Source organism: Nocardioides marmotae, from assembly GCF_013177455.1.
Lineage (GTDB): Bacteria > Actinomycetota > Actinomycetes > Propionibacteriales > Nocardioidaceae > Nocardioides > Nocardioides marmotae.
Genome location: NZ_CP053660.1, coordinates 3,570,751 through 3,796,323, shown reverse-complemented (window position 1 = coordinate 3,796,323; position 225,573 = coordinate 3,570,751). Strand labels below are relative to the sequence as shown.

Sequence of the window (225,573 nt, the reverse complement as noted above, 5' to 3'; positions counted from 1 at the left end):
GATCGAGGTGCTGCGCGGCGTCGACCTGGCCGTCCCCAAGGGGGCGGTGATGGCGCTGCTCGGCCCCAACGGCGCCGGCAAGTCCACGCTGGTCAAGGTGATCTCGGGGCAGAAGAAGGCCACCTCGGGCGACATCCACCTCGGCGGCGTGAACGTCCGCGGCGCGGGCTCGGAGGAGCTGGCCCGGATCGGGTTGTGCACGGTGCCCGAGGGCCGCTCGGTCTTCCCGAACCTCACCGTCGAGGAGAACCTCCGCCTGATGTCGTACGCCGGGGTCTCGGCCGACGCGGTGCTCGAGACGGCCTACTCCTACTTCCCGCGGCTCTCCGAGCGGCGCCGCCAGCTCGCGGGCACCATGTCCGGCGGGGAGCAGCAGATGCTGGCCATGTCGCGGGCGCTCGCCTCCGACCCGGCGCTGCTGCTGCTCGACGAGCTCTCGATGGGGCTCGCGCCCCTCATCGTCGACGAGCTCTACGACACCGTCGCGCAGATCGCGGCGTCCGGTGTCTCCATCTTGTGCATCGAGCAGTTCGCCCGCACCGCGCTGCGGGTCTCCGACTACGCGGCCGTCATGTCCGGCGGCCGCATCGTGGCCTCGGGCGAACCCGCCGAGGTCCTCGAGACCATGTCCGACGTCATCCTCGGAGGTGCCGCGTGAAGCGGACCGTTCTGCCCCTGCTCGCCGGCGGCCTCGTCGCCGCGGTGCTCCCGTTCAGCGCGACGGCCGCCCCGGCGGCCGCCCAGCCCGCCGCGAAGGACAGCCTCGACTACGGCTACAGCGCCGAGGGGACGGCGACGCCGATCAAGCTGGAGATCTTCGAGCCGGTCATCCCGATCCCGGCGACCCCGCAGTTCGAGCTCAACCTCGGCTACAGCCGGGTCAGCGCCGACAGCAGCGGCGGCAAGGGCCGCGCGGCGTACCTCTGGCCCGGCGACTCCATCGGCGAGGGCCTCAAGACCGTCATCGAGAACCTCGGCCTCCCGCCGGAGATCGCCAACCCGATCGCCGAGCAGGGCTACCCGGTCCAGGTGAACTCCGCCTACCCCGGCGGCCCCGAGTCCGAGGCGCAGGAGCCGTTCCCCGGCGCGGTGTCGCGGACCAGCGCGGCCGAGGGCGACGTCCGGGCCGCCGCCGGCTTCTCCACCGACTGCGACGTCGAGGAGCCCGACGGTGCCAGCGGCGGGGGTGGTCTTCCCGGGCTGCCGGGCCTTCCGGGCCTTCCGGGCCTGCCTGCGGGCGGCCTGGGCGGGCTGCTCGACGGCCTGACCAGCGGCCTCGGCGGGCTGACCGGGGGTACGGCGAACCCGCTCAGCGACTTCGGCGCCGCGATCACCGGCCAGACCGCTGCCAAGGAGGCCGAGGCCGCGGCTGCGGAGGAGGCTGCCTGCCAGATCCCCTCCGCGCTCAACGCGCTCATCGACGTCGGCGGCATGGTCTCCACCAGCCACACGTTGGTCGAGAAGGGCGCCGTCACCACGACGACCCGCTCGGCGCTCGGCGAGGTCCGCCTGCTCGGCGGCCTGGTGACCCTCTCGGGCGTGACCGCCAAGGCGGTCACCAGCAGCGACGGGTCGAAGGAGAAGGCCTCCGGCAAGGCCCGGTACGGCACCGTGTCGATCGTCGGCCAGGAGTTCTCCGTGGGCCCCGACGGCTACGAGGCGGTCGGCCAGGGCGGCCCGATCCCCGGGCTCCCCGACGACCCGGCCAAGGCCCTCGAGCAGCTCGGCGTCTCGATCGCCCTGCCCCAGCCGCAGCTCAAGAGCGGCGGCAAGGCCGCGAGCGCACAGGTCGAGGCGCTGCGCATCCAGGTCGACCTCGCGATCCTCAAGCCGCTCCTGTCCCAGATCCCGCTCGGGGAGATCCTCGCGCCGCTCCCGTTCCCCGAGGAGGCGGCGATCGTCAAGAGCCTGCTCGGCGCGCTCACCCAGCTCTCCCCGCGGATCGTGCTGCACCTCGGCGTCGCCGGCAGCGAGACCAAGCGCGCGCCCAAGCTCGACGTCCCCGAGCCCGAGGTCCCCGACACCGACACCGAGGGTGAGGGTGGCGACACCAGCGGCGGCGGCTCGGGCGGCACCGCCGGCGGCTCGACCGGCGGCGGCACCAGCGGCGCGCCGGCCGCGCCCGGTGACCTCGGCGGCGGCGACGCCGGCGGCGGCGAGCCCGCTCCCGCCGACGGCGACCTGGTCGACGCGGCGCCCGCGGGCGCCGGCCTCCCGCCGCTGAACTCCGTCCCCGGAGCCCTGCTCTTCGGCGGCATCGCGCTGGCCGCGGTCGCGGGCAGCTACCTCCGCAAGATCGGCGCGCTCGCCCTCGGGGCCGGCGCCGCCTGCCCCCACGGCCTCGACAGCGGCCTCCCCGACCTCCGCAAGGCCTGACCCGCCCGGCACCACCGAAAGGCACCCGATGACCACGATGCCCACGCCCGCCTCCGGCGCCCGGATGGGCTCCGGCACCGCCCTCCCGCGCGCCGGCCGCAGCGGCAGCGCCACCGGCGCTGCGCCGATGAAGAACAACAACTACCAGCTGCTCCAGGTCGTGCTCTTCTGGGCCGGGGCGATCCTGCTCCCGCTCGGCCTGGTCGTGATCGTGCTGGGGTGGTACGGCGCCGCGAACACGCCCTACCAGTACGACCAGCTCTCCTACCTGGTCTCCGGCGGCCTGCTCGGCCTCGGCCTGACCTTCGTCGGCGGGTTCCTCTACTTCGGGGCCTGGCTCGCGCGGATCGCCGACGACGGCCGGGAGTCCTCCAAGCGGCTGGCCGACACGCTGCTGGTGCTCGCCGACGTGACCTCGCGCTCCGCGGCGGTCAACGACCAGGGCGTCGACACCTCCGCGCTGCCGGTCACCGCCGGCGAGGGCACCACCATCCACCGCCGCGACTGCGCGCTCGTCGCCCACCGCAGCGACCTGCACCCGCTCGGCGAGGCCGAGGCGCAGGGGCGGACCGCCGAGCTCACCACCTGCCGCGTCTGCAAGCCCTGACCCGCCCCGCTGGTGCTCCCGCTGGTTGAGCAGCGAGCGCCAGCGAGCGTGTCGAAACCCGGTGAGCCGAACTGCGGCCTGGGGGACGCGGTTCCGCCTGCGGCGGGCGGGGTGGTGGCTCCCGCGCCGCTCTGCGGCTCTGCTCCTGGCCGGCGTACGCCGGGTGGGGGTCGGGGCCTGCGGCTCCCGCCGGACGAGCAGGCCCGGTCTACCAGGCCTGCGCTCGTGCCTCGCTCCGGCCCGCCAGACCCAACCACGACCGGGCCTGCCCGCCCGTCGTCCGCCTCCGGCCCCGACCTGCGCGGCGTACTCGTCCTGCGGGCGGACCTCCGGCGCGGCGGCGGCCGGGGGAGAGGTGTCCATCGATCCACGGGCCGGCCGGTCTCGATCCGGCGGACGTCATGCGGAGCGTGCACCCGCTTGCTCCATCCGCATGACGTCAGTAGCCGAGCCACTCGCTCCTGGCCCTACCAGCCCCAAAAGCACCGCCAGCCCCATCCGTCCCGGCGTTGACGCGAGTCCTGCACTTCTCAGGGGAGATCTGCCCCGATAAGTGCAGGAGTCACCGGTTAACCGGTGACTCCGACACCCGCGCCGTCGCCGGACCCGAGCGACCGCGGGACGCTCAGTCCGGCTCGGGGGTGAGTGCTTCCTCGGGCTTGCTGGCGAGGACCGTCTCGATGTAGTCGCGGGCGGTCTCGAACAGGTCGACCTCGTGGCCGGCGCGCTCGGAGAGGTACCACCGGTGCACCAGCACCTCGTGGAAGATCTCGGCGGGCTCGAGCTTGCCGCGGGCCTCGGGCGGCACCATCGCCATCAGCGGCTCGAAGACCTCGGTCAGCCAGCGGCTCGCGACGAGCACGCGGTCCTCGCGGCCCAGGCCGCGGTGGGCGGTGAACCGCGCGATGTCGTTGAGCAGTCGCTGGGCCTGGGCGTCCTCGACGTCGAGGCCGGTCAGCGAGCGCAGCTCGCGGCGGTGGTGGCCCAGCTCGACGGCACGGGGCTGGATCCGCACGGTGTCGCCGTCGAAGTCGGTGACGATGTCGAGCTCCTCGACGTCGAAGCCGAGCTTGTTGAGCCGTTCGATGCGCTGCTCGATGCGCCACATCTCGCGAGCGGAGAACTCCTCGGCGCCGGTCAGCTCGTCCCAGAGCTCGTGGTAGCGCCGCTGGAGCAGCGCGACGATCTGATCGGCCGGCACCTCGTCGCGCACGAGCCGGCTGGCCTGGAGGTCGAGCAGCTCGGCGAAGACGTTCTCGGTGGCGATGGTGACGTCGTGCTCGCGCATCTGGCGCGACAGCGAGGGGCGCAGCTCGCCGGTCTCGGCGTCGACGAGGTACGCCGCGAACCCGCCGGCGTCGCGGCGGAAGAGCACGTTGCTGAGCGAGACGTCGCCCCAGAAGAAGTCGGCCAGGTGCAGCCGCACGAGCAGCACGACCATCGCGTCGACCAGCGAGGGCAGCCCCTCGGCGGTCGTGCCGTGGCTGAACAGGCTGCGGTACGGAAGCGAGAACCGCAGGTGCTGGGTCAGCAGCGCGGCGGGCAGCTCCTCCCCGGCGGGGTCGACCCGCCCGGTGACCACGCCCTGCGGCATCACCGCGGGCAGGCCGAGGCGCTGGAGGTCCCGCAGCAGGCGGTACTCGCGGAACGCGATCGCCTCGACGGTCTCCTTGACGGCGTACGTCGCGGCGCCCAGGCGCACGATGCGCACGACGTGCCGGGACAGGCCGCGGGGGAGCGGCACGACGTACCGCTCGTCCCACTCCTCCAGTGGCACCGACCACGGCAGCTGCATGATCGCCGGGTCGGGCCGGTGGGCGACGACGTGGAGGGCCACGCCCCGAGACTAGACCCGCCAGAGCCAGACGCCGGGGCCTTCGGCGGCCGGGAGGGTGACCGTGCCGCCGGCCTCGGTCAGCGGCGCCAGGTCGCCCTCGGTGGCCAGCACCGGCGTGCCGTCGGCGAAGCCGAGCAGGCCCGCCTCCAGGTCGATCGCCGGGCCGCCCGCGCGACGGGCGCAGACGAGCACCGAGCCCGACGGGTGCTCGCGGACGAAGACGAGCGCGTCGTCGTCGACGTGCGCCCACCGGAGCCCGCCGCGGCGCAGCGCGTCGTGGTCGCGGCGCGCGGCGGCCAGGGCGGCGTACGTCGCCAGCGTGGCGTGGTCCCAGTCCTCGCGGCGGTCCCAGGGCATCGGCCGGCGGGAGTCCTCGCCGAGCACGCCCTCGAGGCCGATCTCGTCGCCGGCGAACAGCATCGGCACGCCGGGCAGCGTGAACTGGAGCCCGGCCGCGACCCGGTGCACCTCCGGGGAGCCGGCGACGGTGCGGATGCGGGCGCTGTCGTGGGAGCCGAGGATGTTCCACGACTGGCTCGCCGCGCGCCAGCCGAAGCGGGCCAGCCACTCGCGGAAGGACCGCAGCACCAGCGGTCCGGGACGGCGCGGCACCGGCAGCGGGCGGCCGAAGGGCCGCGCGGGGGAGGCGGGGTCGCGCACCCAGGACCAGACGGGCCAGGAGAAGCCGGAGTAGTTCATCGTGCCGTGCCAGCCGTCGCCGTCGATGTCGCCGGAGGCGTCGTGGTTGTGCTCGCCGATGACCAGCGCGTCGGGCCGCTCGGCCTCGGCGGTGCGGCGCACGGCCCGGGCGACGTCGTGGTTGACGTCGATCGCGCCGAGCCGGCCGGTCATGTTGGCGACATCGATGCGCCACCCGTCGACCGCGAACGGCGGCCGCAGCCAGCGGGCGACCACCGAGTCGGGGCCCTCGACCATCGCCGAGCGCAGCGCGCGGTCGGCCAGGTTGAGCTTGGGCAGCGTGCCGTGGCCCATCCAGCACTCGTAGGAGCCGTCGTGGTTGAAGTAGTACCAGTCGCGGGTCGGCGAGGCCGGGTCGGCGGCGGCCGCGCGGAACCACTCGTGGGTGTCGCCGGTGTGGTTGGTGGTCAGGTCGCCGAGCAGCCGCCAGCCACGCTCGTGGACGGCGGTGGAGAGCCGGGCGTAGGCCTCGTCGCCGCCGAGCAGCGGGTCGACGCCGTCGAAGGTGGAGGCGTTGTAGCGGTGGTTGCTCTCCCCCGGGAAGACCGGCGTCGTGTAGACCACCGAGACGCCGACCTCCGCGAGGTGGTCGAGGTGCTCGACGACGCCGTCGAGGTCGCCGCCGAAGAGCTGGGTGGGCGTCCGCGGGTCGGAGCCCTCGAAGACGACCTCGTCGTCCCAGTCCGCGGGCACCGCCCAGCCCGGGGTCGGGCGCTCGGCGGCCGCGGCGCTGCGCGCGAAGCGGTCGGGGAAGACCTGGTAGACGACGCCGTCGCGGCCCCAGTCCGGCGCCGGGGCGTAGGTGGAGACCCGGAAGTCGAAGGTGTCGGGCACGTCGTGGCGGTGCACGCCGGCCGCGGTCAGCCAGCGCTGGTCGGCCTCGGGGGTGCCGCTGGCGGTGCCGAGGAGGAAGCGGTAGTGCGCCACGGGGTTGTGCACGGGCAGCTCGCCCTCCCACCAGACCGTGTGCTCGTCGCGCTCGACCGGCCCGCAGGCGTGGAAGACCGGCTCGGCGTCGTACGTCGTGCGGAGCCAGACCTGGTCGACCGGGTCGCTGGCGGCGGTCCGGACGCGCACCTTGACCGTCCAGCCCAGCGTGGGCGCCTCGTGCTCGAGGTAGAGCGGGGACCCGTCGTGGTGCGGTTCGTGCAGCAGGCTCACGGGCCCCAGGTTCCTCCGCGGGCGCCGGGGGAGCCAACTCGCCCCGCCCCTGGCACGGACGAGCGGCCGGACCAGTGGTCGAAATAGAACGTGTTCCAGTACGGTCCGCGCATGACCTCCGCTCCCGCCCCCTCCTCCTCCGCCGGCGCCGACCAGCCGCGCGTCGTCGTCGTCACCGGGGCCGCCTCCGGCATCGGCCGCGCCACCGCCGAGCTCTTCCGCGACCAGGGGGCCACCGTCTTCGGCCTCGACGTCCAGCCCGGCGCGCCCGAGGGGGTCACGTACGTCGAGTGCAACGTCGCCTCCCGCGAGTCCGTCGAGGCCGCGATCGCCGGGTGCGCGCAGCACGGGCGGATCGACGTGCTCGCCAACGTGGCCGGCGTCGTGCAGTTCGGCCACTTCGACCAGATCACCGACGCCGAGTGGGACCGCGTCCACGCGATCGACCTCAAGGGCCCGTTCATGATGATCCAGGCCGCGCTGCCGCACCTGCGCGCCTGCGGCGGCAACGTCGTCAACGTCAGCTCGGTCGCCGGCCGCATCCCCCAGCCGTACGCCGTCGCGTACGCCGCCGCGAAGGGCGGGCTGACCCAGCTGACCCGGTCGCTGGCGCTCGAGCTCTCCCCGGAGGGCATCCGCGTCAACGCGGTCTGCCCCGGCACCGTGGACACCCCGATCGTCACCCACGTCGCCGGGATCATGCCCGCCGACATGGACCCCCGCGTCGCGGACCGGCTGATCATGATGCTCCCCGGCCCGGCCATCTCCCCGGCGGAGATCGCCGAGTCGATCGGCTACCTCGCCTCGCCCGCCGCCCGGATGATCACCGGCGCGGTCCTCGCCTTCGACGGCGGCATGGGCTGATCCCCGCCCCCGGCCCGCCGACTAGCATGTGCGCGGCCGGGCCGACCTCGCGTCGCCCCGGCCGCGCCGGTGTAGCTCAGTTGGTAGAGCGCCTCTCTTGTAAAGAGGATGTCGCGGGTTCGACTCCTGTCACCGGCTCCGCTGCCCCCGTCGCGTCCCTCGTCGGCGTGTGACATCCGCCCGGATCGGCTGGGACCGGCATGTCTCGCGGGGGCCTCGGGTATCGGCTCGGCAACCGATCAGGGGAGTGGTTCCACGATGGCAGCGCAGACGTCTGCACCGAGCACCACCGCGGCCCCGGAGGGCCGCGACACGATGATCGCCCTGGGGATGCTCTGGCTCATCCCGGCACTGGCCTTCCTGGCCGCGCTGATGATGGTCGGCGGCTGAGCCAAGCGCCGGGGCCGGCTCCTGGGTCCGACGCCTGAGGGGTCGGTCCCGCCGGGTCAGCGGACCTGACGGACCTCGAAGGATGCCGGCGGCGAGGCGATCGCGTCCTGCGCGGCGACCAGCTGGATCTCGCGGGTGCCCGCGGCGATGGTCGCCTCGAGCACCGCGAAGACCGACGAGGTCGTGCGCGAGAGCGCCTCGGCCGGGGAGCCGGTCGAGCGCAGGTGCGCGAGGTAGAGCGCGGCGGTGACGTCGCCGCAGCCGTTCGGGGCGATGGGCAGCAGCGGGGTGGTCACCACCCAGGCGCCGGCGTCGGAGACGGCGACGACGTCGAGGGAGCCCGCGGGCACGTCGTCGTGCAGCACGCTGGTGACCAGGACGTCGCGCGGCCCGCGGTCGCGCACGACGTCGACGGCCGCGAGGACCTCCTCGAGCGTGGTGGTCGCCCGGCCCGCGAGGAAGTCGAGCTCGAAGTGGTTGGGCGTGACGATGTCGGCGCGCGGGACGACGGTGTCGCGCATGTACTCGGGGATGCCCGGCTTCACGAACATGCCGCGCCCCACGTCGCCCATGACCGGGTCGCAGCAGTAGACCGCGTCGGGGTTGGCCGCCTTGACCTTCGCGACGGCGTCGAGCACGACCGCGCCGACGGCCGGGTCGCCCTGGTAGCCCGAGAGCACCGCGTCGGCCTCGCCGAGCACGCCGCGGTCCTCGATGCCGGCGATCACGTCCGCGACGTCGGCGGGCGCGAGCAGCGGCCCGCGCCACGCGCCGTACCCGGTGTGGTTGGAGAAGTGGACCGTCAGCACCGGCCACACCTCGTGGCCCAGTCGCTGCAGCGGGAAGACCGCCGCGGAGTTGCCCACGTGCCCGTAGGCGACCGAGGACTGGATCGAGAGGATCTTCACGGCGTTGATCCTCGCGTCCGATCCGTGGTCCGGCAAACTAGAACAAGTTCCAGTCATGCCCTACTGTGGGCGGCGACACATTCCGAGAGTATGTGAACTCATCGGGCCGCACCGCCGCCAGCGCGACGAATCACCCCAGGGGACGACATGGCCAAGACAGCCCTGAAGAACGAAGCCGACTACGTCGTGGTCGGCTCCGGCAGCTCCGGAGCGGCGATCGCCGGCCGGCTCGCCGAGTCCGGTGCCAGCGTGATCGTGCTGGAGGCGGGCAAGAGCGACAACCAGTTCCTCACCAAGAAGCCCGGGATGATCGGCCCGATGCACGCGGAGCCGAAGATCAAGCGGCTCAACGACTGGGGCTACTACTCGGTCCCGCAGAAGCACATCCTCGACCGCAAGATGCCGGTCCCGCGCGGCAAGGTCCTCGGCGGCTCCAGCTCGGTCAACGGCATGGTCTACGTGCGCGGCAACCGCGCGAACTACGACTCCTGGGCGGCCGAGGGCTGCGTGGGCTGGGACGCCGACTCGGTCAACGCGGCGTACAAGCGCATGGAGGACTACGAGGGCGGGGAGAACGCCTTCCGCGGCGTCGGCGGCCCGATCAAGGTCACCCGCAACAAGACCCCGCAGGAGGGGTCGCTGCAGTTCCTCCAGGCCACCGCCGACACCGTCGGCTGCCAGGTCCTCGACGACTACAACGGCGAGTCGCAGGAGGGCGTCGCGCGGATGCAGCAGAACGCCGCGGACGGCCTGCGCTACAGCGCCTCCCGCGGCTACATCCACCACCTCGCGCCGCCGACCCTCGACGTGCAGACCCAGGTGCTGGTCACCAAGGTCGTCATCGAGAACGGCCGCGCCACCGGCGTCCAGGTGCGCGACAAGGACGGCAGCCAGCGCACCATCCGGGCGGGCAAGGAGGTCATCCTCTCGGCCGGCTTCGTCGGCTCGGCGCAGATCCTCATGCTCTCCGGGGTCGGTCACGCCCAGCACCTCAAGGACCACGGCATCCAGGTCGTCGCGGACCTCCCGGTCGGCGACAACCTGCACGACCACATGTTCCACGCGATGACCTTCCACGCCACCACCTCGAAGATGCGCGGCAACGCGTTCTTCTTCGCCAAGGGCGTCGCCAAGGAGGTCGCGCGGCCCGGCTCGACGTTCCTGGCCAACTCCGTCTTCGAGATCCTCGCGTTCCTGAAGTCCTCCCAGGCCACGAACGTGCCCGACCTGCAGCTGCACCTGCTGCCCTGGTCCTACGTCACGCCGAACCAGGACGAGCCGATCCGCCACGAGGTCTCCCCGCTGCCGGCCCTGACGGTGCTGACCACGCTCATCTACCCGCGCAGCCGCGGCACCCTGCGGCTGGCCTCGGCCGACCCGACCGCGGCGCCGCTCATCGACCCGCAGTACCTCGCGGAGTCCGCCGACCTCGACCTGCTGACCGAGGGCTCGGAGACGGTCCGGGAGATCATGGGCGCGTCGGCGTTCGGCGGGGCGATCAAGGACGAGATCCACCCCGGCCGCAACCTGCGCGGCTCCGAGCTGCGCCAGGCGATCCTCAACCGGGCGACCTCGGTCTACCACGGCGTCGGCACCTGCCGGATGGGCGTGGACGAGCTGGCCGTCGTGACGCCGGACCTCAAGGTCCGCGGCGTCGAGGGGCTCCGCGTCGCGGACGCCTCGATCATGCCGTCGATCACCGGCGGCAACACCAACGCGCCCGCGATCATGATCGGCGAGCGCGGCGCCGACCTCGTCCTCGGGAGGGGCTGAGATGACCGCCACCGCGGACCGCTCGGCCACCGCGGGTACGCCGGCGGCCCCGGCGCGCCCGCGCCGGCCGGCGACCCTGAGCGACTCCTTCCTGCGCGAGCTCGTCGCGCGGGTGCCCGGCTCGGGCGGGCAGACGTGGGCCCTCACGGAGGTCTACACCGGTGAGACGCTGGTCCAGCTGCCCCAGTCGACCCCGGCCGACATCGAGCGCGCCTTCGCCGCCGCCCGCTCCGCGCAGCAGGAGTGGGCCTCCTGGCCGCTGCGCAAGCGGCTCAAGGTGTTCAAGAAGGCGCACTCGCTGCTCATCGACAACGCGCAGACCACCGCGGACCTCATCCAGGCCGAGAGCGGCAAGAACCGCCGGATGGCCGTCGAGGAGACCTGCGACCCGCCGATGGTGATCAGCCACTACCTCAAGCGGGCGCCCAAGCTGCTCAAGCCCGTCACCCGCGGTGGCCCCGTCCCGGTCGTCTCGACCTCCACCGAGATCCGCCAGCCCAAGGGTGTCGTCGGGATCATCGCGCCCTGGAACTTCCCCTTCGCCACCGGCCTCTCCGACGCGATCCCCGCGCTCATGGCCGGCAACGCGATCGTGCTCAAGCCTGACAACAAGACCGCGCTCTCCCCGCTCTACGGCATCTCGCTGCTCGAGCAGGCCGGGCTGCCGAAGGGCCTGTTCCAGGTCGTCTGCGGCGAGGGCCCCGACGTCGGGCCGACGCTCATCGACAACGCCAACTACGTGATGTTCACCGGCTCGACCGCCACCGGCCGGGTCATCGGCGAGCGCGCCGGCCGCAACCTCATCGGCTGCTGCCTCGAGCTCGGCGGCAAGAACCCGATGATCGTGCTCGACGACGTCGACGCCGAGGAGTGGGTCACCGGTGCGCTGTTCGGCGTCTTCGGCAACACCGGCCAGATCTGCATGCACATCGAGCGGATCTACCTGCCCGAGAGCCGGTACGACGAGCTGAAGGCCCGCTTCGTCGCCGCCGCCGAGAGCCTGCGCCTCGGCGCGGCGTACGACTTCGAGCCGGAGCTGGGCTCGCTGATCTCGGTCGACCACATGCGGCGGGTGCACAGCCACGTGCAGGACGCCGTCGCCAAGGGCGCCACGATCGTCACCGGCGGCAACCCGCGGCCCGACATCGGGCCGGCGTTCTTCGAGCCGACCGTGCTCGAGGGCGTCACCGGCGACATGCTCACCGGCTGCCTGGAGACCTTCGGGCCGGTCGTCGCGCTGCACCCCTACCGCAGCGTCGACCAGGCGGTCGCGCTCGCCAACGACACCGACTACGGGCTCAATGCCTCGGTGTGGGGCGCCGACGTCGACCGCGCCGTCGGTGTCGCCCGCCGCATCCACGCCGGCAACGTCAACGTCAACGACTCCCTCGCCACCGCCTATGCCTCCAAGGGCACCCCCTCCGGCGGCGTCAAGCAGTCCGGCGTCGGCGCCCGCCACGGCGACCAGGGCCTGCTGAAGTACACCGACGTCCAGAACCTCGCCGTGCTGAAGAAGCAGGTCATGGGCGCCCGCCCCGGCCAGGACTACGACGAGTACGTCAAGGGGATGCTCACCGGGCTGAAGATGATGCGGCGGACGCGGATCCGCTGACCGCGCGTCGATCGCGTGTCTCCATGGGGTGTCACGCGGTCACTTCCGGGTCATCGCGACCGCTTCTGGGTCAATATTTCGGCCCAGAAGCGGTCGCGTACCACCTATAGGTGGTACGCACGCCCCACCCTCACGCCACCTGCAACGACCGCTTCGACAACCCCATCCAGAACCCGTCGATGACCTGGGTGCCGGGGGTGGCGGGGTCGGTGGCGGCGCCGAGGGTGACGAAGAGCGGGGTGTAGTGCTCGACGGTGGGGTGGGCGTACGGCATGCCGGGCGCCTTCGAGCGGTACGCCGCGAGGGTGTCCACGTCGCCGCGGGCGAGGGCCTCGCCGGCCCAGGCGTCGAACTCCGAGGACCAGCCGGGGGCGGCGGCGTCGATGCGCCACGAGGTGAGGAACGGCAGCCCGTGGGTGAGGAAGCCCGAGCCGATGATCAGCACGCCCTCCTCGCGCAGCGGCCGCAGCCGCTCGCCCAGGGCGAGCAGGCGCTCGGGGTCGTGGGTGGGCAGCGACATCTGCAGGACCGGGATGTCGGCGTCGGGGTACATGATCCGCAGCGGCACCCACGCCCCGTGGTCGAGCCCGCGGGAGGCGTGCTGGTGGACGGGCTCGCCGTCCGGCATCATCGCCGCGACCCGGCGGGCGAGCGCGGTCGCGTCGGGCGTCTCGTAGGTCATCCGGTAGTACTTCGCGTCGAAGCCGCCGAAGTCGTAGACGAGCGGGGCGCCGCTGGCCGAGAGCGAGACCGGCGCGGACTCCCAGTGGGCGCTGACGATCAGGATCGCGGTCGGCCGGGGGAGGTCGGCCGCCCAGGCGGCGAGCTGGCCCGACCAGGTCGGGTCGTCGAGGAGCGGGGGAGCGCCGTGCCCGAGGTAGAGGGCGGGCATCGGCTGGGGAGAGGCCATGTCGACTCCAATGGTTGAGAGTTCAACCTTATTCCAGCGGGAGCCGCCAGTCCACTCCGTCCGCACCCTGGCGGGCGAGCAGGTCGTTGACGCCGCTGAACGGCCGCGACCCGAAGAAGCCGCGTCTCGCCGAGAGCGGGGAGGGGTGCGCCGACTCGACGTACGGCGTCGCGCCCAGCATCGGCTTGAGCGACTGCGCGTCGCGGCCCCACAGGATCGCGGCCAGCGGGCCGCCCCGGGCGACCAGCGCCTCGATCGCGCAGGCCGTGACCTCCTCCCAGCCGCGGCCGCGGTGGGCCGCGGAGGCGCCGGGCTGCACGGTCAGCACCCGGTTGAGCAGCATCACCCCGGCGTCCGCCCAGGCGGTGAGGTCGCCGTGCGCCGGCGTCTCGATGCCCAGGTCGCTGCGCAGCTCGGTGTAGATGTTGGTCAGCGACCGGGGGATCGGACGCACGTGGGCGTCGACGGCGAAGCTCAGCCCGATCGGGTGGCCGGGCGTGGGGTAGGGGTCCTGCCCCACGATCAGCACCCGGACGTCGGACAGCGGTCGGCGGAACGCGCGGAAGACGTGCTCGCCGGCGGGCAGGTAGCCCCGCCCCGCCTCGACCTCGGCGCGCAGGAAGCGCCCCATCTCCGCGATCCGTCCGTCCACCGGCGCGAGGGCTGCCGCCCAGTCCGGTGCGATGAGTCCCTGGTCCACGAGTCCGGCGAGCGCGCTCACGCGGGCGACGGTAGCCGCCCCCGGGCGCGGCTCGTGCCGCTGGAGCCCGGCGCCGCCGTGGGGCGGGTCGAGGGAGTCAGCGGCCGAGCCGGGCCCGCTGCGGCACGAACACCCGCTTGCCCCGCTCGCCGACCTCGACGCGGAGGATCGCCTGGTGCGCGCTCGTGCCGGTGATGACCGACTGGTTCGCCACCAGGACCGAGGTCCCGAGGAACGTCGCGCTGCAGGGAGTGTCGAACGGGATCGCCGAGCCGTTCTCCCCGAGCAGCGGCACGTCGGGGAAGCGGTCCACCTCGGCGCCGCGGGCGGTCAGCTCAACGAGCTGGTTGGTGCCCAGCAGGGCGACGTACAGGTGGCCGGACCGGCCGATGCCGAACCCGTCGGGCAGCTCCATCGGCCCCGAGCGCCACAGCGTGCGCAGCTCCCCGGGCCGGCCGCCCGGGCGGACGCCGAGCGAGAGGACCGCGCCGGTCGTCGGCAGCTGCGACCCGTCGAGGACCCACTGCTGGGAGAGCACCAGGTCGCCGCGGCCGGGCCGGTAGACCAGCCCGGTCGTGCCGAACTGGGTCCCCTCCAGCGCCGGGGCGGTGAACCACGCGCGCGGCGTCCCGCCCCGCGGGGGCACCCGCCACACGATCGGCTGGGCGTAGTCGCTGACGTACAGCTCGCCGCGCGGCCCCCAGGCCGCGTAGTTCGGCACGGCACCCTCGGGGAACGTCGCCACCCGTCGCCACCGACCGGTGCGCACGTCGAGGGTGAGCACGCGCCGGGTCGAGGTCTCGAGCACCACCAGCCGGCCGTCGCGGGTCTGCTGGGCGACCTGCACGCCGTGGCTGCCGTCGGTGACCTGCCCCGGGACCGGCCAGGACCGCAGCAGCTGCCCGCCGGCCGACCACTCGAAGACCCGGGACGGCACGCCGGTCGCCGAGCCGTTGACGTAGGTGCCGGCGTAGACCCGGCCGTTGGTGTGGGCGTGGACGTAGGCCGGGTAGCCCGGCGCGGGCACCAGCGAGAAGACCTTGGTGCGCCACTTCGGGACCTCGGCCGCGGCCGGCGCGGCGCCGGCTGCACCAGTGGCACCGGTGGCGCCGGCGGGTGCGGTGGCGAGGAGCGGCAGGCCGAGGACGAGGGCGGCGAGGAGCGCGACGATCCGGTTCACAGCTTCTCCAGCACCTCGATCGCGGCGCGCTTGCCGGCGCGGACCGCGCCGTCCATGTAGCCGCTCCAGTACGTCGAGGTCTCGGTGCCCGCCCAGTGCACCCGCCCGAAGGGCCGGCGGATCGCCGGGCCGTGGTCGACCAGCGTGCCGGGCGCGTGGAACGCGGTGGGGCCGCCGCGGGTCCACTGCTCCTTGGTCCAGTCCTGCTCGGTGTACTCGATCGGGCGCAGCGCCTGCTCGCCGAACATCGCGGCGAAACCCTCGAGCACGGCCCGGCGGCGGCGGGCGCGCGGCAGCACGCCGTACTCGCGCCAGGTGGAGCCGCCGACGAAGGCCAGCAGCACGCCCGGGCTGCCGTCGCGGGGGCTGTTGTCGAAGACCGCCCGCGCCGCCCCGGTGTCGTTGATGCCGAAGCCGTTGAGGCCGGCCTCGCGCCAGAACGGCTTCTCATAGACCGCGTCGCACTTCATCAGCCGGCCCATGTCCATGCTGCGCAGCAGCTGGGTGCGGCGCACCGGCAGCCGCGGGAACCAGTCGATGTCGAGCACCAGCGGCGGGGGCGCGGCGACGACGACCCGGCGGGCGCGCACGGTGCCGCGGCCGGTGTGGACGAGGACCCGGTCGTCGCGCTGCTCGATGCGCCGCACCGGTGCGCGCAGCGCCACGACGTCGCCCAGGCGCTTGGCCAGCCGCAGCGGCACGAGCTGGGAGCCGCCGACGAACCGCCGCTCCTGCGCGCCCTGGGCGGTGTCGGAGTTGCGGGAGAAGGTGCCGACGTTCTGCTCGTTGCCCGAGCAGGCGACGTACCAGAGCGTGAAGAGCAGGGACAGCTCGTCGGGGTCGGCCCCGAAGCCGGGCTGGGTCCAGGACTTGATCAGGTTGGTGACGCCGGGGGCGTTGAGCGAGCTGCGGCGGATGAACTCACCGAGGCTCATCCCGTCCCACTCGCGCGCCCGCGGGTGGTCCCAGGGCGCCTCGACGTCGATCTCCGCGGCGTACCGGTCGATCAGCGAGAGCAGGACCGCGGCGTCGGCGAGGATCGTCGGGTCCGGCGGGACGGTCCCGGTGAACGTCGTCCGGCCGGTCAGCGAGGAGATGTAGACGCTGCTGCCGGTGTTGTACTCCCGGAAGGTCGGGACGCCGAGCTCCTTGGCCAGCCGCAGGATGTGGTCCTGGGTCGGGCCGACGAACGCGCCGCCGGCCTCGATCACCCCGCCCGCCTCGAGCCGGTGGTTGAGCACCCGGCCGCCGACCCGGTCGCGGGCCTCGACGAGCAGCACCGACGCGCCGCCCGCGGCCACCTTGCGCGCGGCCACCAGGCCGGAGATGCCGGCACCGACCACGACCACGTCCACCCGGCGGGGGAGCGCGCCCTGGAGCCCGGTCACCCGGCCGGCGGGGTCGGCGAGGTCCGCGAGCGCGCCCGTGGGCAGGGCGGTGGCGAGACCGGTGCCGGCCGCCGCGGAGGCCGAGGCCCCCAGCAGGACGCGGCGGGAGAGCGACGGGAGGGCGTCGTACGGCGGCATGGGCGCTCCGATACCTGAAGGTGTGTCAGATTCAGGTCCGTAACCTACACTCTCCTCCCGTGCCTGCCGAGCCCCTTGTGACGACCACCTCGCGGCGCGTGCCGACGCAGGCGCGGAGCCGGCGGCGGGTCGAGAAGATGCTGGACGCCGCCGCGCGCCTGGTCGTGGAGCGCGGCGTCGAGGCGCTGACCACCCGCGACATCGCCGAGGCGGCGGGCGTGCCGGTGGCCTCGCTCTACCAGTACTTCGCCGACAAGGACGACGTCCTGGTCGCCCTCGCCGCCCGCGACATGGAGGAGATGGACGAGCAGGTCTCCCGCGACGTCACCACGCTGCTGGAGTCCGGCGCCGAGGTCACGCTGGCCTCGCTGGTGCGCACCGTGATGGAGGCCTTCGTCGCGGTCTACCACCGGCGGGCCGCCTTCGTCGTGCTCTACCTGCGGGGCCGCACCAACGTCGCGGTGCACCGCTTCGGGCGCGAGCACAACGCCAAGATCGCCGAGGCCCTCTACGAGCAGGCCCGCGCGTCGGGCCTCGCCGCGGGGCTGACCCCGCGGATGGCGCAGCTGGCCGTCGAGGTCGGGGACCGGGTCTTCCAGCTCGCCTTCGAGCACGACCTGCACGGGGACCCCGAGACGGTCGAGGAGGGGATCTGGATGGTGGCGGCGTACCTGGAGAGCCGGGCGGCGTCGTGAGCGACGCGATGCGCCGCGCGGTCGCGGACGCCGCGCGCCACCTCGCCGCGGCGGGCCTGCTCGTCGGGACCGCCGGCAACGTCTCGCTGCGCGCGGGCGAGCGGGTGGCGGTCACCGCGAGCGGGGTCGTGCTCGGTGACTGCACCCCCGACGACGTCACGGTCCTCGACCTCGGCGGCGCCGTGGTCGAGGGGCGGCTGCGGCCGACCTCCGAGCTCGACCTCCACCTCGGGGCGTACGCCGCCGGCGACCACGCCGCGGTCGTCCACACCCACGCGCCCTGGTCGACAGCGGTCGCCTGCGTCCTCGACGAGCTGCCGGTGGTGCACTACCAGCAGCTGCTGCTCGGCGGGGCGGTCCGCGTCGCGCCGTACGCCACCTTCGGCACCCCCGAGCTCGCCGCCGCCGTGACCGCCGCCCTCGAGGGACGCCAGGCCGCGCTGCTGGCCAACCACGGCTCGGTCGCGGTCGGGCCCACCCTCGCGAAGGCCGTCGAGCACGCCGAGCTGCTGGAGTGGCTGGCCGCGCTGCACCACCGGGCCGCGGCCCTCGGCACGCCGCGCGTCCTGACCGAGCAGCAGCAGGCCGCCGTCGTCGAGGCCGCCGTCCGCCGCCGCTACGGGACGCCCCAGGAGCTCGACCCGCAGGAGGAGTCATGAAGGTCGCGACCGTCGGGGTGCACGTCCTCGACACCCACGTGATCGGCGTCGAGTCGATCCCCGAGCGCTCCGACGGGCAGCTGGTCGAGCGGATCTCGCTGTCCCCGGCCGGCACCGCCGGCGGCACCGGCGTCGTGCTCAGCCGGCTCGGGGCGCAGGTCTCCGCCTTCGGCGCCGTGGGGGAGGACCCCGTCGCGCGGACCCTGCTCGCGCTGCTCGGGCACGAGGGCGTCGACGTCTCCGGGCTGGTCCGCAAGGCCGAGGCCCAGACCTCCGCCTCGGTCATCCCGGTCCGGCCGGGCGGCGAGCGCCCCGCGTGGCACTGCATCGGCGCGAACGGCGCCTTCACCCTCGACGACCTCGACCTCGGCGCGCTCGAGGGGATCACCCACCTCCACCTCGGCGGCCCGGAGTTCCTGGGCGGCGAGGCCGCGGGCCGGCTGCTCGCCCACGCCCGCTCGCTCGGCGCGACCACCTCCCTCGACCTGCTGGCGCCGGGGGATCCCGACATGCTGGCCTGGGTCGCCGACGCGCTGCCGCACACCGATCACCTGCTCCCCAACGACGAGCAGGTGCTCGGCTTGACCGGGGCCGCCTCGCTGGCCGACGGCGCCCGGGCCCTGCTCGACCACGGCGTCGGGACGGTCGCGGTCACCCAGGGCGCCCGGGGCGCGCTCGTCGCCACCGCGGCGGAGACCTTCGAGGTGCCGGCGTACGCCGTCGAGGTCGTCGACACGACCGGCTGCGGCGACGCGTTCTCCGCCGGCTACCTGCGCGGGCTCGCGCTCGGGCGGGACCTGCGTGGCGCCGCCGAGCTCGGCTGCGCCGTCGCCGCCCAGGTCGCGCAGGGGCTCGGCACCGACGCCGCGTCCTACACGCTCGCCTCTGTCGACGAGTTCGCCCGCACCGCTCCTCGCCGCTGAGCCGTCCTGCCGCCCGGCGGCTGTTCATCAAGGTATGCAGGTGAGTCGTCACTTCCCCGGGGCAGCTCCGCCAGGGGAGTGCCGGTCGGGCTGCATACCTTGATGAAGCGACGCCCGCCCTCCAGGCCCGGCCTCAGGCGGAGGTCGGCCGGCTGAGCCGGTCGAGGAACGTGACGAGCAGCGCCTCGCGCATCGCGGGGGAGGCCAGGTCGAGCATGGCGTTGACCTCGGCCATCCGCTCGGGCAGGGCGAGCCCGCCGTCGGCGGCCTCGCCGACCAGGCCCGAGGCCGCGAGCAGCCCGTCGAAGTCGTCGTCGGTGAGCGCGGCCGGGTCCAGGGAGCGGATGTAGTCCGCGACGCCCGCGTCGACCGCCACGGGGCCGGCGGCGACGGCGGCCGCGACGGACTCGCGCAGCGCCACGAGGAAGTCCCCGACCCCGGCCAGCGTCGCCGCGCTCACCGAGAGGTGGATCGTCGGCGGCTGGCCGGCGTGGGACATCTGCGGCTGGACGTACCACCCGCGGGCGGTCATCTCGTCGCAGACCGTGAAGGCGTCGCAGGTGGCGTCGGTGGCGAGCGCGACGAGGGTGGAGTCGGGGGCCGCCACCACGCGCAGCGCGTCGATGTCGGCGACCCCTGCCACGATCTGGTCGGTGGCCTCGAGGACGTCGGCGGTGAGGCGCTCGTAGCCGGCGTCGCCGAGGGTCCGCACGACCGCCCAGGCGCCCGCGGTGGGGCCGCCCGAGCGGGTGGACTGCATGGTCGGGTTGAGCATCGTGTAACCCGGCCAGGCGGCGGAGGCGAACAGCTGGGGACGACGCAGCGCCGGGGTCCGGTGCAGCAGGAGGGAGGTGCCCTTGGGGGCGTAGGCGTACTTGTGCAGGTCCACGCTGATCGACGTCACCCCGTCGACGGCGAAGGTCCACGGCGGCACGGCGCGGCCCAGCCGCGCGGCGTACGGCAGGACCCACCCGCCGATGCAGGCGTCGACGTGGCACCGGATGCCCCGGCTGCTCGCGAGCGCGGCGAGCTCGGTGACGGGATCCACGACCCCGTGGGCGTACGACGGCGCGCTGGCGACCACCAGCACGGTGCTGTCGTCGATCGCGGCCGCGGTGGCGGCGACGTCGGCGCGGAAGTCCGGGCCGACGGGGACCAGGCGCGCCTCGACGCCGAAGTAGTGGGCGGCCTTGTGGAAGGCCGCGTGCGCCGTGGCGGGCAGGACCATCGAGGGCCGGGCGACGTCGGGGCGGGCGTCGCGGGCGGTCTGCACCGCGAGCAGCACCGACTCGGTGCCGCCCGAGGTGACCGACCCGACCACGGTGTCCGGGGCGTCGAGCAGGCGGGCGGCGAAGGCGACCAGGTCGTTCTCCATCCGCAGCAGGCTGGGGAACGCGGTCGGGTCGAGCCCGTTGGAGCCGGCATAGGCCGCGACCGCCTCGCGGCCGACCCGGTCGACCTCGGCGAGCCCGGAGTCGTAGACGTAGGCCAGCGTGCGGCCGCCGTGCACCGGCAGGTCGGCCTGCTGGAGCGTGCGGAGCCGGTCGAGCACCTCCCCGGCGGTGGCGCCGGCGTCGGGGGAGGCGGGGCGGTCGGTCGTGGTCATGCGTCGACCTCATCGGCGTCGAGGCTGTAGCGGGCGAGCCACCACAGGCTCACCAGCACGAGCAGGGCGGGCAGGAGGGAGAAGCCGAGGACGATCGCGGTGACCGCCGAGTCCGGCTGGGCGGCGGCGCCGTCGGTGGAGGAGCGGTAGTCGCCGAGCGCGAGGACCAGCGCGAAGACCGCCGGGCCGAGCGCGAGGCCGAGCGTCTCGCCGGCGGTCCACACGCCGGTGTAGACGCCGGCGCGGCCGCTGCCGGTCCGGCGGGCGTCGACCGCGGCCGCGTCGGGGAGCATCGCCATCGGGAAGACCTGGCACCCGGCGTACCCCACGCCGGCGAGGGCGACCGCGGCGAAGACCACCGCGGTCGGCGCGACGTCGGAGAAGGCGGCGAGCGCGGCGCCGGCGGCGAGGAGCACCGAGGAGGCGACGTACCCGCGCTTCTTGCCGATCCGCTGCCCCAGCGCCGCCCAGGCGGGGGTGAGCAGCAGGGCGGGGCCGACGAAGCAGAGGAACAGCACCGTCGCGGCGCCGGTGCTGGCCAGGACGTCCTCGGCGAGGTAGTCGACGCCCGCGAGCATCGCGCCGGTCGCCAGCGCCTGGACCACGAAGGTGGTGAGCAGCAGCCGGAAGTCCCGCGCGGTCGCGACGATCCGCAGCTGGTCGCGCAGCGAGCCGGCGCCGGGCTCGACGGTGCCGACGGGTGCGTGGCGCGTGCCGAGGTAGGAGGAGACCACCCCGACGAGGATGATCAGCGCCATCACCACGCCCATGACGCGGTAGCCGTCGCGCCCGCCGACCGCGTCGCGGATCAGCGGCGCCGTGCCGCCCGCGACCAGGATCGTGAGGGCGAGGATCGCGACCCGCCAGGTCATCAGCCGGGTGCGCTCGTCGTAGGACGAGGTCATCTCGGTGGGCATGGCGACGTAGGGGACCTGGAAGAACGCGTACGCCGAGGCGCAGCCGAGGAAGCACACCAGCACCCACGCCGCCTCCAGGCCGGTGGCCATCGACGGCGCGGCGAAGATCAGCGCGAAGCTCGCCGCCAGCACGAGACCGGCGCGCAGCAGGAACGGGCGCCGGGGCCCGCGCGGGTCGGTGCTCCGGTCGCTGATCCGGCCGGCGATCGGGTTGAGCACCACGTCCCATGCCTTGGGCAGGAACACGATGACGCCGGCCAGGACGGCGGCGATGCCGAGGGAGTCGGTGAGGAAGGGCAGCAGCATGAGCCCTGGGACGGTGCCGAAGGCGCCGGTCGCGACCGATCCCGAGCCGTAGCCGATGCGTACGCCGCGGGGCAGCGCCGCCGGGGGCCCGGACGCCGCCGCCCGGGAGGTCTCCTGCGTGGCCACCTCAGCGCGCCAACGACCGGGAGCCGCCGGAGCCGTAGCGCCGGGTCGGGTTCGTGCCGATCGCGTCCGAGCCGGCGGCCTTCGTGGTCCGGGTCGCCGTGGCCTTCCTCGCGGTCGTCTTCTTGGCGGCGGACTTCTTGGTGGCGGTCCTGGTGCTCGCGCTCTTCTTCGCGGTGGCCTTCTTCGCCGCCGTCTTCGTGGTGGCGGCCTTCTTGGCCGGCGTCTTCTTCGTTGCCGTCTTCTTCGCGGGCGTCTTCTTGGCGGCCGTCTTCTTCGCCGCCGCCTTCTTCACCGCCGCCTTCTTGGCCGGGGTCTTCTTGACGGTGCCCTTCCTGGCGGCGCCCTTCGCGGCGGCCGGCCCGTCCACCGGCGGGGCATCGGGCCGCGCGGCGGAACGCCCCGACCACTGCTCGAACCACTCGTCGAGCACCTCCCAGGTGGTGCCGCGGGCACCGCGCCCGGTCAGCATGCCGAGGTGGCCGCCGGGGACGATCTCGAAGCGGACCTCCTCCGACGAGCTCAGGTGCGGCAGCAGCGCGCGGACCGCGCCGACGGGCGCGATGCCGTCGTTGGCGCCGGCGAAGACCAGCACCGGCGCGGCGACCTCCTCCAGCCGGATCGTGCGGTCCCCGAGCACGACCTCGCCGGTCTTGAGCACGTTGCCCTTCACGAACCGGTGGTAGAGCTGCCCGAAGGAGCGGCCGGGGTAGGCCGTCATGTTCGCGGTGAACCGGTCGACCGCCTCGAGCTGGGCCAGGAAGTCGGTGTCGTCGAGATGGGTGGCCACGGCCAGCGGCTTGGTCACCAGCTTCTGGAAGGAGCTGAGCTGGAAGGCCCACCGCACCAGCGGCGTCGGCGCGCCGCCCATCGCCTGGTAGGCGCGGGTGATCGCGCCCCGCCCGTCGGTGGGGTTCAGGTTCAGCAGCGGGCGCAGGGGCGCGACCAGGGGGACCTGGGAGACGTCGAACGGCGTGCCGAGCGCGGTCAGCGACGCGACCGGGAGCCCGGCGTCGACGGCCGCGGCGAGCAGCGTGAAGATGCCGCCGAGGGACCACCCGACGACGTGGACGGGTCGACCGCCGGCGTGCCGGGAGACCTCGCGGATCGCCGCCGGCACGACGTCCTCGACCCAGTGCTCCATGCCGAGCGAGCGGTCGCGGAAGGAGACCTGCCCGTACTCCACGAGGTACGTCGGCCGCCCGGTGTCGAGCAGGTGCTCGACCAGCGAGCAGCCGCGCCGCAGGTCGAAGCAGATCGCGGGCGCGGCCAGCGGGGTCACCAGCAGCACCGGGTCGCCCGGGTCGCCCTGCTCACCGGCGCTCGCGAGCGGCCGGTAGTGGTACAGCTCGCGCATCGTGCCCTCGTCGATCAGGGTGCGCGGCATGGGGCGCAGGTCCGCCAGCCCGCCGTAGAGCAGCTTGTGGGCCAGGTTGCCCGCCGCGGAGACGACCTGGTCGGGCTTCGGGACGAGGTCCATGGGGCGCAACGTACCGGGCGATGCGGGTACCGCACAGGACATGAGCTGGACGAAGATCGCCGCCGTCGGCGCGGCCGCCCTCGGGGCGGTCGCCGCCCACGACCTCACGCAGCGCAAGCACGCGATCCTGCGCAACTTCCCCGTGGTCGGACACCTGCGCTACACCCTGGAGCGGTTCGGCCCCGAGCTGCGGCAGTACATCGTCACCTCCAACGACGAGGAGCGCCCCTTCTCCCGCGACCAGCGCCGCTGGGTCTATGCCTCCTCCAAGGGCGAGAACACCTACGTCGGGTTCGGCACCGACAACGACATCGAGAACAGCTCGGGCTACCCCGTGGTCAAGCACCGGACCTTCGCCGGCCCCGGCGCCGCCACCGCCCCGCACGCCGAGGAGAACGTCCCGCTGCCGATGGGCAAGGTGCTCGGCGGGCCGCGTGGCCGCACCAAGGCCTTCCGGCCGGGCTCGATCGTCAACATCTCCGGCATGAGCTTCGGCTCGCTCTCGGGCAACGCCGTCGAGGCGCTCAACCGCGGCGCCGCCCTGGCCGGCTGCCTGCAGAACACCGGCGAGGGCGGGCTCTCGCCGTACCACCGCAACGGCGGCGAGCTGATCTTCCAGATCGGCACGTCCTACTTCGGCTGCCGCGACGCCGAGGGCCGCTTCGACCTCGCGCGGCTCAGGGACCTCGTCGCCTCCGCGCCGGTCCGGGCGCTGGAGATCAAGTTGTCGCAGGGCGCCAAGCCCGGGCTCGGCGGCATGCTTCCCGGCGCGAAGGTGAGCCCGCAGATCGCCGAGATCCGCGGCATCCCCGTCGGGCAGGACTGCGCCTCGCCGAGCCGGCACACGGCCTTCTCCGACACCGACTCGATGCTGGACTTCGTCGAGCTGCTGGCCGCAGAGACCGGGCTGCCGGTCGGCATCAAGTCCGCGGTCGGTGACATGACCTTCTGGGACCAGCTGGTGACCTTGATGAGCAGCCGCGACCGCGGCGTCGACTTCGTCACCATCGACGGCGGCGAGGGTGGGACCGGCGCGGCGCCGATGGTCTTCTCCGACTCGGTCGCCTATCCCTTCCGGCTCGGGTTCGCCGAGGTCTACCGGCGCTTCGCCCGCGCGGGGCTCCAGGACGAGGTCACCTTCCTCGGCGGCGGCAAGCTGGGGCTGACGGAGAACGCCGTCGTCGCGCTGGCGCTGGGCGTCGACGGGATCAGCGTCGGCCGGGAGGCGATGCTCGCGATCGGCTGCATCCAGGCGCAGAAGTGCCACGCCGACACCTGCCCGACCGGCGTCGCCACCCAGGACCCGCGGCTGGCCCGCGGGCTCGACCCGGCGCTGAAGTCGGTGCGCGCGGCGACGTACGTCGCCTCGTTGCGGCGCGACCTGCTCAAGATCGCCGAGGCGGTGGGCGTGGTCCACCCCGCCCTCATCGGGCCCGACGACGTCGACCTCGTCGACGGGACGCGCGCGGCCACGAGCCTGCGGGAGGCCTACGGCTACGAGCCCGGCTGGGGCCTGCCGAGCCCGGAGCTCGCCGCCACGATCGAGGACCTCGTGCTCGGCCGGCTGCCCGACGACCCCCACCCCGCCGTGGCACGCTGACCCGGGTGAGCACCGGGATCGTCTTCCGCCCCCAGCAGCCGCCCGAGGACCTGCGCGCGGTGGTCCGCGCCGCCGACGAGGCGGGCGTGCCGGAGCTGTGGCTGTGGGAGGACTGCTTCCTCGACGGCGGGCTGACCGCCGCGACCGCGGCGCTGGCCTGGTCCGAGCGGGTGCGGGTCGGCGTCGGCCTGCTGCCCGTGCCGCTGCGCAACCCGGCCCTCGCCGCGATGGAGATCGCCACCCTCGCCCGGCTCTGGCCGGGCCGGCTCGTGCCGGTGCTCGGCCACGGCGTCCAGGACTGGACGGCTCAGGTCGGCGGCGCGGTCGGCTCGCCGCTGACGCTGCTGCGCGAGCACACCGAGGCCGTCCGCGACCTCCTCGACGGCCGCCGCGTCGACGCCTCCGGACGGTACGTCGCCCTCGACCGCGTCGCGCTCGACCGGCCACCGGCCCAGCGGCCGCCGCTGCTCGTCGGCGCGCGCGGCCCGCGGACCGTCCGGCTGGCCGGCGAGGTGGCCGACGGCGTGCTGCTCGACGACTCCGGCAGCGACCCCGCCTCGGTCCGCCGCGCCCGCGGCCTGGTCGACGAGGGCCGCTCGGCCTCGGGCCGACCCGGCCGGGCGGTCGTCACCGTCTACGCCGAGGTCGACCCGACCGAGGCCGACCTGCCCGCCCGGGTCGCCGCGCGGGTCGGTGAGCTGCGCGAGGCCGGGGCCGACACCGTCGTGCTGCAGGGCACCGCCGAGCAGCCCGACCCCCGCCCGCTCCTCGACGCGCTCGCCGCCGCCGGGCTGCTGCCTGCCTGAGCGGCGTACTTCTCAGGCGAGTCCTGCACTTATCAGGGGAGATCTGCCCCGATAAGTGCAGGAGTCACCGGTTAACCGGTGACCCCGACAGGCCCCGACAGGCCCCGGCAGGACCCCGGCAGGCCCCGAGCGCCCTACGACCGCTTCGCCGGCCGGACGGCCTTGCCGTGCGAGCCGGGGACCTCGGCGAGCTCGCTCATGAACGCGTCGGCCCACGCGGCGACGTCGTTCTGGGCGACGGTCCGGCGCATCGCCTTCATCCGCCGACGGGTCTCGCGGTCGTCGGCGCTGTAGGCGTCGAGCAGGGCCGACTTCATGCCGTTGATGTCGTAGGGGTTGACCAGCCAGGCCTGGCGCAGCTCGTTCGCGGCGCCGGCGAACTCCGAGAGCACCAGCGCGCCGGTGTCCTCGAGCCGGCACGCGACGTACTCCTTGGCGACGAGGTTCATGCCGTCGCGGTAGGGCGTGACGACCATGACGTCGGCGGCCCGGTAGAGCGCGGCCATCTCCTCGCGGGGGTAGGAGGAGTGCAGGTAGCTGATCGCCGGGCGGCCGATCCGGCCGAGGTCGCCGTTGACCCGGCCGACGAGGCGGTCGATGTCGTCGCGGAGGATGCGGTACTGCTCGACCTGCTCGCGCGAGGGCACCGCGACCTGCACGAAGACGGCGTCCTCGACGTCGAGGTGGCCGTCGGCGATGAGCTCGCTGAAGGCGCGCAGCCGGGCGTAGATGCCCTTGGTGTAGTCGAGCCGGTCGATGCCGAGGAACACCTTGCGCGGGTTGCCGAGCGCCTCGCGGATCTCCGCGGCGCGGGCGGCGACGGGTTCGGAGCGGGCCATCGCCTCGAAGCCGGCGGCGTCGATGGAGATCGGGAACGCCGCGGCGCGGACGGTGCGGCCGTCGGGCAGGTAGACCAGGTCGCGGTGGGTCTTGTGGCCGACGCGCTGGCGGACCAGGCGCACGAAGTTCTGCGCGCCGCCGGGCAGCTGGAAGCCGATCATGTCCGCGCCGAGGAGCCCCTCGAGGAGCTGGCGGCGCCAGGGGAGCTGCTGGAAGAGCTCGGCCGGCGGGAACGGGATGTGGAGGTAGAAGCCGATCCGCAGGTCCGGGCGCAGCTCGCGCAGCATCAGCGGGACCAGCTGCATCTGGTAGTCGTGCACCCACACCGTCGCGCCCTCGGAGGCCAGCTCGGCGGCCTTCTCGGCGAAGCGGCGGTTGACCGAGACGTAGGAGTCCCACCACTCCCGGTGGAACTCCGGCTTGGCCACGAGGTCGTGGTAGAGCGGCCACAGGGTGGCGTTGGAGAAGCCCTCGTAGTGGCCCTCGATCTCGGCCTGGGTCATCGACATCGGCACGAGCTTCATGCCGTCGGCCTCGAACGGCTCGAGGTCCTCGTCGGTCCCGCCGGGCCACCCGATCCAGGTGCCGTCGTTGGCGCGCATCACCGGCTCGATGGCGGTGACCAGGCCGCCGGGCGACGTCCGCCAGCCCATCGTCCCGTCCGGCTGCTCCACCCGGTCGACCGGTAGTCGGTTGGCCACGATCACGAGGTCGGCAGACACGGTGCTCACCCTAGGGGAGTGCCCAACCCGCCTCGGCCCCACACGGCTCGGAGCGGGGGCGGGGCGGGCCGGTCGCGGGCAGGGTCCGGGTGGGGTCCGGGTGGGGCCCGGGTGTCGGGCTGGCCCCACCCCGGTCGTCGTGCTGGCAGGATCGTGCCCGACCGCTCGGCCGACCAGGCTCGGAGCCATGACCACGACCACCATGAGACCCCCCACCGCCCTCCCGCACGGCTTGGTGCGGCGCACCCTCCTCGACAGCGCCTACGCGCTCAGCTCCTTCGTCCTCGCGCTGCCGGCGTTCGTGCTCGCGGTGACCCTGCTCAGCCTCGGCGCGGGGCTGGTCGTGATCGTGTACGGCGTCCTGGTGCTCTCCCTGGCCGCGATGGTCGCCCGCGGGTTCGCCCGCCTCGAGCGGCACCGCCAGCGCACGCTCCTCGGCCGCGAGGCGCCCACGCCGGCCTACCTCTGCGCCCGCGAGGGCGACGGCCTGCTGCGCCGCGCCGTCACCCCGCTGCGCGACCCGCAGTCGTGGCTCGACCTGACCTGGTCGATCGTCGGCCTGGTCACCGGCTCGCTCGCCTTCCTCGTCACGGTCGTCTGGTGGGCGGCGATCGGGTCGGGGGCGACGTACTGGTTCTGGCAGATCTGGCTCCCCGACGGCGAGGACGACGGTGGCCTGGCCGAGCTGCTCGGCCTGGGCTCCGGCGCGGTGGCCGAGTCGCTGCTCAACGCCGCTCTCGGCGTGGTCGCCCTGCTCACGCTGCCCTGGGCCGTCCGGGCGGTCGCCGCGCTCCACGCCGGCCTGGCCTGGAGCCTGCTCAGCGGGCGCGCCGAGCTCCAGCAGGAGGTACGTCGCGTGGAGACCGGCCGCAGCGCCGCGCGCAGCGCGGAGGCGGAGTCCCTGCGGCGGCTCGAGCGCGACATCCACGACGGCCCGCAGCAGCGGATGGTCCGCCTCGGGATGGACCTCGGGCGCGCCCGGCGCCAGCTCGAGTCCGACCCGGACCGGGCCGCGGCGACGATCGAGGAGGCGCTGGCGCAGGTGGGGGAGACCGTCGAGGAGCTGCGCTCGCTCTCGCGCGGCATCGCGCCGCCGCTGCTGGTCGACCGCGGCCTCCAGGTCGCGCTGGAGGACCTCGCCGCCCGCAGCGCGGTCCCGGTCGAGGCCGACATCGACGTGCCCGCCGGCCTCCCGCCGCACGTGGAGACCACGACGTACTTCGTGGTGAGCGAGGCGCTCACCAACGTCGCCAAGCACAGCGGCGCGAGCTCCGCGCGGGTGCACGTGCGCGACGCGGGCGACGCGCTGCTGGTCCGGGTCGAGGACGACGGCGCCGGGGGCGCGCACGAGGCCAAGGGGCACGGCCTGGCCGGGCTGCGCCAGCGGCTGCTCGCGGTCGACGGCTCGCTGGGCCTGGAGTCGCCGGCCGGCGGGCCGACGGTGGTCTCGGCGCTGGTGCCGACGGGGGCGCGGTGAGGCGGCGGTGAGGTGGGGATGAGGATCGTCGTCGCGGACGACTCCTTCCTGCTGCGCGAGGGGCTCCAGCTGCTCCTCGCCGAGGCCGGCCACGAGGTCGTGGCCTCGGTCGCGGACGGCCCGGCCTTCGTCGCGGCCGTGCTCGAGCACCGCCCCGACGTCGGCATCGTCGACGTGCGGATGCCGCCCAGCCACACCGACGAGGGGCTGCGCGCCGCCGTCGAGGTGCGCCGGGCCTGGCCCGAGGCCCGGCTGCTCGTGCTCTCCCAGTACGTCGAGGTCGCCTACGCCGCCGACCTGCTGGCCGCCGGCCAGGGCGGGGTGGGCTACCTGCTCAAGGACCGCGTCGCCGACCTCGACGACTTCACCGCCGCGCTCGACACCGTCGCCCGCGGCGGCACCGCGCTCGACCCGCAGGTGGTGCGCCGGCTGATGGGCGCGCGCCGCGACCCGCTCGCCGCGCTCACCCCGCGCGAGCACGAGGTCCTCGCACTGATGGCCGAGGGGCGCTCCAACAGCGCGATCGCCGAGGCGATGGTGGTCAGCCTCGGCGCGGTCGAGAAGCACACCCAGCGGATCTTCGCCAAGCTCGGCCTCGCCCCCGACGACGGCGCCGCCCACCGCCGGGTCGCCGCGGTGATCAGCTACCTGCGCTCGGCCGGCTGACCGCCCGGCCGCTCAGCTCAGCCGCTCAGCCGCTCAGCCGAAGGAGACGCCGACCTGCGCGCGGACCGCGTCCATCTGCCGCATCAGGGTCAGGGTCTGCGTGTGCGGCACCCACGGGCTCTCCCGCAGGCCGGCGCGCAGGCAGCGGCCCACCTCGGCGATCTCGTTGCCGTAGCCGCGGCCGATGACCGCGTCCTCGGCGAGGATCTCGACCGGCTCGCGCGCCGCGTCGCCGTCGCCGCCGTCGTACGGCGTGAACGTCGCGCGGGTGGGGTGGTGGAAGTCGGGGACGTCGATCCGGCCGAGGTCGGTCGCGATCGCGGCGGCCCGCGAGGACCACGAGGTGATCGAGGCGGTCATGGTGGCGAGCGCGCCGCCGGGGTAGCGGCCGCTGATCGCGACGTCGAGGTCGATGCCGCGGTCGGAGAGGTCGGCGGTGCCGGTCAGCTGCTCGGCCTCGCCGAGCACGAGGTGGGCGAAGGTCAGCGGGTAGATCCCCATGTCGAGCAGCGCGCTGGCGCCCAGGGCCGGGTCGAGCATCCGGTCGTCCGGTCCGGCGTCGACGCGGAAGCCGAGCTCGGCGTGCAGGTGGCGGGGCGTGCCGTACCGGCCAGCGCGCACCTGCTCCGCGACCGTGCGGACGAGCGGGTGGCACGCGGTCCACATCGCCTCCATGAGGAAGCGGTCGTGCTTCCCGGCGAGGCGGACCATCTCCTCGGCGTCGGCGGTCGAGAGGGTCAGCGGCTTCTCGCACAGCACGTGCTTGCCGGCCTCGAAGGCCAGGCGGGCGTGCTCGAGGTGCAGGGCGTGCGGACTGGCGACGTACACGACCTCGACGTCGGGGTCGGCGACCAGCTCCTCGTAGGAGCCGTGCGGCCGTCCGCCGTGCTCGGCGGCGAACGCCGCTGCGGCCTCCGCCCGCCGGGACCCGACCGCGACCAGCTCGGCGTCGGGCACGAGCGCCAGGTCGCGGGCGAAGGTGCGGGCGATCTTGCCGGTGGCGAGGATGCCCCAGCGGGTCGGTGCGGCGGCTGGCTCGGTCACGCCGCCGAGACTCCCACAACACCGGTGGACGGGCCGGGCGATGCGAATGACACCGCTGTGGTTCGTCGCCTACAGTGACGTCCGGACACCCATCGAACGACCAGCTCCCGGGAGACTGCGCATGGACGCCGCGAACGCCCTCGACGGCCACGAGGCCGGGGCCACGCCGAGCCTGAGCGACCGCGACCGAGAGATCCTCGAGTTCGAGCGCCAGTGGTGGAAGTACGCCGGCGCGAAGGAGACCGCGGTCCGCGAGAAGTTCGACATGAGCTCGACGCGCTACTACCAGGTCCTCAACGCCCTCATCGACCGTCCCGAGGCGCTCGAGGCCGACCCGCTGCTCGTCCGCCGCCTGCGCCGGCTCCGGTCCCAGCGGCAGCGCCAGCGCTCGGCCCGCCGCCTCGGCTTCGAGGTCTGAGCGCGATGGCCACCCGGCTCTCCGCCCGCCACCGCGACCAGCGCGGCTTCGTCTTCCCCTCGCCGGTGGTGATGCTCAGCATCATCGCGGTGGCGATGGCCGGCATCGCCTTCGTCGCCACCCGCGGCGGCGAGCCGACCGAGCGCGAGATCACCACGATCTCGGCCAAGGAGACGCCCAGCGCCGCGCCCAGCACGCCGGCGGCCGGGCCGACCAAGAAGCCCAAGCCCGCCAAGCCCCCGGTCAAGCGCTCGGAGGTCTACGTCGAGGTCTACAACAACTCCGGCATCACCGGGCTCGCCGGCACCGTCTCGGACCGCGCCGGCCAGGCCGGCTGGCAGGTCGTCGGCTCCGACAACTGGGTCGGCACCATCCCCGCCTCGACCGTCTACTACCCCCGGCGCCTCGAGCGTGCCGCGAAGCTGCTCGCGCTCGACCTCGGCATCGACCGCACGATGCCGGCCGTCGACCCGATGCGGCTCGACCGGCTCACCGTCATCCTCACGGGCCCGCTGGACTGACCTGCGCCTGACCTGCGCCTGACCTGCGCGCGGCCGTGACCGGCCCCACGTGCGGGCGCCGGCTCGGTCTGGGAACCTGGGGGGCATGGAGTTCACCTCCGCCGAGGGAGAGCAGAAGTACGCCGCGCTGGTGCGCGCCGCCGACCGCGCCGTGATCGGCCTCGACTTCGACGGCACCCTCTCGCCGATCGTCGACGACCCCACGCGGGCGCACATCCACCCCGACGCCCCCGAGGTCCTCGTCGACCTCGCCCAGGTCGTCGCCGCGGTCGCGGTCGTCACCGGCCGGCCCGCCCGCCAGGCCCTCGACCTCGGCGGGCTCGAGGAGGTCGGCAACGCGATCGGCGAGGCCGGCAAGGAGCTCTACCTGTTCGGCCAGTACGGCAACGAGCGGTGGTCCTCCACCCGCCGCCGCATCGTCTCCCCGCGCCCGCCGCACGGGCTCGCGACGTTCCTCCGCGACCTGCCTCGCGCGCTGCGTCGCGCCGACGCCGCCGACGCCTGGGTCGAGGACAAGGGCCTCGCGCACGCCGTGCACACCCGCCGCCTCCCCGACCCCGAGGGCGCCTTCGAGCGGCTGCTGCCGGTGCTGCGCGACCTCGCCGCCCGCAACGGGCTGGTCCTCGAGCCGGGCCGCAACGTGATCGAGGTCCGCGCCCCCGGCATGGACAAGGGCAAGGCCGTCGACACCCTCGCCGCCGAGGTCGGGGCCGGTGGGTTCCTCTTCGCCGGCGACGACCTCGGCGACCTCGAGGCCTTCGACGCCGTCACCGCCCTCGGCAAGGACGGCATGCCCACCCTGCTCGTCTGCTCGGCCTCCGACGAGGTCAGCGCGCTCGTCGACCGCGCCGACGTCGTCGTCCACGGCCCCGAGGGCGTCCTCGGGCTCCTCCGCCGCCTCACCGCCGACGCCCGCGCCGCCGACGCCCGCTCGCGGTAGTCCTGCCCCGGAAGCGGTCGTATCCCACCTATAGGTGGGATACGACCGCTTCTGGGGCGAAATATTGCCCCAGAAGCGGGTGCGTACCACCTAAAGGTGGGACGCGCGCCCCACCGCCCACGCCCCCACGTGTCCACATCGCGGGACCCGGTTTCACGGGTTGGGACGGGGGACGTACTGTTCTGCCCAGCTCATCCAGAGGGACAGAGGGAACGGCCCTGTGAAGTCCCGGCAACCGCCAACGCGCCTCCGCCCCCGGTGAAACCGGGACGGTCGTCGGTAACGGTGCCAATTCCGCCCGGCACGACCGTCGTGACCCGGGGAAGATGAGAAGGAGGTCGGTCATGAGCGCTGCCGTTGTCGAGAAGTCCCGGATCCGCGAGGGGGCCTTCGGGAACGCCCGAGCCCTGGTGTGTCGCGAGTGCGGCACCGAGGTCGAGCTGGGCCCCCACTACGCGTGCACCGAGTGCTTCGGTCCGCTGGAGGTCGCCTACGACTTCCCGCAGGTCACCCGCGAGGAGATCGAGGCCGGGCCGCGCAACATCTGGCGCTACAAGGCGCTGCTGCCGGTCCCGACCGACATCGAGACCAGCCCCAACACCGAGCCGGGCTACACCCGCCTGCTCGAGGCGAGGAACCTCGCCGCCGAGCTCGGCCTGGCCAAGCTGTGGGTCAAGGACGACTCGACCAACCCCACCAACTCCTTCAAGGACCGCGTGGTCGCCTGCGCGCTGAGCGCGGCGCGCGAGCTGGACGCCAAGGTCTTCGCCTGTCCGAGCACCGGCAACCTCGCCAACGCGGTCGCCGCGGCCGGCGCCCGCGCCGGCATCAAGACCGTGGTGTTCATCCCGAGCAACCTCGAGCACCCCAAGCAGGTCAACTCCGCGGTCTTCACCGACTCCCTGGTCGCCGTCGACGGCAACTACGACGACGTCAACAAGCTCGCCTCGGAGATCGCCGGCGAGGAGGAGGGCTGGGCGTTCGTCAACGTCAACGTCCGCCCCTTCTACGCCGAGGGCTCCAAGACGCTCGGCTACGAGATCGCCGAGCAGCTCGGCTGGCGGCTGCCGGACCAGATCGTCATCCCCGTCGCGAGCGGCTCGCAGCTGACCAAGGTGCACAAGGCCTTCCAGGAGCTGATCACCCTCGGCCTGGTCGAGGACAAGCCCTACAAGGTGTACGGCGCGCAGGCGGCCGGCTGCTCGCCGGTCTCGGTCGCCTACAAGGCCGGCGTCGACGCGATCCGCCCGGTCAAGCCCGACACCATCGCCAAGAGCCTGGCCATCGGCAACCCCGCCGACGGCATCTACGTCCTCGACGTCTGCCGGCAGACCGGCGGCGCGGTCGAGGACATCACCGACGACGAGGTCCGCGAGGCCATCGTGCTGCTGGCCCGCACCGAGGGGATCTTCACCGAGACCGCCGGCGGCACCACGGTCGGCGTGCTGAAGAAGCTCGTCGAGTCCGGCCAGCTCGACCCCGAGCTCGAGACCGTCGTCATCAACACCGGCCACGGCCTGAAGACCCTCGACGCGGTCTCCGGCTCGGTCGGGCCAGTCGCCACCATCGCCCCGACGTACGCCGCCTTCGCCGCCACCGGCCTGGCCTGAGCGCCCCCGAGCCCCAGGAGCACCCGCATGCCCGTCTCCGTCCGCATCCCGACCATCCTGCGCACCTACACCGACGGCGCCTCCGAGGTGACGGCCACCGGCAGCACGCTCGCGGAGGTGCTCGAGGACCTCGACGCCAGCTACGCCGGCATCAAGGGGCGCATCCTCGACGACAACGGCGCGCTGCGCCGGTTCGTCAACGTCTACGTCGGCAACGAGGACGTCCGCTTCCTCGACGACCTCGCCACCCCGACGCCCGACGGCGCCCAGGTCTCGGTCATCCCGGCGGTCGCGGGCGGCTGAGCCGCTCGCGGCGGGCGAGCAGGTGGGTGCGCTCGGCGTCGTTGCGGCACAGCGCGAGGGCGGCGTCGTACGCCGTGCGCGCCTCGTCCGTGCGGCCCGCACGCGCGAGCAGCTCGGCCCGCGCCGCGGGCAGCCGGTGACCGGGCAGCGCGACGCCCTCGAGCTCGCGCAGCCCCGCCGCGGGGCCGTCGGCCTCGGCGACCGCCACCGCCCGGTTGAGCCGGACGACGGGGGAGTCGGCCAGGGCGAGCAGCTCGTCGTAGCGCGCGACCACCCGGTGCCAGGCCGTCTGCTCGGCGCTCGGCGCGATCGCGTGCTCGGCGGCGACGAGCGCCTGCAGCAGGTACGGCGCCGGCGGAGCGCTCACCAGGGGCCGCAGCAGGTCGAGCGCCTCGAGCACCTCGTCGTGGTGCCAGCGTCCGCGGTCCTGGTCGGGGAGCAGGACGAGCCGGCCGTCGCGGACCCGGGCGTCGCGGCGGGAGTGCTGCAGCAGCAGGAGCGCCAGCAGGGCGTCGAGCTCCGCGGTCGGTGTGCCGGCCGGGAGGACGTCGCGGAGCACGCGCACCAGGCGCACCGCCTCGCCCGCGACGTCCGCGCGGAGGACGTCGGCCCCCGAGCCGGGGGCGTAGCCGGTGGTGAACGCCAGGTAGGCGACGTCGGCCACGACGGCCACGCGGTCGGCCAGCTCGGCCGCCGGTGGGACCTCGAACCGCTCGCCGGCCAGCCGCTTGCGCGCCCGCGTCAGCCGCGCGGCCATCGTCGCCTTCGGCACGAGGAAGAGTCGGGCGACGTCCCCGGTCGGGACGCCCAGGACCAGGCGCAGCGTCAGCGCCGCGGCGGCCTCGCGGGACAGCGAGGGGTGGGCGCACAGGAGCACCAGCCGCAGCCGCTCGTCCACCAGCACCTCCCCGGCGTCGGCCACCACCCGCTGCGCGGTGGCGGTGAGCTCGGCCTCGACCACCAGCAGCGGCTCCTTGCGCACCGCGACCTCCTCGGCGCGCAGCCGGTCGAGCACCCGGCGCCGGGCGGCGGTCAGCAGCCAGGCCGCCGGGTTGCCCGGCACGCCGTCGACCGGCCAGGTGCGGGCCGCGGCCTCGAAGGCGTCGGCCAGGCCGTCCTCGGCGAGGTCCAGACGGCGGAACCGCGCGACGAGCAGCGCCAGCAGCCGGCCCCAGTCGTCGCGCAGCGCCTGCTCGAGCGGGGTCAGAGATCGACCTCGACGACCGGCCGGACCTCCACGGTGTACTCCCGGGGCAGCAGCGCGGCCAGCTCGACGGCGGCGTCGTGGGAGTCCACGTCGACGAGGTAGAAGCCGCCGAGCTGCTCGACGGTCTCCGCGAACGGTCCCTCGGTGACGGGGCGGTCCGCGCCCGGGCGGACCGTCCGCGCCGCCTCGGGGCGGTCCAGGGCCTCGCCGGCCAGGATCGTCCCGCGCGCCCGCACCGCCTCGTCGAAGGCCTGGAAGTCGGCGACCACCCGGTCCCGGTGCGCCGGCGGGGCCGACTCCCAGCTGTCGAAGTGGTCCGCCTCGGCCATCAGCAGCAGGAACCTCATGCCGCACCGCCCGTCGCGTCCGGGCCGGCGGCGATCGTGGCCCGCACCTCGACGGCCTCCCCGGGCGCCACGAGGAGCCCGCAGACGTCGAGCAGGTCCTCGAGGTCGTCGCTCTCGACGAGGTAGAACCCGCTGAGCTGCTCGACGGTCTCGGCGTACGGCCCGTCGGTGACCACGGTCCCGCCCGCCCCGTCGGAGCGCACCGTCCGCGCGCCCCGGGAGTGCGCGAGCTCGGCGCCGCCGGTGATCCGGTGCCCGCGCCCCTCCAGCAGCCGGGAGAACTCCGCGTGCCGGGCGTAGGTCGCGGCGCGTTCCTCCTCGCTCGCGGCCTCCCAGACGGATTCGTCCCCGGGCAGCAGCACGACGTACTCGGTCATGGTTCCTCCTTCGATCGGTGAGTGTTCCACCTCCATGACGCGCAGACCGGCCCTCGATCGACACGACGGCACCGGTGCCGTCCCCTAGGGTCGGCGCCGTGACCACCCCCGTGACCACTCCCGCGACCGACCTCTACCTCGACCTGATGGCCAAGATGCTCACCCGCTACGGGTTCGAGGGGCGCAACGTGACGGTCAAGCTGCCGTCGCGGTCCTACGAGTCCTACCTGTGGGACCTCGTGGTGCGCTCGCTGAAGGGTCGCGACGTCCGCATGGTCGAGGCCGGCCACTTCGACGCCGGGCGGCGCGAGGAGGGCCGGGACTGGCCCGCCGACGCCGAGACGATGATCGGGATGAAGCGGCTGGCCAACGTGCGGGCCTGCGTGGAGAGCGTCATCGCCGACGGCGTACCGGGGGACCTCATCGAGACCGGCGCGTGGCGCGGCGGGTCGTGCATCTACATGCGCGCGGTCCTCAAGGCGTACGGCGAGACCGGCCGGACCGTGTGGGTCGCGGACTCCTTCGCGGGGCTGCCCGCCCCCGACGGGCGGTTCGAGGCCGACGCCGGCGACCAGCACCACACGCGCGACGAGCTCGCCATCTCGGTGGACCAGGTGAAGGAGAACTTCCGCCGCTACGACCTGCTCGACGGGCAGGTCCGCTTCCTCCAGGGCTGGTTCAGCGACACCCTGCCGACCGCGCCGATCGAGAACCTGGCGGTGCTGCGGCTCGACGGCGACATGTACTCCTCGACGATGGACGCCCTCGACGCCCTCTACGACAAGGTCTCGCCCGGCGGGTACGTCATCGTCGACGACTACGGCGCGGTGCCGGCCTGCGCGGAGGCGATCCACGACTTCCGCGACGCCCGCGGCATCAGCGACCCCATCGAGACCATCGACTGGGCCGGCGTGTTCTGGAGGAAGTCGTGAGCGGCCAGCAGCAGCAGCAGCGTCAGCAGCCCGCCGTCGACGCCGGCCTGCGCCGGCTGGAGACCGAGCTCAAGGCGGCCCGCCGGTTCGGTGCGAAGGCGACCAAGCAGATGCACACCGCCGTCGCCGCCGACCTCGACCGCGCCCTGCGCCGCGCCCGCCGGGCCGAGCAGCGCGCGGCCGACGCCGAGGCCCGGGCGACCCGGGCCGAGCGCCGCGTCCGCCGGCTCGAGCGCGAGCTGGCCGAGGTCCGCTCGAGCGCGACGTGGCGCGCCGGCCGCGCCGTCGTCGCCGTGCCCGGGCGGCTCAAGCGCCTGACCGGACGATGAGCGAGGTCCTCCTCGCGACCTTCTGCCTGCTGCCCGACGGTGAGCCCGGGGGCGGGCTGCTCGTCGACGCGCTGGCCGAGCGCGGGGTCGCGGCGCGGTGGGTCGTCTGGGACGACGCGGGTGTCGACTGGGCCGCCGCCGATCTGGTCGTGGTTCGCTCGACGTGGGACTACCAGCGCCGGTACGCCGAGTTCCTGGCGTGGGCGCGCGGCGTCGAGAAGGAGACCACGCTGCTGCACGGCTCCGACGTCCTGGCCTGGAACGCCGACAAGTCCTACCTCCTCGAGCTCGCCGCGGACGTCCCCGTCGTGCCGACCGCGCTGCTCGAGGACCGCGGCCTGGTCGAGGGGCTGGCCGCCGCGCTGGAGCGGTGGGGCACCGTCGTGGTCAAACCGCGCACCGGCGCCGGCGGGGTCGGCGTGGTCGTGGTCGAGCGCACCGACGACCTGCGGCTCGAGGGCCTGGTCGCCGGCCCCTGGGTGGTGCAGCCCCTGGTGGAGTCGGTGCGCACGACCGGGGAGTCCTCGATGTGGGTGCTCGACGGCGAGGTGGTCGGCCAGGTCGACAAGCGGCCGGCCGGCGGCGAGGTGCGGGTCCACGAGCTGTACGGCGGCACCTCGGCCGCCGTGCCGGTCGACCCGGCCCGCGCGGAGCTGGCCCGGGCGGCCGTGGCCGCGGCTGCCCGCCGGCTCGGCTCCCCGCCGGCGTACGCCCGGGTCGACCTGGTGCTGCTCGAGGGCGGCTGGGCGGTCGGCGAGCTGGAGCTGATCGAGCCGGGTCTCTACCTCGACCTCGCGCCGGAGCTGGCCGGACCGTTCGCGGACACGGTCGTCTCCGCCCTCGGCAGGGGCTGAGCGTTCTTGCACTCGCCAGGGTCGAGTGCTAAACATGGGACTTGGCACTCTCGCCATGAGAGTGACAACCGGATCGGTGCCAGCTGAGGTCCGACGCGCCGGCGAGAAAGGGTTCGCCGGGTCGCGGGACCGTCCGTCGCGGGCAGCCCACCGAGCCGGATCCGCAACTTCCAGCGTGAGGAACCGCAGGAACATGCCCAAGCTGATTGCATTCAACGAGGAGGCCCGGCGCGGCCTGGAGCGTGGCATGAACACGCTCGCCGACGCCGTCAAGGTCACGCTCGGTCCCAAGGGCCGCAACGTCGTCCTCGAGAAGAAGTGGGGCGCCCCCACGATCACCAACGACGGTGTCAGCATCGCCAAGGAGATCGAGCTCGAGGACCCCTACGAGAAGATCGGCGCCGAGCTGGTCAAGGAGGTCGCGAAGAAGACCGACGACGTCGCCGGTGACGGCACGACGACGGCGACCGTCCTCGCTCAGGCGATGGTCCGCGAGGGCCTGCGCAACGTCGCGGCCGGCGCGAACCCGATGGGCCTCAAGCGCGGCATCGAGGCGGCCGTGACGGTCGTGTCCGAGCAGCTGCTGGCGATGGCCAAGGACGTCGAGACCAAGGAGCAGATCGCTTCGACGGCCTCGATCTCCGCCGCTGACCCCACGGTCGGCGAGATCATCGCCGAGGCGATGGACAAGGTCGGCAAGGAAGGCGTCATCACCGTCGAGGAGTCGAACACCTTCGGGCTCGACCTCGAGCTCACCGAGGGCATGCGCTTCGACAAGGGCTACATCTCGGCGTACTTCGTGACCGACCCCGAGCGCATGGAGACGGTCCTCGAGGACCCCTACATCCTCATCGCGAACCAGAAGGTCTCGAACGTCAAGGACCTGCTGCCGATCCTCGAGAAGGTCATGCAGTCGGGCAAGCCGCTCGTCATCCTGGCCGAGGACGTCGACGGCGAGGCGCTCTCGACCCTGGTCGTGAACAAGATCCGCGGCACCTTCAAGTCCGTCGCCGTCAAGGCTCCGGGCTTCGGCGACCGCCGCAAGGCCATGCTGCAGGACATCGCGATCCTCACCGGCGGCCAGGTCATCTCCGAGGAGGTCGGCCTCAAGCTCGAGACCACCGGCATCGAGCTCCTCGGCCAGGCCCGCAAGGTCGTCATCACCAAGGACGAGACCACCATCGTCGAGGGTGCTGGTGACGCCGACCAGATCGCCGGTCGCGTCAACCAGATCCGCGCGGAGATCGAGAAGTCCGACTCCGACTACGACCGCGAGAAGCTCCAGGAGCGCCTCGCCAAGCTGGCCGGCGGCGTGGCCGTCATCAAGGTCGGCGCGGCCACCGAGGTCGAGCTCAAGGAGCGCAAGCACCGCATCGAGGACGCCGTTCGCAACGCGAAGGCGGCCGTCGAGGAGGGCATCGTCGCCGGCGGTGGCGTCGCGCTCGTCCAGGCTGCGGCCATCGCGTTCGACAAGCTGGACCTGTCGGGCGACGAGGCCGTCGGCGCCAACATCGTCCGCGTCGCCACCTCGGCCCCGCTCAAGCAGATCGCGATCAACGCCGGTCTCGAGGGTGGCGTCGTGGCGGAGAAGGTCGCGAACCTGGAGGCCGGTCACGGCCTCAACGCGGCCACCGGCGAGTACGTCGACATGATCGCCGAGGGCATCATCGACCCGGCCAAGGTGACCCGCTCGGCGCTGCAGAACGCGGCGTCCATCGCGGCCCTGTTCCTCACCACCGAGGTCGTCGTCGCCGACAAGCCGGAGAAGGCCGCCCCCATGGGTGGCGACCCGACCGGCGGCATGGGCGGCATGGACTTCTGATCTGAGGATCAGGAGCCACCGCTCCACCAGCACCACCAGCAGGGCCCCCGCTCCGGCGGGGGCCCTGCTGTCGTTCGTGGGGTCGTTCGTGGGGTCGTTCGTGGGGTCGTGCCGGACTGTTCATCAAGGTATGCAGACGAACCCGCACTTCCCGGGTGAGCTCGCACGGGGGAGTGAGGACTGGCCTGCATCCCTTGATGAAGCGCCGTGCGAGGGTGGGGCCGTGGCGGGCGAGGAGCAGGACCGGAGGGCGCGGTTCGAGGCGATGGCGCCGGCGCTGGTCGAGCCGCTGCGGCGGTTCCTCGCGCGACGTACCGATCCCGCCACGGCCGACGACGTGCTCTCCGAGACGTTGCTGGTGTGCTGGCGGCGGCTGGAGGAGGTGCCGGCCGAGCCGCTGCCCTGGGCGTACGGCGTCGCGCGGAACGCCCTGGCCAACGCCGAGCGCAGCGCGCGCCGCCAGCGCCGGGTGGCGGCGAAGGTGGCCGTCCTCGACCCACCCGCACAGGCGACGACCGGGCCGGGGGAGGGCGAGGGCGACGTGCCGCTCGACGAGGCGCTGGCCGCGCTGCGCCCCGACGAGGCCGAGCTGCTGCGGCTGTGGGCCTGGGAGCAGCTGGGTCCTAGCGAGATCGCGACCGTGCTCGGGCTGACGCCCAACGCGGTGAGCATCCGCCTGCACCGGGCCCGGCAGAAGCTGCGCGAGGAGCTGCGAAAGATCGACGCCGCTGCCGGACATGAGGGGTCGAGAGGGAGGAGCAGGCCATGAGCGGACCCGACGAGCCGTCGTACGACGACGACCCGCAGCTGCGCGAGCGGCTGCGCGCGGCCGACCCGGCCGCCTCCCTCCCCCCGGCCGAGCCCGACCGGGTGGCCCGACTCCTGGAGGCAGCGATGAGCACCACCGACCACGACACCACCGGCTCCGGCAGCCACGCCGGCCCCGAGGCGCCCCGCACCCGACGCTCCCCGCTGACCTGGATCGCGGCCGCGGCGGCCGTGCTGGTCGTCGGTGGCGTCGCCCTGACCGCCACGATGGGCGGCGACGACGAGGAGACCCCCACCGCCGGCGGTGGCGGCGCCGAGGAGACCCCGGCCGTGCTGACCCTGGCCGCCCCGGCGGCGCAGCAGAGCCGCTGCATGGTGCCCAACGCCGAGGTGCTCGCGGCCCAGGAGGTCGCCTTCCTCGGCACCGTCGAGGAGCTCGCCGACGACACCGTCGTGCTGGAGGTCGACGAGCAGTACGCCGGCACCGAGGCCGACGAGGTCCGGGTGGAGTCCCCGCCGGAGCAGATGCAGCTGCTCGCCGGCGCGGTCGACTTCCGCGAGGGCGAGCAGTACCTCGTCTCGGCCACCGACGGCCGGGTCACCGTCTGCGGCTTCAGCGGACCGGCGACCGGCGAGCTGCAGACGCTGTACTCCCAGGCGTTCGGCGAGTAGGGGACCGACGCTGATGCTGCACGGGATCGTCCTCGCGGCCGGCGCGGGCCGCCGGATGGGCACCCCCAAGGCGCTCGTCGAGGACTGGCTGGCCCGCGCGGTCCGGCTGCTCGACGCCGGCGGCTGCGACCGGGTCACCGTCGTCCTGGGCGCCCGCGCCGAGGACGCGGTGGCGCTCCTGCCGCCGGGCACGGCCCACGTCGTCGCCGCGGACTGGGCCAGCGGCATGTCCGCCTCGCTCCGGGCCGGCCTCGCCGCGGCCGACCCCGCCGCGGACGCCGCCCTCGTGACGCTGGTCGACCTGCCCGACCTGGTGCCCGAGGTCGTCCGGCGGGTCGCCGCGCACGCCGCCCCCGACGCGCTGGCCCGCGCGGCGTACGACGGCGTCCCCGGCCACCCCGTGCTGCTCGGCCGCGACCACTGGCCCGGCGTGCTGGCCGAGACCGGCGGGGACCGCGGCGCGAAGGGCTACCTCGCGAGCCACGACGTCACGCCGGTCGAGTGCGGCGACCTCGCCACCGGCGTGGACGTCGACTCCCGGTGACGGCCCCGTGACTGCCCAGCGCGTCCGGCTCCAGCCGCTCACCCGGGCCCGGGTCGCCTCGCTGGGTGACGCCGGCGCGGCGTGGGTCGCCGGCCTGCCGCGCGTGCTCGACGACCTGGCGGAGCGGTGGGGGCTGACCTGGGGCCGCCCCCTGCCCGGCGGCAGCGCGTCGTACGTCGCCGGCGCGACGACCGCCGCGGGCGAGCCGCGCGTGGTCAAGGTGCCCGTGCCCGACGCGGACCTGGCCGACGAGCCGCGGACCCTCCGCGCGGCGGCGGGCCGCGGGTACGTCCGGCTCCACGACCACGACCCCGCCAGCCGGGCGCTGCTGCTCGAGGCGCTCGGCCCGTCGCTGGAGCAGACGGCCTGGGAGCCCGAGCGCACGCTCGCCGTCCTCGCCGACACGCTCCGCGAGGCCTGGCACGTCCCGCTCGCGACCGCCCCGGAGGTCGTTGCCGGCGAGGACAAGGCCAGCACGCTGGCCCGGCTCCTGGTCGACCTCGACGACCGGCTCGGCCGGCCGCTGGCGCCGCGGGTGCGGACCCACGCGCTGGCGTGCGCCGAGCGGCGGGCGGCCGCCCACGACCCGGAGCGCTGCGTGGTGGTCCACGGCGACCCGCACCCGGCCAACGTGCTGCGCGTGCGCGAGGAGCGGGCAGGCGCCCCGGGCGGCTTCGTGCTCGTCGACCCCGACGGCTTCCGTGCCGACCCGGCCTACGACCTCGGGGTCACCCTGCGGGAGTGGACCGGGCGGCTGCGCGGCCCCGACGCGCCGCAGGTGCTCGGCCGCTACGCCGACCTGCTGGCCGAGCGCACGGGGCTGGACCGGACGGCGATCTGGGAGTGGGGCTTCCTCGAGCGGGTCACCACCGGCCTCTACGTCACCTCGTTCGGCGCGGCGAAGGTCGGCCGCACCTTCATCGAGAGCGCGGAGCGGCTCGTCTGATCCGGACCGGCCCGCGCGCGGTGGGCAGGTCGACGACCTCCCCGCGCTGGGTCACCTCGACCTCGCCGGCCTCGACGAGCCGCTGGGCGGCCTGCCGGGCGGGCTCCATCAGGTCGCGCCAGCCCTCGGTTTCCGGGCCGGACCACACGGCGCGCGCCGCGTCGGAGGGGCAGATCGTCCTCCCCTCCTCGCGCTGGGCCAGCAGGTCGAGGATCGTGCGCTCGAGCCGGGCGCCCACGTCCTCCGCGTCCACGAGGGCCAGTCAACCAACCGGCCCCCAACAGCCTCGTCGTAGCCTCGGGGCATGACCGCCGTCACCCCGCAGCTGCTCGACCTCGGCGACGTGACGGAGCGGCTGGGGGAGACCGGTTACCTGGTCGACCCCGAGCTCGCCACCGTCACCTTCCTCGCCCTGCGGATGGGCCGGCCGCTGCTGCTCGAGGGCGAGCCCGGCACCGGCAAGACCGCGCTGGCCGAGGCGATCGCCGAGGCGTTGGACCTGCCGCTGGTGCGGCTGCAGTGCTACGAGGGGATCGACGCCACCCAGGCGCTCTACGACTGGGACTTCCCCCGCCAGGTCCTCCACCTGCGCGCGCTCGAGGCCGCGGGCGGCGCGGCCGCGGCCGGCGGGCTGGAGGAGGCCGAGAAGAGCCTGTACGACGAGCGGTTCCTGCTCGCGCGCCCGGTGCTGGCCGCGCTCCAGCAGAGCCCGGCCGTGCTGCTCGTCGACGAGGTCGACCGCGCCGACGACGAGTTCGAGGCGTTCCTGCTCGAGGTGCTCTCCACCTACCAGGTGACGATCCCGGAGCTCGGCACCGTGCGGGCCGCGACGCCGCCGATCGTCGTGCTGACCTCCAACCGCACCCGCGAGCTGCACGACGCGCTCAAGCGGCGCTGCCTCTACCACTGGATCGACCACCCGGCGCTGGAGCGCGAGGTCGCGATCGTCCGCTCGCGCGCCCCCGAGGTCGCCGAGTCGCTGACCCGCCAGGTCGTCGAGGTCGTGCAGGGACTGCGCGCCGACACCGGCCTGGTCAAGCCGCCGGGCGTCGCGGAGACCCTCGACTGGGCCCGCGCGCTGCACCACCTCGGCACCACCGACCTCGACCTCGCGACGGCTGCGGCGAGCCTCGGGGCGCTGGTGAAGTACCGCGAGGACGCCGACCGCGTCCGTGTCGCCCTCGACCGGATGCTCGCGCCGTGACCGTCCTCCAGGACCTCCAGGAGGAGACCCTGCACGGGGCCGACGAGGTGCTCCTCGGCTTCACCCGCGCGCTCCGGGCCGCCGGCGTCGCGGTCACCCCCGACCGCGCTCAGCAGTACCTCGCGGCGGTCGCGCTCCTCGGCCCCACCGAGGACGGCACCCGCGCCGCCGGCCGCGCCACCCTGTGCGCCGGCCCGGCGGACCTCGCCCGGCACGAGCAGGTGTTCGCGGCGTACTTCGACCACCGCACCGGCCTGCCCCGGCCCCGGCCGGCGGCGCCGGCCACGACGTCGTACGCCTCGATGCCGGAGGCCGAGGCCGCCGGTGGCGACGGCGGGCCGGAGGAGGCCGACGTGGTGCGGGCGATGGCCAGCGACGCCGAGGTGCTGCGCCACCGCGACGTCGCCGGCCTCTCCCCGGCCGAGCGGGCCCGCCTCACCGCGCTCTTCGCGACCTTGCGCCCGCGCGCCCCGCACCGCCGCAGCGCGCGGCACCGGGCCTGGCGCCGCGGCGAGGTCGACGCCGCCCGCACGCTGCGGGCCAGCCTGCGGCGGATGGGCGAGCCCGCCGAGGTCGTCCACCGGCGCCGCGCCACGCGGCCGCGCCGGGTGGTGCTGCTGGTCGACGTGTCCGGCTCGATGAGCGGGTACGCCGACGCGCTGCTGCGCCTCGCGCACCGGTTCACCCAGGCCGCGCCCGGCTCGGTCGAGACGTTCACGCTCGGCACCCGGCTCACCCACCTGACCCGCGCGCTGCGGCTGCGCGACCCCGAGCAGGCGATCGTCGCCGCCGGCGCCACCGTCCCGGACTGGTCGGGCGGCACGCGGCTGGGGGAGAACCTGCACACCTTCCTCACCCGCTGGGGCCGCCGCGGGATGGCCCGCGGCGCGGTGGTCGTGGTCTTCAGCGACGGGTGGGAGCGCGGCGACTGCACCCTGCTCGCCGAGCAGGCCGAAGGACTCGCCCGGGTCGCGCACCGGCTGGTGTGGGTCAACCCGCACCGCGGGAAGGCCGGCTACGAGCCGGTCCAGCAGGGGGTCGTCGCGGTGCTGCCGCACGTCGACGACTTCGTCGCCGGGCACTCGCTCGCGACGTACGCCGAGGTCGTGGAGGTGGTCGCCGGTGCGTGAGGTCCTGCCCGAGCTGATGGCGTGGTGGGAGGCCGGCGAGGAGGTCGGCGTCGGCACCGTCGTCGCCACCTTCCGCTCCGCACCCCGCCCACCGGGCGCATCGATGCTGGTCGGCCCGGACGGCACGGCCGTCGGGTCGGTCTCCGGCGGCTGCGTGGAGGGCGCGGTCTACGACCTCGCCCAGACCGTCGTGGAGTCCGGCGCACCGGTGCTGGAGCGCTACGGCGTCTCCGACGACGACGCGTTCGCCGTCGGGCTGACCTGCGGCGGGATCCTCGACGTGTACGTCGAGAAGGTCTCGCGCACGACCTTCCCCGAGCTGGCCGAGGTCGCCGCGGACCTCGAGGCGGGCCGGCCGGTCGCCGTCGCCACCGTCATCGAGCACCCCGACCCCGACCGGGTCGGCCGGCGGGTGCTGCTGCGGCCCGACGCGCCGGCGGGCTCGTCGTCGGGCTCGTCGTCGGGCTCGTCGTCGGGCTCGTCGTTGGGCTCGCCCCGCGCCGACGACGCGGTCCGCGACGACGCGCTGGGCCTGCTCGCCGCCGGCACGAGCGGGGTGCTGACCTACGGGCCCGACGGCGAGCGGCGCGGGGAGGGGATGCGCGTCTTCGTGTGGGCCTTCGCCCCGAAGCCGCGGATGCTCGTCTTCGGCGCCATCGACTTCGCCGCCGCGGTCGCCCGGGTGGGGGCGTTCCTCGGCTACCACGTGACCGTGTGCGACGCCCGGCCCGTCTTCGCCACCGCGACCCGCTTCCCCCACGCCGACGAGGTGGTCGTGGACTGGCCGCACCGCTACCTCCGCGCCGAGCAGCAGGCCGGCCGGATCGACGGCCGGACGGTCGTCACGGTGCTGACCCACGACCCGAAGTTCGACGTCCCGTTGCTGGAGGTGGCGCTGCGGCTGCCCGAGGTCGCCTACATCGGGGCGATGGGCTCGCGGCGCACCCACGACGACCGGATGGAGCGGCTGCGCGAGGCCGGCGTGACCGAGACCGAGCTGGCCCGCCTGCGCAGCCCGATCGGGCTCGACCTCGGCGCCCGGACGCCGGAGGAGACCGCGGTCAGCATCGCCGCCGAGATCATCGCCGGGCGCTGGGGCGGGTCCGGGGAGCCGCTCGCGCGGACCGAGGGGCGCATCCACCGGTGAGGCGGCTCGTCGCGCTCGCGCTGGCCACCGCGCTGTCGGTGCCGCTCGCGGCGTGCAGCGACGAGCCGGTGCACGACCCCGCCGGCGGACCCACCGAGACCACCCCGCCGGCCAGCCCGGTGCCGTCCTCGGCCGACCCGTCGGCCACCCCGTCGGGGGACCCGTCCGCCTCGGGGAGCGCGGACCCGCAGGCGCTGCCGCCGGTGCGCCACCGGGTCTCCCTGCCCGCGCTGATGCGCGAGGACGTGCGGGCCGGGCGGCTGCGGCGCACCGAGCCGCTGGCGAGCACCGCCCGCTGGCGCAGCTGGACGGCGACGTACACCGTCGACGGCGCGACCGTCTCCGGCGAGCTGCTCGTGCCGCGCGGGCGCGGGCCGTTCCCGGCGGTGGTGCTCAACCACGGCTACATCGACCCGGCGATCTACACCCTCGGGCGCGGGCTGTCGCGGGAGCAGGAGTGGCTGGCCGCGGCCGGCTTCGTCGTGCTGCACACCGACTACCGCGGCCACGCCGGCTCCGACCCGGTCGGCGACGTCGACCGCGAGAGCCGGCTCGCCTACACCCGCGACGCGATCGGGGCGGTCAAGGCGCTCGAGCAGGAGCCGTACGTCGACGACGACCGGCTCGCGATGCTCGGCCGCTCGATGGGCGGCGGGGTCACCCTCAACGCGCTGGTCGCCGAGCCGGGGCTGGTCGACGCCGCGGTCGTCTTCGCCTCGGTCAGCTCGCGCTTCGTCGACAACATCCGGCAGTTCACCGAGCCGAACCGGCCCGAGGAGCTGGCCCGCTACTACGACCGCTTCGGCACCCCGGAGGAGAGCCCGCGCTTCTACCGCGACCTGTCCTCGCGCACCTTCTTCGACCGGGTCACCGAGCCGGTGCTCATGCTGCACGGCTCCGCCGACGACACCTGCCCGGTCGCGTGGTCGCGACAGACCCACGGGCTGCTGCGCGAGGCGGGCGCCGACGCGGAGCTGGAGGTCTACGCGGGGGAGGGGCACGCCTTCGGGCCGCGGTTCGCCGACTCGATGCGCCGGACCTTGGAGTTCCTGAGAGTTCACCTGCGACTGTGACCGCGATCACCGCGTCGGTGCTACGGTCCGCCGCATGGGCGTCGGTGAGCTGGAGGACCGCCGACGCGAGGCCGTGCGCGCGTGGACGTCGTTCGTCGAGCACGGCGACGCACCCGGCGCCGTACGGCCCGAGATCCTGCGCAGCTGGGGCCGCTCGACCGCCGTCGGCACCGACGTGACCGAGGCGCCGCTGGCCGACGAGGGGGAGACCGCCGGGCGGTGGCGCGACTCGCCCCTCCAGGTCGCGGTCGAGCGGGTCGAGGCCGAGCTGCGGCGCACCGCCGAGGACGGCGACCTCGTCGTCGCCGTCACCGACCCCGACACCCGCATCCTGTGGACCTACGGCGGCCGGATGATGCGCCGCAAGGCGGAGTCGGTGAACTTCGTGGCCGGCGGGCGCTGGGACGACCGCTCGGTCGGCACCAACGCCCTCGACCTCGCCAACCGGCTCGGGGCGCCGGCGATGGTCTTCAGCGCCGAGCACTACGCCCCGATCGTGCACAACTGGGTCTGCTGGGCCGCGCCCGTGCACGACCCGGTCACCGGCGCGCAGCTCGGCGTCATCGACCTGTCGACGACGTGGGACCGCACCCACCCGATCGGGCTGGCGACCGCGCGGGTGATGGCCCGGCTCATCGAGACCGCGATGCCGCGCTCGCGCACCCACGGCGGGCTGCTGGAGGAGACCCGCGACCCGGGCCTGGTGATGACCCTGCTCGGCACCGCCGAGACCCGGCTCGACGGGCAGCGGCTGCTGCTCAACCGGCGGCAGACCGAGATCCTCGCCCTGCTCGCGATGCACCCCGAGGGGCTCTCGCTCGAGCAGCTGCACGCGCTGGTCTACGGCGACCAGGCGGTCACCTTCTCCACCCTCAAGGCCGAGGTCTCCCACCTGCGCGCCGCCCTCGGCGGCCAGCTCTCCTCGCGGCCCTACCGGCTGCTGATGCCGGTCGCCACCGACGTCGAGCACGTGCTCTCGCTGCTGCGCCGCGGCGAGGTGGCCGCGGCGGTCGACGCCTACCGCGGCGACCTGCTGCCGGGCACCAACAGCCCCGCGCTCCACGAGCTCGCCGAGTACGTCGCCGTCGCGCTGCGCGAGGCGCTGCTCGCCGACCCGCAGCCCGATGCGGTCGTGCGGTACGGCGAGCTGGCGCCGTACGACGTCGAGGTGCTCGAGACCTGCCTGGCCCGGCTCGAAGGAACCGCCCACCCGGCCGTGCCGCTCCTCAAGGGCCGGCTGGCCGTCGCCCGCTCCTGATCTCCCCAGCCACCACCCACCACCCACATCCGCCGAGTCGGCAGTTCTGGCGTGCCGAGTCGGCAGTTCTGGTCCATCGAGTCGGCACTTCTGGACGGTCGACCGCTAGCGTCGGAGGGTGACCTCGCGCCTGCTGCCGCTCGCCCCCATCACCTTCGGCGCCGCCGCCGTCGGTGCCGTCCTGGGCCGCGCCCGGGCGGTCCGCGACGTGCCGCGCGCCATGCGGACCCCCATGCTCTGGGCGCCGATCGCGATCGCGAACCCGGCCCTCCTGTCGGTGGCTCGCCGCGTCTACGGCCGGGCGACCCCGCCGGTCGACGGGGTCGAGGTCACCGTCCACGACCTGCCGGACGGCGCCTCGGTGCGGGTCCACGTGCCGACGAGCGGCCGTCCCACCCCGAGCGGCGCGCTCGTCTGGATCCACGGCGGCGGCACGATCATGGGCACCGCGGCGCAGGACGACCGGCTGTGCAGCGAGCTCGCGCGCGACGTCGGTCTCGTCGTCGCGAACGTCGACTACCGGATCGCCCCCGAGCATCCCTTCCCCGCGGCGCTGGACGACTGCGCCGCCGCGCTGGCCTGGCTGCGCGAGCACGCCGCCGACCTCGGCGTCGACGTCTCGCGGGTCGCCGTCGGGGGCGCCAGCGCCGGTGGCCTCCTGGCTGCTTCCCTGGCGCAGCAGGCGACCGACGAGGGCGTGCCGGTCGCCCTCCAGCTGCTCGTCTACCCGATGCTCGACGACCGCACCGTGCTCCGCTCCGAGCACGGCGGCCGCGGCCGGTTCATGTGGACGCCGCCGTCGAACCGGTTCGCCTGGACCTCCTACCTCGGCCACGAGCCCACCACCGACGGCGAGGACCGGCCGTACGCCGTCCCCGCTCGCCGCACCGACCTCGCCGGCCTGCCGCCCGCCTGGATCGGCGTCGGCGACCTCGACCTGTTCCACGACGAGGACCTCGAGTACGCCGCCCGCCTCCGCGCCGCCGGCGTCGACTGCGACGTCCACGTCGAGCCGGGGATGTACCACGCCGCCGACGTCGACCACGCCGACACGACCCCCGGCACCGCCCGCTTCCGCGCCGCCGCCCGGGCCGCGCTGCGTCGGGCGGTCGGCTCGGACTGAGCCTGCGGGTCGATCGGCGACCATCGGCTGCTGGCGGTGGTGCGGGCGCGTCCGGAGGCGGCGGGTGGTGCGGTGTAGGAGGACTTTGAGAATGACGTGGTTGCGCGCCGTCGTGGTCGAGGCACCTGGGCGCGGCTGCTTCTCGGCTCGCGGTTGGCGGGGGTCGACCGCTGTGGTTGCGGTGGTCGAGGGGTGTGCCCTGCGTCCCGTTGGTCGAGCAGCGAGCCCTGGTGGCCACCCGTTGGTCGAGCAGCGAGCCCTGGCGAGCGTGTCGAGGCCCGGTGAGGTGCGCAGGGCCTCGGGGTGGTCGTCCGGCTGCCGGGTGGTGCGTTGTTGAAGGACTTTGAGAAGGACGTGGTTGCGCGCCGCTGGGGTGCGGGTGTTTGGGCGCGGTTGCTTCTCGGCTCGCGGCAGGTGGGGGTCGACCGTTGTGGTTGCGGTGGTCGAGGGATCGGACTGCGGGGTGGGCCTGGTCCGTCGGCTGGTCGGTCTATGTCCGCCGGTGGAAGGCGACCCGCCCGTCGGGGAGGTGGGTGGTCTCGAAGGCGGGGTCGTGGATGCGGGCGTGGTGCCTCGGGCAGAGGTTGCGCGCGTTGGCGAGATCCGTCTTGCCGCCGTGGGACCAGGGTTGGTCGTGGTGGGCGTGGCAGAGGTGGGCGGGCCAGTCGCAGCCCTGGGCGGTGCAGGTGGGCTGTTTCAGGTTGATCCCGCGTCGCTGAGCCCCGGAGAACAGTCGGGTCTTGCGGCCGAGGTCCAGCAGCTCGGACTTCGAGCCGAGGACGGCCGGGATCAGTCCCGCTTCGCAGGCCAGCCGTCGGGCGGTGGCAGCGGAGATCACGCTCCCGTCGTCGAGCACTCCCGGCGCGAGCCCGCCGACCAGTGAGTCGAGGTCGATGGTGACGACGACGGTGGCGTTGAGGCCGCCGAGCTTGGGGACCTGGTCGGCGGGGAGGTGTTCGAGGAGCTCGCAGAACGCGTCCCCCATCCGTTCCGGGGAGGGTCGCCGCTCGATCTGCTCGTTCTCGGCGTCAGCCTCTTTGGTGGCGGCTTGGTGCTTGGGTGCGGCGTACGCGAGGAGGGTCTTGTGGAGCATCGCGGCGTGGAGCTCGGGGATGGAGAACTTCCCGCGGACCGAGCCCTTCCCGTCGGGGCACATGGTCAGCCACGCACCCGCACGGGCTTCACGCTCCTCGCGCTCCAGGGCACGGGCGTCGCGGGCCTCGCCGATCTCGGGGGCGACGACGGTGAGGACGTGCTTGGCGAGCACCGCCAGTGTCTTGGGGTCGAGGTGCTGAGCCTCCGCGAGGAGGTGCTGCTCGGCGCGGGCCGAGACGGTGGGGTCCTCCAGGTCGTCGGGGAGCCGGTCCACACAGGAGGTGATCACCCGGGCGTGGTCGACGCTGATCGCGCCCTCGACCAGCGCGGCCGAGGTCGGCTCGTGCCGGTCGAGGGACTCCGCGAGCCGGGCCCGGCCCTTCGCGACCCGACGCTCCTGCCGGGTGCGGTGGGCCCACCACGAGGCCGTGTCGGTCGCCCCGGCTCGCTCGCCGGCATGCCGCCGCTCAGCCTCGGCGACCAGCCGGAGTGCGAGCGCATCGGCCTGCGCGCGGAGCTTCTCGGCCTCGGAGAGGGTGGTTTCGACGTCCTCGTCCGACATCGACCACAGCTCTGCGGTCGCCGCTGCGCGGGTCTTCTTCCGGGACTTCGCGACAGCACGACACACGGTGTGTGCGTGGTGTCTCGAGTCCTTGGCCATGGGTCTACTCAAGCACCGACCACCGACAGTCAAAGCGCTGTTTCCCCAGGTCAGACCGCATGTTGAGACGAAACTCCGCCGAGTTTCGGAGCCGTCCCGCTGCCCCACTGCGGCGCACCCACCGCGAGCCGGGAGGCGACCGCGACCGCGTCTACCTCTCCCATAGCTGCCTCCACCGCAACCACCCACCACCCGCAGGCCGCAGTCGGGCCCCCGGGCCTCTCGACGCCCAGCGGGAGGGCCGCGAGGCCGGACCAACGATCACCCAACCAACCCCTCCTACCGTGAGCCGGGTCACACCCGGCGCACCCCCGAGGAGAGTCATGGTCCGGATCAACCTCACCGTCGACGGCGCGAAGGTCGCCGACGATGTCGAGCCGCGCATGCTGCTCGTGCAGTACCTGCGCGAGAAGCTCGGCAAGACCGGCACGGTCGTCGGTTGCGACACCAGCAACTGCGGGGCGTGCACCGTGCACCTGGACGGCACGAGCGTGAAGTCGTGCAACGTCCTGGCCGTGCAGGCCGACGGCGGTGAGGTGACGACGATCGAGGGCCTGGCGAGCAACGGGGAGCTGCACCCGGTGCAGGAGGCGTTCCGCGAGTGCCACGGCCTCCAGTGCGGCTACTGCACGCCGGGGATGATCATGCAGAGCGTCGACCTGCTCAAGGAGAACCCGAACCCCTCCGAGGAGGAGATCCGGCTCGGCCTCGAGGGCAACCTGTGCCGCTGCACCGGCTACCACAACATCGTCAAGGCCGTGCAGCACGCGGCCGGCCAGACCGCCGGCCAGGCCGAGGCGGTGCAGGCATGACCGCCACCGAGGCCCGCCCGGAGGCCGAGGCGGAGGCTCCCGACCGCGAGATCGGCAAGGAGCGGCGCCGCAAGGAGGACCAGCGGCTGATCACCGGCCGCACCCGCTGGACCGACAACATCCAGCTCCCCGGCATGCTCCACCTCGCGATGGTGCGCAGCCCCTTCGCCCACGCCCGGATCACGAGCATCGACACCGCCGAGGCCAAGCAGAGCCCGAACGTCGTCGACGTCGTGAGCGGCCAGGACCTCGCCGAGACCCAGGGCGTGCTCATCAACGCCTGGCCGATCACGCCGGACCAGAAGACCCCGACCCACCTCCCGGTCGCGATCGACCGGGTCGCCTTCGCCGGGGAGATCGTCGCCGTCGTGGTCGCCCGCAGCGCTGCGGAGGCGCGCGACGCCGCCGAGCTCGTCGACGTGGAGTACGACGAGCTGCCGGCCGCCCTGGACCTCAAGGAGGCCGCGGCCGCCGATGCCGACAACGGCGGGGCGCTCGCCCACCCCGACCTCGGCACCAACAAGTCGGCGTACTGGGTCTTCGACTCCGCCGAGGCCGGCACCGGCGGCAACGTCGACGAGGCGATCGCCCAGGCCCGGGCGAACGGCGGGATCGTGCTGGAGCGGGAGTACCGCCAGCAGCGCCTCATCCCCGCCTTCATGGAGCCCCGCTCGACCGTCGTGGACCCCACCGGCGAGCAGCTGACGGTGTGGTCGGCGACCCAGATCCCGCACATCCTGCGCTACGCGTTGGCCGCGACGACCGGCATCCCGGAGTCCAAGCTGCGCGTGATCGCCCCGGACGTCGGCGGCGGCTTCGGCGGCAAGCTGCAGACCACCCCCGAGGAGTGGGTCACCGTCGCCCTGGCCCGCCGCACCGGCAAGCCGGTGAAGTACACCGAGACCCGCAGCGAGTCGCTGATGGCCGGCCACCACGGCCGCGACCAGTGGCAGAAGCTCACCCTCGCCGCCGACCGGGAGGGCAACGTCACCGGCCTCAAGGTCGAGCTCCTGGCCGACCTCGGCGCCTACGTCTCGCTCGTCGGCGGCGGCGTGCCGGTGCTGGGCGCCTTCATGTTCAACGCGATCTACAAGTTCCCCGCCTACCACTTCGCGGTGCAGACGGTCCTGACCAACAAGACCTGGACCGACGCCTACCGCGGCGCCGGCCGGCCGGAGGCGACGTTCGCGATCGAGCGGCTGATGACCGAGCTCGCGGCCGAGGTCGGGGTCGACCCGCTGGAGATCCGCGAGCGCAACTGGATCAAGCACGAGGAGTTCCCGTTCACCACGGTGGCGGGCCTGGAGTACGACTCGGGCAACTACGAGGCCGCCACGGCGCGCGCCAAGGAGATGTTCGGGTACGACGAGCTGCGGGCCGAGCAGCGCCGCCGTCGCGAGTCCGGCGACCCGGTCCAGCTCGGCATCGGCGTCTCGACCTTCACCGAGATGTGCGGGCTGGCGCCGAGCCGCGTGCTCGGCCAGCTCGACTACGGCGCGGGTGGCTGGGAGCACGCGAGCGTGCGGATGCTGGCCACCGGCAAGGTCGAGGTCGTCACCGGCGCGAGCGCCCACGGCCAGGGCCACGAGACGGCGTTCAGCCAGATCGTCGCCGACCGGCTCGGGGTGCCCTTCGAGGACGTCGAGGTGCTGCACGGCGACACCCAGATCTCCCACAAGGGCCTGGACACCTACGGCTCGCGCTCGCTGGTCGTCGGCGGCGAGGCGTTGGTCAAGGCCACCGACAAGGTCGTGGAGAAGGCCCGGGTGGTCGCCGCGCACATGCTCGAGGCCTCGGCCGACGACCTGGAGTTCAGCGGTGGCCGGTTCGCGGTCCGCGGCACCCTCCAGGGCGTCGCCATCCAGGAGATCGCCGGTGCGGTCTTCGCCGCGCACGACCTGCCCGACGGGATGGAGCCCTCGCTCGACTCCGACGCGACGTACGACCCGGTGAACTTCAACTACCCGCACGGCACCCACCTGTGCGCGATGGAGGTCGACACCGAGACCGGCGCGCTGAGGATGCGCAAGTACGTGTGCGTCGACGACATCGGCAACGTCATCAACCCGCTCATCGTCTCCGGGCAGGTCCACGGCGGCCTGGTCCAGGGCATCGCGCAGGCGCTGTGGGAGGAGGCGGTGTACGACGACGCCGGGACGCTGGTCTCCGGCTCCTTCGTCGACTACCTGCTGCCCACCGCGGCGGACACGATCAGCTTCGAGGTCGACCACACCACGACCCCGTCGCTGACCAACACCTTGGGCACCAAGGGCGTCGGGGAGGCCGGCACGATCGCCTCGACCCCCGCGGTCGTCAACGCCGTCGTCGACGCGGTGCGTCACCTCGGCATCGACGACATCCGGATGCCGTGCACGCCCGAACGGGTCTGGCGCGCCATCCAGGACGCCGGCACCGGCGCCGAGCCGACCACCGGCGCGGCGGCTCCGCACTTCGACGCATCCACCGGCATGGAGGGCACCACCGACCGCACGGCCGGCGCCCAGGACGGAGCCCAGCAGTGATCCCCGCACAGTTCGACTACCTCGCCCCGACCACGGTCGAGGAGGCGCTCGCCGCGCTCGCCCAGCACGGCGACGAGGCGAAGATCCTCGCCGGTGGGCAGAGCCTGCTCCCGGTGCTGCGGATGCGGCTCAACGCCCCGGAGATGGTCATCGACCTCGGCCGGATCCCCGCGCTGCGCGGGGTCCGCGACGAGGGCGACGCCATCGTGGTCGGTGCGATGACGCCCCACTCGGTCGTCGGCTCCGACCCGGTGGTCGCCGAGCACGCCGCGCTGGTGAGCAAGGCCGTCGAGCACCTCGCCGACGCCCAGATCCGCCACCGCGGGACCTTCGGCGGGGCGCTGGCCCACGCCGACCCGGCCGGCGACCTCGGCGCCCCGACGCTGGCGCTCGGCGCCGAGTTCCTCGTCCAGGGGCCTGCCGGCACCCGCACGGTGCCGGCCGAGGAGTTCTTCGTCGACCTCTTCGAGACCGCGATCGGCGAGGACGAGATCCTCACCGGGGTCCGCCTGCCCAAGCACACCGGCTGGGGCGCGCACTACGAGAAGTTCGTCCGCGTGGCCCACCAGTGGCCGATCGTCGCGGTCGCCGCGGCGGTGCGGGTCGAGGGGGGCACGATCGCCGAGGCCCGGATCGGGTTGACCAACATGGGCAACACCCCGCTGCGCGCCCGCGCCGTGGAGGAGGCTCTCGCCGGTCAGCCCGCCACCGAGGAGGCCGTCCGCGCGGCCGCCGCGCAGGCCGCGGAGGGCACCCACCCGCCCTCGGACCTCAACGGCGACGCCGACTACCGTCGGCACCTCGCGACGGTCCTCACCCGGCGGGCCGTCCTCACGGCAGCAGGAGCAGGCGGCTGATGGACCTCCGGCACGAGTTCACCGTCCCCACCGGGGTCGAGGAGACCTGGGCGCACTTCAACGACATCGCCTCGGTCGCCGAGTGCTTCCCCGGCGCGGTCGTCACCGGCGTCGAGGACGACACGTTCACCGGCACCGTCAAGGTCAAGCTCGGCCCGATCGCGCTCGTGTACGGCGGCTCCGGGACGTTCGTGGACAAGGACGAGTCGGCGCACTCCTTCGTCGTGGAGGCCAAGGGCAAGGACAAGCGCGGCAACGGCACGGCCGGCGCGACCGTCACGCTCACCATGGCCGAGGCGGCGGGCGGCGCGACCGACGTCGTCGTGGTCACCGACCTGGCGATCACCGGCAAGCCGGCGCAGTTCGGCCGCGGCGTCATGCAGGACGTCTCGGACAAGTTGCTCGGCCAGTTCGTCGCCTGCCTCGAGCAGCGGCTCTCCGCCGGGCCGGAGCCGGAGCCCGAGCCCGAGCCGGAGGCCGCGAGCGCGCCCGCCGCGACCCCGGCAGCGACCCCGGCAGCGACCCCGGCAGCGACCCCGCCGGCCGACACGGTCGCCGCGGACGAGGTGACGCCGGTCGTGGCCGAGACCGGACCCGCGCCGGCCGCCCCGCGGCCCGCACCCGCGGTCGGGGCCGGCCCGGGCGGTGGCAACGACGCGCTCGACCTCGGGGCGTCGGTCCTGCCGGTGCTGCTGAAGTCCTACGGCAAGCAGGTCGGCATCGGCCTGCTGGTCGTGCTGGTGCTCGTGCTGCTGCGGCGGCGCCGGCACCACTGAGCCAGGCCCCGGACCACCGCGGGCGTCGTCTCCCCCTGGGGAGGCGGCGCCCGCGCCACGTCCGCCCGGCGGCGTACGACGCCGGTGGTGCTCAGAACACGTTGAACGGGCGGAACTGCACCGAGATCCGCGGCCCGGCGTGCGCCACCTTGGGCACGGCGTGCTCCCAGGTGCGCTGGCAGGAGCCGCCCATGACCAGCAGGTCGCCGTGGCCCATCTCGATCGAGATCGACTCCCCGCCGCCGCGGGGGCGCAGCTGGAGCCGGCGGGGGTCGCCGACGGAGACGATCGCGACCATCGTGTCGCGCGTGGACCCGCGGCCGATCGTGTCGCCGTGCCAGGCCACGCTGTCGCGGCCGTCGCGGTACCAGCAGCAGCCGGCCGTGCGGAACGGCTCGCCCAGCTCGGGCAGGTAGTGCTCGCTGAGCGCCTCGCGGGCGTCGGTGAGCACGGGGTGGGGGAGCTCCTCGCCGATCAGGTAGGTGTGCAGCAGGCGCGGCACGGCGACCAGCCGGTCGTACATCTGCCGCTGGTCGGCCCGCCACGGGACCTCGGCGACGAGCGTGGCGAAGACGTCGTCGGCCTGGGGGAGCCAGCTGCGGCACACGTCGACCCAGGCGCCGCGGGTCAGCGGCATCCGCTCGGTCCGCGCCAGCGACGCCAGCAGCGCGGCGCGGGGCGGCTCCGCGGCCGGAGCCTCCGCCTGGAACAGCGAGGTCTGGAAGTCCACGCGAGCCAGGGTATCGAACGCGTGTTCGAGGCGGTACCACCCGGAAGGAGGCGTTGCTGGTCAACCGGGTGGCGCGCCCTTGGTCCGGGGCGGGATCGTGGACCCATGACCGAGCCCGCCGCCCGTGTGCGACACCTGACCAAGACCTACGGCACCGGCCAGGCGCTCGTGCGAGCCCTCGACGACGTGAGCCTCGACATCGCCGCCGGTGAGTTCACCGCGGTGATGGGGCCGAGCGGCTCGGGCAAGTCCACCCTGATGCACTGCTGCGCGGGGCTCGACACCGCCGACTCCGGTGAGGTGCTCGTCGGCGACCAGGACCTGACCCAGCTCGGCGACAAGGCGCTCACCCGCCTGCGCCGCGACCAGATCGGCTTCGTCTTCCAGTCCTTCAACCTGGTGCCGACGCTGACAGCGGGGGAGAACATCCTGCTGCCGCTGTCCATCGCCGGCCGCCGCCCCGAACCCGGGTGGTACGACGCGGTGGTCGCCGCCGTCGGGCTGGGCGACCGGCTCCACCACCGGCCCAACGAGCTCTCCGGCGGCCAGCAGCAGCGGGTCGCCGTGGCCCGCGCGCTGGTCAGCCGCCCGCGCATCGTCTTCGCCGACGAGCCGACCGGCAACCTCGACTCGCGCTCGGGCGCGGAGGTGCTCGAGCTGCTGCGCCGCAGCGTCCACGCCCCGCCCGAGGAGGGCGGCGGCCAGACGGTCGTGATGGTCACCCACGACCCCGTGGCGGCGGCGTACACCGATCGTGTCGTCTTCCTCGCCGACGGCCGGGTGGTCGACGAGCTGCGGCAGCCCACCCGCGAGCAGGTGCTCGACGTGATGGCCCGGATGAGCGCGCCCGCATGATCCGCGTCGCCCTGCGCAGCCTGCTCGGGCGCAAGCTGCGGCTGTTGATGAGCACGTTCGCGATCGTCCTCGGTGTCGCGTTCGTCGCCGGGTCGCTGGTCTTCTCCGACACCCTCGGCCGCAGCTTCACCGCCCTCTTCGCCTCGGCCGTCGGCGACGTGGTCGTCCGCCCGGTCGGCGGCACCACCGTCCAGGGCTCGCCGTCGACCGAGATCCTCCCGGCCGCGCTGGTCGACGAGCTCGCCGAGGTGCCCGGGGCGGCCCGCGCCGACGGCAACGTCACCGCGGTCGGCGTCTTCGTGGTCGACACCGGCGGCAAGGTCGTCGGCGGCCTCGGCCCGCCCGCCCTCGGCGGCAACTTCAACGACGCGCCCGCCGGCCACGGCCTCACCGGGCTGACCATCCAGGAGGGGCGCGAGCCCCGCGCGGCCGGCGAGGTGGTGCTCGACGAGCGCACCGCCGACCGCGCCGGGTACGACATCGGCGACACGGTCCCGTTCGTCACCTCCACCGAACGTCCCGACCTCGAGGCCGAGCTGGTCGGCATCGCGGAGTTCGCCGAGGGCGGGTCGCTCAACGGCGCGACGCTCGCGCAGTTCGACACCGCGACCGCCCAGGACCTCTTCCTCGGCGGCCGCGACGTCTACAACGACGTGTGGGTCACCGCCGAGGACGGCGTCAGCCAGGAGGAGCTCGCCGAGCGGGTCCGCGAGGTGCTGCCCGCCGGGGTCGAGGCCGTGACCGGCGACGACGCCGCCGACGAGAGCGCCTCGGACCTGCTCGAGGCGGTCTCCTTCCTCACCACCTTCCTGCTGATCTTCGCCGGCATCGCGCTGGTGGTCGGCTCCTTCCTCATCGTCAACACCTTCTCGATCCTGGTCGCCCAGCGCAGCCGCGAGCTCGCGCTGCTGCGCGCCCTCGGCGCCTCCCGCCGACAGGTCACCTGGTCGGTGCTGCTCGAGGCGTTCGTGCTGGGGCTGGTCGGCTCGACCGTCGGCCTGGGCCTCGGCGTGCTCCTCGCGATGGGCATCCGGGCGGTCACCGCGACCTTCGGCCTCGACCTCACCGGCCAGGGCCTGGTCTTCGAGCCGCGCACGGTCCTCGCGGCGTACGCCGTCGGCGTGCTGGTCACCATGGCCGCGGCGTTCCTGCCGGCCCACCGCACCGGGCGGATCGCGCCGGTCCAGGCGATGCGCGACGACGTGGCGCTGCCCGAGAGCTCGATGCGTCGCCGGCTGGTCGGCGGGCTGGTGCTGGTGGCGGTCGGGCTGGTCGCGCTGGTGGCCGGGCTGTTCGCCGACGTGCCCCGCGCGGGCTGGTGGGTCGGCCTGGGCGTGCTCGCCGTGCTGCTCGGGGTGGCCGGCGCCAGCCCGGTGCTCAGCCGGCCCTTCCTGGGCGCCGCGCGGGCGGCGTACGCCCGGGTCTTCGGTGCGGTCGGCAACCTCGCCGGCCAGAACGGGCTGCGCAACCCCCGGCGCACCACCGCCACCGCCTCGGCGCTGATGATCGGGCTGACCCTGGCCTGCACGATGGCGATCCTCGGCGCGTCGGCGAAGGCCACCGTCGACCGGTCGGTGGAGGAGAGCTTCGTCGGGGACTACGTGGTCAGCAGCGCCTTCGGCGGGGAGTTCTCCCCGGCCGTGGCCGACGAGATGGCCGAGGTCGACGGGGTGGCCTCGGTGGTGCGCGAGCGCTTCGCGTTCGGCGCCCGCGACGGGGACGACCAGGGCATCTCGGCGACCGACCCGGGGAGCATCGACGACCTCGGCCTGCGGCTCGTGGAGGGATCCGCCGACCCGCTGCGCGACGGCACGGTCGTGGTGCAGGAGTCGTGGGCCGAGGACGAGGGGGTCGGCGTCGGCGACACCGTCACCCTCGACCTGCCGGCGGGGGAGGAGCAGTGGGAGGTGGTCGGCATCTTCGAGGACAACCCGATCGTGTTCTTCCCGCTGCTCACCACCCTCGACACGCTGCTGTCCGCGGGCTTCCCCGACCGCGACAACTACGTGGTCGTCGACGCCGAGCCCGGGGCCACCGGGGTGCACGAGCGGCTCGAGGAGGTCGTCGCCGACAACCCGGTCGTGACGGTCAAGGACGAGGCCGGCTTCGCCGCGGAGCAGCGCGAGCCGATCGACCAGCTGGTGCTGATGGTCTTCGCGCTGCTCGGGCTCGCGCTGGTCATCGCGGTGCTCGGCATCGTCAACACCCTCGCGCTCTCGGTCATCGAGCGGACCCGCGAGGTCGGCCTGCTGCGCGCCATCGGGCTCAGCCGCGGGCAGCTGCGCCTGATGATCACCCTGGAGTCGGTGGTCATCGCGGTGCTCGGGGCGGTGCTCGGCGTCGTGCTCGGCACGTTCTTCGGCGTGGTGCTGATGCGCGCCCTGCGCGACGAGGGGCTCGACGTGGTCAGCGTGCCGGTCGGCCAGCTCGCGGCGTTCCTCGGGGTGGCGATCGTCGTCGGCGTCCTGGCCGCGGTGCTCCCCTCGCGGCGCGCGGCGCGGCTCGACGTGCTGAAGGCGATCGCGACGGACTGAGCGAGAGGCCGGCGTTTACCTCAATTCGGGGACAGCGCTGGTCTGGTCCGCCTACCCTCACCGGTGTGGACGAGCTGCTGGTGACGGACGGACGTGCGCTCAAGCACGTCCAGGTGCGCGAGTACGTGCGTTCCCTGGTCACCGGGTGCGCTCCCGGATCGCCCGCGCCCTCCGAGCGCGAGCTGGTCCACCGTTTCGGCGTCGCGCGGATGACCGTGCGCCAGGCCATGGACGCGCTGGTGGTGGAGGGGCTGCTCGAGCGGATCCCCGGCCGCGGCACGTTCGTCGCCCGGCCGCGCCGCACCGCCAGCAAGATCACCGGGTACACCGAGGAGATGAACCGGCGCGGCCTCCTCGCCGAGTCCCAGACCCTCCTCGCCCGCCGCGAGCAGGCCGGCCCGGGCGTCGCCCGCGCGCTGAGCCTCAGCGAGGGCGACGCGGTCATCCACTGGCGCCGCCTGCGCCGCGCCGACGCGAAGCCGATGTGCCTGGAGGACGCCTACCTCAACGAGGTGCTCCTGCCCGGCTTCCTGCAGAGCGGCATGCCCACCAGCCTGTACGACGCCCTGGACGCGCGCGGCCTGCGCCCGACCTGGGCCGAGGACTCCATCACCGCGGACAAGGCCACCCCCGAGGAGGCCACCCTGCTCGAGGTCGAGACCGGTGCCTCGGTGCTGCGGCACTCCCGCCGCGCGATCGCCGGCGAGAAGGTCGTCGAGGTCTCGCGCACCGTCTACCGCGCGGACCGGTTCACCCTCTGGGTGCAGCTCGGCCAGGAGTCCTGAGGCCGCTCCGCAGGTCTGTCGGCGGCCCTGGTCGGGGTCTGCTCGGGGCCTGCTCTGGTCTGTCGGGGTCACCGGTTCACCGGTGACCCCTGCACTTGTCGGGGCAGATCTGCCCCGATAAGTGCAGGGGTCCCCTGATAAGTGCTGCCCCGGGCGTCGATGAGTACGCCGGCCGGCGCGGGTCGATCACCCCGACCGCGTCGACTCCCTCGGCCCGGTCCCGACCCCGCCGACCGGACGGCCGGCGGGCCCCCGACGACAGGAGCACGCGATGTCCTTCCAGGCCTACCTCGACAAGGCGGAGGAGCAGACCGGCCTCACGCCCCGCCAGCTGGTGCAGCAGGCGAACGAGCACGGCCTGGACGCCTCGTCGCGATCCGGTGAGGTGATCGCGTGGTTCAAGGCCGAGCACGGGCTCGGCCACGGGCACGCCGCCGCGCTGGCCCACGTGGTCGTCAAGGGGCCGCGGATCAGCGACAAGCACGTCGGCTCCACCGGCAGCCACCGCGACGAGTCCGACACCCTCTGGCTCGACGGCCGGGCCACTCGTCCCGGCGCCTGAGCCGGGCAGCCGGGCCCGGGGCGGTCGGGCCCGGGGCGGTCGGGCAGCGGCGGTCGGGCAGCCGGCGCTACAGGCCGCCCAGCGGGGCCACCACCTCGCCGGACTCCTCGCACACCCAGACCGGGTCGGGGCCGCCGAGGTCGGGCTGGATGTAGAGGGCGTGCTCGGGTGCGTCGGCGCCGCACCGCAGGCACAGCGGCCACCGGCCGACGGTCTCCAGCAAGGCGTCCTGGACGTCCTGGGCGACCAGCCCGGCGACGTACACCTCGCCCTGGGGCCACTGCTCGGCCCACCACTGGCGGGCCGAGCAGGCGTCCTCCAGCGCCGAGACGGCGTCCGCCGAGGCGCACCGACGCGCTTCGAGGTCGGCCAGGACCCGTGCTCGGGCATTCATCAGCAGCGCGTTGTCCACAGGCCCATCGTGGCGCGCGTTTCAAGGCCCGCCCGCCGAGGGCAACCCGGAAGGACCGGGTCGCGGCACGCGGCCCCCGCTCCGGAGGTGGAGATGGACCTGTTCGTGAGGGACTGGGAGGACCTGCGGCGGCTGCCGGGCGTCCTCGACGAGACGGCCGCGCAGGCGGCCGACATCACCGCGCACGCGGTGACCTGGGTGGCGCGGCGCGACGGCTTCGAGCCCAGCCCCGTGTGCCTGCTGCGGCCGCTGGCCGAGGCGATGGACGGGGTCCGTGCGGCCTTCGAGGCGGCGGGCCGTACGGCGGTCGCGGAGCTCGCCGACCTGGTCCAGGGCGTCGAGGCGGCCACCCGCGTGATCGAGGCCTCCGACGCCGCGGTCCCCGCCTGCCTGCCCACGGTGACCGCGCCCGACCTGCCGGCCCTGCCCGCACCGCCCGGCCTGCCCGAGGTGGCCTGATGCTGGTCGGGCTGCACCTCGTCGACCCGGAGCCGGGCGAGGCCGAGCTGCGCCACGACGCGACCTTCGAGCTGTGGGACGAGTCGATCTCGGCGCTGCGCGACGTCGTCAACACCGGCATCCGGACGCTCAACCAGGTCGGCGCGGGACTGCCGCTGCTGCCCGAGGGCTCGCTCGAGGAGCTGCTCGTCCAGCCGCTGACCGGCGACTACGGCGCGATCCGGCAGAACGCCACCGCCTGCCACCAGGTGGCCGACGCCCTCGGCACGTGGACGGCGAACCTCGTCCGGGTCGCCACCACGCTCGACCCGCGCTGGGACGGGCTGGCCGGCACCGCGTTCACCGCCCGGCTCAGCGTCCAGGCGGTCGCCGCACGCGGGCTGGCGGAGGTCGTGCGCCGCGGGTCGGCCCTGCTCGAGGAGATCGCGGAGGTCTCCGAGCGCCTCGGCGTCCGCGTCGAGGAGCTGCTGGTCGAGCTCGGGAAGGCGATCGCCCGGCTGGCCCGGCGGTTGCTGGCCCGGGTGGGCGGTCCGGCCGGCTGGGCGTCGTTCGCGGCCGAGCTCGCGCTGCGCGGGCTCGACGCCGTCACCGACATCGTCGACGACGTCCGTCGCGTGGTCGACCTGGTCGAGGCCGTCCTGGACCTGCACCGCACCGTCGCGGACTGGGCCGAGGTCCAGCGCGACCGGCTCGCGGTCTTCGAGGAGCTCGCGGCATGAGCGCGGTGGCCGCCGGCAGCGTCGAGCCGCTCGACGCCGGGATGCGGGAGTCGCTGTCCGCCTCCTGCGGGCCGGACGCACCGGTCGAGCTGCAGGCGCTCGCGGCCCGGGTGCGGGAGGGACGCACGAGCTGGGAGGCGGTCTGGGAGCGGCCGCCGCCCGCACTCGTCGGCCGGGTGCTCGCCGACGTGGCGCGGCGGTGGGCGCCGAGCGGCACGGTGGGGGCCTAGCCTGGGGGCGTGGCAGAGACGGCGACCGACCAGCGAGCGGCACTCGCGGCCCCGGTGCTCGAGGTCGCGGTCGCCCACGAGCGCGACGTGCCCGGCGCCGCCGAGGGCGGGGCGCACCGGCTGCGCCTCGCCGCGCCCGGCCGGTTCTCGCCCGAGCCGGCCCTGGTCTCGGCGGTCTGCCGCGAGTCCGACCTGCCGGTGCACGTCGAGCTGCGGCTGACCGACTCCTGGACCACCACCGGCGGCGAGCTCGCCCGGCTCGTCGGCCTGGCCGCCGACTACGCAGCGTGCGGGGCGGCCGGCTTCTCCTTCGGCTTCCTCGACGCCGACCTGGAGGTCGACCTCGCGGTCTGCGCGCACCTGGCCGAGCGGCTGCCCGAGGACCTGCCGTGGACCTTCTCCGAGGCCTTCGACGCCACCCTCGACCCCCGCCGCTCCTGGCGGCGCGTCCGCGTGCTCCCCGGGCTCACCGGCGTCCGCTCGGCCGGCTCGCCACAGGGGATGAGCGTCGGGTACGACGACCTGCTGGCCGCCGCCGCGGACCCCGCCGTCGCCCGGCTGCTCGTCGCGGGCGGCGGGCTCCTGGCCGAGCACGTGCCGTGGCTGCTGCGCGCCGGGGTGCGCCAGCTCGCGGTCGACACCCAGGTGCGACCCGGCGCCTCGCACCGCTCCTACGTCGAGGCCGGCCACGTGCGCTCGTGGCGCCGGCTGCTGGGGTGAGCCGCGGTGGTGCGCCCGTGATCCTCATCGACCCGCCCAATGCGCCCGGGCACGGCCGGCTCTGGTCCCACGTCGCCAGCGACGCCTCCTTCGAGGAGCTGCACGCCTTCGCGCGGACCCTGGGCCTGCCCGAGCGCGGCTTCGACCGGGACCACTACGACGTGCCGGCGGAGTGGTACGACCGGGTCGTGGCCTCCGGTGCCGCCCCGGTCAGCTCCCGCGAGCTGGTCGCCCGGCTGGTCGCGGCCGACCTGCGGCGACGCAAGCGCCGGGGCCGGTCCGCCGGCTGACCGCGGTTCGGTCCTCAGGCCTGTGCCGGTGCGGCGCCGGCCGGCCGGGCCAGCTCGTCGAGCTCGCGGGCCAGGTTGGCGCGGGCCGGGCCCTCCCAGTGCTCGCGCGCCCACGGGGTGTGGAAGAGGTGCTCCTTCTCGGCGAGCGAGCGGAGCACCTGGGTGCGGCCGCGGCGGAAGGTCTCGTCGTCGAGGTGGGCGAACTCGCGGCGGACGGCGGCGACGTACTCCTCATAGCGCGGCCGCGGCGCCGCCAGGATCGCCAGGTCGGCGTCGGAGAGCGCGCAGCCGTTGGCGTCGCCGTCCTCGGGGCGGTGGGTCTCGGTCGTCCGCACGAGCCGCGCGACCTCGGCCACGGTCGCGGCGTCGACCAGCCCGGCCAGCGCGTCCTCGGCCCAGACCGCCGAGCGCTCCTCGGCGTCGCGCTCGCCGTCGTACACGCCGTCGTGGAACCACGCGGCCAGCAGCACCGGCACCCGGTCGTAGGCCGCCCCGCGCTCGGCGAGCTCGGCCAGCCGGGCCAGCACCTCCGCCAGGTGCCGCGTGTCGTGGTAGTCGCGGTCGTCCCCCGCGTACGCCGCTGCCAGCGCGTCGCGCACCTCCTCGCCGGCGGTCAGGGGCCAGGAGGCGAGCAGATGGTCGTCGTCCACCCGCACAGTGTGGCAAAGCCGCTAGGTTGCCGGCCATGCCAGCGAGCAACGAAGCGGTCCGCGCCGTCGTCGAGAGGTACGTCGCGCTCGTCGCGACCGGCACCGCGGACCAGATCGTCGACCTGTACGCCGACGGGGCGACCGTCGAGGACCCGGTCGGCAGCGAGCCCTTGACGACCCGGGAGGCGATCCACGCCTTCTACGCCACGCTCGAGGGGCTCGAGCAGGAGACCCGGCTCCTCGACGCACGGGTGGTCGCGGGCGAGGCGGTCTTCGCCTTCGAGGTGCGGACGAAGGCGGGCGACCAGACCTACGTGCTCGCGCCGTTCGACGTGATGACCTTCGACGACGACGCCCGGATCACCAGCATGCGCGCCTACTGGGGCGAGGCGGACATGCGCCTGGCCTGACCCGGGTCCTGCGCCGGAGTCGGGGTCGGGGTCGGGCTCGGCGTCGGGTTCGGGGTCGGGGTCGGGGTCGGGCTCGGGGTGGGGGTCGGGCTCGGGGTCGGGCTCGGGGTGGCGCAGGCGGGGGTGTCCTGCTTCGGGAGGCGCGGCAGGAGCACGTCCCCGACGTCGGTCCGGCGACCGGTGGTCACCGCGATGCCGCCGACCTCGACGCGACCGAACCGGCACTTGCCGGCGGGATCGGGGCCCAGGTACTCGGTGTAGGCGGGCATCGCGACGATCCGCATGCCCTTCTGGGTGAGCAGCGCCCCGCCCAGGTCGAAGGAGCCGCGGCGCCCCGTGATCGTCGAGGCGATCTCCGCGCCGCCGCGGTCGAAGAGCATGACCTTGACGCCCTCGAGCACCTGGCCCGGGTCGGCCTCGTCGACGACCGTGCCGGTCACCCAGGCGCCGCGCTTGGTCCAGCGGAACGTGCTGGCCAGGTCGGCGCGGCCGGCCTTGACGAAGGCGCCGCTCACGTTGCCGCGGCGGGGGAGGTAGATGCCGACCGCGGGCGCCTCCATGACGTACTTGCCGGGGAAGAGGCCTTGGAAGGTCACCGTGCCCCGCCTGGCCTTGGCGGTCCAGAACTGGCCGGTGCGCTTGCTGCTCACGGTGACGAAGAACGTGCCGTCCATCCGGCTGCCATCGGGCTTCTGGAGGTCGACGAGCAGGCTGCCGCCGCGGGTGCCGAGGGCGACCTTGATGTTGGCGATCTTGCCGCGGGCCAGCTTGCGGACGTAGATGCTGCGGCCGACGAACTGGGCGCGCCGGTCATAGCCCCACACCGAGTAGCTGCTGCCCGGCAGCCCGCCGATGGCGAACTGGCCCTTGCCGTTGGCCTTGGTCTCATACGACTGCCCGTAGGTGTTCGCGGCGACCACCCGGGCGCCGCCGGCGGGCTTGCCGCCGGCGCGGACGGTGCCGGTGATCGCGGCGCCGCGCCGCAGCCGGACGTCCTTCTGGACCTTCTGGCCCGAGGCCAGGCGGACGGTGACGTCGGCGGGCGCGTACTTGGTGACGTCGTAGGAGGGCCGCTGGTCGACGAACTGCAGGTGGTAGGTGCCCGGCGGCAGCGAGAGGGAGTAGATGTCGGAGGTGACCCGGCGCTGCCCGAGGTAGCTCCAGTCCTTCGCGAACCAGCGCATCGTCAGGTTGATCTTCCCGCCCTGGGGGTTGATCACCTGCCCGCGGACGGTGCCGTTGGCGGCCTGCGCCGGCGCGGTCGGCCCGAGGGCGACCAGGAGCGTGGTCAGCAGCGAGGCGAGCAGTCCGAGCGCGAGCACCAGCGCGGAGCGGCGTCGAACGGTGAGGGTCCCCATGGGGCCACCCTAGGAACGCAGGCGGGTCGCCCGCGCAAGATCGCCTCAGGCTTCGCTCAAGACTTCGGTCACAGCTCGCCTCACGACTCCGCTCACGACGTCGGTCACGCCGTCGATCACGCCCCGGACCGGGCCGCGCGCTCGCCCGGCGGCGTCATCGCCCAGCGGATCGTGCCGACCGCGACCGAGCCCAGCACGCGCACCACGGTGCGCTCGGAGACCGGCAGCCACGGCAGCAGCAGGTGCCGGCGGGTCCAGCCCGGCATCAGCCCGATCGCTGCGGCGACCAGCACGCCGTACGGCGCCCGGGCCGGCAGCGGGAGCGGCGGCTTGAACAGCAGGTAGCGCACGGCCTCGCGGGCCTCAGGGGTGCCGCGCAGCTCGGAGCGGTACGCCGCGAGCCGCTCGCGCAGCTCGGCCTCGGTCGTGGGCGGGTCGATGACCCCGAGCCGGCGCCCGACCTCGGCGACCTGCGCGACGTAGGTGTCGCGGCCGGCCTGGTCGAGCGGTTCGGCGCCGTAGGTGGTGTGGGCCAGCAGGAAGCTGTCGACCTCGGCGACGTGGACCCACATCAGCAGGTGGGGATCGCTGGCGGCGTACGTCGTGCCGTCGGGCATCGTGCCGGTGATCCGGTCGTGGATGCGGCGCACCGCGTCGACGGCCTGCTGGGCGTCGTCGGCGTGGCCGAAGGTGGTCACCGCGAGGAACGTGCTGGTCCGCGCGAGCCGGCCCCACATGTCGCCGCGGAAGCCGGAGTGCTCGGAGACCGCGCGCATCGCGGCCGGGTGCAGCGTCTGGAGCAGCAGCGCGCGGATCCCGCCGACGAACATCGAGGCGTCGCCGTGCACGCGGGCGATCGGGCTGTCCGGCTCGAACCACCGCGGGCCGGGCCGGCCGTGGATGCGGGCGGCCTGCTTCGCCCCGTCCGGGCCCGCCACCCGCAGGAAGAGCGCCTGGCCGAGCCGTTCGCGCACGTTGGTCACCTCCCTGAGCCTACGGTCCGGGCCCTCGCCCTGTCCGCGCCTGCGAGCGGGCGCGGTCACGCCGGGGGAGGCGAGGACCGCTCCACTCCCGGGGCGACGCGCAGCGGGACGCCCTCGACGTCGACGGAGTTGCCGGTGATCTCGATGCCGCGGCCCGCGTCGACGGCGATGCCGTTGACCGGGCCCGAGAGCCGGTTGTCGGCGATGAGCACGTCGGTGGCGACGCCGGCGCCGCGGCCGTCGGTGCCGTCGTCCTCGGTCACCACGATCGCCCAGAAGTCCCGGTCGGCGCCGGTCACGGCGTTCTCGCGCACGGTCGTGCCGGGCGCGTTGCGCAGCTCGATGCCCACCTCGGAGCCGGGGCGCCCGACGACCTCGTTGTCCTCGATGAGGGTGTCGGGGGTCCCGAGGATGACGAGCACGCCCTGCCGGTTGCCGACCAGGCGGTTGTCGTGGACCCAGTTGCCCTCGCCGCTGGCGTCGTGCTGGTGCTTCGTGCCTCCGGAGTTGCCCAGCGCGACCGCGGCGGCGTCGACGCCGGTGACGGTGTTGCCGCGGATCTCGTTGCGGTGCTCGCCCTCGCCGTGCAGGTCGATGGCGTCCAGGACCCCGCCCTCGACGACGTTGTCGGCGACCAGGTTGTGGTGGGTGGGGAACTGCAACAGGATGCTGTGGCGCAGGTGCCGGCCGTCGAGGTGGTTGTCCGCGACCACGTTGTCCCGCGAGTCGTCGGGGCCGCCCGGGTCGCGGTCGTCGGGCGTGCCCTCGACCACGATCCCGTAGCCGGCGCCGCCGGGGCCGACGCTGGTGGCGTCGGCGACGTGGCAGGCCCGCACGGTCACCTCCCGGCTGGCCTTCACCGTGATGCCATGGCGCTGGAAGAGCTCCACGGCGACGTCCTCGACGAGCACCCGCCGACTGCCCTGCCCGTCGTCCGCACCGATCTGCACGCCGTACATCGGGCCCCCGCCGGGCCCCTCCTCGTCCGGGTCGGTGCCGAGGGGGCCCTCGTGCGCCGAGGTGATGGTGAGGCCGCGCAGCGAGGCGTCCCGGACGCCCGACCCGCGCACGACCGCGCTGTCGTCCTCCCCGTCGAACCAGGTGCGGAGCACGGTGGCCTCGCGGCCCGCGCCGCGGACCTGCACGCCGGCGGCGAGCAGCAGGTTCGCGTCCTCCTCGTCGGGGTCGGCCGACCTCAGGTCGTACACCCCGGCGGGGAGGACCACCTCGTCGCCCGGCTCCGCCGCGGCCAACGCCTCCCGGATGGCGGGGGCGTCGTCCCCGGTGCCGGGCTCGGGATCGGCTCCCAGGTCCGTGACGTCGTACGCCGTCCCGGCGGTCGCCTCCTCGGGCGTGGACGGGGGCTCCGGCTCCGCAGGGGTGTCGCCGGTGCACGCGGTCAGCACGACCGCGAGCAGGCCGGCGACGGTCCCGCACGCCCGAGGGGCCCCGCGTCGACGGAGGGTCGGTGGACCCGACCGGGGCCCTCGGGTCGTCACCCCTTCCGGACCGTGATCACCAGCGTCCTGGTGGCCCGCTTCGAGACGGCCGAGCCGGTGTAGACGAGCTTCAGCCGGTGGACGCCCGCCCGGAGGCGGGGCAGCCGCACCTGGGCGCGGCCGCGGGCGTCGAGCGCGTCGAGCGCGATCACGACTCCGCCCTCCTTGACCCGGACCTCGCCGGTCGCCGGCTTCCCGGCCGAGACGACCCGGAGGGTGATCCGGGCTCGGGTGCTCGAGGTCACCGGCCGCGGGCGGACCGTCGGCTTCTTGATCTGCGAGGGCGCCTTGACCGCCTTGTCGACGTCCAGCGTCACCGACCGACGCAGGGGGGTGTCCTCGGAGGAGCCGCCGACGAAGACCGTGAAGCGTCCCTTCGGCGTCGTCCACTTCCCGTCCGCCCAGCGCCTGAGGTCGTCGGGGTCCTCCGGTGCGAAGTAGGAGAGCGGGTGGTTGGAGGCGCCGGCGTTCAGGACCGTCGAGACGCGCCTGCTCTCGCCGGGCTCGAGGTCGACCTTCTCGAAGCCGACCAGCCGGTTGAAGTTCTCGCCGGCCGCCTTCGGGAGCCTCAGGTAGACCTGCGAGGCCTCCTTGCCGGCGACGTCGCCGGTGTTGGTCACGGTGTAGCCGACCCGCACACCCGTCTGCTTCCCGTTCTTGCGGACCTTGGCCACCTGAAGGTCGCTGTAGCCGAAGGTCGTGTAGGACTGCCCGTAGCCGAACGGGAACAGCGGCTCGGTGCCGGTCGCCTGGTACCAGCGGTAGCCCATCTTCAGGCCCTCGGTGTAGCGGACCACCCGCTGCGGCGCGCCGGGGATCGGGTCACGCCCGATGCCGCCGGGCGAGCCGGTGTCCTCGGGGTAGCCCGGGTACTGCTCCTGGCTCGCGTACGCCGCCTCGCGGTCGGTCTTGCCGAACGTCACCGGCAGCTTGCCGGAGAAGTTGTTGATCCCGAACAGCGCCTCGGCCACGACGTTGCCGTCCTCCTGGCCGGGGTACCACGCCTCCACCAGGGTGTCGACCTTGTCGATCCAGGGCATGTTCACCTGCCCCTGGGTCTTCAGCACCGTGATCGTGTTCGGGACGGCGTCGAGCACGGCCGGCGCGAGCCGCTGCTGGTCGGTGCCCTGCACCGTCGGCAGATCGAGGTCGGGGACCTCGTTCGCGGCTCCGCCGGGGCCCCCGCTGGGGTTCTCCTGCTGCCAGTTGCTGTTCTTGTCCCACGTCTCGCGGGCGACGTCGCCGAGCATCATGATGGTCACGTCGGACCGCCTCGCCAGCGCGACGGCGCGGTTGACGTTGGTGCCGTTGTCGTAGGTGACCTGGGCGTCGGAGCCGAGCGTCTCGAGGACGTTCTCGAGGCCCTGCCGCGGGGTCACCTCGTACGGCGCGTTGACCGAGACGTTGTTGGCGCGGTCGCCGCTGCGCGGCGGCAGCGTCGCCTCGCCGGCGAACCACCGAGCGCCGATCAGCGCCACCGACTCGGTCGCCTCCGCGTTGAGCGGCAGCAGCTCGCGCTCGTTGCGCAGCAGCACGAGGCTCTCCTCGGCCGCGTCCTTGGCGACCTGGGCGTGGGTGCCGCCCTGGACCATCTCGTCCTCGAGCTGGTCCCAGGTGAACTCCGTGTGCGGGTCGTCGAAGTCGCCGAACTCGAACATCTTGATGTAGCGCTCGCGCAGCATGTCGTCGACGTCGGCCTCGGTGATCTCGCGGTTCCTGATCGCGGCCTTCACCAGCGCCGGGGCGTACCACTCCGGCGCCTCGTCGACCTCGACGTCGGTGCCGGCGAGGATGGAGGGCACGGTGCTCTGCGCGGCGCGCCGGTCGGAGAAGACGTAGCCGTCGAAGCCCCACCTCTCACGCAGGGTCTTGCGCAGCAGCGGCTTGCTCTCGCAGTTGTAGGTGAAGTTCACCTGTCCGTAGGCGCACATCACCGAGGCGACGTCGGCGTCCTTGACGGCCATCTCGAAGGGCAGCAGGTAGAGCTCCTGCATCGCCCGCGAGGGGACGCGGATCGCCGCGGTCCACCGCTCGAACTGGAACTCGGAGTCGTTGGCGACGAAGTGCTTGGCCGTCGCCTGGCTCACGTTGCGCTGCTGGATCCCGCGGATGATCTGCGAGGCGAGGGCGCCGGTCAGGTACGGGTCCTCGCTGAAGAACTCGTTGTTGCGCCCGCCGTACGGCGTGCGGATCAGGTTGAGGACCGGCCCCCAGAGCACCTGGTGCGCCCAGGCCCGCAGCTCGGCGTCGAGCACCTGGCCCCAGCGCAGCGTGGTGGCGCGGTCGAAGGTGGCCGCCGAGGAGATCTGGGCGGGCAGCGCGGTCGCGGTGGGCTCCGGGAGGCAGTCGCCACCGCGGATGCCGGTGCCGCCGTTGGCCATCCGGAAGTCGGGGATCGCCAGCTCGGGGATGCCCTCGATGTGCCGGCCGATCAGGGTGAAGTCACATCCGACGCCGTTGTCGGGGACCCCGTCGTCGAGGTCGTCGTTGTAGACCGGCCGGTTGAAGATCTGCTCGAGCTTCTGGTCCAGCGTCATCGCGTCCAGCAGGAGCTCGGTCCGCTCGGGCGCCGGGAGCGAGGTGTCCATCCAGGGGAGGTCCTCGTCCTGGGCGGTGGCCGGCGGGCTGCCGGTCGTGGCCACGAGGGTCGTCACCATGGCCAGGCTTGCGAGTGCGCTGAGGAGTGTTCTCTTCATGGGAAGCGGCCCGTCGAGTCGGAGATGAGGGGGATCACTCACGATCTGCCCGCCGCGGAGCGACCACAAGGGCACTCCGGATCGGGCCGCCCGGCCCCCCGGGGCGGTTGCGGCGCTGCGGGCCGGCCCGCGGCGGCCCGGAGGCCCGTTTCATCGGGGACCCCTCCGGGCACTTGGGCGCGGTGAGGACACGAGGGATCGGCAACGACCGGGTCGGCCGGGTGCAGGTGGGGGCCATCGGCCTGGGCCTGATGACGTTCGACCAGTCCGGCAGCCAGCCGCGCGAGCAGCTCGCCGCCACCATCCGCGCGGCGCTCGACGCCGGGGTGACGCTCTTCGACACCGCCGACGCCTACGGGCCCGGCGAGGAGAAGGGCGCGGGCGCCCAGGGCGAGAACGAGCGGCTCATCGCCGGGCTCCTCGACGAGCTCGGCGTGCGCAGCCAGGTCTTCCTCGCCACCAAGGGCGGGCACGTCCGCACCGAGGGCGGCGGCTGGGACTCCGACAGCTCGCCCGAGCACCTGCGCGCGGCCGTCGACGCGAGCCTCGAGCGCCTCGGGGTGGAGCAGATCGCGCTGTGGCAGCACCACCGGCCCGACCCGGACGTGCCCTACGAGGAGGTCATCGGCACGCTCAAGGAGATCGCCGACAGCGGCAAGGTCCGCATGGTCGGGCTCTCCAACGCCGACCCCGACCAGATCCGCGCCGCGCACGCCGTCCTCGGTGAGGCGCTGGTGAGCGTGCAGAACCAGTTCTCCCCGGCGTTCCGCTCCAGCCGGCCCGAGATCGACGTGTGCGACGAGCTCGGCCTGGCGTTCCTGCCCTGGAGCCCGCTGGGCGGGCTCGGCGACGCCAAGTCGCTGGCCGAGAAGCACCCGGCCTTCGCCGAGGTCGCCGAGGCCCGCGGGGTGAGCGCCCAGCAGGTCGCGCTCGCCTGGGAGCTGGCCCAGTCCCCGGTCGTCATCCCGATCCCCGGCGCGAAGCGGCCCGAGTCGATCACCGACTCCGCCGCCGCTGCCGACCTCGAGCTCACCGACGACGAGCTCGACCGGCTCAACGCCGACTAGACGTCCCTGTGGTGGTGGACGAGCACGACGAGGGTCCGCCGGCGGCCGTCGACCGGCTGCTGGAGGTGTGCCGCCGCGGTCTCGACCGCGTGCGGCCGGAGGACCTCCCCGCGGCCCTGGCCGCCGGCGCCCTCGTCGTGGACACCCGCCCAGGGGAGCAGCGCGACCGGGCCTGGCTCGCCGCCGGATCACCCGGCGCGCAGCCCGGTACCCCGCGCCCATGATCGGACGTGTCGTGGTGGAGGGCCTGGTCGCCGGCGCGGCCGGGGTGGCGGTGATGACGCTGGGGGAGAAGGTCGAGCAACGGGTGGTGACCGGCCGGCCCAGCTCCTACGTCCCCGCCCGGGTCCTCGAGCGGCTCAGCGGCGCCTCTGAGCAGACCGGCGCCCGATCGCTCGCCCTGAACTGGGTCATGCACCACGGGCAGGGCGCGCTCCTGGGCGTGGTCCGCTCGGCCATGGCGCACGCCGGGCTCCGCGGCCCGCTCGCCTCCGCGCAGTTCGCGGTCATCCGCCTCACCACCGACCAGGTGCTCGAGAACGCCACCGGGGTCGGCGCCCCGCCGCAGACCTGGCCGCGCGGCGAGCTCGTCGTCGACGTGCTGCACAAGGGCGTGTACGCCGCCGTGACCGGCCTGGTCGCGGACGCGCTCGCGGCCCGCAGCGGGCCCGGCCCCGGCCAGCGGCACGCCGCCCGGCGACCCGGCCGGGTCGGCGACGTCGGGCCGCAGCCGCGCTCCGAGGTCGGCTGACCCGGGTCGGCACGCCCCGGGGGGCGCGCCGGTCCTCGCGCCGGGCCGGCGGCGTACGTCGTCAGGCCGACCAGGTGCGGACCCAGAGACCGTTCTCCGAGGCGGCCAGCCGCTGCAGCGACCCCTCCGAGAGCGGGGCGGCGGCGTCGGTGACGACGTACCCCACCTCGCCGCGGGTGGCGAGCTGCTGCTGCACGACGTTGTCGCCCTCCTCGGCGAGCATCTCGTTGAGCCGCGCCAGCACGCCGGGGACGTTGCGGTGCAGGAAGCCCAGCCGGTGGCCGGTGCGCAGCTCGGGGACGTTGACGGCGGGCAGGTTGACCGACAGCGCGGTGCTGCCGTGCAGGGCGAACGCGGCGAGCTTGCCGGAGACGAACCAGCCGATCTCCTCCTGCGCCTCCTGCGTCGAGCCGCCGACGTGCGGGGTGAGGATGACGTTGTCCAGGCCGCGCAGGGGCGACTCGAACGGGTCGCCCTGGGCCTTGGGCTCGACCGGGAAGACGTCCATCGCGGCGCCGGCGATGTGGCCGGAGAGGATGTGCTCGCGCAGCGACTCGGTGTCGACGACCATCCCGCGGGCCGCGTTGACGAACATCGCCCGCGGCTTCATCTTCGCGAACTGCTCGTGCCCGAACATCCCGGCGTTGCCCGGCCGCCCGTCGATGTGCAGGCTGACCACGTCGGAGATCGCGAGCAGCTCGTCGAGGGTCGACATCCGCCGGGCGTTGCCGTGCGCGGGCCGGTCGGCGGTGTCGAAGAAGACCACCCGCATGCCCAGCGCCTCGGCGACCGTCGAGAGCTGGGTGCCGATGTTGCCGTATCCCACGATGCCGAGCGTGCGCCCGCGGACCTCGTGGCTGCCCTTGGCCGACTTGTCCCAGACGCCGGCGTGCATCTTCTCGATCTTCTCCGGCAGTCGCCGGGCCAGCGCGATGATCTCGCCGATGACCAGCTCCACGACGCTGCGGGTGTTGGAGTACGGCGCGTTGAACACCGCCACCCCCCGCTCGGTCGCCGCGGCGAGGTCGACCTGGTTGGTGCCGATGCAGAAGCAGCCGATCGCCACCAGGTCCGGCGCCGCGTCGAGGACCTTCGCGGTGACGGTGGTGTTGGAGCGGATGCCGAGCAGCGAGACGCCCTCGAGCGCCTCGACCAGCTCCTCCTCGGAGAGGGAGCCCGACCGCAGCTCGACCTCGTACCCCTTGGCCTCGAGCGACTCGACGGCCACCTGGTGGATGTTCTCCAGCAGCAGTGCCTTCACGCTCGCACCCTAGGACCGTCCCCCCTCCTCCTCCGATTTCCCGCCCCCGGGTGAGACGGGACGGCTGGGGGTGAGGGGCCTTCGGAGGGGGCGTGCGTACCACCTATAGGTGGTACGCATCCGCTTCCGGGTCAATACATTGGCCCAGAAGCGGGTGCAAAGGCCCAGAAGTACGCCGCCCGCGGCCCGATCCGCAGGAAACCCGCGCCCCCGGACCGCCCCGGACCCACGCCGGACCCCAGGTCTAGCCACGTCGCCCAGCCCGGTTCGAGGGCGCGCGGGCGGGGGTAGGGCTGGAAGCACCGGCAGACGCCCCCCGGCGGGGCGTCGTGGGAGGAGGGGCGATGGAGGAGTGGTGGCGCCTGAACCAGGGCTACTTCGTGATGGCGGCGTTCCTGGCCCTCGTGCTGATCGGGTGGCGCGTGCGTCGCTGGCGGCGGCAGTTCGTCGCCCGGGCGGCCGACAACTCCGCCCGCGGCGCGACCTGGGACAACCAGGGCAACCCCTTCGTGGAGAAGCTGCTGGTCTCGCTGGCGACCGAGGTGCACCTCGACACCGATCTGCCCGGCGCCGAGCAGGTCCTCGCCGCCGCGAAGCTGCCCCGCTGGTGGAAGCCGGCCGGGGAGCGCGCCTGGACGATCCAGGAGGGGGAGGTCGCGACCACGGCGGTGCTGGTCCCGGCCGAGGGCGGTGGCACCCGGCTGGCGCTGCGCGAGGCCGTCCACCAGAACGGGATGCCGACCTCCGAGGGGAACTGGCGCAAGCTGCGCCGGGCGGTGCTCACCGCGGCGGAGGCGGCCGGTGTCGGGGCGGCCGAGGAGGCCGGCCCGCGCCTGCTCCGCGAGCCCGACCGGTGGGTCCGCGGTCCGGTCGGGGCGGGGTGAGCGCTCAGGCCGGGAGGTCCTCGGCGTCGAGGATCCGGTAGGCGTACCCCTGCTCGGCGAGGAAGCGCTGCCGGTTGGCGGCGAAGTCGGCGTCGACGGTGTCGCGGGAGACGATCGTGTAGAAGTGCGCGGTCTTCCCCTCCGACTTGGGCCGCAGCAGCCGGCCGAGCCGCTGGGCCTCCTCCTGGCGGGAGCCGAAGGAGCCGGAGACCTGGATCGCCACCTCGGCCGAGGGCAGGTCGATGGAGAAGTTCGCGACCTTGGAGACCACGAGCAGCCCGACCTCGCCGGCGCGGAACGCGTCGAAGAGCCGCTGCCGCTCCTTCACGGGGGTGTCGCCCTTGATCACGGGGGCGTCGAGCGCGGCCGCGAGCTCGTCGAGCTGCTCGATGTACTGCCCGATGACCAGCGTCGGCTGGTCGCGGTGGGAGGCGACGATGTCGCGGACCACGCGGGTCTTCTCCGCGGTGCACGAGGCGAGCCGGTAGCGCTCCTCGGGCTCCGCGACGGCGTACACGAGGCGCTCGTCGGTCGGCAGCGTCACCCGCACCTCGACGCAGTCGGCCGGCGCGATCCAGCCCTGCGCCTCGATGTCCTTCCACGGCGCGTCGTACCGCTTGGGCCCGATGAGGGAGAACACGTCGCCCTCGCGGCCGTCCTCGCGCACCAGCGTCGCGGTCAGCCCGATCCGCCGCCGCGCCTGGAGGTTCGCGGTCATCCGGAAGATCGGCGCGGGCAGCAGGTGCACCTCGTCGTAGATGATCAGCCCCCAGTCGCGGGCGTCGAGCAGCTCGAGGTGGGGGTAGACGCCCTTCCGCTTGGTCGTCAGGACCTGGTACGTCGCGATGGTGACCGGCCGGACCTCCTTGACCGAGCCGGAGTACTCCCCGATCTCGTCCTCGGTCAGCGAGGTACGCCGCACCAGCTCGTCCTTCCACTGGCGCGCCGAGACGGTGTTGGTGACCAGGATCAGCGTGGTCGCCTGCGCGTGGGCCATCGCGGAGGCGCCGACCAGCGTCTTGCCGGCGCCGCAGGGCAGCACGACCACGCCGGACCCGCCGTGCCAGAACGACTCGGCCGCGTCGCGCTGGTAGTCGCGCAGCTGCCAGTCGGACTCGTCGAGCGCGATCGGGTGGGCCTCGCCGTCGACGTACCCGGCGAAGTCCTCGGCGGGCCAGCCGATCTTCAGCAGCGCCTGCTTGAGGTTGCCGCGCTCGGAGGCGTGGACCACGACGGTGTCGTCGTCGATCCGCTCGCCGAGCATGCCTTGGATCTTCTTGGCGCGCAGCACCTCCTCGAGCACCGGCCGGTCGGTCGAGGTGAGCACCAGCCCGTGGGTGGGGTGCTTGTCGAGCCGCAGCCGGCCGTACCGGGCCATCGTCTCGGCGACGTCGACGAGCAGCGCGTGGGGGACGGCGTAGCGGCTGTACTCCAGCAGCGTGTCGACGACCTGCTCGGCGTCGTGGCCGGCGGCGCGGGCGTTCCACAGCCCCAGCGGGGTGAGCCGGTAGGTGTGCACGTGCTCGGGGGAGCGCTCGAGCTCGGCGAACGGCGCGATCGCCTTGCGGCAGTCGGCCGCGCGCTCGTGGTCGATCTCCAGGAGCAGGGTCTTGTCGGACTGGACGATGAGTGGTCCGTCGTTCATGGGGTGCTCATGCGGGGGTGACCGCCTTCTGCCGGGCTCGGTACGCCGCCACGTTGGCCCGCGAGGAGCAGCGGTCCGAGCAGTAGCGGCGCGACTGGTTGGGGGAGGTGTCGACGTACACCTGGCGGCACGGCGCCGCCGAGCAGACACCGAGCCGGGTGGGGCCGAGGTCGCACACGAGCGTCATCAGCCCGAGCAGCGACTCCCCGACGAGCAGCTCGGCGACCGAGGCGCTGCGGCTGGCGACGTGGACGTGGAGGTGCCCGTCGTGGTCGGAGATCCGCGGGCTGACCGGGTGCCGGGCCATCAGCTCGTTGAGGCCGTCGACGACCCCGGCGACGTCACCGGCGGCGGAGGCCTCGAAGACCGGCCGGAGCTCGCGCTGGTGCTTGCGCAGCAGCATGCAGTCGCGGTCGGTGCACTGCTCCTGGAGCCAGGGCCGGGAGGCGAGGTGGTCGCGCAGCGCCTCCACGTCGTCGAGCGGTGCGTTGAGCAGTGCGGCCGACTGCTCGGCGTACCGGATGAAGTCCACCCGCGGAGTCTACGGAGACTCCTCAACGGTCCGGACGCTCGTGATCCGGGGCACCGCGAAGGTGCGCAGGTCGTCGCTGCGGTGGTCGTGCGCGGTCAGCTGCCCGCCCTCGACGGAGAGGGGGTCGACGAGCCGCTCGGTCGAGGCGCCGTGGTTGTCGACGTAGGCGATGAGCACCGAGGTGCGCGCCTCCACGGCCTCGCGGAGCGCGGCGAGGGCGCCGCCCGGGGAGAGCGTCGCGGCCGCCGCGGGCCGGGTCGAGGCCTCCCGGTCGCCGGCGCGGATCGTGGTGACGACCGCCGCGGCGTGGGCGGCGGTCCGGGCGGCGGTGCGCGCGGGGACCCGCCGGTCCTTGGGGGTGCGGGCGCGGAGCACGTCGGGGCGCGCGACGTGGATCGTCCCGTCGGGACCCTCGACGACCGGGGCCCCGCCGAGCTCGCGGAGCCGGGGGAGCAGCACGTCGAGCGGGGTCGTGGAGACCAGGACCGTCGGCGCGATCCGGCGCAGCCCCAGGCCCGCCGCCCGGGGGTGGTGCTCGAGCTCGGTGAGGGCGGAGGCGTCCTCGGAGCGCAGGAACGCCGCGACCGCGCCGACCCGCACCGCGCCGTAGGTGCGGGCGGTGTCGTCGACGAGGTAGGTCAGCGGCTGCGGCACCGGCGTGCGCGAGACCGACCCGACGAAGTCGTGCAGCTCCACCGCGGTCCACCCCGAGTCCAGCGCGCGGCGCACCGAGCCGGGCGTGAACCGGTAGACCGTCGCCCCGCCCCGCGACTCCACGTCGGCCACCAGCTGCAGCCGTCGCGCCAGCGCGGACTCCAGCGGGCCGGGCGCTACCGCGGTGAGGTCGGCCTGGAGCAGCACGTGGTCGACCGGCTCGGGCAACAGGCCCGCCAGCGCGGGCGCCGGGTCCTCGCCGCCCAGCAGCGCCCGGGAGTACGTCGCCAGGCCGCCGTGCCCGCAGACGCCGAGCACCGCGGCCTCGACGAGGGCCGCGGCCACCTGGTCGGCCCGCGTGCGGGAGCGTCGCGGCCGCAGCCAGGCGACGCGCGCGACGACCGACGGCGGCCCGGTCCCGGTCGCCACGACCCGGCCGGCCGGCAGCCCGGCGAGCGTCTCGAGCGCCATCCGCCGCGCCTCGGCGGCCGTGCCGGAGGCGAGCTCGGGCTGGAGGGCGTTCCAGGCCTTGCCCTGCGGGTCGCGCCGCCCGACCAGGCTGGGCAGCCGGGGCATGTCGAGCCAGGCGCGGGCCAGGAACGCCCAGCGCTCGGCGAGGTCGTGGCCGGCCCAGGTGTCGAGCAGGTCGGTCGGCACCCACGCCGGGTTGCCGTCGCGGTCGGCCGCGGTGGCGAGCAGCCCGGCGGCGTACGCGGTCTCGACGAGGAGCGCCGCGGTCGGCTCGTCGACGTGCAGCAGGGTCGCGGTCGCCTTGAGGTCGCGCACCCCCAGCCCGCCGCTGCGCAGCGCGGTCGGGGGCGTGGTGCCCCAGTGGTCGAGCAGCAGCTCGACGCGGCGGACCAGCTCGAAGGCCGCGCCGGCCGCGGCCCGGTCGACCAGGCCGGCGGCCCGCTCGGAGGTGACCACCTCGGGCACCTCGTCGACGGGCTCGCGGGTGGTGGTGCCGCCCCGCAGGGCCAGCCCGACCTCGCCGGGCAGCACGACCGACCCGCCGCCGCGGGGCACCAGCAGCCGGCGGGCGAGCAGCTCCTCGGCCGGGGTGGCGGCGTCGGCGACGCTCACGTGGTGCCGCGAGGAGCCCGTGGTCGCCTCGCCGCCCTGCTCGGCGACGTGCTCGAGCAGGGTGCGCGCCGCGGGGGAGACCTCGGCCAGCCGGCGTTCCACCTCGGCGGGCGCCGGGGCGTCCGGCGAGCGCGGCTGCAGCCCGCTCGCCCCGCCCCCGCGGACGCCCGCCATCGCCTCCGCGACGCCGGTCAGCGCGCGCAGCCCGCCGGTCGACTCCCACGCCAGCGCGAGGTCGAGCAGCCGCTCCAGCGCCGCCGTGGTCGACCCCGGAGCGGCCCGGACCAGCGTGGCGAGTTCCGCAGGTGTGGTTTGACCTGCGACGACGAGGGCATCAAGGACGCAGAGCTCGAGCCTCGTGAGATCGTCGAGCGCACGCATCAAGGACGAACGAGTGGCCGCGCGGGACGCCAGCTGGCCGGAGTCATGAGGGGCGGGAGTGGCGAGATCGGGACGCTCGTGCAGGAGCCGGGCCAAGCGCTCGTCGGGCCAGCTGCGCAGCTGGTCGGCGAGCGAGCGGTGTCCGGACATCCCCCCAACGCTATCGAGCCGCGGGTGAAGGCCGTCGAGCTCCACCACGGAGCGGCCACCGACGTCGGCCTGGTCCGCGAGGTCAACGAGGACTCCTACCTCGCCGCGCCGCCGGTCTTCGTCGTCGCCGACGGCATGGGCGGCCACGAGGGCGGCGACGTCGCCAGCGCGATCGTGGTCGAGGAGTTCGCCCGGCTCGCCGACGCCGGCTACGACCCCGCCCGGGGGACCGAGGTCATCGCCGCGACGCTCGCGGGCTGCCAGCACCGCATCTCGGAGTACGGCGCCGCGCAACGCGCCCGCGGAGCCGGCCGGTTCCACGCCGGCACCACCGCGGTCGTCGCGCTGCTCGTCGAGGACGACGGCGAGCCGAAGTGGCTGCTGGCCAACCTCGGCGACTCGCGCATCTACCGCTTCACCGAGGGCCGCCTCGAGCAGGTCAGCGTCGACCACAGCGTCGTCCAGGAGCTCGTCGAGGCCGGCGCGATCACCGAGGACGACGCCGCGGTGCACCCCGAGCGGCACGTCATCACCCGCGCGCTCGGCGGCCCCGACGCCGCCGAGGCCGACTACTTCCTGCTGCCCCTGGCCTCGGTCGAGCGGCTGGTGCTCTGCTCCGACGGGATCACCGGGATGATCACCGACGACCAGATGGGCGCCATCCTGGGCCGGGTCGACGACCCCCGCGACGCCGCGGACCAGCTCGTCGCGGCGGCTCTTGCGGCCGGCGGCCGGGACAACGCGACGGTGGTCGTCGTCGATGTGGTGGGATTGGTCAGTGAGTTCTCCTACGACTCCGACGCCCAACGGGTGAGTCTCGAGCAGAAACTGGGAGCCCTGCCGTGAGCGAGCAGACGACGACCCGCGCCTACCGGCCGGGTGAGTGGTTCGGCGTGCTCGGCGAGCACGCCACCGTGCTGCTGCCGCCGAGCGAGAAGGACCGGGCCGCGGCCCTGTGGCCGCTGGTCGACGACGGCGTGGACGCCGACGCGCTGCTCGACGCGCTGCTCTCCGACGGGCTGCGCGCGCTGCCGGCGTTCGTGCTGGCGACCACCGCCGACGACGGGGCGACCCGGCTGCTCGTGCGCGGTCGCGTCCGCGTGCGCGTCGCCGCCGACGGGGAGACCGTCGAGGTCGACGGTGCGTCGGCCACGACCTGGGTCGAGCGCTCCTGGGTCCGCGTCGAGGCGCTCTCTGTCGTCCTCGACGAGCGCCCCTCCGGCCCGGACCTCCTCGCCGCCACCGGCCTGGTCCGGCTCGCGCGGCTCGAGGAGCCCGCCGGGGCCACCGGCACCGGCCCGGCCGCCGGGGCCGTCGAGGAGCCGGAGTTCGGCCCCGAGCACGAGACCGAGCTCCACGACCCGGACGAGGACGACGAGGAGGACGGGGAGGACGACGTCCCGACCACCTCCACCCCGATCCCGCCCCCGCCGTCCGCACCGCCCCCGCCGCCTCCGGCACCGCCGGCCGCGCCCCCGAGCGCGCCCCCGCCGCCGTCCGTGCCGCCCCCGCCGCCCGCACCTCCGGTGCCGCCCGCCCCGCCGGTGCCCTCCGAGCCTCCCGTCCCGTCGGGGTCGGGTTCGGAGGACCACGACGGCGAGACCCGCGCCGGCGTGTTGGACCCGAGCCCGTTCCAGCGGCGGCCCTCGGGCATCGCCGGGCAGCCGCAGGCCCCCGCGGTGACCTCGCGCCCGGTCGCCCGGCTCGTCATCTCCCACGGAGAGACCGTCGACGTCGACCGCGCGGTGCTGGTCGGTCGTGCGCCCGAGGCGCGCCGGTTCACCTCGACCGAGCAGCCGCGGCTGGTCACCGTGCCGAGCCCGCAGCAGGAGATCTCCTCGACCCACCTCGAGGTGCGGCCCGGATCCGGCGCCGACCACGGGCTCGCCGTGGTCACCGACCTCGGCTCGACCAACGGCACCGTGCTGGTCCAGCCCGGCCTCGGCCCCGAGGACCTGCAGCCCGGCATCGCGGTCCAGCTGATCCCCGGTGCGGTCATCGACCTCGGTGACGGGGTCACCATCCAGGTCACCAAGCCCTGATGGCCGACCACACCCCGCCGGCCGCCACGACGTACCCCGCAGCGGAGCTCGACCGGCGCTTCTACGCCTTCACCGTCGACCGGCTCGTCGCCTGGGGGACCTACGTCGTCGCGGGGCTGCTCTCCTGGTGGTTCCTCCTGGACCGCGGCGAGACCTGGGCCGGGATCGGCGTGATCGTCGGCGTCGTCCTGCTCGTCTCGCTGGTCTTCTCCCTGCTCCTCGGCCTGCGGGGGATCTCCCCGGGCCGGGCCCTCCTCGGGCTGCGCGTGGTGCACGCCGCCACCGGCGCGCCGATCGGGGTGCCGGCTGCGATGCTCCGCTCGCTGATGCTCGGCGTGGCCGCGCTGCCGACGTTCGGGATGGGCCTGGCGACCCTGGCCTGGACGGCGGTGATGGACGGCAGCGGCCGGCGCCGCGGCGCGCACGACCGGCTCACCCACGCCGCGGTCGTCGACGTGCGGCCCGCGCCGGTGGTCGTCGAGGAGGTCGCCGCCGCCCCGCGCCAGATCGTCAACCTGACCGCGATGCGGCTGGTCCCCTCGCCGCCGCCCGCCGCGACCAGCCCGGCGGTGCCGCCCCGGGCCCCGCGCCCGACGAACCCGCCCCGCCCGGTCGCGCCGACGCCGACGCTCCCCGTGCCGCCGAGCGCCGCCCAGCCGGCCGTGCCCGCAGCCGTGCCCGCAGCTCCGCCCGCGAGCCCGCCTGCGGCCGCCCCGGCCCCGGCGACCACCCCGGCGCCGAGCGCCCCGCCGGCCGCGCCCGCGAGCCCGCCGCCGGCCAAGCGCCGCAAGCTCGGGCCGCCCCTGGTCGACCCGCCGGCCCCCTCGCCGGAGACCGTCGGGACGATCGGCCAGGGCACGCCCGCGCCCGCCCACGCCGCGCCCGCCCACGCCGCCGCCGCCGGTGCCTCAGCTCCCGCCGCTCCCGTGGTCACCTCCCACACCACCGCCGAGCGCACGGTCATGCGCGCGGCCGGCGCCGGCCCGGCGCGCTGGCGGGTGGCCTTCGACAGCGGCGAGTCGTTCGTGGTCGAGGGCCTCGCGCTGGTCGGCCGGCGGCCCGAGGCCCGGCAGGGCGAGCCGGTGCGACACGTCGTGCCGCTGCGCTCCTCGGACATGTCGCTGTCCAAGACCCACGCCCAGCTCCAGGTGGCGGCCGACGGCGTCCTCGTCGTGATGGACCGCGGCTCGACCAACGGCTCCATCCTCGTGCGCCAGGGGGTCTCCCGGCCGCTGTCGGCGGGCAAGCCCACCACGCTGCTGGCCGGGGACGTCGTCCGGTTCGGCGACCGCCAGATGACCGTCGCCCGCGAGGACTGAGCCGGCGCGACCCCGTGACCCGCGCCACACCCGGGCGTAGGTTGCCTCCCATGACGTTCGAGCACGCGGAGTCCATCACCACGACCGCCCCGCCCGCCGCGGTCTGGGCGCTGTGGTCCGACGTCGGCAGCTGGCACCTGTGGGACCCCGCCGTCGAGGCGGTCGCGCTCGAGGGCTCCTTCGGTGAGGGCGCCGGCGGGACGATGACCCTGACCGGTGGCACCGAGGCCCCGTTCGTGGTCGAGGTCGTGGAGCCGGGCAGCCGCTACCTCGACCGCCTCACGATGGGCGACCTGGCCATCGAGATCGACCACGTCGTGGTCCCCGCCGGCGACGGTGCCGAGATCACGGTCACCACCCGGGTCACCGGCCCGGGCGCCGAGGACGTCGGCCCGATGGTCACCCGCGACGCACCGGTCGCGCTCGAGCGGCTCGTCGCGCTCGCCCAGGGCGCCTGATCAGCGGCTGGTGACGACCACCGGCACGCGGGTCACCGTGCCGGAGCCGCCGCGCCACACGACGTACCCCTCGTCGGGGCCGCCGCCGGGCACGGTGACGGTGTACGTCGCACTCGCGCCCGGACCCAGCCGCACCGCCGCCGGGCGGACCTGCGCGCCGCGGGCGAAGCCGGTCGCGCTGGAGGAGAAGTACCGGGCCCGGCCGGTCACGTTCGTGATGGTGCGCGTCGCGCTGGTGTCGCCGCCGCGCAGCAGCACCGAGGCGGTGTTCAGGTCGCCGCGCAGCTCGCCATCGAGCCAGGCGCGGTAGTCGCCGGGGGCCACCAGGTGCACCAGGCCCGGCCGCACCGCCTCCTGGGGCCGCACCCGCCCCGAGCCGACGCCCAGCACCGGCGCGCCGACGCGGCTCGCGGTCGTCGCCAGCGCGGAGCGGACCGCGGTCGCCGACCACGAGGGGTGGCGCTGGCGCAGGAGGGCGGCGGCGCCGGCGACGTACGCCGTCGCGGCGGACGTGCCCGAGGACAGCTCCCACGGGGCGGGCCGGCCGGCGGCCGGGACCGCGGCCAGCAGGCCGGTCGCGGGCGCGACGACGTCGGGCTTGACCACGTCCCCGGCCGGGTCGCCGGTGCTCGACCACGGCATCCGCCGGTCCGGGCCCGGGGTGGTGCCGTCCGCGCGCAGGGTGACCCGCCCGGCGGGGTGGTCGGCCAGCCACCGCCGCAGGGTGCGGGCGGCGCCGCGGTCGAGGTGGACGGTAGGCACGTGGTGGACGTCGGGGTCGGTCGACCCGGCTCCGACGTTGACCAGCACCATGCCGGCGCCGTCGGCGAGGTCGACGGCCCGGGACTTCTCCACGCGCGGGACGTGTCCACCGCGCTCGCACAGCACGATCCGGCCGGCGACCCGGCCGGCGTCCAGGCTGCCGGGGGCACAGGCGCGGGCGCGGGCGGGGGCGGCCCCCGGTGCGGCCACCTCGGCGCCGCGCACGACGCGGGACGGCCCGGCCGGGCGGGCGGCGGAGCTGGCGCCGAGGAGGGTCGGGCCACCGGCGACGACGACCCGCCCCCGCCGCTGCGGGCCGGCGACCCCGCCGACGGTGGTGACCCACGGGCCGGGGTGCGCGGCGTGCGCCCGGCCGGCGTCGTTGCCGGCCGCGGCCACGACGACCACGTCGGCCTCGGCCGCGCCGAGCAGGGCGCGCTCCAGCGCGTCGTACCCGTCGCCCCCGCCCACCGCGAGGGCGAGCACGTCGACGCCGTCGGTGACCGCCTGGTCCACCGCGGCCACGAGGTCGGAGGTGGCGCAGCCGTCGTCCTGGGGGTCCGGCGCGGTCCAGCACGCCTTGTAGACGGCGAGCCGGGCCTGCGGGGCGACGCCGCCGTAGCGGCCGACCCGCTTGGCGCCGAACCGGACGCTCACCCCGCTGTTGCCGGCGGCGATGGAGGCGGTCCGCGTCCCGTGACCCTCGTCGTCGCGTGCGCTCAGCGACGCGCCCGCCCGGACCGCGTCGGGGCCGAAGCCGCGGACGAACCAGCGGGCGCCGACGACCTTGCGGGTGCAGCGCTCGGCGGGCCAGTCCTCGGTGGTGATGCACGCGCCGGCGAAGCCCTCGGGCGCCCGGCCGAGCCGGGGCGCGCCGGAGAAGACCGGGCTCTCGGGCGCGAGGCCGGAGTCGACGACGCCGATCACGACGCCCGAGCCCTCGGGGCCCCCGCCCCGCCGGCCGCCCGGTGCGGTCCTCTTCGCTGCAGCCGAGGCGAGGCGCGGCGCCGGGGCGCCGGCGAGCGGGCGGACCTCGTCGCGCTCCACGCCCACCACGTCGGGGTCGCTGCGGAGCGCGCCGACCTGGGCGGGGGAGAGGCGGACGGCGAAGCCGTTGAGCGCGGTGGTCCAGCGGTACGCCGGTCGCGGCGCGCCGACCTCCGCGAGCAGCGCGTCCTGCTGGCGCAGCATCGCGCCGCGGACGAAGGAGTCCGCGAGCGGGCCGCGGTAGCCCGCGACGCCCGGCCCGGTCAGCGTCACCAGGTGCAGGCGGGAGCCGGCCGCGGGCTCGGCGGGGCCGGTGGCGGCGGTCGAGCCGGCGGTGGCGGGGCCGGCCGCGGCGAGGCCGGGGACCACCAGCGCGGGCAGCACGAGGGCAGCGGCGAGCACGCGACGTACCCGCCCTGCGGTCGGCTTCACGACTGTCCCTCCCGTCCTCCGAGCCGTCCATTCTGTCCCACGCGCGCTCCGGCTGCGGTGGATCGAAGGATCCGGGGCACGCGGACTACCCTCGCCGGGTGCCCGCCGTGCCTCCTGCGGCCGACCGCCTGGTGGTCGGCTTCGACCTCGACATGACCCTCATCGACACCGTCCCGGGCTTCGGCTCGGTGCTCCGCGCGCTCGGCGCGGAGCTCGGCGTCGACTTCCCGGTGGAGGAGATGACCGCGCGGCTCGGCCCGCCGCTGGACCTGCTGCTGGCGCCCTACCTGCCCGCCGAGGCCATCCCCGCCGCCGGGGACCGGTTCCGGGCGCGCTACCCGGACCACGCGATCGCGTCCGTCCCGCTGCTCGAGGGCGCCCGCGAGGCGCTGCACGCCGTACGCCGCCGGGGCGGTCGGACCATCGTGGTGACCGGCAAGTTCCCCGACAACGCCCGCCTCCACCTCGACCACCTCGGCCTCGAGGTCGACCACCTCGAGGGCTGGGTGTGGGGCGTGGGCAAGGCCGACGTGATGATCCGCGAGGGCGCCTCGATCTACGTCGGCGACCACGTCCACGACGTCGAGGGCGCGCTGGCCGCCGACGCGCTGAGCGTCTCGGTGCTGACCGGGGGCTGCACCGAGGAGGAGCTGCGCGCCGCCGGCACCCACGTGGTGCTCGGGAGCCTCACCGAGTTCCCCGCCTGGCTCGAGGCCCACCTCGGGGCCGCCGCGCCCGCGGCGGGGACGACCGGGCGCTGAGCGGGGCCGGCCGGCCCGGCGACACCGCTGGAACCGGCCTTGCCCGGCCTCGTAGGCTGTGCCGTCGCCCGGCAGGTCGCCGGTGCGCTGCGAGCAGAAGAGGTCAGACCGTGCCCACTGGCAAGGTGAAGTGGTTCGACGCGGGCAAGGGGTTCGGCTTCCTGTCCCAGGAGGACGGGCCGGACGTCTACGTCCACGCCGACGCCCTCCCGGACGGCGTCGACACGGTCAAGCCCGGCACGCGCGTGGAGTTCGGCATCGCGCAGGGCCGCCGCGGCGACCAGGCGCTCCAGGTCCGGATCCTCGACAAGCCGGCGTCGGTCTCGCGCAAGCAGCAGGCCGCGCGGCGCAAGTCGCCCGAGGAGATGGGCCCGATCGTCGAGGACCTGATCCGGCTGCTCGACGGGATCGGCGAGGGCTACCGGCACGGCCGGCACCCCGACGCGCGCACGGCCGCCCCGACCGCCAAGCTGCTCCGGGCGCTCGCCGACGAGCTGGAGCTCTAGAAGCCTCGCTCCGCCAGGATCGGCCGGGGTCAGGCCGACCCGTCGCGGGGCAGTCGCGGCATCGGCTGGGTGTCCGGCATGTCGTCGTAGGCCACCGACGAGGCCTCCGCCGGCGCCGGCGCCGGGTCAGCGGCCGGCTCCGGGTCCGCGGCCGTCGCCGGGGGCCCGTCGTACTGCCGCAGGGCCGCGTCGCGGCGCGCGGCGGACCGACCGCCGATGAGGACGTACGCCGTCCAGCAGCCGAGCACCGCGACGGCCACCCCGAGGCCGAGGCGCGCGGGCTCCAGCGGCAGCGCGATGCCGAGGAAGCCCCCGACCACCCAGGCCAGCTGCAGGGTCGTGTCGCTGCGCGCGAAGGCGCTGGCCTGGACGCGCGAGGCGATGTCGCGCTGGATCGTGGAGTCGAGGCAGAACTTCGCGAGCGTCTGCGCCAGGCCGGCGGTCAGGCCGAGGACGGCCAGCCACAGCACGCCGTAGAACAGCGTGGCGAGCAGGATCGCGACCAGGTCGGCGAGGAGCACCACGACGACCGCGACCGCCGGGTTGATCCGCCGCAGCATCGAGGCGGCCGCGACGCCGGCGGTGTTGCCGGCGCCGGCCGCGCCGACGACCAGGGCGATCATCAGCTCCGCCGACAGCGAGGTCGCCGGCGGGTTCTCCCGCAGCAGGAACGCCATGTACATCAGCAGGAAGCCGGAGAGGAACCGCGGCCCGCAGTTGGCCCGCAGCGCGAAGGCGACCGCCGGGGGGATGCGGGTGCGGGTGCGCCGCCCGGGCTCGGCGTCGCTGTCGCCGCGCAGGACCAGGTCGCCCTCGCCGACGCTGGAGTCGACCGCGGCCGGCAGCCGGATGGCGCACACGGTGGCCACCACGAACAGCAGGAACGCGTAGCGCAGGCTCCACTCCGGCCCGGCCAGCGACGCCAGCCCGGCCAGCGGGGCGGAGACCGCGGCGCCGATGATGCCGGCGAGGCTGACCCGCCCGTTGGCCCGCACCAGCGTGAAGCCCGCCGGGAGCAGGCGCGGCACGGCGGCGGCGCGGGTCACGCCGTAGGCCTTGGAGGAGACCAGCACGCCGAGGGCCGCGGCGAAGAGCCACGGCGAGTCTCCGGTCACCGAGGTCGCCAGCGCCCAGCACAGGAACGCCCGCATCGCCATCGTCGCGCCGATCGCCCAGCGCCGCCCGTGGGCGAACCGGTCGAGGAACGGGCCGATCAGCGGCGCCACCACCGCGAACGGCAGCATCGTCAGGCCGAGGAACAGCGCGACCTGCCCGCGCGCCTCGCCCGAGGGCACCTGGAAGAACAGCGACCCGGCCAGCGAGATCGCGACCGCGGCGTCGCCGGCGGTGTTGAAGAAGTGCATCTGGATCAGGCGCGCCAGCCCCGACTCGCCCGCGCCCTCGGCGTTCGCGGCCCGGCTGGCCTGCCGGCCGACGTACCGGCTCGCGCGCCCGGTCGCCCGGCCCGCCGCCGCCACGCCGCGCACGGTCGCACGGGCGCCGGTGCCGAGACCGGCCCCGAGACCGGCCCCGAGGTGGCGTGCCCCGGCCGGCGGGCGGGTGTCCCCGTCCGGGGCCGGGCCGGGCTCGGGACGCTCGGACGTCATGGGCCCCATCCTGCCGTGCCGGTCCTGGGCGCCGCCGCCGACACCCGCCCCCGAGATGGCACCCGAGTCCCGGATCAGTCAGACTGCGGGGCGTGACGACTCTCGTGCGCGCCAAGCCCGACTCCGCCGCCGTGGCGGCCGTCGACGTCGCCCGCGCCGCCCTCCTCGACGAGGTCGGCTCCGCGGACGTCGGTGAGCACCTCGGCCACGTGGTCGAGGGTGAGCGGCTGGTGACCCACCTGTTCGCCTGCGAGCGCGCGGGCTACCGCGGCTGGCGCTGGTCGGTGACGGTGACCCGGGCGCCCCGCCAGAAGCACATCACCGTCGACGAGGTCGTCCTCGTCCCCGGCGAGGACGCGATCGTCGCGCCGCCGTGGGTGCCCTACCGCGAGCGGATCCAGCCCGGCGACCTCGGGCCCGGCGACCTGCTGCCGGTCGAGGACGACGACCCGCGCCTGGTCCCCACCTACTCCTACGGCGACGACCCGCTCGACGCCGACGACCGCGCCCAGGTCCGCCAGGTCGCCCAGGACCTCGGCCTCGGCCGGGTCCGCACGCTCTCCCCGGAGGGCCGCGACGCCGCCGCGCAGCGGTGGTACGACGGCGACCAGGGCCCGTCCTCCCCGCTGGCCCAGGCTGCGCCCGACTCCTGCACCACCTGCGGCTTCCTGCTCCGGATCAACGGCCCGCTCTCGGAGATGTTCGGCGTCTGCGCCAACGGCGACGCCAACGACGACGGCAAGGTGGTCTCCTTCGACCACGGCTGCGGTGCCCACTCCGAGGTCCGGCTCGCCAAGAAGCACGAGCCCCTGCCGCTCCCCGAGCCGGTCATCGACACGATCACCCTCGAGGACCTCGAGCGCTTCTGACCCACCGCCGAGGTGGCACTCCTGCAGGGTCGAGGTGGCACTCCTGCAGGGTCGAGGTGGCACTCCTGCAGGGTCGAGGTGGCACTCCTGCAGGGTCGAGGTGGCACCCGTGCAGGGTCGAGGTGGCACTCCTGCAGGGTCGAGGTGGCACTCCTGCAGGGTCGAGGTGGCACCCGTGCAGGGTCGAGGTGGCACTGCTGCAGCGCCGGCCGGGTCAGTCGGCGGCCGAGAGCAGCCAGACGGCGTACTCGTCGTTCGCCGGGTGCAGCTCGTAGCTGCCGACGCGCAGGTCGACCCGCAGGCCGGCGGCCTCGGCGTCCGCGACGAGCTCCTCGGGCGGGTAGTGCCGGGCGGCGGCGGGAGCGCCGCGCAGGTGGAAGCCGGCGAGGATGCGACCGCCGGGGCGCAGCAGCGAGCGCAGCCGCGCGAGCACCTGCCGCTCGGTGCCCTCGGCGAGGAAGACGAGCACGTTCCCGACGCAGACGACCAGGTCGAAGGTGCCGACGTCGTCGGGGGAGAGGGCGAGCACGTCGGCCTCGAGGACCTCCAGGCCCGGATAGGTACGACGCGCCTGCTCGACCAGCGCGGGGTCCGGCTCGACCGCCACCACCTCGTGGCCGCGCTCGCGCAGCGCGGCGGCGACCCGGCCCATCCCGGCGCCGGCGTCGAGGACGCGGGCCCCGCGGGGGAGGAGCGCGTCGGCGAGGCGCGCCTCGCCGTCGACGTCGGCGCCGGTGGCGACCAGCCGCGCGAAGTTCTCGGCGTACCCGCCCCGTGCCGGTCCGGCCAGCGCCCACCGCGTCGCGGGTGGGACGGGCCGGTCACCCGGACCGCTCACGCGGCCTCGTCGCGGGCCAGGCGTGCCCGGCGGCGGCGGCGGCAGTACTCCAGGCCGAGCAGGCCGAGCCCGAAGCCGGCCAGGCAGGTCCACAGCCACCAGCCGCGGCCGGCGTCGTCCAGCCGGCCGTAGAAGGGGAGGAGCGCGAGGAAGCCGACGAACCACAGCGCCACCCCGACCTCGACGGTGCGGACGCCGTCCACGTCGAGCGGTTCGACGTCGGCGACGAGGAAGGTGCGCTTGCCGAACTCGTGCTGCGTCGGCTGGTCGTCGCGGAGCTCCACGCGAGACAACGTACTCCGGGGGCCGCCGGTTCTGTCATGCTGGCTGGCCGTGAGCATCGACTCCTACTTCCGCATCCACGAACGTGGCTCGACCGTCGGACAGGAGGTCCGCGGCGGTGTCGTGACCTTCCTGACGATGGCCTACATCATCGTCCTGAACCCCCTGATCCTCGGCTACGTCCAGGACTCCGAGGGCAACTACCTCGGCGGCGGCGCCGAGCCGAACCTCCCGGCCATCGCGGCCGGCACGGCACTCGTCGCCGGCGTGCTGACGATGCTGATGGGCGCCGTCGCGAACTTCCCGCTCGCGCTCGCCGCGGGCCTCGGCCTCAACGCCTTCGTCGCCTTCACCGTCGCGACCCAGTCGACCTGGGCCGACGCGATGGGCCTGGTCGTGCTCGAGGGCATCGTGATCCTGGTGCTCGTGCTGACCGGCTTCCGCCGCGCGGTCTTCCACGCGGTGCCGACCCAGCTCAAGGTCGCGATCTCGGTCGGCATCGGCTTGTTCATCGCGCTCATCGGCTTCGTGGACGCCGGCTTCGTCTCCCGCATTCCCGACGCCGCGAACTCGACCGTCCCGGTGCAGCTGGGCACGACCGGCCAGCTCGAGGGCTGGCCGGTGCTGGTCTTCGCCGGCGGCCTGCTGCTGCTCATCGCGCTGTGGGTACGCCGCGTGAAGGGCGCGATCCTCATCTCGATCGTGCTCGCCACGGTCGTCGCCATCGCCCTCGACGCGGCGCTCGACCTGGGCGCGCGATCCGCGGACAACCTCGGCGGCTGGGCGCTGACGGTGCCCTCCTTCGACGGGTTCGTCGACGTCCCGGACTTCGGCACGCTCGGTGAGTTCTCGCTGTTCGGGGCGTTCTCCTCGATCGGCGTGATCGCCGCCCTGTTGCTGGTCTTCTCGCTGATGCTCGCCGACTTCTTCGACACCATGGGCACGATGACCGCGATCGGCGCGGAGGCCGGGCTCAACGACGAGGAGGGCGTGCCGCCGCACACCCAGCGGATCCTCATCGTCGACTCGGTCGCGGCGATCGCCGGCGGTGCGGGCGGCGTCTCGTCCAACACCTCCTACATCGAGTCGGCCTCGGGCGTCGGCGAGGGCGCCCGCACCGGGCTCTCCTCCATCGTCACCGGCGCACTCTTCCTGCTGGCGACCTTCTTCACCCCGGTCGTGGAGGCGATCCCGTCCGAGGCCGCCGTCCCGGCGCTCGTGCTGGTGGGCTTCTTGATGATGCAGCAGGTCACCGAGATCCGCTGGTCGGACCCGGAGATCGCGCTCCCTGCGTTCCTCACGATCGTGCTGATGCCGTTCACCTACTCGATCACCGCCGGCATCGGGGCGGGCTTCCTGGCCTACCTCCTGATCAAGGTCGTCGTCGGGAAGGTCCGCGAGATCCACCCGCTGCTGGCCGTCGTCGGCGTGCTCTTCGTCCTCTACTTCGGCATCGACCCGATCACCGACCTGCTCACCTGAGCGCCGCCCGCGGCGCGGTGACCGCGCCGTAGAACCACACTGCGAAAGACACCGAGAGGCCCTCCCCGGCACCAGCGGGGGAGGGCCTCTTGTGCGTCCTGGAATACTTAGCGAGGGTAACGAGTTGTCACCTCGTGCCCACTGTCGAGAAGGTCTCCCGCGCCGATGCCGGACTGGCGTCGGCGCTCCGGCTGTCCGTCATGCGGCTGCGCCGCCGGTTGGCCACGGAGCGCCATCCCGACAACGAGCTGTCCATCGCCCACATGGGCGTCCTCGGCTGCCTGTCCAGCAACGGCGGGCTCACCCTCGGCGAGCTCGCCGCCGCCGAGCGGGTGCAGCCGCCGAGCATGACCCGGACGGTCAACGGCCTCGAGGAGCGCGGCTACGTCACCCGCCGCGCCCACGCGACCGACGGCCGCCAGATCGTGGTGGAGCTGTCCGACAAGGGCCGCGCCACCGTCCTCGCCGACCGCCGCCGCCGCGATGAGTGGCTGGCCAGGCGGCTGCGGGAGCTGACCCCCGACGAACGCGCGGTCCTGCGCCGGGCCGCCCCGATCCTGGAAAGACTGGCCAACGCTTGAGCCCCACCTTCCGTTCGCTCGCCAACCCCAACTACCGCCGGTACGCCGCCGGTGCGGTGATCTCGAACACCGGCACCTGGATGCAGCGCGTGGCCCAGGACTGGTTGGTGCTGCACCTGGCGGTCGACGGCGGCGGTACCGCCGTCGGCATCACCACCGGTCTGCAGTTCCTGCCCGCCCTGCTCCTCTCGCCGCTCGCGGGCGTCATCGCCGACCGCTTCCCCAAGCGCCAGCTGCTCCAGCTGACCCAGGTGATGATGGCCGTGCCGGCCTTCGTGCTCGGCCTGCTCGCCGCGACCGGCGTCGCCGAGGTCTGGCACGTCTACGTGCTGGCCCTCGTCTTCGGCATCGGCACCGCGATCGACGCCCCGGCCCGGCAGTCCTTCGTGAGCGAGATCGTCACCCCCGACGACCTCACCAACGCCGTGGGGCTCAACTCCGCCTCCTTCAACGCCGCGCGCATCGTCGGGCCGGCCCTCGCCGGCGTCTTCATCGGCGCGCTCGGCGGCGGCACGGAGGCGACCGGCTGGGTGATCATGGCCAACGCGATCAGCTACCTCGCCCCGATCCTGGCCCTGCGCGGCATGGACCCGCGCCGGCTCACCCCGGCACCCACCCAGGCGCGGCACTCCGGCATGGTCCGCGAGGGCGTGCGGTACGTCGCCGGGCGACCGGACCTCGTGCTGGTCCTCATCGTGGTCTTCGTCGTCGGCACCTTCGGCCTGAACTTCCAGATGACCTCCGCGCTGATGGCCACCGACGTGTTCGGCAAGGGGGCGACCGAGTACGGGCTGCTCGGCACCTACATGGCCGTCGGCTCGCTCACCGGCGCCCTGCTCGCGGCGCGCCGCCCGGTCATCCGGCTGCGGCTGGTGGTCGGCGCGGCGGTGCTCTTCGGCGTGGCCGAGATCGTCGCCGGGCTGCTGCCGACGTACCTCACCTTCGCGATCTGGATGCCGCTGCTCGGCCTCTCGGCGCTGACCATGATCACCGCCGCCAACACCTTGATGCAGGTCTCCACCGCGCCCGCGCTGCGCGGCCGGGTGATGGCGCTCTACCTGATGATCTTCATGGGCGGCACCCCGGTCGGGGCGCCGGTCGTCGGCTGGGTGGGGGAGACCTTCGGGGCCCGGTGGACCCTGGTCGGCGGCGGCGCCATCACCCTGGTCGGCGTCGCGCTGGCGGTCCTGTGGTACGTCGCCCGGTCCGGTGGGCTCGCGCGCGTTTTGACCCCCACAGAGGCGCCGGGTAACCTCGGTCCTCGTGTCTGGGACAACCAGGCCGTTGCGCGTGCTCGGAAGTAGTCGGCGGGAACGGACCGTCGGATTCCGGCTCGCAGAATCCCCCGCCACCGCCTCGGTGGTGGTCCATGCCGGGCGACACGCCCGACCTCGGGGGCGAGCAGCGCCGGTTGGGAGCACCACCCGGCACAACCAGCAACACACCGTGCGCAGCACCGTGCCGCGTACTGAGAGTCGACAAGAAGGGGAACCACCCGGTGCCCACCATTAACCAGCTGGTCCGCAAGGGCCGCCAGGACAAGGTGTCGAAGAACAAGACGCCTGCCCTGAAGGGTTCGCCGCAGCGCCGTGGCGTCTGCACCCGCGTCTACACCACCACCCCGAAGAAGCCGAACTCCGCCCTCCGCAAGGTCGCCCGCGTGCGCCTGTCCAGCGGCGTCGAGGTCACTGCTTACATCCCGGGTGTGGGTCACAACCTCCAGGAGCACTCCATCGTGCTCGTGCGCGGCGGCCGGGTGAAGGACCTCCCCGGTGTCCGCTACAAGATCATTCGCGGCACGCTCGACACCCAGGGCGTGAAGAACCGCAAGCAGGCTCGCAGCCGTTACGGCGCGAAGAAGGAGAAGAGCTGATATGCCGCGCAAGGGTCCGGCCCCGAAGCGGCCGATCGACGTCGACCCGGTCTACGGGTCGCAGCTGGTCTCCCAGCTCGTCTCCAAGGTCCTGCAGGACGGCAAGAAGCAGGTCGCGCAGCGCATCGTCTACACCGCGCTCGAGGGCTGCCGCGAGAAGACCGGCACCGACCCCGTCGTGACGCTCAAGCGCGCGATGGACAACGTCAAGCCGGCCATCGAGGTCAAGTCCCGCCGCGTCGGCGGCGCGACCTACCAGGTCCCGATCGAGGTCAAGGGCACGCGCGGCACCACGCTCGCGCTGCGCTGGCTCGTCGGCTACGCGCAGGACCGTCGTGAGAAGACGATGTCCGAGCGCCTGATGAACGAGATCCTCGACGCCTCGAACGGCCTCGGTGCCGCGGTGAAGAAGCGCGAGGACACCCACAAGATGGCCGAGTCCAACAAGGCCTTCGCGCACTACCGCTGGTGACCTCGGGCGGGGGCGGCTCGGGCCGCTCCTGCTCCACCTGCGACCACCCAACTTCTTTCAAGGGACGCTGATCCAACGTGGCAGTCGACATCACCACGGACCTGAACAAGGTCCGCAACATCGGCATCATGGCGCACATCGATGCCGGCAAGACCACCACCACCGAGCGCATCCTGTTCTACACCGGTATCACGTACAAGATCGGTGAGGTCCACGAGGGTGGGGCCACGATGGACTGGATGGAGCAGGAGCAGGAGCGCGGCATCACGATCACGTCGGCCGCGACGACCTGCTGGTGGAAGAACCACCAGATCAACATCATCGACACCCCGGGTCACGTGGACTTCACCGCCGAGGTCGAGCGCTCGCTGCGCGTCCTCGACGGCGCGGTCGCGGTCTTCGACGGCGTGGCCGGTGTCGAGCCGCAGACGATGACGGTGTGGCGCCAGGCCAACAAGTACGCCGTGCCCCGCATGTGCTTCGTCAACAAGCTCGACCGCACGGGCGCGGACTTCTTCCGCTGCGTCGACATGATGGTCGACCGCCTCAACTCCAACCCGCTCGTCCTCCAGCTGCCGATCGGCGCGGAGAGCGACTTCCTCGGTGTCGTCGACCTGGTCGGCATGCGTGCCCTCACCTGGCGCGGCGAGACCAAGATGGGCGAGGACTACGAGGTCGAGGAGATCCCGGCCGAGATGGCCGACCTGGCCGCCGAGTACCGCGAGAAGTTCCTCGAGACCCTCTCCGAGGCCGACGACGCCGTGATGGAGAAGTACCTCGAGGGCGAGGACCTCTCCGTCGAGGAGCTCGAGGCCGCGATCCGTCGCGCCACGCTGGCCGACAAGGTCAACCCGGTGCTCTGCGGCACCGCGTTCAAGAACAAGGGCGTCCAGCCCCTGCTCGACGCGGTCGTGAAGTACCTGCCCTCGCCGCTCGACATCGAGGCGATCATCGGCCACTCGCCCAAGGACGAGGAGGTCGAGATCGCGCGGAAGCCTTCGGACTCCGAGCCGTTCTCCGGCCTGGCCTACAAGATCGCCTCCGACCCGCACCTGGGCAAGCTCATCTACGTCCGCGTCTACTCGGGCAAGCTCGAGTCCGGCTCGACCGTGGTCAACTCGGTCAACGGCAAGAAGGAGCGGATCGGCAAGGTCTACCAGATGCACGCGAACAAGCGTGAGGAGATCGCGTCGGTCGGCGCCGGCCAGATCGTCGCCGTCATGGGCCTGAAGGACACCAAGACCGGTCACACCCTCTGCGACCCGCAGAACCAGGTCGTGCTCGAGTCGATGACCTTCCCGGCCCCGGTGATCGAGGTCGCCATCGAGCCGAAGACCAAGTCGGACCAGGAGAAGCTGGGTCTGGCGATCCAGCGGCTCTCCGACGAGGACCCGACCTTCACGGTCAAGACCGACGAGGAGACCGGCCAGACGATCATCGCCGGCATGGGCGAGCTCCACCTGGAGATCCTCGTCGACCGGATGAAGCGCGAGTTCCGCGTCGAGGCCACCGTCGGCAAGCCGCAGGTCGCCTACCGCGAGACCCTCCGCAAGGAGGTCAAGAACCACAGCTACACCCACAAGAAGCAGACCGGTGGTTCTGGTCAGTTCGCGAAGGTCGTCGTCTCCCTCGGCCCGAACATCGACCCCGAGACCGGCACCGGTGCGGGCTACGAGTTCAGCAACAACGTCTCCGGTGGCCGCGTGCCCAAGGAGTACATCCCCTCGGTCGACCAGGGTGGCCAGGAGGCCATGGAGTTCGGCATCCTCGCCGGCTTCCCCATGGTCGACGTGAAGTTCTCGCTCGAGGACGGCGCCTACCACGACGTCGACTCCTCCGAGCTCGCCTTCAAGATCGCCGGCAACCAGGCCTTCAAGGAGGCCGCTCGCATGGCGAAGCCGGTCCTGCTCGAGCCGATGTTCGCCGTGGAGGTGACCACGCCGGAGACGTTCCTCGGCACGGTCATCGGCGACATCAACAGCCGACGGGGTCAGATCCGAGCGCAGGAGGAGCGTCACGGCGACATCGTCGTCAACGCCCTCGTGCCGCTGTCCGAGATGTTCGGGTACGTTGGCGACCTGAGGTCCAAGACCTCCGGCCAGGCGTCGTACTCGATGGAGTTCGACTCGTACGCCGAGGTTCCCACGAACATCGCCGACGAGATCATCAAGAAGGTCCGCGGCGAGTGATCCTCGCCGGTTCCCCGGGCACCGCGGTGCCCGGGGAACCGGACCCTCGGCACCACCCAGCTAGTACGAGTCAAGTAACAACCACACCAGGAGGAGCCCACCGTGGCTAAGGCGAAGTTCGAGCGGACCAAGCCGCACGTCAACATCGGCACCATTGGTCACATCGACCACGGCAAGACGACGCTGACCGCTGCCATCACCAAGGTGCTGCACGACAAGCACCCGGACCTCAACGCCGCCTCGGCGTTCGAGGACATCGACAAGGCTCCCGAGGAGCGTCAGCGCGGCATCACGATCTCGATCGCGCACGTCGAGTACCAGACCGAGTCGCGTCACTACGCGCACGTCGACTGCCCGGGTCACGCCGACTACATCAAGAACATGATCACCGGCGCGGCCCAGATGGACGGCGCGATCCTCGTGGTCGCCGCCACCGACGGCCCGATGCCGCAGACCCGCGAGCACGTGCTGCTCGCGCGCCAGGTCGGCGTGCCGGCCCTGGTGGTCGCGCTCAACAAGTGCGACATGGTCGACGACGAGGAGCTCATCGAGCTCGTCGAGATGGAGGTGCGCGAGCTCCTCAGCGAGTACGAGTTCCCGGGCGACGACGTCCCGGTCGTGCGCGTTGCTGCGTTCCCGGCTCTCCAGGGCGACGCCAAGTGGGGCGACTCGATCGCCGAGCTCATGCAGGCGGTCGACGACTACATCCCGACCCCCGAGCGTGAGACCGACAAGCCGTTCCTCATGCCCGTCGAGGACGTCTTCACGATCACCGGTCGTGGCACCGTCATCACCGGTCGTATCGAGCGCGGCATCGTCAAGGTCGGCGAGGACGTCGAGATCGTCGGCATCCGCGAGGGCTCGCAGAAGAGCACCGTCACCGGTGTCGAGATGTTCCGCAAGCTGCTCGACGAGGGCCAGGCCGGTGAGAACGTCGGTCTGCTGCTTCGTGGCACCAAGCGCGAGGACGTCGAGCGCGGCATGGTCGTCATCAAGCCGGGCACCACGACCCCGCACACCAACTTCGAGGGCTCCGTCTACATCCTCTCGAAGGAGGAGGGCGGCCGCCACACGCCGTTCTTCAACAACTACCGCCCGCAGTTCTACTTCCGCACGACGGACGTGACCGGCGTCGTGACCCTCCCCGAGGGCACCGAGATGGTCATGCCGGGTGACAACACCGAGATGTCGGTCGAGCTCATCCAGCCCATCGCGATGGACGAGGGCCTGCGGTTCGCGATCCGGGAGGGTGGCCGCACCGTCGGCGCCGGCCGGGTCACCAAGATCACCAAGTGATCCCCGCGGTCACTGACCGCACCTGACACACCAGATCGGCCCCGGACCCTGTGGTCCGGGGCCGATCTGCTTGTCCCACCAGCCCACCTCGAGGACACCGCCCCATGGACCGCCCCGTCACCCCCGCCCGCCCGCACCACAAGCTGACCGAGGACGGCCGGCGGATGCGCGAGGTGCTCAGCTACTCCCGTCGCGGCAGCCGGTTCACCCCCCGCCAGGCCGAGGCGTGGGCCGCCCACCAGGAGCGGTGGGTCATCCCCGACGAGGCGGTCGACCAGCCCGACTTCTCCCTCGAGCAGTGGTTCGGGCGCCGCGCCCCGCTGATCGTCGAGATCGGGTCCGGGGTCGGCGAGGCGACCGCTCCGCTCGCCGCAGCCCGCCCGGCGTACGACGTGCTCGCCTTCGAGGTCTGGCGCCCCGGCGTCGCCGACACCCTCTGGAAGCTCGCCGAGGCCGGCGCCGAGAACGTCCGCCTCTGCGGGGTCGACGCGGTGTGGTCGATGGAGCACCTGCTGGGGGAGGGGGAGGTCGAGGAGCTGTGGACCTTCTTCCCCGACCCGTGGCGCAAGGCCCGCCACCACAAGCGGCGCCTGGTCTCCCCGGCCTTCGCGCGGCTGGCCGCCAGCCGGCTGCGCCCCGGTGCGGTCTGGCGCCTGGCGACCGACTGGGCCGACTACGCCGAGCAGATGCTCGAGGTCCTCGACGCCGAGCCGGCGCTCGAGGGCGGGGTCGTCGAGCGGTGGGCCGAGCGCCCGGTGACCCGGTTCGAGCGGAAGGGCGTCGAGGCCGGCCGCACGATCACCGACCTGTGCTACCGCAGGACCTGACCGGCGTGTCGGACGCCCCACCGTCGGGGGAGCGAGGTAGTGCCCCGGTGGATTTGGTCCCGTCCGCGTTCTCTGCCAAGATGGTCCGGTTGCTCCGGCGGGTCGCCGGGGTGCGGCATAACTTGACTTCTGAATCGCGTCTCCTCATCCCCGGTCCGCCGGGTCGGAACGAGCTTCGGTCGTCGGCGGTGTGCCGCACCGGACCAGGAGACCCGATCAGCCCGACGAACCGTCGGGTGCCAGCACCGAAACCCAGCAGGATCCCGGTCCTGTGTCACGCCCCGAGGTCGCGACACGCCCGACCGCGGGGGCCGGGGTCGAGGATGGCGGGGCCAGGGCGGGACCGACCCAAACCGGGGGACGTCCCGGGACATGCACGCGGCAGATGAGAAGTAAGGACGAGAGAGACCTATGGCGGGACAGAAGATCCGCATCAGGCTCAAGGCCTATGACCACGAGGTGATCGACACCTCGGCGCGGAAGATCGTTGACACGGTGACCCGCACGGGCGCCCGCGTGGCCGGCCCGGTGCCGCTGCCGACGGAGAAGAACGTCTTCGTCGTCATCCGCTCGCCCCACAAGTACAAGGACTCCCGCGAGCACTTCGAGATGCGCACGCACAAGCGCCTCATCGACATCATCGACCCCACGCCGAAGACCGTCGACTCGCTCATGCGCCTCGACCTGCCGGCCGGCGTCGACATCGAGATCAAGCTCTGAGGTTGACGAGATGACTATCGAACGCAACGTGAAGGGCCTGCTGGGCACCAAGCTCGGCATGACCCAGCTCTGGGACGAGAACAACCGCGTCGTCCCCGTGACCGTGGTCGCTGCGGCGACCAACGTCGTCACCCAGGTCCGCACGCCCGAGACCGACGGCTACAACGCCGTCCAGGTCGGGTTCGGCGAGATCGAGGGCCGCAAGGTCACCAAGCCGAAGGCCGGGCACTTCGCCAAGGCCGGCACCACCCCGCGCCGCCACCTGCTGGAGATCCGCACGGCCGACGCCACGTCGTACACCGTGGGCCAGGAGCTCTCCGTCGAGACCTTCGCCGCCGGCGAGGAGATCGACGTGACGGGCACCAGCAAGGGCAAGGGCTTCGCCGGCACGATGAAGCGCCACGGCTTCTCCGGCGTCTCCGCCTCCCACGGTGCCCACCGCAACCACCGCAAGCCCGGCTCGATCGGCGCCTGCGCCACGCCGGGCCACGTGTTCAAGGGCACGCGGATGTCGGGCCGCATGGGTAACGACACCGTCACGACCCAGGGCGTGACCGTCCACGCCGTCGACGTCGAGAAGGGCCTGATCCTCCTCAAGGGTGCCGTCCCCGGCCCCAAGGGTGGTCTCGTGGTGCTCCGCTCGGCTGCCAAGTCTGCTCTCACTACTGGCAAGGAGGCCTGAGCATGGCCGCCAAGACCGTCAAGGTCGACCTTCCTGCCGAGATCTTCGACGTTGCTGTCAACGTCCCGCTGATCCACCAGGTCGTCGTCGCCCAGCAGGCCGCTGCCCGTCAGGGCACGCACGCCACCAAGACCCGCGGCGAGGTCCGCGGTGGTGGTCGCAAGCCGTACAAGCAGAAGGGCACCGGCCGCGCCCGTCAGGGTTCGACCCGCGCCCCGCAGTTCGCCGGTGGTGGCGTCGTCCACGGCCCGCAGCCGCGCAGCTACGACCAGCGCACCCCCAAGAAGATGAAGGCCGCCGCCCTGCGCGGTGCCCTCTCGGACCGCGCGCGCAACGACCGGATCCACGTGGTCGACGGCATCGTGGAGGGCACCACGCCCTCGACGAAGGCCGCCATCGCCGCGCTGGCCGGCCTGAGCGAGCGTCGCCGCTTCCTCGTGGTCCTCGAGCGCAACGACACCGTCACCTGGCTGTCGCTGCGCAACGCCCCCGAGGTGCACATTGTCGCGGTCGACCAGCTCAACACCTACGACGTGCTGGCCTCCGACGACATCGTCTTCACCCAGGGCGCGTACGACGCGTTCGTCTCCGGTGCCGCCCGCGCCTCCGAGCGCAAGGCCACCGTCGTCGAGGCCCCGGCCGCCGACGCGCAGAACGAGGAGGTCTCCCAGTGAGCACCCTGCACAAGGACCACCGCGACATCCTGCTCGCGCCGGTCGTCTCGGAGAAGAGCTACGGGCTCCTCGACGCGAACAAGTACACGTTCCTGGTGCGCCCCGACGCCAACAAGACCGAGATCAAGATCGCGGTCGAGAAGGTCTTCGGCGTCAAGGTCACCTCCGTGAACACGATCAACCGTCCCGGCAAGACGCGCCGCACCCGCACGGGCACCGGCAAGCGCAAGGACACCAAGCGCGCGATCGTCAGCCTCGCCGAGGGCCACCGCATCGACATCTTCGGGGGTCCGGTCTCCTGACCGGGCTTGCTGACAACGAGGACTGAGACTCATGGCTATCCGCAAGTACAAGCCGACCACCCCGGGCCGCCGCGGCTCGTCGGTCGCCGACTTCGTCGAGATCACCCGGACGACGCCGGAGAAGTCGCTGACGCGCCCGCTGCCCAAGAAGGGCGGCCGCAACAACCAGGGCCGGATCACCACCCGGCACCAGGGTGGCGGTCACAAGCGTGCTTACCGCGTCATCGACTTCCGTCGCTACGACAAGGACGGCGTCCCGGCCAAGGTCGCTCACATCGAGTACGACCCCAACCGCACCGCGCGCATCGCGCTGCTGCACTACGCCGACGGCGAGAAGCGCTACATCATCGCGCCGAAGGGCCTGACGCAGGGCACCGCGGTCGAGGCCGGCCCGAACGCCGACATCAAGCCCGGCAACAACCTGCCGCTGCGCAACATCCCGGTCGGTTCGACCATCCACTGCGTCGAGCTGCGGCCCGGCGGCGGTGCGAAGATCGCCCGCTCCGCCGGCAACAGCGCCCAGCTGGTCGCCCGTGAGGGCAGCCGCGCCACGCTGCGCATGCCCTCGGGCGAGATGCGCTTCGTCGACGTGCGCTGCCGCGCCACGGTCGGCGAGGTCGGCAACGCCGAGCAGTCGAACATCAACTGGGGCAAGGCCGGCCGCATGCGCTGGAAGGGCAAGCGCCCGACCGTCCGCGGTGTCGTGATGAACCCGGTCGACCACCCGCACGGTGGTGGCGAGGGCAAGACCTCGGGTGGTCGTCACCCGGTGTCCCCCTGGGGCAAGCCGGAGGGCCGCACGCGCAAGCGCAAGGCGTCCGACTCCCAGATCATTCGTCGCCGCAAGTCCGGCAAGGGTAGGAAGTAACTGACATGCCTCGCAGCCTGAAGAAGGGCCCCTTCGTCGACGACCACCTGATGAAGAAGGTGGACGCCGAGAACGACAAGGGCACCCACAACGTCATCAAGACCTGGTCGCGCCGCTCGATGATCGTCCCGGCGATGATCGGCCACACGATCGCCGTCCACGACGGCCGCAAGCACGTGCCGGTCTTCGTGACCGACTCGATGGTCGGCCACAAGCTCGGCGAGTTCGCCCCCACCCGCACCTACCGCGGGCACGTCAAGGAAGACCGGAAGGGACGCCGTCGATGAGTGTCACCGAACGTCAGCGCACGAGCGCGCGCCGCGAGACGCTCCTCGGCGACCAGCCGGGCGCGTTCGCCAGCGCTCGCTTCCAGCGGATCACGCCGATGAAGGCGCGCCGCGTCGTGGACATGGTCCGCGGCATGGGCGTCGACGAGGCGCTCGCCCTGCTCCAGTTCGCCCCGCAGGCAGCCTCGGAGACCGTCTACAAGGTCCTCGAGAGCGCCGTCGCGAACGCCGAGACCACCGAGGGCCTCGAGCGGGCCGACCTGGTGATCTCGGTCGCGCAGGTCGACGAGGGTCCGACGATGAAGCGGTGGCGCCCCCGCGCCCAGGGTCGTGCGACGCGCATCAACAAGCGCACGAGCCACATCACCCTGGTCGTCCAGCCGGCTGGCGTGGTCGCGGAGAAGAAGACCGCCCGGAAGAACGGAAAGAGTGCCTGATGGGCCAGAAGATCAACCCGAACGGCTTCCGCCTCGGCATCTCCACCGACCACAAGTCGCGCTGGTACGCCGACAAGCTGTACAAGTCCTACGTCGGTGAGGACGTCGCGATCCGCAAGCTGCTCTCCAAGGGCATGGAGCGGGCCGGGATCTCCAAGGTCGAGATCGAGCGCACCCGTGACCGGGTCCGGGTCGACATCCACACCGCGCGTCCCGGCATCGTCATCGGTCGCCGCGGCGCCGAGGCCGACCGCATCCGCGGCGAGCTGGAGAAGCTCACCGGCAAGCAGGTGCAGCTGAACATCCTCGAGGTCAAGAGCCCCGAGATGGACGCTCAGCTCGTCGCCCAGGGTGTCGCCGAGCAGCTCTCGGGTCGCGTGCAGTTCCGCCGCGCGATGCGCAAGGCGATGCAGACCACGATGCGCTCGGGTGCCAAGGGCATCCGGATCCAGTGCTCGGGCCGCCTCAACGGCGCCGAGATGTCGCGCACCGAGTTCTACCGCGAGGGTCGCGTCCCGCTGCACACGCTGCGTGCCGACATCGACTACGGCTTCTACGAGGCCCGCACGACCTTCGGCCGGATCGGCGTCAAGGTCTGGATCTACAAGGGTGAGGTCTCCGGCAGCCGTGCCGAGCGCCAGGCCCAGGCCGCTGCCCGCGCCGGTGTCCCCGGTCGCGGCGGCCGTCCGTCCCGTGGCGGCGAGCGCCCGAGCCGTGGCTCGCGCGGTGACCGTCCTACCCGTGCCGACCGTGGCGGCGACGCCCCGGCCGTGACCCAGGCGCCGGCCGGCGGCGACACCGCCCAGGCCACGACCCCGGCCGAGACCCAGGAGGGCTGACCCCATGCTGATGCCCCGTCGTGTCAAGCACCGCAAGCAGCACCACCCCAAGCGGACCGGTGTTGCGAAGGGTGGCACGAAGCTCGCCTTCGGCGACTTCGGCATCCAGGCGGTCGAGGGTCACTACGTGACCAACCGCCAGATCGAGTCGGCGCGTATCGCGATGACCCGTCACATCAAGCGTGGCGGCAAGGTGTGGATCAACATCTACCCCGACCGCCCGCTGACCAAGAAGCCCGCCGAGACCCGCATGGGTTCCGGCAAGGGTTCTCCCGAGTGGTGGGTGGCGAACGTCAAGCCCGGCCGCGTCATGTTCGAACTCTCCGGTGTCACCGAGGACGTCGCCCGCGAGGCCATGCGCCGCGCGATGCACAAGCTCCCGATGAAGTGCCGGTTCATCTCGCGAGAGGCGGGTGAATTCTGATGGCCAACAGCACCAAGGCCCACGAGCTCGACGAGCTCAACGACGTCGACCTCGAGGCCAAGCTGCGCGAGGCCAAGGAGGAGCTCTTCAACCTCCGGTTCCAGGCGGCCACCGGCCAGCTGGAGAGCCACGGTCGCCTCCGCACGGTCAAGAAGGACATCGCCCGGATCTACACCGTGGTGCGCGAGCGCGAGCTCGGCATCCGCACGGCTCCCGGGACCGACAACGAGGATGGTGCCGCATGAGCGAGCAGACCCCGACCGTGGAGCGCAGCTCCCGCAAGGTCCGCGAGGGCCTGGTCGTCAGCGACAAGATGGACAAGACCGTGGTCGTGTCCGTCGAGGACCGCGTCAAGCACGCCCTGTACGGCAAGGTCCTGCGCCGCACGAGCAAGCTCAAGGCGCACGACGAGGCCAACGAGTGCGGCATCGGTGACCGCGTGCTCCTCATGGAGACCCGCCCGCTGTCGGCGACCAAGCGCTGGCGCGTCGTGCAGATCCTCGAGAAGGCCAAGTAGCACCCTCCCCGCCCGCCGGCGGGAGGTCCACGACAAGTTCGGCCAGGCTCGGCGACCGTGAGTCGCCGAGAACCGGCACGACAACCAGGAGAAACTGATGATCCAGCAGGAGTCGCGACTCAAGGTCGCCGACAACACCGGTGCGAAGGAAATCCTCTGCATCCGTGTTCTCGGTGGCTCGGGTCGGCGCTACGCCGGTATCGGCGACGTCATCGTCGCCACCGTGAAGGACGCGATCCCCGGTGGCAACGTCAAGAAGGGTGACGTCGTCAAGGCCGTCATCGTGCGCACCGTCAAGGAGCGCCGCCGCGCCGACGGCTCGTACATCCGCTTCGACGAGAACGCCGCGGTGATCCTCAAGAACGACGGCGAGCCGCGAGGCACCCGCATCTTCGGCCCCGTGGGTCGCGAGCTGCGCGAGAAGAAGTTCATGAAGATCATCTCGCTGGCGCCGGAGGTGCTCTGAGCCATGGCACGTAGGAATTCGAAGGCGATGAACATCAAGAAGGGCGACACCGTCAAGGTGATCGCAGGCAAGGACAAGGGTGCCGAGGGCAAGGTCATCCAGGTCTTCCGCGAGGAGGACCGGGTGATCGTCGAGGGCGTCAACCGGATGAAGCGGCACACCAAGGCCGTGAACCAGGGTGGCACCAGCACCACCGGCGGGATCATCACCGCCGAGGCCCCCATCCACGTCTCCAACGTCATGCTCGTCGAGGGCGACGGCGTGACCCGCGTCGGTTTCCGTCGCGACCAGGTCACCAAGCGTCGCCCGGACGGCTCGACCTACGAGGCTGAGCGCAGCGTCCGCATCTCGCGCAAGACCGGCAAGGAAATCTGATGACCGAGACCCAGACCTCCGCCGCGACCACCCCGCGGCTGAAGACGCGGTACCGCGAGGAGATCCTCCCGGCGCTGCAGAGCGAGTTCGAGATCGGCAACGTCATGCAGGTCCCCGGTCTGGTGAAGATCGTGGTCAACATGGGTGTCGGCGAGGCCGCTCGTGACTCCAAGCTGATCGAGGGCGCTGTCCGCGACCTGACCGCGATCACCGGTCAGAAGCCGCTGGTCACCAAGGCCCGCAAGTCGATCGCGCAGTTCAAGCTGCGCGAGGGCATGCCGATCGGCGCGCACACCACGCTGCGCGGCGACCGCATGTGGGAGTTCCTGGACCGCCTGCTGTCCATCGCGCTGCCGCGCATCCGCGACTTCCGCGGTCTGTCGCCCAAGCAGTTCGACGGTCGTGGCAACTACACGTTCGGTCTCACCGAGCAGGTCATGTTCCACGAGATCGACCAGGACCGGATCGACCGGTCGCGGGGCATGGACATCACGGTCGTGACCACGGCCACCAACGACGACCAGGGTCGGGCGCTGCTCAAGCAGCTCGGCTTCCCGTTCAAGGAGAACTGACATGGCGAAGACCGCTCTCAAGGTCAAGGCCGCCCGCAAGCCGAAGTTCGCGGTGCGCGGCTACACCCGCTGCCAGCGCTGCGGCCGCCCGAAGGCCGTCTACCGCAAGTTCGGCCTGTGCCGGATCTGCCTGCGCGAGATGGCACACCGTGGCGAGCTGCCCGGCGTGACCAAGTCCTCCTGGTAATCAACCCCCGACAACGATCGCTGCAGGTCGCACCTGAGATGCAGGTGCGAAACCACGGTGGAGAAAGGGCCTCACGGCCATGACGATGACTGACCCGATCGCAGACATGCTTACTCGTCTGCGCAACGCCAACCAGGCGTACCACGACGCGGTTTCGATGCCGTACAGCAAGCTCAAGCAGGGCGTCGCGGAGATCCTCCAGCAGGAGGGTTACATCACCTCCTTCGAGGTCAAGGAGCCGGCTGAGGGCGAGGTCGGCAAGACGCTGACCATCACCCTCAAGTACGGCCGCAACCGCGAGCGCTCCATTGCGGGCGTCCGCCGGATCAGCAAGCCCGGTCTCCGGGTCTACGCCAAGCACACGGGTCTCCCGAAGGTGCTCGGCGGCCTGGGTGTCGCGATCATCTCGACCAGCCAGGGCCTGCTGACCGACCGCCAGGCCAACCAGAAGGGCGTGGGTGGGGAAGTCCTCGCCTACGTCTGGTGACGACGAGAACTGCGAAGGAGAACTAGAAGCATGTCGCGTATTGGCAAGCTCCCCGTCGCGGTCCCGTCCGGCGTCGACGTGGCGATCAACGGTGCGGAGGTGACGGTCAAGGGCCCCAAGGGCACCCTGACCCACACCGTCGCGTCCCCGATCACGGTCGAGCAGGGCGAGGGCGTCCTCGACGTCAAGCGTCCCGACGACGACCGCATCAGCAAGTCGCTGCACGGTCTGACCCGCACGCTGGTCAACAACATGGTGGTCGGCGTGACCGAGGGCTACGAGAAGAAGCTCGAGATCGTGGGCGTCGGTTACCGCGTCCTGTCCAAGGGCCCCACGCAGCTGGAGTTCCAGCTCGGCTACTCGCACTCGATCGTGTTCGACGCCCCCGCGGGCATCACGTTCAACGTCGAGGGTCCGACCAAGCTCGGTGTCCAGGGCATCGACAAGCAGCTCGTCGGCGAGACCGCCGCGAAGATCCGCAAGTTGCGCAAGCCCGAGCCGTACAAGGGCAAGGGTGTCCGTTACGCCGGCGAGCAGATCCGCCGCAAGGTCGGAAAGGCTGGTAAGTAACCATGGCCATCTCGCTGAAGAACAACAAGCACACCGCTGCCCGGGTCAAGTCGCGCCTGCGTCGCCAGGCCCGTGGCCGCAAGAAGGTCGCCGGCTCCGCCGAGCGCCCGCGTCTGGTCGTCACCCGCTCGGCCAAGCACATCACCGTGCAGGTCGTCGACGACAACGTCGGCAAGACCCTCGCGTACGCCTCCACCATGGAGTCGGACCTGCGGGGCTTCGACGGTGACAAGACCGCCAAGGCCAAGCGCGTCGGCGAGATCGTCGCCGAGCGGGCCAAGGCTGCCGGGATCGACGGCGTCGTCTTCGACCGCGCCGGCAACAAGTACCACGGTCGCGTCGCGGCCCTGGCCGACGGCGCCCGCGAGGGCGGCCTGACCTTCTGATCGCAAGAGCTGCAAGAGAGAGAAGAGGAACAGTCTCATGAGCGGAGCCCAGCGCGGACAGCGCGGTGGCGAGCGCCGAGGCAACCGCGACGACCGTCGCGGCGGCCAGGCTGCAGACAAGACCGCCTACATCGAGCGCGTCGTTGCGATCAACCGTGTCGCCAAGGTCGTGAAGGGTGGTCGTCGCTTCAGCTTCACCGCCCTGGTCATCGTCGGTGACGGCGAGGGCCTGGTTGGTGTCGGCTACGGCAAGGCCAAGGAGGTGCCCGCGGCGATCGCCAAGGGTGTCGAGGAGGCGAAGAAGTCCTTCTTCCGCGTCCCCCGTATCCAGGGCACCATCCCTCACCCGGTCCAGGGTGAGAAGGCGGCCGGTGTGGTCATGCTGCGTCCGGCTGCGCCCGGTACCGGTGTGATCGCCGGCGGCCCGGTGCGTGCGGTCCTCGAGTGCGCCGGTATCCACGACATCCTGAGCAAGTCGCTCGGGTCGTCCAACCAGATCAACATCGTCCACGCGACGGTCGAGGCCCTGCGGATGCTCGAGCAGCCCGAGGCCGTGGCCGCTCGTCGTGGGCTCCCGGTCGAGCACGTCGCCCCGGCGGCGCTGCTCAAGGCGCGCACCGAGGTGCCGGCCGGCGTGTCCGAGGAGGTGCCTTCCTGATGGGGCAGCTCAAGGTCCAGCAGAAGAAGTCCACGATCGGCTGCAAGGCCAACCAGCGCGAGACCCTGCGCACCCTCGGTCTCAAGCGCATCGGTGACGTGGTCGTCAAGGAGGACCGCCCGGAGATCCGCGGCATGGTCCAGACCGTCCGTCACCTGGTGACGGTCGAGGAGGTCGACTGACATGACGCTCAAGCTGCACCACCTGCGTCCCGCCCCGGGTGCCAAGACCGCCAAGACCCGCGTGGGTCGCGGTGAGGGCTCCAAGGGCAAGACGTCCGGCCGCGGTACCAAGGGCACCAAGGCCCGCTACCAGGTCCCCTCGGCCTTCGAGGGCGGCCAGATGCCGATCCACATGCGGCTCCCGAAGCTCAAGGGCTTCAAGAACCCGTTCAAGGTGGAGTTCCAGGTCGTGAACCTGGACCGGCTCAGCGAGCTCTTCCCCGAGGGTGGCACCGTCACCGTCGAGGAGCTCGTCGCCCGCGGCGCCGTCCGCAAGGGCCAGCCCGTCAAGGTGCTGGGCCAGGGCGAGATCTCGGTCAAGGTCGACGTGAGCGCCCAGGCGTTCTCCTCGTCGGCCAAGGAGAAGATCGAGGCTGCAGGCGGCACGACCACCGTCCTGTGATCGTTGTCCCGGGAGGGGCGCGGCGCGACTGCTGTACGCAGCACGCGGGCCGCGCCCCTTCCGCGCTTCACCCCACGTCCCGCCTACCCCGGTCGGGACCGTGGGCGCGCCATCTGCCTGTTAGGCTTCCGGGGCTCGCCGGTCGCCGGGAGGCGGCTCCAGCAGGGAAAAGAGGAACTTCGTGCTCAGCGCGTTCGTGAACGCATTCCGGACTCCGGACCTGCGGCGCAAGCTGCTCTTCGTCCTGATGATCGTGGCGATCTTCAGGCTCGGGTCGCAGATCCCCGCCCCCGGGGTGAATGTCTCCAACGTCCAGGCCTGCATCGCGCAGGTCGAGGACAACAGCGTCTACAACCTGATCAACCTGTTCTCGGGCGGGGCGCTCCTCCAGCTGACGATCTTCGCGCTGGGGATCATGCCCTACATCACCGCCAGCATCATCCTGCAGCTGCTCGTCGTGGTCATCCCGCGGCTCGAGGCGCTGAAGAAGGAGGGCCAGGCGGGCCAGACCAAGATCACCCAGTACACCCGGTACCTGACGCTGGGCCTCGCGGTCCTCCAGGCCACCGGCATCGTCGCCCTCGCCCGGTCGGGCAACCTGCTCCAGGGCTGCACCGAGCCGCTGCTGCACAGCGACGCCACCGGCACCTTCCTGGTCCTGGTCGTCACGATGACCGCCGGCACCGCCGTGATCATGTGGCTCGGCGAGCTCATCACCGAGCGCGGCGTCGGCAACGGCATGTCGATCCTGATCTTCTGCCAGGTCGTGGCGACCTTCCCGGCGTCCATGTGGGACGTCCAGAAGCAGCAGGGCTGGTGGACCTTCGGCATCGTGATGATCGTCGGCCTCGTGATCGTCGGCGCGGTCATCTTCATCGAGCAGGCGCAGCGCCGGATCCCGGTGCAGTACGCCCGCCGGATGGTGGGCCGCAAGATGTTCGGCGGCAGCTCGACCTACATCCCGCTCAAGGTGAACCAGGCCGGCATCATCCCGGTCATCTTCGCCTCGTCCTTGCTCTACCTGCCGGCGATGGCGGTCCAGTTCAACCAGAACGCCGACTCCGAGATCATCCGCTGGATCAACAAGTACTTCGTCACCGGCGACAACCCGCTGTACATGGCGACGTTCTTCCTGCTCATCGTCTTCTTCACCTACTTCTACGTGTCGATCACCTTCAACCCCAACGAGGTGGCGGACAACATGAAGAAGTACGGCGGCTTCATCCCCGGGATCCGGGCGGGCAAGCCGACCGAGGACTACCTGTCCTACGTCCTGTCCCGCATCACGTTCCCCGGGTCGATCTACCTCGGCCTGGTCGCACTGATCCCGCTGATCGCACTGGTGCTCATCAACGCCAACCAGAACTTCCCGTTCGGTGGCACGTCGATCCTGATCATGGTCGGCGTCGCCCTGGACACGGTGAAGCAGATCGAGAGCCAGCTGCAGCAGCGCAACTACGAAGGGTTCCTCCGTTGAGGCTGATCCTGATGGGTCCTCCGGGTGCCGGCAAGGGCACCCAGGCGAAGTTCGTCGCCGAGCACTTCGGCGTCCCGGCGATCTCCACCGGCGACATCTTCCGCGCCAACGTCTCCCAGGGCACCGAGCTCGGGATCGAGGCCAAGCGCTACATGGACGCGGGGGAGTACGTCCCCGACGAGGTCACCAACCGGATGGTGCGCAACCGGATCGACGAGGAGGACGCCAAGCCCGGCTTCCTGCTCGACGGCTACCCGCGGACGCTCGCGCAGGTCGAGGAGCTCGACGGGATGATCAGCTTCACCGGTCACTCCCTCGACGCGGTGGTCTGCCTGACCGTCGACCCCGACGAGATCGTCCAGCGCCTGCTGCAGCGCGCGCAGGTCGAGGGCCGGGCCGACGACACCGAGGACGTCATCCGGCGCCGCCAGGAGATCTACGTCGAGCAGACCGAGCCGCTGATCGAGGTCTACCGCGAGCGCGGCATCCTCGTGGAGGTCGACGGCATGGGCGAGGTCGACGACGTCACGGCGCGCATCTACGCCGCTCTCGACGACGTGGCCCAGTCCTGACGGTGGTCGGCTGATGGGCCTGCGTGACCGCGGCGTCGAGATCAAGACGCCCGAGCAGATCGCCTCGATGCGTCGGGCCGGGCTGGTCGTGGGGGAGACCCTCGAGCTCCTGCGCAGCCACGTCCGTGCCGGGATCACCACCCGGGAGCTCGACGCCATCGCGGAGGACAACATCCGCTCCTCGGGAGCGACGCCGTCGTTCCTGGGCTACCACGGCTTCCCGGGGTCGATCTGCGCCTCGGTCAACGACGAGGTCGTGCACGGCATCCCGGGGGACCGGGTGCTCGCCGACGGTGACGTCGTCTCGATCGACTGCGGCGCGATCGTCGACGGCTGGCACGGCGACGCCGCGATCACCGTCGCCGTCGGCACGGTCCCGGCCGAGGTCACCGAGCTCATGCGGGTGACCGAGGAGGCCATGTGGCGCGGGATCGCCGCGGCCCGCCTCGGCGGGCGGGTCACCGACATCTCCCATGCCGTGGAGAAGCACGTCCGGTCCCAGGGCTCCTACGGGATCCTCGAGGACTACACCGGGCACGGCATCGGCTCCGCGATGCACCAGCCGCCCGACGTACCGAACTACGGCCGGGCCGGCCGCGGCCCCAAGCTGGTGCGCGGGCTCGCGCTGGCGGTCGAGCCCATGGTCACCCTGGGCGGCAAGGACGTCTCCACGCTCGAGGACGACTGGACGGTCGTCACCGACGACGGGAGCCGGGCCGCCCACTTCGAGCACACCTTCACCCTCACCGAGGGCGGGGCGTGGGTGCTCACCGCGCTCGACGGCGGCGAGGCAGCGCTGACCGCTCTCGGCGTCCCCTTCGGCGGCCGCTGAGCCGACCCACCGGCGCGTGCCCGCGGGGGTCCCGCTGGAGTCGCGAAGGGGCGTCGGCGGGCCGCGGATGGCCGCCGGCTTCGGTGCCCGTGCGAGGATGGCCCTGCAGGGGGGAGTATTCCTTCGCCGCGGTTCCGTCAGCACGTCCGGTCATCAGCACCGGTCCGGGGTCGTGGGTCGCGTCCGCGGCGGAAGAGACCTCTGACGTTCCCTCGTCCGCTCCAGCAGGAGGAACCCTGTGGATGTCTCCGCCCTCGAATGGGGCATCACGATCACCGTCACGTGTGCCGTGCTGCTCTTCGACGTCATCATCATCTCCCGACGGCCGCACGTGCCGTCGATGCGCGAGTGCACCATCGCGTTCATCATCTACATGGCGGCCGCGGTCGCCTTCGGCTTCTGGACGTGGGGCTTCCACGGGCAGGAGTACGGCGTCGACTTCTTCACCGGCTTCGTCGTCGAGAAGAGCCTGTCGGTCGACAACCTCTTCGTCTTCATCGTGCTGATGTCCGCGCTGGCCGTCCCGCGCAAGTACCAGCAGGAAGCCCTCATGGTCGGCATCGTGCTGGCGCTGATCTTCCGCGGCATCTTCATCGCGCTCGGCTACGCGCTGATCGAGAGCTTCAGCTGGGTCTTCTACGTCTTCGGCGCGTTCCTCATCTACACCGCGATCAACCTCCTGCGGTCCTACCGCAAGCACGAGGAGGAGCATCCCGAGGACTCCAAGGTCGTCACGTTCGCGCGCGAGCACCTCAACGTGGGCGACAAGTGGCTCGGCCTGAAGATGTTCTACAAGGAGAACGGCGTCCGCTTCGCCTCGCCGATGCTGATCGTGATCATCGCGCTCGGTGCGACCGACCTGCTCTTCGCGCTCGACTCGATCCCGGCGATCTTCGGCATCACCCAGGAGCCGTACCTCGTCTTCACCGCGAACGTGTTCGCGCTGATGGGCCTGCGCCAGCTCTACTTCCTCATCGGCGGGCTGCTCCAGCGCCTGGTCTACCTCTCGCTGGGCCTCTCCTTCATCCTGGCGTGGATCGGCGCGAAGCTGATCATCCACGCGATGTACAAGGGCGGCATCCTGGACTGGGAGGTCCCGACGCTGCTGAGCCTGGCGGTCATCCTGGTGACCCTCGCGGTCACAGCGGCCGCGAGCCTGGCGAAGACCAAGTCCGACGAGAACACCGAGGTCGCCGCGACCGCGTCGGACCCGCCGGCGCCCAAGCCGCGCGACTGAGCACCCGCGCCTGACCTCCACCAGGCCAGGCGCGACAGGCACCGACCGGAATAGGGCGGGGCGGTGGCGGCGTTCCCCGGGGGATGACCGACCACCGCCCCGCCCTGTCCGTGCTCGACCTCGTCCCGGTCCGCAGCGACCAGACGACCACCGACGCGCTGCGCGCCTCGACCGCGCTGGCACGGAGCGCCGACCGCCTCGGCTACCGCCGCTACTGGGTCGCCGAGCACCACAACATGGCCGCCGTCGCCGCCACCAACCCGCCGGTGCTCATCGGCATGCTGGCCGCGGCGACCGAGCGGATCCGGGTCGGCTCCGGCGGCGTGATGCTGCCCAACCACGCGCCCCTCGTCGTCGCCGAGCAGTTCGCGCTGCTCGAGGCCGCCTTCCCCGGGCGCATCGACCTCGGGATCGGCCGGGCCCCCGGCACCGACCCGGTGACCAGCTGGGCGCTGCGCCACGGCGCGGGCGGGGTCAGCGACGAGGCGGTCAGCCGCTTCCCCGAGTACGTCGACAACGTGCTGGCGATGATGGACACCGCCGGCGTCGGCATCGCGGTCCAAGGCCGCACCCACGAGCTGCGGGCCACCCCGGCCGCGACGTCGGTGCCGACCACCTGGCTGCTCGGCTCCTCGGACTACTCCGCGCGGCTCGCCGCGGAGAAGGGGATGCCCTACGTCTTCGCCCACCACTTCTCGGGCCGGGGGACCGCCGAGGCGCTCGAGCTCTACCGCAGCACCTTCCGGCCCTCGCCCGAGCTCGCCGAGCCCCGCACGTTCCTCACCGTCAACGCGGTCGTGGCCGACGACGACGCCGAGGCGCGGCGGCTCGCGCTGCCCCAGCTGCAGATGATGCTCGCGTTGCGCACCGGCCAGCCGCTGGGTCCGGGCCGGCTCGTCGAGGAGGCCGAGAAGGCCCAGGCGGAGATGCCGCCGGCGCACCAGCAGCTGATGGACGCGATGGCCGAGCGGTGGGTGATCGGGGGACCCGAGGAGGCCCGGACCCGGGTGAGCGAGCTCGCGGCGACGTACGGCGTCGACGAGGTGATGGTCGGCCCGGTGGCCGCGGCGTACGTCGGCACCGAGCCCGGCACGAGCCCGGCGCGCGAGCGCACGCTCGAGCTGCTCGCGACCTGAGACGAACCCGGCGCGGCGCGCTCGGGGCGTGCGCACCACTCGGCACGGATTCGTGTTATGGGGGCCGGTGCGCCTAGACTGCAACGTCGGCCCAACGTGGGTCTGTCTCGTGGCGCCTCGCGGCTGCCCGGGGCCCGCGGACGTCCGCTCCTCCCGAGCGATCGTCCGTGTGTGCCGGGAATGAGGAGCACGGACGGCTGCACGAGGTCCACCGGCACGCTGGAGACAGCGGGCCGGAGGTTCCCGGGCCACCCGCAAGCGGTCCGCACCGCCGGCGGTGCACGAACACGGTGGACGACCGACCGACAACAGATTGTGGAGGACATGCCGAAGAAAGAAGGCGTGATCGAGATCGAGGGCACCGTCGTGGAGGCCCTGCCCAACGCCATGTTCCGCGTCGAGCTGAGCAACGGCCACAAGGTTCTCGCCCACATCAGCGGCAAGATGCGTCAGCACTACATCCGGATCCTCCCCGAGGACCGCGTGGTGGTGGAGCTCTCGCCGTACGACCTCACGCGGGGTCGCATCGTCTACCGCTACAAGTAGCAGCCGACCCACCAGAAGGGCCTGAACAGTGAAGGTCAACCCCAGCGTCAAGAAGATCTGCGACAAGTGCCAGGTGATCCGTCGCCACGGCCGCGTCATGGTCATCTGCGAGAACCCTCGCCACAAGCAGCGCCAGGGCTGAGCACACCGCTCACCCCCGCTGTCGCCGGCCCCCGGGCCCGGCACAACTGAACAACAACAACGTGATCGCTCACCCGCCTTCCGGCGGGTCAACCACCTTCGGCGCAGAGGCCGGAGCCTGGTCCACGAGGGACCAGGGCGCGACACGACCGACACCTCTGCGGCAACAGCAAAGGAACGCCACATGGCACGCCTCGTTGGTGTGGACCTCCCGCGCGACAAGCGCATCGAGATCGCACTCACCTACATCTACGGCATCGGCCGTACCCGCTCTCAGCAGCTCCTCGCGGCGACCGGGGTCAACCCGAACACCCGCGTCCACGAGCTGGGGGACGAGGAGCTGGTCAAGCTCCGCGACGAGATCGAGTCCAACTTCAAGATCGAGGGTGACCTCCGTCGCGAGGTCCAGGCTGACATCCGTCGCAAGATCGAGATCGGCAGCTACCAGGGTCGTCGTCACCGCATGGGCCTTCCGGTCCGCGGTCAGCGCACCAAGACCAACGCGCGCACCCGCAAGGGTCCCAAGCGCACGGTCGCCGGCAAGAAGAAGGCCAAGTGATCCCTCGCCGCACGGCGAGCCACGGCCTCATCGATCACCCCCAGACCAGCTGACCAAGGAGTAACCGCATGCCTCCCAAGAGCCGCAACGCGGCCGGCGCCAAGAAGGTGCGCCGCAAGGAGAAGAAGAACGTCGCCCAGGGCGAGGCTCACATCAAGAGCACGTTCAACAACACCATCGTCACCATCACCGACCCCACCGGTGCGGTGATCTCGTGGGCCTCGGCCGGCACCGTCGGCTTCAAGGGCTCGCGCAAGTCCACCCCGTTCGCCGCGCAGATGGCCGCTGAGGCCGCCGGTCGTCGGGCGATGGAGCACGGCATGAAGAAGATCGACGTCTTCGTCAAGGGCCCGGGTTCGGGCCGCGAGACGGCGATCCGGTCCCTGGGTGCGATCGGCCTCGAGGTCGGCACCATCCAGGACGTCACGCCCGCTCCCCACAACGGCTGCCGCCCGCCCAAGCGCCGCCGCGTCTGATCGCCCGCTGAGAACAGGAGACTTGTAGATATGGCCCGTTACATCGGCCCCATGACCCGGAAGTCGCGCCGTCTCGGCGTCGACCTCGTCGGCGGTGACGGCGCGTTCGAGCGTCGTCCCTACCCCCCCGGCCAGCACGGCCGCGCGCGCATCAAGGAGAGCGAGTACCGCCTCCAGCTGCACGAGAAGCAGAAGGCCCGCTTCACGTACGGCGTGATGGAGAAGCAGTTCCACAACTACTACCACGAGGCTTCGCGTCGCTCCGGCAAGACCGGCGACAACCTGCTCCAGCTCCTGGAGTGCCGCCTCGACAACGTGGTCTACCGCGCCGGGTTCGCCCGGACCCGCCGCCACGCCCGCCAGCTGGTCGTCCACGGCCACTTCCGGGTCAACGGCCGGAAGGTCGACATCCCGTCGTACCAGGTGAGCGCCCACGACGTCATCGACGTCCGGGAGAAGTCGCTGGAGATGACCCCGTTCATCGTGGCTCGCGAGACCCACGGCGAGCGCGTCGTCCCCGCGTGGCTCGAGGCGCTCCCCAACCGGATGCGGATCCTCGTCCACCAGCTGCCGGTCCGGGCCCAGATCGACGTCCCGGTCCAGGAGCAGCTGATCGTGGAGTTCTACTCGAAGAAGTAAGCGCAGCGGGCTCACGCCCCACGCGCACCCTGCGTCCGGGGTCCACCGCCAGGTGGGCCCCGGACGTGGCCGCACCACAGCCTTCCGCCAACCTGATGTTCGGGCCCGTCATATAGCGGGTGGGCCCGGAAAGGAAACCCACCGTGCTGATCGCACAGCGCCCCACCCTGTCGGAAGAGTCCGTCGACGAGTTCCGCTCGCGGTTCGTGATCGAGCCGCTGGAGCCCGGCTTCGGCTACACCCTCGGCAACTCCCTGCGGCGAACCCTCCTCTCCTCGATCCCCGGTGCCTCGGTCACGAGCATCAAGATCGACAGCGTCCTCCACGAGTTCTCCACCGTCGAGGGGGTCAAGGAGGACGTCACCGAGATCATCCTCAACCTCAAGGGCCTCGTCGTCTCCTCCGAGCACGACGAGCCGGTCACCATGTACCTGCGCAAGTCCGGTGCCGGTGACGTCACCGCCGCCGACATCGCGCCGCCGGCCGGTGTCGAGGTGCACAACCCCGACCTGAAGATCGCGACGCTCTCCGACACCGGCAAGCTCGAGATGGAGCTCGTCGTCGAGCGCGGCCGCGGCTACGTCTCCGCCGTGCAGAACAAGGGCGCCGACAACGAGATCGGCCGCATGCCGGTCGACTCGATCTACAGCCCCGTGCTGAAGGTGACCTACAAGGTCGAGGCCACCCGAGTCGAGCAGCGCACCGACTTCGACAAGCTCGTCATCGACGTCGAGACCAAGCCCTCGATCCGTCCCCGCGACGCGATCGCCTCGGCCGGCAAGACCCTCGTCGAGCTCTTCGGCCTCGCCCGTGAGCTCAACGTCGAGGCCGAGGGCATCGACATCGGCCCCTCGCCGGTCGACGAGCAGCTCGCCGCCGACCTCGCCCTCCCGGTCGAGGACCTGCAGCTGACCGTCCGGTCCTACAACTGCCTCAAGCGCGAGGGCATCCACACCGTGGGTGAGCTCATCAGCCGCTCGGAGCAGGACCTGCTCGACATCCGCAACTTCGGCGCCAAGTCGATCGACGAGGTCAAGGCCAAGCTGGTCGAGATGGGCCTGTCCCTCAAGGACAGCGCGCCCGGCTTCGACCCGAGCGCCGCCCTCGCGGCGTACGGCGACGACGACGACGACGCGTTCGTCGAGGACGAGCAGTACTGAGTTGGATGGCGCGAGCGTGTCGCCTGTGGAGCTTCGCTCCACGCGGCTTCGCCGCCGGGCGACACGATGCCGCGCCGCAGTTGACGTTCGCTTCGGTACAGGTCGGTTGGCGGCTTTCGGGCCGCTTCCTCGGTTGACCGGCGCGGGTTCGACTGCATCGCTTCACCGCTTGACCTGAAGGACTGACCGGGGGCGAACCCGCCTCCGGCCTACTACCCCGGTACCTGGTACGGCCGGGGAGGAACGAGAGAGACATGCCGAAGCCCACCAAGGGTCCCCGCCTCGGCGGCGGCCCGGCGCACCAGCGCCTCATCCTGGCGAACCTGGCCACCCAGCTCTTCGAGCACGGCCGGATCACCACGACCGAGGCGAAGGCCCGCGCGCTGCGTCCGCACGCGGAGAAGCTGATCACCAAGGCGAAGAAGGGCGACCTCCACAACCGTCGAGAGGTCCTCAAGACCATCCGCGACAAGGGTGTCGTCCACGTGCTCTTCACCGAGATCGCGCCGACCTTCTCCGAGCGTCCCGGTGGCTACACCCGGATCACCAAGATCGGCCCCCGCAAGGGCGACAACGCCCCCATGGCGGTCATCGAGCTGGTGACCGAGGCCTACGCCCCGTCGGCCCCGAAGGCGAAGGCCGCCCCGGCCGCCGCCGCCCCGGCGCCCGCCGAGGAGACCGGCCCGACCGAGCTCGCCGAGGAGGCCTCCCCCGAGGAGAGCGTCGTCGCCGAGCAGGAGACCGAGGTCACCGAGCCCGTCTCCGACGAGGCCGCCGAGACCGAGGCCGCTGCGGAGCCCGAGGGCGACGCGAAGGCCTGACCAGGTCGCAGCACCCCGCACGAACCACCGACCCGCCCGGTCCTCCGGGCGGGTCGGTGGCATTTCGGGGTGGTGGCATCTCGGGGAGTGGCAGCGGTGCCCGGTGCTCAGCTGCCGTCGGGACGGGTCACCGTCAGACCGGTGAGGTTGCCCTGGAGCAGCGTGCCGTCGGGGAGCGTCGTACCGACCATCTGCAGGGTGTCCGCGAGCGGGCCGGCACCGATCGGCGTCCGGCTCAGGACCCGGCCGGTGGCCGGGGAGATGCGGGCCAGCTCGTAGACCGAGGCGCGGCTGCGGGTGACGGTGTAGACGACACCCTCGGCCGTGGACAGCTTCGGCACCGCCGCGGAGCGCACGTCGCTGCGCCAGCGCGAGGTGCACCCCTCCTCGGTCACCGTGAACTTCTCCAGGCCGCCCACGAACGCGGCGCTGGGCGGATCGGCCTCGCCGGCGCCCTCGGGGGTCGTGGGGTAGGGGTAGCCGTAGGTGCTGGCGACGTAGACCGAGCGGCGCCAGCCGATGGGGGAGTTCTCGGTCCCCGAGCTCGCCGCGTCCAGGAACGGCTCGCGGCACACCAGCCGCCCGGTCGCCGCGCGGTAGACCAGCAGGTGGGCCCGCGGGCGGGCGTTGTCGGTGATCGCGACGTACTCGTGGCCGGTCCGGGGGCCGAAGAACGTCGGGGTCGCGCCGCTGCCCCGGCTCAGCTGACCCGGCTTGCGCGCCGGTCCCCGGTCGTAGCCGCGGCGCCAGACCTTCTCGATCCGGCCACCCGCCCCGGCGCGCAGGAGGTACGTCGCCCGGTCGGAGGTCACCGCCACGCCGTCCGGCGCGGTCGAGATGCTGTTGGCCACGATCTCGGTGCGCGCGGAGAGGTCGCGGATGCGGACCCGCCCGGTGCGGCGGTCGACGTGCCCGGCGCGGCCGTCGGCGGTGGCGAACCACAGCCGGCCGTCGTACCCCGGCGCGAGGGTGGTGAGCGCGTCGCAGTCCGGAGCGCCGCAGGCGCGGGTCATCGCCGCGCCGAGGGGGTAGCGGCGCTGCACGAGGACGCGCCAGGAGCCGTCCGGCCCGCCCCGGTCGTGGGCGAGCACGAGCACCGCGCCCGAGCCGTCGACGGTGACCAGCCGGTCGCGGTGGTCGAGGTAGGCGTAGACGCCGCCGAGCAGGGAGCCGGCCTCGAGGTGGAGGCTGGCCACCGACCGGAACGTGGTCGGGTCGAGCAGGTGCAGGGTGGGGGCGCGGTCGAGGTACTCGGTGCACAGCGCCTGCACCATGCCGTCGCGGCCGGCGAGGACCGTCGGGCACACCGCGCCGAGGACGACCGGCTCCGCGGGCCCCGCGTCCGGGCCCGGCCCGCGGTAGGGGTTGGTGTCGGAGGACCCGGGGTCGCCGTGCATGGTCGCGGTGCCGGCCGGCCCGGCCCAGGGGTTCTCCGGGAGCGTCCCGCGCGGGCGCGCCGGCGGCGCGGACGCGGCGGCCTGGTCGGGACGGGCGGCGGTGGCGGCTTGAGCGGAAGGCCCGGCGGGCGCGGGGACGAGCGCGACGAGGAGGAGCAGCGGGAGGGCGGCTACCCGAAGACGTGTAAGCACATCGGGAGACTAGGGAATGGCGACCGCCGGTGTCGCCGTGGTCTGGGTCACCAGCCCCGCTCGACCAGCCGGACCGCCTCGGGCAGGGTGAGCCCGGCGCGGCGGGCGGCGGCGACGTACGCCGTGGCGGCCGCCTCCGCGGCGGCGGAGCCGGCGGCAGCGTCCGAGGCGACGAACGTGCCGCGCCGCCCCTCGGTGACCACCACGCCGTCGGCCTCCAGCGCACGGTAGGCCTTGGCCACGGTGTTGACCGCGAGGCCGAGCTCGGCGGCGACCGCCCGCACGGTGGGCAGCCGGGTGCCCGCGGGGAGATCGCCGCTCGCGACCCGGCCCGCGAGCTGGGCGCGGAGCTGCTCGAAGGGCGGCGTCGGGTCCTCGGCGTCCAGCGGGTGCACCTGCATGGCGCCACCCTAGGGTGGCGCCATGGTGGCTGAGGCCGGGCCGGAGGCCCGCGACGTGCTGGTGGTGGGCGAGGCGCTCGTCGACGTGGTGCGCGCGCCGGACGGCACGACGCGCGAGCACGCCGGGGGCAGCGCCGCGAACGTCGCGGTCGCGCTCGCCCGGCTGGGGCGGCCCGTGCGGCTCGCGACGGCGTACGCCGCCGACGACCGTGGCGCGCTGCTGGCTCGCCACCTCGACGCGGCCGGGGTGGCGCTGGCGACGGACCCGGCGGTGCTCGCCCGGACCTCCGCGGCGCTGGCCACGATCGGGGCCGGGGGAGCGGCGACCTACGAGTTCGACCTGTCCTGGGAGCTCGGCCCGGTGGCCGACGAGCCGGCCCCGCTGCACGTGCACGCCTGCTCCCTCGGCGCCGTCGTCGCCCCGGGAGCCGAGGACGTCGCGGCGCTGCTGCGGCGGCTGCGGGACCGGGCGACGGTGAGCTACGACGTCAACGCCCGCCCGGCGGTCACCGGGACCGGGGCGGACGTCGTCGCGCGGGTCGAGCGGGTCGCCGCGCTGGCCGACCTGGTCAAGGCCAGCGACGAGGACCTCGCCGCGCTGTGGCCCGACCTCGACGAGGCCTCCGCCGTCGCGCACCTGCTCGCCCTCGGCCCGGGGGTGGTCGTGGTCACCCGCGGTGCGGACGGGGCGACCTGGACGGGCGCGGGACGCACGGTCGAGGTCGCCTCGCTGCCGGTGGAGGTCGCCGACACGATCGGCGCGGGGGACACCTTCGGGGCGGCCCTCGTGGACGCGCTGTGGGAGCGCGGGCTGCTCGGCGCGGAGCGGCGCGAGCGCCTGCGGGGGATCGGTGAGGTCGAGGTCGCCGAGGTGCTCGCGCACGCGGCCCGGGCCGCCGCGGTCACCGTGTCGCGGCCCGGCGCGGACCCGCCGTACCGCCACGAGCTCTGAACGCCCTCCGGACGGATCAGGGCGGCGGATCAGGGGGCCAGCCACTGGTGCACGAGGGGCACCACCGAGGCGCCCTCGCCGCTGGCGGCCGCCACCCGCTTCATCGACCCCGCGCGGATGTCGCCGGCCGCGAAGACGCCGGGGACCGTGGTCGCGAGGTTCGCCGGGGGCAGGCCGTCGACCCAGCGCGCCCGCGGCACGTCGCGGCCGGTGAGGACGAACCCGCGCTCGTCGCGCGCGACCTCGGTCGGCAGCCAGTCGGCCCGCGGCTCCGCGCCGAGCAGCAGGAACAGCCCGCCCACCTCCCGGCGGTGCACCGATCCGTCGCGGGTGTCGCGCACGTCGATCCACTCCAGCCGGCTGTCCCCGCCGCCGTCGACCACCTCGCCGCACGTGGTCACCGTGATCCGGGGGTGGTAGGCGATCTCGCCGACGAGGTACTGCGACATCGTCGCCGCCACGTCCGGCCGGCGCACCAGCACGGTGACCGAGCGGGCGAATCGCGCCAGGTGCACGGCGGCCTGGCCGGCGGAGTTGCCGCCGCCGACGACCACGACGTCCTGGTCCTCCATCTCCCGCGCGGCGGTCATCGCGGCGCCGTAGAAGACGCCGCTGCCGACCAGCTCCTCCAGCGGCTCGACGCGCAGCTTGCGGTAGGCGACCCCGCTGGCGACCACCACCGCGCGGGCGGCCACGTCGCCGCCGTCGGTGCGGACCAGGTGCGGTGCGCCGCCGGCGCCCGGGACCAGGCCCTGGACCTCCCAGCCGGTGACGAAGCGGGTGCCGAAGCGCAGCGCCTGGTTGCGGGCGCGCTGGGCCAGCCGCATGCCGGAGATGCCGCGCGGGAAGCCCAGGTAGTTGCGGATCATCGAGCTGGTGCCCGCCTGCCCGCCGATCGCCTCGGCCTCCAGCACGACGCACGAGAGGCCCTCGGACGCGGCGTACACCGCTGTGGCGAGGCCGGCCGGGCCACCGCCCACGACGCACACGTCGACCGTGCCCTCCACGTCGAGGTCGCTCGGCGCGCCGTACAGGCTCATCGCCACCGTGCGCACCGTGGCGTCCTCGACGGCCGGCCGCTCGGGCGCCCACACGAGGGGGTACGCCGCGTCGTCGACGTGGTCGCCGAGCAGGTGGCGCGCGACGGGGTCGTCGGGGTGGTAGACACGGCTCGCCATCCCCATCCGGTCCAGGAAGTCGCGGATGGCGAGCACCCGGGCGTCGCGGACCGGGCTGATGATCTTGGCCGAGACGACCTCCGGCTCGGCGACGGTGGCGCCCCAGTCGCTGAGCAGGTCGGTGACGGCGTGGTGGAACTCCTCGTCGCGGATCCCGCGCGGCATGAGCAGGTAGGCGTCGTACTTGCCCTTGGCCAGGCCCGCGCGCAGGACGGGCGCGTCGGTGAGGAAGCGGTCCCAGTGGGCCGCGACCATCCGGCGGGCGTTGGGCGCGACGGCGCGCCAGCGGTGGAACCCCTCCAGCACGTGGCAGTCCGGCAGCACGGACTCGGCGACGAACAGCGCGACCGTCCCGCCGGTCGCCACGACCTCGCGGGCGAGCGCCTCGGCCGCCACGCCGCTGCGGGCCGAGCGCACGTCGTACTCCCGCTCGTAGCGCCCGAAGGCGCCCTCGAGGTCGTCGAGGTGGTGCTCGGAGACGAGGATGATCGCGGGGGCTGCGCTCACCCCGTCCAGCGTACGGAAGGATGAGGGGGTGCGGATCCGGATCGACCTCGCCTACGACGGCAGCGGCTTCCACGGCTGGGCGGCCCAGCCCGGCCTGCGGACCGTCCAGGGCGAGCTGTCCGCGGCCGCCGCGACCGCCCTGCGGATGCCGTCGGTGGAGCTGGTCTGCGCCGGCCGCACCGACGCCGGCGTGCACGCCCGCGGGCAGGTCGTCCACCTCGACGTCGAGCCCGACGCGCTCGCGCGGTCGGCCGGGCGCGCCCCCGACCCGCCGCTCGAGGCGCTGGTGCGCCGGCTCAACGGGATCCTCCCCGCCGACGTGCGGGTACGCCGCGCGGTCGAGGCGGCGCCCGGCTTCGACGCGCGCTTCTCCGCGCTGTGGCGCCGCTACGCCTACCGCGTCGCCGACACCCCCGCCGCGGTGGACCCGCTCGTGCGCGGGCACGTGCTCGCCTGGCCGCGGCCGGTCGACGTCGAGGCGATGAACGAGGCGGCGGTGCTCCTGCTGGGCCAGCACGACTTCGCCTCGTTCTGCAAGCAACGCGAGGGCGCGACAACGATCCGGGTGCTCCAGGAGCTGTCCTGGCGGCGGTTGCCCTCGGGGGTGGCCGAGGCGACGGTGCGTGCCGACGCGTTCTGCCACAGCATGGTCCGCTCCCTGGTCGGCTGCCTGCTGGCCGTGGGGGAGGGGCGGCGCCCGGTCGCGTGGGCCGGGGAGATCCTGGCCGCCGAGCGGCGCGACGCCTCGGTGCCGGTCGTCCACGCCCACGGCCTGACCCTGGAGGAGGTCGCCTACCCGCCCGACGCCGAGCTCGGGGCGCGGGTCGAGCTGACCCGAGCGAGGAGGGAGCGGGCATGAGCGAGCAGGAGGAGCACTACTTCTCCGCGGACCCCTCGGTGCCGTTCAAGCGGGCGCCGGTGACCGCCGAGGTCTGGGGTCGCACGCTGTCGCTGGTCAGCGGGTCGGGCGTCTTCGCCCAGGGCAGGGTCGACATCGGGACCTCGGTGCTCTTCCGCGAGACCGAGCCGCCCGCGGGCGGGCGGGTCCTCGACCTCGGCTGCGGCTACGGCGTCATCGGGCTCGCGGTCGCGGTCTGCGTGCCGGGCGCCACGGTCACCGCCGTCGACGTCAACGAGCGCGCGGTGCTGCTCGCGAACGAGAACGCCGCGGCCCTCGGCGTCGCCGACCGCTACCGCGCCGCGACGCCGGACGCCGTCGAGCCCCACGCGACGTACGACGAGATCTGGTCGAACCCGCCGATCCGGATCGGCAAGCAGGCGCTGCACGAGCTGCTGCTCACCTGGCTGCCGCGGCTGGCGCCGGGCGGGCGCGCGGTGATGGTGGTCGGCAAGAACCTCGGCGCGGACTCGCTGCAGCGGTGGCTGGGGGAGCAGGGCTTCCCCACGACGCGGCTGGCCTCGGCCAAGGGGTTCCGCGTGCTGGAGTCCCGGCGCCGCTGAGCGCCCCGCCTCGCCGGTGCGGGCCCCGGGCGCGCGCGTGCCCTCGATGGGGGATGCCGGGCCGGCGGCACGGGACGCGCCGGCGGTGCGCGCCGCCCTGCGCGCCGACCGGCCGAACATCGTGGTGCTGAGGACCGACGACCAGACCCTCCGCCGACGGGTCCTGCGCCTCGCCGCCGGTGCCCGACGAGCGCGACGGCGCCTGGAGCGGCTGTCCCGGTGCGGCGGCCGGAGCTGCCGCACCGGGTTCGGGCCGGTGCCTCGTCCGCGGGGCTCGGGCGCTCGGGCCGGTGCCCCGCGGACGGGCGGAGGCTAGGAGGCCTCGGGGACGCCGCTCTCCGGCGGGGCGTCGGCGTCCTGGCCGGAGTCGTCCTCGACGATCTCGGCGTCGCCGATGTCGGTGACCAGGACCGGGGTGAGGTCCTCGCCCGCGCCGTCGCGGATCTCGACGACGCGCAGGCCCGAGATGCCGAGGTGGCTGTCGGCGGAGTAGCGGAACGGCGCGAGCTGCGGGCCGTCGAGCCCGGCGCCGACCTCCTCCATCGCCTCGACCAGGCCGTCGCGGGTGAGGTCCTCACCGGCGGCCATCAGCGCCTGGACGAACGCGTAGGCGTGGGACATGCCGTAGACCCGGTAGTTCGTCAGCTCGCCCTTCTCGCCGTGCTCGTCCCAGACCTTCTCCCACAGCTGGACCCACGGGTCGTCGGGCTGGTCGACGCCGGGGATGTACTCGGTGGTCATCACGCCGTCCAGCGAGCCCGAGCCGCCCTCGACGGCGCCCTCGGAGAAGCGGGAGAGCAGCGAGCCGACCAGGTCGGCGTCGGAGCCGACGTTGGAGTAGAACCACTGCGGCTGGTAGCCCAGCTTGAGCGCCACCAGCTGGCTCAGCGCGGTGTAGGAGGGGGTGTTGAAGGCCAGCACCAGGTCGGCGCCGGCGGCCTGGAGGCCGGCGACCTGCGGGCCCACGTCGGTGTTGCCGGAGGTGTAGCGCTCGGCCGCGACGATCTGGTCGTCGACGAACTGGCGCACGCCCTTCTCGGCGTCGTCGCCGAAGTCGTCGTCCTGGAGGAAGAGGCCGACCTTGGCGTCGGGCATGTTCTCCGCGACGTACTGGCCGATGATCTTGCCCTCGATCTCGTAGTCGGGCTGCCAGCCGAAGGTGTACGGCGCGTTCTCCGGGTCGTCGCCCCACTGCAGGGAGCCGGAGGAGACGAAGAAGTCGGGGACGCCCTCGTCGTTGAGGAAGTCCACGACCGCGCTGTGGGTGGGCGTGCCGAGGCCGCCGACCATCGCGAAGATCTCCTCCTCCAGCACCAGCTCGTTGGTCACCGAGCTGGTGTTGGTGGGGTTGTAGCCGTCGTCGCGGACGACGTACTCGATCTGGCGGCCGTTGACGCCGCCCTGGGCGTTGACGTAGTCGAAGTAGGCCTTCGCACCGGTCGGGATCTCGTTGTAGCCGGGCGCCGCCACCCCCGTCAGCGGGAAGTGGGCGCCGATCTTGATCGAGTCCTCGGTGACGCCCGGCGTGTCCACAGCGGCGTCGCCGCCGCTCCCGCCGTCGCCGTCGTCGTCGCGTCCGCCGGCGCCGCAGGCGCTCAGCAGGAGGGCACCGGCCAGCACCCCGGCGAGGGGTGCGGACCTGCGGAGCCGTCGTCTCATGTGGTGGTTCCCTTCGAGGTGGTGGAGGTGGTGGTGGCAGCGGTCGGGGTGGTCGGGACGGCAGGGGGCGCGTCGGGGCCGGGCACGTCGGAGGCGGGGCCGGGCTTGTCCGAGGCGGGGCCGGTACGGCGCAGCCGTCGCCGGAGCAGGGCGGTGCGGGCGGTGCCGACCAGGCCGGCGGGGGCCAGCAGGATCACCGCGACCATCACCAGGCCGTAGACCAGCGGGGACAGCTCGGCGGCCTGGATGTCGGAGAGCCCGGCGTCGACCCCGAGGTCGGTGACGACCTGGGGCAGGAAGGTCAGCAGCGCCGCTCCGAGGAGCGCCCCGGTGAGGCTGCCGAGACCGCCGAGGACGACGGCGGTCAGCAGGGTCAGGCTGAGGGTGATGGTGAACCCGCTCGGGGCCGCGAGGCGCACGGTCACCGCCATCATCGCCCCGGCCGCGCCGGCGGCGGCCGCGCTGACGACGAACGCCGAGACCCGGGCGCGGCCGAGCCGGATGCCGGCCAGCTCGGCGGCGACCTCGTCGTCGCGGACCGCACGCCAGCGCCGGCCGACCCGGCCGCGGGAGAGGTTCGCGAGGAGCACGAAGGTGACGATCAGCGTGAGCCAGGCCAGGTAGGCGACGTACCGGCTGCGGGTGAGGTCCTGGCCGGTCACGAAGAAGGCCAGGTCGAGCACCCAGGCGGGGATGTCGGGCAGCACGACGCGGAGCCCCTGCTCCCCGCCGAGCTCCTCCTTGAAGTACAGCGCGATGCCGGGGACCGCCACGGCGAGCGCGAGCGTCGCGCCGGCGAGGTAGGGGCCGTGCAGGCGGGCCGCGGCGGCGCCGACCACGACGCCGACCAGCAGGGTCACCGCGATGGCGGCGAGCACGACCAGCGGCAGCGGGGTGCCGGCGTCGCGGTCGTCGAGCAGCAGCGCGGCGGTGTAGGCGCCGATCGCCATCAGCGCGCCGTGGCCCAGCGAGATCTGCCCGTTGAGCCCGGTCAGCACGGTCAGGCCGCCCGCGGCGATCCCGAGGTAGGCCATCGAGGCGAGCTGGAGGTTGCGGAAGTCGCTCGAGCTCTCCAGGACGACGACCACGACTACGAGACCGACCAGGGCGAGCAGCAGGTGCCGGCCGAGCAGGGAGCCGGCCCACCAGGTGCGCAGCGCGGTCATCTCAGACCCTCCTCGCGGCGGTCTGCGCGAACAGCCCGCCCGGTCGCAGGGTCAGGACCAGCATGAGGATCACCAGGGCGGCCAGCGCGACCAGCTGCGAGCCGACGTACCCGCTGACGAAGGAGAGCGCGAGCCCCAGCAGCAGCCCGCCGACGACCGCGCCGATCGGGCTGTCCAGGCCACCGAGGACGGCGGCGACGAAGCCGTAGACCACGACGGAGTCCATGTAGCCGGGGTGGACCAGGCTGCCGCCGGCGATGAGCAGGCCGGCCAGCGACCCGACGAGCGAGGCGAGGGCCCAGCCGAGGGTGAGCATCCGCCCGACGCGGACGCCGAGCAGCCGGGCGACCTCGGGGTTGTACGCCGAGGCGCGCATCCGCAGCCCCAGGTCGGTGTAGCGGAACAGCGCCAGCAGCAGGCCCATCGTCACCAGCACCGCGAGGATGGTGAAGACGCCGAAGCCGGTGAGCGCGATCGTGGTGCCGCCCACCTCGATCCCGCGGACCCCGAAGGGCGCGGGGAAGCTGCGGTAGCGGTTGCCGAAGACGACCGCGGCCAGCGCGTGGAGCACGATGAACAGGCCGAGGGTGAGGATGACCGCGTTGATCTCCGGCCCGCCCTCGACCCGGCGCACGATCAGCCGCTCGACGACGGCGCCGAGCAGCAGGCCGCTGGCCAGGGCCGCGGCGAAGGCCAGCCAGTAGGAGTGGCCGGCGTCGACGACGACCAGCGCGACGAAGGTGGTCACCATCGCCATCGGGGCCTGGGCGAAGTTCACGATCCGCGTCGAGCGCCAGATGAGGACCAGGGCGAGCGCGAACGCGGCGTAGACCATGCCGAGCGTCAGGCCGCCGAGGGCGGTGTTGAGGAGCTGCTGCACTGGGTCTCCCGCTCAGAATCCGAGGTAGGCGTGGCGGAGCTGGTCGTCGGCGGCGAGCACCTCGGCGGCGTCGTCGGCGACGACCCGGCCGAGGTTGAGCACGACGCCGCGGTGGGCGATGGAGAGCGCGCTGCGGGCGTTCTGCTCCACCAGCAGGACGCTGAGCGACTCCGACTCCACCAGGCCGCGCAGCAGCTCGAAGATCTGCGCGACGATGCGCGGTGCGAGCCCCAGCGAGGGCTCGTCGAGCAGCAGCATCGTGGGCCGCGCCATCAGCGCGCGGGCGATCACGAGCATCTGCCGCTCGCCGCCGGAGAGGACGTGGGCCACGGCGGCCCGCCGGTCGGCGAGCACCGGGAAGAGCGTGTAGACCCGGTCGAGGTCGGCCGCGTCGACGCTGCCGGCGCGGCCCAGCCCGCCGAGGCGGAGGTTCTCCTCGACGGTCAGCTCGGTGATCACCCCGCGGCCCTCCGGCACGTGCGCGAGCCCGAGGGCCGGCATCCGCTCGGCGGCGACCCGGTCCAGCGGCTTCCCGTCGAGCTCCACGCTGCCGCGGTCGGCGCGGTGCAGGCCGGAGACGGTGCGCAGCAGGGTGGTCTTGCCGGCGCCGTTGGCGCCCAGGACGGCGGTGACCCGGCCGCGGTCGGCGGTGAAGGAGACCCCCTCGAGCGCGCGGACCGGCCCGTAGCCGGCGCAGAGGTCGGTGACGGTGAGCATCAGTCGACCTCCTCGCCGAGGTACGCCGCCAGGACGGCCGGGTCGTTGCGGACCAGGTCGGGCGGGCCGTGCGCGATGCGCCGGCCGAAGTCGAGGACGGTGATCTCGTCGCAGACCCGCATGACCAGGTCCATGTGGTGCTCGACGAGCATCACCGAGATCGCCCGCTCGGCGGCCAGCCCGCGCACCAGGTCGCCCAGCTCGTCCATGTCGGCCGCGCCGAGCCCGCTGGCCGGCTCGTCGAGCAGCAGCAGGTCGGGCTCGGCCGCGAGCGCGCGGGCCAGCGCGACCCGCTTGCGGACCGGGTAGGGGAGGCTGCCGGGATAGCGGGCGGCGTACGCCCCGATCCCGAGGCGGTCCAGGACCTCCATCGCCCGCTCCCGCAGCGCCCGCTCCTCGCGGGCCGCGCCGGGCAGGCCGAGCAGCGAGCCGAGGAAGCCGGTCCGGGCGTGCCGGTCGGCGCCGACGACGACGTTCTCGAGGACCGTGACCCGGTCGAAGAGGCCCAGGCCCTGGAGCGTGCGGGCCATGCCGAGGCCGGCGAGGTCGTGGGGGTGGAGCCGCTCGAGCCGGTCGCCCGCGCGGCTGATGGTGCCCGCGTCGGGGACGACGAAGCCGCACGCGACGTTGAACAGGGTGGTCTTGCCGGCCCCGTTGGGCCCGATGACGCCGTGGACGGTCCCCGGGACGACCGCGAGGTCGACCTCGGAGAGGGCGGTGATGCCGCCGAAGGTCACCGTGATCCCGCTCAGCTCCAGCGCCGTGGGCGGCGGGACGGCGGGTTTGGTGGCCGGTGGTGCGGCGCTCGTGGACGACGGCAAGCGGACCTCCCGGCGCGGGCCGCCCGGGGCGGCTCCCCGGACTGTGACCTGCACCACCTTGGTGGCGGCGCACAGGATGCGCACTGGGCGCGGAGCACAGATTCGCTTGGACGGATCGCCCCGAACCCCCCAGGGGGGTGGTGCGGTTTGTGCACGGAGTGCGAACGTGCCTCCATGCGCCCCGCCCAGTCAGCAGCCGCGGCGCCGGCCGGGACGAGCGCCGGCGCGGCGCCGGCGCGGGCCTGGGCGCTCCTGCTCGACCAGGCCGACACGATCGCCGACAGCATCACGCTCGCGCTCTTCGAGCGGGACGCGTCGCTCTACGAGCGGATGGGGCCCGAGCTGCGGGTCGACGTCCGGGAGAGCACCCGGGTGCACATCCGCCGCGGGCTCGAGGTGCTCTCGGGACGGCGGACCCAGGGGAGCCCCACCGCCATCGACATCTGGCGCGAGACCGGCCGGCGCCGGGCCCGGCAGGGGGTGCCGCTGGAGCTGGTGCTCAACGCCTACATGCTCGGCGCGCGGGTGCTGTGGGAGGCGCTCATCGCCCGCTCGGCGACCGCGCCGGACGGCGTCGTCGACGACCAGGTGCTGCTCGCCGCCGGCGGCACGGTGTGGTCCAACCTTGACGTGCAGAACGCGGTGCTGATCGAGGCCTACCGCCGGGAGGCCGCGCGGCTCCAGCGCCACGACCTCCAGCGCCAGCAGTCCTTCCTCGACGCCCTCCTCGAGGGCCGCGGCGCCGACCCCGACTTCGCTGACGAGGCCCGCACGGTGCTCGACGTCGGCCCCGACGACACCGTCGCCTGCGTGGTCGCGCTCTACGACGACCCGCCCGACTCGCTCGGCCCGGCCGAGGACCGGCTCGACAAGCTCGGCGTCGTGTCGCGGTGGCACGTGCGCTCCGGGATCTACTTCGGCCTGCTGGCCGGGCCGCTGCCCGACGAGCCGGGGATCGCCGAGCTGTTCGCGCCGTACGCCGCCGGCCGGATGGGCGTGGCCACCGCGCCCGACGGCATCGCCGGCTTCGCCACCGCCTTCCAGCTCGCGACCCGCGCCGCCGAGACGCTCCCGCGCGCCGGCCGCGGCGTCGTCCCGGTCAGCGAACGGCTGCCCGAGGTGCTCCTCGCCGGCAGCCCCCAGGTCGCGCCCCTGCTCCTCGCCCGCACGCTCGGGCCGATCCTCGCGCTTCCCGAGGCCCAGTCCCGCACGCTCCTCGACACCCTCGCTGCGCTGCTGCGGCACGGCGGGTCCCCCACGCACGCCGCCGAGGACCTCTACTGCCACCGCAACACCGTCATCTACCGGCTCAAGCAGATCGAGCAGCTCACCGGCCGCTCGCTCGCCGACCCTCGCGACAAGCTCCTGCTCGATCTGGCGTTGATGGCTTGTGGGTCGGCCTGAGGCCTTGCTCGTCGGCTTTCGGGCCCGCTCTGCTGGTCGCGCAGGAGGCGCCCCGTGAGGCGATCTTCGGCCTGCGGGCCCGCTGCTGGTCGAGCAGGAGGCGCCCTCGGCGCCGACGTGTCGAGGCCCCTGGCGGCCGACCTTCGGCCTGCGGGCTGTGGGTGGTCGCGGTTTTGGCAGCTATGGACCAGGTACGTCGTGGGTCGCGGTCTGCTGCCGGGTCTCTGGCCGCCGCCTCGCGCTGGCGCGTCCGACCCCGTTCTGAAGATGTGCGAACAGACCTCTTCCATTCGAGCACGTGTTCGACTAGAATGAGGCATGGCCTTGATCGCGACGCTCGAGCACCCGCTGGACACTCCAGCCGATGTGCTCGCGTCCGCGCGGGCCGAGCAGAAGGCGGTGAACGCTGCGGAGGCTCGTCTCCTTGAGGCGGCGGTCCAGTGGTGCGTGTTGCACCCGGCCGAGTCGCTGGACGACGCCGCGACCTGGTCGGTGTTCCGCGGGTTCGGCGACAAGCCGGTCTGCCTCGCGGGTGAGGGTGCGCCGTTCGTGACCGAGTTCGCCGTCGTGGAGTTCGCGGCCGGGCTCGGCAAGTCCGAGGACGCCGGCCGCGCCTACCTTGCCGAAGCCCTCGAGCTTCGCTACCGGCTCCCCAAGCTCTGGGCCAAGGTCACCTCCCTGGACCTGCCCGCGTGGAAGGCACGATCGCTGGCGCGGCGGACGCTTCACCTGCCGAAGAAGGGTGCAGCCTTCGTCGACACCCACCTCGCACCCGTCGCCTCGACCATCGGGCCCGCAGCACTGGAGCGGTTGCTGGAGGAGGCGCTGGTCCGGTTCGACCCCGACGAAGCCCAACGGGTCGCGACCGAGCGTGCCGAGGCCCGGCACGTGACGGTCCAGTCCCGCCAGGTGTCCTTCGGCGGCCACGTGGACGTGTGGGCGACCCTCGACCTGGCGGATGCGCTGGATCTCGACGACGCGCTGGCGAAGGGCGCGGCTCGGTTGGAGCGGCTGGGCTGCACCGACACCCTCGACGCCCGCCGGTCCGTGGCCCTGGGTGACATGGCCCGCCGCCAGATGCAGCTCGAGTTCGACACCGACCCCAAGCCCCTCGTGGTCCACGTCCACCAGAGCCCCGACGGGACCCTCGACGACATCACCCGCGTGGAGAACGTCCGCGGGTTCGTGCTCACCACCCAGCTCGCCGACTGGTGCACCCGAGCTGCACGAGGACAGGCCTCGATCACCGTGAAGCCGGTCATCGACCTGGCCGAGCGGATCCACGTCGAGGCCTACGAGGTCCCCGACCGACTCAGTCAGCAGACGAGGCTGCGTGACCTGCACTGCGTGTTCCCTTGGTGCACCCGCCCCGCCCACGCGACCAGCAGGGTCGACGACGACCACGTCGTCCCCCATGCCCGCGGCGGACCGACGGCGACCGAGAACATCGCCCCGCTCTGCAGGCGCCACCACCGCGCCAAGACCCACGCCGGCTGGGACCAACAGACACCAGCGCCAGGCACGTACCTCTGGCGCGGACCCACCGGCCTCACCTACCGCGTCGACCACCACGGCACCCACGACCTCGGACCCGAACCACCCCCGCCCGAATCACCGGCTGCCGAGCCGTCCCCGACGTAGCCCCACCGCCCACGACCCCGCCGGAGCGCCCAGCCGGCGGGGCACAGGCACGTCGAGCCCGTTACCGGGCACGCGCGGGCCAAGCAGGACGGCCGGCCAGGCGCGGTCGTGTGCCTGAGCACGCGCCGCTCCGCGTCCTGAAGCACGCGACTGCCCCGCCTTCCCCGCTCCCGGCCGACTCGGGGAAGGCGGTGCCGTGGTGACCCGCGAACGCCGGCGGGGTCGTGTGCCTGAGCACGCGCCGACCCGCCTCCTGAGGCACACGACCGCCCCGCCGACTCGCGCCCAGCGGGGCGACGCGTCAGCCGACCACCGGGTCCGGGTCGCGAACCTGCTCAGAGTCCGGCTCGTGGTCCGGTCCGGGGTCAGGCTGACCGTCGTCGGTCGGCCGGCGCCGCTCGAGGGCGGCGAGGGCGAGGACGGCGGCGGTGGAGAGGGTGGCGACGACGAGGCGGGAACGCGGGACGCCGTGCGCGGTGAGCCAGCTGTGCAGCGCGACGTCGGCGCGCTCCCACCGCGGCATGGTGCGCCAGAGCAGCGCGCCGACGGCCACGCCGCCGGCCCAGCGGACGGCGGGCGGCGCGTGGAGGTCGGGGTCGTCGAGCTCGACGACGGTGGAGGCGACGGTGGTGGCCGCGACGCCGAGCCGGTACGCCGCCAGGCCGCGCCCCGAGAGGGCGGACGGGTCCGCGAGGCTGAGCAGCCCGGGCGCGACGGCGAGGGCGACGTCGCGGGTCGTGAGCAGGCCCGCCACCTCAGCGGCCCGCCTCGTCGTGGAGGACCGTCCGGAAGAGCGCGCACGTCTCCTCGATGGCCGCCTGCGCGGCCGCGGAGTGGCGACCCATGTCGACGAAGCCGTGGATCATCCCGGGGAAGACCCGGTGCTCGACCCGGACGCCGGCCTCGGCCAGTGCGCGGGCGTAGGCGTTGCCGTCGTCGCGCAGCGGGTCGAGCTCGGCGGTGACGACGACGGCGGGGGCGAGCCCGTCGAGGCGCCCGTGCAGCGGCGAGAGCCGCGGGTCGCCCAGGGCGGAGGGGTCGCCGACGTACTGCGCGCCGAACCACGCCATGGTCTGGGTGTCGAGGAAGAACCCCTCGGCGTTCTCGGTGTGCGAGGGGTAGGACCCGCCCATGTCGGTGACCGGGTAGACCAGCAGCTGCCCGGCAAGCGGGCGGCCCTCGTCGCGGAAGGCCTGGGCGACGACGGCGGAGAGGTTGCCGCCGGCGGAGTCGCCGGCGACCCCCATCCGGTCGCTGCCGCCGAGGTCGGCGAGGGAGTCCGCGACCCAGTGGGCCGCCGCGAGCGCGTCATCGGGGGCGGCCGGGAACGGGTGCTCGGGGGCGAGCCGGTAGTCGACCGAGACGACGACGGCCTCACACAGGGTGGCGATGGTCCGGCAGGTCAGGTCGTGGGTGTCGAGGTCGCCGATGACGAAGCCGCCGCCGTGGAAGAACGCGACGGTCGGCAGCGGGGCCGAGCCGGCCGAGCCGGCCGACGGCCGGTAGATCCGGGCGGCCAGCGGCCCCGCGGCGCCGGGGACGGTGACGTCCTCGACGGCGGCGACCTCAGGGACGAACGCCGGGTCGCGCAGGTCGACGGTGAGCACCCGGAAGCCGCGCCGGGCGTCCTCGGGGCTCTGCTGCCACATCGGCGGGTGGCCGGAGCCGGCCATGAGCTGGAGCAGTCCGTCGATCTGTGGGTCGATCGCCACGAAGGGCCTCCTGGAAGGGGTGCGGGTGGTGGGTCAGACGAAGGCGCTGATGCCGGTCTCGGCGCGCCCGATGAGCAGCTTCTGCACCTGGCTGGTGCCCTCGTAGAGCGTCATGACGCGGGCGTCGCGGAGGTACTTCTGGGCTGGGTACTCATCGACGTACCCGGACCCGCCGTGCACCTGGATCGCGTTGTTCGCGGCGCGGACCGCGGCCTCGGAGGCGAACAGCTTGGCCTTGGCGGCGGGCATCCGGAAGGGCAGGCCGCGGTCGATCAGGTCCGCGCAGCGCCACACCAGCAGCCGCGCGGCGTCGGCGTCGAGGGAGATGTCGGCGATCATGTCCTGGACCAGCTGGAAGGCGGCGATGGGCTTGCCGAACTGCGTGCGCGTGGTGGCGTAGGAGACCGAGGACTCCAGGCAGCCCTGGATGATCCCGACGCACCCGGCGGCCACCGAGACCCGGCCCTTGTCCAGGGAGGCCATCGCGATCTTGAAGCCCTGCCCCTCCTCGCCGAGGCGGGCCGAGGCCGGGACGCGTACGTCGTCGAGGAACAGCTCCGCGGTGGCCTGGCCGCGCAGGCCGAGCTTGCCCTTGATCTCGCGGGCCTCGAAGCCGGGGGTGTCGGTGGGCACGAGGAACGCGGTGACCCCGCGCGCCCCCGGCCCGCCGGTGCGGGCGAGGATCAGCGCGACCTGCGCCCAGGTGCCGTTGGTGATGAAGAGCTTGCGGCCGTTGATGACGTAGTCGTCGCCGTCGCGGACCGCCCGCGAGGTCAGGTTGCCGGCGTCGGAGCCGATGTCGGGCTCGGTCAGGCCGAAGCAGCCGAGCACCTCGCCCGACGCGATCCGCGGCAGCCACTCCTGCTTCTGCTCCTCGGTGCCGGCGGCGAGGATCGACTTCCCGACCAGCCCGTTGGAGACCGACACGATGCCGCGCAGCGCGGAGTCGGCGCGGCCGAGCTCCTCCATCGCCAGGGCGTAGGTCAGGTAGTCCCCGCCGATCCCGCCGTACTCCTCGGGGATGGTCAGCCCGAAGAAGCCGATCTCGCCCATCGCCGGGATGATCGCGAGGTCGACCGCCTCGCGCCGGTCCCACTCCACCCGGTGCGGCACGGCCTCGCGCTCGAGGAAGTCGCGCGCGAGGGCGCGGAAGCCCTCCTGCTCGTCGCTGAGGCTCAGGTCCATGCGGGCCATCCTGCCCGGGCGGACCCAGGGAGGGCTGTACGCCGCGTGCTCACTGCCCGGCTCGGAGCGCCGGCCCCCGGTCCTGGCGGCGCTCCCACCAGGTGCACCCGGCGAGCACCAGGGCGGCGAGCAGCGCGCCGGCGACCACGTCGATGACGTAGTGCTCGGCGAAGTAGACGAGCGCGAGCGACATGGCGAGCGGGTAGGCCACCAGCACCCAGCGCCACGGGCTCCGCAGCCGCACGATGCCGTAGCCGGCGACGAGGAACGCGATGCCGGCGTGCAGGGAGGGCATCGCGGCGACCGGGTTGCCGACGCCCTGGAGGACCAGGTCGAAGCGGCCGAGGCCGAGGTCGGCCCAGCCGCGGCTGGTGATCCGAGTGACCTCGCCCATGTAGCCGTCGCCCGAGGCCATCCACGGCGGCGCCATCGGGTAGAGGATGTAGACGACCAGCGCACCGAAGTTGATCGCGAGGTAGCGCCGCATCCACCGCACCCACTCCGGCCGGCTGCGCATCCACAGCACCGCGGCGAGGGTCAGCCCGGTGACGAAGTGGGAGGCGTAGACGGTGGTGAGGGCCACGTCGTACCAGCGCGGCGCGGAGTCGCGCAGGCACGGGTCGCCGCACCACGCCGCCTGGAGGTGCTCGGTCGGCGTCGTGCCGCCGCCGAGCCACTCATCGACGCGGATCGGCATGGTGATGTGGACCGGCAGGCCGAGCTCGTCGGTGACGCCGCGGCTGTAGAAGTAGATGACCAGCCCGAGCACCGGCGGCCACCAGTCCCGCAGGAACTGGAGGTGGTGGCGCCGGGGCTCCTGCACGTTCCAGGCGATCGTGGCCAGCCACAGCCACAGGAAGACCTGGACGGTGTCGTTGGGCACGCCCAGCAGCTGCGACCACAGCGCCAGCACCACGGCGTACGCCGTCATGGCCGCGACGCGGGGCCCCCGTCGGGTACGTCGGGCGGGTGCCGGACCGGGATAGGTCGAGGAATTGCCGGGAGCTTCCTCGACCTGTGTCACGCACCTCATCCTAAAGAGGGGTCCCGCCCGACTGGCCGGCGCCTGGCGGCCCGGGACCCGGACCGCCGCTGGGGCGGACTACTCGCTGCGGCTGTCGGTGACCACGCCCGGCCAGGCCTCGACGAGCCCGTCGAAGGCGGCCGGGGTCGCCTGGTCGGGGCCGAGGACCGCCCGCAGCTGGGCGACCACGACGTGGCGGATGGCCGGCCACGCGTCGACCGACGCGAGCTCGGGGTCGATGCAGCCGTCGGAGGCGAGGCGGATGAGGTTGGCCGGGATCGGGACGCCGAGCAGGTCGGCGACCGAGAGCAGCCCGGCCTCGCCCTCGCCGACCTCGCACAGGTCGCTGAAGGCGAGGTGGCCCGCGCCGCCGAGCTCGACCCAGCGCTTGGGCGCGCTCATCGCGGCGTACGCCGCCTCCATCCGCTCACGGGTGACGATCTGGTCCGCGCCACCGACGAGCAGCACCCCCGGCTGGGTCGGGACCGCGGTCGCGCCCTCGTCGAGCGCGCCGGTCGCGGCGCCGGCCATGCCGACCCAGGTGTCGACGCGGGGGTCGGCGACGGCGAGGTTCTCCACCGCGCGGCCGCCGGCGGAGTGGCCGACGGCGGCGACGCGGGTCATGTCGACGCGCTTGTGCAGCCAGTTCTTCCTCGTCCGCGACTTGGAGCCGACCAGGGTGATCGTGTCGCGCAGGTCCTGCACGTCGGTGGTGGTGCCCGGCGTGCCGCCGAGCACGGTGGTCATCGTGCGGCTGCGGTGGTCGGGCGCGGCCACGACGTACCCCCACGACGCGATCGCGGAGGTGAGGAACGACGACTGCTGGCGGAAGCCCGCGAACCCGTGGCTGAAGACGACCAGCGGGAAGCCGCGGCGCGCGATCGGCGCGCGGCGCACGCCACCGCTGGGGTGGGTGACCGCCGCGCCGTCGGGGAGGAAGCCCTCGAGCACCGGCGGCAGCCAGTCGACGACGTCGTAGGTGCCCTCGGGCTGGCCGGCGACGTCGGCGGGCCGCGTCGGGTACCAGACCTCGACCAGCGCCCCCGACGGCAGCCGCATGGAGCGCTGGCCGACGCCGTACGGCCCGTCGCCGGCGTACGCCGTCGGGCCGGGCGCGGCCTCGTCGGCAGCGGGAGCAGCGGGCACGGAGGGTGCCGCGGGCGCCGGCGCGGCCAGCAGGCCGAGGGCGAGCGCCGAGGCGGAGGCGGTGGTGGCGAGGATGCGCGAGGCGCGAGTGAGGCGGGTCACACGGGGCACGCTAGGCCCCGACCGCCGACCGGCGCAGGTAAAACGAGTCGCTCGGTGGCGCGACGGCGGCGGAGAATCGGCCCCGTGGGACATGTGGACGTCGCCGGGGTGCGCTACGAGCTGCCGGACGGGCGGGTGCTCCTCGACGAGGTGTCCTTCCGCGTCGGCGAGGGCCAGAAGGTCGCGCTCGTCGGAGCCAACGGCGCCGGGAAGACGACGCTGCTGCGGATCATCACCGGGGACCTCCAGCCGCACGCCGGCGTCGTCACCCGCAGCGGCGGCCTCGGCATCATGCGCCAGCAGGTCGCGCACGGGTCGACCACCGTGGCCGACCTGCTGCTGAGCGTCTCCCCGCCGCGGGTGCGCGCGGCGGCGGCCGAGGTCGACCGGCTCGAGGTCGCGCTGATGGAGACCGACGACGAGCCGACGCAGCTGGCCTACGCCACCGCGCTGGGGGAGTACGCCGACGCCGGCGGCTACGACGTCGAGGTCACCTGGGACGTGTGCACGACCGCCGCGCTCGGCCTGCCCTACGACCGGGTCAAGTACCGCGAGCTGTCCACCCTCAGCGGCGGCGAGCAGAAGCGGCTGGTGCTGGAGTTCCTGCTGCGCGGGCCCGACCAGGTGCTGCTGCTCGACGAGCCGGACAACTACCTCGACGTCCCCGGCAAGATCTGGCTCGAGGGCCGGATCCGCGAGTCGGACAAGACGGTGCTGATGATCAGCCACGACCGCGAGCTGCTCGACAACACCGCCACCCGGGTCGTGACTGTCGAGCTCGGTGCCGGCGGGCCCGGCACGGGCAACACCGTGTGGACCCACCCGGGCGGCTTCGCCTCCTACCACCAGGCCCGCACCGACCGCTTCGCGCGCTTCGAGGAGATGCGCAAGCGCTGGGACGAGGAGCACGCCAAGCTCAAGGCGCTCGTGCTGCGGCTGAAGGTGAAGTCGGAGTACAACGACGGGATGTCGAGCCAGTACCGCGCCGCGCAGACCCGGCTGCGCAAGTTCGAGGAGGCCGGCCCGCCCACCGAGCAGCCCCGCGAGCAGCAGGTCTCGATGCGGCTCACCGGCGGCCGCACCGGCAAGCGCGCCGTCGTCTGCGAGCAGCTGGAGCTGACCGGGCTGATGCGCCCCTTCGACCTCGAGGTCTGGTACGGCGAGCGGGTGGCCGTCCTGGGCTCCAACGGCTCGGGCAAGTCGCACTTCCTGCGGCTGCTCGCCGCCGGCGGCACCGACCCCGACGTGGAGCACCGCCCGGTGGGGGAGGTCGAGATCCGGCCCGTCGCGCACACCGGCAAGGCCCGGCTCGGCGCGCGGGTCCGGCCGGGCTGGTTCGTGCAGACCCACGAGCACCCCGAGCTCGTCGGCCGCACCCTGCTCGAGGTGCTGCACCGCGGCGACGGGCACCCCGACGGACGCAAGGGGATGGGCCGCGAGCAGGCCGCGCGCGTGCTCGACCGCTACGAGCTCGCGCACGCCGGCGAGCAGACCTTCGAGTCGCTCAGCGGCGGGCAGCAGGCGCGCTTCCAGATCCTGCTGCTCGAGCTCTCCGGTGCGACCCTGCTGCTGCTCGACGAGCCGACCGACAACCTCGACGTGCAGAGCGCCGAGGCGCTCGAGGAGGGCCTGGCGGCCTTCGAGGGCACGGTGCTGGCGGTGACCCACGACCGGTGGTTCGCCCGCGGCTTCGACCGGTTCCTCGTCTACGGCGCCGACGGCGAGGTCTATGAGTCCGAGGGCCCGGTCTGGGACGAGGGACGGGTGGCCCGGGCGCGATGAGCACGAGCGGCACCGACCTGCGGATCGTCGCGGTCGACCCGTTCGACGACGCCGCGCTCGAGGCCTGGCACGCGACGTACGCCGTGGCCGAGGCGCACGGCTACGAGGACACCGCCACCGTCTGGCAGCTGGAGGAGGTCCGCGCGCTGATGCAGGCGCCGGCCTCCGGCTACCGCATCGATGCGTGGAACGGCCTGCTCGGCACGGAGCCCGATGCGTTCGTGGTGGCCGCCGGCTGGATGCGGACGCCGCGGCACGACAACCTCGACCGCGCCGACCTGAGCGTCCACGTGCTCCCCGCGCACCGCCGCCGCGGGCACGGCACCCGGGTGCTGGCGCACCTCGAGCAGGTCGCCCGGGAGCGCGGGCGGTCGATCCTGCTCGCCGAGGCGCACTACGCGTACGCCGCCGGGCCGGCCGGCGCGGGGGAGTGCGGCCCGGAGTTCGCCCGCGCCCGCGGCTACGCCCTCGGGCTCGGCGACGTGCAGCGGCGGCTGCGGCTGCCGGTGGCCGCCGGGCTGCTCGACCGGCTGGCGGCCGAGGCGGCGCCGCACCACGCGGCGTACACCCTGCGGTCCTGGGCGGGACCGGTCCCCGACGAGCTGCTCGACGGCTGGGCGGAGGTGACCGCGTCGCTGACGACCGAGGCGCCCGTTGGCGAGCTGGCGCTCGAGCCGGAGCGGCCGGACCCGGTGGCGGTCCGTGAGCACGAGGCCGTGCTGGCCCGCCAGGGCCGGCGGAAGTACAACACCGTCGCGCTCGCGCCGGACGGCACGGTCGCCGCCTACACCGACCTGGTCACCACGGTGCACGAGCCCGGCCGGGCCTACCAGTGGGGCACGCTCGTGCGGCGTGCCCACCGGGGGCACCGGCTCGGGCTCGCGGTCAAGGTCGCCAACCTGCGACTGCTGCAGGCCGGGCGCCCTGACCTCACCCACCTGCTCACCTACAACGCCGAGGTGAACGACCACATGGTCGCGGTCAACGACCTCCTCGGCTTCGAGCCGGTAGCCCGGCTCGGGGAGTTCCAGAAGCGGCTCTAGCCACCTCGGACGCCCCGGCCGGGCCGCCGGCGTTCGCCTGGGACCGAGTGGGACCGAGTGGGACCACTCAGTCGGAGGCGAGCTCCAGGGTGACGGTCTGCTCCTGGCCGTCGCGGAGGAAGGTCACGCTGACCTCGTCGCCGGGGCGGTAGGAGCGGATCGTCGCGACGAGCGAGTCCGCGCTGTTGATCCGCGTGTCGTCGATCGCGGTGATGACGTCACCGGCCTTGATGCCGGCCTCGCCCGCGGTCGAGTCCTCGCCGAGCTCGACGACCTCGGCGCCGATGACGGCCGGGGCGTCGTCCTCCTGCTCCGCCTGCGGCTGCTGCTGGCCGAGCAGGCCGCTCGGGCCCTCGGCGGCCGCGCGGGCGCCGGGGTCGCTGACGCTGATGCCGAGCCGGGCGTGGGTGGGCCTCTCGCCCTCGCTCATCTGGTCCACGATCGGCAGGACCGGGTCCACCGGGATCGCGAAGCCCAGGCCGATGGAGCCGGCCTCCCCTCCGGTGCTGGAGGCGGTGCGGATGGAGGAGTTGATGCCGACGACCTCGCCGTTCATGTTCACCAGCGGGCCGCCGGAGTTTCCGGGGTTGATCGCCGCGTCCGTCTGGATCGCGGGGTAGGTGGTGGAGTTGTTCTGGTCGTCCTGGCCGACGTTCACCGGCCGGTCGAGCGCGCTGACGATGCCGCTGGTGACGGTCGACTCCAGCCCGAAGGGGGAGCCGATGGCCACGACCTGCTCGCCGACGTCGAGCGACTCGGAGTCGCCGATCGTGGCCGGGGTGAGGTCGTCGACGCCCTTCGCCTTGATGACGGCGGTGTCGGTCAGCGGGTCGCGGCCGAGGATCTCGGCCTCGGCGCGACTGCCGTCGCTGAACGCGACGGTCATCTCGCCGCCGTCCGCGGCGGCCTCGATGACGTGGTTGTTGGTGAGGATGACGCCGTCGGAGCTGAGCACGATGCCGGAGCCGGAGCCGGCTCCCTGGGCGCCGCTCACCTCGATCTGCACGACGGAGGGCAGCACCTTCGCGGCCACCTGCTCGACGGAGCCCTTCGGGGCCTCCTCGTCGGAGGCGGACACGACCTGCGAGGAGGTGCGGTCGGAGCCGGCGGACGTCGAGGTGCCCTCGTCGTCGAACGCCGACCACACCGCCGCGCCACCGAGGCCCGCGCCGCCGCCGACGACGAGCGCGCCGGCCAGCACGGCAGCCGCGAAGCCCTTGCGTCCGCGCCGCGGCGGGGCCGGGGGCGTCGCGAGGCCCGCTGCCGGGGGCGCGGCCGGCGGGGGGCCGGCGGGCTGGCCGTGGAGCGGGGCGGTGGCGTGCGGGTCCGGCGTGTGTCCTCCGGTCTGGGGGTTCGGGTAGTTCTCGGTCATGGCACCACGATGCCCGGCGCGGCTGTGACCTTCCTGAGACCTTCCTGGAGGTCCGGGCAGAAAGGCTCGACGCGACGTTGTGACGTGAGACACAATCCTGGGGCATGACCGCCACCGCTCCCGACAGCGACCTCGCGACCGCCGCACCCGACCCCGTCTTCGTCGACGACCGCCTCGCCCACTGGGCGCGCACCACCCCCGACGCCGAGGCGATGACCTACCTCGGCCGCACCTGGACCTGGGCGGAGTGGGACGAGCGGGTACGCCGCGCGGCCGGCGCCCTGCAGCAGCTCGGGGTGGGCCGCGGGGACGTCGTGGCGTTCCTCGACAAGAACCACCCCGCCTGCGTCGAGCTGTCCCTGGCCGCCGGGTCGCTGGGCGCGGCCAACGCGATCGTCAACTGGCGCTCGGCCGGCGACGAGGTCGAGTACGCCGTCAACGACTCCGGCGCGAAGGTGCTCGTCGTCGGCCGCGAGCTGATGCCCACCCTCGACGCGGTCCGCGACCGGCTGCCCGCCGTCGAGCACGTCGTGGAGGTGACGCCCGACGGCGCGGACGGCGACGCGTGGGAGGCGCTCCTCGCGGCGGCGACGCCGGTGGGTCGCGCACCCGAGGTGGAGCCCGACGACGTGTGCCTGGTGATGTACTCCTCCGGCACGACCGGGCGGCCCAAGGGCGTGATGCTGAGCCACCGCAACATGGTCAGCCACACCGTCAACGCCCACGACGGCTGGGGCTTCGAGCCCGGCGACAAGTCGATGGTCGCGATGCCGCTCTTCCACGTCGGCGGGTCGTCGTACGTGCTCTTCGGCATCCACGACGGCATCCCCAGCGTGATGACCCGCGACCCCGACGGCATGTCGCTGGCCGGCGCGATCCTCGCCGGCGCCAACCGCACCTTCCTGGTCCCCGCGGTGCTCGCCCAGGTGCTGCAGTCGGGGGAGGACGCCGTCAAGCTCTTCGGCGCGCTGAAGACCTACACCTACGGCGCCGCCCCGATGCCGCCGCCGCTGCTGCGCGCCGCCATGGCCGCCTGGCCCGACACCGACTTCATGCAGGTCTACGGGCTCACCGAGGTCGCGGGCGTGGCCACCCACCTGATGCCCGAGGACCACCGGACCGCGGAGGCCTCGGGCCACCCCGAGCGGCTGGTCTCGGCCGGCAAGGCGGTGCCCGGGGTGGAGATCCGCATCGTCGACCCCGGCACGCTCGAGGACCTCCCCGTCGGCACCCACGGAGAGATCTGGCTGCGCACGCCGCAGCTGATGAAGGGGTTCTTGAACAAGCCGGAGGCGACCGCCGAGGTCGTCGTCGAGGACGGCTGGTTCCGCACCGGCGACATGGGCAAGCTCGACGAGGACGGCTACCTCTTCGTCGAGGACCGGCTCAAGGACATGATCATCAGCGGCGGGGAGAACATCTACAGCCCCGAGGTCGAGCGGGTGCTCGCCGAGCACCCGGCGGTCATGGAGGTCGCGATCATCGGGATCCCCGACGACACCTGGGGGGAGTCGGTCAAGGCCGTCGTCGCGCTCAAGCCGGACACCTCGGCGACCGAGGAGGAGCTCATCGCCTACTGCCGCGAGCACCTGGCCCACTTCAAGTGCCCGCGCAGCGTCGACGTGATCGAGGCGCTGCCCCGCAACCCCACCGGCAAGATCCTCAAGCGCGACCTGCGGGCGCCGTACTGGGAGGGGCGCAGCCGCGGCGTGAACTGACACGCCGGAACTGACACGCCGGGGGACCGGCCCGCCCACGTCGCGGTAACAGTCGGCCCACAACCCTGCGCCACCGCTCGCCCCGCTGCCACCGTCGGTGGGATCGCAACGAGGGGGAGTGGTGTCGTGAGGCGTGCCGGGGTTCGTGGACTCATCGGAGCAGCACTGGCGGCGTTGGTGGTGCCGCTCGGTGTCGTCGGCGCGGCCGCCACCGAGGGTGGCGGCGCCGGGGGTGGCGGCGGGTCCGGCTCCGGGGGGTCCGGCACGGCCTGCGTGGAGGTGGAGAACCCCTTCGGCGAGGCGACCGGATGGACCGAGTTCGTCGAGGGCGACGGGGTCCGCCACGGCCAGGAGTCCGAGGGGACCATCGCGTACGGCGGGGACCTGCCCGTCTCGGGGATGCCGGTCGGCGGCTGGCTGCAGGGCCGGCTGCCGAAGACGGCCCCGGCGCTCGTCGTCGCGGGGAGAGCCGGCTCCTTCAGCCTCAACGCGGGAAGCGCCTGGGTCGGGCCCGGCCAGGCCCCGTCCCACAAGATCGACTTCAACAGCGGCGGCGGCCTGCTGCCGCAGAACCCGGTCGACTTCGTCGCGGGCTTCGCGCACCTCCGGGCGCTGTCGACCTCGCTCGGGGCGGCCGCGGACACCGGCGCCGTCGTCGAGCAGAGCGACGTGCAGAACCGGATCCTCGTCCTGCGCGGCGACGACCCGCGCCTGAACGTCGTGTCCCTGCCCCAGGCCCTGCTGAGCACGGCCAAGACCATCACCTACGACGTGCCGGCGGGCTCGGCGCTGGTCGTCAACGTCCGCGGGACCACGGTCACGACGCCCGAGGAGGTGAAGAACAACCTCACGCCCGGGGTCCAGCCGAGCACCGCGGGCGTGCAGGCGCGCGGCCCGGTGATCTGGAACTTCCCCGAGGCGACCTCCGTCGCGTTCCGCTTCGGCTCCGACCTCGGCGGCCACGTCCTGGCGCCCCGCGCGGCCGTGCACGCCAGGAACGTCATCATCGGCCAGGTGGTGGCCGCGTCGTTCGAGTCCCACAACGAGACGCACGTGGCGTTCCTCCCGGCGAGGGTCTGCCTGCCGGGGACGCCGACCGCGCCTCCGGTCCAGCCGCCGGCCCGCCCGGACGTGACCGTCACCAAGACCGCCTCGACCGCGACGCCGGTCGGCGGGTCGACCCTGACCTGGACGCTCACGGCGACCAACGTCGGCACGGCACCCGCGCCCGGCACCGTCGTCACCGACGTCCTCCCCGCCGGGGTGACCCCCGGCGCGCTGCCCGCCGGCTGCACCCTCGCCGGGCGGACGGTGACCTGCGCCGCCGGGACCCTGGCGCCCGGCGCGAGCGCGTCGTACGCCCTCGTCGTCGTCGTCGACCCGGTGGCCGGCGCGGGCGCGCCCGCGAACCGCTGGCTGCTGCACGAGCTGACGCCGACCAAGCAGGAGCAGCACGTCGACCTCGAGGCCGGCGAGCTCCGCACGGTCACCGCGTCCTGCGCCGCGCCGGACGCCCTGGTCAGCGACGGGCAGGTCCGCGTGGACCACGTCGACCAGGGCACCGGCGACCTCACCGACGTGCGGGTGCTGCGCTCGGAGGCCACCGGCCCCGGGACGTGGAAGGCGGTCGTGCGCAACGAGGCCACCGGGCGCGCCCAGGCCAAGCTGTTCCTCGTCTGCCTGCCGGGCAGCACCGAGGTCACCGACGGGCACCGGCACGCCCTCTCCCTCGACCCCGTCGCCGTCACCGCGACGCCGTCGTGGGCCGCGGGGCGGCACAGCGCCGTGCTGACCTGCCCGGTCGGCACCGCGCCGGTCGCGCCGGGCTTCGCCCTCGCCGGCGGAGCCGCCCGCTGGAGCGGCTCGGAGCCCGAGGGGAGGGCCGGCTGGCGGTTCACCTTCGACGTCACCGACCCCGCGACCGCGGCCCTGTCGCTGCGGTGCCTGCGGCGCGAGGTCGCGGCCGCCCAGGGCCACACCCACGACCTGCGCCTGGCCCACGTCGTCCGGACCGTCACCGTGCCGCCCGGCGCGGTCGTCGAGGAGCAGGTGACCTGCGCCGACGACGCGAAGGGCATCGTCGCGACCTGGTCGCTGCCGCCCGGCGTCGTCCACCTCGGCAACGACCCGCGACTGAAGACCCGCGCGTTCCGGCTGCTCAACACCACCGGTGCGCCCCTGTCGGCCGTGCTCGACCTGGAGTGCCTGGGTGACCGGCCCGGGGAGGAGGTCCGAGGCCACGACCAGCCGGTCGTGGTGACCAACACCGCCACCGTCACGACCACCGGTGACGACGTCAACCGCACCAACGACACCGCCACCTCGGTCGTCACCGTCACCCCCGGCGCGGGCACCGCGGCGCTCGCCCCGCAGGCCGTCCTGGCTGCGAAGGGCGTCCGGCTCCGGGTGGTCTCCTCGATGCCCGGCACCGCCCGGCTCGTCGTCTCCGCCGGCGGTCGGGTCCTCGGCCGCGCCCGCGTCGCCCTGCGCCCCGGGCGTACGTCGCCCGCGACCGTCACCCTCGACCGGGCCGGTCGCCGGGCGCTCGCCGCGGCCGGCCGGGCCACGGTCCGGCTCGACCCCGCGCGCGGGCCGAGCGTGCGGCGTACCGTCCGGCTGCGCTGAGCCGGCCGCTGCCGCCGGGTCCCGGCGGCAGCGGCGGAGCTCAGACGGGGAGGCCGAGGGCGCGCAGCCGGGCGCGGGTGTCCTCGGCGCCGGTGAACAGCACGCCGGCCATGCCGAGCGCGTCCGCGGCCTCGATGTTGCTGGCCCGGTCGTCGACGAAGGCCAGCGCGGTGAGCGGGAGGCCCATCCGCTCCGCGACCAGCTCGTAGGCGCGGCGGTCGGGCTTGGCGACCCGCTCGGTGCCGGAGACCACCACCCCGTCGAGCAGCGCGACCACCTCGAACCGCTCCGGTGCGTGCGGGTAGAGCTCGTCGGACCAGTTGGTCAGGCCCCACTGGGGCACGCCGGCGGCGTGCAGCTCGCCGACCAGGTCGGCCGTGCCCGGCACCTCGCCGAGCAGCGAGGCGGCGAAGTTCGCGCGGTAGGCCAGGGCGTGCTCGGCCCAGTGCGGGTGGGTGCGGCGTACCTCCGCCTCCGCCTGCTCCCAGCTGTCCCCGGAGTCGGGGCCGTGGTTCCAGGCCAGGAAGTCGAAGTCGCTCGCCGCGAGGAAGCGGCGCGCCTCCTCCTCGCCGACGCCCGCCGCGATGGCGGCGAGCGGGTCCCAGTCGATGAGGACGTTCCCGAGGTCCCAGACCACGCCCCGGACGCGCACGACCCCGGACGGCGTGCCGTCCGGGGTCGTGGGGTGGTCCGGGTCGTGCGTCAGGCCCATCGCTCGGAGGCCGGGGTGAAGGTCAGGCCCCGGTCGCCGGTGTAGATCTGCTTGGGACGCGCGATCTTCTGCTCCTTGTCCTGGACCAGCTCGAGCCACTGGGCCAGCCAGCCCGGCGTGCGGCCGATCGCGAAGAGGACGGTGAACATCTCCGGCGGGAACTGGAAGGCCTCGTAGATCAGGCCGGAGTAGAAGTCGACGTTGGGGTAGAGCTTGCGCTTGACGAAGTACTCGTCCTCGAGCGCGATCTTCTCCAGCTCCAGGGCGATCTCGAGCAGCGGGTTGGTCCCGGTGACCTCGAAGACGTCGGTCGCGGCCTTCTTGATGATCCGGGCGCGCGGGTCGTAGTTCTTGTAGACCCGGTGGCCGAAGCCCATCAGTCGCTCGTTGCCCTCCTTCACGCCGGCGATGAAGGAGGGGATGTTCTCCTTCGTGCCGATCCGGCGCAGCATCCGCAGCACGGCCTCGTTGGCGCCGCCGTGGAGCGGCCCGTAGAGGGCGCCGACCCCGGCCGCGACCGCGGAGTACGGGTCGACCTGCGAGGAGCCGACGGAGCGGACCGCGTTGGTCGAGCAGTTCTGCTCGTGGTCGGCGTGCAGGATGAAGAGCACGTCGAGGGCCTTGACCAGGCGCTCGTCGGCCTCGTACTTCTGCTCGCTCATCTTGAACAGCATCGAGAGGAAGTTCGCGGTGTAGCCGAGGTCGTTGTCCGGGTAGACGTACGGCTTGCCCTGCGCGTGGCGGAACGACCAGGCGCCGAGGGTCGGCATCTTCGCGATCATCCGCACGATCTGCATGTGCCGGTTGTCGGCGTCGCTGATGTTGCGCGCGTCGGGGTAGAACGTCGACAGGGCCCCCACCGACGCCATGAGCATCCCCATCGGGTGCGCGTCGTACCGGAAGCCCTGCATGAAGGTCTTGACGTTCTCGTGCACGAACGTGTGGTACGTGATCTCGTGCACCCAGGCGTCGTACTGCGCCTTGTCGGGCAGCGAGCCATGGATGAGCAGGTAGGCCACCTCGAGGAAGTTCGACTTCTCAGCCAGCTGCTCGATGGGGTACCCGCGGTACTCCAGGATCCCCTCGTCACCATCGATGTAGGTGACGGAGCTGCGGCACGAGGCGGTGTTGACGAAGCCGGGGTCGTAGACGGCCAGGCCCGGAGCGTCCTCTCCGGCCTTGATCTTCCCGAGGTCCGCGGCCTTGATGGCGCCGTCGGCGATCGGGACGTCGTACTCCTGTCCGGTGCGGTTGTCGCGGACGGTGAGAGAGTCAGTCACGCGCCCAACCTAGACCGCAGGGGGCAACCGCGTTAACCCGGTGTCCCGAGAGCCGGTACGGCGGGCCTCGGTATTTTGACCCCGGGTCCCGTGCAGCCGTAGCCTTGCCGGTCGCGACTCCTGCCGCGCCCGCCCCCTCTGATGTGGGGAGGGTGCAGATCCGGACGACGACCTCTCCTCGCGTGTGTGGGGAACGGTCGGGCGAGCCGGGCAGTGTTCGTCAGAAGTCGCAGCAGCACCACCCGCGCGGGCCCTCCGCCGCGGGAACCACGAACGAAGAGAGCAGAGCAGCCGTGCGTACGTACGCCCCGAAGCCCGCTGACATCCAGCGCGAGTGGCACGTCATCGACGCGACCGACATCGTCCTGGGTCGTCTCGCCGTGCAGACCGCCAACCTCCTGCGCGGGAAGCACAAGCCGATCTTCGCGCCCAACGCCGACACCGGTGACTTCGTCATCGTGATCAACGCCGAGAAGGTCGCGCTGTCGAGCAACAAGAAGACCACCAAGATGGCCTACCGCCACTCCGGCTACCCGGGCGGCCTCTCGGCCACCCCGGTCGGTGAGCTCCTCGAGAAGGACGCGCGCAAGGTCATCGAGAAGGCCGTGTGGGGCATGCTCCCCAAGAACCGCCTCGGTCGGCAGATGCTGAAGAAGCTCAAGGTCTACAGCGGCCCGAACCACCCGCACCAGGCCCAGCAGGCCGTCCCGTTCGAGATCATCCAGATCTCCCAGTAATCGACTGCCCTACCGAAAGTCTGAGTGAGGATCACCGTGGCTGAGACCACCGACACCAACACCGAGGTCGAGGAGACCTACGAGGTCAACGAGCAGGGCGTCGCCTACAGCTCGGAGAGCGCGCCGTCCGCCGACGCGCCGGCCCGTCCCGCGACCATCGCCCCCGGCGCGGCCACCGGCCGTCGCAAGGAGGCCGTGGCCCGCGTCCGCATCGTCCCCGGCACCGGCCAGTGGACCGTGAACGGGCGGACCCTGGACTCCTACTTCCCCAACAAGCTGCACCAGCAGGTCGTGAACGAGCCGTTCGCCGCCCTGCAGCTCGAGGGCCGCTTCGACGTCATCGCCCGCATCCACGGCGGCGGCATCACCGGCCAGGCCGGCGCGCTGCGTCTGGGCGTCTCGCGTGCGCTGAACGCGATCGACGTCGAGGCCAACCGCCCGACCCTGAAGAAGGCGGGCCTCCTGACCCGCGACGCGCGCGTCATCGAGCGCAAGAAGGCCGGTCTGAAGAAGGCGCGCAAGGCGCCGCAGTTCAGCAAGCGCTGACGTCCCACGTGGGTCGTCTGTTCGGCACGGACGGGGTCCGGGGCCAGGCGAACGGTGTTCTCACCGCTTCGCTGGCCCTGGACCTCTCCGTTTCTGCCGCCCGGGTGCTCGTCGACCGCGGTGAGTTCAGCGGGTCCCGCCCGCTGGCCGTCGTCGGTCGCGACACCCGGATCTCGGGTCAGTTCCTCGAGCACGCCGTCGTCGCCGGGCTCGCCTCGGCCGGCGTCGACGTGGTCCGCGTCCGCGTCGTGCCGACGCCCGGCGTGGCGTACCTGACCGACGCGCTCGGCGCCGACGTCGGCGTCGTCATCAGCGCCTCGCACAACCCGATGCCCGACAACGGGATCAAGTTCCTCGCCCGTGGCGGGGTCAAGCTCGACGACGCCCTCGAGCGGCAGATCGAGGCGCTCATGGGCGAGCCGTGGCAGCCCCCGACCGGCGGCGACGTCGGCCGGGTGACGCCGTACGCCACCCCCATCGAGGAGTACGTCGAGCACCTCGTCTCCACCGTGCAGCCGCTGCGCGGCCTCAAGGTCGTCCTCGACTGCGCCCACGGCGCCGCCTCGGTCGCAGGCCCCGCCGCGCTCGCCGCCGCCGGGGCCGAGGTCGTCGCGATCAACGCCTCGCCCGACGGGCTCAACATCAACGATGGGGTCGGCTCGACCCACCTCGGCCCGCTGCAGGCCGCCGTCGTCGAGCACGGCGCCGACGCCGGCTTCGCCCTCGACGGCGACGCCGACCGGTGCCTGGCCGTCGACGCCACGGGCCAGGTCGTCGACGGCGACCAGATCCTCGCGATCCTCGCGCTCGGCCTCCGCGATGCCGGGCACCTCAAGGACGACACCGTCGTCGCGACGGTGATGAGCAACCTCGGCTTCGTCCGCGCGATGGGGGAGGCCGGCATCTCGGTGCGCCAGACCGCCGTCGGCGACCGCTACGTGCTCGAGGAGATGAACGCCCACCACTTCTCGCTGGGCGGTGAGCAGTCCGGCCACGTCATCATGCGGGAGTACGCCACCACCGGCGACGGGACCCTGACCGCCCTGCACGTGCTGGAGCAGATGGCCCTCACCGGCCGGTCGCTCGCCTCGCTGGCCTCGGTGATGACCCGCTTCCCGCAGGTGCTCGTCAACGTCCCCGGCGTCGACAAGACCCGCACCGACGACGAGGTGCTCCTTGCCGCGGTCGCCGCGGAGGAGGCCAGGCTCGGCGACTCCGGTCGCGTGCTGCTGCGCGCCTCGGGCACCGAGCCGCTGGTCCGCGTCATGGTCGAGGCGGCCTCGCAGGACGGCGCCCGCGACGTCGCCGACCGGCTCGCGACCGTCGTCCGCGAGCGGCTCGCGCTGTCCTAGCGTCCGTGAGCGGTCGCTAGAGCTTCCGCAGCCGCACGTAGCGCACCGAGTGGTCGCGGTCCTTGCGCATGACCAGGTTCGCGCGGGAGCGGGTCGGGAGGATGTTCTCGACCAGGTTGGGGCCGTTGATGGTGTCCCAGATCCGCTCGGCCTCGACGACGGCCTCGTCGTGGGTCAGCGCGGCGTACTTGGCGAAGTAGGAGCCGGGGTCGCGGAACGCGGTCTCGCGCAGCCGCAGGAACCGCTCGACGTACCAGGCGCGGATCTTGTCGCGGCCGGCGTCGACGTACACGCTGAAGTCGAAGAAGTCGCTGACGGCCAGGCTGGTGCGGCCGTCGTCGCGGACGCGGGCCGGCTGGAGGACGTTGAGGCCCTCGACGATGACGATGTCGGGGCGCTTGACGACGACCTTCTCGTCGGGGACCACGTCGTAGACGAGGTGGGAGTAGACCGGCGCCTCGACCTCGTCCTTGCCGGACTTGATGTCGACCACGAACCGCAACAGCGCGCGGCGGTCGTAGGACTCCGGGAAGCCCTTGCGGTGCAGGATGCCACGGCGCTGGAGCTCGGCGTTGGGGTAGAGGAACCCGTCGGTGGTCACCAGCGCGACGTTCGGGTGCTCGGGCCAGTGGGCGAGCATCTGCTGCAGGACGCGGGCGGTGGTGGACTTGCCGACCGCCACGGAGCCGGCGACGCCGATGACGAACGGCGTGCGCGGCGGCGTGCGGCGGTGCAGGAAGTCCTCCTGCTTGCGGTGCAGGCGCCCGGCCGCCTCGACGTACAGGCTCAGCAGCCGGCTCAACGGCAGGTAGACGTCGCGGACCTCGTCGAGGTCCAGGGAGTCGCCGAGGCCGCGGAGGGTGCGGATCTCCTGGTGGCTGAGCGGGCTCTCGGCACCCGTGCCGAGGGCGGCCCAGGCGCTGCGGTCGAGCTCGATGTAGGGCGAGGCCTCCTTGGGGGTCTCATCGGGGTGGACGGGACCGGGCCCGGTCCGGGCACCCGTCGAGCCTGACGAGCCTCGCGACATGGCGGCGATTGTTGCAGCCCCCTCGGCGAAGCGGGGCGCGCGGTCCCACGTCGTTAGAGTGGGCCCCATGTGCGGGATCGTCGGGTACGTCGGGGAGAGGCAGGCCCAGGACGTCGTCATCGAGGGCCTGCGCCGGTTGGAGTACCGCGGGTACGACTCCGCTGGAATCGCGGTGGTCGACGCCGGGAGGATCGCCTCGGCGACCAAGGCGGGGAAGCTGGCGAACCTGGAGAAGATCCTGGCCGAGAACCCGTTGCCGGCCTCGACGACGGGGATCGGGCACACGCGGTGGGCGACCCACGGGGCGCCGAACGACGTCAACGCCCACCCGCACCTGGGCTCGACCGGGCGGGTCGCGCTGGTGCACAACGGCATCATCGAGAACTTCGCGGACCTGCGGGCGCGGCTCGAGGCCGACGACCACGTGCTGCTCTCCGAGACCGACACCGAGGTCGCCGCGCACCTGCTGGAGCTGCAGGTGGAGTCCGGGGTCGACCTGACCACCGCGATGCAGCGGGTCTGCCAGCGACTGGAGGGTGCGTTCACCCTCGTCGCGGTCGACGGGCAGGACCCCTCACGCGTGGTCGCGGCGCGCCGCAACTCGCCGCTGGTGGTGGGTCTGGGGGAGGGGGAGAACTTCCTGGGCTCGGACGTGGCGGCGTTCATCGAGCACACCCGTGAGGCGTTGGAGCTCGGCCAGGACCAGGTCGTGACGATCACCCGCGAGGGTGTGGAGGTCACCACCTTCGACGGGGAGCCGGCCGAGGGCACGCGCTTCCACGTGGACTGGGACCTCTCGGCGGCGGAGAAGGACGGCCACGACTGGTTCATGCGCAAGGAGATCTTCGAGCAGCCGCGCGCGGTCGCGGACTCGCTGCTGGGGCGGCACACCCGCGAGGGGAACCTGCAGCTGGACGAGATGCGCCTCTCCGACCAGGAGCTGCGCGACATCGACAAGATCATCATCATCGCGTGCGGGACGTCGTTCTACGCCGGTCTCGTCGCCAAGTACGCCATCGAGCACTGGTGCCGGATCCCGGTCGAGGTCGAGCTCGCGTCGGAGTTCCGCTACCGCGACCCGATCCTGGACTACTCGACCCTGGTGGTGGCGATCAGCCAGTCGGGGGAGACCGCGGACACCCTGCAGGCGATCCGGCACGCGCGGGCCCAGCGCTCGAAGGTGCTGGCGATCTGCAACACCAACGGCTCGACGATCCCGCGGGAGTCCGACGCGGTGATCTACACCCACGCGGGCCCGGAGATCGGCGTCGCCTCGACCAAGGGGTTCCTGACCCAGCTGGTGGCCTGCTACCTGCTGGCGCTCTACCTCGCGCAGGTCAAGGGCACCCGGTACGGCGACGAGATCAGCGACGTGGTGCGTCAGCTCGACGCGATCCCCGAGCAGATCGAGTCGGTGCTGGCCCAGGCCGAGGACGTCTACGCGTTGGCGCGAGCTCACGTGGACACCAAGTCGGTGCTGTTCCTGGGGCGGCACGCGGGCTACCCGGTGGCGCTCGAGGGGGCCTTGAAGCTCAAGGAGCTGGCCTACATCCACGCCGAGGGGTTCGCGGCCGGCGAGCTCAAGCACGGCCCGATCGCGCTGGTCGAGGAGGGGCTGCCGGTGCTGTGCGTCGTACCGCCGCGCGGCCGGGACCACCTGCACGAGAAGATGATCTCGGGCATCCAGGAGGTCCGGGCGCGGGGTGCGCGGACGATCTGCCTGGCCGAGGAGGGTGACACCTCGATCGAGCCGTACGCCGACCACCTGATCCGGCTGCCGAAGGTGCCGGTGCTCCTGCAGCCGCTGGTGGCGGTCGTGCCGCTGCAGCTGTTCGCCTGCGAGCTGGCCACCGCGATGGGCCACGACGTCGACCAGCCCCGCAACCTGGCCAAGTCCGTCACCGTCGAGTGAGCCGCTGATGCCCGTCATCGGCGTCGGCATCGACGTCGTCGACATCGAGCGCTTCGGGCAGTCCCTCGAGCGCACCGCCGGGCTGGCCGCGCGGCTGTTCACCCCCTCGGAGGCCTCGCGCCCGCTGGCCTCGCTGGCCGCCCGGTTCGCGGCCAAGGAGGCGCTCGCCAAGGCCCTCGGCGCCCCCGTCGGCCTGGCCTGGCACGACGCCGAGGTGGTCTCGGAGTCCTCCGGGCGCCCGCTGTTCGAGATGCGCGGCTCGGTCCGCGCCCGCGCCGACGAGCTCGGGGTCGTCTCCGTCCACCTCTCGCTCTCCCACGACGCCGGTGTCGCCTCCGCCGTCGTGGTCCTGGAGTCCTGATCGATCCCGCCTCGTGATGCTGAGCGTGCGCCGGAGCGCACGGTGGGCATCACGAGGCGAGGCCACGGGGCCGCGAGGCGGGGTCCGGGCCGGGCGCCTCAGGCCGCGCGCGGGACACCGAGACGCCGCAGGTCCACGGCCAGGCGCTCCGGCTCGTCGCGCAGCTCGCGGGAGGTGCAGCGGACGACGCGGCGCCGGTCGGTCGTCAGGCGCCGCTGCCGGGCGAGGTCGTCCTCCCAGTGCGCGACCTCCATGTGGAAGGCCCCGTCGACCTCGAGCACCAGCACGGACCCGTCGGCCAGCCGCCACTCGCAGTCGGTGAACCGCAGCCGCCCCTCCGCGTCGCGGCGGCGCACCTGTCGGTCGGGCGGGCGCAGGCCGTGGTCACGGCAGAGCCGGACCACGTCGATCTCGGAGAGCGACTGCGAGCCGTGGGCGATCTCGCCCAGCGCCGCCCGCAGCAGCGGGGCCTTGCGAAGCGGTCGCATCCGGTCGACCCAGGCCAACAGGTCCGTCGCACTGGTCAGCCGCTGCTGGACCGCGGCCGCGACCACGCCCTGGGCGGTGCGCGGGGAGGGCTGGTACGCCGCGAAGTGGAGCACCGCCGGCTCGATCCGCATCCGGGGCAGGACGCTGGTCGGGTCCTGCAGGGCGGGCAGTCGTCGCCGGGTGCGGGCGATGTGGATCCCGGGAACGTCGTCGTCCAGGTCGAGGTCGTAGGGGACGAGCACGGTGACCGGCTCCCGGTGCCACCCGCGCAGGCCGGCCACCTCGGCGGCGGTGAGGTCGCCGAGCAGGCTGCGCCCGCCCGCGTGGAGCACCCCCAGCCACAGCTTCTGCAGCCGGGTCGGCTCGCCGGTCGTCGTACTGACCACGGTGGGGGAGCGCAGCACCCACCGCCCGGCGGCGACCTGGTTGCGGATCGCGAACCGGTCGATCCCGACCGCAGCGAGCTGCGCCCGGCTGACCATGCCGGCCTGCCGGGCGCTCACCGTCCGCCAGGTCTCGTCCGTCACGGGGTGAGCGTGCCCCAGACCCGCGCCGGCGCGTGCCGCTCGTCCACAGCCCCTCGCCCCACCCGCCTCGTGATGCTGAGAGTGCGCCGGAGCGCACGCTCGGCATCACGAGGCGGCTAGCGTCGGGGCATGCGGTACGCCCACACGGTCGAGCAGGTGCGCGCGGCGGAGCGGGAGCTGATGGCCCGGGTGCCGGAGGGCACGCTGATGCAGCGGGCGTCCCACGGGCTGGCGCACGCGGTGGTCGACCTGCTGGGTGGGGCGTACGGCGCGCGGGTGCTGCTGCTGGTCGGGTCCGGGGACAACGGCGGGGACGCGCTGCACGCCGGCGCGCTGCTGGCCCGGCGCGGCGCCCGGGTGGAGGCGGTGCTACTCTCCGAGCACGCGCACGCCGGCGGGCTGGCCGCGCTGCGCGCCGCGGGCGGGCGGAGCGTGGAGCAGGCGACGTACCGCCCGGATGTGGTGGTCGACGGGATCGTGGGGATCGGCGGCCGCCCGGGGTTGCGGCCCGAGGCGCAGGCCGCGCTCGCCGCGGTGGCCGGGGTGCCGGTCGTGGCGGTCGACGTGCCGTCGGGGGTGGAGGTCGACACCGGCCGCCTCGAGGGCCCGCACGTGACGGCCGACCTGACGGTCACCTTCGGCACCCACAAGGCCGCGCACCTCCTCGACCCCGCGGCCGAGGCGAGCGGCACCGTGCACCTCGTCGACATCGGCCTGGACCTGCCGCCCGCGGCGATCGAGTCGCTGCAGGCCGAGGACGTCGCGCGGCTCGTGCCGCGGCCCCGGCCGCAGGACCACAAGTACACCCGCGGCGTCGTCGGCGTCCGCGCCGGCTCCGCGGAGTACCCCGGCGCCGCGCTGCTCAGCGTCGCCGGCGCCGCCTGCGGGCTCGCCGGCATGGTCCGGTACGTCGGCGAGGACCCCGTCGCGGACCGGGTGCGCCAGGCGCACCCCGAGGTCGTCGGCGCCGGCCGCGTCCAGGCCTGGGTGGTCGGCTCCGGCGGCGGGGAGCACGCCGGCGAGGCGCTCGCGGCGGCCCTGGCCGACGAGGTCCCGACGGTCGTCGACGCCGACGCGCTGCGCCACCTGCGCCCGAGCCACGGCCGGCCCGACCTGGTGCTCACCCCGCACGCCGGCGAGCTCGCCGCGATGCTGGGCCGCGAGCGCACCGAGATCGAGGCCGACCCGCTCGGGTGGGCCCGCCGCGCGGCCGAGGAGCACGCCGCCGTCGTGGTGCTCAAGGGCCGCCGCACCGTGACCGCGCGCCCCGACGGGCGGGTGCGCGTGACGACGACCGGCACCCCGTGGCTGGCGACCGCGGGCGCCGGCGACGTGCTCGGCGGGGTCGTCGGCGCACTGCTCGCGACCGGTCTGGAGCCGTTCGACGCGGTGAGCGTCGGGTCCTGGCTGCACGGCGCCGCCGCGACCCTCGCCGCGCGGGGCGGGCCGCTCGTCGCCTCCGAGGTCGCCCGGGCGCTGCCGGCCGCCGTGCGGGGGCTGCCCCGCCCCTGAGCCCGCCCCTGAGCCCGCCGCGACCCGCCCGGGGTGGGAGGATGGGCGATCATGAGCCCCCTGCCGGTCCCGCGCGCCGAGCTGGTGGTCGACCTCGCGGCCGTCCGGCACAACGTCCGGGTCCTGAGCGAGCACTGCGGCGTCGCGATGATGACGGTGGTCAAGGCCGACGGCTACGGCCACGGCATGGTCGAGGTCGCCCGCGCCGCCCGCGAGGCCGGCTCGACCTGGCTCGGCGTGGCCACGCTCGACGAGGCGCTCGCGCTGAGGGCCGCCGGCGACACGGGCCGCGTGCTGTGCTGGCTGACCGCGCCGGGCGAGGACTACGGCCCCGCGATCGCCGCCGGCGTCGACCTGACGGCGTACTCGCTGGCCGAGCTGGCCGAGGTCGAGGCCGCCGTCCGCCGCATCGGCACCCCCGCGCGCCTCCAGCTCAAGATCGACACCGGCCTCTCCCGCGGCGGCGCGACGCCCGCGGACTGGCCCGCGCTGGTCGAGGCGGCCCGCGCCGGAGAGGTCGCCGGGCACTGGCGGGTCACCGGCATCTGGTCGCACCTGGTGGCCTCCGACGAGCCCGACCACCCCGCGAACGACAGCCAGGAGCGGGTCTTCCGCGAGGCGCTGGCCGTCGCCGAGGCCGCCGGCCTCCGCCCCGAGGTGCGCCACCTGGCCAACAGCGCCGCGGCGGTGCTGCGGCCCAGCGTGCGGTTCGACCTCGTGCGCTGCGGCCTCGCCTCCTACGGCCTCGACCCCGCGCCCGGCCACCTCCCCGACCTCGGCCTCGTGCCCGCGATGACCGCTCGCGCGACGCTGGCGATGGTCAAGGACGTCGAGGCCGGCGCCGGCGTCTCCTACGGCCACACCTGGGTCGCCGACCGCGCGACCACCCTCGGCCTGGTGCCGGTGGGGTACGGCGACGGCGTGCTGCGCTCGGCCAGCGGCACCGCGTCGGTGGGGATCGCCGGGCGGCAGCGCCCCGTGCGCGGCCGGGTCTGCATGGACCAGCTCGTGGTCGACCTCGACGGCGACCGGCCCGAGCCGGGCAGCGAGGTCGTCCTCTTCGGCACCGGCCGCGACGGCGCGCCGACCGCACAGGACTGGGCCGAGGCCGCCGGCACGATCAGCTACGAGGTGGTCACCCGGATCGGCGGCGGCCGGATGGTCCGCACCCACGTCGACAGCGAGCGCGACACCGACACCGCCCTCGACGCCGCCCTCGACGCCGCCCCCGACAGCGGGAGCAGCACCCGGGGGAGCGGCCGATGAGCGGCGCGCGGAGGCTCACCGGCGCCGTCCTCGGCGCGGCCGGCCTCGCCGCGGCCGGCGCGGCGGTCGGGGTCACCCACCGCCGGCGCGCTCTCACGCGACGGCCCGGGCCGGGGCGGGCCGACCACCCCGAGGTGCCGCTGGGCTCGCTGCGCGCGACCCCGCTGACGGTCGTCGCCGACGACGGCGTGCCCCTGCACGTGGAGGTCGACGAGCCCGCCGAGCCCAGCGACCTCACGGTCGTCCTGGTCCACGGCTTCGCGCTCTCCCTGGACTGCTGGCACTACCAGCGGCTGCACCTGCGCCGCGCGGGCGTCCGCACCGTCCTCTATGACCAGCGCTCCCACGGCCGCTCGGGCCGCTCGGAGATGCAGCACGCGACCATCGAGCAGCTCGGCCACGACCTCGCGCGCATCATCGACGAGGTCGCCCCCGACGGGCCGGTCGTCGTGGTCGGCCACTCCATGGGCGGGATGACCGTCGTGGCGCTGGCCGAGGAGCACCCCGAGCTGTTCGGCGAGCGGGTCGTCGGCGTCGGCCTGGTCAGCACCACCGCCGGCGGGCTCGACGTGGGCCGCCTGCTGCTGCCGGTCGTGCCGGCCAAGATCGGCCTGCCGCTGGCCCGGCGCACGGTGGCGACGCTCGCGCGCCGGCCCGCCGCGGTCGACCGGATCCGCCGGCTGGGGAAGTCGGTGGCGATGGTCGCCACCGACCTGTTCGCGTTCGGCGACGACGTCCCGGCGGCGTACGTCGAGTTCACCGACGCGATGCTGTCGGGCACGCCGTACGAGGTGGTGGCCGGGTTCTTCCCGGCCCTGGGCGGCCTCGACAAGTTCCACGCGGTGGAGGTGATCGGCCGGGTGCCCACGACGGTGCTGTGCGGCACCGCCGACCGGGTGACCTCCATCGGGCACAGCCGCAAGCTGCACTCCCGGATCGCCGGGTCCCGGCTGGTCGAGGTCGAGGGGGCCGGGCACATGGTGGTGCTGGAGCGGCACGAGCAGGTCGACGCCGAGCTCGACCGGCTGCTGGCCGCGGTACGTGAGGAGAGGGTGGCTCGGTGAGCGAGGTCCAGGTCGTCCGGGTGGGTCCGGAGGCGGCGGCTCAGGTGCTGGCGGTGGTGCAGGAGGCGTTCGCCGCCCGCCCGCCGCTCGACCCGCCGGCCGACGCGCTGAGCGAGACCGAGGAGTCCATCGCCCGGCTGCTCGCGCCGTACGGCGGGCTGCTGGCCTGCCTCGACGGGGACCCGGTCGGCGCGCTCGTGCTCGACCCGGTCGGCAGCACCGTCTACCTCCGCCGCTTCGGCGTCGTCCCCTCCGCCCAGGGCCACGGCATCGCCGGGAGGCTCATCGACGCGGTCGTCGACCACGCCGAGGGGTACGACGACGTGACCGTCGTGGCCCGCGAGGAGCTGCCGCGCACGATCCGCTTCTGGGAGCGCCAGGGCTTCCGGGAGATCGCTCGCCGCTCGCCGCTGGTCGAGATGCGCCGCCCGCTGCGCACCGCGGTCTTCCAGGCGCCCACCCCCGACGCGATGCACGCGCTGGGCCGCTCGCTGGCCGGCCAGCTCGCCCCCGGTGACCTGATCGTGCTCAGCGGCGAGCTCGGCGCCGGCAAGACCACGCTGACCCAGGGCATCGGCGCCGGCCTCGGCGTCCGCGGCCAGGTCACCTCGCCGACCTTCGTCATCGCCCGCGTGCACCCCTCGCTGGTCGGCGGACCCGACCTCGTCCACGTCGACGCCTACCGGCTCGGCGGGTTGGAGGAGCTCGACGACCTCGACCTCGACACCGACCTGGACACCGCGGTCACCGTGGTCGAGTGGGGCGAGGGGCTCGCCGAAGGCCTCACCGAGTCGCGGCTGGAGGTGCGGATCGTCCGCGCCGAGGCCGACGACGCCCCCGACGTCACCCACCCGACCGCCGACCCCACCGCCGACCCCACCGCCGACCCCGCAGCGGTGCCCGACGAGCTCGACCCGCGCCGGGTCGAGATCACCCCGGTGGGCCCCCGCTGGCACGCCCTCTCCTTCCGAGGACTCGGATGACCCTGCTGCTCGCCCTGGACACCGCCACCCCCTACGTCACCGTCGCGCTCCACGACGGCGAGGACGTCGTCGCCGAGCTCGTCTCCGAGCGCGCGATGAAGCACGGCGAGCAGCTCGCCCCGCTCATCGCCGAGGCGCTCGCGCAGGCCGGCGCGGTCCGCCAGGACCTCACCGCCGTCGCGGCCGGCGTCGGCCCCGGCCCGTTCACCGGGCTGCGCGTCGGGCTGGTCACTGCGCGGACCCTCGGGTTCGTGCTGGAGGTCCCGGTCTACGGCGTGTGCTCGCTCGACGTGCTCGCCGCCGAGGCCGCGGCCGGCGGGATCGGCACCGGCTTCCACGTGGCCACCGACGCCCGCCGCAAGGAGGTCTACCTGGCGGCGTACGACGCCGACGGCGCGCGCCTGGACGGGCCGGTCGTCGAGCGCCCCGCCGTGGTGGCCACCGACGGCCCGGTCGTCGGCGAGGGCGCGGTGCTCTACCCCGAGGCGTTCCCCGACGCCCGCGGCCCCGTGCGCCCGAGCGCCGGGTGGCTGGCGCGGGTGGTGACCGAGGAGCGCGCCGAGCTGCTCGACCCCGAGCCGCTCTACCTGCGGCGCCCCGACGCCGCGCTGCCCGGCAAGCCCAAGCCGGTCTCGTGAGCGTCCGCGCCGCGGGGCCCGAGGACCTCGACGCGGTCGCCGCGCTGGAGGAGGAGTGCCTCGGCGCCGACGCCTGGTCGCGCGGGCTGATCGCCGCCGGGCTGGCCGGGGAGGTGCCGACCGTGGTCTACCTCGTCGCCGAGGCCGAGGCCGAGGTCGAGGCCGGCGGCGCGGGCGGCGCGGGCGGAGTGGTCGGCCACGCGGTGGCCAGCATCGTCGCCGACGTCGCCGAGCTCCAGCGGATCGCGGTCACCCCGGCCGCCCGGCGCGGCGGCCACGCCACCGACCTGCTCGAGGAGGTGGTGGCCCGGTCGCGGGCGGGCGGCGCCGAGCGGCTGCTGCTCGAGGTGCGCGAGGACAACGCGGGCGCGCTGGCCTTCTACGCCGCCCGCGGGTTCGTCGAGGTCGACCGCCGGCGGCGCTACTACCGCGACGGCGCGACCGCGGTGGTGCTGCGCCTCCCGCTCAGGAAGGGCTGCTGAGCGGCCCGGAGCAGAGGGTGTGCTCCACCCGGTAGCCGAGCCGCTCATAGATCCGCAGCGCCGGCGCGTTGTCGGTGTAGACCCCCAGCGTCGCGACGTGCGGCGGGCGGTCCATCGCCCACCGGGTCAGCCCCGCCGACAGGGCGAGGCCCAGGCCGCGGCCGGTCTCCCCGGGCAGCACCGAGACCGCGCGCAGGTGCCCGCTGCCGTCCGGGTCGCGCCGCACGGCGCCCACGCCGACGAGCCGCCCGGCCACCCGCACGCCGAGCCAGCCCTCGATGCCCGGCGTGCCCGGCCGGCCGAACGTGTCGGGCTGCGCGACGTCGAGCACCGCGTCGATCGCCGCCGCGTCGGTGACCTGCTCCAGCGGGACCGTTGGCGGGGGAGCGGGCTCGGTGGCCCGCATCCAGTGCCAGCGCCCGCGCACCGGGTAGGCCCAGGCCGCCGGCACGGCGTCGTACGCCGCCTCCTCGACGCTCAGCCGCGCCGGCCGGAGGCGCGCGACCAGCTCCGCCATCAGCGGGCCGAGGTCGTCGGCCGGGCCGAGCCCGACCGTGTGGTGCGCGCTGTGGACCAGCACCGCCGCGCCGCGCACCCACGCCGCGTCGTACGTCGCAGGGCCGACGGCGTGCCGCACGAACGGCACCGCGCTCGTGGCTGCCAGCTCCCCGACGGCCACCTCGCGCACGCCGGCCATCCTGCACCGCGCACAATGGGGGCGTGACGGACGCCCCCCTCGTGCTCGGCATCGAGACCTCCTGCGACGAGACCGGCGTCGGCATCGTCCGCGGCCACGAGCTGCTCGCCGACGCGGTGGCCAGCAGCGTCGAGGAGCACGCCCGCTTCGGCGGGGTCGTGCCGGAGGTCGCCAGCCGCGCCCACCTCGAGGCGATGGTGCCCACGATCGAGCGGGCCTGCGAGACCGCCGGCATCCGCCCCTCCGACGTCGACGCGATCGCGGTCACCAGCGGTCCCGGCCTCGCCGGCGCCCTGCTCGTGGGCGTCGCGGCGGCCAAGGCGCTGGCCATCGGCCTCGACAAGCCGCTCTACGGCGTCAACCACCTCGCCGCCCACGTCGCGGTCGACCAGCTCGAGCACGGCGCGCTGCCCGAGCCGTGCATCGCGATGCTGGTCAGCGGCGGCCACTCCAGCCTGCTGCGGGTCACCGACGTGACCGGCGCCCACGGCGGGGTGGACCCGATGGGGGCCACCATCGACGACGCGGCCGGCGAGGCGTTCGACAAGGTGGCCCGGCTGCTCGGGCTGCCGTTCCCCGGCGGGCCGCACATCGACCGCGCCGCACGCGAGGGCTCCTCGGTGTACGTCGACTTCCCGCGCGGCCTGACCTCGCGCCGCGACCTCGAGCGGCACCGGTTCGACTTCTCCTTCTCCGGCCTCAAGACCGCCGTGGCCCGGTGGGTCGAGGCCCGCGAGCGCTCCGGCGAGCCGGTCCCCGTGGCCGACGTCGCGGCGTCCTTCCAGGAGGCCGTCTGCGACGTGCTGGTGCGCAAGGCGCTCGACGCCGCCGCCTCCGAGGGCATCGAGGACCTGCTCATCGGCGGCGGCGTCGCGGCCAACTCCCGGCTGCGCCACCTCGCCGAGGAGCGGGCCGCCAAGCTCGGCATCCGGGTCCGCGTGCCCCGCCCCGGGCTGTGCACCGACAACGGTGCGATGGTCGCCGCGCTCGGCGCCGAGATGGTCGCCCGCGGCCGCACCCCCTCCGCCCTCGACCTGCCCGCCGACTCCTCGCTGCCGGTCACCGAGGTCCTCGTCTAGCGGCTCGGCTGCTCCCGGCGTCCCGGCGCGGCCCGCGGCGGGGGTCGTGTGCCCCAGGACGCGGCCGGGCGCGTGCTCGGGCACACGACCCCCTAGCCGTCCGGGCCCGCCGGTCCCTGGCAGGCGCCGGGTCAGGACGGGCGGGGCGCGAGCAGCACCGTCCAGGACGTCGCCTTGTCCGTGGCGGCGTCGGTGCCGGCGACCAGGCCGCCGGTGCGGCCGGCGGGGACGGCGCGGCCGGGGTCGGTGAGCAGGGTGGCGACCCGGCCGCCGCCCGCGCCGGCCGAGGTGGCGCGGACGACCTCGCCGGCGGGTGCGGCCCACGCGGTCGCCGCGGCGGACTTGGTGGCCCAGTACGACACCCGCCACGCCCCGCCGGCCGGGGCCGTCACCATCGGGGTGCGGTGGGTGGCGGAGGTGCCCGGCTCCGGCGCCGCGGCCGAGCCGGCGACAGGGCCCGAGCGCCGGACGCCGCGGTAGGCCGCGAGGGTCAGGGCGCCCTGGCGCACGCCGGTCGAGAAGGAGACCGCCACGGTCGACCCGGCGTCGGCCGCGGTCACCACGCGCCGCCACAGGGTGGTGCGCAGCGTGCCGTCGCGCAGCGCGCGCACCCGGGTCCACCCCCGCCCGGGGCCGGTGAACCTGCCGGGGCCGGTGCTGCGGGAGAAGAACAGCAGCAGCGCGTCCCCGGGCCGTACGGCGCCCGGGACCCGCGTCGTCCAGGCCGTCGCGTTCGCGCCGGTCACCACCGCGGCCACCGGCCGCACCGGCGAGGCCGGCGGGGGCGGGTCGGGCAGCGCCACGGCCGTCTCGAGCGGGACGTACTTGAAGTCCTGGTTGCCCGCGCCGCCCGGCGCCTGGTTGTCGTGGTCCTGGCACACGAAGATCCCGCGGGGGAAGTCCGGCCCGAGCGGCGTCGCCACCGCGGTGATCCCGTCGGTGCGGTCGCAGTCGTCGGAGTCGGCCCCGGCGTCGACCCGAAAGGAGCGGACGTAGGTGTTGTCGAGGCGGTCGTAGACGGCGAAGTAGCTCGCGTCGGGGTCCTCGAGGTCCTGCGCCGACGCCACGACGTACCCGGTCCCGTCGGGCAGGTCGACCAGGGTGACGCCCTCGACATCGGGGACGAGGTGACCCCCGGCCGTGGCGACGCCGTCGACCAGGGTGCGGTCGTCCCCGGTCGCGGGGTCGGCGGCGTAGCGCCACAACCCGGTGTCCTCCTCGCTGACGTAGAGCGCGCCGGTGTCGTCGTCGGCGACGCACCCCTCGGCCTCCGAGCCGACTTCCAGGTCGCGGACGAGGGTCCCCTCGAGCAGACCGTCGGCGTCGGCGTCCCCGAGCCGGTACTGCTGCAGCCGGCCCGCGATCGTGATCAGCACGACGTGGACCTCCTGGGCGGCCGCGTCGACCCAGAGGCAGACGCCCTCGCCGCTGCCGGTGATCGCGCGGTCCTCGCCCGTGTCGCGCAGCAGCCGGGTGGCGGGGTCGACGTCGTAGAGCCGGAGCCCGTCGTGCGCCACGGCGACCACGTCGCGTACGACGCCGTCGACCGCGACCCGCTGGCGGACGTCGACGTTGCCCCAGAACGCCGTGTCGTCGGTGAGCCGCTGGACGAGGTTCCCGTCGAGGTCGTAGGTCTCGAGCCCGCCGAGCTTGTCGTTGCCGAGGACCAGCGAGCGCGCCGGGTCGGAGGGGTGGACCCACACGGCCGGGTCGTCGAGCGCGTCGCCGGCGCTGGCGACCGACACGGTCTCGCGCACCGAGGCGACCAGCGCCACGGGGTCGGGGGCGGCGGCCACCGGGGCCGACGCCGCCGGGGAGGCCGGTCCGGCGCCCGCGAGCGCGGCGCCGAGCAGGGTGGTCGGCGCGAGGACGCCGACCAGGATTCGTGCGGTCCGAGCGTGCACCAGCGCCTCCCCAGGGTGTGGGGAGCGACGCTAGGCGCGGCGTCGACCGCGGGCCAGGACCCGCGACGGAAACCCCCAGGGTTGGGGACGCCGTGGTGGATCCACCGGCCGGCCGCCGGCCGTGGCCCCGCCGCGACGGCCGGTCCGGGGGTGCCGTCGGGCGGCTCTAGGCTGGTGGACGCAAGTACCACCCGAGGGAGCAGGAGCACAGATGCAGCAGGTCAAGGCAGTCGTCGCGCGTGGCAAGGGCCAGCCGGTCGAGGTCACCACCATCAACGTCCCCGACCCGGGTCCGGGCGAGGCGGTCGTGCAGGTCCAGGCGTGCGGGGTGTGCCACACCGACCTCCACTACCGCGAGGGCGGGATCAACGACGACTTCCCGTTCCTGCTCGGCCACGAGGCCGCCGGCGTCGTCGAGGCCGTCGGCGAGGGCGTGACCGACGTGGCGCCGGGCGACTTCGTCGTCCTCAACTGGCGCGCGGTGTGCGGCGAGTGCCGCGCCTGCAAGCGCGGTGATCTCCAGTACTGCTTCAACACCCACAACGCCACGCAGAAGATGACGCTGGCCGAGGGCGACGACGCGGGCACCGAGCTGTCCCCGGCGCTGGGGATCGGCGCGTTCGCCGAGAAGACGCTGGTCGCGGCCGGCCAGTGCACCAAGGTCGACCCCGAGGCCCGCGCGGCCGCCGTCGGCCTGCTCGGCTGCGGCGTGATGGCCGGCATCGGCGCCGCGATCAACACCGGCGCCGTCACCCGCGGCACGTCCGTCGCCGTCATCGGCTGCGGCGGCGTCGGCGTCGCCGCGATCGCCGGCTCCGCGCTGGCCGGGGCCAGCCCGATCATCGCGATCGACATCGACGCCCAGAAGCTCGAGGGCGCGACGAAGCTCGGCGCGACCCACACGATCGACTCCTCCAAGGAGGACGTGGTCGCCCGGGTCAAGGAGATCTGCGGGGCGACGTACGAGGGTGCCGAGGGCGCCGACGTCGTCATCGAGGCCGTGGGCCGCCCGGAGACCTGGGAGCAGGCGTTCTACGCCCGCGACCTGGCCGGCACCGTTGTCCTGGTCGGCGTCCCGACGCCGGACATGAAGGTCCCCGAGCTGCCGCTGATCGACGTCTTCGGCCGCGGTGGCTCGCTGAAGTCCAGCTGGTACGGCGACTGCCTGCCGACCCGCGACTTCCCGATGCTGGTCGACCTCTACCAGCAGGGCCGCCTCGACCTCGACGCGTTCGTGACCGAGGAGATCGGCATCGACGACGTCGAGGCCGCCTTCGAGAAGATGCACCACGGCAACGTGCTGCGCAGCGTGGTGGTCTTCTGATGACCGGCGCCGGCGGGTCGGTGCGCGTCGACCACGCGGTCGTCAGCGGCACCTTCAGCCTCGACGGCGAGACCTTCGACGTCGACAACAACATCTGGGTCGTCGGCGACGACGCCGAGTGCGTCGTCATCGACGCCCCGCACTCGGTCGACGCGATCCTCGACGTCGTCGGCGACCGGACGGTCAAGGCGATCCTGCTGACCCACGCCCACGACGACCACTGCCGGGTCGCGCCGGAGCTGCGCGAGCGGGTCAACGGCGGGTCGGGCGCGCCGATCCTGCTGCACCCCGACGAGCGGCCGCTGTGGGAGCTCACCCACACCGACCGGCTCTGGGACGTCGACCTCGCCGACGGCTTCGAGATCACCGTCGGTGGCGTGACGCTGAAGGCCCTGCACACGCCCGGCCACGCGCCGGGCGCGGTCTGCTTCGCAGCGCCGGAGCTCGGCTGCGTCTTCACCGGCGACACGCTGTTCCAGGGCGGTCCGGGCGCGACCGGTCGCTCCTTCAGCGACCGGCCCACGCTCGAGGCCTCGATCCGGGCGAAGCTCTTCGCGCTGCCCGAGGAGACGGTCGTGCACACCGGCCACGGCGACGACACCACCATCGGTGCCGAGAAGGCGGCGCTCGGCGCCTGAACGACCCCCGGGTCGATCCTCGGAGCCCGGGACCGGTGTTGGAACGCTCCAAGCATGTGACGCACCGGTTCCGGGCAAGAGGAGCGCGTGGATCGAGCTCGGGTGGACTACTGGACGGCCCTGCGTGACGGCGACCGCCCTGCCGCCCTGGCGGCCATCAAGCAGATGCGCGACACCGGGCGCACCCACCTCGAGGTCATCGACGAGGTCATCGTCCCGGCGCAGGAGCAGGTCGCGGGCCACTGGCTCGCCGGTGAGTGGACCGCCGCGCAGCGACAGGTCGCGACCGCGATCAACGAGGGCCTCGTGCACTGGCTGTGCTCCTTCGCGCCCTCGCCGCCCGCGGACCGGCCGCTGGTCGTGGTCGCCACTGTCGAGCCCGAGGAGCTGCCGGCGCTGGTGCTGGCCGAGGGGCTGACCTCGGCCGGCTACCGCACCACCCTGGTCGGTGGGGACGGCGTCGCGGACGACCTGCTGCGCCAGGTGCTCGGCCGCAAGCCGCGCGCGCTGCTGGTCAGCGCCTCGCGGGCCTCCTCGCTGGCCCGGCTCAAGCCGGTCCTGCGCCATCTCCTGGCGACCGGCGTCCCCGTCGTGGCCCTCGGCGCCGCGTTCGGCGGCGACCCGGCCCGGGCCACCGCGATCGGCGCGACGGCGTACGCCGCCTCCCTCGAGGAGGCCGTCGTCCTGCTCGAGCAGCTGCCCCGCCGGCTGCCCACCCGCTCGCCGGAGCCTCCCGGGCCGGCCGAGGTCGAGGCGGCCTGGCTGGGGGAGTTCCGCCACGAGATCACGCCGTACGTCCTGCGGGCGCTCGCCGCACGCCACCCCGCCAGGACGGTCGACGGCATGCAGCCTCGGTGGTGGGCGGAGCTGGAGGAGCTCGTCGACCACGTGCTGGGCTGCCTGGCCTCCTCGCTGGTGACCGGCGACGAGACGATCATGGTCGAGGTGCGCGAGTGGCTCACCCGGGTGCTGGAGGCCCGGGGCGCCGCCGCGCTCGTCCAGGACGTCTGGGAGGTGCTGGCGCTCCCGCTGCGCGGCCACCCCCTCGCCCGGGTGCACCTGGCCGGCTCGGCCATCGCGCGGGGCACCGCCGACGGCGGACAGACCGACGGCGTCGCCACCCCCGCCTGAGTGGAACGGGCTGGGCTCAGGCCAGCGGGCGCACGAGCAGCGCGGTCCCGGCGCCGGCGACCCGGGTCAGCACGAGCGTGCCCTCCTCCGTGCCGCTGAGCGCGAGCCGCTTGCGCAGCTGCTCGGGGACCACCTCGACGCCGCGCTTCTTGATCGTCAGGGTGCCGATGCCGCGCTCGCGCAGCGCCGCCCGCAGCGCCTTCTCGCGGTAGGGCAGCTCCTCGAGGACCTCGTAGCCGCGCGCGAAGGGCGAGCGGTACGCCGCGTCGCCGGTGACGTAGGCGATGTGCTCGTCGACGAGCCCGCCCTGCACGGCGGCCGCGACGGCGGTGACCAGGCCGGCGCGGACGACGGCCCCGTCCGGCTCGTAGAGGTAGCGGCCCACGGCCCGGACCCCGACGCCGTCCTCCCCGAGCGCGGGGGCGTCCTCGTCGGTGAGGCTCGCGAGCCCGCCGTCGCCGATCACCGTCGCCCGCCGGGCGGTCGTGGCGAGCCCGCCCGACCACAGCGCGGCCTCCTTGACCTCGCCGTGGTCGCTGACCCACTCGGCCTCGACGCCGGCCGGGACGATGTCGTGCGGGATGCCGGGGGCGACCTTGACGCAGGAGTCGCGGCGCAGCAGGCGCTCCACGAAGGACCACGGCGGGGTCCAGTCGTCGACGTCGAAGGTGCGCCCGCGCGCCCCGCGGCGGGCCGGATCGGCGAAGGCGACGTCGAAGGGGGAGGGGTCCACGGTCGTCGCGTCCGCGACCATCACCGCCCCGGGCAGGTCCAGCGCCGCGAGGTTGGCCTCGGCGACCGCGACCCGCACGGGGTCGAGGTCGACGCCGGCGCAGGTCAGCCCGGCGCGGGCGGCGGCGACGAGGTCCCCGCCGATCCCGCAGCCGAGGTCGACGAGCGTGCGGGCGGCGTACGCCTGGAGGCGGGCGGCGCGGTGGGTGGCGACGGCCAGGCGGGTGGCCTGCTCGAGGCCGTCGGCGGTGAAGTACATGCGCGCGGCCAGGTCGCCGAACTTCGCCTCGGCGCGCACCCGGAGCCGGGCCTGGGTGAGCGCGGCCGCGGCGTGCTCGGCGCTCGCCTCGCGCCGCAGCGCGGTCTGCGCGGCGAGCGGGTCGGACCCGGCGAGCTCGCCCGCGCGGGCCAGCAGGGCCTGCCCCGGCTCGGTCAGCAGCCACCGGAAGGCGTCGAGATCCACAGGCCCGATCCTTGCAGGCCGGGGGTATCTGGCACTCGCGCCGGGTGAGTGCTAGTTTCGGTCCTGGCACTCTCCCTGTGAGTGTGCCAGCGCTTGCGAACCACGCACGACCCCCGCGACGGCGTGCGGCGGACCGCAGGCACCAGACGTGCACCACCCACCTGAAACACCTGAGTTTGAAAGTGGAGGTCGACATCGTGTCGGTCAACATCAAGCCCCTCGAGGACCGCATCGTCGTCAAGCCCCTCGACGCGGAGCAGACCACGGCTTCCGGCCTGGTCATCCCGGACACCGCCAAGGAGAAGCCCCAGGAGGGCGAGGTCGTGGCCGTGGGCCCCGGCCGCTTCAACGACGACGGCGACGAGCGCGTCCCCATGGACATCTCCGTGGGCGACAAGGTCATCTACAGCAAGTACGGCGGCACCGAGGTCAAGTACGGCGGCGAGGAGTACCTGATCCTCTCCGGCCGCGACGTCCTCGCCATCGTTTCCTGATCTCACCCGGGTCGTGTGCCTGACGACGCGCTGGCGCGCGTTCGCAGGCACACGACCCGGATTCATTACCCACAGCATCAGGTAGGAGAACCATGCCGAAGATCCTCGAGTTCGATGAGAACGCCCGCCGTGCCCTCGAGCGCGGCGTCGACGCGCTCGCCAACGCCGTCAAGGTCACCCTCGGCCCCAAGGGCCGCTACGTCGTCCTCGACAAGAAGTGGGGCGCCCCGACCATCACCAACGACGGTGTGACCGTCGCCCGTGAGATCGAGCTGGACGACCCCTTCGAGAACCTCGGCGCCCAGCTGACCAAGGAGGTCGCCACCAAGACCAACGACGTCGCGGGTGACGGCACGACCACCGCGACGGTGCTGGCCCAGGCGATGGTGCACGAGGGTCTGCGCGCCGTCGCCGCCGGCGCCAACCCGATGGGGCTCAAGCGCGGCATGGACGCCGCCGCCGAGGCCGTCGGCAACGCGCTGCGCGACGCCGCCCGCGAGGTGGAGACCCGCGAGGACATGGCGTCGGTCGCCACGATCTCCTCGCGCGACAGCCACATCGGTGACCTGCTCGCGCAGGCCTTCGACAAGGTCGGCAAGGACGGTGTCATCACCGTCGAGGAGTCCAACACCATGGGCACCGAGCTCGACTTCACCGAGGGCATGCAGTTCGACAAGGGCTACATCAGCCAGTACTTCGTGACCGACCCCGAGCGGATGGAGGCCGTCATCGACGACCCCTACATCCTGCTGCACCAGGGGAAGATCTCGGCCGTCGCCGAGCTGCTCCCGCTGCTGGAGAAGGTCATCCAGGCCGGCAAGCCGCTGTTCATCCTCGCCGAGGACGTCGACGGCGAGGCGCTCTCGACCCTGGTCGTGAACAAGATCCGCGGCACGTTCAACGCCGTCGCGGTCAAGGCCCCGGCCTTCGGTGACCGCCGCAAGGCGATGATGCAGGACATCGCGACCCTGACCGGTGGTCAGGTCGTCGCCCCCGAGGTCGGCCTCAAGCTCGACCAGGTGGGCCTCGAGGTCCTCGGCCAGGCCCGCCGCGTCGTGGTCACCAAGGACAACACCACGATCGTCGACGGCGCCGGTGACCCCGCCGAGGTCGAGGGTCGCGTCAACCAGATCAAGGCCGAGATCGAGTCCACCGACTCCGACTGGGACCGCGAGAAGCTCCAGGAGCGCCTCGCCAAGCTCGCCGGCGGTGTCTGCGTGATCAAGGTCGGCGCGCACACCGAGGTGGAGCTGAAGGAGAAGAAGCACCGCATCGAGGACGCCGTCTCCGCGACGCGCGCCGCGATCGAGGAGGGCATCGTCCCCGGCGGTGGCTCCGCGCTCATCCACGCGGTCTCCGTCCTCGACGGCGACCTCGGCCTGACCGGTGACGAGGCCGCCGGCGTGCGCATCGTGCGCAAGTCCGCCGACGAGCCGCTGCGCTGGATCGCCGAGAACGGCGGTGACAACGGCTACGTCGTCACCACCAAGGTCCGCGAGCTCGGCGTCGGCAACGGCTTCAACGCCGCGACCGGCGAGTACGGCGACCTGGTCGCCCAGGGCGTCCTCGACCCGGTCAAGGTCACCCGCTCCGCGCTGGTCAACGCCACCTCGATCGCGGCGATGCTGCTGACGACCGAGACGCTGATCGTCGACAAGCCCGAGGAGGAGGACGAGACCGCGGCCGCAGGCCACGGTCACGGCCACGGTCACTGAGTGACCGGCCCGGTCCGCGGACCGGGCCACCTCACGCACCACCCGGCGGCGCCGGTCCCCAGCAGGGGGGCCGGCGCCGTCGGCGTTCCGGGTCCGCCCCGGATCTGCCGTGACCCGTCTCGTGATGGTGAGCGAGCGCTCCGGCGCACGCTGGGCATCACGAGGCGGGGGTGGGGGCTCAGCAGTCGGGCTCGAGCGGCGGCCGGTCGAGCCCGCGCAGCAGGTAGACCGGCCGGTCCCAGCACCCGGTGTCGTGCAGCTCGTAGCGGGCCCGCACGGCGTCGTACAGCTCCTCGGCGCCAGGGGCTCCCCAGGCACCCCACGGCACCCACTCCACGAACCAGGTCGGTGCGTCCGGGCCCTCGAGGAGGGTGCGGAGCTCGGCGTAGTCGGGGTCGAGGGTGCGCATCGGCAGGCTCCACAGGTGCGTGTACGGCGTGGGCAGGCCGCTGCTCAGCTGGAGGTCGGCGCGGCCGCCGAAGACGACCAGGGTGTCGCCGGGCTCGGCCGCCGCGGCGATCGCCGCGCCGGTGTCGTCCTCGGGGAACTCCTGGAAGTCCAGCGCGTTCCAGCCGACCCAGCCGAGCAGGCAGACCACGGAGGACGCCGCGCTGAGCCCGATCACCAGGCGCATCGTGCGACCGCGGCCGGTGCGCCGGCGGGCGAGCAGGGCGGCGCACAGTGCGGTCGCGGGGACCAGTCCGAAGAGGTAGTCGCGCCAGTAGCTGCCCCCGAGGACCAGCGCCAGCCCGTCGGCCAGCACGATCGCCAGGGTGGCCGCGGTGACGACCGGGTCGGCACGCCACTCCCGGCGGATGTTGACGAGGAAGCCGCCGACGACGGCGACCATGCCCGCGGCCAGCGCGGCGAAGGCGAGGGTCACCGCGCGCGACGCGGGAGCGGCGGAGCCGCTCTCCGCAAGGACCGTGTTGGCGTCGAGGCGGAAGCCGTAGACGGCGTACCAGACCGTCTCGAGGTCCACGCCCGCGGCGGCCGCCCAGGCGACGGTGGCCAGGACGGGTACGGCGGCGCCGGCGACCGCGGCCGCGGCGAGCCGGCTGAAGGTGCGGCCGTCGATGCGCCGGGTGAGCAGGGCGGCCACGAGCAGGACGGCGCCGAAGGCCAGGCCGCCGGCGAGGTTCTGCTTCATCCCGAGGGCGGTCGTTGCGAGCAGCCCGGCGAGCGCCGCCCGGGCCGGCGAGCGGCGGGCGAGCCCGTCCAGGGCGCACAGGATCGAGCCGAACAGGAGGGGCAGCGCGAGGATCTCGCCCTTGACCGCGACCGCGTCGATGACGGTGTTGGTCAGCAGCGCGGCGACGGCCACGGCGGTCCACTTCGCTGCTCGCTCGCTGCTGACCCGGCGGGCCACCGCGGCCGCGCCGAGCACGGTCAGCGCGCAGGCGAGGGCGCCGACCACGCGGATGGCGTGCTCGCCGCCGATGCGGTCACTGAGGCCGAAGACGGCGACCAGGAGCGGGTGGCGGTCGACGAAGAGGTCGCCGTACACGCTGTCGGGCCGCGGGTCCCAGCCGCGCGCGACCAGGGTGAACCCGGCCTCGTCGGCACGCACCGGACGGGTCAGCCCCGGGAGCCGGAGCAGGAACGCGAGGGCCGCCGCGACCGCCACGGTCCAGCGAGACTCGACGACGCCCTCGACCCGGTGGGCGAGGGACTGCCACCGGTCGAGCACGGGTCCAGGGTCCCAGACCGGCGGTCACGGGCCGGTCCCGGCCGGTCGTAGCGCCGACGAAACACAGGGGACGCCGACCGGCAACCTGGCGGGCGCACCCTGGCGGCATGTTGTGGAGAGTGCGGACCACCCTGCCCGATCGCCCCGGGTCGCTGGCGGTGCTGGCCGAGCACTGCGGCCGGGCGGGGGTCAACATCCTCGGACTGCAGATCTTCCCGGGCGTGGAGGCGGTGACCGACGAGCTGGTGCTCAGCACGCCGCAGGGGTGGGGCGCGTCCGGCACCGCCCACCTCGTCGAGCGCGCGGGCGGGCGCAACGTGGTCGTCCAGCCCTGCACCGAGGCCGCCCTCACCGACCAGCCCACCCGCTACGTCCAGGCCGCCCGGGCGATCCTGGCCTCCCCGATGTCCTTCCCCGACGTCGTCGCCCGGCTCTTCGACGCCGAGGCCGACCCGGTCGACCCGGACGGCCCGCCGCAGGACGTCATGGAGATGACCGTCGGCGAGGTGCAGGTGCAGGTACGCCGCACGGCGTCGTTCACCGCCACCGAGCACGCCCGCGGCGCGGCGATGGCCGACCTGGTCAGCGACGTGCTGCAACGGACCCGGGCGGAGTCGGCGATCGCGGTGACCGCCGGGCGCCGGATGGGCGGCGGCGCGACCCCCGAGCACGTCGTCGACGGCGGGTCGGTCTCCGCGGTGGTCGACGGTGTCGTCGTCGGGCTGGCGACCGTGCAGGACCCGCTCGCGGAGGACCCCTCGACCCGGCCGGTCGTGCTCCGGGTCGACCCCGCCTGGCAGCGCCGGGGGATCGGCACCCGGCTGCTCGTCGACGCCGCCCGCCTCGCGCACACCCTCGGCGCGGACGAGATCGTGCTGACGACCCGCGCGGACAACCAGGCGGTGCTCCCGATGGTGCTCGCCGCCGGCATGCGCGGCCGGATCCGGATGGCCGCCGACGTGCTGACGGTCCGCGTCGCCGTCCGCGAGCTTCGCCCGCTCACCAGCTGACCCCCGTCGCTGGTTGAGCCCCCGCTGGTTGAGCAGCGAAGGCCACCAAGGCCTGAGCGTGTCGAAACCCGGCGAGCCGACCGCGGCCTCGACCACGGTCCTCCGCCCCGCGGCGTACGCCGGGTGGTGGGTGGTCGGGGCCTGCGGCTCCCGCCGGGCGGGCAGGCCCGGTCTACCAGGCCTGCGCTCGTGCCTCGCTCCGGCCCGCCAGACCCGACCACGACCGGGCCTGCCCGCCCGTCGTCCGCCTCCGGCCCCGACCTGCGCGGCGTACCCGTCCTGCGGCTGGTCCTCGGCCTCGGCTGCGGGGTCGTGTGCCTGGGAACGCGCCGGTCCGCGTCGTGGGGCACACGACCGCCGCGGACCAGGCGGGCGCGGCCTCACCAGCCCCATCCGTCCCGTCGTTGACGCGACCCCTGCACTTCTCAGGGGAGATCTGCCCCGATAAGTGCAGGAGTCACCGGTTAACCGGTGACTCCGACACCCGCGCCCACCGTCCACCCGCACTCCGGCCGGTCGGGACGGCGTCGGCGCCGCCGGTAGGCTGGAGGCGTGGAGCTCCCCGACAAGTTCGCCGCCCTCGGTCTCACCTACGACGACGTCCTGCTCCTGCCGGGGTACTCCGACCTGGCGCCGTCGGACATCGACACGACGAGCCGGTTGACCCGCGAGATCAGCCTCAAGGTGCCGCTGGTCAGCGCCGCGATGGACACCGTCACCGAGTCGCGCATGGCGATCGCCATGGCGCGCCAGGGCGGCCTCGGCGTGCTGCACCGCAACCTCTCGATCGAGGACCAGGCCTACCAGGTGGACCTGGTCAAGCGGACCCAGACCGGCATCATCGCCAACCCGGTCACCATCGGCCCGGACGCGACGCTGGAGGAGCTCGACCGGCTGGCGGGGGAGTACCGCGTCTCCGGCTTCCCGGTCGTCGACAGCGAGAACCGGCTGCTGGGCATCATCACCAACCGCGACCTGCGGTTCACCCCGGTCGCGGAGTGGGCCACCACCAAGGTCGACGAGGTGATGACCACCGAGGACCTGGTGACCGGCCCGGCCGGCATCAGCCGCGAGGACGCCACCGTGCTCCTGCGCCGGCACAAGAAGGAGCGCCTGCCGCTCGTCGACGACCAGGGTCGCCTCGTCGGCCTGATCACCGTCAAGGACTTCGTGAAGTCCGAGCAGTTCCCCAACGCCACCAACGACGCCTCGGGCGGCCTCATGGTCGGGGCGGCGATCGGCTACTTCGGTGACGCCTGGGAGCGGGCGACCACCCTGATCGACGCGGGCGTCGACGTCCTCGTCGCCGACACCGCCCACGGCCACGTCCGGCTGCTGCTCGACATGGTCCGCCGGCTCAAGACCGACCCCGCGACCCGCCACGTGCAGGTCATCGGCGGCAACGTCGCGACCCGCGACGGCGCCCAGGCGTTCGTCGACGCCGGCGCGGACGCGGTCAAGGTGGGCTTCGGCCCCGGCTCGATCTGCACCACGCGCGTCGTCACCGGCACCGGCGTACCGCAGATCACCGCGGTGTACGAGGCCTCGCTGGCGTGCAAGCCGGCCGGGGTGCCGGTCATCGCCGACGGCGGCCTCCAGCAGTCCGGCGACATCGCCAAGGCCCTGGTCGCCGGCGCCGACAGCGTGATGATCGGCTCGCTGCTCGCCGGCTGCGACGAGTCGCCGGGCGAGCTGATCTTCCTCAACGGCAAGCAGTACAAGGCCTACCGCGGCATGGGCTCGCTCGGCGCGATGAGCAGCCGCGGCAAGAAGTCCTACTCCAAGGACCGCTACTTCCAGGCCGAGGTCGCCAGCGACGACCTGATCGTGCCCGAGGGCATCGAGGGCCAGGTCGCCTACCGTGGGCCGCTGTCTGCCGTCGCCCACCAGCTCGTCGGCGGCCTCGCGCAGTCGATGTTCTACATCGGCGCGCGGACGGTGCCCGAGCTGCAGGAGAAGGGCAAGTTCGTCCGGATCACCTCGGCCTCGCTCAAGGAGAGCCACCCGCACGACGTGCAGATGACCGCCGAGGCGCCCAACTACAACGGCCGGTAGACCAGCAGGGCCGCCCGCGCACCCGTTCCCCGCGCGAGCACCCGGACGTCGTACTCATCGCCCTCGAGCAGCACACCGCCGACCAGGAGCGCCGGGCCTACCCGGCTGCCGACGGACGCCGAGCTGCCGCGCGAGAGCCGGCCCTGCCAGGTCGCCCGGACCAGGCCGCCGTCCCCGACCAGCACGGCCAGGGCGTCCCCGTCGGCGGTGTCGACCACGGTGCTCCAGTCGTGCTCGCCGCGGAAGGTGTCGCCCGTGCCGGGCACGAGGGGGTCGAGCCGCCAGGTGCGCCCGGCGTGCTCGATGACGGTCTCGACGTCCAGCCCGGCCATCTCGACGGTCGGCGCCGACTGCCGGTAGACCGCGACGCCGACCTCCGCCCCGGACGGACGGACCTCCGGCCCCCGCTCGCCCCGGGTGAGGTAGGCGCGGACCGTGTGGTCACCGACCGGCCCGGGGCCGTCCAGGGAGTACCAGGAGGGGCCGGCGTCCGTGGAGTCCTCGGCGCTGCACTGCCCCGAGATCGGTCCGTCGCCGTCGAGGTCGACGTGGACCCAGAGCCCGGGCTCCTCGCTCGTGCAGTACCGCGCGATGCGAGCCGTGGCCAGCCCGCCCCGGAAGGTCACTGACGCCTCCGCCTCGCCGGCCTCGGCGAAGTCCGCGGCCAGCAACGAGGCCGCCCCGACGGTGGAGCGGAACACGGCCAGGCCGTTGTCGACCCCCTCCGCGAGCGCGCCGGTGCCCTCGTAGACCGCGACCCCGACCCGAGCGCCGGCGGGCGCGCCGTCGACCTCGACGCGCAGGGTGGTGCCGAGGGTCGAGACGGGCACCGGCACGTCGACGGCCTCGGCGCCCCGGACCCGGCCGACGGCCTCGCCCGCCTCGTAGAGGGTGGCGGCGCCCGAGCCCAGCCCCGTGGCGACGAGCGAGACCGCGCGGGTCGCCGTGGTCTCCGGCAGGCGCACCCGGTCGCCGTCGTCGAGCACCCCGGTGGTGCTCAAGGCGTAGGGGAAGCCGGACACGCTGATCGACTCCGCGACGGTGACGCCGACGACCTCGGTCGCCGGCCCGGGGCCCTCGGTGCCGTCCGGCGCGACGACGGCCGTGACCGTGCCGACCCCGGCGAGCAGCACGACGGCCGCCGCGGTCGCCAGCGTCGTCGTACGTCGTCGGCGGGCGATCCGCACCCGCGCTCGCACGGCGGCGGGCCGGGCGTGGCGCTCGTGGTCGGCGACGGCGTCGCCGTGGCGGTGGAGGGTCTCGCGCAGGTCGTCGAGGGTGTTCACGCCGGGTCCTCCGTGCTGCTCGCAGGGGTGGTGATCGGGGCGGCCAGGGACGGGTCGACCCGCAGCTTCGCGAGCGCCTTGCTGGTCTGGCTCTTGACGGTGCCGGTGCTCACGCCGAGCAACCGGGCGGTCTCGGCCTCGGAGAGGTCCTCGACGAAGCGCAGCACCACGACCGCGCGCTGGCGGCGGGGCAGGCGGCCCATCGCCTCCCACAGGTCGTGGCGCTGGTCGGCCTCGGCGTGCCCGCCGGCGGCCGGTGCCGGCTCCGGCGGCTCGGCCCACGGCTGCTCGCCGTTCCAGCGCCGCCGCCACCAGGAGGCGAAGGTGTTGACCAGGATCCGGCGGACGTAGGGCTCGGGATTGCCCTCGATGCGCGACCAGGAGAACCACGCCTTGGTCAGCGCCGTCTGGAGGAGGTCCTCGGCGAGCGCGGTGTCGCGGGTCAGCAGGTAGGCCGTGCGCAGCAGGTGCGTGGAGCGCGCGGCGACGAACGCGTCGAAGTCCGGCGTCTCGCCGCGAGGTGCGCCCACGTCTGCTCCCGAGGTCGTCGACCGGAGGCCGGTCAGGGTGTCCATGCCCACCTCTACCGGGTGGAGCGGGTGAACGGTTGCCCGACGTGCCGGGTCTCCTCGGTAGGGTTCGAGGGTGACCGAGATCGAGATCGGACGGGCCAAGCGCGCGCGGCGGGCGTACTCCTTCGACGACGTGGCGATCGTGCCCTCGCGGCGCACGCGCGACCCCGAGGAGGTCAGCACCGACTGGCAGATCGACGCCTACCGCTTCGACCTGCCCGTCCTCGCCGCCCCGATGGACTCGGTGATGTCGCCGGAGACGGCCATCGCCTTCGGCCGGTTCGGCGGCCTCGGCGTGCTGAACCTCGAGGGCATCTGGACGCGGTACGACGACCCCGAGCCGCTGCTCGAGGAGGTCGCCGGCCTGCAGGGGCAGGACGCGACCCGCCGTCTCCAGGAGATCTACACCGAGCCGGTGAAGGCCGAGCTGATCACCGAGCGGCTGCGCCAGATCCGCGAGGCCGGCGTGACCGTCGCGGGCTCGCTGCCGCCGCAGCGGACCAAGGAGTTCGCCAAGACCGTCGTGGACGCGGGCGTCGACATGTTCGTCATCCGCGGCACCACCGTCTCGGCCGAGCACGTCTCCTCCCAGGCCGAGCCGCTGAACCTCAAGGAGTTCATCTACGAGCTCGACGTCCCGGTGATCGTCGGCGGCTGCGCGACCCACCAGGCCGCGCTGCACCTGATGCGCACCGGCGCGGCCGGCGTGCTCGTCGGCTTCGGCGGCGGCGCGGCGCACACCACCCGCACCGTGCTCGGCGTCGCGGTGCCGATGGCCTCGGCGGTCGCCGACGTGGCCGCGGCCCGCCGCGACTACCTCGACGAGTCCGGCGGCCGCTACGTCCACGTCATCGCCGACGGCTCGATCGGCCACTCCGGGGACCTCGCCAAGGCGATCGCCTGCGGCGCCGACGCGGTCATGGTCGGCTCGCCGTTCGCCCGCGCGACCGACGCTCCGGGCCACGGCTTCCACTGGGGCACCGAGGCCCACCACCCCGACCTGCCGCGCGGCCAGCGGATGCAGTTCGAGACCGTCGGCACGCTCGAGGAGATCCTCTTCGGCCCCTCCCGCGTCGCCGACGGGACGATGAACCTCATCGGCGCGCTCAAGCGCTCCATGGCCACCACGGGCTACACCGAGGTCAAGGAGTTCCAGCGCGTCGAGCTCGTGATCGAGTGAGCGAGGTCGACGAGCGCCCCGTCACCATCCACACCGACGGCGCCTGCGTGCCCAACCCGGGCCCCGGCGGGTGGGGTGCGCTGCTGCGGCAGGGCAGCCACGAGCTGGAGCTGTGCGGCGGCCTCGCCGAGCCCACCACCAACAACCGGATGGAGCTGACCGCGCCGATCGAGGCGCTGGAGGCGCTGCGGCGACGCTCGGTCGTGCACCTCTACACCGACAGCACCTACGTCCGCAACGGCATCACCTCCTGGGTGCTCGGCTGGCAGCGCAACGGTTGGCTGACCAAGGCCAAGGAGCCGGTCAAGAACGCCGACCTGTGGCGGCGGCTCGTCGCCGCCTGCGCCGAGCACGACGTCGAGTGGCACTGGGTCAAGGGCCACAGCGGCGACGAGGGCAACGAGCGCGCCGACCGGCTCGCCGCCCGCGGCCTCGCCGAGGCCGTCGCGGCCGCACGCGCGTGAGCGTCCTCCGCGTCGCCGCCGGCCAGGCCGCCGCGGTCGCCGGGGACCTCCTGGCCAACGTCGCCACCGCGGCGCGGCTGGCCCGCGAGGCCGGCGACCGGGGCGTGCGCCTGCTGGTGCTGCCCGAGGCGTTCCTGACCGGGTACGACGCCGCGGCGTTCGACGGCGAGCTGCCGACGCCCGCGCGGCTGGCCGGCGCGGAGCTCGACCCGCTGCGCGAGGCGTCCCGCGAGGCCGGCCTCGTGGTGGTCGCCGGCACCGCGCTCCAGCGGTCGGACCGGCGCACCCTGTCCTCGGTCGTGGTCCGGCCCGACGGCGAGGTGGCCGTGCCCTACGACAAGCAGCACCTCGACCCCGGCGAGCGGCCGTGGTTCACCGCCGGCGACCACGGCTGCTCGATCACCGTCGAGGGCGTCGAGCTCGGCCTGAGCATCTGCTACGACGGCTGCTTCCCCGAGCACGCCCGGGCCGCCGCGGCCGACGGCGCGCTGGGCTACCTCAGCTCCGCGGCGTACGTCCCCGGCGGGGAGCACCGCCGCGACCTCTACTACGCCGCGCGGGCGGTGGAGAACTCCTTCTACGTCGTCTTCTCCGGCCTCACCGGCCGCTGCGGGGCCAGCGCGTTCTGCGGCGGCTCGGCGGTCTACGACCCCGAGGGCCGCCCGCTCGACCGGCTCGACGAGGAGGAGGGGCTGGCCGTCGCCGACCTCGACCCGGGCCTGGTCGCGGCCACCCGCGAGCGGCACGCGATGCACCACGACCACCGGCCCTCGCTGGGCCCGCGGGTGCGCGCCTGACCTGGTCCTTGTCCGATGTCGGCGGCCGCGCCTAGGGTGCGATCCGCACCACTTGGTGTGAGCGCCATCACTCGGGAGGCCGCCGTGCGTCGTACCGTCCCATCCACCCTCGTCGCGGCCGGGGCCGCGCTCGCGCTGGTGTGGCCCACCGCCCCCGCCGTCGCCGCGGAGGGCGACCGCGGCGGGCAGGACCGTGGGCCCGCCCGGCACGCCCTGCGCGCCGGCATCACCGACGACAGCTTCTACTTCGTCATGGCCGACCGGTTCGCCAACGGCGACCCCGGCAACGACACCGGCGGGATCGCCGGCGGCAAGGACGAGCACGGCTTCGACCCCACCGCCAAGGGCTACTTCAACGGCGGCGACCTCGACGGCCTGCGCGCGCAGCTGGACTACATCGAGGGGCTGGGCACCGACGCGATCTGGCTGACCCCGGTCTTCCAGAACAAGCCGGTCCAGCTCGAGGACGGGCCCTCGGCGGGCTACCACGGCTACTGGATCACCGACTTCACCCGGATCGACCCGCACCTGGGCACCAACGCCGACCTCACCGAGCTGGTCGAGGCCGCCCACGAGCGCGGGATCAAGGTCTTCTTCGACATCATCACCAACCACACCGCCGACGTCATCGGCTACGAGGAGGGCGCGCGCACGGCGTACGTGCCCAAGGACGTCGAGCCCTACCTGACCGCCGGCGGCGTGCCCTTCGACGACCGCGACCACGCGGGCACCGCCGGCTTCCCCGAGCTCGACGCGGCCACGTCGTTCCCCTACACGCCGGTGCTGGAGCCGGGCGAGGAGGACCTCAAGGTCCCGGCCTGGCTCAACGACCCGACGCTCTACCACAACCGCGGCAACACGACCTTCACCGGCGAGGACAGCCAGTACGGCGACTTCTTCGGCCTCGACGACCTCTTCACCGAGCACCCGCGGGTGGTCGAGGGGATGATCGACATCTACCGCACGTGGGTCGAGGACTTCGGCATCGACGGCTTCCGGATCGACACGATGAAGCACGTCGACGACGCGTTCTGGCAGGCCTTCGGGCCCGGCCTCCTCGACTTCGCCCGCAGCCACGGCAAGCCGGACTTCTTCATGTTCGGCGAGGTCGCCCTCGACGGCAGCGACGCGGCCGCGAAGGCGTTCACCTCCCACTACACGACCCACGACGGCATGCAGGCGATCCTCGACTTCCCCTTCCAGTGGGCCGCCCGCGACTTCGTCTCCAAGCAGGGCAGCGGCCGGGCGCTGGCCCGGTTCTTCCGCGACGACGACTGGTACACCGACGCCGACAGCAACGTCCACTCGCTGCCGACCTTCCTCGGCAACCACGACATGGGCCGCTTCGGCCACTTCCTCGGCGTCGACGACCCGGAGCGGTCGGCCGAGGAGATGCTGCGGCGCGACGTGCTCGCCCACGAGCTGATGTACCTCTCCCGCGGCAACCCGGTCGTCTACTACGGCGACGAGCAGGGCTTCACCGGCACCGGCGGGGACCAGCTGGCGCGGCAGAGCATGTTCGCCAGCCAGGTGCCCGAGTACGTCGACGACGACCAGCTCGGCTCGGAGGAGACACCCGCGACCGACAGCTTCGACACCGACCACCCGCTCTACCGGGCCGTCGCCGGGCTCGACCGCCTCCTCGAGCAGCACCCGGCCCTGCGGCGCGGGGCCCAGCAGGTCCGCGCCGCGGGCGAGGACGTCGTCGCCTTCTCCCGCATCGACCGGCGCCAGCAGCAGGAGTACGTCGTCGTGGTCAACACCGCCGACCGCGCGCGCACCCTCACCGTGCCGACCTGGGTGGCGCGCGGCGACTTCCGCCGGGTCCACGGCGACGGGCCGGCCGTGCGGCGCAGCGCCCGGGACGGCCGCCTCCGCGTCTCGGTCCCGGCGACCTCGGCGGTCGTCTACGCCTCCACCGAGCGCATCCCGGCCTCGCGGAAGGCGCCCCCGGTGCGGCTCGCGGAGCCGGTGCCGACGAAGGTCGCCCGCAGCCGCACGAAGGTGACCGCGAAGGTCGGTGGCGACTCCTTCTTCGAGGTCACCTTCCAGGCCAAGGTCGGCGGCGGCCGGTGGCGCGACATCGGCACCGACGACTCCGCGCCCTACCGCGTCTTCCACGACACCCGTGACCTGGCCCCGGGCACGAAGGTGCGCTACCGCGCGGCCGTCCTGGACAACCGCGGCCACAGCCGCACGAGCGGTGTGCGCACGACCCGGGTGGCCCCGCCGACGGTCGACCTCACCACCTCCGGCCAGGGCGGCACCGTGAGCGCGGTCGACCCGGTGACCGTCACCGCCACCGTCGACCCCGAGCGTCCCGGGCAGTCGGTGCGCTTCGAGCGCAGCGTCGCCGGCGGTGCGTGGACGACGATCGGCACCGACTCCTCCTCGCCCGCCTTCACCGTCCGCGACGACGTCACCGGGCTGCCGCTCGGGACGCGGGTGCGCTACCGAGCCGTGCTCCTCGAGCCCGGCACGCCGCGGGTCGTCGGCGGCCCGGTCGCGGTGACCACGGCCGCCCCGACGCCGGCACGGGACAGCGTGACGGTGGCCGGCAGCCTCCAGTCCGAGATCGGGTGCCCCGAGGACTGGCAGCCGGCCTGTGTCGAGAGCCGGCTGGCCTTCGACCCGACCGACGGCCGCTGGCACGCCACCTTCGACCTGCCCGCCGGGACCTATGAGTGGAAGGTCGCGATCGACGGCTCCTGGGACGAGAACTACGGGGCCGGGGGAGCCGCCGGTGGCGACAACCTGACGCTCGTGGTGCCCGAGGGCGGCGCGACCTACCGCTTCACCTGGGACCAGGTCAGCAAGGAGCCGTCAGCCACACTGGTCCCATGAGCTCGCCCGGCGCGCCCGTCCGTCCCGACCCGAGTGCGCTGGGCCCCGCCGCCCGCGAGGCGGCGCTCGACCGGATCGCCGCTCCCGACCACGAGCTCGACGTGCTCGTGGTCGGGGGCGGCGTCGTCGGGGCCGGGGTCGCCCTCGACGCGGTGACCCGCGGGCTCTCGACCGCGCTGGTCGAGCAGCGCGACCTGGCCAGCGGCACGAGCAGCCGCTCCTCCAAGCTCGTCCACGGCGGGCTGCGCTACCTCGAGATGCTCGACTTCGCCCTGGTGCGCGAGGCGCTGCACGAGCGCGGGCTGCTGCTGACCCGGCTCGCGCCCCACCTGGTGCGCCCGGTGCCGTTCCTCTACCCGCTGACCCACCGCGGCTGGGAGCGGCCCTACGTCGGCGCGGGGCTCGCGCTGTACGACGGCATGGCCGCCCTCGCGCCCGGCGGCTCCGGGCTCCCGCGGCACCGCCACCTGACCCGCCGCCAGGTCGCCCGGACGGCTCCGGACTTCCGCGCCGAGACCGTCACCGGGGCGATCCGCTACTACGACTGCCAGGTCGACGACGCCCGACTGGTGCTCACCATCGCCCGGACCGCCGCCGCCAACGGGGCCGCCGTCGCGACCCGCGTCCGGGTGACCGGGTTCCTCCGCGAGGGGGAGCGGGTCGTCGGGGTCCGGGCCACCGACCTGGAGACCGGCCGGGAGCTGGAGGTCCGCGCCAAGGTCGTCGTCAACGCCGCCGGCGTATGGACCGACGAGGTCCAGGAGATGGTCGGCGGCCGCGGCGCGCTGCACGTCCAGGCCTCCAAGGGCATCCACCTCGTGGTGCCGCGCGACCGGATCCGGTCCGAGGCCGGCTTCATCGTGCGCACCGAGACCTCGGTGCTCTTCGTCATCCCGTGGGGCCGGCACTGGGTCATCGGCACCACCGACACCGCGTGGGACCTCGACAAGGCCCACCCCGCGGCCAGCCGCACCGACATCGAGTACGTCCTGGACCGGGTCAACGCGATCCTCCGCGAGCCGCTCGACCACGACGACGTGGAGGGCGTGTACGCCGGCCTGCGGCCGCTGCTGAGCGGGGAGTCCGAGCCCACGTCGAAGATCTCGCGCGAGCACACCGTGGTCACGCCGGTGCCCGGGCTGGTGATGATCGCGGGCGGGAAGCTGACGACGTACCGAGTGATGGCGCGGGACGCGGTCGACGCCGCCGCCCACTCCCTGCGCACCACCGGCAACCTCGCCGTCCGTCCCTCGATCACCGACCGGGTGCCGCTGCTCGGCGCGGACGGCTGGGAGGCGCGGACCAACCAGCGGGTGCTCCTCGCGCGCCGCTCCGGGCTGCACGTGGCCCGCATCGACGCGCTGCTCGACCGCTACGGCTCGCTCGTCGACGACCTGCTCGCGCTGGTCGCCGAGCGCCCCGACCTCGCCGAGCCGCTCGAGGGCGCCGAGGACCACCTGGCCGCCGAGGTCGTCTACGCGGTGACCCACGAGGGCGCGCGCCACCTCGACGACGTGCTGACCCGCCGCACCCGGATCTCCATCGAGACCTTCGACCGCGGCACCCGCGCCGCCCCCGGCGTCGCCCGGCTGATGGCCGCGGAGCTCGGCTGGGACGATGAGCGGACCGCCGACGAGGTCGACCACTACCTGCGCCGCGTCGAGGCCGAGCGCCAGAGCCAGCAGCAGCTCACCGACCAGGAGGCCGACGAGGCCCGGGTGCGGGCGCCGGACATCGTCTGACCGCCCTCCCCGCTGGTTGAGCAGCGAGCGCCAGCGAGCGTGTCGAAACCCGGTGACCCGACCGCGGCCTGTGCCACGGTCATCCGCCCACGGCGTACGCCGGGTGGTGGGGGTCGGGGCCTGCGGCTCCCGCCGGGCGGGCACGCCCGGTCTACCCGGCCTGCGCTCGTGCCTCGCTCCGGCCCGCCAGGCCCGACCACGACCGGGCCTGCCCGCCCGTCGTCCGCCTCCGGCCCCGACCTGCGCGGCATACCCGCCCCGCGGGGTCGGCCCGAGCGGTTGGGCCAGCCGGCGTAGTTGACACGCGTCATTGACAACTAGAACGCGTTCCACCGATGCTGCCGTGAGACCCATGTCACACCGCGCGGCGTGGGCGACCCCGAGGAGCGCCCGTGACCCAGGCACCGCCGCCACCGGACACCAGGCTGCAGCGCAGCAGCCGCGACGCTCGGCCCCTGGCCGACCGGCTCGCCTCCTGGCTCGCCACCCAGCTGCCCGTGGGGGCCCACCCGGCCGTGGTCGTGCACGCCGGCACCGACGCCAACGGCATGTCCTCGGAGACCCTGCCGCTCGACGCGACGTGGACCGAGGGCGGCGAGCAGCGCGTGGGCCGGTACGTCGCCCGGGTCGCGCCGGCGGCCGAGGACTTCCCGGTCTTCCCTGACTACGCGCTCGGCGACCAGTACGACGCGATGCGGCTCGTCGCGGAGCTGACCGACGTCCCGGTGCCGGCCGTGCGGTGGCTGGAGCCGACTGGGGAGGTGCTGGGCACCCCGTTCTTCCTGATGGACCGGGTCGAGGGCGTGGTGCCGCAGGACGTGCTGCCCTACAACTTCGGCGACAACTGGCTCCACGACGCCTCGCCGGAGGAGCAGCGCGACCTCCAGGACCGCACCGTCGGCGTGGTGGCCCGGCTGCACTCGATCCCCGAGGCCATCGCGACCTTCGCCTTCCTCGACCCCGCGCGGCACGGCCACGCGGGGGAGACGCCGCTGGCGCGCAACCTGGCCCGGACGCGCGCCTGGTACGAGTTCGCGGTCCCCGACATCGGCCGCTCCTCGGTCACCGAGCGCGGGCTCGCCTGGCTCGAGGCGCACCTCCCGCCGCAGCAGGGCGACCCGGTGCTGTGCTGGGGCGACGCGCGGATCGGCAACGTCCTCTACCGCGACTTCGCCCCGGTCGCGGTGCTCGACTGGGAGATGGCCACGGTCGGACCCCGCGAGCTCGACCTGTCCTGGATGGTCTTCGCCCACCGCGTCTTCGAGTCGATCACCGGCGCGCTGGAGCTCCCCGGGATGCCGCACTTCCTGCGCGAGGAGGAGGTCGTGGCGACGTACCGCCAGGTCACCGGCGTCGAGGTCGGCGACCTGCACTGGTACCACGTCTACAACGCCGTCCAGTGGTGCATCGTCTTCCTGCGCACCGGCGCCCGGCAGATCCACTTCGGCGAGATCGAGCGGCCCGAGGACCCCGATGCGCTGATGCACCACAAGCCGTTGCTCGACAGCCTGCTGGCGGAGGTGGGTGCGTGATGGTCGGTCCGCTCGATGAGTACCCCCTCCACCAGGCGCCGCTGCCGGTCACCTGGCCGGCCAGCAGCGACCGCAACTTCTACGACCGCTGCTACTTCAACGCCCACGACCGCAGCGGCGAGCTGTTCCTCATCACCGGGCTCGGCTACTACCCGAACCTCGGCACCAAGGACGCCTTCCTCCTGCTGGCCCGCGACGGCAAGCACACGGCCGTCCACCTCTCCGACCTCTGCGACGACGACCGCCTCAACCAGCGCGTCGGCGGCTACTCCATCGAGGTCGACGAGCCGCTCCAGCGCCTCCACCTGAGGCTGGAGGAGACCGAGGGCATCGCCGCGGATCTCGTCTGGGAGGGCTCGTTCCCGGTGCTCCAGGAGCTGCCGCACGTGCTGCGCTCCGGCGCGCGGGTCACCCTCGAGGCCCAGCGCTTCGCCCAGGTCGGCACCTGGTCGGGCCACGTCGAGGTCGACGGCGAGCGGATCGAGGTCACCCCCGACCGGTGGGTCGGCACCCGCGACCGCTCGTGGGGCATCCGGCCGGTCGGCGAGGCCGAGCCGGCCGGCGCGCCGGCGGACCCGCCCTTCGACGGCATGTGGTGGCTCTACGTGCCGATGCGGTTCGAGGAGTACGCCGTCGTGCTGATCCTCCAGGAGGACCCCTCGGGCTACCGCACCCTCAACGACTGCCACCGCGTCCACCCCGACGGCCGCACCGAGCAGCTGGGCTGGCCGCGCGTGCGGGTCCACTACGCCCCGGGCACCCGCACGCCCACCGGCGCGACCATCCGCTGCACCAGCGGGTCGGGGGAGGAGATCGTCCTCGAGGTCTCCTCCCTGCTGGCCGCGCCGTTGCACGTCGGCGGCGGCTACGGCGGCGACCCGGACTGGACCCACGGCGTCTGGCGGGGCGAGAAGTTCGTCGAGCGGGTCACCTACGACCTCGCCGACGAGGCCGTCGTCGGGCGGATGATGTTCGGCTGCGTCGACCACGTCGGCCGCGCGGTCCTCACCGAGGGCGGCCGCACCGCGGAGGGCTGGGGGCTCTTCGAGCACTTCGCCATCGGCCGGCACGACCCCAGCGGCTTCGCCGACTGGTTCGCCGTCGCCCCCTGACCAGCCCCACCCGAGCAGCCCCACCCGAGCAGCCCCACCCGAGCAGCAGGAGCAGCCATGACCCTCGACCGCGACGCCTTCTTCATCGACGGCGGCTGGCGCGCCCCGGCCACCACGGACACCCTCCGGGTCGTCTCGCCGCACAGCGAGGAGGTCGTGGCGACCGTCCCGGAGGGCTCGCCGGCCGACGTGGACGCCGCGGTCGCCGCGGCCCGGCGGGCCTTCGACGAGGGACCGTGGCCGCGGATGTCGCCCGAGGAGCGGATCGAGGTGCTCCAGGTGTTCTCCGGGCTGTACGCCGCCAGGCTGGCGGAGATGGCGGACCTGATCACCATCGAGATGGGCGCGCCGACGTCGTTCTCCAACCTCGCCCAGTCGCCGGCGCCGTGGATGCAGATCGAGGCGTTCCTCGGCATCGCCCGGTCCTTCCCGTGGGAGGAGCGGCGCCCGGGCGTGCTCGGCCCGGAGGTGGTGGTGCGCCGGGAGCCGATCGGCGTGGTGGCGGCCATCCCGCCGTGGAACGTCCCGCAGTTCACGACGGTCTCCAAGGTCGTCCCGGCCCTGCTCGCCGGCAACACCGTCGTGGTCAAGCCCGCGCCGGAGACCCCGCTCGACACCTACCTGATGGCCGAGCTGCTCCTCGAGGCCGGCGTCCCCGCGGGTGTGGTCAACATCGTGGCCGCCGGGCGCGAGGTCGGCGAGCACCTGGTGGCCCATCCCGGCGTCGACAAGGTCGCCTTCACCGGCTCCACCGCGGCCGGGCGCCGGATCGCCGCGGTGTGCGGCGAGCAGCTCAAGCGGGTCAGCCTCGAGCTGGGCGGCAAGTCCGCCGCCATCGTGCTCGACGACGCCGACCTCGCCGCGACCGTGGAGGGCCTGAAGTTCATCGGCCTGATGAACTCCGGCCAGGCCTGCGTCGCCCAGACCCGGGTCCTGGCCTCGCGGGCCAGCTACGACGCCGTCGTCGACGCGCTCGCCGAGGCTGTCGCCGGCATGAAGGTCGGCGACCCGATGGACCCCGCCACCGAGATCGGCCCGATGGTCGCCCAGCGCCAGCAGGAGCGGGTGGAGAAGTACATCGCGCTCGGCCAGGAGGAGGGCGCCCGTCTCGTCGTCGGCGGCAACGGCATGCCCGACGGGCTCGACCGCGGGTGGTACGTCCGCCCCACCGTCTTCGCCGACGTCGACAACCGGATGCGGATCGCCCAGGAGGAGATCTTCGGGCCGGTGCTCTCGGTCATCGCCTACGACGACGTCGACGACGCGGTCCGCATCGCCAACGAGTCCGACTACGGCCTCGCGGGAACGGTCTGGACCGCTGACCCCGAGGCCGGCCTCGATGTCGCCCGCCGCGTCCGCGCCGGGACGTACGGCGTGAACACCTACACGATGGACTTCGCGGCGCCGTTCGGCGGCTTCAAGGCCTCCGGGATCGGCCGGGAGTTCGGCCCCGAGGGCCTCGGGGAGTACACCGAGCTCAAGTCGGTCTACACCGACGCACCCGCGATGTGACCCTCCCGCGGGCCCGGGTTGACAACTCGGGCCCGTGTGTACAGTCCCACATTTGTGCCCGAGCGGTAGTTCGGGAGACTGCGGTCACATACCCTCGGTACATGAGCGCCTCCTCTCCGTCCCCGTCCGGCGGCCCGCTCGTGGAGGGGCCCCGCGACCCCGAGCACGAGCCCGGCGCGACGTACGCCCTCGAGCCCGAGTACGTCGCCTCGCTGACCCGCCGCATCGTCGCCACCTCCGGCGAGGACCACGCCGTGTACTCGCCCCTCGACGGGGCCCCGCTCGCGCACGTGCCGCAGAGCAGCGACGCCGACGTGGCCGCGGCCTTCGCGCGGGCCCGTCGCGCCCAGGTCGCCTGGTCCCGCACCAGCCTGGACCAGCGCGCCGCGATGCTGCTGCGCCTGCACGACCTCGTGCTCGACCGCCAGGACGAGATCACCGACCTGATCGTGCTGGAGTCCGGCAAGGCGCGGAAGCACGCCTTCGACGAGACCCTCCATGTCGCGATGACCGCGCGCTACTACGGCCGCACCGCGCGGCGCCACCTCGCGACCCGGCGCCACCCGGGCGTCATGCCGGTGCTGACCCGCGTCGACGTCAACCGGGTGCCCAAGGGCGTCGTCGGGATCATCTCGCCCTGGAACTACCCGTTCACCATGGCCCTGGCCGACGGCCTGCCCGCGCTGCTCGCCGGCAACGCCGTCGTCGCCAAGCCCGACTCCCAGACGATGCTCTCCGCGCTGCTCGGCGCCCAGCTGCTCGAGGAGGCCGGCTTCCCCGCCGACGTCTGGCAGGTCGTGGCGGGCCCCGGCCCCCGGGTGGGCACCGGGATCGTCGAGCGCGCCGACTACGTCTGCTTCACCGGCTCGACCGCCACCGGCCGGCTGATCGCCCGCGGCTGCGCCGATCGGCTCATCGGCTGCTCGCTGGAGCTCGGCGGCAAGAACCCGATGCTGGTCCTGCGCGACGCCGACCTCGAGCGCGCCGCCGAGGGCGCGGTCCGCGCGACGTTCTCCAACGCCGGGCAGCTGTGCGTCTCGGTCGAGCGGCTCTTCGTCGCCGACCAGGTCTACGACCGCTTCGTGGACCGGTTCGTCGCCCGCACCCAGGCGATGACCCTCGGCGCGACGCTGGACTGGGACAACGACATGGGCTCGCTGATCTCCCAGGCGCAGCTCGACGCGGTCGTCCACCACGTCGAGGAGGCGGTGGCCAAGGGCGCCCGCGTGCTCACCGGCGGCCGGGCCCGGCCCGACCTGGGCCCCTTCGTCTACGAGCCGACGATCCTCGAGGGCGTCACGCCGGACATGGCCTGCTTCCAGGACGAGACGTTCGGCCCGGTGGTCTCGCTCTACCGCTTCCACGACGAGGCCGACGCGATCGCCCGCGCCAACGAGGGCGTGTACGGCCTCAACGCCTCGATCTACAGCCAGGACGGCCCCCGCGCCCGGGCCATCGCCCGGCACGTCAAGGCCGGCACCGTGAACATCAACGAGGCCTTCGGTGCCGCGTTCGCGAGCATCGACGCCCCGATGGGCGGCATGCGCCAGTCCGGCGTGGGTCGCCGGCAGGGTGCCGAGGGCATCCTGCGCTACACCGAGACCCAGTCGGTCGCGACGCAGCGCGGGCTGCCGATCGCGCCGGTGCTCGGGATGTCCGACGAGCGGTTCGCGAAGGTGATGACCGCCAACCTCCGCCTGATGAAGAAGCTGGGACGTGCCTGATGACCGACCGTGACCCCCAGACCGCCGCCGCGCAGGGCGCCGCCGGGAACGACGCCGGCCACGACTTCGACGTCCTCGTCGTCGGCTCCGGCTTCGGCGGCTCGGTGGCCGCGCTGCGGCTGACCGAGAAGGGCTACAAGGTCGGCGTCCTCGAGGCCGGCGCGCGGTTCCGCGACGAGGACTTCGCCGAGACCAACTGGGACGTCAAGCGCTACCTGTTCCGCCCGGAGGTCGGCTGCTACGGCATCCAGCGCATCGACGCGCTGCGCGACTGCCTCATCGTCTCCGGCGCAGGTGTCGGCGGCGGGTCGCTGGTCTACGCCAACACGCTCTACGAGCCGCTGCCGGCGTTCTTCAACGACCCCCAGTGGAGCCACATCACCGACTGGAAGGCCGAGCTGGCGCCGTTCTACGACCAGGCCAAGCGGATGCTCGGCGTCGTGGAGAACCCGCTCCGCACCCCGGCCGACGACGTGATGGAGAAGGTCGCGGGCGAGATGGGCGTGGCCGACACCTTCCACCCGACCCCGGTGGGCGTCTTCTTCGGCGGCCCCGGCCAGGAGCAGGGCGAGAAGGTCGCCGACCCGTTCTTCGGTGGGGCCGGCCCCGAGCGCACCACCTGCATCGGCTGCGGCTCGTGCATGAGCGGGTGCCGCCACAACGCGAAGAACACCCTGGTCAAGAACTACCTCTACCTCGCCGAGCAGGCCGGCGCGAAGGTCCTCCCGCTGACGACCGTCACCCGGATCGCGCCCCGCGAGGACGGCGGGTACGACGTCCACGTCCGCTACACCAAGGCCAAGACGCCCCGCCGCTCGGCCGCGCGGGTGCTCACCGCCGACCAGGTCGTGCTCGCGGCGTCCGCGCTCGGCACCCAGCGGCTCCTGCACCGGATGAAGGACGAGGGCCACCTCTCCCGGATCTCCGACCGGCTGGGCTACCTCTCGCGCACCAACTCCGAGTCGATCCTGGGCGCGATCGCGCCGGACACCTCGATCGACTACAGCCAGGGCATCGCGATCACCTCCTCCTTCCACCCCGACGCCGACACCCACGTCGAGCCGGTCCGGTACGGCAAGGGCAGCAACTTCATGTCGCTGCTGCAGACCGTGCTGACCGACGGCGACGGCCCGGTGCCGCGCTGGCGGACCTGGCTGAAGGAGACCTGGAAGCAGCGGCGGAGCATCACCGACCTCTACGACCTGCGGCACTGGTCGGAGCGGACGGTCATCGCGCTGGTCATGCAGAGCCTGGACAACTCGATCACGACGTACACGAGGAAGATCCCGGGCACGAACCGGCGCTTCCTCACCTCGCGCCAGGGCCACGGCGTCCCGAACCCGACGTGGATCCCGGCCGGCAACACCGCGGTGCGCCTGATGGCCAAGGTCACCGGCGGCACGCCGGGCGGCAACATCGGCGAGCAGTTCAACATGCCGCTGACCGCGCACTTCCTCGGCGGCTGCGCGATCGGCGACTCCGCGGAGACCGGCGTGATCGACCCCTACCAGCGCGTCTACGGCCACCCGGGGCTGCACGTCGCCGACGGCTCGGCGGTCACCGCGAACCTCGGCGTGAACCCGTCGCTGACCATCACCGCCCAGGCCGAGCGGGCGATGGCGCTGTGGCCCAACAAGGGCGAGCAGGACCACCGGCCGGCCCTGGGCGCGGACTACCGGCGCATCGAGCCGGTCGCGCCCGCGGCCCCGGTCGTCCCCGACAGCGCCCCCGGCGCGCTCCGCCTCCCGATCGTCGGGGTCTCCTGACCCCGCCGCACCTCGCTGACCTGCGACGACAGGCCGGCAGCACCACGACGAACGGCCCGGTCCAGACCGGGCCGTTCTTCGTTGTTGCCACCGCGTAACCCGCCCCGGGGACGGTCGTTGAGGTGGTCAGACCCGGCAGTCATGCTCCCTCCCAAGAGTCGGGTCGTGGTCCAGGCACTGTCCAACAGCTGCGTGGACGATCAGGGCCCGGCCACCCTCCCTCCCCGGCCGGGCCCTGGTGCATTTCCCGTCCGGCGCCGCGGGTGCCCCTGCTGATGTAACGCACCGTTCGCTGCTCTTCCTGCACGCTGCAACGTGCAGGAAGAGTGGCGAACGGTGCGTTACAAGCCCCACCGCCCCTGCCGCCCCGGCCGCGGCGAGCAGGCCGGGAGGGCGCCGATAGGCTTCGACCCATGACGGCGGTGGGAGAGCACGACCTGGTCCTGGTGGTCGACTTCGGCGCGCAGTACGCGCAGCTGATCGCCCGGCGCGTCCGCGAGGCGCGGGTCTACTCCGAGATCGTGCCGCACACGATGCCGGTCGCCGACATGCTGGCCCGCAACCCGAAGGCGATCATCCTGTCGGGCGGGCCGTCGTCGGTGTACGCCGAGGGCGCGCCGTCGATCGACACGAGCCTGTTCACGGCGGGCACGCCGGTCTTCGGCATGTGCTACGGCTTCCAGCTGATGGCCCGCGGCCTCGGCGGCGAGGTCTCGCACACGGGCGCCCGCGAGTACGGCCGCACCGAGGTCACGGTCACCGAGCCGGGCACGCTGCTCTCCGACGTACCCACCTCCCACCGGGTGTGGATGTCCCACGGCGACTCCGTCACCGCCGCCCCCGAGGGCTTCTCGGTGCTGGCCTCGACGGCCGTGACGCCGGTGGCGGCCTTCGAGGACGTCGACCGCGGGCTCGCCGGCGTGCAGTGGCACCCCGAGGTGCTCCACTCCGAGCACGGCCAGCAGGTCCTCGAGCACTTCCTCCACTCGATCGCCGGCTGCCGGCCGACCTGGACGATGGTCAACATCGTCGAGGAGCAGATCGAGGCGATCCGCGCCCAGGTCGGTGAGCGCGGCCGCGCGATCTGCGGCCTGTCCGGCGGCGTCGACTCCGCGGTCGCGGCGGCCATCGTCCAGCGGGCGATCGGCGACCGGCTGACCTGCGTGTACGTCGACCACGGCCTGATGCGCCAGGGCGAGACCGAGCAGGTCGAGCGGGACTTCGTGGCCGCCACCGGGGTGGACCTGAAGGTCGTCGACGCCGAGGAGCGCTTCCTCTCCGCGCTGGCCGGGATCTCCGACCCCGAGGAGAAGCGCAAGACCATCGGCCGGGAGTTCATCCGCGTCTTCGAGGGCGCCCGCGCCGAGATCCTCGCCGGCTTCGTGGAGCAGAGCACCGCCGAGGAGGGCGACAAGGTCGCGTTCCTCGTGCAGGGCACGCTCTACCCCGACGTCGTGGAGTCCGGCGGGGGAGCGGGCACCTCCAACATCAAGTCCCACCACAACGTCGGCGGCCTGCCCGACGACATGGATCTCGAGCTGGTCGAGCCGCTGCGCACGCTGTTCAAGGACGAGGTGCGCCAGGTCGGCGAGCAGCTCGGCCTGCCCGCCGAGATCGTCCACCGCCAGCCGTTCCCCGGCCCCGGCCTGGGCATCCGGATCATCGGCGAGGTCACCCGCGAGCGGCTCGACATCCTGCGCCAGGCCGACGCGATCGCCCGCGAGGAGATGACCCGCGCAGGCTTGGACCGCGACGTGTGGCAGATGCCGGTCGTGCTGCTCGCCGACGTCCGCTCGGTCGGCGTCCAGGGCGACGGGCGCACCTACGGCCACCCGGTCGTCCTGCGCCCGGTGACCTCCGAGGACGCGATGACCGCCGACTGGGCGCGGCTGCCCTACGAGGTGATGGAGAAGATCTCGACCCGGATCACCAACGAGGTCGCCGACGTCAACCGGGTCACCGTCGACATCACCTCCAAGCCGCCGGGCACCATCGAGTGGGAGTGACCGCGGCCTGAGCCCCGGTCGCGGAGGCTTCAGCCGGCCATCGGGCGCAGGACGTCCTCGGCGAAGCGCGCCATGCCGTCGAGCTTCTGCTCCAGGGTCGCCTCGAGGCCGGTGTAGTAGGCCCAGGGCATCGTCATGCAGTCGGTGACCCCGCCGGCCTCGGCGCGCGCGAACTGCTCGGGCGTCACCGCGTCGGTCAGCGCGACGATCACCCGGAAGTCGCCGGTCGCGCCCGCCTCCGCCCGCACCTCCTGCAGGCGGGCGGCCCAGCGGAGCGCCTCGTCGGTGCGGTACATGTCGCCGACCCACCCGTCGTGGCGCGCGGCCCGGCGGAGCGCGGCCTCCGAGAGCCCGCCGACGTACACCGGGACCGGCGCGGTCGGCGTCGGCTCCATCACCAGCCGCGGCGCGGAGTAGTGCTCGCCCGCGAACTCCGTCCACCCCGGCTCCCAGAGCCGCTTGAGCAGGGCCAGCCCCTCGTCGGTGCGGCGGCCGCGGGTGCCGAACTCCTGCTCGAGCAGCTCGAACTCCTCCTCGCACCACCCGATCCCGACGCCCAGCGCGACCCGGTTGCCCGAGAGCACCGCCGCCGTGCCCACCGACTTCGCGACCTGGAAGGGGTTGCGCAGGGCCGGGACGTAGACCGAGGTGAAGAAGCGCAGCCGCTCGGTGACCGCGGCGAGCGAGCCCGCCAGCACCCACGGGTCGGGCCACGCGGCGTCGTGGCCCCAGCGGCGCGCGCCGTCGGGGGTGTAGGGGTACGGCGTGCGCAGCGTCTCCAGGTCGACGACGTGGTCGGGGATCGCGAGGGCGTCGTAGCCCAGCTCGTCGGCCGCCCGCGCGATCGCGGGCAGCTCGGGGACGGGCAGGAAGGCGGTGCTGATCGCGAAGCGCACGCGCCGCAGCCTAGGGGCGGACCAGTCCGGGCTAGAACCGGTTCCATCCTCGGCGGGCGCGGTCCAGCGCGACCGCGTCGACCAGGTCCGACCGGTCGGCGTCCCCCAGGCCACGGCTGACGTACGCCGCCCCGTAGCCGCCCGTGAGCGAGGTCCAGCCCGCGCACCCGCCGAGACCCCCCATCCCCACCTCGACCCGTGTGGGGGCCGGCAGCAGGTCGCGCTGGTAGCCCAGGGTCCAGGTCACGTCGCGGCCGAGCACCCGGTCGTGGCCGGTGGCCTGCCCGGTGGTCAGCGCCGCGTGCAGCGCGGGACCGAGCAGCGTCCCCACCGCGCCGCCGGGGTCGGCCAGGTCGGCCTGGAGCAGCGCGAGGCCCTGGGCGCTGGCGTGCAGGGAGACCGCGGGGAAGGAGCTCGTCCGCCAGGCCGGGCTGTTGACGACGGCGGGGTCGAGCAGCCCCGGCGGCCGGCCGAGGACCGGGCCCCACGCCGGGTCCTCGAGGTGGGCGGCGGGCCACGAGGGGTCCATCGGCACCACGTCGGCGACTCGGTCGAGGCCGGCCGGGTGCACCGCGAGGTGGAGGTCCCAACCGTGCGGGGCGACGATCCGCGCGAACCGGTCGGCCAGGGTCTCACCGGTCGCCCGCCGGACGATCTCGTCGCAGAGGTGGCCGTAGGTCAGGGCGTGCTCGGCGACGGCCGTGCCCGGCTCGTGCTCGGGGGCGGTGTCGGCGAGGAGCGCGACGAGGGCGGCGCGGTCGCCGGGGGAGAGGCCGGCCGCGGCCGGCGGGAAGGCCGGCTGGCCGGCCTGGTGGCAGAGCACCTGCCGGACCGTCGTGGCGCCCTTGCCGTGCGCGGCGTACTCCGGCCACACCGCGGCGACCGGCTCGTCGAGCTCCAGCAGTCCCTCGGCCACCACCGAGAGGACGGTGAGTGCCGCCAGCGGCTTGGCCACGGAGTAGCACAGGACGAGGGTGTCCGGGGTCCATGGCCGGGTCCCGTCCCGAGTGCCGGCCCAGGCCTCGTCGACGATCTCGCCGTCGCGCACCAGGCACGCCGCACCGCCCGGCTCGCGGCCGCTGCGGTGCAGCTCGGCGAGGACGTCGGCCAGCGTGCGCACGCCCCGACCCTAGAGCGGGCCGGTCCAGCGGGCCCTGGACACGCGAACGGCCGCGACGCGGCGTACGGCAACCTGGTCGCCATCCGCCGCGTCGCGGCCGAACGAGGGGTGCTCGAGCCCGGGCTCGTCATGAGCCGGGCTCGGCGGCTATCCGAAGAGGCTGTAGCCGCCCGGGCCGACCGCGAGGCCGACGATGACGAGCACGATGCCCCACAGCATCTGACCCTTGACGAGCTGGAAGATGCCCGCAATCACCAAGATCACGGCCAGGATCCAAAGGATGAAACCCATTGTTGTGCTCCTTCTGTAGTCGGGGGAGTGGAGGGAGCACGGAGCAGTTACCCGCAGGTGGTCCGGACCATGCGTTTCCCCAGGTGTGAGCCCGGGTAGAGCCGCTTCGGGCGACCCGACCGGCCGCCCTCCACCCAGATCGCTCCCCCACATCCCGAGGTTGTAGATGCGAAGAACCGTCATCGGCGCCGCCGGCGCCGTCGTCCTGGCCCTCTCCGTGCTGCCGGGTGTCGCCGTCGGCGCGACGCGCGTGGACGGCGACCACTTCCAGTCCGCCGGCCTGCGGCTCGCGGTCCGCGACTGCGTCGACCCGGGCGCGGCGCCGGGGCGGGCGCCGGGCTTCCGCGTGGTGCGCAACAAGCCGAACTCCGGCAAGGCCAGCATCGCGTGGCAGCCCTCCAGCACCGGCACGGCCGTCGGCGCGACCGCGTACGCCGGTCGCCCGACCCAGCTGAGCACCTTCACCATCCGGCTGCGCACGACCGCCGCGCAGAGCCAGGGCATCGCGTCGGTCCGGTACGACCCGCCGAACGACGACGGTTACTGGATCGGCACCTCGGACCTGATCACCGACCTCAACCCCGACGAGAAGCCGGACTGGCGCACGATCGACGGGGCCGCGCTCACCTACTCCTGGCGCCACTACACGCCTGCGGGCGTCGAGGACGCGACGTCGTTCCCGACCGACCTGCAGTCCTTCGCGCAGCTGCGCGGCGGCGACGGCGAGGGCGCCCGGATCGGCTTCCTCTTCGGCTGCGACGGCAATCCCTTCCAGGTCGACCGGCTCGTCGTCCGCTCGGGCGGGCCGCTGAAGACCTATGAGTTCGAGGCGATCAAGACCAACGCCTCCCTGACGCGGGGCACCGGGCGCGGTCGCACCGTCCGCGTGATCTACGGCGAGAAGGTCAACCTCGTCGGGCGGGTCCGCGAGGCGATCGACAACGACGCCGTCGCCGGCACCTACGTCCTCGCCGCGAAGGGGCCGGGGGAGAAGAAGTTCCGCAAGGTCGCGAGCAAGAAGGTCGGCAGCGGCGGCGTGATGCGGACCAAGGTGCAGCCGGCCAAGGCCACGGTCTACCGGCTCTCCTACCCGCGGTCGACCAAGCACGAGGCCTCCTCGACGAAGCTCAAGGTCCTCGTCCGCGTCAACGTCACCGCCTCGCTCGCCCAGCGCAAGATCCGTCAGGGCGAGCGGCTGACCATGCGTGGCCGGGCCCTGCCGGCTCGCCGCGCCGCCATCCAGCTGCAGAAGTACGTCGGCGGCAAGTGGCGCACCGTCAGCCGCGGCCGGACCGCCGCCAACGGCTCCTACGCCATCTCCGCGACCTCCGCGCGCATCGGCACCAGCTTCTGGCGCGTGTGGGTCACCGGCGGCGCCGGGAACATCTCCGGTGCCTCGGTCGCCCGCAAGCTGACCACGGTCGTCCCGCCGAGCAGCGGTGGCGGCGGCGGTGGCGGCGGTGGCGGCGGCGGCGGCGGCGGCAACCCGACGCCGACCGACCCGACGCCCCCGCCCCCGACCGAGCCCCCGCCGCCCCCGCCGCCGGGCTCCTGACCCCCGTCAAGCACGACACGCCCCCGACCGGACTCCGGTCGGGGGCGTGGTGCTTCCCGGGCGGGGCAGGCCGCGGCGCGGCCAGGTCAGGCCGGGTCAGGCCGGGCGGGGCCGGGCGGGGCCGGGGCAGGCAGCGGCGGGGTCGCGGCTCAGGGGTAGGCGACGCGGGCCCGCACGCGGACCCCGTCGACGACGAGGGTCACGACGCCCTCGTCGCGGGCGACCTTCGCGAGCCGCGGCACGCGGCCACGCCCGTCCTGGCCGACCGGCACCGGGACGCAGTCGACGCCCTGCTCGCACCACTCGCCGACCTGGGCCGACGACAGGCGCGGGACGGGGCGGGTGCCCGAGGCGAAGCCGGCCACCTCCACGCCGTACCAGACGCAGGGGTAGGTGTAGCCCGCCGCGCTCGTCGTGCACGGGCCGGGGGTCCGGACCAGCCGTACGACGCGGGCGTCCGAGGTCGCGCAGTCGCGCTCGACCTTGCTGGTGGCAGTGGCGCCGCCGGCGGACTCGGCGACCGTGCGGACCCGGACGCAGACCCGCTCGCCGCCCTGGGGGGTGTCCACGGTGAAGCGGGCATCGTCCAGCGTCTGCCAGCCGTCCCCGCGGTCGTACTCGGTGGTCTGCACGACGTCACCGCCGGGCTCGGCGGCCTCGCGGATCCTGACGGTCACCGAGCGGTAGCCGCCCCGCGCCTCGACCCGGGGGGCCTTCGGGGTGGGCGGGGCGACGGCGGTCGGGCTGGGGCTGGTGGTGGCGGGGTCCGTCGCCTCGGTCGCGACGGTCGGGGTCGGGTCGCCCGCGGCGGGCTCGTCGTCGTCGCCGCCGGTGGCGGCGTCCACGGCGAAGGCGGTCACCGCGACCGCGGCCACGAGACCGGCCGCGGCGAGCGCCGCCAGGCCGCCCCGCCGGCGCCGCTCGCGGTCGACGGGGGTGGCGCCGCTTGGGCCGTCCTCGGGACCGCCCGAGGAGCCGCCTGACCCGGAGCCGCCCGAGCCGTCGCCGGAGGCGATCGCGGGGGCGACCACCGGGGCCGGGGTCACCAGCTTGCGGGCGACGGTGCTGCCGGCCTGGGGCTCGTCGTGCGCGTCACCCGTGGCCGAGGACGAGGGGGCGGAGGGCGGGCTGGAGGAGGAGGGGGGCGTGGCGGCCGCGGCCGCGCCGGCAGCCGCCGCACCGCCGAGGGCGGCGATGGTGGGCTTGACCACGGTGCGGTCGTCGTCGGGCTCGGGAGCGGCGGCCGGAGCAGCCGCCGGAGCAGCCGCCGGGGCAGCGACCGGGGCGGCCGCCGGGGGAGCGGCGGGGAGGGTGGACAGCGGCGCCGCGGCCGGGTCGTCGGCCCCGGTGATCGGGCCGGGCGGGGGGAGCCGGCCGGCGTCGATGTCGCGGATGATCGAGAGCAGCGCCTCGCGGAGGTCGGCGGCGGACTGGACCCGCTGCTCGGGGTCCTTGTGCAGCGTGCGGGCCAGGACCTCGTCGATCCGGTCGTCGACCGGGTGGCCGGTGCCCAGGGCGGGGGTCGGCGAGTTCACGTGGCTGTTGATCATCTGGAAGTCGGTGCCGGAGTACGGCGCGTCGCCGGCCAGCACCGCCCACAGCAGGCAGCCCATGGAGTAGACGTCGCCGCGCTCGTCCGCGGGGTGGCCGAAGTGCCGCTCGGGCGCCATGTACGCCGGGCTGCCCACCAGCGTGCCGGCGCGGGTCAGCCCCTCCTGGTCGGCGGCGTTGCCGTCGAGGGCGATGCCGAAGTCGGCGAGGTAGGGGATCAGCCCCTCGGGCCGGTTCCACAGCAGCACGTTGCCGGGCTTGACGTCGCGGTGGATGACGCCGGCGGCGTGGGCGTCGGCCAGGGCCTCGCAGGTCTGCGCGACGAGCGAGAGCGCCGCGCGGCGGTCGAGCGGGCCGTGGGTCTGGAGCCAGGTGCGCAGGTCCCCGTCGGGGAAGAGCTCGGTGACGAAGTAGACGGTGTCCTCGGTCTCGCCGTACTCGTGGATGCCCACGATGTTGCGCGAGCGGATCCGGGCGAGCACCGAGGCCTCGCGGGCGAACCGGGCGTGGAAGTCCTCGCGGTCGGGCAGCGAGGGGAGCACGATCTTGAGCGCGACGGAGCGGTTGAGGACCTTGTCGACGGCCTCGTAGACCACGCCCATGCCGCCGTGGCCGATCCGACGCACGATCCGGTAGCGACCGTCGTACTCGTCGTCGACCTTCGGGTATCCCATGCCTGCCCTCGCCCGGGCTCGGGCGGCCCGCCGCGGGGAGTTTACCGGGCCGCGGTCCCCGGCAAACCCCGGATGGCGAGGTCGCCCCCGAGCGCCCCCCGAGCGGCCCCGAGCGGCCCCCGCGTCAGGTCCGGCGGGCGTACGTCGTGGTGCGCTCGAGGACCGGGCGGCCGATCCCGGCGCCGATCTCGACCAGCTCGGCGACCGTCTTGGCCGACCCGTGCTCGGAGCCGGCCATCCGGGAGATGGTCTCCTCCATCAGCGTCCCGCCGAGGTCGTTGGCGCCGGCGCGGAGCATCGCGCGGGTGCCCTCGACGCCGAGCTTGACCCACGAGGTCTGGATGTTGTCGATGCGCCCGTGGAGCAGGATCCGCGCCATCGCGTGGACCGCCAGGTTGTCGCGCAGGGTCGGGCCGGGGCGGGCGACGCCGGCGAGGTAGATCGGCGCCGAGGTGTGCACGAACGGCAGCGGCACGAACTCGGTGAACCCGCCGACCCCGGCCTCGCGGGCCCGGTCCTGCACGCCGGCCAGGACCCGGAGGTGGCCGACCCAGTGCCGCGGGTTGTCGACGTGGCCGTACATCATCGTCGAGGTCGTCGGGATCCCGACGCGGTGCGCGGTGCTGACGATCTCGACCCAGGTGCGCGCGGGCAGCTTGCCCTTGGTCAGCACCCAGCGGACCTCGTCGTCGAGGATCTCCGCGGCGGTGCCCGGCAGCGAGCCCAGCCCGGCCTCGCGGGCCTTGATGAGGAAGTCCTCGATGGACAGCCCGGTCCGGGCGGTGCCGTTGACGACCTCCATCGGGCTGAAGGCGTGGACGTGCATCTCGGGCACGCGCTGCTTGACCGCCGAGACGAGGTCGAAGTACGCCGTCGCGGGCAGCTCGGGGTCGATGCCGCCCTGCATGCACACCTCGGTCGCGCCGAGGTCCCACGCCTCCTGGGCGCGGTCGGCGACCTCGTCGAGGGAGAGGGAGAAGGCGTCGGCGTCGGTGCGGCGCTGGGCGAACGCGCAGAACCGGCACCCGACGTAGCAGACGTTGGTGAAGTTGATGTTGCGGTTGACGACGTAGGTCACCTCGTCGCCGACGACCTCGCGGCGCAGGTCGTCGGCCAGCCGGCAGACCTGCTCGAGGAGCGGGCCCTCGGCGGTCATCAGGGTCAGCGCGTGCTCGTCGGAGAGCCCGCCGGGGTCGGCCTCGGCGGCCGCGAGCGCCTCGCGGCCCTCGCTGTGCAGGACCGCCGGCGCACCATCGACCAGCCCGGTGGTCGACGCGGCGTCGCGCACGGAGTCCCAGTCGCCGTAGACGTCGGCGAAGTCCGAGCGCCGGTCCTCGGTGCGGCCGCCGTCGGGGCCCTCGCGGTCGACGGCCTCGTGGAGGTCGGTGCGCCCGGCGCTGGTGAACCCGCCGTCCGGCTCCTGCCACGGCAGGCCGGTGGGGCGTACGCCGGGGCGCGCGAGGCCGTCGGGCGCGGCCAGGGCGGCGACGTGCCCGGCCACGCGGGGGTCCAGCCAGGGCGCGCCGCCGTCGAGGGCGGCGCGGACGTACTCGGGGTGGACGGTGAGCCGCGCCTTCAGCTCGAAGCCGGCCTCGGCGCTGATCGCCCGCAGCCGCTCCAGCGAGGGCCAGGGCCGCTCGGGGTTGACGTGGTCGGGGGTGAGCGGGGAGACGCCGCCCCAGTCGTCGACGCCGGCGTCGAGCAGCGCGCGGCACTCCGCGGACCCCTGGGCGTGGTCGACCAGGTTCGGCGGGGCCTGCACCCGGGCCTTGGGGCCCAGCACGATGCGGGTGACCGCGATGGCGGCGCGGTACTCGTCGAGGTCGAGGTCGTCGGTGTGCCGCATCGCGGTGTCGGGCTTGGCCCGGAAGTTCTGGACGATCACCTCCTGGACCGCGCCGTAGGCGCGGGCGGTGGCGCGCAACGCGAAGATCGTCTCGGCGCGCTCGGTGAGCGTCTCGCCGATCCCGACGAGCAGCCCGGTGGTGAACGGGATCGACAGCCGGCCCGCGTCCTCCAGCACCCGCAGCCGCACCGCGGGGTCCTTGTCGGGCGAGCCGAAGTGGGCCAGCCCCTTGGTCTCGTGCAGCCGGGTGGAGGTGGTCTCGAGCATCATCCCCATCGAGGGGGAGACCGGCTTGAGCCGGTTCATCTCCTCCCAGGACATGACGCCGGGGTTGAGGTGGGGCAGCAGCCCGGTCTCCTCCAGCACCCGCACCGCGAGCGCCCGCACGTAGGCCAGCGTCGAGTCGTAGCCCTGCTCGTCCAGCCAGGCCCGCGCCTCGGGCCAGCGGTCCTCGGGCCGGTCGCCGAGGGTGAACAGCGCCTCCAGGCAGCCCAGCTCCGCGCCCTGCCGGGCGATCTCGAGGACCTCGTCGGGGGAGAGGTACGGCGCGCGGCCCTCGCGGGCGGCCTGCCCCGGGGTCTCCACGAACGTGCAGTAGTGGCACCGGTCGCGGCACAGCCGGGTGACCGGGATGAAGACCTTGGGGGAGTACGTCACCACGCCGGCGCGGCCGGCGGCGACGAGCCCGGCATCGCGGACCTTCGCGGCGGCCGCGCACAGCCGGTCCAGCTCGGGGCCGGTCGCCGCGAGCAGGGCGGTCGCCTCGGCCACGTCCAGGGCGGCGCCGCGCTCGGCGCGCGCGAGGGCGCGGCGTACCTGCTGCGGCATGGGGCGGGGGTCCGCGGTCTCGACGTCCATCGTGCTCAGGCTAACCGCCGCGGGGAAGGCGGCGGTCGGCCAAGGCCCGGCCGGGGCCCGGTCCGGGCGGTGGAGGTCAGACCCCGACGCGGGGGTCCTCCCGGACCGGGGCCGGGGTGTCCCGGTCCCGGTCCCGGCGGGCCAGGGCGCTGGGCCACCAGATGCGGTCGCCGAGGTCGAGGTTGAGGGCGGTGACCAGCACCGAGCGGACCACCATGGTGTCCAGCAGCACCCCCAGGGCGACGGCGACGCCGAGCTCGACGAGGAAGACGAACGGGATCGTGGCGAGCATCAGGAACGTCGCGGCGAGCACCAGGCCGGCCGAGGTGATCACCCCGCCGGTGGACCGCAGCCCGATCAGCGCTCCTTGCCGGGTGCCGTGGAGGACGCTCTCCTCCCGCACTCGGGTCATCAGGAAGATGTTGTAGTCGATGCCCAGCGCCACGAGGAAGACGAAGGCGAAGAGCGGGAACCCGGGGTCGGCGCCGGCGAAGCCGAAGACGTAGTCGAAGAGCAGGGTGGAGATCCCCAGCGCGGCCCCGAAGGAGAGCACCACCGTGGCGATCAGCAGCAGCGGTGCCGCGACCGCCCGGAGGAGGCCGATGAGGATGAGGAGGACCACGACCAGCACCAGCGGCATGATCACCCGGCTGTCGCGGTCGCTGGCCACCTGGGTGTCGAGGTAGACGGCCGAGCCGCCCCCGACCAGCGCGTCGGCGCCACCGACGTCGTGGACGGCCGTGCGGGTCGACGTGACGACGTCGAACGCGGCGCCGGAGGAGATGTCGTGGTCGACGGTCGCCTCCACGTAGGCGCGCTCGTCCGAGACCGGGCGGGGCTCGCTGGGGCGGCCGAGCCCCTCGACGTCGGCCATCGCCGCGAGGACCTCGTCGATCTGGTCGGTGTCGGCGACGACCTGGGCGGTGTTCGAGCTGTCGAGCAGGCCGTGCTCGACCAGCACCCGCTGCCCGCGGACGGAGTCCAGCTCCTCGGTGTAGGTGTCCTCGGTCGAGAGGCCGGAGGTGTCCAGGCGCAGCACCCCCAGGCAGGCCACGGCCAGCGCTGCCGCGGTGAGGACCCACACCCGGCGGGGCCGGGGCTCGATGGCGCGCCCCACCCGCGCCCACAGCCCGGTGGCGGTCGGCTCCCGGGACCCGGCGAGCGGACGTCGGGGCCAGAAGACCCACCGCCCGGTGATGACCAGCAGGGCGGGCAGCAGGGTGACCATGACCAGGAACGTGACGGAGACCCCGATCGCGAGCACCGGCCCGAGCCCGGCGGTCGAGTTCAGCTCGGCCACCCCCAGGCAGAGCATGCTGACCACGACGGTCGCCGCGCTCGCGAGGATGGCCGGGGCCGCGCGGTGCAGGGCCACGGCCATGGCGGCGTGCCGGTCGTCGTGCCGGCGCAGCTCCTCGCGGTAGCGCGCCACGAGCAGCAGCGCGTAGTCCGTGCCGGCCCCGATGACCAGGATGCCGAGGATCGCCTGGCTCTGGGCGTTGACGGTCAGGCCCGCGTGCGCGGCCAGCAGGTAGACCACTCCGCCGGAGACCGTGTACGCGACCGCCGCGCTGAGGATCGGCAGGAGCCAGAGCGTGGGGCTGCGGTAGGTCAGCAGCAGGATCACGATGACCACCGCGAAGGTCACGACCACCAGGTTGGTGTCGATGCCCTCGAAGGCCTCCGCGGAGTCGGCCGCCTGTCCGCCGTACCCGGCCAGGTGCACCGTGCCGCCGTCCAGCGCGGCGATCGAGCGGAGCTCCTCCGCGGCGTCGGGGATGGCGTTCCAGCCGTCGTCGCCGAAGTTGAGCGTCAGCGTCGTGACCGCGACCTCGCCGTCCGGGGAGAGGCTGTCGAACCCGGCGGCCTCGGCCGTCCGCGCGTCGACGACCTTGCCGCTCACGCCGTCGACGTCCGCCATCGCGGCGGCCTGCTGCTCGATCGCGCCGAGGTCGGCGTCGGTGAGGCCGCCGTCGCGCTGGTAGACCACCAGGGTCGGGATGTCGTTCGGGTCGACGGTGCCGGCCAGCTCCTCGGAGACGCGGGTGGACTCCGCGCTCTCCGGCAGCCAGGACGCGGCCTCGTTGTCCTGGACGTCGGTGAGCTTGGCCGACAGGCCCGCGGAGACCACGAACGCGGCGATCCAGGCGAGCAGGACGAGCCAGGAGGTGACGCGGCCGGTGAGGCTCCCGGCGATGTGCTGGCGCATGACGAAACTCCCTCGGCAGCAGGTGCGCTAGGGAGAAAGGACCGGGGCCGGCCCCCGAAGTCATCGCTCGAGGCGGCGGGCTACCCCACGGCGCGGGCGGAGGCCGCCGCGTGCTCGAGCTGCGGCGCGGTCGAGCGCAGGCGCCCGGCGGCCCAGGCGCGGTGGACCACGCCGGCGGCGACGACCGCGCCGAGGACGCCCAGGACGAGGTCGCCGAGGGTGTCGGCGTAGGCGTGGCGGCGCTCGGAGTGCCGGCTGAGGAACGCGGCGTACTCCGCGAGCTCCCAGGCGATCGCGGCGGTGGCGGCGAAGGCCAGGGACCGCTCGACGACCGCGCCGAGACCGGCGCTGCGGTGCATGGTCAGCAGCAGGACCGCGGCCGTGAGGAGCCCGAGGTTGACGAAGTGCATCCAGTCGTCGAACCACACGATGCGGTTGTAGAGGTCCATCCGGTTGCCGAGGGTGTCGCTGAAGCAGGTGAGGGTCACCAGCAGGTCCGGGAGCCAGGGGAACGACGCGCGCTCGCGCCAGTAGAAGAACCAGACGGCCGGGATCGAGAAGGCGAGGAGCGGGTAGCCGATCGCGCGGGCCTCGGCGCCCTTGCCCTCCAGGCCGCTGGCCTCCGGGTGCGCCAGGGCGAGGCCGAGCAGCAGGACGAGCAGCGCCTTGGCGCCGACGTCGAGGCTGCGGACCACGCCCGGGGTGTCGTACCGGACGGCTGTCACGACCTCGCTGCTCACTACCTCACGCTATCGATCGGGGATGCCACCGGGCGGGTGGGGGTACTGCGGGCGGTTGCCCGGACCCGCCCGGGGCCGGGGCCCCGGGCAGGTCGGGCTGTCGGTCGGGTCGCCTCAGATGCCGAGGCTGCGGCCGATGATCTCCTTCTGGATCTCGGTCGTGCCGCCGTAGATCGTCTGGATCCGGCTGTCGACGTAGGCCTTGGCGATCGGGTACTCGTTCATGTAGCCGTAGCCGCCGTGGAGCTGGACGCCCTGGTCGGCGAACTTCTTCTGCAGCTCGGTGGTCCACCACTTGGCCATCGACGCCAGCGCGGTGTCGACCTTGCCCTCGTTGAGCTTCATGACGCAGTCGTTGACGAACAGTCGGGCGATGTGGGCCTCGGTGGCCATCTCGGCCAGCAGGAACCGGTTGTGCTGGAACTTGCCGATCGGCTTGCCGAACGCTTCGCGCTGGGCGGCGTACTCCAGGCACAGGTCGAGGATGTGCTCGATCGCGGAGATCGCGATCGCGGCGATCGAGACCCGCTCCTGGGGCAGGTTGACCATGAGCGAGATGAAGCCGGAGCCCTCCTCGCCGAGCAGGTTCGCCTTGGGGACCACGACGTTGTCGAAGAAGAGCTCGGCGGTGTCCTGCGCCTTGAGGCCCATCTTGTCGAGGTTGCGGCCGCGCTCGAAGCCCTCCATGCCGCGCTCGACGACCAGCAGGCTGATGCCCTGGTGGCCGGCCTCGGGGTTGGTGCGGGCGACCACGATCACGACGTCGCTCATGATGCCGTTGCTGATGAAGGTCTTCGACCCGTTGAGGACGTAGTGGTCGCCCTTGTCCACGGCCGTGGTCTTGATGCCCTGGAGGTCCGAGCCGGCGCCCGGCTCGGTCATCGCGATCGCGGAGATCAGCTCGCCGCTGGCCAGGCCCGGGAGCCAGCGCTGCTTCTGCTCCTCGGTGCCGAGCTGGCTGATGTAGGGGACGATGATGTCGGTGTGGACCGGGAAGCCGAGCCCGCTCGCGCCGACCCGGGAGATCTCCTCCGCGACGACCATGTTGTAGCGGAAGTCCTTGATGCCCGGACCGCCGTACTCCTCCTCGACGTCGAAGCAGAGCAGCCCGGCCTCGCCGGCCTTGCGCCAGACCTCGCGGCTGACCTGGCCGTCCTTCTCCCACTGCTCGTGGTGCGGGACGACCTCCCGCTCGAGGAACGCGCGCGCGCTCGCGCGGAAGTCCTCGTGCTCCTGCTCGTAGATCGACGGCCGCTCGGGCATGGGGTCCTCCGGAAGTCCGTGGGGGTCTCGCTGTGTCAGCGCAACTGTGACAGCAGAACTGTCATCGAGCAAGGTAGAGTCTGCCCGTGACCCTGACCGTCGACGAGCTCGCGGCGGCCGTCGGCCTGACGGTCCGCACCACGCGCTACTACGCCAGCCTCGGCCTGATGCCGCCGCCGGAGCGGCGCGGCCGGGTGGCCTACTACGGCGACGAGCACCGCGCGCGGCTCGAGCTGGTCCGGGCGCTGCAGGACCACGGGTTCACGCTGCAGGCCATCGAGCGGGTGCTCGCCGGGCTGCCCGCCGACGCGACGGTCGAGGACCTCGCGCTCCAGCGCGCGATGCTCACCTCCTGGTCCTCCCAGCCGCGCGAGCAGCTGACCCGCGAGCAGCTGGAGGAGAAGGTCGGGCGCCGGCTCTCCGACCGCGACCTGGAGCTGCTGGTCACGCTCGGCTCGCTCGAGCAGGACGGGTCCACCTACGTCGCCCTGCCGAACCTCGGCGTCGGCGTCGAGCTGCTCGACGTCGACATCCCGCCCGGCAGCATGGAGGCCGCGAGCGAGGCGATCCGCCGGCACATGGAGGCGCTCGCCGAGGAGCTCACCGAGATCCTGCGCGAGCAGGTGCTGCGCCCCTACCGCCGCGAGGCGCACTCCGCCGAGGACGCCGAGCGGCTCGAGCAGACCGTCTCCCGGCTGCGCCGGCTCACCCTGGAGGCCGTCGTCACCGGCTTCCAGCGCGCCGCCAACGCCGTCATCGCGCGCTCGCTCGCGCGGGACTGACGCGGGACTGACGCAGACCGCCCCCGGTGCCCGCGGTCGACGCGGGCCGCCGGGGGCGGTTCAGGTGAGGGTCAGGCGGGGGTCAGGAGACCCACTCCTTGAGCTGGGCGACGGTGGCGGCGGGGTCCGGGCTGACCGGGGTGACCTGGAGGTTGGTGACGCCGGCCTCGGCGAAGGCGGCGATCCGCTCCTTGACGTAGGACTCCGGCCCGACGAAGTTGCCGGCCTCGAGCCACTCGAGCGGGACGAGCGCCTCGGCCTCCTTCTTCTTGCCCTCCAGGTAGAGGTCCTGGATCTGCTTGGCCTCGGCCTCGTAGCCGTACTGGCAGGCCAGGTCGTTGTAGAAGTTCTTGCCGCGGGCGCCCATGCCGCCGACGTAGAGCGCGTAGATCGGGCGGGCGAAGTCGAGCAGCGCCTTGGTGTCCTCTCCCTCGCCGATGGCGACCATGCCGCCGGCGGTGACCTCGAGCGGGGCCAGGTCGGCCGAGCGCTTGGCGGCGCCCTTGGCCAGCGCCGCGCCCCAGACCTGGTGGGCCTTCTCGGGCAGGAAGAGGTGGGGGATCCAGCCGTCGGCGATCTCGGCGGTCATCGCGACGTTGGCATCGCCCAGCGAGGCGACCCACAGCGGGACGGCCGGGCGCTCGGGGCGGGTGAGCAGCTTCAGCGGCTTGCCGAGGCCGAGGCCCTGGTCGGCGGGGAGCGGGAGGGTGAAGATCTTGCCCTCGTGCTGGAGCGGCTCGCGGCGCAGGCCCTGGCGCAGGATCGAGATGACCTCGCGGGTGCGGCCGAGCGGCTTGTCGTAGGGCAGGCCGTGGAAGCCCTCGATGACCTGCGGGCCGGACGCGCCGAGACCGATGACCGCGCGGCCGCCGGAGACGTTGTCGAGGCCGGCGGCGGTCTGGAGGAGCGCGCCGGGCGTGCGGGAGTAGACGTTGAGGATCGCGGCGCCGATCTCGAGGGTCTCGGTCTTCGCCGCGAGGTAGCCCATCAGCGTGGGGGAGTCGAAGCCGTAGGCCTCGGCGACCCAGACCGTGTCGAGGCCGGCCTTCTCGAGGGCGACGACCTGGTCGGCGGCCTGGCGCGGGTTCCCGTCGTACATCAGCGGCATCGAGAGCTTCATGCCGCTCACCCTGACACCGGTGCTGTCACCGTCACAAGGTGGGGGTGCTCACGAGCGGTCGAGCATGTGCAGCGCGCGGCCGAGCGCGCCGGCCAGCGACGCGGCGTACTCCGTCGTGAGGTGGTCGGTGTCGCGGTAGGTCAGCGTGCCGCCGATGACGACCGGGCAGAGGTCCTGGTAGCACAGCCACGGCGTCGGGTCGACGACCTCGGTGCCGGCCAGCCGGGCCGAGGTGACCGCGATGTCGCCGAGCCGCCGGGAGCGCTCGACGGGCACGAAGGAGCAGTCGGCGAGGTCGGGGGAGCCGGTGGTCAGGCAGGTGCCGGGGTCGTACGACGACTTGGGCACGTCCCGCAGGAGCACGACCCGGTCCGCGGCCCGGCCGAGGTCGGCGAACAGGTCGTCGTACCCGTCGGCGAGCAGCGGGGCGACCCGGTCGAGCGCCTCGTAGCGCTCGCCGCCGTCGAAGACCCCGTTGACCGGCGGGGAGGAGGTGACCACGACGAGGTCGGGGTCGAGGTCGGCGACCTGCTCCCCGACCCAGTCGTGGAAGTCGGTGCACTCGGTGAACGGGCGCTCGGCGTCGATCGGGGCGACGACGACGTGGGCGGCGGTGCACTGCGACATCACGAGGTAGTAGGCCGTCCAGCCGCCCTCCTCGGCGATCCGGTCGAAGGCGGGGATCCAGGCCCGGGCGTGGGAGTCGCCGATGAGCACGACCGAGCGGTCGGCGTCGAGGTCGCCGCGCGGGCACAACCGCCGCACGCCGGTGGCGTAGTCGCACTCGCCGACGTCGGCGACCGAGGCGCGCAGGTCCAGCAGGTCGGGGGAGAGGTCGCTCGGCACGGCCCGCCGCTCCCGGGCGGCGTCGACCGAGGCGCGCACGAGCGCGACGGTGCCGTCCGGGTCGTCGGGGTGGGTGGCGCCGTCGGCGGTGATCGCCGGGTTGTCCCCGGCCTCGGCCCGCTCCCCGGTCCACCACCAGGTGCCCGCGCCCGTCGCGGCGACCAGGGCGAGGCTGGCGGGGTAGAGCACCAGCGCGCGGCGCACGCCCAGGGCCCGCGCCGGTCGGCCGTCGCGGAAGGGCCGCTCGACGAAGGTGTAGGTCACCGCGGCGAGCGCGAACGCGGCCGCCACCGCCGCCGCCGACTCCCAGGCCCGCAGCGGCCGGCCGAGCAGGCCGGCCGGCAGCACGAGCGCCGGCCAGTGCCACAGGTAGAGGGAGTAGGACCAGTCGCCGATCGTGCGCAGCGGCCCCCACGCGAGCACGGCGGTCGTGACCGGCGCGGCCGCCCCCGCGCCGGCCACCAGCACGAGCGCGGTGCCGACGACGGGCAGCGCGGCGGCGTACCCCGGGAAGGCGGTGGCCCCGGTGATCACCACGCAGGCCACGGCGATCATCGCCAGGCCGGTGGCCGCCAGCGCGGTCGCCCCCGCGCGGCCGAGCCGGCGCAGCGCCGTCGCGGGCACCAGCGCGACCAGGGCGCCGAGGCCGAGCTCCCAGGCGCGCGTCAGCGTGGAGAAGTACGCCGCCGTCGGCTCCGCCGCGGTGTGCAGCACCGACCAGGCGAACGACGCCGCGGTCACCGCCACCAGCACGGCCGCGACGGCCCGTCGGGGCAGCCCCGCCGGGCCGCTCTCCTGCTGGCCGGAGCGCCGGCGGAGCAGCCGGGCCAGGCCCAGGCAGGCCAGCAGCAGCAGCGGCCACACGACGTAGAACTGCTCCTCGACCGCGAGCGACCAGTAGTGCTGGAGCGGGGAGACGCCGAGGTCGGAGGCGAAGTAGTCGACGCCCTGGCGCGCGAAGTGGATGTTGGCGGCGAACAGGGCGGCCCACGCGGAGTCCGCCACGACCTGGCGGGCGTCGAGGAGGCTGAACCAGGACAGCGCCGTCAGCACCGTCACCGCGGTCACGACCGTCGCCGCCGGCAGGATCCGCCGGGCGCGGCGGGACCAGAAGCCGAGCAGGGAGAAGCGGCCGTCGCGGTCGACCTCGCGGTAGAGCAGGCCCGCGATGAGGTAGCCGGAGATGACGAAGAAGACGTCGACGCCGACGAAGCCGCCGGGCAGCCAGGCCACCCCGGCGTGGGCCGCGACGACGACCAGGACCGCGATCGCCCGCAGCCCCTGGATGTCCCCGCGCAGCGCTCGCGCCATTCCGCCTGCCCCCGTCACGTCGCCCGGCAGGCTACCAACGGGCGGGCCCCCGCCCGGGTCACGCGCGACCCGGTGGGACGATGCCCACACACCCGCCTCCGGACCGGGAGCCGCGGGTCGGCCGAGCAGAGGGAGCACCAGCGTGACGACGTACCGCATCGCCGTGATCGGGGGCACCGGCCCGCAGGGCAAGGGCCTGGGCTACCGCTTCGCCCGGGGCGGCCACACCGTCGTGCTGGGCTCGCGCGCGGCCGAGAAGGCCGAGGCCACCGCCGCGGAGGTCACCGAGCGGCTGGCGGGCGTCGAGGGCGCCGGCACCGTCACGGGCGCCACGAACGCGGACGCCTGCGGCGAGGCCGACCTGGTGCTGCTCGCGGTGCCGTACGACGGCCACGACGAGCTGGTCGCCTCCCTGCCGCTGGCGGGCAAGGTCGTGATCTCCTGCGTGAACCCGCTGGCCTTCGACAAGCGCGGCGCGCACGGGCTGGTCATCGACGGCGGCGAGGGATCGGCGGCGGAGTCGGCGCAGCGGCTGCAGCCGGAGGCCACCGTCGTCGGCGCGTTCCACCACGTGTCCGCGGTGACGCTGTGGGGCGACGCGGACTTCCTCGACGGCGAGGACATCCTGGTCGTCGGCGACAAGGCCGAGGCCAAGGAGCAGGTCATGGAGCTCGCGGCCTCGGTCACCGGCCGGCCCGGCATCGACTCCGGCAAGCTCCGCCTGGCCCGCCAGCTCGAGCCGCTGACCGCGGTGCTGATCTCGATCAACCGCAAGTACAAGACGCACTCCGGCATCCGCATCCACGGGGTCTGATCCGGCTCCCGGGCCGGCCCGGCTGCCGGCCGGGAGCCGCTCAGGACCGCCCGTGCCAGGACTCCCACAGGGCGGCGTAGGAGCCGCCGGCGGCGACCAGCTCGTCGTGGGAGCCGAGCTCGGCGATCCGGCCGTCCTCGACGACCGCGACCCGGTCGGCGTCGTGGGCCGAGAAGAGCCGGTGGGCGATGGCGATGACCGTGCGGCCCTCGAGGACGGCGGCCAGCGAGCGCTCGAGGTGCCGCGCGGCGCGCGGGTCGATGAGCGAGGTCGCCTCGTCCAGGACGAGGGTGTGCGGGTCGGCCAGCACGAGCCGGGCGAGCGCGACCTGCTGGGCCTGGGCGTCGGTGAGCGCGAGACCGCCCGACCCGACGACGGTGTCGAGCCCCTCGGGGAGCGCGTCGGCCCACTCGAGCGCGTCGACGGCGGCGAGGGCGGCGCGTACGTCGTCCTCGGTCGCGCCGGGCTTGGCGGCCAGCGCGAGGTTCTCCCGCAGCGTGCCGACGAAGACGTGGTGCTCCTGGGTGACCAGCGCGACGTGGCCGCGCAGGTCGTCGAGCGGCAGCTCGGTGAGGGCGACCCCGCCGACGGTGACCGAGCCGGTGCGCGGCGGGTGGATGCCCGCCAGCAGCCGCCCGAGCGTGGACTTGCCGGCGCCGGAGGGGCCGACCATCGCGAGCCGCTCACCGGCGCCGACGTGCAGGTCGACCCCGTGCAGCACGTCGCGGCCCGAGCCGTAGGAGAACCGGACGTCCTGGGCGCGCAGCTCCTCCCCGTCGGGGACCCGGTCGGTCGCGGTGCGGTCGTCGGGCACGTCCGCGACGCCGAGCAGGCGGGCCAGGGACGCGGCGCCCATCTGGAGCTCGTCGAGGATCGAGACGATCCGGTCGACGGGGTCGATGAGCATCTGGACGTACAGCGTGGCGGCGGTGACGTCGCCCAGCGAGACGTCCCCGCGCAGGTAGAGCCAGCCGCCGACCAGCAGCGTGCCGACGGTCGGCAGCAGGTAGCTGATCTCCATGCTGGGGAAGAACACCGTCCGCAGCCGCAGCGTGTAGCGCTCGGCCGCGAAGGAGTCCGCGATGTCCTCATCGATCGCCCGGACCCGCTCCTCGCCGAGCCCGAGCGCCTCGACGGTGCGGGCGCCGTGGACGGTCTCGGTGAGCGTGGCGTTGATCTGGGAGTACGTCGCGGACTCGCGCAGGTAGCCGTCCTTGGCGCGGGCGAGGTACCACCGCAGGCCGATGACGAGCGGGGGCACGCCGAGCAGGCAGGGCAGCGCGACCCACCAGCCGACGCTGAGCGCGGCGGCGAAGGTCGCGACCGCGGTGATGACCGCGATCGTCCACTCCGGCAGCGCCATGCGCACCGACCAGCCGAGCTGGTCGACGTCGCGGCTGGTGCGGGTGAGCAGGTCGCCGGACCCGGCCGCCTCGACGGTGCCGAGCGGCAGCGCGAGGGCGTTGCCGACGAAGTCCTCACGCAGGTCGGCGAGCACCTTCTCGGCCAGCACCTGGCTGATGTAGCGGGCGTAGCGGGTCAGCACCGCCTGGGCCACCACGAAGCCGGCCAGCAGCAGCATGATCCGGTCCACGTGGTCGGTGGTGGTGCCCTGCTCGACCGACTCGACCAGGTCGCCGATCAGCCGGGGTGCGGCGAGCGCGGCGACGGCGGCGAGCACGTGGAGCAGCAAGGCGCCCCACACCATCCGCGGGTGGCGGCGCACCAGCGCGCCGGCGTACCGCCGGACGGTGCGGGTCCCGGCGACGGGCAGGGAGGTGGCGGCGCTCATCGGTCGGTCTCCCCGGTCGTGACTGCGGTGGGCTCGGGATCGGTCTCGCGGGTGACGACGCGGCGGTACTCCGGCTCGTCGGCCAGCAGGTCGGCGTGCCGGCCCGTCGCGACGACCACGCCGTCGCGGACGAGCGCGACCTCGTCGACGGCGTCGAGCAGCAGCGGGCTGGAGGTGGTGACCACGGTGGTCCGGCCGGCGCGGTGCTCGCGCAGCCGCGCGGCGATCCGGGCCTCGGTGTGGGCGTCGACGGCCGAGGTCGGCTCGACCAGCACGAGCACCTCCGGCTCCGCGACGAGCGCGCGGGCCAGGACGAGCCGCTGGCGCTGGCCGCCGGAGAAGCTGCGACCGCGCTCGGCGACAAGGGTCTCCAGGCCGTCGGGGAGCGCGGTGAGGATGTCCTCGGCCGAGGCGGTGTGCAGCGCGCGGTCGACCGAGCGGCCGTCGCCGGAGACGTCGAGCCGGTCGCCGAGGCGGCCGGAGAACAGCATGGCGCCGGTGTCGGAGACGACCACCCGGCGACGTACCTCCGCGCGCGTCAGGCCGCTGAGGGGTACGCCGCCGAGCCGGACGTCGTCGTCGACCTCTGCCGCGCACATGCCGAGCCGGTCGGCGAGCGCGGCGGTCTCGTGGGGCTGCTCGCTGACCAGCGCGACGAGCGAGCCGGGGCGCACCCGCAGGCCGCTGCGCAGGTCGACCAGCTCGGAGCCCTCGGGCGGGGAGGGGAGGGGCTCGGCGGGGTCGGTGTGGTCCGGGGTCAGCGCGAGCACGCGGACGACCCGGGCGGCGGCGACGCGGGCGCGGATGAACTTGTTGGCGAACTCCGTGGCCGTCCGCAGCGGGATCATCAAGAACGCGGAGTAGCCGTAGAAGGCGACCAGGTCGCCGGGGCTGATCGTGCCCTGCACGGCGTACCGCGCGCCGAGCCAGACGACCAGCACCACGAAGACGCCGGGCAGCAGGACCTGGAGCGCGTCGAGGACCGACTGGAGCTTGGCGACCTGGACGCCCGCGCGGCGGGTGGTCTGCGACTCGCGGCGGTAGCGGTCGTGGAAGACCTGCTCGCCGCCGATCCCGCGCAGCACGCGCAGGCCGGTCACGATGTCGGTGGCGGTGTTGGACAGGTGGCTCATCAGCTCGCGCTGCCGGTGGGTGCGGGTCTGCAGCGGGGAGAGCAGCGGCCCGACGAGCAGCATCAGTGAGGGGACGCCGACCAGGACGACCAGCCCGAGCGTGGTCGAGGTCTGCAGCAGGATCACCGCGACCAGCACGAAGGAGACCACCGCCCCGGCGAACCGGGCGAAGACGTCCATGACCTGCCCGAGGTGGGAGAGGTCGGTGGTGCCGATGGCCACGACCTCGCCGCCGGAGACCTTGCGCGGCAGCGTGCCGCCGAGGTGGACCGACTGGCGGCCGACGAGCTGGACGGTGCGGTACGCCGCGACCAGCCAGTTCGTGACCGCGAACCGGTGCCGCATGATCCCGCTCGCGGCCTGCACCAGGCCCACGACCAGCAGCAGCCCGGCGAGCCACAGCAGCGCGCGGCCGTCGCGGTCCGCGACGCCCTGGTCGATCGCGCGGCCGATGATCGCCGGCATCACCGCCTGGGCGCCCATCCACACGATCCCGAAGCCCGCGCCGGCGGCGAGGGTGCGCCACTGGCCCCGGGCCATCCACCACAGGAACCTTCCCGGCGATCTGCTGTCGGCGGTGCCGGGGTTCTCGAGCGGGAGGTGGATCACCGGACAACGTTAAGGAGGCGACCCGGTCGGCGACGAATCGTTTACCGCCGGATCACCTCAGCTGTCGCCGAGACCACACGCGTCGGCCGCGAACGCGATCGCCGCGGCCGCACCCGCCTCGCCCATCCGCAGCACCAGCTCGCCGGGGCGGCCGTCGAGCCGCACCCGCAGCCGCAGTGCGGTCGCGCCGCCGGACTCGAGGAACGCGTGCGCGTCGCACCGCGTCGGCTTCACCGGCAGCGCCGCCCGCACCGGCCGCCCGTCGCCGGTGACCCGCAGGCCCGGCGACCACGCCGAGGCCCCGTCGGCGGGGGAGAGGATCGGGGTCCCGCCGACGGTCTCCACGACCAGCTCGTGCCCCGCGGCGCCGGTGGGGACCGCCACGAGGGTCAGGGTCGCGGTGTCCCCGACCTCGACGGGTACGTCGCTGGGCGCGACGACCCGGTCGGCCCACCGCAGCGTCGCGACCTCGGCCACGGCGAGCTCGAGGCAGCGGGCCCGGACGAACCGCCCCACCACGTCGGCCGGGTCCGCCACCGGGACCGACTCGGTCACCCCGTCGTGCCGCACCGTGAGCCGCCCGAGGGGCCGGCCCCCATCCGCGCCGGGGGCCGCACCGGCAGCCGCGCCGCAGACCGGCCGGTCCGGCAGGGCGAGGGGGTAGCCGCGCTCGGCCTGCGCCGGCGCCGACCGCAACCGCCCGGCGACGAGCGGCGCCCGCAGCCGCGGGTCGCGGTAGGTGATCCGCGTCGGGGCGATCGCCCCGGTGGTGTCGTTGTCGACCCACACCTGGAACCGGCCCAGCGCGGCGTCCCGTGAGGACTGCCGCAGGTCGGCGAGGAGCCGCCCGGTCGGCGGCTCCTCGGGCGGTGGCGGCAGCGGGGTGAGCGTGCGGATCGACGGGGACGGTGCTTCCGCCGTCGTCGGCGCCTCCTCGGCCGAGCAGGCGGCGAGGACGGCGAGGACTGCGACGGCCAGGAGCACCGCGACCACGGGCACGGTCCGGCGCCGGGCGCTCCCGCGGCGCTCGGTCATGGGGGTCATGGGGGTCATCGGGTCGTCGCGGGTCATCGGGCGAGCCTGCGCGGCACGAGGACGAGCAGCACGGCGGCGAGCGTCCCGAGGGAGGCCGCCGCGACGCCACCCGCGACCGGGCCGACGACCACGTCGAAGACGAAGAACGACAGCAGGGCGACCATCCCGCCGATGCAGGCCAGCACCGCCCGCAGCGTCTGCTGGGCGCGGCCGACCAGTCGCTCCTTGACGTGCTGCCCGCTGAGCCGGCGGTGGATCGCGATCGGCGTGGTGACCAGCAGCGTGGTGACCAGCGCGGTCACCACCAGCACGAGGTAGACCGCGTGCTGGTAGCGCTCCAGCCTCTCCCAGAACACCTCCTGGAACGGCAGCGTCAGCAGGAAGCCCGCGAGCAGCTGGGTGCCGGTCTGCATGACGCGCAGCTCCTGGAGCAGGTCCGCCCACAGGCGGTCCAGCCGCTCCTCCTCGGTCTCGTTCCGACCGCGCTCCACCTCAGCAGTGTGCGCCTGCGGCGGCGTCCGCGCGACGGGTCCGCCGCCGGCAAGGGGGCTGAGGGGCTACCCGACCTCGACCGCGAGGTCCTCGACCAGCTCCGCGCCGGGGAGGGCGGCGACCAGCCGGCCGGGCAGCAGCAGCTTGGAGCGGCGTACGCCGGAGCCGATGATCGCCACGTCGACGTCGGCGACCCGGGCGTCGACCAGCAGCCGCCAGCCGGCGGGCAGGCCGACGGGGGTGATGCCGCCGTACTCCATCCCGGACTCCTCCACGGCCCGGTCGGTCGGCAGGAACGACGCCTTGCGCACGTCGAGCAGCCGCTTGACCCGGTTGTTGACGTCCGCGCGCGTGTCGGCGCGGACGATGCACGCCGCGACCCGCTCCTCCCCGTCGCGCCGGCCGCCGACCAGCACGCAGTTGGCCGAGGCGGTCAGCGGCAGGTCGTAGGCCTCGGTCATCGCGGCGGTGTCGGCGAGGTCGGGGTCGATCTCCACGACCGCGACCTCCGCCGCGTGCGCCCAGCCGGCCAGGGCGGCGGCCACCGGCGGGGCCAGCAGCGCGGGGTGCTCGGTCGCGGGCAGGGGGACGAGGGAGCCGAGGGACGGGAGCGTCATGTCGCGATCCTGACACCGGGCGTTCACGTCGTCCCCGCCACCCGGCCACCCACGGCGCCGACGCTGGCCGCGTGATCGCACCCGTCACCGCCCTGCCGCAGGTCATCGGCCACCGCGGCGCCCCCGGCCACCGCCCGGAGAACACCCTCGCCTCCTACCGCCTCGCCGTCCGCCTGGGCGCCGACGCCATCGAGCCCGACCTCGTGCCGACCCGCGACGGCGTCCTGGTCGCCCGCCACGAGCACGAGATCTCCCGCACCACCGACGTCGCGCTCCACCCCGAGCTCGCCGACCGCCGCTGCACCAAGGTCGTCGGCGGCCGAGAGGTCACCGGCTGGTTCACCGAGGACCTCACCCTCGCCGAGCTGCGCACGCTGCGCGCCGTCGAGCGGCACCCGCGGCTGCGCCCGGGCAACACCCGGTACGACGGCCGGTGGCCGGTCCCGACGCTGGACGAGATCTGCGCGCTGGTCCACCACGAGTCGCGGCGCTCCGGTCGCCGGATCCGGCTGTGCGCGGAGGTCAAGGAGGCGTCGTACTTCGCCTCGATCGGGCTGCCGGTCGAGTCCACGCTGCTCGAGGTGCTGGCCCGCCACCGCCTCGACGGGCCGGGTGGCCGCTGCCAGGTGCAGTCCTTCGAGGAGGACGTGCTGCGCGGGCTGGCCGGGCGGACCGAGCTGCCGCTGGTCCAGCTGGTCGACGCGGGGGAGCGGCCCGACGTCGCCCGCGTGGCGACGTACGCGCAGGTCCTCGGCGTGCACACCAGCCTCGCGACCCCCGCCCTGGTCGCCGAGGCGCACGCCGCCGGTCTGGCCGTCCACGCCTGGACGCTGCGCGCCGAGCTGGTGGCGGACCCGTACGCCGAGGCCCGCACCCTGCTCGACGCCGGCGTGGACGGCCTCTTCTCCGACCAGCCCGGCCTCACCGTCGAGGCACGGGCGCAGTGGCTGGCGGCCCAGGAGCAGACGGGCTAGATCTCGCCGTCCTGGTCCTGCCGCTGGTCGGTCCCGCGGAGGCGGGGCCCGAGGGTGGTGACCACCAGGCCGACCACGCCGGCGAGGATCCACGGCACCGGCAGCAGCCAGCGCACGTCCTCGCCCTGCACGGCGTCGGCCTGCACGACCCCCCAGATCGCCACCAGCCCGAGCAGGGCGATCCCCATGACCAGGTAGCCGACGTTGACAGGGTGGCGGCCCTCGCGCCAGGTGCGGTCGCTCATCGGGTGCCTCCTTCGGTGTGGATCTCGATACCACCGACGCCGACGTGGGCGTCGAGGGTGAGGACCGGGGCGGGGTCACCACCCTCGAGCAGGACGGTTCTCTCGATGCCGAGGCCGCTGTGGTCCTCTCCGAAGACCCGCGCGTTGCCGATGCCGATCGAGGTCTCGGCCGTCACGTCCACCCCCGTCGGGACGAGCACCTCGACCCGGCCCACCCCCATCTCGACCAGGAGCGTGCGCCCGTCGAGGTTCTCGATGTCCGAGATGTCGGTCAGGTCGATGAACAGGTCCCCGGTGCCGTTCTGGTACGACGAGGCGAGGCCCGCGGTGCTGCTCGGCCGGTGGGTCACCTGCCCGCCGTCCAGCTCGGTGGCCAGGGTGTTCGCCGCCATGCTGAGCGCCGCCACCAGGCCGACCGCGATCAGCCCACCGGCGCGCCCCCAGAACGCGCCGACCAGGAGCATCACGCCGCAGACGGCCACGACGAGCGCGGAGTAGGCGGCGTTCGGGACCGGCACGCCGCCCAGGTCGAGCAGGCTGAGCACGCCGATCCCCAGCGCGCACAGCGCCATCGTGAACCAGAACAGCACCGGACCGCGCCGGCGCGCCGGGGCCGGCGGGGGCGGCGGCAGGGGAGCGGTCGGCATGGTCGGCGGCGGCGCCCACCCGGCGTACGGCCCGGGGGCGGCGCCGACCGGGACGCTCGGGTCGGGCGAGCCCGCCGGGCCCACCGGGCTCCCCGGGGCGGCCGGGGCTGCGGGGCCGTACGCCGCGTAGGGAGCCGGGGCGGCGGGCGGGCCCTGATGGCGGCGGCGCCGGTTGCGGTCGGAGCGGTCGAGCACGAAGACCGCCGCGATGGCGACCACCACCACCGGCCACGGGAAGCTGTAGACACCCCACGTGTCGCCGAGCATGGCCAGCACGGCGACCCCGCCGGCGATGGTGAGGGCGACCGTGCGGTTGCGCTCGTCGAGGTGGAGGGTCGCCTCGGCCTGGTCGTCGACCGGGACGAGCAGCCACGCGGCGCCGTAGAGGATCAGCCCGGCGCCGCCGAAGAAGGTCAGCACCACGAAGGCCACCCGCAGGATCGCCGGGTCGATGTCGAGGTGGCGGGCCAGCCCGCCGGCCACCCCGGCGACGTAGGAGTCGGTGGAGCTGCGGCGCAGCTTGCCGAGGTCGCGCACCTCCTCCTTCGAGGCGCGGGGGCCGGAGGGGTGCTCCGGGCCCGGCTCGGGCGGTGCGTCGGGCGGTGTCGTGGTCATGGCACCACCCTGGCGCGGTCCGGCGGCCGGGACCATCGGGGGAACCCCTGGTCTGTCTCGGTCCCCGCGCCCCGGGACCCCGACCCCGGGCCGGGGGCGGGCTCAGGGGCGAGCCGGGGGCCGACCCCGTGGTGGGGGGCCGCTGCGGGTGCGACGATGAACCGGAGATGAGTGCCCACCCCGCGACCACCGCCCCGCCCCGGGAGGACGTGCGTCGCGCCTACCGCGACACCTCCGACCCCGTCGTCGGCGGCGTGGCCGCCGGGCTGGCGGCCCACCTGGCGCTGCCGGTGACCTGGGTGCGTGCGGCCTTCGTCGTCGCGACCGCGTTCGGCGGGCTCGGCGTCGCCTTCTACGGCGGGCTGTGGCTGGTGCTGCCCGCGCAGCCCTACGTCGAGGAGGAGGCGCCCGGCCTGGCCAGCGCCCGGCGGCGCGGCAAGCGACCGGGGCGGGTGCACCGGCTCGGCGACCTCGGGCCGGTGATCGCCGTGCTGGCGCTCGGTGTCGGCGCGCTGCTCATGCTCGAGGCGGCGTTCGGCCGGGGCGCCACCCTGTGGCCGATCGCCCTGGGCCTGGCCGGCCTCGCGCTGCTGTGGCGCCAGGCCGACGAGGTCCAGCGCGAGCGCTGGCTGGATCACACCGGCCGGCTCGACCCGGTGCAGATGGTCTTCGGCCGCGGCGGCTGGGCGGCGTACGCCCGCGTCGGGCTGGGCGTCGCGCTCGTCGTCTCGGCCTTCTTCGTCTTCGGCTTCGACACCGGCTCGCTGCGCGACGCCCGCGGCGCCGTCGTCGCCGGCGGCCTGGGCGTCATCGGCGTCGGCCTGGTCGCCGGGCCGTGGGTCTTCCGCCTGGTCTCCGACCTGGCCGCCGAGCGCGCCGAGCGGATCCGCACCCAGGAGCGCGCCGACGTCGCGGCCCACCTCCACGACTCGGTGCTCCAGACGCTGGCGCTGATCCAGAAGAACGCCGGCGACGCCGCCGCCGTCGCCCGCCTGGCCCGCGCCCAGGAGCGGGACCTGCGGGCCTGGCTGTACGTCGGGGAGTCGGCCGACGAGCCCACCGTGGCCAGCGCCCTGCGCGGCGTCGCTGCCGAGGTCGAGGACGCCCACGGCGTCTCGGTCGAGGTGGTGACCGTCGGGGACTGCGCGTTCTCCGAGCCGCTGCGCGCGGTCGTGCAGGCCACCCGCGAGGCGGTCACCAACGCCGCGAAGCACGCCGGGACCGGCCAGGTCGACGTGTACGCCGAGGTGACCCCGGCCGCCGTGGACGTCTTCGTCCGCGACCGCGGCCGCGGCTTCGACCCGGCCGCCACGCCGGCGGACCGGTACGGCGTGCGGCACAGCATCATCGACCGGATGGAGCGCCACGGGGGGACCGCCGAGGTCCGCACCGGCGCCGGCGAGGGGACCGAGGTGCGCCTGCACCAGCCCCGGCAGGAGGAGAGCCATGAGTGAGCAGACCCCGGTCTCGGTCGTCGTCGTCGACGACCACGCGATGTTCCGCCGTGGGGTGATCGCCGAGCTCGGCACGGCCGGCGTCGGCGCGGTGGACGTGCTGGCCGAGGCCGCGGACGTCGACGAGGCCGTCGCCGCGGTGGCGACGTACCGGCCCGACGTCGTGCTGCTCGACGTCCACCTGCCCGGGGGCGGTGGGGCCGAGGTGATGCGCCGGGCGACCGCGGCGGGGTCGGCGCCGGGCACGCGCTACCTCGCGCTCTCGGTCAGCGACGCGGCCGAGGACGTCATCGGCACGATCCGCGGCGGGGCGCGGGGCTACGTCACCAAGACGATCACCGGGCCCGAGCTGGTCGCCGCGATCGGCCGGGTGGCCGAGGGGGACGCGGTCTTCTCGCCGCGGCTCGCCGGCTTCGTGCTCGACGCGTTCTCCGGGTCGATCGAGGTCGCGGCGGTCGACGAGGACCTCGACCGGCTCACCGAGCGGGAGCGGGAGGTGATGCGGCTGATCGCGCGCGGCTACGCCTACAAGGAGGTCGCCAAGGAGCTGTTCATCTCCATCAAGACCGTCGAGACCCACATGTCGAGCGTGCTGCGCAAGCTCCAGCTCTCCTCTCGGCACGAGCTGACCCGCTGGGCCTCGGACCGGCGCCTGCTCTGACCTGCGGTTTCCGCCGTTCCCGGCGGGGGTAACGGGGCTCTGCACCGACTACCTGACGGGGGACCCCATGACCGCGGACACCGCCGACGCCGCCGGCTCGGAGGGGCTCGAGGAGACCGAGCTCAAGCGGACCATCACCGGCCCGCTCCTGTTCTTCTACGTGCTCGGCGACGTCCTGGGCTCGGGCATCTACGTGCTCGTCGGTGCGGTCGCCGCCGCGGTCGGCGGTGCGTTCTGGCTCGCCTTCGCCATCGGGATCACCGTCGCCACGCTCACCGGGCTGGCCTACGCCGAGCTCGTCACGAAGTACCCCCGGGCCGCCGGCGCCTCGCTCTACGTCAACAAGGCCTTCCACAAGCCGGCGCTGACGTTCCTCGTCACCATCGCGATGCTCTCGGCCAGCTTCGCCGCTGCCGGCTCGCTCGCCACCGGCTTCTCCGGCTACTTCGCCGAGGTCTGGGAGGCGCCCCCGGCCCTGCTCATCGGCCTGCTCTTCATCATCGGGCTCACGGTCGTCAACTTCATCGGGATCACCGAGTCGGTCGTCGCGAACCTGGTGATGACCGTCGTCGAGGTCGTCGGCCTGGCCATCGTCATCATCGTCGGGATCATCGTCATCGCCCAGGGCGACGCCGACTTCGGCGTGCTCACCGAGGTGTCCCCGGCCGACGACAGCAACAAGATCCTCGCCATCGTCTCCGGCGTCGCGCTCGGCTTCTTCGCGATGACCGGCTTCGAGAACGCCGCCAACATCGCCGAGGAGTGCACCGAG

218 protein-coding genes, 1 tRNA gene and 1 riboswitch (2 of these 220 cut by a window edge) are annotated in these 225,573 nt (G+C 73.8%); of the genes, 146 read left to right on the top strand and 73 right to left on the bottom strand.

The window, feature by feature from the left end:
* The 3 genes in view from HPC71_RS18020 to HPC71_RS18010 are tightly spaced (at most 28 nt apart) and all read left to right on the top strand, a layout consistent with a single transcriptional unit that may run on beyond the window.
* Window positions 1–658: the 3' portion of an ABC transporter ATP-binding protein gene (locus HPC71_RS18020; protein WP_154615366.1), read on the top strand. The gene continues 50 nt to the left of window position 1, outside the view; 658 of the gene's 708 nt are visible here — the last part of the coding sequence; its start codon lies off the left edge, out of view; it ends in the stop codon at window positions 656–658.
* Window positions 655–2,376: a choice-of-anchor P family protein gene (locus HPC71_RS18015; protein ID WP_154615368.1), complete on the top strand. Its 1,722-nt coding sequence runs from the start codon at window positions 655–657 to the stop codon at window positions 2,374–2,376. The genes HPC71_RS18020 and HPC71_RS18015 overlap by 4 nt, the downstream gene beginning before the upstream one ends.
* A gap of 28 nt (window positions 2,377–2,404) precedes the next feature.
* On the top strand, window positions 2,405–2,983 hold the full coding sequence (locus HPC71_RS18010; RefSeq protein WP_154615370.1) for a hypothetical protein: 579 nt from the start codon (window positions 2,405–2,407) through the stop codon (window positions 2,981–2,983).
* 625 nt (window positions 2,984–3,608) lie between these two features.
* On the opposite strand, the gene HPC71_RS18005 is transcribed toward HPC71_RS18010, so the two are convergent.
* Together HPC71_RS18005 and HPC71_RS18000 are read right to left on the bottom strand one after the other, a co-directional pair.
* The gene (locus HPC71_RS18005; protein ID WP_171897011.1) at window positions 3,609–4,820 is read right to left on the bottom strand and encodes a DUF4032 domain-containing protein; all 1,212 of its coding nucleotides are present in this window, start codon (window positions 4,818–4,820) and stop codon (window positions 3,609–3,611) included.
* A gap of 9 nt (window positions 4,821–4,829) precedes the next feature.
* Complete coding sequence (locus HPC71_RS18000) at window positions 4,830–6,680, bottom strand: glycoside hydrolase family 13 protein (RefSeq protein WP_171897010.1); 1,851 nt, start codon at window positions 6,678–6,680, stop codon at window positions 4,830–4,832.
* Between the two features lie 111 nt (window positions 6,681–6,791).
* Between HPC71_RS18000 and HPC71_RS17995 the strand changes: the two genes are divergently transcribed.
* The 3 genes from HPC71_RS17995 to HPC71_RS21190 all read left to right on the top strand — a co-directional run bounded on the left by HPC71_RS17995 (window position 6,792) and on the right by HPC71_RS21190 (window position 7,934).
* Window positions 6,792–7,544: an SDR family NAD(P)-dependent oxidoreductase gene (locus tag HPC71_RS17995; protein ID WP_154615372.1), complete on the top strand. Its 753-nt coding sequence runs from the start codon at window positions 6,792–6,794 to the stop codon at window positions 7,542–7,544.
* 65 nt (window positions 7,545–7,609) lie between these two features.
* Window positions 7,610–7,682: transfer RNA gene (locus HPC71_RS17990), tRNA-Thr, on the top strand.
* 120 nt (window positions 7,683–7,802) lie between these two features.
* Complete coding sequence (locus HPC71_RS21190) at window positions 7,803–7,934, top strand: hypothetical protein (RefSeq protein ID WP_257866217.1); 132 nt, start codon at window positions 7,803–7,805, stop codon at window positions 7,932–7,934.
* Between the two features lie 56 nt (window positions 7,935–7,990).
* Here HPC71_RS21190 and pdxY read toward each other — a convergent pair whose 3' ends face one another.
* On the bottom strand, window positions 7,991–8,842 hold the full coding sequence (gene pdxY, locus HPC71_RS17985; protein WP_171897009.1) for a pyridoxal kinase PdxY: 852 nt from the start codon (window positions 8,840–8,842) through the stop codon (window positions 7,991–7,993).
* 147 nt (window positions 8,843–8,989) lie between these two features.
* Between pdxY and HPC71_RS17980 the strand changes: the two genes are divergently transcribed.
* Both HPC71_RS17980 and HPC71_RS17975 read left to right on the top strand, forming a co-directional pair.
* Window positions 8,990–10,615 (top strand): GMC family oxidoreductase, encoded by a 1,626-nt coding sequence (locus tag HPC71_RS17980; RefSeq protein ID WP_154615376.1) that lies wholly within the window; start codon window positions 8,990–8,992, stop codon window positions 10,613–10,615.
* A gap of 1 nt (window position 10,616) precedes the next feature.
* Window positions 10,617–12,227, top strand: coding sequence for a succinic semialdehyde dehydrogenase (locus HPC71_RS17975; protein ID WP_154615378.1), 1,611 nt, complete (start codon window positions 10,617–10,619; stop codon window positions 12,225–12,227).
* A 130-nt stretch (window positions 12,228–12,357) separates the two neighbouring features.
* Here HPC71_RS17975 and HPC71_RS17970 read toward each other — a convergent pair whose 3' ends face one another.
* The 4 genes from HPC71_RS17970 to HPC71_RS17955 form a co-directional block, all read right to left on the bottom strand.
* The gene (locus HPC71_RS17970; protein ID WP_230084377.1) at window positions 12,358–13,137 is read right to left on the bottom strand and encodes a dioxygenase family protein; all 780 of its coding nucleotides are present in this window, start codon (window positions 13,135–13,137) and stop codon (window positions 12,358–12,360) included.
* Between the two features lie 28 nt (window positions 13,138–13,165).
* Window positions 13,166–13,858, bottom strand: a complete 693-nt coding sequence (locus tag HPC71_RS17965) for a uracil-DNA glycosylase (protein WP_171897008.1) — start codon at window positions 13,856–13,858, stop codon at window positions 13,166–13,168.
* 76 nt (window positions 13,859–13,934) lie between these two features.
* Complete coding sequence (locus HPC71_RS17960; RefSeq protein ID WP_154615380.1) at window positions 13,935–15,017, bottom strand: SMP-30/gluconolactonase/LRE family protein; 1,083 nt, start codon at window positions 15,015–15,017, stop codon at window positions 13,935–13,937.
* A complete protein-coding gene (locus tag HPC71_RS17955) occupies window positions 15,014–16,543 on the bottom strand; it encodes a flavin monoamine oxidase family protein (RefSeq protein WP_154615382.1) in 1,530 nt (509 codons plus the stop codon). The genes HPC71_RS17960 and HPC71_RS17955 overlap by 4 nt, the downstream gene beginning before the upstream one ends.
* Before the next feature lie 59 nt (window positions 16,544–16,602).
* Between HPC71_RS17955 and HPC71_RS17950 the strand changes: the two genes are divergently transcribed.
* From HPC71_RS17950 to HPC71_RS17940, 3 genes are read left to right on the top strand one after another with little or no spacing between them, the layout of a single operon-like run.
* Entirely contained in the window at window positions 16,603–17,238 is a 636-nt protein-coding gene (locus tag HPC71_RS17950; protein WP_154615384.1) for a TetR/AcrR family transcriptional regulator, read from the top strand.
* Window positions 17,235–17,897 (top strand): class II aldolase/adducin family protein, encoded by a 663-nt coding sequence (locus HPC71_RS17945; RefSeq protein WP_253943774.1) that lies wholly within the window; start codon window positions 17,235–17,237, stop codon window positions 17,895–17,897. Before HPC71_RS17950 ends, HPC71_RS17945 begins: the two co-directional genes overlap by 4 nt.
* Window positions 17,894–18,820, top strand: a complete 927-nt coding sequence (locus HPC71_RS17940) for a carbohydrate kinase family protein (protein WP_154615386.1) — start codon at window positions 17,894–17,896, stop codon at window positions 18,818–18,820. The genes HPC71_RS17945 and HPC71_RS17940 overlap by 4 nt, the downstream gene beginning before the upstream one ends.
* A gap of 133 nt (window positions 18,821–18,953) precedes the next feature.
* On the opposite strand, the gene HPC71_RS17935 is transcribed toward HPC71_RS17940, so the two are convergent.
* Genes HPC71_RS17935 through HPC71_RS17925 form a run of 3 tightly spaced genes read right to left on the bottom strand, consistent with a single transcriptional unit; the run spans window position 18,954 to window position 23,252 of the window.
* Window positions 18,954–20,426 carry a pyridoxal phosphate-dependent decarboxylase family protein gene (locus HPC71_RS17935; RefSeq protein ID WP_154615388.1) on the bottom strand — a complete coding sequence of 491 codons (1,473 nt, stop codon included), beginning with the start codon at window positions 20,424–20,426 and terminating at the stop codon, window positions 18,954–18,956.
* On the bottom strand, window positions 20,423–21,775 hold the full coding sequence (locus HPC71_RS17930) for an MFS transporter (protein WP_171897007.1): 1,353 nt from the start codon (window positions 21,773–21,775) through the stop codon (window positions 20,423–20,425). Before HPC71_RS17930 ends, HPC71_RS17935 begins: the two co-directional genes overlap by 4 nt.
* Window position 21,776: 1 nt before the next feature.
* Window positions 21,777–23,252, bottom strand: coding sequence for an alpha/beta fold hydrolase (locus HPC71_RS17925; RefSeq protein ID WP_154615390.1), 1,476 nt, complete (start codon window positions 23,250–23,252; stop codon window positions 21,777–21,779).
* 40 nt (window positions 23,253–23,292) lie between these two features.
* On the opposite strand from HPC71_RS17925, the gene HPC71_RS17920 reads away from it, so the two are divergent.
* Window positions 23,293–24,852 carry an FMN-binding glutamate synthase family protein gene (locus tag HPC71_RS17920; protein ID WP_154615392.1) on the top strand — a complete coding sequence of 520 codons (1,560 nt, stop codon included), beginning with the start codon at window positions 23,293–23,295 and terminating at the stop codon, window positions 24,850–24,852.
* 5 nt (window positions 24,853–24,857) lie between these two features.
* A complete protein-coding gene (locus HPC71_RS17915; protein WP_216656455.1) occupies window positions 24,858–25,658 on the top strand; it encodes an LLM class flavin-dependent oxidoreductase in 801 nt (266 codons plus the stop codon).
* A 134-nt stretch (window positions 25,659–25,792) separates the two neighbouring features.
* On the opposite strand, the gene HPC71_RS17910 is transcribed toward HPC71_RS17915, so the two are convergent.
* Window positions 25,793–27,229 carry an alpha,alpha-trehalose-phosphate synthase (UDP-forming) gene (locus tag HPC71_RS17910; protein ID WP_171897006.1) on the bottom strand — a complete coding sequence of 479 codons (1,437 nt, stop codon included), beginning with the start codon at window positions 27,227–27,229 and terminating at the stop codon, window positions 25,793–25,795.
* 178 nt (window positions 27,230–27,407) lie between these two features.
* Between HPC71_RS17910 and HPC71_RS17905 the strand changes: the two genes are divergently transcribed.
* Window positions 27,408–28,697, top strand: a complete 1,290-nt coding sequence (locus HPC71_RS17905) for a sensor histidine kinase (RefSeq protein WP_154615396.1) — start codon at window positions 27,408–27,410, stop codon at window positions 28,695–28,697.
* 18 nt (window positions 28,698–28,715) lie between these two features.
* The gene (locus HPC71_RS17900) at window positions 28,716–29,363 is read left to right on the top strand and encodes a response regulator (RefSeq protein WP_154615398.1); all 648 of its coding nucleotides are present in this window, start codon (window positions 28,716–28,718) and stop codon (window positions 29,361–29,363) included.
* 33 nt (window positions 29,364–29,396) lie between these two features.
* Here HPC71_RS17900 and HPC71_RS17895 read toward each other — a convergent pair whose 3' ends face one another.
* The gene (locus HPC71_RS17895; protein ID WP_171897005.1) at window positions 29,397–30,407 is read right to left on the bottom strand and encodes a Gfo/Idh/MocA family protein; all 1,011 of its coding nucleotides are present in this window, start codon (window positions 30,405–30,407) and stop codon (window positions 29,397–29,399) included.
* A gap of 121 nt (window positions 30,408–30,528) precedes the next feature.
* On the opposite strand from HPC71_RS17895, the gene HPC71_RS17890 reads away from it, so the two are divergent.
* From HPC71_RS17890 to HPC71_RS17870, 5 genes are all read left to right on the top strand, one after another.
* Complete coding sequence (locus tag HPC71_RS17890; protein WP_154615400.1) at window positions 30,529–30,825, top strand: DUF3263 domain-containing protein; 297 nt, start codon at window positions 30,529–30,531, stop codon at window positions 30,823–30,825.
* Window positions 30,826–30,830: 5 nt separating this feature from the next.
* Window positions 30,831–31,346, top strand: a complete 516-nt coding sequence (locus HPC71_RS17885) for a LytR C-terminal domain-containing protein (protein WP_154615403.1) — start codon at window positions 30,831–30,833, stop codon at window positions 31,344–31,346.
* 85 nt (window positions 31,347–31,431) lie between these two features.
* Window positions 31,432–32,286: a trehalose-phosphatase gene (gene otsB, locus HPC71_RS17880; protein WP_154615405.1), complete on the top strand. Its 855-nt coding sequence runs from the start codon at window positions 31,432–31,434 to the stop codon at window positions 32,284–32,286.
* Between the two features lie 188 nt (window positions 32,287–32,474).
* Window positions 32,475–32,619: riboswitch (SAM riboswitch) on the top strand.
* A gap of 11 nt (window positions 32,620–32,630) precedes the next feature.
* Window positions 32,631–33,896, top strand: a complete 1,266-nt coding sequence (thrC, locus tag HPC71_RS17875; protein ID WP_154615407.1) for a threonine synthase — start codon at window positions 32,631–32,633, stop codon at window positions 33,894–33,896.
* A gap of 27 nt (window positions 33,897–33,923) precedes the next feature.
* Window positions 33,924–34,199: a MoaD/ThiS family protein gene (locus tag HPC71_RS17870; RefSeq protein WP_154615409.1), complete on the top strand. Its 276-nt coding sequence runs from the start codon at window positions 33,924–33,926 to the stop codon at window positions 34,197–34,199.
* Here HPC71_RS17870 and HPC71_RS21185 read toward each other — a convergent pair.
* From HPC71_RS21185 to HPC71_RS17855, 3 genes are all read right to left on the bottom strand, one after another.
* Window positions 34,174–35,262, bottom strand: a complete 1,089-nt coding sequence (locus HPC71_RS21185) for an RNA polymerase sigma factor (RefSeq protein ID WP_321207484.1) — start codon at window positions 35,260–35,262, stop codon at window positions 34,174–34,176. The genes HPC71_RS17870 and HPC71_RS21185 overlap by 26 nt on opposite strands.
* 140 nt (window positions 35,263–35,402) lie before the next feature.
* Complete coding sequence (locus HPC71_RS17860; protein ID WP_154615702.1) at window positions 35,403–35,753, bottom strand: YciI family protein; 351 nt, start codon at window positions 35,751–35,753, stop codon at window positions 35,403–35,405.
* Complete coding sequence (locus tag HPC71_RS17855; RefSeq protein WP_154615411.1) at window positions 35,750–36,130, bottom strand: YciI family protein; 381 nt, start codon at window positions 36,128–36,130, stop codon at window positions 35,750–35,752. The genes HPC71_RS17860 and HPC71_RS17855 overlap by 4 nt, the downstream gene beginning before the upstream one ends.
* 98 nt (window positions 36,131–36,228) lie before the next feature.
* On the opposite strand from HPC71_RS17855, the gene HPC71_RS17850 reads away from it, so the two are divergent.
* The 8 genes from HPC71_RS17850 to HPC71_RS17815 all read left to right on the top strand — a co-directional run bounded on the left by HPC71_RS17850 (window position 36,229) and on the right by HPC71_RS17815 (window position 42,997).
* A complete protein-coding gene (locus HPC71_RS17850) occupies window positions 36,229–37,062 on the top strand; it encodes a TylF/MycF family methyltransferase (RefSeq protein WP_216656453.1) in 834 nt (277 codons plus the stop codon).
* Window positions 37,059–37,391, top strand: coding sequence for a hypothetical protein (locus HPC71_RS17845; RefSeq protein WP_154615413.1), 333 nt, complete (start codon window positions 37,059–37,061; stop codon window positions 37,389–37,391). Before HPC71_RS17850 ends, HPC71_RS17845 begins: the two co-directional genes overlap by 4 nt.
* Window positions 37,388–38,245 (top strand): ATP-grasp domain-containing protein, encoded by an 858-nt coding sequence (locus HPC71_RS17840; RefSeq protein ID WP_154615415.1) that lies wholly within the window; start codon window positions 37,388–37,390, stop codon window positions 38,243–38,245. Before HPC71_RS17845 ends, HPC71_RS17840 begins: the two co-directional genes overlap by 4 nt.
* Window positions 38,246–38,438: 193 nt before the next feature.
* Entirely contained in the window at window positions 38,439–40,067 is a 1,629-nt protein-coding gene (gene groL / locus HPC71_RS17835) for a chaperonin GroEL (protein ID WP_154615417.1), read from the top strand.
* A gap of 223 nt (window positions 40,068–40,290) precedes the next feature.
* Complete coding sequence (locus HPC71_RS17830; protein ID WP_253943773.1) at window positions 40,291–40,836, top strand: RNA polymerase sigma factor; 546 nt, start codon at window positions 40,291–40,293, stop codon at window positions 40,834–40,836.
* Window positions 40,833–41,507: a hypothetical protein gene (locus tag HPC71_RS17825; protein ID WP_154615421.1), complete on the top strand. Its 675-nt coding sequence runs from the start codon at window positions 40,833–40,835 to the stop codon at window positions 41,505–41,507. The genes HPC71_RS17830 and HPC71_RS17825 overlap by 4 nt, the downstream gene beginning before the upstream one ends.
* A gap of 13 nt (window positions 41,508–41,520) precedes the next feature.
* Window positions 41,521–42,051, top strand: a complete 531-nt coding sequence (locus HPC71_RS17820) for a nucleotidyltransferase family protein (protein WP_154615423.1) — start codon at window positions 41,521–41,523, stop codon at window positions 42,049–42,051.
* 7 nt (window positions 42,052–42,058) lie between these two features.
* On the top strand, window positions 42,059–42,997 hold the full coding sequence (locus tag HPC71_RS17815) for an aminoglycoside phosphotransferase family protein (protein ID WP_171897004.1): 939 nt from the start codon (window positions 42,059–42,061) through the stop codon (window positions 42,995–42,997).
* Here HPC71_RS17815 and HPC71_RS17810 read toward each other — a convergent pair.
* A complete protein-coding gene (locus HPC71_RS17810; protein ID WP_171897003.1) occupies window positions 42,969–43,250 on the bottom strand; it encodes a DUF3253 domain-containing protein in 282 nt (93 codons plus the stop codon). The two genes, HPC71_RS17815 and HPC71_RS17810, sit on opposite strands and share 29 nt — an antisense overlap.
* Window positions 43,251–43,301: 51 nt before the next feature.
* On the opposite strand from HPC71_RS17810, the gene HPC71_RS17805 reads away from it, so the two are divergent.
* From HPC71_RS17805 to HPC71_RS17780, 6 genes are all read left to right on the top strand, one after another.
* Entirely contained in the window at window positions 43,302–44,201 is a 900-nt protein-coding gene (locus HPC71_RS17805) for an AAA family ATPase (RefSeq protein WP_154615427.1), read from the top strand.
* Entirely contained in the window at window positions 44,198–45,331 is a 1,134-nt protein-coding gene (locus tag HPC71_RS17800; protein ID WP_253943772.1) for a vWA domain-containing protein, read from the top strand. Before HPC71_RS17805 ends, HPC71_RS17800 begins: the two co-directional genes overlap by 4 nt.
* Window positions 45,324–46,478, top strand: a complete 1,155-nt coding sequence (locus tag HPC71_RS17795) for an XdhC family protein (protein ID WP_171897002.1) — start codon at window positions 45,324–45,326, stop codon at window positions 46,476–46,478. Before HPC71_RS17800 ends, HPC71_RS17795 begins: the two co-directional genes overlap by 8 nt.
* Window positions 46,475–47,551 carry an alpha/beta hydrolase family protein gene (locus HPC71_RS17790; RefSeq protein WP_171897001.1) on the top strand — a complete coding sequence of 359 codons (1,077 nt, stop codon included), beginning with the start codon at window positions 46,475–46,477 and terminating at the stop codon, window positions 47,549–47,551. Before HPC71_RS17795 ends, HPC71_RS17790 begins: the two co-directional genes overlap by 4 nt.
* A gap of 34 nt (window positions 47,552–47,585) precedes the next feature.
* Window positions 47,586–48,809, top strand: a complete 1,224-nt coding sequence (locus HPC71_RS17785) for a sigma-54-dependent transcriptional regulator family protein (protein WP_154615429.1) — start codon at window positions 47,586–47,588, stop codon at window positions 48,807–48,809.
* Window positions 48,810–48,927: 118 nt separating this feature from the next.
* The gene (locus HPC71_RS17780) at window positions 48,928–49,932 is read left to right on the top strand and encodes an alpha/beta hydrolase (protein WP_216656452.1); all 1,005 of its coding nucleotides are present in this window, start codon (window positions 48,928–48,930) and stop codon (window positions 49,930–49,932) included.
* Between the two features lie 490 nt (window positions 49,933–50,422).
* Here the strand turns inward: HPC71_RS17780 and HPC71_RS17775 are convergent, their stop codons facing one another.
* Window positions 50,423–51,688 carry an HNH endonuclease signature motif containing protein gene (locus HPC71_RS17775; protein ID WP_154615431.1) on the bottom strand — a complete coding sequence of 422 codons (1,266 nt, stop codon included), beginning with the start codon at window positions 51,686–51,688 and terminating at the stop codon, window positions 50,423–50,425.
* Window positions 51,689–52,011: 323 nt separating this feature from the next.
* Between HPC71_RS17775 and HPC71_RS17770 the strand changes: the two genes are divergently transcribed.
* The 4 genes from HPC71_RS17770 to HPC71_RS17755 are packed head-to-tail and all read left to right on the top strand — an operon-like array spanning window position 52,012 to window position 56,655.
* Window positions 52,012–52,500 (top strand): (2Fe-2S)-binding protein, encoded by a 489-nt coding sequence (locus HPC71_RS17770; protein ID WP_154615433.1) that lies wholly within the window; start codon window positions 52,012–52,014, stop codon window positions 52,498–52,500.
* Window positions 52,497–55,022, top strand: coding sequence for a xanthine dehydrogenase family protein molybdopterin-binding subunit (locus tag HPC71_RS17765; RefSeq protein ID WP_154615435.1), 2,526 nt, complete (start codon window positions 52,497–52,499; stop codon window positions 55,020–55,022). The genes HPC71_RS17770 and HPC71_RS17765 overlap by 4 nt, the downstream gene beginning before the upstream one ends.
* Window positions 55,019–55,879, top strand: a complete 861-nt coding sequence (locus HPC71_RS17760) for an FAD binding domain-containing protein (protein ID WP_171897000.1) — start codon at window positions 55,019–55,021, stop codon at window positions 55,877–55,879. The genes HPC71_RS17765 and HPC71_RS17760 overlap by 4 nt, the downstream gene beginning before the upstream one ends.
* Window positions 55,879–56,655 carry an SRPBCC family protein gene (locus tag HPC71_RS17755; RefSeq protein ID WP_154615437.1) on the top strand — a complete coding sequence of 259 codons (777 nt, stop codon included), beginning with the start codon at window positions 55,879–55,881 and terminating at the stop codon, window positions 56,653–56,655. The genes HPC71_RS17760 and HPC71_RS17755 overlap by 1 nt, the downstream gene beginning before the upstream one ends.
* 91 nt (window positions 56,656–56,746) lie before the next feature.
* Here HPC71_RS17755 and HPC71_RS17750 read toward each other — a convergent pair whose 3' ends face one another.
* The gene (locus HPC71_RS17750; protein ID WP_412033870.1) at window positions 56,747–57,385 is read right to left on the bottom strand and encodes an alpha-ketoglutarate-dependent dioxygenase AlkB; all 639 of its coding nucleotides are present in this window, start codon (window positions 57,383–57,385) and stop codon (window positions 56,747–56,749) included.
* A 105-nt stretch (window positions 57,386–57,490) separates the two neighbouring features.
* Between HPC71_RS17750 and HPC71_RS17745 the strand changes: the two genes are divergently transcribed.
* The 4 genes from HPC71_RS17745 (at window position 57,491) to HPC71_RS17730 (ending at window position 62,121) form a co-directional block, all read left to right on the top strand.
* A complete protein-coding gene (locus HPC71_RS17745) occupies window positions 57,491–58,240 on the top strand; it encodes an ABC transporter ATP-binding protein (RefSeq protein WP_154615439.1) in 750 nt (249 codons plus the stop codon).
* Window positions 58,237–60,774, top strand: coding sequence for an ABC transporter permease (locus tag HPC71_RS17740; protein WP_154615441.1), 2,538 nt, complete (start codon window positions 58,237–58,239; stop codon window positions 60,772–60,774). Before HPC71_RS17745 ends, HPC71_RS17740 begins: the two co-directional genes overlap by 4 nt.
* 65 nt (window positions 60,775–60,839) lie before the next feature.
* Window positions 60,840–61,559: a GntR family transcriptional regulator gene (locus HPC71_RS17735; protein ID WP_253943771.1), complete on the top strand. Its 720-nt coding sequence runs from the start codon at window positions 60,840–60,842 to the stop codon at window positions 61,557–61,559.
* Between the two features lie 271 nt (window positions 61,560–61,830).
* The gene (locus tag HPC71_RS17730) at window positions 61,831–62,121 is read left to right on the top strand and encodes a DUF4287 domain-containing protein (protein ID WP_154615443.1); all 291 of its coding nucleotides are present in this window, start codon (window positions 61,831–61,833) and stop codon (window positions 62,119–62,121) included.
* A gap of 67 nt (window positions 62,122–62,188) precedes the next feature.
* On the opposite strand, the gene HPC71_RS17725 is transcribed toward HPC71_RS17730, so the two are convergent.
* Window positions 62,189–62,533 (bottom strand): DUF8819 family protein, encoded by a 345-nt coding sequence (locus HPC71_RS17725; protein WP_253943770.1) that lies wholly within the window; start codon window positions 62,531–62,533, stop codon window positions 62,189–62,191.
* A gap of 93 nt (window positions 62,534–62,626) precedes the next feature.
* Here HPC71_RS17725 and HPC71_RS17720 point away from each other — a divergent pair, with 93 nt between their 5' ends.
* From HPC71_RS17720 to HPC71_RS17700, 5 genes are read left to right on the top strand one after another with little or no spacing between them, the layout of a single operon-like run.
* The gene (locus tag HPC71_RS17720; protein WP_154615445.1) at window positions 62,627–62,992 is read left to right on the top strand and encodes a hypothetical protein; all 366 of its coding nucleotides are present in this window, start codon (window positions 62,627–62,629) and stop codon (window positions 62,990–62,992) included.
* Window positions 62,992–63,711 (top strand): WXG100 family type VII secretion target, encoded by a 720-nt coding sequence (locus HPC71_RS17715; protein WP_154615448.1) that lies wholly within the window; start codon window positions 62,992–62,994, stop codon window positions 63,709–63,711. The genes HPC71_RS17720 and HPC71_RS17715 overlap by 1 nt, the downstream gene beginning before the upstream one ends.
* Entirely contained in the window at window positions 63,708–63,941 is a 234-nt protein-coding gene (locus HPC71_RS17710) for a hypothetical protein (protein ID WP_154615450.1), read from the top strand. The genes HPC71_RS17715 and HPC71_RS17710 overlap by 4 nt, the downstream gene beginning before the upstream one ends.
* 9 nt (window positions 63,942–63,950) lie before the next feature.
* Complete coding sequence (locus HPC71_RS17705; protein WP_154615452.1) at window positions 63,951–64,661, top strand: copper homeostasis protein CutC; 711 nt, start codon at window positions 63,951–63,953, stop codon at window positions 64,659–64,661.
* A gap of 17 nt (window positions 64,662–64,678) precedes the next feature.
* Complete coding sequence (locus HPC71_RS17700) at window positions 64,679–64,951, top strand: DUF4031 domain-containing protein (protein ID WP_171896999.1); 273 nt, start codon at window positions 64,679–64,681, stop codon at window positions 64,949–64,951.
* Window positions 64,952–64,965: 14 nt separating this feature from the next.
* On the opposite strand, the gene HPC71_RS17695 is transcribed toward HPC71_RS17700, so the two are convergent.
* A complete protein-coding gene (locus tag HPC71_RS17695) occupies window positions 64,966–65,601 on the bottom strand; it encodes an HD domain-containing protein (RefSeq protein ID WP_253943769.1) in 636 nt (211 codons plus the stop codon).
* Between the two features lie 35 nt (window positions 65,602–65,636).
* Here HPC71_RS17695 and HPC71_RS17690 point away from each other — a divergent pair, with 35 nt between their 5' ends.
* A complete protein-coding gene (locus HPC71_RS17690) occupies window positions 65,637–66,011 on the top strand; it encodes a nuclear transport factor 2 family protein (RefSeq protein ID WP_154615454.1) in 375 nt (124 codons plus the stop codon).
* Here HPC71_RS17690 and HPC71_RS20965 read toward each other — a convergent pair.
* From HPC71_RS20965 to HPC71_RS17670, 4 genes are all read right to left on the bottom strand, one after another.
* Window positions 65,978–67,369: an MSCRAMM family protein gene (locus HPC71_RS20965; RefSeq protein ID WP_154615456.1), complete on the bottom strand. Its 1,392-nt coding sequence runs from the start codon at window positions 67,367–67,369 to the stop codon at window positions 65,978–65,980. The two genes, HPC71_RS17690 and HPC71_RS20965, sit on opposite strands and share 34 nt — an antisense overlap.
* 116 nt (window positions 67,370–67,485) lie before the next feature.
* Window positions 67,486–68,352, bottom strand: coding sequence for an oxygenase MpaB family protein (locus HPC71_RS17680; RefSeq protein WP_171896998.1), 867 nt, complete (start codon window positions 68,350–68,352; stop codon window positions 67,486–67,488).
* A gap of 56 nt (window positions 68,353–68,408) precedes the next feature.
* Window positions 68,409–69,758: a right-handed parallel beta-helix repeat-containing protein gene (locus HPC71_RS17675; protein ID WP_154615458.1), complete on the bottom strand. Its 1,350-nt coding sequence runs from the start codon at window positions 69,756–69,758 to the stop codon at window positions 68,409–68,411.
* A gap of 89 nt (window positions 69,759–69,847) precedes the next feature.
* Complete coding sequence (locus HPC71_RS17670; RefSeq protein WP_171896997.1) at window positions 69,848–72,505, bottom strand: glycoside hydrolase family 3 C-terminal domain-containing protein; 2,658 nt, start codon at window positions 72,503–72,505, stop codon at window positions 69,848–69,850.
* A 224-nt stretch (window positions 72,506–72,729) separates the two neighbouring features.
* Between HPC71_RS17670 and HPC71_RS17665 the strand changes: the two genes are divergently transcribed.
* Genes HPC71_RS17665 through HPC71_RS17655 form a run of 3 tightly spaced genes read left to right on the top strand, consistent with a single transcriptional unit; the run spans window position 72,730 to window position 74,365 of the window.
* Window positions 72,730–73,614: an aldo/keto reductase gene (locus HPC71_RS17665; RefSeq protein WP_216656450.1), complete on the top strand. Its 885-nt coding sequence runs from the start codon at window positions 72,730–72,732 to the stop codon at window positions 73,612–73,614.
* Between the two features lie 14 nt (window positions 73,615–73,628).
* Complete coding sequence (locus HPC71_RS17660; RefSeq protein ID WP_154615462.1) at window positions 73,629–73,838, top strand: hypothetical protein; 210 nt, start codon at window positions 73,629–73,631, stop codon at window positions 73,836–73,838.
* The gene (locus HPC71_RS17655; RefSeq protein WP_154615464.1) at window positions 73,835–74,365 is read left to right on the top strand and encodes a hypothetical protein; all 531 of its coding nucleotides are present in this window, start codon (window positions 73,835–73,837) and stop codon (window positions 74,363–74,365) included. Before HPC71_RS17660 ends, HPC71_RS17655 begins: the two co-directional genes overlap by 4 nt.
* A 61-nt stretch (window positions 74,366–74,426) precedes the next feature.
* Here the strand turns inward: HPC71_RS17655 and serA are convergent, their stop codons facing one another.
* Entirely contained in the window at window positions 74,427–75,626 is a 1,200-nt protein-coding gene (gene serA / locus HPC71_RS17650; protein ID WP_171896996.1) for a phosphoglycerate dehydrogenase, read from the bottom strand.
* A gap of 344 nt (window positions 75,627–75,970) precedes the next feature.
* Here serA and HPC71_RS17645 point away from each other — a divergent pair, with 344 nt between their 5' ends.
* Window positions 75,971–76,510: a hypothetical protein gene (locus HPC71_RS17645; protein ID WP_154615466.1), complete on the top strand. Its 540-nt coding sequence runs from the start codon at window positions 75,971–75,973 to the stop codon at window positions 76,508–76,510.
* 4 nt (window positions 76,511–76,514) lie between these two features.
* Here HPC71_RS17645 and HPC71_RS17640 read toward each other — a convergent pair whose 3' ends face one another.
* Genes HPC71_RS17640 through HPC71_RS17630 form a run of 3 tightly spaced genes read right to left on the bottom strand, consistent with a single transcriptional unit; the run spans window position 76,515 to window position 80,955 of the window.
* Entirely contained in the window at window positions 76,515–78,155 is a 1,641-nt protein-coding gene (locus tag HPC71_RS17640) for a DNA repair helicase XPB (protein ID WP_154615468.1), read from the bottom strand.
* Window positions 78,156–78,162: 7 nt separating this feature from the next.
* Window positions 78,163–78,687, bottom strand: a complete 525-nt coding sequence (locus HPC71_RS17635) for a CGNR zinc finger domain-containing protein (protein ID WP_171896995.1) — start codon at window positions 78,685–78,687, stop codon at window positions 78,163–78,165.
* Window positions 78,688–78,696: 9 nt separating this feature from the next.
* Window positions 78,697–80,955, bottom strand: coding sequence for a helicase C-terminal domain-containing protein (locus HPC71_RS17630; RefSeq protein ID WP_154615470.1), 2,259 nt, complete (start codon window positions 80,953–80,955; stop codon window positions 78,697–78,699).
* A 24-nt stretch (window positions 80,956–80,979) separates the two neighbouring features.
* Here HPC71_RS17630 and HPC71_RS17625 point away from each other — a divergent pair, with 24 nt between their 5' ends.
* The 4 genes from HPC71_RS17625 to HPC71_RS17610 are packed head-to-tail and all read left to right on the top strand — an operon-like array spanning window position 80,980 to window position 84,774.
* A complete protein-coding gene (locus tag HPC71_RS17625) occupies window positions 80,980–81,801 on the top strand; it encodes a PP2C family protein-serine/threonine phosphatase (RefSeq protein ID WP_253943767.1) in 822 nt (273 codons plus the stop codon).
* Window positions 81,798–82,997, top strand: coding sequence for an FHA domain-containing protein (locus HPC71_RS17620; RefSeq protein WP_154615474.1), 1,200 nt, complete (start codon window positions 81,798–81,800; stop codon window positions 82,995–82,997). The genes HPC71_RS17625 and HPC71_RS17620 overlap by 4 nt, the downstream gene beginning before the upstream one ends.
* Window positions 82,997–84,316: an RDD family protein gene (locus HPC71_RS17615; RefSeq protein WP_154615476.1), complete on the top strand. Its 1,320-nt coding sequence runs from the start codon at window positions 82,997–82,999 to the stop codon at window positions 84,314–84,316. Before HPC71_RS17620 ends, HPC71_RS17615 begins: the two co-directional genes overlap by 1 nt.
* Before the next feature lie 50 nt (window positions 84,317–84,366).
* On the top strand, window positions 84,367–84,774 hold the full coding sequence (locus tag HPC71_RS17610) for an SRPBCC family protein (protein ID WP_154615478.1): 408 nt from the start codon (window positions 84,367–84,369) through the stop codon (window positions 84,772–84,774).
* Here the strand turns inward: HPC71_RS17610 and HPC71_RS17605 are convergent, their stop codons facing one another.
* Complete coding sequence (locus HPC71_RS17605; RefSeq protein ID WP_154615480.1) at window positions 84,775–86,955, bottom strand: S8 family serine peptidase; 2,181 nt, start codon at window positions 86,953–86,955, stop codon at window positions 84,775–84,777.
* A 98-nt stretch (window positions 86,956–87,053) separates the two neighbouring features.
* Between HPC71_RS17605 and HPC71_RS17600 the strand changes: the two genes are divergently transcribed.
* Together HPC71_RS17600 and HPC71_RS17595 are read left to right on the top strand one after the other, a co-directional pair.
* A complete protein-coding gene (locus tag HPC71_RS17600) occupies window positions 87,054–87,716 on the top strand; it encodes an HAD family hydrolase (RefSeq protein ID WP_253943766.1) in 663 nt (220 codons plus the stop codon).
* A 110-nt stretch (window positions 87,717–87,826) separates the two neighbouring features.
* Entirely contained in the window at window positions 87,827–88,222 is a 396-nt protein-coding gene (locus HPC71_RS17595) for a cold-shock protein (protein WP_171896994.1), read from the top strand.
* A 29-nt stretch (window positions 88,223–88,251) separates the two neighbouring features.
* Here the strand turns inward: HPC71_RS17595 and HPC71_RS17590 are convergent, their stop codons facing one another.
* Entirely contained in the window at window positions 88,252–89,829 is a 1,578-nt protein-coding gene (locus HPC71_RS17590) for an MFS transporter (RefSeq protein ID WP_154615482.1), read from the bottom strand.
* Window positions 89,830–89,921: 92 nt separating this feature from the next.
* Between HPC71_RS17590 and HPC71_RS17585 the strand changes: the two genes are divergently transcribed.
* Window positions 89,922–90,698: a DUF3027 domain-containing protein gene (locus HPC71_RS17585; RefSeq protein WP_216656448.1), complete on the top strand. Its 777-nt coding sequence runs from the start codon at window positions 89,922–89,924 to the stop codon at window positions 90,696–90,698.
* A 214-nt stretch (window positions 90,699–90,912) separates the two neighbouring features.
* On the opposite strand, the gene HPC71_RS17580 is transcribed toward HPC71_RS17585, so the two are convergent.
* Both HPC71_RS17580 and HPC71_RS17575 read right to left on the bottom strand, forming a co-directional pair.
* Window positions 90,913–91,536: a class I SAM-dependent methyltransferase gene (locus HPC71_RS17580; RefSeq protein WP_171896993.1), complete on the bottom strand. Its 624-nt coding sequence runs from the start codon at window positions 91,534–91,536 to the stop codon at window positions 90,913–90,915.
* Window positions 91,533–91,820 (bottom strand): DUF2530 domain-containing protein, encoded by a 288-nt coding sequence (locus HPC71_RS17575; RefSeq protein ID WP_253943764.1) that lies wholly within the window; start codon window positions 91,818–91,820, stop codon window positions 91,533–91,535. Before HPC71_RS17575 ends, HPC71_RS17580 begins: the two co-directional genes overlap by 4 nt.
* A 43-nt stretch (window positions 91,821–91,863) precedes the next feature.
* Here HPC71_RS17575 and HPC71_RS17570 point away from each other — a divergent pair, with 43 nt between their 5' ends.
* The 41 genes from HPC71_RS17570 to rplQ all read left to right on the top strand — a co-directional run bounded on the left by HPC71_RS17570 (window position 91,864) and on the right by rplQ (window position 120,209).
* Window positions 91,864–93,300, top strand: coding sequence for an NCS2 family permease (locus HPC71_RS17570; RefSeq protein WP_154615741.1), 1,437 nt, complete (start codon window positions 91,864–91,866; stop codon window positions 93,298–93,300).
* A 134-nt stretch (window positions 93,301–93,434) separates the two neighbouring features.
* The gene (locus HPC71_RS17565; protein ID WP_253943763.1) at window positions 93,435–93,881 is read left to right on the top strand and encodes a MarR family winged helix-turn-helix transcriptional regulator; all 447 of its coding nucleotides are present in this window, start codon (window positions 93,435–93,437) and stop codon (window positions 93,879–93,881) included.
* Window positions 93,878–95,185: an MFS transporter gene (locus HPC71_RS17560; RefSeq protein WP_154615486.1), complete on the top strand. Its 1,308-nt coding sequence runs from the start codon at window positions 93,878–93,880 to the stop codon at window positions 95,183–95,185. The genes HPC71_RS17565 and HPC71_RS17560 overlap by 4 nt, the downstream gene beginning before the upstream one ends.
* A 194-nt stretch (window positions 95,186–95,379) precedes the next feature.
* Complete coding sequence (gene rpsL / locus HPC71_RS17555; protein WP_028636428.1) at window positions 95,380–95,754, top strand: 30S ribosomal protein S12; 375 nt, start codon at window positions 95,380–95,382, stop codon at window positions 95,752–95,754.
* Between the two features lies 1 nt (window position 95,755).
* Window positions 95,756–96,226, top strand: coding sequence for a 30S ribosomal protein S7 (gene rpsG, locus HPC71_RS17550; RefSeq protein WP_154615488.1), 471 nt, complete (start codon window positions 95,756–95,758; stop codon window positions 96,224–96,226).
* Window positions 96,227–96,303: 77 nt separating this feature from the next.
* The gene (gene fusA / locus HPC71_RS17545) at window positions 96,304–98,415 is read left to right on the top strand and encodes an elongation factor G (RefSeq protein WP_171896991.1); all 2,112 of its coding nucleotides are present in this window, start codon (window positions 96,304–96,306) and stop codon (window positions 98,413–98,415) included.
* Between the two features lie 102 nt (window positions 98,416–98,517).
* Window positions 98,518–99,711 carry an elongation factor Tu gene (gene tuf / locus HPC71_RS17540; protein ID WP_171896990.1) on the top strand — a complete coding sequence of 398 codons (1,194 nt, stop codon included), beginning with the start codon at window positions 98,518–98,520 and terminating at the stop codon, window positions 99,709–99,711.
* 104 nt (window positions 99,712–99,815) lie between these two features.
* Entirely contained in the window at window positions 99,816–100,538 is a 723-nt protein-coding gene (gene trmB, locus HPC71_RS17535; protein WP_154615490.1) for a tRNA (guanosine(46)-N7)-methyltransferase TrmB, read from the top strand.
* 411 nt (window positions 100,539–100,949) lie between these two features.
* On the top strand, window positions 100,950–101,258 hold the full coding sequence (gene rpsJ / locus HPC71_RS17530; RefSeq protein WP_154615492.1) for a 30S ribosomal protein S10: 309 nt from the start codon (window positions 100,950–100,952) through the stop codon (window positions 101,256–101,258).
* A 10-nt stretch (window positions 101,259–101,268) separates the two neighbouring features.
* Entirely contained in the window at window positions 101,269–101,940 is a 672-nt protein-coding gene (gene rplC, locus HPC71_RS17525) for a 50S ribosomal protein L3 (RefSeq protein ID WP_154615494.1), read from the top strand.
* Window positions 101,941–101,942: 2 nt separating this feature from the next.
* Window positions 101,943–102,614 (top strand): 50S ribosomal protein L4, sunset domain variant, encoded by a 672-nt coding sequence (rplD, locus tag HPC71_RS17520; RefSeq protein ID WP_154615496.1) that lies wholly within the window; start codon window positions 101,943–101,945, stop codon window positions 102,612–102,614.
* Window positions 102,611–102,916: a 50S ribosomal protein L23 gene (gene rplW, locus HPC71_RS17515; RefSeq protein WP_171896989.1), complete on the top strand. Its 306-nt coding sequence runs from the start codon at window positions 102,611–102,613 to the stop codon at window positions 102,914–102,916. Before rplD ends, rplW begins: the two co-directional genes overlap by 4 nt.
* A 31-nt stretch (window positions 102,917–102,947) precedes the next feature.
* Window positions 102,948–103,784, top strand: coding sequence for a 50S ribosomal protein L2 (rplB, locus tag HPC71_RS17510; RefSeq protein WP_154615498.1), 837 nt, complete (start codon window positions 102,948–102,950; stop codon window positions 103,782–103,784).
* 5 nt (window positions 103,785–103,789) lie between these two features.
* Entirely contained in the window at window positions 103,790–104,071 is a 282-nt protein-coding gene (rpsS, locus tag HPC71_RS17505; RefSeq protein ID WP_154615500.1) for a 30S ribosomal protein S19, read from the top strand.
* The gene (gene rplV, locus HPC71_RS17500) at window positions 104,068–104,508 is read left to right on the top strand and encodes a 50S ribosomal protein L22 (RefSeq protein WP_154615502.1); all 441 of its coding nucleotides are present in this window, start codon (window positions 104,068–104,070) and stop codon (window positions 104,506–104,508) included. The genes rpsS and rplV overlap by 4 nt, the downstream gene beginning before the upstream one ends.
* On the top strand, window positions 104,508–105,347 hold the full coding sequence (rpsC, locus tag HPC71_RS17495) for a 30S ribosomal protein S3 (RefSeq protein WP_154615505.1): 840 nt from the start codon (window positions 104,508–104,510) through the stop codon (window positions 105,345–105,347). Before rplV ends, rpsC begins: the two co-directional genes overlap by 1 nt.
* A 4-nt stretch (window positions 105,348–105,351) precedes the next feature.
* Window positions 105,352–105,771, top strand: coding sequence for a 50S ribosomal protein L16 (gene rplP / locus HPC71_RS17490; RefSeq protein ID WP_154615507.1), 420 nt, complete (start codon window positions 105,352–105,354; stop codon window positions 105,769–105,771).
* On the top strand, window positions 105,771–106,016 hold the full coding sequence (gene rpmC, locus HPC71_RS17485) for a 50S ribosomal protein L29 (protein ID WP_154615509.1): 246 nt from the start codon (window positions 105,771–105,773) through the stop codon (window positions 106,014–106,016). The genes rplP and rpmC overlap by 1 nt, the downstream gene beginning before the upstream one ends.
* Complete coding sequence (rpsQ, locus tag HPC71_RS17480; protein WP_154615511.1) at window positions 106,013–106,288, top strand: 30S ribosomal protein S17; 276 nt, start codon at window positions 106,013–106,015, stop codon at window positions 106,286–106,288. The genes rpmC and rpsQ overlap by 4 nt, the downstream gene beginning before the upstream one ends.
* A gap of 97 nt (window positions 106,289–106,385) precedes the next feature.
* Window positions 106,386–106,754, top strand: a complete 369-nt coding sequence (rplN, locus tag HPC71_RS17475; RefSeq protein WP_090849740.1) for a 50S ribosomal protein L14 — start codon at window positions 106,386–106,388, stop codon at window positions 106,752–106,754.
* A 3-nt stretch (window positions 106,755–106,757) separates the two neighbouring features.
* A complete protein-coding gene (gene rplX / locus HPC71_RS17470; RefSeq protein ID WP_216656446.1) occupies window positions 106,758–107,129 on the top strand; it encodes a 50S ribosomal protein L24 in 372 nt (123 codons plus the stop codon).
* Window positions 107,129–107,701: a 50S ribosomal protein L5 gene (gene rplE / locus HPC71_RS17465; protein WP_154615513.1), complete on the top strand. Its 573-nt coding sequence runs from the start codon at window positions 107,129–107,131 to the stop codon at window positions 107,699–107,701. The genes rplX and rplE overlap by 1 nt, the downstream gene beginning before the upstream one ends.
* A 1-nt stretch (window position 107,702) precedes the next feature.
* The gene (locus HPC71_RS17460) at window positions 107,703–107,888 is read left to right on the top strand and encodes a type Z 30S ribosomal protein S14 (RefSeq protein ID WP_011757321.1); all 186 of its coding nucleotides are present in this window, start codon (window positions 107,703–107,705) and stop codon (window positions 107,886–107,888) included.
* Between the two features lie 79 nt (window positions 107,889–107,967).
* A complete protein-coding gene (gene rpsH, locus HPC71_RS17455; protein ID WP_154615515.1) occupies window positions 107,968–108,375 on the top strand; it encodes a 30S ribosomal protein S8 in 408 nt (135 codons plus the stop codon).
* A 30-nt stretch (window positions 108,376–108,405) separates the two neighbouring features.
* Window positions 108,406–108,945, top strand: coding sequence for a 50S ribosomal protein L6 (rplF, locus tag HPC71_RS17450; RefSeq protein ID WP_154615517.1), 540 nt, complete (start codon window positions 108,406–108,408; stop codon window positions 108,943–108,945).
* Between the two features lie 2 nt (window positions 108,946–108,947).
* Window positions 108,948–109,331 (top strand): 50S ribosomal protein L18, encoded by a 384-nt coding sequence (gene rplR / locus HPC71_RS17445; protein ID WP_154615519.1) that lies wholly within the window; start codon window positions 108,948–108,950, stop codon window positions 109,329–109,331.
* A 37-nt stretch (window positions 109,332–109,368) separates the two neighbouring features.
* Entirely contained in the window at window positions 109,369–109,989 is a 621-nt protein-coding gene (gene rpsE / locus HPC71_RS17440) for a 30S ribosomal protein S5 (protein ID WP_154615521.1), read from the top strand.
* The gene (gene rpmD, locus HPC71_RS17435) at window positions 109,989–110,171 is read left to right on the top strand and encodes a 50S ribosomal protein L30 (RefSeq protein WP_154615523.1); all 183 of its coding nucleotides are present in this window, start codon (window positions 109,989–109,991) and stop codon (window positions 110,169–110,171) included. Before rpsE ends, rpmD begins: the two co-directional genes overlap by 1 nt.
* Window position 110,172: 1 nt before the next feature.
* Window positions 110,173–110,613 carry a 50S ribosomal protein L15 gene (rplO, locus tag HPC71_RS17430; RefSeq protein ID WP_154615525.1) on the top strand — a complete coding sequence of 147 codons (441 nt, stop codon included), beginning with the start codon at window positions 110,173–110,175 and terminating at the stop codon, window positions 110,611–110,613.
* Between the two features lie 181 nt (window positions 110,614–110,794).
* Window positions 110,795–112,090: a preprotein translocase subunit SecY gene (secY, locus tag HPC71_RS17425; RefSeq protein WP_171896988.1), complete on the top strand. Its 1,296-nt coding sequence runs from the start codon at window positions 110,795–110,797 to the stop codon at window positions 112,088–112,090.
* Window positions 112,087–112,662 carry an adenylate kinase gene (locus HPC71_RS17420; protein ID WP_154615527.1) on the top strand — a complete coding sequence of 192 codons (576 nt, stop codon included), beginning with the start codon at window positions 112,087–112,089 and terminating at the stop codon, window positions 112,660–112,662. Before secY ends, HPC71_RS17420 begins: the two co-directional genes overlap by 4 nt.
* 13 nt (window positions 112,663–112,675) lie before the next feature.
* Entirely contained in the window at window positions 112,676–113,494 is an 819-nt protein-coding gene (gene map, locus HPC71_RS17415; RefSeq protein WP_154615529.1) for a type I methionyl aminopeptidase, read from the top strand.
* Between the two features lie 238 nt (window positions 113,495–113,732).
* The gene (locus tag HPC71_RS17410) at window positions 113,733–114,731 is read left to right on the top strand and encodes a TerC family protein (protein WP_171896987.1); all 999 of its coding nucleotides are present in this window, start codon (window positions 113,733–113,735) and stop codon (window positions 114,729–114,731) included.
* A gap of 83 nt (window positions 114,732–114,814) precedes the next feature.
* Window positions 114,815–115,867 carry an LLM class flavin-dependent oxidoreductase gene (locus HPC71_RS17405; RefSeq protein ID WP_154615531.1) on the top strand — a complete coding sequence of 351 codons (1,053 nt, stop codon included), beginning with the start codon at window positions 114,815–114,817 and terminating at the stop codon, window positions 115,865–115,867.
* 324 nt (window positions 115,868–116,191) lie between these two features.
* Window positions 116,192–116,413, top strand: coding sequence for a translation initiation factor IF-1 (infA, locus tag HPC71_RS17400; RefSeq protein WP_011757309.1), 222 nt, complete (start codon window positions 116,192–116,194; stop codon window positions 116,411–116,413).
* A gap of 28 nt (window positions 116,414–116,441) precedes the next feature.
* Window positions 116,442–116,555, top strand: coding sequence for a 50S ribosomal protein L36 (gene rpmJ, locus HPC71_RS17395; protein ID WP_056862094.1), 114 nt, complete (start codon window positions 116,442–116,444; stop codon window positions 116,553–116,555).
* 183 nt (window positions 116,556–116,738) lie between these two features.
* A complete protein-coding gene (rpsM, locus tag HPC71_RS17390) occupies window positions 116,739–117,113 on the top strand; it encodes a 30S ribosomal protein S13 (protein ID WP_154615534.1) in 375 nt (124 codons plus the stop codon).
* Between the two features lie 68 nt (window positions 117,114–117,181).
* Entirely contained in the window at window positions 117,182–117,589 is a 408-nt protein-coding gene (gene rpsK / locus HPC71_RS17385) for a 30S ribosomal protein S11 (RefSeq protein WP_154615536.1), read from the top strand.
* A 30-nt stretch (window positions 117,590–117,619) separates the two neighbouring features.
* The gene (gene rpsD / locus HPC71_RS17380; RefSeq protein WP_154615538.1) at window positions 117,620–118,228 is read left to right on the top strand and encodes a 30S ribosomal protein S4; all 609 of its coding nucleotides are present in this window, start codon (window positions 117,620–117,622) and stop codon (window positions 118,226–118,228) included.
* A 143-nt stretch (window positions 118,229–118,371) separates the two neighbouring features.
* On the top strand, window positions 118,372–119,388 hold the full coding sequence (locus HPC71_RS17375; RefSeq protein ID WP_171896986.1) for a DNA-directed RNA polymerase subunit alpha: 1,017 nt from the start codon (window positions 118,372–118,374) through the stop codon (window positions 119,386–119,388).
* A gap of 254 nt (window positions 119,389–119,642) precedes the next feature.
* Window positions 119,643–120,209: a 50S ribosomal protein L17 gene (rplQ, locus tag HPC71_RS17370; RefSeq protein WP_154615540.1), complete on the top strand. Its 567-nt coding sequence runs from the start codon at window positions 119,643–119,645 to the stop codon at window positions 120,207–120,209.
* Window positions 120,210–120,316: 107 nt separating this feature from the next.
* On the opposite strand, the gene HPC71_RS17365 is transcribed toward rplQ, so the two are convergent.
* Window positions 120,317–121,798 carry a hypothetical protein gene (locus tag HPC71_RS17365; RefSeq protein WP_154615542.1) on the bottom strand — a complete coding sequence of 494 codons (1,482 nt, stop codon included), beginning with the start codon at window positions 121,796–121,798 and terminating at the stop codon, window positions 120,317–120,319.
* A 47-nt stretch (window positions 121,799–121,845) separates the two neighbouring features.
* A complete protein-coding gene (locus HPC71_RS17360; RefSeq protein ID WP_154615544.1) occupies window positions 121,846–122,199 on the bottom strand; it encodes a GntR family transcriptional regulator in 354 nt (117 codons plus the stop codon).
* 22 nt (window positions 122,200–122,221) lie between these two features.
* Here HPC71_RS17360 and HPC71_RS17355 point away from each other — a divergent pair, with 22 nt between their 5' ends.
* Window positions 122,222–123,151: a PfkB family carbohydrate kinase gene (locus tag HPC71_RS17355; RefSeq protein WP_154615546.1), complete on the top strand. Its 930-nt coding sequence runs from the start codon at window positions 122,222–122,224 to the stop codon at window positions 123,149–123,151.
* 29 nt (window positions 123,152–123,180) lie between these two features.
* Here HPC71_RS17355 and HPC71_RS17350 read toward each other — a convergent pair whose 3' ends face one another.
* Window positions 123,181–124,836 carry an NAD(P)/FAD-dependent oxidoreductase gene (locus tag HPC71_RS17350; protein WP_171896985.1) on the bottom strand — a complete coding sequence of 552 codons (1,656 nt, stop codon included), beginning with the start codon at window positions 124,834–124,836 and terminating at the stop codon, window positions 123,181–123,183.
* Between the two features lie 28 nt (window positions 124,837–124,864).
* On the opposite strand from HPC71_RS17350, the gene truA reads away from it, so the two are divergent.
* Window positions 124,865–125,695, top strand: a complete 831-nt coding sequence (gene truA / locus HPC71_RS17345) for a tRNA pseudouridine(38-40) synthase TruA (RefSeq protein WP_216656445.1) — start codon at window positions 124,865–124,867, stop codon at window positions 125,693–125,695.
* Complete coding sequence (locus HPC71_RS17340) at window positions 125,692–126,297, top strand: class I SAM-dependent methyltransferase (protein ID WP_154615552.1); 606 nt, start codon at window positions 125,692–125,694, stop codon at window positions 126,295–126,297. The genes truA and HPC71_RS17340 overlap by 4 nt, the downstream gene beginning before the upstream one ends.
* A gap of 312 nt (window positions 126,298–126,609) precedes the next feature.
* On the opposite strand, the gene HPC71_RS17335 is transcribed toward HPC71_RS17340, so the two are convergent.
* The 5 genes from HPC71_RS17335 to HPC71_RS17315 are packed head-to-tail and all read right to left on the bottom strand — an operon-like array spanning window position 126,610 to window position 131,540.
* Window positions 126,610–127,956 carry an ABC transporter substrate-binding protein gene (locus tag HPC71_RS17335; RefSeq protein WP_154615554.1) on the bottom strand — a complete coding sequence of 449 codons (1,347 nt, stop codon included), beginning with the start codon at window positions 127,954–127,956 and terminating at the stop codon, window positions 126,610–126,612.
* Window positions 127,953–129,122, bottom strand: a complete 1,170-nt coding sequence (locus HPC71_RS17330) for a branched-chain amino acid ABC transporter permease (RefSeq protein ID WP_154615556.1) — start codon at window positions 129,120–129,122, stop codon at window positions 127,953–127,955. The genes HPC71_RS17335 and HPC71_RS17330 overlap by 4 nt, the downstream gene beginning before the upstream one ends.
* Before the next feature lies 1 nt (window position 129,123).
* Window positions 129,124–130,002: a branched-chain amino acid ABC transporter permease gene (locus tag HPC71_RS17325; protein ID WP_171896984.1), complete on the bottom strand. Its 879-nt coding sequence runs from the start codon at window positions 130,000–130,002 to the stop codon at window positions 129,124–129,126.
* Window positions 130,003–130,014: 12 nt separating this feature from the next.
* Complete coding sequence (locus HPC71_RS17320; protein ID WP_154615558.1) at window positions 130,015–130,719, bottom strand: ABC transporter ATP-binding protein; 705 nt, start codon at window positions 130,717–130,719, stop codon at window positions 130,015–130,017.
* On the bottom strand, window positions 130,719–131,540 hold the full coding sequence (locus tag HPC71_RS17315; RefSeq protein WP_171896983.1) for an ABC transporter ATP-binding protein: 822 nt from the start codon (window positions 131,538–131,540) through the stop codon (window positions 130,719–130,721). Before HPC71_RS17315 ends, HPC71_RS17320 begins: the two co-directional genes overlap by 1 nt.
* Before the next feature lie 174 nt (window positions 131,541–131,714).
* Between HPC71_RS17315 and HPC71_RS17310 the strand changes: the two genes are divergently transcribed.
* Together HPC71_RS17310 and HPC71_RS17305 are read left to right on the top strand one after the other, a co-directional pair.
* Window positions 131,715–132,944, top strand: a complete 1,230-nt coding sequence (locus HPC71_RS17310) for a PucR family transcriptional regulator (RefSeq protein WP_154615560.1) — start codon at window positions 131,715–131,717, stop codon at window positions 132,942–132,944.
* Between the two features lie 318 nt (window positions 132,945–133,262).
* Complete coding sequence (locus HPC71_RS17305) at window positions 133,263–134,585, top strand: HNH endonuclease signature motif containing protein (RefSeq protein WP_154615562.1); 1,323 nt, start codon at window positions 133,263–133,265, stop codon at window positions 134,583–134,585.
* 301 nt (window positions 134,586–134,886) lie between these two features.
* On the opposite strand, the gene HPC71_RS17300 is transcribed toward HPC71_RS17305, so the two are convergent.
* The 5 genes from HPC71_RS17300 to HPC71_RS17280 all read right to left on the bottom strand — a co-directional run bounded on the left by HPC71_RS17300 (window position 134,887) and on the right by HPC71_RS17280 (window position 139,754).
* Window positions 134,887–135,339 carry a hypothetical protein gene (locus HPC71_RS17300; protein WP_154615564.1) on the bottom strand — a complete coding sequence of 151 codons (453 nt, stop codon included), beginning with the start codon at window positions 135,337–135,339 and terminating at the stop codon, window positions 134,887–134,889.
* A gap of 1 nt (window position 135,340) precedes the next feature.
* A complete protein-coding gene (locus HPC71_RS17295; RefSeq protein WP_171896982.1) occupies window positions 135,341–136,297 on the bottom strand; it encodes an alpha/beta hydrolase in 957 nt (318 codons plus the stop codon).
* A 33-nt stretch (window positions 136,298–136,330) separates the two neighbouring features.
* Window positions 136,331–137,482, bottom strand: coding sequence for an acyl-CoA dehydrogenase family protein (locus tag HPC71_RS17290; RefSeq protein WP_154615566.1), 1,152 nt, complete (start codon window positions 137,480–137,482; stop codon window positions 136,331–136,333).
* Between the two features lie 49 nt (window positions 137,483–137,531).
* Window positions 137,532–138,413 (bottom strand): phosphatase PAP2 family protein, encoded by an 882-nt coding sequence (locus tag HPC71_RS17285; RefSeq protein WP_171896981.1) that lies wholly within the window; start codon window positions 138,411–138,413, stop codon window positions 137,532–137,534.
* Between the two features lie 171 nt (window positions 138,414–138,584).
* Complete coding sequence (locus HPC71_RS17280) at window positions 138,585–139,754, bottom strand: alpha/beta hydrolase family protein (RefSeq protein WP_171896980.1); 1,170 nt, start codon at window positions 139,752–139,754, stop codon at window positions 138,585–138,587.
* An 84-nt stretch (window positions 139,755–139,838) separates the two neighbouring features.
* Between HPC71_RS17280 and HPC71_RS17275 the strand changes: the two genes are divergently transcribed.
* Window positions 139,839–141,536 carry an ABC-F family ATP-binding cassette domain-containing protein gene (locus HPC71_RS17275; protein WP_171896979.1) on the top strand — a complete coding sequence of 566 codons (1,698 nt, stop codon included), beginning with the start codon at window positions 139,839–139,841 and terminating at the stop codon, window positions 141,534–141,536.
* Window positions 141,533–142,579 carry a GNAT family N-acetyltransferase gene (locus HPC71_RS17270; RefSeq protein WP_154615573.1) on the top strand — a complete coding sequence of 349 codons (1,047 nt, stop codon included), beginning with the start codon at window positions 141,533–141,535 and terminating at the stop codon, window positions 142,577–142,579. The genes HPC71_RS17275 and HPC71_RS17270 overlap by 4 nt, the downstream gene beginning before the upstream one ends.
* A gap of 67 nt (window positions 142,580–142,646) precedes the next feature.
* On the opposite strand, the gene HPC71_RS17265 is transcribed toward HPC71_RS17270, so the two are convergent.
* Entirely contained in the window at window positions 142,647–143,951 is a 1,305-nt protein-coding gene (locus HPC71_RS17265; RefSeq protein ID WP_154615575.1) for a S1C family serine protease, read from the bottom strand.
* A 104-nt stretch (window positions 143,952–144,055) separates the two neighbouring features.
* Here HPC71_RS17265 and HPC71_RS17260 point away from each other — a divergent pair, with 104 nt between their 5' ends.
* Together HPC71_RS17260 and HPC71_RS17255 are read left to right on the top strand one after the other, a co-directional pair.
* Window positions 144,056–145,669, top strand: a complete 1,614-nt coding sequence (locus tag HPC71_RS17260) for a long-chain-fatty-acid--CoA ligase (RefSeq protein WP_154615578.1) — start codon at window positions 144,056–144,058, stop codon at window positions 145,667–145,669.
* Between the two features lie 126 nt (window positions 145,670–145,795).
* Window positions 145,796–148,294, top strand: coding sequence for a collagen-binding domain-containing protein (locus HPC71_RS17255; RefSeq protein ID WP_154615580.1), 2,499 nt, complete (start codon window positions 145,796–145,798; stop codon window positions 148,292–148,294).
* Window positions 148,295–148,334: 40 nt separating this feature from the next.
* Here HPC71_RS17255 and HPC71_RS17250 read toward each other — a convergent pair whose 3' ends face one another.
* A complete protein-coding gene (locus HPC71_RS17250; RefSeq protein WP_154615583.1) occupies window positions 148,335–149,006 on the bottom strand; it encodes an HAD-IA family hydrolase in 672 nt (223 codons plus the stop codon).
* Window positions 148,997–150,286 (bottom strand): citrate synthase, encoded by a 1,290-nt coding sequence (locus HPC71_RS17245; protein WP_171896978.1) that lies wholly within the window; start codon window positions 150,284–150,286, stop codon window positions 148,997–148,999. The genes HPC71_RS17250 and HPC71_RS17245 overlap by 10 nt, the downstream gene beginning before the upstream one ends.
* A 293-nt stretch (window positions 150,287–150,579) precedes the next feature.
* On the opposite strand from HPC71_RS17245, the gene rplM reads away from it, so the two are divergent.
* The 3 genes from rplM to glmM are packed head-to-tail and all read left to right on the top strand — an operon-like array spanning window position 150,580 to window position 152,921.
* Window positions 150,580–151,023, top strand: a complete 444-nt coding sequence (gene rplM, locus HPC71_RS17240; protein ID WP_171896977.1) for a 50S ribosomal protein L13 — start codon at window positions 150,580–150,582, stop codon at window positions 151,021–151,023.
* A gap of 36 nt (window positions 151,024–151,059) precedes the next feature.
* On the top strand, window positions 151,060–151,569 hold the full coding sequence (rpsI, locus tag HPC71_RS17235; RefSeq protein WP_229707102.1) for a 30S ribosomal protein S9: 510 nt from the start codon (window positions 151,060–151,062) through the stop codon (window positions 151,567–151,569).
* Between the two features lie 8 nt (window positions 151,570–151,577).
* Window positions 151,578–152,921 (top strand): phosphoglucosamine mutase, encoded by a 1,344-nt coding sequence (glmM, locus tag HPC71_RS17230; RefSeq protein WP_171896976.1) that lies wholly within the window; start codon window positions 151,578–151,580, stop codon window positions 152,919–152,921.
* 16 nt (window positions 152,922–152,937) lie between these two features.
* Here glmM and coaA read toward each other — a convergent pair whose 3' ends face one another.
* On the bottom strand, window positions 152,938–153,948 hold the full coding sequence (gene coaA / locus HPC71_RS17225) for a type I pantothenate kinase (protein WP_154615589.1): 1,011 nt from the start codon (window positions 153,946–153,948) through the stop codon (window positions 152,938–152,940).
* A gap of 67 nt (window positions 153,949–154,015) precedes the next feature.
* Here coaA and glmS point away from each other — a divergent pair, with 67 nt between their 5' ends.
* Window positions 154,016–155,860 (top strand): glutamine--fructose-6-phosphate transaminase (isomerizing), encoded by a 1,845-nt coding sequence (gene glmS / locus HPC71_RS17220; RefSeq protein WP_154615592.1) that lies wholly within the window; start codon window positions 154,016–154,018, stop codon window positions 155,858–155,860.
* Between the two features lie 7 nt (window positions 155,861–155,867).
* Window positions 155,868–156,221 (top strand): holo-ACP synthase, encoded by a 354-nt coding sequence (locus HPC71_RS17215; RefSeq protein ID WP_154615594.1) that lies wholly within the window; start codon window positions 155,868–155,870, stop codon window positions 156,219–156,221.
* Between the two features lie 98 nt (window positions 156,222–156,319).
* On the opposite strand, the gene HPC71_RS17210 is transcribed toward HPC71_RS17215, so the two are convergent.
* Window positions 156,320–157,237 (bottom strand): PDDEXK family nuclease, encoded by a 918-nt coding sequence (locus HPC71_RS17210; protein ID WP_154615596.1) that lies wholly within the window; start codon window positions 157,235–157,237, stop codon window positions 156,320–156,322.
* Window positions 157,238–157,366: 129 nt separating this feature from the next.
* On the opposite strand from HPC71_RS17210, the gene HPC71_RS17205 reads away from it, so the two are divergent.
* The 6 genes from HPC71_RS17205 to HPC71_RS17180 are packed head-to-tail and all read left to right on the top strand — an operon-like array spanning window position 157,367 to window position 163,182.
* Window positions 157,367–158,749 (top strand): NAD(P)H-hydrate dehydratase, encoded by a 1,383-nt coding sequence (locus tag HPC71_RS17205; RefSeq protein ID WP_154615598.1) that lies wholly within the window; start codon window positions 157,367–157,369, stop codon window positions 158,747–158,749.
* A 51-nt stretch (window positions 158,750–158,800) separates the two neighbouring features.
* The gene (gene alr, locus HPC71_RS17200; RefSeq protein WP_154615599.1) at window positions 158,801–160,015 is read left to right on the top strand and encodes an alanine racemase; all 1,215 of its coding nucleotides are present in this window, start codon (window positions 158,801–158,803) and stop codon (window positions 160,013–160,015) included.
* A complete protein-coding gene (locus HPC71_RS17195; RefSeq protein ID WP_154615601.1) occupies window positions 160,012–161,079 on the top strand; it encodes an alpha/beta fold hydrolase in 1,068 nt (355 codons plus the stop codon). Before alr ends, HPC71_RS17195 begins: the two co-directional genes overlap by 4 nt.
* Window positions 161,076–162,062, top strand: coding sequence for a tRNA (adenosine(37)-N6)-threonylcarbamoyltransferase complex ATPase subunit type 1 TsaE (gene tsaE, locus HPC71_RS17190; RefSeq protein ID WP_171896975.1), 987 nt, complete (start codon window positions 161,076–161,078; stop codon window positions 162,060–162,062). The genes HPC71_RS17195 and tsaE overlap by 4 nt, the downstream gene beginning before the upstream one ends.
* Entirely contained in the window at window positions 162,059–162,700 is a 642-nt protein-coding gene (gene tsaB / locus HPC71_RS17185) for a tRNA (adenosine(37)-N6)-threonylcarbamoyltransferase complex dimerization subunit type 1 TsaB (RefSeq protein WP_171896974.1), read from the top strand. Before tsaE ends, tsaB begins: the two co-directional genes overlap by 4 nt.
* A complete protein-coding gene (locus HPC71_RS17180; protein WP_171896973.1) occupies window positions 162,697–163,182 on the top strand; it encodes a GNAT family N-acetyltransferase in 486 nt (161 codons plus the stop codon). The genes tsaB and HPC71_RS17180 overlap by 4 nt, the downstream gene beginning before the upstream one ends.
* Here HPC71_RS17180 and HPC71_RS17175 read toward each other — a convergent pair.
* Window positions 163,166–163,870: a GNAT family N-acetyltransferase gene (locus tag HPC71_RS17175; RefSeq protein ID WP_154615603.1), complete on the bottom strand. Its 705-nt coding sequence runs from the start codon at window positions 163,868–163,870 to the stop codon at window positions 163,166–163,168. The genes HPC71_RS17180 and HPC71_RS17175 overlap by 17 nt on opposite strands.
* Window positions 163,871–163,902: 32 nt before the next feature.
* On the opposite strand from HPC71_RS17175, the gene tsaD reads away from it, so the two are divergent.
* On the top strand, window positions 163,903–164,958 hold the full coding sequence (tsaD, locus tag HPC71_RS17170; protein ID WP_171896972.1) for a tRNA (adenosine(37)-N6)-threonylcarbamoyltransferase complex transferase subunit TsaD: 1,056 nt from the start codon (window positions 163,903–163,905) through the stop codon (window positions 164,956–164,958).
* Between the two features lie 131 nt (window positions 164,959–165,089).
* Here tsaD and HPC71_RS17165 read toward each other — a convergent pair whose 3' ends face one another.
* Complete coding sequence (locus HPC71_RS17165) at window positions 165,090–166,862, bottom strand: phytase (protein ID WP_171896971.1); 1,773 nt, start codon at window positions 166,860–166,862, stop codon at window positions 165,090–165,092.
* A 211-nt stretch (window positions 166,863–167,073) separates the two neighbouring features.
* On the opposite strand from HPC71_RS17165, the gene HPC71_RS17160 reads away from it, so the two are divergent.
* From HPC71_RS17160 to HPC71_RS17150, 3 genes are all read left to right on the top strand, one after another.
* The gene (locus HPC71_RS17160; protein WP_154615609.1) at window positions 167,074–168,186 is read left to right on the top strand and encodes an S-(hydroxymethyl)mycothiol dehydrogenase; all 1,113 of its coding nucleotides are present in this window, start codon (window positions 167,074–167,076) and stop codon (window positions 168,184–168,186) included.
* Window positions 168,186–168,824 carry an MBL fold metallo-hydrolase gene (locus HPC71_RS17155; protein ID WP_154615611.1) on the top strand — a complete coding sequence of 213 codons (639 nt, stop codon included), beginning with the start codon at window positions 168,186–168,188 and terminating at the stop codon, window positions 168,822–168,824. The genes HPC71_RS17160 and HPC71_RS17155 overlap by 1 nt, the downstream gene beginning before the upstream one ends.
* 87 nt (window positions 168,825–168,911) lie before the next feature.
* The gene (locus HPC71_RS17150; protein ID WP_154615613.1) at window positions 168,912–169,955 is read left to right on the top strand and encodes a cobalamin B12-binding domain-containing protein; all 1,044 of its coding nucleotides are present in this window, start codon (window positions 168,912–168,914) and stop codon (window positions 169,953–169,955) included.
* A gap of 16 nt (window positions 169,956–169,971) precedes the next feature.
* Here the strand turns inward: HPC71_RS17150 and HPC71_RS17145 are convergent, their stop codons facing one another.
* Window positions 169,972–171,150, bottom strand: a complete 1,179-nt coding sequence (locus HPC71_RS17145) for a class I SAM-dependent methyltransferase (RefSeq protein ID WP_171896970.1) — start codon at window positions 171,148–171,150, stop codon at window positions 169,972–169,974.
* Window positions 171,151–171,347: 197 nt separating this feature from the next.
* Between HPC71_RS17145 and groES the strand changes: the two genes are divergently transcribed.
* Together groES and groL (HPC71_RS17135) are read left to right on the top strand one after the other, a co-directional pair.
* Complete coding sequence (gene groES / locus HPC71_RS17140; RefSeq protein WP_171897342.1) at window positions 171,348–171,644, top strand: co-chaperone GroES; 297 nt, start codon at window positions 171,348–171,350, stop codon at window positions 171,642–171,644.
* A gap of 92 nt (window positions 171,645–171,736) precedes the next feature.
* Window positions 171,737–173,359 carry a chaperonin GroEL gene (groL, locus tag HPC71_RS17135; protein ID WP_154615780.1) on the top strand — a complete coding sequence of 541 codons (1,623 nt, stop codon included), beginning with the start codon at window positions 171,737–171,739 and terminating at the stop codon, window positions 173,357–173,359.
* A gap of 178 nt (window positions 173,360–173,537) precedes the next feature.
* Here groL (HPC71_RS17135) and HPC71_RS17130 read toward each other — a convergent pair whose 3' ends face one another.
* Complete coding sequence (locus tag HPC71_RS17130; protein ID WP_154615782.1) at window positions 173,538–175,049, bottom strand: glycosyltransferase family 39 protein; 1,512 nt, start codon at window positions 175,047–175,049, stop codon at window positions 173,538–173,540.
* Window positions 175,050–175,168: 119 nt separating this feature from the next.
* On the opposite strand from HPC71_RS17130, the gene HPC71_RS17125 reads away from it, so the two are divergent.
* Entirely contained in the window at window positions 175,169–176,059 is an 891-nt protein-coding gene (locus HPC71_RS17125) for a GNAT family N-acetyltransferase (protein ID WP_253943762.1), read from the top strand.
* 552 nt (window positions 176,060–176,611) lie between these two features.
* A complete protein-coding gene (gene guaB / locus HPC71_RS17120; protein WP_171896969.1) occupies window positions 176,612–178,114 on the top strand; it encodes an IMP dehydrogenase in 1,503 nt (500 codons plus the stop codon).
* Here the strand turns inward: guaB and HPC71_RS17115 are convergent.
* A complete protein-coding gene (locus HPC71_RS17115) occupies window positions 178,099–179,400 on the bottom strand; it encodes a hypothetical protein (RefSeq protein ID WP_154614622.1) in 1,302 nt (433 codons plus the stop codon). The two genes, guaB and HPC71_RS17115, sit on opposite strands and share 16 nt — an antisense overlap.
* Window positions 179,397–179,975 (bottom strand): SigE family RNA polymerase sigma factor, encoded by a 579-nt coding sequence (locus HPC71_RS17110; RefSeq protein ID WP_154614623.1) that lies wholly within the window; start codon window positions 179,973–179,975, stop codon window positions 179,397–179,399. The genes HPC71_RS17115 and HPC71_RS17110 overlap by 4 nt, the downstream gene beginning before the upstream one ends.
* 70 nt (window positions 179,976–180,045) lie before the next feature.
* On the opposite strand from HPC71_RS17110, the gene HPC71_RS17105 reads away from it, so the two are divergent.
* The 11 genes from HPC71_RS17105 to guaA all read left to right on the top strand — a co-directional run bounded on the left by HPC71_RS17105 (window position 180,046) and on the right by guaA (window position 196,651).
* Entirely contained in the window at window positions 180,046–181,152 is a 1,107-nt protein-coding gene (locus tag HPC71_RS17105; protein WP_171896968.1) for a GuaB3 family IMP dehydrogenase-related protein, read from the top strand.
* On the top strand, window positions 181,149–181,616 hold the full coding sequence (rnhA, locus tag HPC71_RS17100) for a ribonuclease HI (RefSeq protein WP_171896967.1): 468 nt from the start codon (window positions 181,149–181,151) through the stop codon (window positions 181,614–181,616). The genes HPC71_RS17105 and rnhA overlap by 4 nt, the downstream gene beginning before the upstream one ends.
* Entirely contained in the window at window positions 181,613–182,413 is an 801-nt protein-coding gene (locus tag HPC71_RS17095) for a carbon-nitrogen hydrolase family protein (RefSeq protein WP_171896966.1), read from the top strand. The genes rnhA and HPC71_RS17095 overlap by 4 nt, the downstream gene beginning before the upstream one ends.
* A gap of 57 nt (window positions 182,414–182,470) precedes the next feature.
* Window positions 182,471–185,257: an alpha-amylase family glycosyl hydrolase gene (locus HPC71_RS17090; RefSeq protein WP_253943761.1), complete on the top strand. Its 2,787-nt coding sequence runs from the start codon at window positions 182,471–182,473 to the stop codon at window positions 185,255–185,257.
* Entirely contained in the window at window positions 185,254–186,999 is a 1,746-nt protein-coding gene (locus HPC71_RS17085) for a glycerol-3-phosphate dehydrogenase/oxidase (RefSeq protein WP_154614625.1), read from the top strand. The genes HPC71_RS17090 and HPC71_RS17085 overlap by 4 nt, the downstream gene beginning before the upstream one ends.
* A 392-nt stretch (window positions 187,000–187,391) precedes the next feature.
* The gene (locus HPC71_RS17080) at window positions 187,392–188,531 is read left to right on the top strand and encodes a phosphotransferase family protein (protein WP_171896965.1); all 1,140 of its coding nucleotides are present in this window, start codon (window positions 187,392–187,394) and stop codon (window positions 188,529–188,531) included.
* Window positions 188,531–189,643: an Rv3169 family protein gene (locus tag HPC71_RS17075; RefSeq protein WP_154614626.1), complete on the top strand. Its 1,113-nt coding sequence runs from the start codon at window positions 188,531–188,533 to the stop codon at window positions 189,641–189,643. The genes HPC71_RS17080 and HPC71_RS17075 overlap by 1 nt, the downstream gene beginning before the upstream one ends.
* 57 nt (window positions 189,644–189,700) lie before the next feature.
* Window positions 189,701–191,155 carry an aldehyde dehydrogenase gene (locus HPC71_RS17070; protein WP_154614627.1) on the top strand — a complete coding sequence of 485 codons (1,455 nt, stop codon included), beginning with the start codon at window positions 189,701–189,703 and terminating at the stop codon, window positions 191,153–191,155.
* A 101-nt stretch (window positions 191,156–191,256) separates the two neighbouring features.
* Window positions 191,257–192,879 (top strand): succinic semialdehyde dehydrogenase, encoded by a 1,623-nt coding sequence (locus HPC71_RS17065; RefSeq protein ID WP_154614628.1) that lies wholly within the window; start codon window positions 191,257–191,259, stop codon window positions 192,877–192,879.
* Entirely contained in the window at window positions 192,879–194,645 is a 1,767-nt protein-coding gene (locus tag HPC71_RS17060; RefSeq protein WP_154614629.1) for a GMC oxidoreductase, read from the top strand. The genes HPC71_RS17065 and HPC71_RS17060 overlap by 1 nt, the downstream gene beginning before the upstream one ends.
* Window positions 194,646–195,058: 413 nt before the next feature.
* Window positions 195,059–196,651 carry a glutamine-hydrolyzing GMP synthase gene (guaA, locus tag HPC71_RS17055; protein ID WP_154614630.1) on the top strand — a complete coding sequence of 531 codons (1,593 nt, stop codon included), beginning with the start codon at window positions 195,059–195,061 and terminating at the stop codon, window positions 196,649–196,651.
* Between the two features lie 29 nt (window positions 196,652–196,680).
* On the opposite strand, the gene HPC71_RS17050 is transcribed toward guaA, so the two are convergent.
* The 3 genes from HPC71_RS17050 to HPC71_RS21115 form a co-directional block, all read right to left on the bottom strand.
* A complete protein-coding gene (locus HPC71_RS17050; protein ID WP_171896964.1) occupies window positions 196,681–197,547 on the bottom strand; it encodes a TIGR03619 family F420-dependent LLM class oxidoreductase in 867 nt (288 codons plus the stop codon).
* 31 nt (window positions 197,548–197,578) lie between these two features.
* Window positions 197,579–198,667, bottom strand: a complete 1,089-nt coding sequence (locus tag HPC71_RS17045; RefSeq protein ID WP_171896963.1) for a serine hydrolase domain-containing protein — start codon at window positions 198,665–198,667, stop codon at window positions 197,579–197,581.
* A gap of 147 nt (window positions 198,668–198,814) precedes the next feature.
* Window positions 198,815–198,958 (bottom strand): GPGG-motif small membrane protein, encoded by a 144-nt coding sequence (locus tag HPC71_RS21115; RefSeq protein ID WP_223124171.1) that lies wholly within the window; start codon window positions 198,956–198,958, stop codon window positions 198,815–198,817.
* 166 nt (window positions 198,959–199,124) lie between these two features.
* Between HPC71_RS21115 and HPC71_RS17040 the strand changes: the two genes are divergently transcribed.
* The gene (locus tag HPC71_RS17040) at window positions 199,125–200,513 is read left to right on the top strand and encodes a hypothetical protein (RefSeq protein WP_154614631.1); all 1,389 of its coding nucleotides are present in this window, start codon (window positions 199,125–199,127) and stop codon (window positions 200,511–200,513) included.
* A gap of 149 nt (window positions 200,514–200,662) precedes the next feature.
* Here the strand turns inward: HPC71_RS17040 and HPC71_RS17035 are convergent, their stop codons facing one another.
* From HPC71_RS17035 to HPC71_RS17015, 5 genes are all read right to left on the bottom strand, one after another.
* Window positions 200,663–202,738, bottom strand: coding sequence for a serine/threonine-protein kinase (locus HPC71_RS17035; protein ID WP_154614632.1), 2,076 nt, complete (start codon window positions 202,736–202,738; stop codon window positions 200,663–200,665).
* A gap of 124 nt (window positions 202,739–202,862) precedes the next feature.
* Window positions 202,863–205,442 carry a bifunctional FO biosynthesis protein CofGH gene (locus HPC71_RS17030; protein ID WP_154614633.1) on the bottom strand — a complete coding sequence of 860 codons (2,580 nt, stop codon included), beginning with the start codon at window positions 205,440–205,442 and terminating at the stop codon, window positions 202,863–202,865.
* Window positions 205,443–205,518: 76 nt separating this feature from the next.
* Window positions 205,519–207,651 (bottom strand): MMPL family transporter, encoded by a 2,133-nt coding sequence (locus HPC71_RS17025; protein WP_154614634.1) that lies wholly within the window; start codon window positions 207,649–207,651, stop codon window positions 205,519–205,521.
* Window positions 207,652–207,731: 80 nt separating this feature from the next.
* Complete coding sequence (locus HPC71_RS17020; protein ID WP_154614635.1) at window positions 207,732–208,391, bottom strand: DUF2238 domain-containing protein; 660 nt, start codon at window positions 208,389–208,391, stop codon at window positions 207,732–207,734.
* Between the two features lie 114 nt (window positions 208,392–208,505).
* Window positions 208,506–209,654, bottom strand: coding sequence for an acyl-CoA dehydrogenase family protein (locus HPC71_RS17015; protein ID WP_154614636.1), 1,149 nt, complete (start codon window positions 209,652–209,654; stop codon window positions 208,506–208,508).
* An 86-nt stretch (window positions 209,655–209,740) separates the two neighbouring features.
* Here HPC71_RS17015 and HPC71_RS17010 point away from each other — a divergent pair, with 86 nt between their 5' ends.
* The gene (locus HPC71_RS17010; RefSeq protein WP_253943759.1) at window positions 209,741–210,436 is read left to right on the top strand and encodes a MerR family transcriptional regulator; all 696 of its coding nucleotides are present in this window, start codon (window positions 209,741–209,743) and stop codon (window positions 210,434–210,436) included.
* 82 nt (window positions 210,437–210,518) lie between these two features.
* Here HPC71_RS17010 and HPC71_RS17005 read toward each other — a convergent pair whose 3' ends face one another.
* Window positions 210,519–211,556 carry an LLM class F420-dependent oxidoreductase gene (locus HPC71_RS17005; protein ID WP_154614638.1) on the bottom strand — a complete coding sequence of 346 codons (1,038 nt, stop codon included), beginning with the start codon at window positions 211,554–211,556 and terminating at the stop codon, window positions 210,519–210,521.
* Between the two features lie 48 nt (window positions 211,557–211,604).
* Window positions 211,605–213,731, bottom strand: coding sequence for an acyltransferase family protein (locus HPC71_RS17000; RefSeq protein WP_171896962.1), 2,127 nt, complete (start codon window positions 213,729–213,731; stop codon window positions 211,605–211,607).
* 124 nt (window positions 213,732–213,855) lie between these two features.
* On the opposite strand from HPC71_RS17000, the gene npdG reads away from it, so the two are divergent.
* Window positions 213,856–214,527, top strand: a complete 672-nt coding sequence (gene npdG / locus HPC71_RS16995) for an NADPH-dependent F420 reductase (protein ID WP_171896961.1) — start codon at window positions 213,856–213,858, stop codon at window positions 214,525–214,527.
* A 40-nt stretch (window positions 214,528–214,567) separates the two neighbouring features.
* Here the strand turns inward: npdG and HPC71_RS16990 are convergent, their stop codons facing one another.
* The 5 genes from HPC71_RS16990 to HPC71_RS16970 all read right to left on the bottom strand — a co-directional run bounded on the left by HPC71_RS16990 (window position 214,568) and on the right by HPC71_RS16970 (window position 220,205).
* Window positions 214,568–216,319 carry an ABC transporter ATP-binding protein gene (locus HPC71_RS16990; protein WP_154614641.1) on the bottom strand — a complete coding sequence of 584 codons (1,752 nt, stop codon included), beginning with the start codon at window positions 216,317–216,319 and terminating at the stop codon, window positions 214,568–214,570.
* On the bottom strand, window positions 216,316–218,061 hold the full coding sequence (locus HPC71_RS16985) for an ABC transporter ATP-binding protein (RefSeq protein WP_216656444.1): 1,746 nt from the start codon (window positions 218,059–218,061) through the stop codon (window positions 216,316–216,318). Before HPC71_RS16985 ends, HPC71_RS16990 begins: the two co-directional genes overlap by 4 nt.
* A gap of 57 nt (window positions 218,062–218,118) precedes the next feature.
* Window positions 218,119–219,132 carry a hypothetical protein gene (locus HPC71_RS16980; protein ID WP_154614642.1) on the bottom strand — a complete coding sequence of 338 codons (1,014 nt, stop codon included), beginning with the start codon at window positions 219,130–219,132 and terminating at the stop codon, window positions 218,119–218,121.
* Window positions 219,129–219,587 (bottom strand): DUF6328 family protein, encoded by a 459-nt coding sequence (locus tag HPC71_RS16975; protein ID WP_171896960.1) that lies wholly within the window; start codon window positions 219,585–219,587, stop codon window positions 219,129–219,131. Before HPC71_RS16975 ends, HPC71_RS16980 begins: the two co-directional genes overlap by 4 nt.
* Window positions 219,588–219,653: 66 nt before the next feature.
* Window positions 219,654–220,205, bottom strand: a complete 552-nt coding sequence (locus HPC71_RS16970) for a YbaK/EbsC family protein (protein ID WP_154614643.1) — start codon at window positions 220,203–220,205, stop codon at window positions 219,654–219,656.
* 71 nt (window positions 220,206–220,276) lie between these two features.
* Between HPC71_RS16970 and HPC71_RS16965 the strand changes: the two genes are divergently transcribed.
* Window positions 220,277–221,179: a glycerophosphodiester phosphodiesterase family protein gene (locus HPC71_RS16965; protein WP_171896959.1), complete on the top strand. Its 903-nt coding sequence runs from the start codon at window positions 220,277–220,279 to the stop codon at window positions 221,177–221,179.
* On the opposite strand, the gene HPC71_RS16960 is transcribed toward HPC71_RS16965, so the two are convergent.
* Together HPC71_RS16960 and HPC71_RS16955 are read right to left on the bottom strand one after the other, a co-directional pair.
* Window positions 221,176–221,424, bottom strand: a complete 249-nt coding sequence (locus HPC71_RS16960) for a hypothetical protein (RefSeq protein WP_154614644.1) — start codon at window positions 221,422–221,424, stop codon at window positions 221,176–221,178. The two genes, HPC71_RS16965 and HPC71_RS16960, sit on opposite strands and share 4 nt — an antisense overlap.
* Window positions 221,421–222,686, bottom strand: a complete 1,266-nt coding sequence (locus HPC71_RS16955; RefSeq protein ID WP_171896958.1) for a PspC domain-containing protein — start codon at window positions 222,684–222,686, stop codon at window positions 221,421–221,423. The genes HPC71_RS16960 and HPC71_RS16955 overlap by 4 nt, the downstream gene beginning before the upstream one ends.
* 167 nt (window positions 222,687–222,853) lie before the next feature.
* Between HPC71_RS16955 and HPC71_RS16950 the strand changes: the two genes are divergently transcribed.
* The 3 genes from HPC71_RS16950 to HPC71_RS16940 all read left to right on the top strand — a co-directional run.
* Window positions 222,854–224,140, top strand: a complete 1,287-nt coding sequence (locus tag HPC71_RS16950; protein ID WP_154614646.1) for an ATP-binding protein — start codon at window positions 222,854–222,856, stop codon at window positions 224,138–224,140.
* Window positions 224,133–224,801, top strand: a complete 669-nt coding sequence (locus HPC71_RS16945) for a LuxR C-terminal-related transcriptional regulator (protein ID WP_154614647.1) — start codon at window positions 224,133–224,135, stop codon at window positions 224,799–224,801. The genes HPC71_RS16950 and HPC71_RS16945 overlap by 8 nt, the downstream gene beginning before the upstream one ends.
* Before the next feature lie 67 nt (window positions 224,802–224,868).
* A protein-coding gene (locus tag HPC71_RS16940; RefSeq protein ID WP_154614648.1) for an APC family permease crosses the window boundary here: on the top strand, window positions 224,869–225,573 show its start. It continues 729 nt past the right edge of the window; only the first 705 of its 1,434 coding nucleotides appear in the window; the start codon lies at window positions 224,869–224,871; its stop codon lies beyond the right edge, outside the window.

Bases quoted from the DNA above. Each gene is read 5' to 3' on its own strand.
- HPC71_RS17820 (WP_154615423.1), top strand. From the start codon at position 41,521: ATGCTGCACGGGATCGTCCTCGCGGCCGGCGCGGGCCGCCGGATGGGC.
- HPC71_RS17405 (WP_154615531.1), top strand. From the start codon at position 114,815: ATGACCGACCACCGCCCCGCCCTGTCCGTGCTCGACCTCGTCCCGGTC.
- HPC71_RS17825 (WP_154615421.1), top strand. From the start codon at position 40,833: ATGAGCGGACCCGACGAGCCGTCGTACGACGACGACCCGCAGCTGCGC.
- HPC71_RS17270 (WP_154615573.1), top strand. From the start codon at position 141,533: ATGAGCACGAGCGGCACCGACCTGCGGATCGTCGCGGTCGACCCGTTC.
- HPC71_RS17305 (WP_154615562.1), top strand. From the start codon at position 133,263: ATGGCCTTGATCGCGACGCTCGAGCACCCGCTGGACACTCCAGCCGAT.
- HPC71_RS17340 (WP_154615552.1), top strand. From the start codon at position 125,692: ATGAGCGAGCAGGAGGAGCACTACTTCTCCGCGGACCCCTCGGTGCCG.
- HPC71_RS17860 (WP_154615702.1), bottom strand. From the start codon at position 35,753: ATGAGGTTCCTGCTGCTGATGGCCGAGGCGGACCACTTCGACAGCTGG.
- coaA (WP_154615589.1), bottom strand. From the start codon at position 153,948: ATGTCGCGAGGCTCGTCAGGCTCGACGGGTGCCCGGACCGGGCCCGGT.
- rpsM (WP_154615534.1), top strand. From the start codon at position 116,739: ATGGCACGCCTCGTTGGTGTGGACCTCCCGCGCGACAAGCGCATCGAG.
- HPC71_RS16945 (WP_154614647.1), top strand. From the start codon at position 224,133: ATGAGTGAGCAGACCCCGGTCTCGGTCGTCGTCGTCGACGACCACGCG.
- HPC71_RS17900 (WP_154615398.1), top strand. From the start codon at position 28,716: ATGAGGATCGTCGTCGCGGACGACTCCTTCCTGCTGCGCGAGGGGCTC.
- HPC71_RS17160 (WP_154615609.1), top strand. From the start codon at position 167,074: ATGCAGCAGGTCAAGGCAGTCGTCGCGCGTGGCAAGGGCCAGCCGGTC.
- HPC71_RS17330 (WP_154615556.1), bottom strand. From the start codon at position 129,122: ATGACCGCGCTGCGCACCTGGTGGGCCGGCTCCCTGCTCGGCCGGCAC.
- tsaB (WP_171896974.1), top strand. From the start codon at position 162,059: ATGACCCTGCTGCTCGCCCTGGACACCGCCACCCCCTACGTCACCGTC.
- HPC71_RS16960 (WP_154614644.1), bottom strand. From the start codon at position 221,424: ATGAGCGACCGCACCTGGCGCGAGGGCCGCCACCCTGTCAACGTCGGC.
- rplB (WP_154615498.1), top strand. From the start codon at position 102,948: ATGGCTATCCGCAAGTACAAGCCGACCACCCCGGGCCGCCGCGGCTCG.
- rplF (WP_154615517.1), top strand. From the start codon at position 108,406: ATGTCGCGTATTGGCAAGCTCCCCGTCGCGGTCCCGTCCGGCGTCGAC.
- HPC71_RS17285 (WP_171896981.1), bottom strand. From the start codon at position 138,413: ATGACGGCGTACGCCGTGGTGCTGGCGCTGTGGTCGCAGCTGCTGGGC.
- rplD (WP_154615496.1), top strand. From the start codon at position 101,943: ATGGCCGCCAAGACCGTCAAGGTCGACCTTCCTGCCGAGATCTTCGAC.
- rpsH (WP_154615515.1), top strand. From the start codon at position 107,968: ATGACGATGACTGACCCGATCGCAGACATGCTTACTCGTCTGCGCAAC.
- HPC71_RS17250 (WP_154615583.1), bottom strand. From the start codon at position 149,006: ATGGGCCTGACGCACGACCCGGACCACCCCACGACCCCGGACGGCACG.
- HPC71_RS17645 (WP_154615466.1), top strand. From the start codon at position 75,971: ATGGAGGAGTGGTGGCGCCTGAACCAGGGCTACTTCGTGATGGCGGCG.
- HPC71_RS17855 (WP_154615411.1), bottom strand. From the start codon at position 36,130: ATGACCGAGTACGTCGTGCTGCTGCCCGGGGACGAATCCGTCTGGGAG.
- HPC71_RS17890 (WP_154615400.1), top strand. From the start codon at position 30,529: ATGGACGCCGCGAACGCCCTCGACGGCCACGAGGCCGGGGCCACGCCG.
- HPC71_RS17745 (WP_154615439.1), top strand. From the start codon at position 57,491: ATGACCGAGCCCGCCGCCCGTGTGCGACACCTGACCAAGACCTACGGC.
- rplO (WP_154615525.1), top strand. From the start codon at position 110,173: ATGACGCTCAAGCTGCACCACCTGCGTCCCGCCCCGGGTGCCAAGACC.
- HPC71_RS17740 (WP_154615441.1), top strand. From the start codon at position 58,237: ATGATCCGCGTCGCCCTGCGCAGCCTGCTCGGGCGCAAGCTGCGGCTG.
- HPC71_RS21115 (WP_223124171.1), bottom strand. From the start codon at position 198,958: ATGGGTTTCATCCTTTGGATCCTGGCCGTGATCTTGGTGATTGCGGGC.
- HPC71_RS17310 (WP_154615560.1), top strand. From the start codon at position 131,715: ATGCGCCCCGCCCAGTCAGCAGCCGCGGCGCCGGCCGGGACGAGCGCC.
- HPC71_RS17030 (WP_154614633.1), bottom strand. From the start codon at position 205,442: ATGGACGTCGAGACCGCGGACCCCCGCCCCATGCCGCAGCAGGTACGC.
- HPC71_RS17015 (WP_154614636.1), bottom strand. From the start codon at position 209,654: ATGCCCGAGCGGCCGTCGATCTACGAGCAGGAGCACGAGGACTTCCGC.
- HPC71_RS17755 (WP_154615437.1), top strand. From the start codon at position 55,879: ATGGACCTCCGGCACGAGTTCACCGTCCCCACCGGGGTCGAGGAGACC.
- HPC71_RS17925 (WP_154615390.1), bottom strand. From the start codon at position 23,252: ATGGACCTCGTCCCGAAGCCCGACCAGGTCGTCTCCGCGGCGGGCAAC.
- rplC (WP_154615494.1), top strand. From the start codon at position 101,269: ATGACTATCGAACGCAACGTGAAGGGCCTGCTGGGCACCAAGCTCGGC.
- HPC71_RS17060 (WP_154614629.1), top strand. From the start codon at position 192,879: ATGACCGACCGTGACCCCCAGACCGCCGCCGCGCAGGGCGCCGCCGGG.
- HPC71_RS17940 (WP_154615386.1), top strand. From the start codon at position 17,894: ATGAAGGTCGCGACCGTCGGGGTGCACGTCCTCGACACCCACGTGATC.
- HPC71_RS17715 (WP_154615448.1), top strand. From the start codon at position 62,992: ATGCTGGTCGGGCTGCACCTCGTCGACCCGGAGCCGGGCGAGGCCGAG.
- HPC71_RS16970 (WP_154614643.1), bottom strand. From the start codon at position 220,205: ATGACGCTCCCGTCCCTCGGCTCCCTCGTCCCCCTGCCCGCGACCGAG.
- HPC71_RS17195 (WP_154615601.1), top strand. From the start codon at position 160,012: ATGAGCGGCGCGCGGAGGCTCACCGGCGCCGTCCTCGGCGCGGCCGGC.
- HPC71_RS17035 (WP_154614632.1), bottom strand. From the start codon at position 202,738: ATGGGATACCCGAAGGTCGACGACGAGTACGACGGTCGCTACCGGATC.
- rpmC (WP_154615509.1), top strand. From the start codon at position 105,771: ATGGCCAACAGCACCAAGGCCCACGAGCTCGACGAGCTCAACGACGTC.
- HPC71_RS17065 (WP_154614628.1), top strand. From the start codon at position 191,257: ATGAGCGCCTCCTCTCCGTCCCCGTCCGGCGGCCCGCTCGTGGAGGGG.
- HPC71_RS17655 (WP_154615464.1), top strand. From the start codon at position 73,835: ATGATCGGACGTGTCGTGGTGGAGGGCCTGGTCGCCGGCGCGGCCGGG.
- HPC71_RS17335 (WP_154615554.1), bottom strand. From the start codon at position 127,956: ATGAGACGACGGCTCCGCAGGTCCGCACCCCTCGCCGGGGTGCTGGCC.
- rplX (WP_216656446.1), top strand. From the start codon at position 106,758: ATGGCACGTAGGAATTCGAAGGCGATGAACATCAAGAAGGGCGACACC.
- rplQ (WP_154615540.1), top strand. From the start codon at position 119,643: ATGCCGAAGCCCACCAAGGGTCCCCGCCTCGGCGGCGGCCCGGCGCAC.
- HPC71_RS17110 (WP_154614623.1), bottom strand. From the start codon at position 179,975: ATGGACACCCTGACCGGCCTCCGGTCGACGACCTCGGGAGCAGACGTG.
- HPC71_RS20965 (WP_154615456.1), bottom strand. From the start codon at position 67,369: ATGGGGACCCTCACCGTTCGACGCCGCTCCGCGCTGGTGCTCGCGCTC.
- rpsS (WP_154615500.1), top strand. From the start codon at position 103,790: ATGCCTCGCAGCCTGAAGAAGGGCCCCTTCGTCGACGACCACCTGATG.
- HPC71_RS17975 (WP_154615378.1), top strand. From the start codon at position 10,617: ATGACCGCCACCGCGGACCGCTCGGCCACCGCGGGTACGCCGGCGGCC.
- map (WP_154615529.1), top strand. From the start codon at position 112,676: ATGGGCCTGCGTGACCGCGGCGTCGAGATCAAGACGCCCGAGCAGATC.
- HPC71_RS17205 (WP_154615598.1), top strand. From the start codon at position 157,367: ATGCGGTACGCCCACACGGTCGAGCAGGTGCGCGCGGCGGAGCGGGAG.
- HPC71_RS17040 (WP_154614631.1), top strand. From the start codon at position 199,125: ATGCGAAGAACCGTCATCGGCGCCGCCGGCGCCGTCGTCCTGGCCCTC.
- HPC71_RS17590 (WP_154615482.1), bottom strand. From the start codon at position 89,829: ATGACGTCCGAGCGTCCCGAGCCCGGCCCGGCCCCGGACGGGGACACC.
- HPC71_RS17805 (WP_154615427.1), top strand. From the start codon at position 43,302: ATGACCGCCGTCACCCCGCAGCTGCTCGACCTCGGCGACGTGACGGAG.
- HPC71_RS17720 (WP_154615445.1), top strand. From the start codon at position 62,627: ATGGACCTGTTCGTGAGGGACTGGGAGGACCTGCGGCGGCTGCCGGGC.
- rpsC (WP_154615505.1), top strand. From the start codon at position 104,508: ATGGGCCAGAAGATCAACCCGAACGGCTTCCGCCTCGGCATCTCCACC.
- HPC71_RS17075 (WP_154614626.1), top strand. From the start codon at position 188,531: ATGGTCGGTCCGCTCGATGAGTACCCCCTCCACCAGGCGCCGCTGCCG.
- HPC71_RS21190 (WP_257866217.1), top strand. From the start codon at position 7,803: ATGGCAGCGCAGACGTCTGCACCGAGCACCACCGCGGCCCCGGAGGGC.
- HPC71_RS17630 (WP_154615470.1), bottom strand. From the start codon at position 80,955: ATGTCCGGACACCGCTCGCTCGCCGACCAGCTGCGCAGCTGGCCCGAC.
- HPC71_RS17690 (WP_154615454.1), top strand. From the start codon at position 65,637: ATGCCAGCGAGCAACGAAGCGGTCCGCGCCGTCGTCGAGAGGTACGTC.
- groL (WP_154615780.1), top strand. From the start codon at position 171,737: ATGCCGAAGATCCTCGAGTTCGATGAGAACGCCCGCCGTGCCCTCGAG.
- HPC71_RS16980 (WP_154614642.1), bottom strand. From the start codon at position 219,132: ATGACCCGCGACGACCCGATGACCCCCATGACCCCCATGACCGAGCGC.
- infA (WP_011757309.1), top strand. From the start codon at position 116,192: ATGCCGAAGAAAGAAGGCGTGATCGAGATCGAGGGCACCGTCGTGGAG.
- HPC71_RS17610 (WP_154615478.1), top strand. From the start codon at position 84,367: ATGACGTTCGAGCACGCGGAGTCCATCACCACGACCGCCCCGCCCGCC.
- rplR (WP_154615519.1), top strand. From the start codon at position 108,948: ATGGCCATCTCGCTGAAGAACAACAAGCACACCGCTGCCCGGGTCAAG.
- trmB (WP_154615490.1), top strand. From the start codon at position 99,816: ATGGACCGCCCCGTCACCCCCGCCCGCCCGCACCACAAGCTGACCGAG.
- rpsQ (WP_154615511.1), top strand. From the start codon at position 106,013: ATGAGCGAGCAGACCCCGACCGTGGAGCGCAGCTCCCGCAAGGTCCGC.
- glmS (WP_154615592.1), top strand. From the start codon at position 154,016: ATGTGCGGGATCGTCGGGTACGTCGGGGAGAGGCAGGCCCAGGACGTC.
- HPC71_RS17360 (WP_154615544.1), bottom strand. From the start codon at position 122,199: ATGCAGGTGCACCCGCTGGACGCCGAGGACCCGACGCCGCCCTTCGAG.
- rpsD (WP_154615538.1), top strand. From the start codon at position 117,620: ATGGCCCGTTACATCGGCCCCATGACCCGGAAGTCGCGCCGTCTCGGC.
- HPC71_RS17995 (WP_154615372.1), top strand. From the start codon at position 6,792: ATGACCTCCGCTCCCGCCCCCTCCTCCTCCGCCGGCGCCGACCAGCCG.
- HPC71_RS17215 (WP_154615594.1), top strand. From the start codon at position 155,868: ATGCCCGTCATCGGCGTCGGCATCGACGTCGTCGACATCGAGCGCTTC.
- HPC71_RS17770 (WP_154615433.1), top strand. From the start codon at position 52,012: ATGGTCCGGATCAACCTCACCGTCGACGGCGCGAAGGTCGCCGACGAT.
- HPC71_RS17025 (WP_154614634.1), bottom strand. From the start codon at position 207,651: ATGCGCCAGCACATCGCCGGGAGCCTCACCGGCCGCGTCACCTCCTGG.
- rplV (WP_154615502.1), top strand. From the start codon at position 104,068: ATGAGTGTCACCGAACGTCAGCGCACGAGCGCGCGCCGCGAGACGCTC.
- HPC71_RS17775 (WP_154615431.1), bottom strand. From the start codon at position 51,688: ATGGCCAAGGACTCGAGACACCACGCACACACCGTGTGTCGTGCTGTC.
- HPC71_RS17730 (WP_154615443.1), top strand. From the start codon at position 61,831: ATGTCCTTCCAGGCCTACCTCGACAAGGCGGAGGAGCAGACCGGCCTC.
- HPC71_RS17765 (WP_154615435.1), top strand. From the start codon at position 52,497: ATGACCGCCACCGAGGCCCGCCCGGAGGCCGAGGCGGAGGCTCCCGAC.
- HPC71_RS17265 (WP_154615575.1), bottom strand. From the start codon at position 143,951: ATGACCGAGAACTACCCGAACCCCCAGACCGGAGGACACACGCCGGAC.
- groL (WP_154615417.1), top strand. From the start codon at position 38,439: ATGCCCAAGCTGATTGCATTCAACGAGGAGGCCCGGCGCGGCCTGGAG.
- rplP (WP_154615507.1), top strand. From the start codon at position 105,352: ATGCTGATGCCCCGTCGTGTCAAGCACCGCAAGCAGCACCACCCCAAG.
- HPC71_RS18010 (WP_154615370.1), top strand. From the start codon at position 2,405: ATGACCACGATGCCCACGCCCGCCTCCGGCGCCCGGATGGGCTCCGGC.
- HPC71_RS17005 (WP_154614638.1), bottom strand. From the start codon at position 211,556: ATGAAGCTCTCGATGCCGCTGATGTACGACGGGAACCCGCGCCAGGCC.
- HPC71_RS17460 (WP_011757321.1), top strand. From the start codon at position 107,703: ATGGCGAAGACCGCTCTCAAGGTCAAGGCCGCCCGCAAGCCGAAGTTC.
- rpsJ (WP_154615492.1), top strand. From the start codon at position 100,950: ATGGCGGGACAGAAGATCCGCATCAGGCTCAAGGCCTATGACCACGAG.
- HPC71_RS17320 (WP_154615558.1), bottom strand. From the start codon at position 130,719: ATGCTCACCGTCACCGACCTCTGCGCCGGCTACGGGCCGGTCCGCGCG.
- guaA (WP_154614630.1), top strand. From the start codon at position 195,059: ATGACGGCGGTGGGAGAGCACGACCTGGTCCTGGTGGTCGACTTCGGC.
- HPC71_RS17155 (WP_154615611.1), top strand. From the start codon at position 168,186: ATGACCGGCGCCGGCGGGTCGGTGCGCGTCGACCACGCGGTCGTCAGC.
- HPC71_RS17085 (WP_154614625.1), top strand. From the start codon at position 185,254: ATGAGCTCGCCCGGCGCGCCCGTCCGTCCCGACCCGAGTGCGCTGGGC.
- HPC71_RS17970 (WP_230084377.1), bottom strand. From the start codon at position 13,137: ATGGCCTCTCCCCAGCCGATGCCCGCCCTCTACCTCGGGCACGGCGCT.
- thrC (WP_154615407.1), top strand. From the start codon at position 32,631: ATGAGCGCTGCCGTTGTCGAGAAGTCCCGGATCCGCGAGGGGGCCTTC.
- HPC71_RS16990 (WP_154614641.1), bottom strand. From the start codon at position 216,319: ATGAGCGCCGCCACCTCCCTGCCCGTCGCCGGGACCCGCACCGTCCGG.
- rpsG (WP_154615488.1), top strand. From the start codon at position 95,756: ATGCCGCGCAAGGGTCCGGCCCCGAAGCGGCCGATCGACGTCGACCCG.
- rplN (WP_090849740.1), top strand. From the start codon at position 106,386: ATGATCCAGCAGGAGTCGCGACTCAAGGTCGCCGACAACACCGGTGCG.
- HPC71_RS17955 (WP_154615382.1), bottom strand. From the start codon at position 16,543: ATGCCGCCGTACGACGCCCTCCCGTCGCTCTCCCGCCGCGTCCTGCTG.
- HPC71_RS16950 (WP_154614646.1), top strand. From the start codon at position 222,854: ATGAGTGCCCACCCCGCGACCACCGCCCCGCCCCGGGAGGACGTGCGT.
- HPC71_RS17980 (WP_154615376.1), top strand. From the start codon at position 8,990: ATGGCCAAGACAGCCCTGAAGAACGAAGCCGACTACGTCGTGGTCGGC.
- HPC71_RS17870 (WP_154615409.1), top strand. From the start codon at position 33,924: ATGCCCGTCTCCGTCCGCATCCCGACCATCCTGCGCACCTACACCGAC.
- HPC71_RS17355 (WP_154615546.1), top strand. From the start codon at position 122,222: ATGGTGGCTGAGGCCGGGCCGGAGGCCCGCGACGTGCTGGTGGTGGGC.
- HPC71_RS17615 (WP_154615476.1), top strand. From the start codon at position 82,997: ATGGCCGACCACACCCCGCCGGCCGCCACGACGTACCCCGCAGCGGAG.
- rpmD (WP_154615523.1), top strand. From the start codon at position 109,989: ATGGGGCAGCTCAAGGTCCAGCAGAAGAAGTCCACGATCGGCTGCAAG.
- HPC71_RS17260 (WP_154615578.1), top strand. From the start codon at position 144,056: ATGACCGCCACCGCTCCCGACAGCGACCTCGCGACCGCCGCACCCGAC.
- HPC71_RS17290 (WP_154615566.1), bottom strand. From the start codon at position 137,482: ATGGACCTGAGCCTCAGCGACGAGCAGGAGGGCTTCCGCGCCCTCGCG.
- HPC71_RS17935 (WP_154615388.1), bottom strand. From the start codon at position 20,426: ATGACCACGACCGACCGCCCCGCCTCCCCCGACGCCGGCGCCACCGCC.
- rplE (WP_154615513.1), top strand. From the start codon at position 107,129: ATGACCGAGACCCAGACCTCCGCCGCGACCACCCCGCGGCTGAAGACG.
- HPC71_RS17640 (WP_154615468.1), bottom strand. From the start codon at position 78,155: ATGAACGACGGACCACTCATCGTCCAGTCCGACAAGACCCTGCTCCTG.
- HPC71_RS17920 (WP_154615392.1), top strand. From the start codon at position 23,293: ATGAGCTGGACGAAGATCGCCGCCGTCGGCGCGGCCGCCCTCGGGGCG.
- HPC71_RS17885 (WP_154615403.1), top strand. From the start codon at position 30,831: ATGGCCACCCGGCTCTCCGCCCGCCACCGCGACCAGCGCGGCTTCGTC.
- rpsK (WP_154615536.1), top strand. From the start codon at position 117,182: ATGCCTCCCAAGAGCCGCAACGCGGCCGGCGCCAAGAAGGTGCGCCGC.
- rpsE (WP_154615521.1), top strand. From the start codon at position 109,369: ATGAGCGGAGCCCAGCGCGGACAGCGCGGTGGCGAGCGCCGAGGCAAC.
- alr (WP_154615599.1), top strand. From the start codon at position 158,801: ATGAGCCCCCTGCCGGTCCCGCGCGCCGAGCTGGTGGTCGACCTCGCG.
- otsB (WP_154615405.1), top strand. From the start codon at position 31,432: ATGGAGTTCACCTCCGCCGAGGGAGAGCAGAAGTACGCCGCGCTGGTG.
- HPC71_RS17840 (WP_154615415.1), top strand. From the start codon at position 37,388: ATGAGCGAGGTCCTCCTCGCGACCTTCTGCCTGCTGCCCGACGGTGAG.
- HPC71_RS17785 (WP_154615429.1), top strand. From the start codon at position 47,586: ATGGGCGTCGGTGAGCTGGAGGACCGCCGACGCGAGGCCGTGCGCGCG.
- HPC71_RS16955 (WP_171896958.1), bottom strand. From the start codon at position 222,686: ATGACCACGACACCGCCCGACGCACCGCCCGAGCCGGGCCCGGAGCAC.
- HPC71_RS17905 (WP_154615396.1), top strand. From the start codon at position 27,408: ATGACCACGACCACCATGAGACCCCCCACCGCCCTCCCGCACGGCTTG.
- HPC71_RS17710 (WP_154615450.1), top strand. From the start codon at position 63,708: ATGAGCGCGGTGGCCGCCGGCAGCGTCGAGCCGCTCGACGCCGGGATG.
- HPC71_RS17070 (WP_154614627.1), top strand. From the start codon at position 189,701: ATGACCCTCGACCGCGACGCCTTCTTCATCGACGGCGGCTGGCGCGCC.